Source organism: Streptomyces sp. NPDC050528 (assembly GCF_044457795.1).
Classification (GTDB): Bacteria; Actinomycetota; Actinomycetes; order Streptomycetales; family Streptomycetaceae; genus Streptomyces.
In genome coordinates this window covers 337672-564145 of sequence record NZ_JBITHH010000003.1, presented here as the reverse complement: position 1 = coordinate 564145, position 226474 = coordinate 337672, and the positions used below count along the sequence as shown (strand labels likewise).

General features: G+C 70.4%; 204 protein-coding genes and 1 pseudogene (1 of these 205 cut by a window edge). 108 read left to right on the top strand and 97 right to left on the bottom strand.

Annotated features, from left to right (window positions below; all coding sequences use genetic code 11):
* The 5 genes from ACIBK4_RS13985 to ACIBK4_RS13965 all read left to right on the top strand — a co-directional run.
* On the top strand, positions 1–450 hold the 3' portion of the coding sequence (locus ACIBK4_RS13985; protein WP_398994875.1) for an RNA polymerase sigma factor SigF. Its footprint begins 423 nt before the window's first position; only the last 450 of its 873 coding nucleotides appear in the window; its start codon lies off the left edge, out of view; it ends in the stop codon at positions 448–450.
* A gap of 52 nt (positions 451–502) precedes the next feature.
* Entirely contained in the window at positions 503–943 is a 441-nt protein-coding gene (locus ACIBK4_RS13980; protein ID WP_398994874.1) for a hypothetical protein, read from the top strand.
* Between the two features lie 61 nt (positions 944–1004).
* A complete protein-coding gene (locus tag ACIBK4_RS13975; protein WP_398994873.1) occupies positions 1005–1814 on the top strand; it encodes an alpha/beta fold hydrolase in 810 nt (269 codons plus the stop codon).
* Positions 1814–3109 carry a PP2C family protein-serine/threonine phosphatase gene (locus tag ACIBK4_RS13970; RefSeq protein ID WP_398994872.1) on the top strand — a complete coding sequence of 432 codons (1296 nt, stop codon included), beginning with the start codon at positions 1814–1816 and terminating at the stop codon, positions 3107–3109. Before ACIBK4_RS13975 ends, ACIBK4_RS13970 begins: the two co-directional genes overlap by 1 nt.
* On the top strand, positions 3106–3468 hold the full coding sequence (locus ACIBK4_RS13965) for an STAS domain-containing protein (protein WP_398994871.1): 363 nt from the start codon (positions 3106–3108) through the stop codon (positions 3466–3468). The genes ACIBK4_RS13970 and ACIBK4_RS13965 overlap by 4 nt, the downstream gene beginning before the upstream one ends.
* A gap of 4 nt (positions 3469–3472) precedes the next feature.
* Here ACIBK4_RS13965 and ACIBK4_RS13960 read toward each other — a convergent pair whose 3' ends face one another.
* From ACIBK4_RS13960 to ACIBK4_RS13940, 5 genes are all read right to left on the bottom strand, one after another.
* A complete protein-coding gene (locus tag ACIBK4_RS13960; protein ID WP_398994870.1) occupies positions 3473–4405 on the bottom strand; it encodes an anti-sigma factor RsbA family regulatory protein in 933 nt (310 codons plus the stop codon).
* A gap of 204 nt (positions 4406–4609) precedes the next feature.
* Positions 4610–4960: a PRC-barrel domain containing protein gene (locus ACIBK4_RS13955; RefSeq protein ID WP_398994869.1), complete on the bottom strand. Its 351-nt coding sequence runs from the start codon at positions 4958–4960 to the stop codon at positions 4610–4612.
* 49 nt (positions 4961–5009) lie between these two features.
* Complete coding sequence (locus ACIBK4_RS13950; protein ID WP_078652406.1) at positions 5010–5180, bottom strand: hydrophobic protein; 171 nt, start codon at positions 5178–5180, stop codon at positions 5010–5012.
* Positions 5181–5425: 245 nt separating this feature from the next.
* A complete protein-coding gene (locus ACIBK4_RS13945) occupies positions 5426–6445 on the bottom strand; it encodes an MFS transporter (protein ID WP_398994868.1) in 1020 nt (339 codons plus the stop codon).
* 150 nt (positions 6446–6595) lie between these two features.
* Positions 6596–7288 (bottom strand): hypothetical protein, encoded by a 693-nt coding sequence (locus ACIBK4_RS13940; RefSeq protein ID WP_398994867.1) that lies wholly within the window; start codon positions 7286–7288, stop codon positions 6596–6598.
* 146 nt (positions 7289–7434) lie between these two features.
* Between ACIBK4_RS13940 and ACIBK4_RS13935 the strand changes: the two genes are divergently transcribed.
* On the top strand, positions 7435–7728 hold the full coding sequence (locus ACIBK4_RS13935) for a hypothetical protein (RefSeq protein ID WP_398994866.1): 294 nt from the start codon (positions 7435–7437) through the stop codon (positions 7726–7728).
* Positions 7725–8381, top strand: coding sequence for a hypothetical protein (locus ACIBK4_RS13930; RefSeq protein ID WP_398994865.1), 657 nt, complete (start codon positions 7725–7727; stop codon positions 8379–8381). Before ACIBK4_RS13935 ends, ACIBK4_RS13930 begins: the two co-directional genes overlap by 4 nt.
* An 82-nt stretch (positions 8382–8463) precedes the next feature.
* Here ACIBK4_RS13930 and ACIBK4_RS13925 read toward each other — a convergent pair whose 3' ends face one another.
* From ACIBK4_RS13925 to ACIBK4_RS13915, 3 genes are all read right to left on the bottom strand, one after another.
* Positions 8464–12849 carry an FtsK/SpoIIIE domain-containing protein gene (locus ACIBK4_RS13925; protein WP_398995055.1) on the bottom strand — a complete coding sequence of 1462 codons (4386 nt, stop codon included), beginning with the start codon at positions 12847–12849 and terminating at the stop codon, positions 8464–8466.
* A gap of 72 nt (positions 12850–12921) precedes the next feature.
* Positions 12922–13215: a WXG100 family type VII secretion target gene (locus ACIBK4_RS13920; RefSeq protein WP_019063359.1), complete on the bottom strand. Its 294-nt coding sequence runs from the start codon at positions 13213–13215 to the stop codon at positions 12922–12924.
* A gap of 72 nt (positions 13216–13287) precedes the next feature.
* Positions 13288–15054 carry a putative T7SS-secreted protein gene (locus ACIBK4_RS13915; protein ID WP_398994864.1) on the bottom strand — a complete coding sequence of 589 codons (1767 nt, stop codon included), beginning with the start codon at positions 15052–15054 and terminating at the stop codon, positions 13288–13290.
* A gap of 143 nt (positions 15055–15197) precedes the next feature.
* Between ACIBK4_RS13915 and ACIBK4_RS13910 the strand changes: the two genes are divergently transcribed.
* Entirely contained in the window at positions 15198–16658 is a 1461-nt protein-coding gene (locus tag ACIBK4_RS13910; protein ID WP_398994863.1) for a hypothetical protein, read from the top strand.
* Here the strand turns inward: ACIBK4_RS13910 and ACIBK4_RS13905 are convergent.
* The 5 genes from ACIBK4_RS13905 to ACIBK4_RS13885 all read right to left on the bottom strand — a co-directional run bounded on the left by ACIBK4_RS13905 (position 16642) and on the right by ACIBK4_RS13885 (position 24368).
* Positions 16642–17181, bottom strand: a complete 540-nt coding sequence (locus tag ACIBK4_RS13905; RefSeq protein ID WP_398994862.1) for a sigma-70 family RNA polymerase sigma factor — start codon at positions 17179–17181, stop codon at positions 16642–16644. The two genes, ACIBK4_RS13910 and ACIBK4_RS13905, sit on opposite strands and share 17 nt — an antisense overlap.
* A gap of 96 nt (positions 17182–17277) precedes the next feature.
* The gene (locus tag ACIBK4_RS13900) at positions 17278–20154 is read right to left on the bottom strand and encodes an AfsR/SARP family transcriptional regulator (RefSeq protein ID WP_398994861.1); all 2877 of its coding nucleotides are present in this window, start codon (positions 20152–20154) and stop codon (positions 17278–17280) included.
* Between the two features lie 179 nt (positions 20155–20333).
* Positions 20334–20789 carry an RpiB/LacA/LacB family sugar-phosphate isomerase gene (locus ACIBK4_RS13895; protein WP_398994860.1) on the bottom strand — a complete coding sequence of 152 codons (456 nt, stop codon included), beginning with the start codon at positions 20787–20789 and terminating at the stop codon, positions 20334–20336.
* 63 nt (positions 20790–20852) lie between these two features.
* Entirely contained in the window at positions 20853–23588 is a 2736-nt protein-coding gene (locus tag ACIBK4_RS13890) for a ricin-type beta-trefoil lectin domain protein (RefSeq protein WP_398994859.1), read from the bottom strand.
* A gap of 207 nt (positions 23589–23795) precedes the next feature.
* Complete coding sequence (locus ACIBK4_RS13885) at positions 23796–24368, bottom strand: dihydrofolate reductase family protein (protein WP_398994858.1); 573 nt, start codon at positions 24366–24368, stop codon at positions 23796–23798.
* Positions 24369–24531: 163 nt separating this feature from the next.
* Here ACIBK4_RS13885 and ACIBK4_RS13880 point away from each other — a divergent pair, with 163 nt between their 5' ends.
* Positions 24532–25263: an MgtC/SapB family protein gene (locus ACIBK4_RS13880; protein WP_398994857.1), complete on the top strand. Its 732-nt coding sequence runs from the start codon at positions 24532–24534 to the stop codon at positions 25261–25263.
* 248 nt (positions 25264–25511) lie between these two features.
* Entirely contained in the window at positions 25512–26234 is a 723-nt protein-coding gene (locus tag ACIBK4_RS13875; RefSeq protein ID WP_398994856.1) for a dienelactone hydrolase family protein, read from the top strand.
* 88 nt (positions 26235–26322) lie between these two features.
* Here the strand turns inward: ACIBK4_RS13875 and ACIBK4_RS13870 are convergent, their stop codons facing one another.
* From ACIBK4_RS13870 to ACIBK4_RS13860, 3 genes are all read right to left on the bottom strand, one after another.
* Positions 26323–26982, bottom strand: a complete 660-nt coding sequence (locus ACIBK4_RS13870) for an MSMEG_1061 family FMN-dependent PPOX-type flavoprotein (RefSeq protein WP_398994855.1) — start codon at positions 26980–26982, stop codon at positions 26323–26325.
* Between the two features lie 166 nt (positions 26983–27148).
* A complete protein-coding gene (locus ACIBK4_RS13865) occupies positions 27149–27682 on the bottom strand; it encodes a GNAT family N-acetyltransferase (RefSeq protein ID WP_398994854.1) in 534 nt (177 codons plus the stop codon).
* 400 nt (positions 27683–28082) lie between these two features.
* A complete protein-coding gene (locus tag ACIBK4_RS13860) occupies positions 28083–28934 on the bottom strand; it encodes an alpha/beta fold hydrolase (RefSeq protein ID WP_398994853.1) in 852 nt (283 codons plus the stop codon).
* 373 nt (positions 28935–29307) lie between these two features.
* On the opposite strand from ACIBK4_RS13860, the gene ACIBK4_RS13855 reads away from it, so the two are divergent.
* The 3 genes from ACIBK4_RS13855 (at position 29308) to ACIBK4_RS13845 (ending at position 31050) form a co-directional block, all read left to right on the top strand.
* Positions 29308–29799 carry a DUF2975 domain-containing protein gene (locus ACIBK4_RS13855; RefSeq protein WP_398994852.1) on the top strand — a complete coding sequence of 164 codons (492 nt, stop codon included), beginning with the start codon at positions 29308–29310 and terminating at the stop codon, positions 29797–29799.
* A complete protein-coding gene (locus ACIBK4_RS13850; protein WP_398994851.1) occupies positions 29799–30041 on the top strand; it encodes a helix-turn-helix domain-containing protein in 243 nt (80 codons plus the stop codon). Before ACIBK4_RS13855 ends, ACIBK4_RS13850 begins: the two co-directional genes overlap by 1 nt.
* A gap of 88 nt (positions 30042–30129) precedes the next feature.
* A complete protein-coding gene (locus ACIBK4_RS13845; protein WP_398994850.1) occupies positions 30130–31050 on the top strand; it encodes a DUF3152 domain-containing protein in 921 nt (306 codons plus the stop codon).
* On the opposite strand, the gene ACIBK4_RS13840 is transcribed toward ACIBK4_RS13845, so the two are convergent.
* Together ACIBK4_RS13840 and ppk2 are read right to left on the bottom strand one after the other, a co-directional pair.
* Positions 31023–32759, bottom strand: a complete 1737-nt coding sequence (locus ACIBK4_RS13840) for a SulP family inorganic anion transporter (protein WP_398994849.1) — start codon at positions 32757–32759, stop codon at positions 31023–31025. The genes ACIBK4_RS13845 and ACIBK4_RS13840 overlap by 28 nt on opposite strands.
* Positions 32760–32781: 22 nt before the next feature.
* Positions 32782–33585, bottom strand: a complete 804-nt coding sequence (ppk2, locus tag ACIBK4_RS13835) for a polyphosphate kinase 2 (RefSeq protein ID WP_398994848.1) — start codon at positions 33583–33585, stop codon at positions 32782–32784.
* Between the two features lie 156 nt (positions 33586–33741).
* Between ppk2 and ACIBK4_RS13830 the strand changes: the two genes are divergently transcribed.
* Positions 33742–34107, top strand: a complete 366-nt coding sequence (locus tag ACIBK4_RS13830; RefSeq protein WP_398995054.1) for a ferredoxin — start codon at positions 33742–33744, stop codon at positions 34105–34107.
* A gap of 131 nt (positions 34108–34238) precedes the next feature.
* Positions 34239–35417 carry an acyl-CoA dehydrogenase family protein gene (locus tag ACIBK4_RS13825; RefSeq protein ID WP_398994847.1) on the top strand — a complete coding sequence of 393 codons (1179 nt, stop codon included), beginning with the start codon at positions 34239–34241 and terminating at the stop codon, positions 35415–35417.
* Positions 35418–35453: 36 nt separating this feature from the next.
* On the opposite strand, the gene ACIBK4_RS13820 is transcribed toward ACIBK4_RS13825, so the two are convergent.
* Positions 35454–36113, bottom strand: a complete 660-nt coding sequence (locus ACIBK4_RS13820; protein ID WP_398994846.1) for a DUF4291 domain-containing protein — start codon at positions 36111–36113, stop codon at positions 35454–35456.
* A 58-nt stretch (positions 36114–36171) separates the two neighbouring features.
* Entirely contained in the window at positions 36172–36558 is a 387-nt protein-coding gene (locus tag ACIBK4_RS13815) for a nuclear transport factor 2 family protein (RefSeq protein WP_398994845.1), read from the bottom strand.
* Positions 36559–36939: 381 nt separating this feature from the next.
* On the opposite strand from ACIBK4_RS13815, the gene ACIBK4_RS13810 reads away from it, so the two are divergent.
* Both ACIBK4_RS13810 and ACIBK4_RS13805 read left to right on the top strand, forming a co-directional pair.
* Complete coding sequence (locus ACIBK4_RS13810; protein ID WP_398994844.1) at positions 36940–39201, top strand: tetratricopeptide repeat protein; 2262 nt, start codon at positions 36940–36942, stop codon at positions 39199–39201.
* Positions 39202–39508: 307 nt separating this feature from the next.
* Positions 39509–41083: a phytoene desaturase family protein gene (locus ACIBK4_RS13805; RefSeq protein WP_398994843.1), complete on the top strand. Its 1575-nt coding sequence runs from the start codon at positions 39509–39511 to the stop codon at positions 41081–41083.
* Here ACIBK4_RS13805 and ACIBK4_RS13800 read toward each other — a convergent pair.
* Positions 41080–41568: an Lrp/AsnC family transcriptional regulator gene (locus tag ACIBK4_RS13800; protein ID WP_398994842.1), complete on the bottom strand. Its 489-nt coding sequence runs from the start codon at positions 41566–41568 to the stop codon at positions 41080–41082. The genes ACIBK4_RS13805 and ACIBK4_RS13800 overlap by 4 nt on opposite strands.
* A gap of 111 nt (positions 41569–41679) precedes the next feature.
* On the opposite strand from ACIBK4_RS13800, the gene ACIBK4_RS13795 reads away from it, so the two are divergent.
* The 5 genes from ACIBK4_RS13795 to ACIBK4_RS13775 all read left to right on the top strand — a co-directional run bounded on the left by ACIBK4_RS13795 (position 41680) and on the right by ACIBK4_RS13775 (position 47371).
* The gene (locus ACIBK4_RS13795; protein ID WP_398994841.1) at positions 41680–42297 is read left to right on the top strand and encodes a LysE family translocator; all 618 of its coding nucleotides are present in this window, start codon (positions 41680–41682) and stop codon (positions 42295–42297) included.
* Positions 42298–42330: 33 nt separating this feature from the next.
* The gene (locus ACIBK4_RS13790) at positions 42331–42789 is read left to right on the top strand and encodes a PaaI family thioesterase (RefSeq protein ID WP_398994840.1); all 459 of its coding nucleotides are present in this window, start codon (positions 42331–42333) and stop codon (positions 42787–42789) included.
* A gap of 302 nt (positions 42790–43091) precedes the next feature.
* The gene (locus ACIBK4_RS13785; RefSeq protein ID WP_398994839.1) at positions 43092–44201 is read left to right on the top strand and encodes a nitronate monooxygenase; all 1110 of its coding nucleotides are present in this window, start codon (positions 43092–43094) and stop codon (positions 44199–44201) included.
* Positions 44198–45763, top strand: a complete 1566-nt coding sequence (locus ACIBK4_RS13780) for an acyl-CoA synthetase (protein ID WP_398994838.1) — start codon at positions 44198–44200, stop codon at positions 45761–45763. Before ACIBK4_RS13785 ends, ACIBK4_RS13780 begins: the two co-directional genes overlap by 4 nt.
* Before the next feature lie 111 nt (positions 45764–45874).
* Positions 45875–47371 (top strand): acyl-CoA synthetase, encoded by a 1497-nt coding sequence (locus ACIBK4_RS13775; RefSeq protein WP_398994837.1) that lies wholly within the window; start codon positions 45875–45877, stop codon positions 47369–47371.
* A 6-nt stretch (positions 47372–47377) separates the two neighbouring features.
* Here the strand turns inward: ACIBK4_RS13775 and ACIBK4_RS13770 are convergent, their stop codons facing one another.
* On the bottom strand, positions 47378–47752 hold the full coding sequence (locus tag ACIBK4_RS13770; RefSeq protein WP_398994836.1) for a MerR family transcriptional regulator: 375 nt from the start codon (positions 47750–47752) through the stop codon (positions 47378–47380).
* Between the two features lie 106 nt (positions 47753–47858).
* Here ACIBK4_RS13770 and ACIBK4_RS13765 point away from each other — a divergent pair, with 106 nt between their 5' ends.
* The gene (locus tag ACIBK4_RS13765) at positions 47859–48644 is read left to right on the top strand and encodes an amidohydrolase family protein (RefSeq protein ID WP_398994835.1); all 786 of its coding nucleotides are present in this window, start codon (positions 47859–47861) and stop codon (positions 48642–48644) included.
* Here the strand turns inward: ACIBK4_RS13765 and paaK are convergent, their stop codons facing one another.
* A complete protein-coding gene (paaK, locus tag ACIBK4_RS13760) occupies positions 48645–49943 on the bottom strand; it encodes a phenylacetate--CoA ligase PaaK (protein WP_398994834.1) in 1299 nt (432 codons plus the stop codon).
* Between the two features lie 143 nt (positions 49944–50086).
* Between paaK and ACIBK4_RS13755 the strand changes: the two genes are divergently transcribed.
* Together ACIBK4_RS13755 and ACIBK4_RS13750 are read left to right on the top strand one after the other, a co-directional pair.
* Positions 50087–50545 carry a hypothetical protein gene (locus ACIBK4_RS13755; RefSeq protein WP_398994833.1) on the top strand — a complete coding sequence of 153 codons (459 nt, stop codon included), beginning with the start codon at positions 50087–50089 and terminating at the stop codon, positions 50543–50545.
* Between the two features lie 63 nt (positions 50546–50608).
* On the top strand, positions 50609–51445 hold the full coding sequence (locus tag ACIBK4_RS13750; RefSeq protein ID WP_398994832.1) for an alpha/beta fold hydrolase: 837 nt from the start codon (positions 50609–50611) through the stop codon (positions 51443–51445).
* Between the two features lie 3 nt (positions 51446–51448).
* Here ACIBK4_RS13750 and ACIBK4_RS13745 read toward each other — a convergent pair whose 3' ends face one another.
* Together ACIBK4_RS13745 and ACIBK4_RS13740 are read right to left on the bottom strand one after the other, a co-directional pair.
* A complete protein-coding gene (locus ACIBK4_RS13745) occupies positions 51449–53215 on the bottom strand; it encodes a sulfatase (RefSeq protein WP_398995053.1) in 1767 nt (588 codons plus the stop codon).
* A gap of 893 nt (positions 53216–54108) precedes the next feature.
* A complete protein-coding gene (locus tag ACIBK4_RS13740) occupies positions 54109–55728 on the bottom strand; it encodes an acyl-CoA synthetase (protein ID WP_398994831.1) in 1620 nt (539 codons plus the stop codon).
* A gap of 166 nt (positions 55729–55894) precedes the next feature.
* On the opposite strand from ACIBK4_RS13740, the gene ACIBK4_RS13735 reads away from it, so the two are divergent.
* The 5 genes from ACIBK4_RS13735 (at position 55895) to ACIBK4_RS13715 (ending at position 60331) form a co-directional block, all read left to right on the top strand.
* Complete coding sequence (locus ACIBK4_RS13735) at positions 55895–56695, top strand: crotonase/enoyl-CoA hydratase family protein (RefSeq protein ID WP_398994830.1); 801 nt, start codon at positions 55895–55897, stop codon at positions 56693–56695.
* Between the two features lie 139 nt (positions 56696–56834).
* A complete protein-coding gene (locus ACIBK4_RS13730) occupies positions 56835–57779 on the top strand; it encodes a Zn-ribbon domain-containing OB-fold protein (protein WP_398994829.1) in 945 nt (314 codons plus the stop codon).
* A complete protein-coding gene (locus tag ACIBK4_RS13725; protein WP_398994828.1) occupies positions 57779–58843 on the top strand; it encodes a thiolase domain-containing protein in 1065 nt (354 codons plus the stop codon). Before ACIBK4_RS13730 ends, ACIBK4_RS13725 begins: the two co-directional genes overlap by 1 nt.
* On the top strand, positions 58840–60006 hold the full coding sequence (locus tag ACIBK4_RS13720) for a thiolase domain-containing protein (RefSeq protein ID WP_398994827.1): 1167 nt from the start codon (positions 58840–58842) through the stop codon (positions 60004–60006). The genes ACIBK4_RS13725 and ACIBK4_RS13720 overlap by 4 nt, the downstream gene beginning before the upstream one ends.
* Before the next feature lie 82 nt (positions 60007–60088).
* Positions 60089–60331, top strand: a complete 243-nt coding sequence (locus tag ACIBK4_RS13715; RefSeq protein ID WP_355902674.1) for a DUF397 domain-containing protein — start codon at positions 60089–60091, stop codon at positions 60329–60331.
* A 155-nt stretch (positions 60332–60486) separates the two neighbouring features.
* Here ACIBK4_RS13715 and ACIBK4_RS13710 read toward each other — a convergent pair whose 3' ends face one another.
* Both ACIBK4_RS13710 and ACIBK4_RS13705 read right to left on the bottom strand, forming a co-directional pair.
* Entirely contained in the window at positions 60487–61425 is a 939-nt protein-coding gene (locus ACIBK4_RS13710) for an oxidoreductase (RefSeq protein ID WP_398994826.1), read from the bottom strand.
* The gene (locus ACIBK4_RS13705) at positions 61422–61547 is read right to left on the bottom strand and encodes a hypothetical protein (RefSeq protein ID WP_398994825.1); all 126 of its coding nucleotides are present in this window, start codon (positions 61545–61547) and stop codon (positions 61422–61424) included. The genes ACIBK4_RS13710 and ACIBK4_RS13705 overlap by 4 nt, the downstream gene beginning before the upstream one ends.
* 33 nt (positions 61548–61580) lie before the next feature.
* Here ACIBK4_RS13705 and ACIBK4_RS13700 point away from each other — a divergent pair, with 33 nt between their 5' ends.
* The 3 genes from ACIBK4_RS13700 (at position 61581) to ACIBK4_RS13690 (ending at position 63677) form a co-directional block, all read left to right on the top strand.
* On the top strand, positions 61581–62183 hold the full coding sequence (locus ACIBK4_RS13700; protein WP_398994824.1) for a TetR/AcrR family transcriptional regulator: 603 nt from the start codon (positions 61581–61583) through the stop codon (positions 62181–62183).
* Between the two features lie 14 nt (positions 62184–62197).
* A complete protein-coding gene (locus ACIBK4_RS13695; RefSeq protein ID WP_398994823.1) occupies positions 62198–62602 on the top strand; it encodes a PPOX class F420-dependent oxidoreductase in 405 nt (134 codons plus the stop codon).
* 169 nt (positions 62603–62771) lie between these two features.
* Complete coding sequence (locus tag ACIBK4_RS13690; protein WP_398994822.1) at positions 62772–63677, top strand: universal stress protein; 906 nt, start codon at positions 62772–62774, stop codon at positions 63675–63677.
* A 124-nt stretch (positions 63678–63801) separates the two neighbouring features.
* Here the strand turns inward: ACIBK4_RS13690 and ACIBK4_RS13685 are convergent, their stop codons facing one another.
* The 5 genes from ACIBK4_RS13685 to ACIBK4_RS13665 form a co-directional block, all read right to left on the bottom strand.
* On the bottom strand, positions 63802–64809 hold the full coding sequence (locus ACIBK4_RS13685; RefSeq protein WP_398995052.1) for an LD-carboxypeptidase: 1008 nt from the start codon (positions 64807–64809) through the stop codon (positions 63802–63804).
* 170 nt (positions 64810–64979) lie between these two features.
* Positions 64980–65306 carry a DUF1048 domain-containing protein gene (locus ACIBK4_RS13680; RefSeq protein WP_398994821.1) on the bottom strand — a complete coding sequence of 109 codons (327 nt, stop codon included), beginning with the start codon at positions 65304–65306 and terminating at the stop codon, positions 64980–64982.
* 1 nt (position 65307) lies between these two features.
* Complete coding sequence (locus ACIBK4_RS13675; RefSeq protein ID WP_398994820.1) at positions 65308–65664, bottom strand: DUF1048 domain-containing protein; 357 nt, start codon at positions 65662–65664, stop codon at positions 65308–65310.
* A complete protein-coding gene (locus ACIBK4_RS13670; RefSeq protein WP_398994819.1) occupies positions 65661–65987 on the bottom strand; it encodes a PadR family transcriptional regulator in 327 nt (108 codons plus the stop codon). The genes ACIBK4_RS13675 and ACIBK4_RS13670 overlap by 4 nt, the downstream gene beginning before the upstream one ends.
* Positions 65988–66024: 37 nt before the next feature.
* Entirely contained in the window at positions 66025–66228 is a 204-nt protein-coding gene (locus tag ACIBK4_RS13665; protein WP_398994818.1) for a hypothetical protein, read from the bottom strand.
* 167 nt (positions 66229–66395) lie between these two features.
* On the opposite strand from ACIBK4_RS13665, the gene ACIBK4_RS13660 reads away from it, so the two are divergent.
* Both ACIBK4_RS13660 and ACIBK4_RS13655 read left to right on the top strand, forming a co-directional pair.
* On the top strand, positions 66396–69293 hold the full coding sequence (locus tag ACIBK4_RS13660) for an AAA family ATPase (protein ID WP_398994817.1): 2898 nt from the start codon (positions 66396–66398) through the stop codon (positions 69291–69293).
* Positions 69294–69411: 118 nt separating this feature from the next.
* A complete protein-coding gene (locus tag ACIBK4_RS13655) occupies positions 69412–69909 on the top strand; it encodes a hypothetical protein (RefSeq protein WP_033280692.1) in 498 nt (165 codons plus the stop codon).
* A 7-nt stretch (positions 69910–69916) separates the two neighbouring features.
* On the opposite strand, the gene ACIBK4_RS13650 is transcribed toward ACIBK4_RS13655, so the two are convergent.
* Positions 69917–71887: an N-acetylmuramoyl-L-alanine amidase gene (locus tag ACIBK4_RS13650; RefSeq protein WP_398994816.1), complete on the bottom strand. Its 1971-nt coding sequence runs from the start codon at positions 71885–71887 to the stop codon at positions 69917–69919.
* Between the two features lie 244 nt (positions 71888–72131).
* A complete protein-coding gene (locus tag ACIBK4_RS13645; protein WP_398994815.1) occupies positions 72132–73277 on the bottom strand; it encodes an aminoglycoside phosphotransferase family protein in 1146 nt (381 codons plus the stop codon).
* A 243-nt stretch (positions 73278–73520) separates the two neighbouring features.
* On the opposite strand from ACIBK4_RS13645, the gene ACIBK4_RS13640 reads away from it, so the two are divergent.
* On the top strand, positions 73521–75029 hold the full coding sequence (locus ACIBK4_RS13640) for a hypothetical protein (RefSeq protein ID WP_398994814.1): 1509 nt from the start codon (positions 73521–73523) through the stop codon (positions 75027–75029).
* Between the two features lie 83 nt (positions 75030–75112).
* Here ACIBK4_RS13640 and ACIBK4_RS13635 read toward each other — a convergent pair whose 3' ends face one another.
* On the bottom strand, positions 75113–76540 hold the full coding sequence (locus ACIBK4_RS13635) for a PP2C family protein-serine/threonine phosphatase (protein ID WP_398994813.1): 1428 nt from the start codon (positions 76538–76540) through the stop codon (positions 75113–75115).
* 548 nt (positions 76541–77088) lie between these two features.
* Here ACIBK4_RS13635 and ACIBK4_RS13630 point away from each other — a divergent pair.
* On the top strand, positions 77089–79362 hold the full coding sequence (locus ACIBK4_RS13630) for a M4 family metallopeptidase (RefSeq protein ID WP_398994812.1): 2274 nt from the start codon (positions 77089–77091) through the stop codon (positions 79360–79362).
* A 119-nt stretch (positions 79363–79481) separates the two neighbouring features.
* The gene (gene murJ, locus ACIBK4_RS13625; RefSeq protein ID WP_398994811.1) at positions 79482–81167 is read left to right on the top strand and encodes a murein biosynthesis integral membrane protein MurJ; all 1686 of its coding nucleotides are present in this window, start codon (positions 79482–79484) and stop codon (positions 81165–81167) included.
* Positions 81168–81219: 52 nt separating this feature from the next.
* Here the strand turns inward: murJ and ACIBK4_RS13620 are convergent, their stop codons facing one another.
* Complete coding sequence (locus ACIBK4_RS13620; RefSeq protein WP_398994810.1) at positions 81220–82107, bottom strand: SDR family NAD(P)-dependent oxidoreductase; 888 nt, start codon at positions 82105–82107, stop codon at positions 81220–81222.
* A gap of 71 nt (positions 82108–82178) precedes the next feature.
* On the opposite strand from ACIBK4_RS13620, the gene ACIBK4_RS13615 reads away from it, so the two are divergent.
* Positions 82179–83120, top strand: a complete 942-nt coding sequence (locus tag ACIBK4_RS13615) for a LysR family transcriptional regulator (protein ID WP_398994809.1) — start codon at positions 82179–82181, stop codon at positions 83118–83120.
* Positions 83121–83210: 90 nt separating this feature from the next.
* On the opposite strand, the pseudogene ACIBK4_RS13610 reads toward ACIBK4_RS13615, so the two are convergent.
* Positions 83211–84007 (bottom strand): annotated as a pseudogene (locus ACIBK4_RS13610) (hypothetical protein); the annotation flags it as partial.
* 228 nt (positions 84008–84235) lie between these two features.
* Between ACIBK4_RS13610 and ACIBK4_RS13605 the strand changes: the two are divergent.
* Both ACIBK4_RS13605 and ACIBK4_RS13600 read left to right on the top strand, forming a co-directional pair.
* Positions 84236–84649, top strand: a complete 414-nt coding sequence (locus tag ACIBK4_RS13605) for an SsgA family sporulation/cell division regulator (protein ID WP_398994808.1) — start codon at positions 84236–84238, stop codon at positions 84647–84649.
* Between the two features lie 139 nt (positions 84650–84788).
* On the top strand, positions 84789–86816 hold the full coding sequence (locus ACIBK4_RS13600) for a phosphocholine-specific phospholipase C (protein WP_398994807.1): 2028 nt from the start codon (positions 84789–84791) through the stop codon (positions 86814–86816).
* Here ACIBK4_RS13600 and ACIBK4_RS13595 read toward each other — a convergent pair.
* Positions 86806–87831: a Gfo/Idh/MocA family protein gene (locus ACIBK4_RS13595; RefSeq protein WP_398994805.1), complete on the bottom strand. Its 1026-nt coding sequence runs from the start codon at positions 87829–87831 to the stop codon at positions 86806–86808. The two genes, ACIBK4_RS13600 and ACIBK4_RS13595, sit on opposite strands and share 11 nt — an antisense overlap.
* 94 nt (positions 87832–87925) lie before the next feature.
* The gene (locus tag ACIBK4_RS13590; protein WP_398994804.1) at positions 87926–89026 is read right to left on the bottom strand and encodes a chemotaxis protein; all 1101 of its coding nucleotides are present in this window, start codon (positions 89024–89026) and stop codon (positions 87926–87928) included.
* 87 nt (positions 89027–89113) lie between these two features.
* On the opposite strand from ACIBK4_RS13590, the gene ACIBK4_RS13585 reads away from it, so the two are divergent.
* The 3 genes from ACIBK4_RS13585 (at position 89114) to asnB (ending at position 93957) form a co-directional block, all read left to right on the top strand.
* Entirely contained in the window at positions 89114–90541 is a 1428-nt protein-coding gene (locus ACIBK4_RS13585; RefSeq protein ID WP_398994803.1) for a basic amino acid/polyamine antiporter, read from the top strand.
* A gap of 22 nt (positions 90542–90563) precedes the next feature.
* Entirely contained in the window at positions 90564–91826 is a 1263-nt protein-coding gene (locus ACIBK4_RS13580) for an arginine deiminase (protein ID WP_398994802.1), read from the top strand.
* A gap of 289 nt (positions 91827–92115) precedes the next feature.
* Complete coding sequence (asnB, locus tag ACIBK4_RS13575; protein ID WP_398994801.1) at positions 92116–93957, top strand: asparagine synthase (glutamine-hydrolyzing); 1842 nt, start codon at positions 92116–92118, stop codon at positions 93955–93957.
* Between the two features lie 8 nt (positions 93958–93965).
* On the opposite strand, the gene ACIBK4_RS13570 is transcribed toward asnB, so the two are convergent.
* Positions 93966–95552, bottom strand: coding sequence for an alpha/beta hydrolase (locus ACIBK4_RS13570; RefSeq protein ID WP_398994800.1), 1587 nt, complete (start codon positions 95550–95552; stop codon positions 93966–93968).
* A gap of 309 nt (positions 95553–95861) precedes the next feature.
* Between ACIBK4_RS13570 and ACIBK4_RS13565 the strand changes: the two genes are divergently transcribed.
* Entirely contained in the window at positions 95862–96557 is a 696-nt protein-coding gene (locus ACIBK4_RS13565) for a chaplin (protein WP_398994799.1), read from the top strand.
* A gap of 151 nt (positions 96558–96708) precedes the next feature.
* On the opposite strand, the gene ACIBK4_RS13560 is transcribed toward ACIBK4_RS13565, so the two are convergent.
* A complete protein-coding gene (locus ACIBK4_RS13560) occupies positions 96709–97620 on the bottom strand; it encodes a LysR family transcriptional regulator (RefSeq protein ID WP_398994798.1) in 912 nt (303 codons plus the stop codon).
* Positions 97621–97832: 212 nt separating this feature from the next.
* Between ACIBK4_RS13560 and ACIBK4_RS13555 the strand changes: the two genes are divergently transcribed.
* From ACIBK4_RS13555 to ACIBK4_RS13545, 3 genes are all read left to right on the top strand, one after another.
* Positions 97833–98732 (top strand): SDR family oxidoreductase, encoded by a 900-nt coding sequence (locus ACIBK4_RS13555; protein ID WP_398994797.1) that lies wholly within the window; start codon positions 97833–97835, stop codon positions 98730–98732.
* A gap of 222 nt (positions 98733–98954) precedes the next feature.
* A complete protein-coding gene (locus ACIBK4_RS13550; RefSeq protein WP_398994796.1) occupies positions 98955–99731 on the top strand; it encodes a GNAT family N-acetyltransferase in 777 nt (258 codons plus the stop codon).
* A gap of 63 nt (positions 99732–99794) precedes the next feature.
* Complete coding sequence (locus tag ACIBK4_RS13545; protein WP_398994795.1) at positions 99795–100736, top strand: NAD-dependent epimerase/dehydratase family protein; 942 nt, start codon at positions 99795–99797, stop codon at positions 100734–100736.
* A gap of 229 nt (positions 100737–100965) precedes the next feature.
* Here the strand turns inward: ACIBK4_RS13545 and ACIBK4_RS13540 are convergent, their stop codons facing one another.
* Positions 100966–101229 (bottom strand): GlsB/YeaQ/YmgE family stress response membrane protein, encoded by a 264-nt coding sequence (locus tag ACIBK4_RS13540; protein WP_019057177.1) that lies wholly within the window; start codon positions 101227–101229, stop codon positions 100966–100968.
* Between the two features lie 231 nt (positions 101230–101460).
* On the opposite strand from ACIBK4_RS13540, the gene ACIBK4_RS13535 reads away from it, so the two are divergent.
* Positions 101461–102888, top strand: a complete 1428-nt coding sequence (locus tag ACIBK4_RS13535; RefSeq protein ID WP_398994794.1) for a hydrolase — start codon at positions 101461–101463, stop codon at positions 102886–102888.
* Positions 102889–102937: 49 nt separating this feature from the next.
* Here the strand turns inward: ACIBK4_RS13535 and ACIBK4_RS13530 are convergent, their stop codons facing one another.
* Both ACIBK4_RS13530 and ACIBK4_RS13525 read right to left on the bottom strand, forming a co-directional pair.
* Positions 102938–105667, bottom strand: a complete 2730-nt coding sequence (locus ACIBK4_RS13530) for a glycosyl hydrolase 2 galactose-binding domain-containing protein (protein ID WP_398995051.1) — start codon at positions 105665–105667, stop codon at positions 102938–102940.
* 102 nt (positions 105668–105769) lie between these two features.
* Positions 105770–106954 carry an ROK family protein gene (locus ACIBK4_RS13525; protein ID WP_398994793.1) on the bottom strand — a complete coding sequence of 395 codons (1185 nt, stop codon included), beginning with the start codon at positions 106952–106954 and terminating at the stop codon, positions 105770–105772.
* Between the two features lie 127 nt (positions 106955–107081).
* On the opposite strand from ACIBK4_RS13525, the gene ACIBK4_RS13520 reads away from it, so the two are divergent.
* Positions 107082–108551, top strand: coding sequence for an APC family permease (locus ACIBK4_RS13520; protein WP_398994792.1), 1470 nt, complete (start codon positions 107082–107084; stop codon positions 108549–108551).
* On the opposite strand, the gene ACIBK4_RS13515 is transcribed toward ACIBK4_RS13520, so the two are convergent.
* A complete protein-coding gene (locus ACIBK4_RS13515) occupies positions 108548–109090 on the bottom strand; it encodes a hypothetical protein (protein WP_398994791.1) in 543 nt (180 codons plus the stop codon). The two genes, ACIBK4_RS13520 and ACIBK4_RS13515, sit on opposite strands and share 4 nt — an antisense overlap.
* Positions 109091–109115: 25 nt before the next feature.
* Here ACIBK4_RS13515 and ACIBK4_RS13510 point away from each other — a divergent pair, with 25 nt between their 5' ends.
* Together ACIBK4_RS13510 and ACIBK4_RS13505 are read left to right on the top strand one after the other, a co-directional pair.
* The gene (locus ACIBK4_RS13510; protein WP_398994790.1) at positions 109116–109874 is read left to right on the top strand and encodes a phosphotransferase; all 759 of its coding nucleotides are present in this window, start codon (positions 109116–109118) and stop codon (positions 109872–109874) included.
* Between the two features lie 99 nt (positions 109875–109973).
* On the top strand, positions 109974–110744 hold the full coding sequence (locus ACIBK4_RS13505) for an ArsR/SmtB family transcription factor (protein WP_398994789.1): 771 nt from the start codon (positions 109974–109976) through the stop codon (positions 110742–110744).
* A gap of 63 nt (positions 110745–110807) precedes the next feature.
* Here ACIBK4_RS13505 and ACIBK4_RS13500 read toward each other — a convergent pair whose 3' ends face one another.
* Positions 110808–111248: an SPW repeat protein gene (locus ACIBK4_RS13500; RefSeq protein ID WP_398994788.1), complete on the bottom strand. Its 441-nt coding sequence runs from the start codon at positions 111246–111248 to the stop codon at positions 110808–110810.
* A gap of 90 nt (positions 111249–111338) precedes the next feature.
* A complete protein-coding gene (locus ACIBK4_RS13495) occupies positions 111339–111953 on the bottom strand; it encodes a sigma-70 family RNA polymerase sigma factor (protein WP_398994787.1) in 615 nt (204 codons plus the stop codon).
* A 102-nt stretch (positions 111954–112055) separates the two neighbouring features.
* On the opposite strand from ACIBK4_RS13495, the gene ACIBK4_RS13490 reads away from it, so the two are divergent.
* Entirely contained in the window at positions 112056–113048 is a 993-nt protein-coding gene (locus tag ACIBK4_RS13490) for a MerR family transcriptional regulator (protein ID WP_398994786.1), read from the top strand.
* 15 nt (positions 113049–113063) lie between these two features.
* On the opposite strand, the gene ACIBK4_RS13485 is transcribed toward ACIBK4_RS13490, so the two are convergent.
* Both ACIBK4_RS13485 and ACIBK4_RS13480 read right to left on the bottom strand, forming a co-directional pair.
* Positions 113064–114437, bottom strand: a complete 1374-nt coding sequence (locus ACIBK4_RS13485) for a cryptochrome/photolyase family protein (RefSeq protein WP_398994785.1) — start codon at positions 114435–114437, stop codon at positions 113064–113066.
* Positions 114438–114511: 74 nt separating this feature from the next.
* Positions 114512–116041 carry an SDR family oxidoreductase gene (locus ACIBK4_RS13480; RefSeq protein WP_398994784.1) on the bottom strand — a complete coding sequence of 510 codons (1530 nt, stop codon included), beginning with the start codon at positions 116039–116041 and terminating at the stop codon, positions 114512–114514.
* Positions 116042–116207: 166 nt separating this feature from the next.
* Here ACIBK4_RS13480 and ACIBK4_RS13475 point away from each other — a divergent pair, with 166 nt between their 5' ends.
* Positions 116208–116396 carry a hypothetical protein gene (locus ACIBK4_RS13475; protein WP_328833437.1) on the top strand — a complete coding sequence of 63 codons (189 nt, stop codon included), beginning with the start codon at positions 116208–116210 and terminating at the stop codon, positions 116394–116396.
* A 16-nt stretch (positions 116397–116412) separates the two neighbouring features.
* Here the strand turns inward: ACIBK4_RS13475 and ACIBK4_RS13470 are convergent, their stop codons facing one another.
* Positions 116413–117324 carry a LysR family transcriptional regulator gene (locus ACIBK4_RS13470; RefSeq protein WP_398994783.1) on the bottom strand — a complete coding sequence of 304 codons (912 nt, stop codon included), beginning with the start codon at positions 117322–117324 and terminating at the stop codon, positions 116413–116415.
* 137 nt (positions 117325–117461) lie between these two features.
* Here ACIBK4_RS13470 and ACIBK4_RS13465 point away from each other — a divergent pair, with 137 nt between their 5' ends.
* The 6 genes from ACIBK4_RS13465 to ACIBK4_RS13440 all read left to right on the top strand — a co-directional run bounded on the left by ACIBK4_RS13465 (position 117462) and on the right by ACIBK4_RS13440 (position 123036).
* Positions 117462–117545, top strand: coding sequence for a putative leader peptide (locus ACIBK4_RS13465; protein WP_351305882.1), 84 nt, complete (start codon positions 117462–117464; stop codon positions 117543–117545).
* A 121-nt stretch (positions 117546–117666) separates the two neighbouring features.
* Positions 117667–118788, top strand: a complete 1122-nt coding sequence (gene sfnG / locus ACIBK4_RS13460; protein WP_398994782.1) for a dimethylsulfone monooxygenase SfnG — start codon at positions 117667–117669, stop codon at positions 118786–118788.
* Positions 118789–118818: 30 nt separating this feature from the next.
* Positions 118819–120036, top strand: coding sequence for an acyl-CoA dehydrogenase family protein (locus ACIBK4_RS13455; protein ID WP_398994781.1), 1218 nt, complete (start codon positions 118819–118821; stop codon positions 120034–120036).
* Between the two features lie 61 nt (positions 120037–120097).
* Complete coding sequence (gene ssuE, locus ACIBK4_RS13450; protein ID WP_398994780.1) at positions 120098–120652, top strand: NADPH-dependent FMN reductase; 555 nt, start codon at positions 120098–120100, stop codon at positions 120650–120652.
* 5 nt (positions 120653–120657) lie between these two features.
* The gene (locus ACIBK4_RS13445) at positions 120658–121854 is read left to right on the top strand and encodes an SfnB family sulfur acquisition oxidoreductase (RefSeq protein WP_398994779.1); all 1197 of its coding nucleotides are present in this window, start codon (positions 120658–120660) and stop codon (positions 121852–121854) included.
* A 36-nt stretch (positions 121855–121890) separates the two neighbouring features.
* Positions 121891–123036 carry an LLM class flavin-dependent oxidoreductase gene (locus ACIBK4_RS13440; RefSeq protein ID WP_398994778.1) on the top strand — a complete coding sequence of 382 codons (1146 nt, stop codon included), beginning with the start codon at positions 121891–121893 and terminating at the stop codon, positions 123034–123036.
* 66 nt (positions 123037–123102) lie between these two features.
* On the opposite strand, the gene ACIBK4_RS13435 is transcribed toward ACIBK4_RS13440, so the two are convergent.
* The 4 genes from ACIBK4_RS13435 to ACIBK4_RS13420 all read right to left on the bottom strand — a co-directional run bounded on the left by ACIBK4_RS13435 (position 123103) and on the right by ACIBK4_RS13420 (position 128536).
* On the bottom strand, positions 123103–124335 hold the full coding sequence (locus ACIBK4_RS13435) for a GNAT family N-acetyltransferase (protein WP_398994777.1): 1233 nt from the start codon (positions 124333–124335) through the stop codon (positions 123103–123105).
* Positions 124336–124420: 85 nt separating this feature from the next.
* Positions 124421–125452: an acyl-CoA dehydrogenase family protein gene (locus ACIBK4_RS13430; RefSeq protein WP_398994776.1), complete on the bottom strand. Its 1032-nt coding sequence runs from the start codon at positions 125450–125452 to the stop codon at positions 124421–124423.
* 90 nt (positions 125453–125542) lie between these two features.
* Positions 125543–127240, bottom strand: coding sequence for a hypothetical protein (locus ACIBK4_RS13425; RefSeq protein WP_366430573.1), 1698 nt, complete (start codon positions 127238–127240; stop codon positions 125543–125545).
* Positions 127241–127453: 213 nt separating this feature from the next.
* A complete protein-coding gene (locus ACIBK4_RS13420) occupies positions 127454–128536 on the bottom strand; it encodes a substrate-binding domain-containing protein (RefSeq protein WP_398994775.1) in 1083 nt (360 codons plus the stop codon).
* Positions 128537–128647: 111 nt separating this feature from the next.
* On the opposite strand from ACIBK4_RS13420, the gene ACIBK4_RS13415 reads away from it, so the two are divergent.
* The 10 genes from ACIBK4_RS13415 (at position 128648) to ACIBK4_RS13370 (ending at position 137327) form a co-directional block, all read left to right on the top strand.
* Positions 128648–129136: a MarR family winged helix-turn-helix transcriptional regulator gene (locus ACIBK4_RS13415; RefSeq protein ID WP_398994774.1), complete on the top strand. Its 489-nt coding sequence runs from the start codon at positions 128648–128650 to the stop codon at positions 129134–129136.
* A 23-nt stretch (positions 129137–129159) separates the two neighbouring features.
* Positions 129160–129573: a DUF6193 family natural product biosynthesis protein gene (locus ACIBK4_RS13410; protein ID WP_398994773.1), complete on the top strand. Its 414-nt coding sequence runs from the start codon at positions 129160–129162 to the stop codon at positions 129571–129573.
* 92 nt (positions 129574–129665) lie between these two features.
* Positions 129666–130022, top strand: coding sequence for a YciI family protein (locus ACIBK4_RS13405; protein ID WP_398994772.1), 357 nt, complete (start codon positions 129666–129668; stop codon positions 130020–130022).
* The gene (locus ACIBK4_RS13400) at positions 130022–131218 is read left to right on the top strand and encodes an RNA polymerase sigma factor (protein WP_398994771.1); all 1197 of its coding nucleotides are present in this window, start codon (positions 130022–130024) and stop codon (positions 131216–131218) included. Before ACIBK4_RS13405 ends, ACIBK4_RS13400 begins: the two co-directional genes overlap by 1 nt.
* 55 nt (positions 131219–131273) lie before the next feature.
* On the top strand, positions 131274–132653 hold the full coding sequence (locus ACIBK4_RS13395) for an aldehyde dehydrogenase family protein (RefSeq protein ID WP_398994770.1): 1380 nt from the start codon (positions 131274–131276) through the stop codon (positions 132651–132653).
* A 58-nt stretch (positions 132654–132711) separates the two neighbouring features.
* Positions 132712–133086 carry an ArsR/SmtB family transcription factor gene (locus tag ACIBK4_RS13390; RefSeq protein ID WP_398994769.1) on the top strand — a complete coding sequence of 125 codons (375 nt, stop codon included), beginning with the start codon at positions 132712–132714 and terminating at the stop codon, positions 133084–133086.
* A complete protein-coding gene (locus ACIBK4_RS13385; protein ID WP_398994768.1) occupies positions 133083–133715 on the top strand; it encodes an SRPBCC family protein in 633 nt (210 codons plus the stop codon). Before ACIBK4_RS13390 ends, ACIBK4_RS13385 begins: the two co-directional genes overlap by 4 nt.
* A gap of 109 nt (positions 133716–133824) precedes the next feature.
* Entirely contained in the window at positions 133825–134880 is a 1056-nt protein-coding gene (locus ACIBK4_RS13380; RefSeq protein ID WP_398994767.1) for an NAD-dependent epimerase/dehydratase family protein, read from the top strand.
* A 134-nt stretch (positions 134881–135014) separates the two neighbouring features.
* The gene (locus ACIBK4_RS13375; RefSeq protein ID WP_398994766.1) at positions 135015–136379 is read left to right on the top strand and encodes an RICIN domain-containing protein; all 1365 of its coding nucleotides are present in this window, start codon (positions 135015–135017) and stop codon (positions 136377–136379) included.
* Positions 136380–136421: 42 nt separating this feature from the next.
* On the top strand, positions 136422–137327 hold the full coding sequence (locus ACIBK4_RS13370) for an aldo/keto reductase (protein ID WP_398994765.1): 906 nt from the start codon (positions 136422–136424) through the stop codon (positions 137325–137327).
* Positions 137328–137364: 37 nt separating this feature from the next.
* On the opposite strand, the gene ACIBK4_RS13365 is transcribed toward ACIBK4_RS13370, so the two are convergent.
* The 3 genes from ACIBK4_RS13365 to ACIBK4_RS13355 form a co-directional block, all read right to left on the bottom strand.
* Positions 137365–137823 (bottom strand): pyridoxamine 5'-phosphate oxidase family protein, encoded by a 459-nt coding sequence (locus ACIBK4_RS13365; protein WP_398994764.1) that lies wholly within the window; start codon positions 137821–137823, stop codon positions 137365–137367.
* A 78-nt stretch (positions 137824–137901) separates the two neighbouring features.
* Positions 137902–138612 (bottom strand): dienelactone hydrolase family protein, encoded by a 711-nt coding sequence (locus ACIBK4_RS13360; RefSeq protein ID WP_398994763.1) that lies wholly within the window; start codon positions 138610–138612, stop codon positions 137902–137904.
* Positions 138613–138738: 126 nt separating this feature from the next.
* Positions 138739–139827 (bottom strand): sodium-dependent transporter, encoded by a 1089-nt coding sequence (locus tag ACIBK4_RS13355; RefSeq protein WP_398994762.1) that lies wholly within the window; start codon positions 139825–139827, stop codon positions 138739–138741.
* 239 nt (positions 139828–140066) lie between these two features.
* Between ACIBK4_RS13355 and ACIBK4_RS13350 the strand changes: the two genes are divergently transcribed.
* Entirely contained in the window at positions 140067–140438 is a 372-nt protein-coding gene (locus tag ACIBK4_RS13350) for a BlaI/MecI/CopY family transcriptional regulator (protein WP_398994761.1), read from the top strand.
* A 102-nt stretch (positions 140439–140540) separates the two neighbouring features.
* On the opposite strand, the gene ACIBK4_RS13345 is transcribed toward ACIBK4_RS13350, so the two are convergent.
* Positions 140541–141392 carry a putative RNA methyltransferase gene (locus tag ACIBK4_RS13345; protein WP_398994760.1) on the bottom strand — a complete coding sequence of 284 codons (852 nt, stop codon included), beginning with the start codon at positions 141390–141392 and terminating at the stop codon, positions 140541–140543.
* A 585-nt stretch (positions 141393–141977) separates the two neighbouring features.
* On the opposite strand from ACIBK4_RS13345, the gene ACIBK4_RS13340 reads away from it, so the two are divergent.
* Both ACIBK4_RS13340 and ACIBK4_RS13335 read left to right on the top strand, forming a co-directional pair.
* A complete protein-coding gene (locus tag ACIBK4_RS13340) occupies positions 141978–142373 on the top strand; it encodes a VOC family protein (protein ID WP_398994759.1) in 396 nt (131 codons plus the stop codon).
* Between the two features lie 55 nt (positions 142374–142428).
* Entirely contained in the window at positions 142429–143499 is a 1071-nt protein-coding gene (locus ACIBK4_RS13335) for an adenosine deaminase (RefSeq protein ID WP_398994758.1), read from the top strand.
* Here the strand turns inward: ACIBK4_RS13335 and ACIBK4_RS13330 are convergent.
* Together ACIBK4_RS13330 and ACIBK4_RS13325 are read right to left on the bottom strand one after the other, a co-directional pair.
* Positions 143481–143996, bottom strand: a complete 516-nt coding sequence (locus ACIBK4_RS13330) for a DinB family protein (RefSeq protein WP_398994757.1) — start codon at positions 143994–143996, stop codon at positions 143481–143483. The two genes, ACIBK4_RS13335 and ACIBK4_RS13330, sit on opposite strands and share 19 nt — an antisense overlap.
* A 27-nt stretch (positions 143997–144023) precedes the next feature.
* The gene (locus tag ACIBK4_RS13325; protein WP_398994756.1) at positions 144024–144914 is read right to left on the bottom strand and encodes a LysR substrate-binding domain-containing protein; all 891 of its coding nucleotides are present in this window, start codon (positions 144912–144914) and stop codon (positions 144024–144026) included.
* Between the two features lie 126 nt (positions 144915–145040).
* Here ACIBK4_RS13325 and mgrA point away from each other — a divergent pair, with 126 nt between their 5' ends.
* On the top strand, positions 145041–146033 hold the full coding sequence (gene mgrA, locus ACIBK4_RS13320; protein WP_033280752.1) for an L-glyceraldehyde 3-phosphate reductase: 993 nt from the start codon (positions 145041–145043) through the stop codon (positions 146031–146033).
* 15 nt (positions 146034–146048) lie between these two features.
* Here mgrA and ACIBK4_RS13315 read toward each other — a convergent pair whose 3' ends face one another.
* Positions 146049–147035 (bottom strand): oxidoreductase, encoded by a 987-nt coding sequence (locus ACIBK4_RS13315; protein WP_398994755.1) that lies wholly within the window; start codon positions 147033–147035, stop codon positions 146049–146051.
* Between the two features lie 104 nt (positions 147036–147139).
* Between ACIBK4_RS13315 and ACIBK4_RS13310 the strand changes: the two genes are divergently transcribed.
* Complete coding sequence (locus tag ACIBK4_RS13310; RefSeq protein WP_366430597.1) at positions 147140–148066, top strand: AraC family transcriptional regulator; 927 nt, start codon at positions 147140–147142, stop codon at positions 148064–148066.
* On the opposite strand, the gene ACIBK4_RS13305 is transcribed toward ACIBK4_RS13310, so the two are convergent.
* Both ACIBK4_RS13305 and ACIBK4_RS13300 read right to left on the bottom strand, forming a co-directional pair.
* Complete coding sequence (locus ACIBK4_RS13305) at positions 148056–148343, bottom strand: DUF1905 domain-containing protein (protein WP_398994754.1); 288 nt, start codon at positions 148341–148343, stop codon at positions 148056–148058. The two genes, ACIBK4_RS13310 and ACIBK4_RS13305, sit on opposite strands and share 11 nt — an antisense overlap.
* Before the next feature lie 75 nt (positions 148344–148418).
* The gene (locus tag ACIBK4_RS13300) at positions 148419–148802 is read right to left on the bottom strand and encodes a nuclear transport factor 2 family protein (protein ID WP_398994753.1); all 384 of its coding nucleotides are present in this window, start codon (positions 148800–148802) and stop codon (positions 148419–148421) included.
* Positions 148803–149193: 391 nt separating this feature from the next.
* Here ACIBK4_RS13300 and ACIBK4_RS13295 point away from each other — a divergent pair, with 391 nt between their 5' ends.
* The 4 genes from ACIBK4_RS13295 (at position 149194) to ACIBK4_RS13280 (ending at position 153549) form a co-directional block, all read left to right on the top strand.
* Entirely contained in the window at positions 149194–149604 is a 411-nt protein-coding gene (locus ACIBK4_RS13295; RefSeq protein ID WP_033280890.1) for a hypothetical protein, read from the top strand.
* A 72-nt stretch (positions 149605–149676) separates the two neighbouring features.
* Positions 149677–152019 (top strand): FHA domain-containing protein, encoded by a 2343-nt coding sequence (locus ACIBK4_RS13290; RefSeq protein ID WP_398994752.1) that lies wholly within the window; start codon positions 149677–149679, stop codon positions 152017–152019.
* 11 nt (positions 152020–152030) lie between these two features.
* A complete protein-coding gene (locus ACIBK4_RS13285; RefSeq protein WP_398994751.1) occupies positions 152031–152582 on the top strand; it encodes a hypothetical protein in 552 nt (183 codons plus the stop codon).
* Positions 152572–153549, top strand: coding sequence for a serine/threonine-protein kinase (locus tag ACIBK4_RS13280; protein ID WP_398994750.1), 978 nt, complete (start codon positions 152572–152574; stop codon positions 153547–153549). The genes ACIBK4_RS13285 and ACIBK4_RS13280 overlap by 11 nt, the downstream gene beginning before the upstream one ends.
* 78 nt (positions 153550–153627) lie before the next feature.
* On the opposite strand, the gene ACIBK4_RS13275 is transcribed toward ACIBK4_RS13280, so the two are convergent.
* Both ACIBK4_RS13275 and ACIBK4_RS13270 read right to left on the bottom strand, forming a co-directional pair.
* Positions 153628–154041: a nuclear transport factor 2 family protein gene (locus ACIBK4_RS13275; protein WP_398994749.1), complete on the bottom strand. Its 414-nt coding sequence runs from the start codon at positions 154039–154041 to the stop codon at positions 153628–153630.
* Between the two features lie 31 nt (positions 154042–154072).
* Entirely contained in the window at positions 154073–155362 is a 1290-nt protein-coding gene (locus ACIBK4_RS13270; protein WP_398994748.1) for a streptophobe family protein, read from the bottom strand.
* Positions 155363–155523: 161 nt separating this feature from the next.
* Here ACIBK4_RS13270 and ACIBK4_RS13265 point away from each other — a divergent pair, with 161 nt between their 5' ends.
* Together ACIBK4_RS13265 and ACIBK4_RS13260 are read left to right on the top strand one after the other, a co-directional pair.
* Entirely contained in the window at positions 155524–156780 is a 1257-nt protein-coding gene (locus tag ACIBK4_RS13265; protein WP_398994747.1) for a DUF6777 domain-containing protein, read from the top strand.
* 83 nt (positions 156781–156863) lie between these two features.
* A complete protein-coding gene (locus ACIBK4_RS13260; RefSeq protein WP_398994746.1) occupies positions 156864–157325 on the top strand; it encodes an ATP-binding protein in 462 nt (153 codons plus the stop codon).
* Between the two features lie 15 nt (positions 157326–157340).
* Here the strand turns inward: ACIBK4_RS13260 and ACIBK4_RS13255 are convergent, their stop codons facing one another.
* Entirely contained in the window at positions 157341–158120 is a 780-nt protein-coding gene (locus ACIBK4_RS13255; protein WP_398994745.1) for a class I SAM-dependent methyltransferase, read from the bottom strand.
* An 87-nt stretch (positions 158121–158207) separates the two neighbouring features.
* Between ACIBK4_RS13255 and ACIBK4_RS13250 the strand changes: the two genes are divergently transcribed.
* Positions 158208–158600, top strand: coding sequence for a helix-turn-helix domain-containing protein (locus ACIBK4_RS13250; RefSeq protein ID WP_398994744.1), 393 nt, complete (start codon positions 158208–158210; stop codon positions 158598–158600).
* A 9-nt stretch (positions 158601–158609) separates the two neighbouring features.
* On the opposite strand, the gene ACIBK4_RS13245 is transcribed toward ACIBK4_RS13250, so the two are convergent.
* The 3 genes from ACIBK4_RS13245 to ACIBK4_RS13235 form a co-directional block, all read right to left on the bottom strand.
* Positions 158610–159212, bottom strand: a complete 603-nt coding sequence (locus tag ACIBK4_RS13245) for a ClpP family protease (RefSeq protein ID WP_033280765.1) — start codon at positions 159210–159212, stop codon at positions 158610–158612.
* A gap of 1 nt (position 159213) precedes the next feature.
* Complete coding sequence (locus tag ACIBK4_RS13240) at positions 159214–159867, bottom strand: ClpP family protease (RefSeq protein ID WP_398994743.1); 654 nt, start codon at positions 159865–159867, stop codon at positions 159214–159216.
* A 138-nt stretch (positions 159868–160005) separates the two neighbouring features.
* Positions 160006–161229, bottom strand: a complete 1224-nt coding sequence (locus ACIBK4_RS13235; RefSeq protein WP_398994742.1) for an epoxide hydrolase family protein — start codon at positions 161227–161229, stop codon at positions 160006–160008.
* Between the two features lie 121 nt (positions 161230–161350).
* Here ACIBK4_RS13235 and ACIBK4_RS13230 point away from each other — a divergent pair, with 121 nt between their 5' ends.
* Entirely contained in the window at positions 161351–161854 is a 504-nt protein-coding gene (locus ACIBK4_RS13230; protein ID WP_398994741.1) for a VOC family protein, read from the top strand.
* A 14-nt stretch (positions 161855–161868) separates the two neighbouring features.
* Here ACIBK4_RS13230 and ACIBK4_RS13225 read toward each other — a convergent pair whose 3' ends face one another.
* Both ACIBK4_RS13225 and ACIBK4_RS13220 read right to left on the bottom strand, forming a co-directional pair.
* Positions 161869–164397: a beta-L-arabinofuranosidase domain-containing protein gene (locus ACIBK4_RS13225; RefSeq protein WP_398994740.1), complete on the bottom strand. Its 2529-nt coding sequence runs from the start codon at positions 164395–164397 to the stop codon at positions 161869–161871.
* Positions 164398–164578: 181 nt separating this feature from the next.
* Positions 164579–165337, bottom strand: coding sequence for an ABC transporter ATP-binding protein (locus ACIBK4_RS13220; protein ID WP_398994739.1), 759 nt, complete (start codon positions 165335–165337; stop codon positions 164579–164581).
* A 156-nt stretch (positions 165338–165493) separates the two neighbouring features.
* Here ACIBK4_RS13220 and ACIBK4_RS13215 point away from each other — a divergent pair, with 156 nt between their 5' ends.
* The 9 genes from ACIBK4_RS13215 to ACIBK4_RS13175 all read left to right on the top strand — a co-directional run bounded on the left by ACIBK4_RS13215 (position 165494) and on the right by ACIBK4_RS13175 (position 176093).
* Positions 165494–166528 carry an ABC transporter substrate-binding protein gene (locus ACIBK4_RS13215; RefSeq protein ID WP_398994738.1) on the top strand — a complete coding sequence of 345 codons (1035 nt, stop codon included), beginning with the start codon at positions 165494–165496 and terminating at the stop codon, positions 166526–166528.
* A complete protein-coding gene (locus ACIBK4_RS13210) occupies positions 166525–167334 on the top strand; it encodes a class I SAM-dependent methyltransferase (RefSeq protein WP_398994737.1) in 810 nt (269 codons plus the stop codon). Before ACIBK4_RS13215 ends, ACIBK4_RS13210 begins: the two co-directional genes overlap by 4 nt.
* Entirely contained in the window at positions 167331–168089 is a 759-nt protein-coding gene (locus ACIBK4_RS13205; RefSeq protein WP_398994736.1) for an ABC transporter permease, read from the top strand. Before ACIBK4_RS13210 ends, ACIBK4_RS13205 begins: the two co-directional genes overlap by 4 nt.
* Before the next feature lie 185 nt (positions 168090–168274).
* Positions 168275–169858 (top strand): ABC transporter substrate-binding protein, encoded by a 1584-nt coding sequence (locus tag ACIBK4_RS13200; protein WP_398994735.1) that lies wholly within the window; start codon positions 168275–168277, stop codon positions 169856–169858.
* A 2-nt stretch (positions 169859–169860) separates the two neighbouring features.
* Entirely contained in the window at positions 169861–170817 is a 957-nt protein-coding gene (locus ACIBK4_RS13195) for an ABC transporter permease (RefSeq protein ID WP_366430617.1), read from the top strand.
* Positions 170814–171701 carry an ABC transporter permease gene (locus ACIBK4_RS13190; protein WP_398994734.1) on the top strand — a complete coding sequence of 296 codons (888 nt, stop codon included), beginning with the start codon at positions 170814–170816 and terminating at the stop codon, positions 171699–171701. Before ACIBK4_RS13195 ends, ACIBK4_RS13190 begins: the two co-directional genes overlap by 4 nt.
* Complete coding sequence (locus ACIBK4_RS13185; protein WP_398994733.1) at positions 171701–173431, top strand: dipeptide ABC transporter ATP-binding protein; 1731 nt, start codon at positions 171701–171703, stop codon at positions 173429–173431. Before ACIBK4_RS13190 ends, ACIBK4_RS13185 begins: the two co-directional genes overlap by 1 nt.
* A complete protein-coding gene (locus tag ACIBK4_RS13180) occupies positions 173428–175434 on the top strand; it encodes a CocE/NonD family hydrolase (RefSeq protein ID WP_398994732.1) in 2007 nt (668 codons plus the stop codon). Before ACIBK4_RS13185 ends, ACIBK4_RS13180 begins: the two co-directional genes overlap by 4 nt.
* Complete coding sequence (locus ACIBK4_RS13175; RefSeq protein WP_398994731.1) at positions 175431–176093, top strand: TetR/AcrR family transcriptional regulator; 663 nt, start codon at positions 175431–175433, stop codon at positions 176091–176093. The genes ACIBK4_RS13180 and ACIBK4_RS13175 overlap by 4 nt, the downstream gene beginning before the upstream one ends.
* Here the strand turns inward: ACIBK4_RS13175 and ACIBK4_RS13170 are convergent.
* The 3 genes from ACIBK4_RS13170 to ACIBK4_RS13160 all read right to left on the bottom strand — a co-directional run bounded on the left by ACIBK4_RS13170 (position 176056) and on the right by ACIBK4_RS13160 (position 179409).
* Positions 176056–176967: an SGNH/GDSL hydrolase family protein gene (locus ACIBK4_RS13170; RefSeq protein ID WP_398994730.1), complete on the bottom strand. Its 912-nt coding sequence runs from the start codon at positions 176965–176967 to the stop codon at positions 176056–176058. The genes ACIBK4_RS13175 and ACIBK4_RS13170 overlap by 38 nt on opposite strands.
* Before the next feature lie 94 nt (positions 176968–177061).
* On the bottom strand, positions 177062–178726 hold the full coding sequence (locus ACIBK4_RS13165) for an ATP-binding protein (RefSeq protein ID WP_398994729.1): 1665 nt from the start codon (positions 178724–178726) through the stop codon (positions 177062–177064).
* Positions 178727–178734: 8 nt separating this feature from the next.
* The gene (locus ACIBK4_RS13160; protein WP_398994728.1) at positions 178735–179409 is read right to left on the bottom strand and encodes a response regulator transcription factor; all 675 of its coding nucleotides are present in this window, start codon (positions 179407–179409) and stop codon (positions 178735–178737) included.
* A gap of 156 nt (positions 179410–179565) precedes the next feature.
* Here ACIBK4_RS13160 and ACIBK4_RS13155 point away from each other — a divergent pair, with 156 nt between their 5' ends.
* The gene (locus tag ACIBK4_RS13155; protein ID WP_398994727.1) at positions 179566–180069 is read left to right on the top strand and encodes an STAS domain-containing protein; all 504 of its coding nucleotides are present in this window, start codon (positions 179566–179568) and stop codon (positions 180067–180069) included.
* A 3-nt stretch (positions 180070–180072) separates the two neighbouring features.
* Here the strand turns inward: ACIBK4_RS13155 and ACIBK4_RS13150 are convergent, their stop codons facing one another.
* The 4 genes from ACIBK4_RS13150 to ACIBK4_RS13135 form a co-directional block, all read right to left on the bottom strand.
* On the bottom strand, positions 180073–180948 hold the full coding sequence (locus tag ACIBK4_RS13150; RefSeq protein WP_398994726.1) for a geranyl diphosphate 2-C-methyltransferase: 876 nt from the start codon (positions 180946–180948) through the stop codon (positions 180073–180075).
* Between the two features lie 49 nt (positions 180949–180997).
* Positions 180998–182059 (bottom strand): family 2 encapsulin nanocompartment cargo protein terpene cyclase, encoded by a 1062-nt coding sequence (locus ACIBK4_RS13145; RefSeq protein WP_398994725.1) that lies wholly within the window; start codon positions 182057–182059, stop codon positions 180998–181000.
* A 16-nt stretch (positions 182060–182075) separates the two neighbouring features.
* Entirely contained in the window at positions 182076–183518 is a 1443-nt protein-coding gene (locus ACIBK4_RS13140) for a family 2B encapsulin nanocompartment shell protein (RefSeq protein ID WP_398994724.1), read from the bottom strand.
* Positions 183519–183814: 296 nt separating this feature from the next.
* Positions 183815–184825 (bottom strand): zinc-binding alcohol dehydrogenase family protein, encoded by a 1011-nt coding sequence (locus ACIBK4_RS13135; protein ID WP_398995050.1) that lies wholly within the window; start codon positions 184823–184825, stop codon positions 183815–183817.
* Positions 184826–184946: 121 nt separating this feature from the next.
* Here ACIBK4_RS13135 and ACIBK4_RS13130 point away from each other — a divergent pair, with 121 nt between their 5' ends.
* On the top strand, positions 184947–185741 hold the full coding sequence (locus ACIBK4_RS13130) for a VOC family protein (protein ID WP_398994723.1): 795 nt from the start codon (positions 184947–184949) through the stop codon (positions 185739–185741).
* A gap of 12 nt (positions 185742–185753) precedes the next feature.
* Here the strand turns inward: ACIBK4_RS13130 and ACIBK4_RS13125 are convergent, their stop codons facing one another.
* A complete protein-coding gene (locus tag ACIBK4_RS13125; protein WP_398994722.1) occupies positions 185754–186275 on the bottom strand; it encodes a TetR/AcrR family transcriptional regulator in 522 nt (173 codons plus the stop codon).
* A 148-nt stretch (positions 186276–186423) separates the two neighbouring features.
* Here ACIBK4_RS13125 and ACIBK4_RS13120 point away from each other — a divergent pair, with 148 nt between their 5' ends.
* The gene (locus ACIBK4_RS13120) at positions 186424–186894 is read left to right on the top strand and encodes a nuclear transport factor 2 family protein (protein WP_398994721.1); all 471 of its coding nucleotides are present in this window, start codon (positions 186424–186426) and stop codon (positions 186892–186894) included.
* A 13-nt stretch (positions 186895–186907) separates the two neighbouring features.
* Here ACIBK4_RS13120 and ACIBK4_RS13115 read toward each other — a convergent pair whose 3' ends face one another.
* Complete coding sequence (locus ACIBK4_RS13115; RefSeq protein ID WP_398994720.1) at positions 186908–188122, bottom strand: low temperature requirement protein A; 1215 nt, start codon at positions 188120–188122, stop codon at positions 186908–186910.
* A 15-nt stretch (positions 188123–188137) separates the two neighbouring features.
* Positions 188138–189070, bottom strand: a complete 933-nt coding sequence (locus ACIBK4_RS13110; protein WP_398994719.1) for an SDR family NAD(P)-dependent oxidoreductase — start codon at positions 189068–189070, stop codon at positions 188138–188140.
* 118 nt (positions 189071–189188) lie between these two features.
* Between ACIBK4_RS13110 and ACIBK4_RS13105 the strand changes: the two genes are divergently transcribed.
* The 4 genes from ACIBK4_RS13105 (at position 189189) to ACIBK4_RS13090 (ending at position 193422) form a co-directional block, all read left to right on the top strand.
* Positions 189189–189884: a ribonuclease H gene (locus ACIBK4_RS13105; RefSeq protein ID WP_398994718.1), complete on the top strand. Its 696-nt coding sequence runs from the start codon at positions 189189–189191 to the stop codon at positions 189882–189884.
* 127 nt (positions 189885–190011) lie between these two features.
* Entirely contained in the window at positions 190012–191223 is a 1212-nt protein-coding gene (locus tag ACIBK4_RS13100; RefSeq protein ID WP_398994717.1) for an FAD-dependent monooxygenase, read from the top strand.
* A gap of 118 nt (positions 191224–191341) precedes the next feature.
* The gene (locus ACIBK4_RS13095) at positions 191342–192835 is read left to right on the top strand and encodes an MFS transporter (RefSeq protein WP_398995049.1); all 1494 of its coding nucleotides are present in this window, start codon (positions 191342–191344) and stop codon (positions 192833–192835) included.
* Complete coding sequence (locus ACIBK4_RS13090; RefSeq protein WP_398994716.1) at positions 192832–193422, top strand: TetR family transcriptional regulator; 591 nt, start codon at positions 192832–192834, stop codon at positions 193420–193422. The genes ACIBK4_RS13095 and ACIBK4_RS13090 overlap by 4 nt, the downstream gene beginning before the upstream one ends.
* 1 nt (position 193423) lies before the next feature.
* Here ACIBK4_RS13090 and ACIBK4_RS13085 read toward each other — a convergent pair whose 3' ends face one another.
* Together ACIBK4_RS13085 and ACIBK4_RS13080 are read right to left on the bottom strand one after the other, a co-directional pair.
* A complete protein-coding gene (locus ACIBK4_RS13085; RefSeq protein ID WP_398994715.1) occupies positions 193424–194362 on the bottom strand; it encodes a squalene/phytoene synthase family protein in 939 nt (312 codons plus the stop codon).
* Between the two features lie 42 nt (positions 194363–194404).
* Positions 194405–196138: a cholesterol oxidase substrate-binding domain-containing protein gene (locus ACIBK4_RS13080; protein WP_398994714.1), complete on the bottom strand. Its 1734-nt coding sequence runs from the start codon at positions 196136–196138 to the stop codon at positions 194405–194407.
* A 136-nt stretch (positions 196139–196274) separates the two neighbouring features.
* On the opposite strand from ACIBK4_RS13080, the gene ACIBK4_RS13075 reads away from it, so the two are divergent.
* Together ACIBK4_RS13075 and ACIBK4_RS13070 are read left to right on the top strand one after the other, a co-directional pair.
* Positions 196275–197258 carry an aldo/keto reductase gene (locus ACIBK4_RS13075; protein WP_398994713.1) on the top strand — a complete coding sequence of 328 codons (984 nt, stop codon included), beginning with the start codon at positions 196275–196277 and terminating at the stop codon, positions 197256–197258.
* A gap of 63 nt (positions 197259–197321) precedes the next feature.
* Positions 197322–197810, top strand: coding sequence for a DUF6328 family protein (locus ACIBK4_RS13070; RefSeq protein WP_390162758.1), 489 nt, complete (start codon positions 197322–197324; stop codon positions 197808–197810).
* Here ACIBK4_RS13070 and ACIBK4_RS13065 read toward each other — a convergent pair.
* The 4 genes from ACIBK4_RS13065 to ACIBK4_RS13050 all read right to left on the bottom strand — a co-directional run bounded on the left by ACIBK4_RS13065 (position 197743) and on the right by ACIBK4_RS13050 (position 202811).
* On the bottom strand, positions 197743–198390 hold the full coding sequence (locus tag ACIBK4_RS13065; RefSeq protein ID WP_398995048.1) for a DUF2238 domain-containing protein: 648 nt from the start codon (positions 198388–198390) through the stop codon (positions 197743–197745). The genes ACIBK4_RS13070 and ACIBK4_RS13065 overlap by 68 nt on opposite strands.
* A 105-nt stretch (positions 198391–198495) precedes the next feature.
* Entirely contained in the window at positions 198496–199518 is a 1023-nt protein-coding gene (locus ACIBK4_RS13060) for a hypothetical protein (RefSeq protein ID WP_033280796.1), read from the bottom strand.
* A 124-nt stretch (positions 199519–199642) separates the two neighbouring features.
* On the bottom strand, positions 199643–201286 hold the full coding sequence (locus ACIBK4_RS13055) for a protein kinase (protein WP_398994712.1): 1644 nt from the start codon (positions 201284–201286) through the stop codon (positions 199643–199645).
* A 304-nt stretch (positions 201287–201590) separates the two neighbouring features.
* Complete coding sequence (locus ACIBK4_RS13050; RefSeq protein WP_398994711.1) at positions 201591–202811, bottom strand: metallophosphoesterase; 1221 nt, start codon at positions 202809–202811, stop codon at positions 201591–201593.
* A gap of 508 nt (positions 202812–203319) precedes the next feature.
* Between ACIBK4_RS13050 and ACIBK4_RS13045 the strand changes: the two genes are divergently transcribed.
* The gene (locus ACIBK4_RS13045; protein ID WP_398994710.1) at positions 203320–204228 is read left to right on the top strand and encodes a serine hydrolase; all 909 of its coding nucleotides are present in this window, start codon (positions 203320–203322) and stop codon (positions 204226–204228) included.
* 53 nt (positions 204229–204281) lie between these two features.
* On the opposite strand, the gene ACIBK4_RS13040 is transcribed toward ACIBK4_RS13045, so the two are convergent.
* The 4 genes from ACIBK4_RS13040 to ACIBK4_RS13025 all read right to left on the bottom strand — a co-directional run bounded on the left by ACIBK4_RS13040 (position 204282) and on the right by ACIBK4_RS13025 (position 208849).
* Complete coding sequence (locus ACIBK4_RS13040) at positions 204282–205241, bottom strand: threonine/serine dehydratase (RefSeq protein ID WP_398994709.1); 960 nt, start codon at positions 205239–205241, stop codon at positions 204282–204284.
* Positions 205242–205330: 89 nt separating this feature from the next.
* Entirely contained in the window at positions 205331–206008 is a 678-nt protein-coding gene (locus ACIBK4_RS13035) for an AIM24 family protein (protein WP_390162763.1), read from the bottom strand.
* A 66-nt stretch (positions 206009–206074) separates the two neighbouring features.
* Entirely contained in the window at positions 206075–207415 is a 1341-nt protein-coding gene (locus tag ACIBK4_RS13030; protein ID WP_398994708.1) for a CAP domain-containing protein, read from the bottom strand.
* Positions 207416–207589: 174 nt separating this feature from the next.
* Positions 207590–208849: a serine hydrolase domain-containing protein gene (locus ACIBK4_RS13025; protein ID WP_398994707.1), complete on the bottom strand. Its 1260-nt coding sequence runs from the start codon at positions 208847–208849 to the stop codon at positions 207590–207592.
* A 307-nt stretch (positions 208850–209156) separates the two neighbouring features.
* Here ACIBK4_RS13025 and ACIBK4_RS13020 point away from each other — a divergent pair, with 307 nt between their 5' ends.
* Positions 209157–210968 carry a M4 family metallopeptidase gene (locus ACIBK4_RS13020; protein WP_398994706.1) on the top strand — a complete coding sequence of 604 codons (1812 nt, stop codon included), beginning with the start codon at positions 209157–209159 and terminating at the stop codon, positions 210966–210968.
* 48 nt (positions 210969–211016) lie between these two features.
* Here the strand turns inward: ACIBK4_RS13020 and ACIBK4_RS13015 are convergent, their stop codons facing one another.
* Positions 211017–211760, bottom strand: a complete 744-nt coding sequence (locus tag ACIBK4_RS13015) for a hypothetical protein (RefSeq protein ID WP_398994705.1) — start codon at positions 211758–211760, stop codon at positions 211017–211019.
* 135 nt (positions 211761–211895) lie between these two features.
* On the opposite strand from ACIBK4_RS13015, the gene ACIBK4_RS13010 reads away from it, so the two are divergent.
* Genes ACIBK4_RS13010 through ACIBK4_RS12995 form a run of 4 tightly spaced genes read left to right on the top strand, consistent with a single transcriptional unit; the run spans position 211896 to position 218541 of the window.
* The gene (locus tag ACIBK4_RS13010; protein WP_398994704.1) at positions 211896–213068 is read left to right on the top strand and encodes an ROK family protein; all 1173 of its coding nucleotides are present in this window, start codon (positions 211896–211898) and stop codon (positions 213066–213068) included.
* A 57-nt stretch (positions 213069–213125) separates the two neighbouring features.
* A complete protein-coding gene (locus ACIBK4_RS13005) occupies positions 213126–214922 on the top strand; it encodes an alpha-galactosidase D (RefSeq protein WP_398994703.1) in 1797 nt (598 codons plus the stop codon).
* Positions 214923–214942: 20 nt separating this feature from the next.
* On the top strand, positions 214943–217318 hold the full coding sequence (locus ACIBK4_RS13000; protein ID WP_398994702.1) for a glycosyl hydrolase family 95 catalytic domain-containing protein: 2376 nt from the start codon (positions 214943–214945) through the stop codon (positions 217316–217318).
* The gene (locus ACIBK4_RS12995; RefSeq protein WP_398994701.1) at positions 217315–218541 is read left to right on the top strand and encodes an SGNH/GDSL hydrolase family protein; all 1227 of its coding nucleotides are present in this window, start codon (positions 217315–217317) and stop codon (positions 218539–218541) included. Before ACIBK4_RS13000 ends, ACIBK4_RS12995 begins: the two co-directional genes overlap by 4 nt.
* Before the next feature lie 18 nt (positions 218542–218559).
* On the opposite strand, the gene ACIBK4_RS12990 is transcribed toward ACIBK4_RS12995, so the two are convergent.
* The 5 genes from ACIBK4_RS12990 to ACIBK4_RS12970 all read right to left on the bottom strand — a co-directional run bounded on the left by ACIBK4_RS12990 (position 218560) and on the right by ACIBK4_RS12970 (position 225551).
* Complete coding sequence (locus tag ACIBK4_RS12990) at positions 218560–221523, bottom strand: AAA family ATPase (protein WP_398994700.1); 2964 nt, start codon at positions 221521–221523, stop codon at positions 218560–218562.
* Positions 221524–221599: 76 nt separating this feature from the next.
* The gene (locus tag ACIBK4_RS12985) at positions 221600–221950 is read right to left on the bottom strand and encodes a UBP-type zinc finger domain-containing protein (RefSeq protein WP_366430655.1); all 351 of its coding nucleotides are present in this window, start codon (positions 221948–221950) and stop codon (positions 221600–221602) included.
* Positions 221947–223404: an ATP-binding protein gene (locus tag ACIBK4_RS12980; RefSeq protein WP_398994699.1), complete on the bottom strand. Its 1458-nt coding sequence runs from the start codon at positions 223402–223404 to the stop codon at positions 221947–221949. Before ACIBK4_RS12980 ends, ACIBK4_RS12985 begins: the two co-directional genes overlap by 4 nt.
* Positions 223401–225077: an FAD-dependent oxidoreductase gene (locus ACIBK4_RS12975; RefSeq protein WP_366430657.1), complete on the bottom strand. Its 1677-nt coding sequence runs from the start codon at positions 225075–225077 to the stop codon at positions 223401–223403. Before ACIBK4_RS12975 ends, ACIBK4_RS12980 begins: the two co-directional genes overlap by 4 nt.
* Positions 225078–225197: 120 nt before the next feature.
* Positions 225198–225551, bottom strand: coding sequence for a VOC family protein (locus ACIBK4_RS12970; protein WP_398994698.1), 354 nt, complete (start codon positions 225549–225551; stop codon positions 225198–225200).
* A 50-nt stretch (positions 225552–225601) separates the two neighbouring features.
* Between ACIBK4_RS12970 and ACIBK4_RS12965 the strand changes: the two genes are divergently transcribed.
* Positions 225602–226474 (top strand): universal stress protein (locus ACIBK4_RS12965; RefSeq protein ID WP_398994697.1); only part of this gene is annotated, 873 nt, incomplete at its 3' end.

Sequence of the window (226474 nt, the reverse complement as noted above, 5' to 3'; positions counted from 1 at the left end):
CCGCGCCGCCTCCAGGAACTCCGGGTCGACCTCGCGAAGAGCAAGGAGACCCTCGGCACCGAGCTGGGCCGTACCCCCACGGTGAAGGAACTCGCCGCCCACCTGGAGCTGACCGAGGACGAGGTCATCGAGGGTCTGGTCGCCGCGAACGGCTATGTCGCCGGGTCGATCGACACCCCGAGCGGCGACGACGAGTCCGACAGCGCGCCGAAGTACGCGGACACGATGGGCGACGACGATCCGGCGCTGGAGCTGTTCGAGGACCTGCACACGCTCGGCCCGCTGCTGCAACAGCTCGACGAGCGGGAGCGCACCATCATCGAGATGCGCTTCGGCCAGGAGCTGACCCAGGCGGAGATCGGCCGCGTACTGAACCTCTCGCAGATGCACATCTCCCGCCTGCTCAACCGCACCCTCGCCAAGCTGCGCACCGGCCTGCTGCCCACGTGATCCGCCCGCCCGACCGTTCCTTCTTCGCGCGGCACCGAAAGGATCACCCCGCATGAGCACCACGAGCACCGACCACGATCCGCTGCACCAGCCCTCCGCGCCGATCGTGACGGAGCCCGTCCCCGACCTCCAACTCCAGCTGCTGGTACGGCTGATCGGCCAGGACGCCCAGGCCGCCCTGCCCATCACCCTCACCGTCGGAGGCGTCTTCCTCCACGGCGACCTGATCTCCCACGAGGCCTGGACCACCGACTGGGCCCGCAGTCTGCACGGCATGGACGGCTCCGGCGCCCAGCTGCTGGAGCGGTTCCCGCAGCAGGTGGACGAGGTGGTCGCGGACCGGCAGGGACCCGGCCCGCAACGGCTGCCCCAGTGGATCCATCTGCGCGACGCCACCGGGGTCGCCGGCGGCGGAACCGCGGTCATGCCGCTGTGGCGGGGTCGGCTCACGGATGTGTCCGGCTGGTCCCTGGGAAAGCCGAAGCAGCCCTGAGGCGCCGGTACGGCGTGGGCACGGCGGGTGGAGAAGGAAGCAGTCTGTGAGGATGAGCCGCATGAGTATGCGGAGCAGGAACCATGTGACGGTGTCGGGCCGTCCCGGAGGGCCGGTCGTGATGCTGGCGCACGGGTTCGGGTGCGACCAGCACATGTGGCGGCTGGTGGTGCCGCTCCTGGAACGCGACTTCACCGTGGTCCTCTTCGACCATGTGGGCGCCGGACGCTCCGACCTGTCGGCCTGGAGCCCGGAGCGCTACTCCACGCTGGACGGCTACACCGACGACGTGCTGGAGATCTGCCGTGAGCTGGCACTGGGCCCGGTGACGTTCGTGGGGCACTCCGTGAGCGCGATGATGGGCGTCCTGGCCGCGGCCCGTGAGCCGGAGGCGTTCGCCGGTCTGGTGCTGCTCGCCCCGTCGCCGTGCTTCATCGACGACCCGGCCGCCGGATATCGCGGCGGATTCAGCGCCGAGGACATCGACGAACTGCTGGAATCGCTGGACGCGAACTACCTCGGCTGGTCGGGCGCCATGGCGCCGGTGATCATGGGCAACCCCGAACGCCCGGAACTGGGCGAGGAGTTGACCAACAGCTTCTGCCGCACCGATCCCGACATCGCCCGCGTCTTCGCCCGCGTCACGTTCCTCTCCGACAACCGCGAGGACCTCGCCAAGGTCACCGTGCCCACGCTGGTCGCCCAGTGTTCCGTCGACGCGATCGCGCCCCCGGAGGTCGGCACCTTCGTACAGTCCCGGATCCCGGACAGCACACTCGTCACCCTGAACGCGACCGGGCACTGCCCCCAGCTCGCCGCCCCGGAGGAAACGGCCGCTGCGATCACCGACTTCGTCGAGGCCCTGCGCTGATGTGCGGGAGCGGCGACAGCGAGAACGGCGAGCACCGGCAGCCCGAGAGACCCCACGGGAAACCGCCCGGCAACCAGCCCGGCGACGACCACGCGGCGTTCTCCGCGCTCCTGGAGGACAGCGCCGAGGACCTGTACGAGCACGCCCCGTGCGGCTACCTCTCCACGCTGCTCGACGGCACCATCGCGAAGATCAACGCGACACTGCTCGACTGGCTCGGCTACGACCACGGCGACCTGGTCGGCCGGAGGACCTTCTCCGACCTGCTGACCGTGGGCGGCCGGCTCTACCACGAGACCCACTTCGGCCCGCTGCTGCGCATGCAGGGCGAAGTCAGCGGCATCGCCCTCGAACTCAAGGCCACCGACGGCACCCGGCTGCCCGTGCTGGTCACCTCGACCGTCAAGACCGGCGGCGACGGCCAGCCGCTGCTGATCCGCACCACCGTCTTCGACGCCCGCGACCGCCGCGCCTACGAGACGGAACTGCTGCGCGCCCGCAAGGAGGCGGATCTCGAACGCGAGGAGCTCAAGCGCCTCAACGCCACCCTCCAGCAGACCCTGCTGCCCCCAACTCTGGTGAACGTGCCGGGACTTGACGTCGCCGCGCACTACCACGTGGCCTCCATCGACATGGTCGGCGGCGACTTCTACGACCTCTTCCCGCTCTCCGCCGGGACCTGGGGGCTGTTCCTCGGCGATGTGTGCGGCAAGGGCGCCGCGGCGGCGGCCGTCACCTCGCTGGCCCGCTACACGCTGCGCGCCGCCGCCGTCTACGACCCCGACCCGGCCGCCGTCCTGGGCAACCTCAACACCGTCCTCAACCACGAGTACAACGGCCACGACCCGCGGTTCTGCACCGTCGTCTTCGGCCTGCTCACCCCCGAGGGCGACCGCGGCGGCTTCCGCATCACCCTGGCCAGCGGCGGCCACCCGCCGGCCCTGCTGCTGCGCGCCGACGGCAGCGCCGACCACGTGGACACCCCCGGCGGACAGCTCATCGGCGTGCTGCCCGACGCCCATATCGCCACCGCCACCGTCCACTTGGCGGCCGGCGACACCCTGCTCCTGCACACGGACGGCCTCACCGAAGCCCGCCCGGCCCACACCAGAGACGGCGAACGCTACGGCGACGAGGCCCTCCTCGACTTCGCCCGCGCCCTGGCCCCCACCACCGCCGCCCACGCCGTCACGGCGATCCGCGACCTGCTCGACACCTTCGGTACCGGCGTCGACGACGACACCGCCGTCCTCGCCATCAACGTGCCCCGACCCACCAGCGAAGAGCAGCCGTGACCCAACTAGCCATCCGCACCCGGACCACGCCCGCGGGGCCCGTCGTCGAACTCTCCGGAGAACTCGACTACGACAGCTACACCCAGGTGCGTGAACTCCTGCCCGGACTGGCGCTGTTGGACGGCCAACAGCTCGTCGTGGACCTGGCCGGCGTCACGTTCTGCGACTCCAGCGGCATCACCGCCCTGCTCGCGGCCCGCAACCACGCCCTCGCCGCCCGGGCGGCCATCGCGCTGGCGGCGGTGCCTGCGCACATCAGCCGGATCTTCCACATGGTCGGCCTCGACCAGGTCTTCCCGGCCCACGCGACCGCGCAGGAGGCCGAAGCGACCTGGACACCTCCGGCGAACCGACCGTGAAGCGTCATCGGGCCAGGTAGAACCGGATGGTTGTGCCGTCCTCTGCCGTATGGACACGGACGAGATCGGCAACGTAGTGCACCAACAGCAGCCCCCGGCCGCCGGGTTGGTCGCGTGACGACGGGCGCCGGCCGGCCAGCGGATCCGTCAGCCGGCCGTGGTCGTGCACCTCGCAGACGATCCGCTCGTCCTCCGCCCAGATCCGCAGCGTTCCCGAACCGCCGCCGTGCAGCACGCTGTTGGTGGTCAACTCCGCGACGGCCAGCGTCAGATCCTGCAGCCGTACGCCCGCCAGGCCCAGCCGCTCGGCCTCCTGGACCGCGAAATAGCGGGACTTGGGGAGTTCTCCCGCGGCGAACGAGATGCGTGCGGCGCCCGGTGGGTGGGGGAGCGGCTCGTTGTAGCGGGCGATCACGTGCTGCGGATCGTAGGCAGGACTGGGCAGTTGGGCGCCCTCGTCGATGACGACCGGGTGGGTGGCGCGGGCGTCGGCGAGCACACCGGGCTCCAGCCGGTCCGCGTCGTACGGGCAGAGGATCGTCACCTCGCGGTCCTGGAACGCGGAGTTGATCAACGCCTCGTGCTGCACGCACGCCGGGTACTCGACGGCGGTACGGCCGGGCCAGATCGGCTCCCCGATGATGCGCACCCGGCCACCGCCCGCGTGGGCGTCGGCGAAGGCGCGCAGCACGCCGGGGATGATCCGACCCGGGTTGCGGCCGACCTCGGTCATGTCGAGGAACCGAACGCCGTCGGCGCCCGATCCGAGTCCGGCTCTGATGAGTTCGAGCTGGGGGCCGGGAACAGCGACCGCGACGGCCTCGCCGGCGGCCAGCCCCGCTCGCACGAACGGCACCGTACCGGCCGTGTACTGCTCCTCGCCCCGGTAGAACAGCGCGGGATGCGCGAACGGTGCACCGGCGGTGGCCGTACTCATCGCGCCGCCACCTCGATCCTTGTCGGGCCGGGCCAGGACATGTCCACGGCGTGCGGCGACAAGGCGGACGGCGGTCACCGCACCGGCAGTCTACGGGGGTAGCAGGACAGGGGGGTGGGGGGGGGGGGGGGGGGGCGGCGCGGGGGCCCCCCCCCCCCCCCCCCCCCCCCCCCCCCCCCCCCCTGTCGAACCGCGACATACCGATCAGGTGCGAGGGTTCCCGTAGTAGCCGCCGACCAGCTCGTGGTAGCCGGCGTCACCGGGGTGCTTGTCCTTGTCGAACTCCGGGGAGTTCTTGATCTCTTCCTTCGTACGGCCGACGTGGATCGTGCGCTCGGCGACGTCGATGGACGCGATCGTGCCGACGGGCAGCAGGACGTGCTTGCCGAAGATCCACACGCCGGTGTCGACGACGATGTACATGGCGCCGACGTCCTCGGAATGCTTGTCGACCTTGCCGATCGACCCGTCGCTCGCCTCGACCTTGAATCCGGTCAGATCCGTACCGGTCCGGTGGTTCGACTCGGCCTGGTAGTCCCACATGTTGTCCGCCATGTAAACCTCGCTTTATGGTGGGCGAATTTCGAGATCGGTGATTTATCTCCTACCAGCGGTACCAACGTCCTCGTGTACCACCGGAACCCGTTGACCGGGCGACAAACCCCAGCAGCCACAGGACGAGAACGACGATTGCGACCCACCAAAGAATTTTGATGGCGAATCCCGCACCGAAAAGCAGCAGTGCCAGGAGAAGAACAAGGATCAGGGGAAACATAGGTATCGACCTCCAGGCGACCGAGTGCCCTCCCGGAAATAAATCATGCGCCCGGAGGAAATGAAAAAATGCGATGAGGGCGGGGACGCGTCCGGCTGGACGGGGACGAGTCCGGTTGATCGGGCCGCGCTACGGTCCATGGCGACCCCGAACGCCTGCTGCCGAGGTCTCAGACGATCTGGTCCCGCCGGACTACCCCGGCTCCGGTTCCGAGCCCTGTTGCAGGGGGGCTCTGCGTCCTGCCTTCAGCGGAGACGGTGCCGTCCATCTGTCTCCATGCGGGGAAGACCAGCGAGCTGAGCTTGGCCAGGACATTCACACCGCGCCACGGAGCCCGTGACGGCGGCCACCAGGAAGCGGGGCATGCCGCCCAGGAGGAACGCGACCGTGAACGTCGGTCGGCGTCGGACGCGGCCGGCCATCGCTCCGTAGGCCAGTGCCCCGGCGAGTGCGCCGAGGGAGAACAATGCGTTGAGCAGGCCCAGTTCGGCGGAGCCGGCCGACTTCTCGCGTACGTGAACCGGGAGGAGTACGGCGCTCCAGCTCTGGTCGAGGCCCTTCGTGACCAGGGTCATGAGGCAGATGCCGAGGAGCAAGGGTGTGGCGAGGACGTAGCGGTAGCCCTCGACCAGCTCGCGGTGATACGCGCGCGGCGACGTCGGTCCGGACCGTTTCCGCGGCTGGGCTTCGGTCAGGCCGCGCAGGCCGAACGCGAGGAGCGCGGCCGATACGGCGAACGTCGCCGCGTCCAGCAACAGGACGTTCTGCGCGCCGAGGACGGCGATGAGCACACCGCCGACCGCCGAGCCGATCATCCCCGCACAGCGTGAGGCGCCGTCGTACCAGGCCGCGGCCCTGCCCAGGGCCATCCCGGCGGAGTCGGCGAGCGTGGGCAGCAGGACACCGCGAGCGGTCACGCCCGGGGCCTGGAACAACCCGGTGACGGCCATCAGCCCGCACAGCATCCAGAACCGCAGCACACTGGCGAACTCCAGCAACGGCACCGCGCCAACCGCCGCCCCGCAGACAAGGTCGGACACGATACCGACCCGGCGCCGCCCCACCCGGTCGATGACCGGACCGCCGACTGTCGCGGACAGCACGACCGGCAGCATCGTGCAGAACGCGACGACTCCCGCCTTGCCCGCGCTTCCCGTGCTCTGCAGCACGAACCACGGCACGCCCATCCCGGTGAGCGCGTTCCCGGTGATGGAGACGGTGTTGGCGGCGAGTACGGCGACGAGGGGGCGGCGATCGCCGGGCAAGGGCAGCTCCGCGGGATGGAGGACTCCGAGACGCGGCGCATCCTGGCACGGACACGGCTCTCGGGGCACTCCAATATTCCCGGGCGGTGAACTGCCCTATGGGGGAGGTGAGTTGGTCGTCCACGTGGTCCCGGACTGGCACGCCCCCGCTCAGCTCGTCGCCTTGTCTCCCTTCGGGCCCACCGCGAACCACGTGCCGCCGACGCCCTGGCCGTTCAGGTCGCCCGGCCCGGTGTCGCCCGAGAAGCGGTAGACGGGCCAGCCGCCTACGGTGATCTGGACCTGGCCGTCCTCGCGGCGGATCGCCCCGACGTCCTTCGGGTTCACGCCCGCGAGGTAGACGTTGCCGCCCTCCTGGATGGTCACCGGCGGCCACTTCACCGCGCAGGCGTCGTTGCAGGAGGACTTGGACGGGGAGGCGGTGTCGTTGTCGAAGCGGTACAGCGCCGCCTGGTTGATGTTGATGAGGTGCGGTGAGGAGAGCGTCGTCGAGGTCACCGCCGACAACTGCACCCACTTGGGCGGCGCTTCCTGCACCGCCGCCCCGACCACGGTCCCGCCGGTGCCGCTGAGACCGGCGTCCTTCGCGGTGGTGTCGACCACCTGCAGCGCGGAGTTGCCGGCGCCCTGACCGGACGTAGCGGCCGAGGCGGATGCGGAGGGGGACGACGGAGCGGCCGACGACGCGGGGGCCGAGGAGGCGGGGGACGAACTGTCGCCGATGGAGATCGTCTTGCCGCAGGCCGAGAGGCTCGCCACGCCGCAGAGGACGAGAAGGGAGGCGACAGCGGTACGGCGCGCGGTGCTCTGGGAGGAGAGCGGGCGGGTCAGGAGCGGGGTCATGTGGACAACACGAGACAGCCCCCGGCAAAGGTTCAACGGCGGTGAACGTTTCGGGCCGTCGACCTCGTGTTCAGGGCAGGGACGAATCCCGTCCCCACAGACCGAGCCTCATCCCACAGACCCATCCTCAGAAACGGGGGCCCGCCATGGCATCGGACGTCAACATCCCCGGGAGCGAACTCAAGGAAGCCCAGGACATGTTGGGCTTCGTGCACGACTTCATCGACATCGGACACAACACCTTCGACTTCGACGCGGCCTTCGGGCCCGAGCTGTCCAAGGGGGCCGCCCAGAACTTCGAGAACAAGTGGGACGACGGCAAGGGCCAGTTGCGCAAACAGGTGCTGGGCATCAAGGACGCGATCGGCAGCATCCTCGACTCCTTCGAGAAGACCGACGAGGACGCGGTGTCCAACCTCGACAGCGGGAGCGGTAAATGAGCACGGCACAGCGTTTTCTGCTGGACATCCCCGATTCCTGGGACCAGGTCGACCTGAGCGGCGAGGAGCTGGCCAGGACCCGTGCGCAGGCCCTGGCCTCGACCGACGACCCCCGGGAGAAGGCCCGCGTCAACGACATGTTCCGCCAGGGCCGCGAGGTGACGCGGGCGGCCCGCCGCTACGGCGCGCTGCTGGCCGCGGGCACGGCGACGATGTACACCGAGGGCCTCTTCATGGCGTACGGCATGGTCTTCGCCGTCACCACACCCAAGGGCGAGGAACTCACCCTCCCCGTCCTGTCCGCGCGGCTCGGCGTCTCCTCCGCGAACGGGGTGGCGCCCAAGGACCGCGTCATCGCCTCGGCGAAGGTGCCCCACGTCGGCACGGCGGCCCGCGTCACCGGCACCGAGGTGACCCGGCTGACCGGGGACATCGACGTCAAGCTGCTGACGATGCACACCATGATGCCGGTGCCCGGCAGCACCGAGGACTTCCTCGTGGTGACCCTCGCCAGCCCCAACCTGCCGTTGAAGGACGAGGTGTACGACCTCTTCGACGCCATCACCTGCACCTTCCGCTTCGTGACCGACGACGGTGTCCAGGTCTCCCCGGACGGCGCCGGGACCGGGGCGAGCGACGGCGTAGCCGCCTGAGCCGCACGCCCCACGCCGCCCGCCGTACGGCAAGCCGAAAGGGCGGCCGGACCACCTCGGTCCGGCCGCCCTTCGCCGTCTGTCAGAGTTCCGCTTCCAGCAGCGGCACCTGGACCGAGCGCAGCGTGCCGTCGCCCAGGTGCAGCAGGCCCCGGCCCGGTTGCGGGGCCTGGCCGACGACGCCTCGGGTCAGCTTCACCCCGATGACCTCGCCGTCGCTCAGTCCCTGCGGGGAGAGCAGCATGCCGGTGCGGTTGCGCTTCACCTGGCCCATCCAGCCCGCCAGGCTCAGCGCCAGCGACTCCGCGTTGCCGGCCGCGAGGACGCCCCAGCCGGCTCCCGCACCGCCGCGCGCGAGCAGCGCGAGGTCGGAGTCGATCTCGGCGCCCATGAACAGTTCGGCGTCGTCCACGACGATCACGCCGCACTCCTCCGGCACGCTGCCCAGCGTCTGCCGGAACTCGTCGACCGTCACCTCGGCGTCGGTGATGAGGGCCGCCACACCGGGCCGCCCCAGCAGTTGCCGCAGCGGCGAGCGGCGCGGCGCCAGCACGATCAGGCCGGCGCCCGCGGCCAGCAGTGACTCCGCCGCGACGAGCAGGGCGGTGCTCCGTCCGGTGCGCGGCGGCCCGGCGATCACGAACGTCGGTACGTCCGTCAGGTCGGGGCCGAGCGAGGTGAGGACGTCACCGCCCACGGCCACCAGCGGCCGCATCGGCCCGCTCCGGGTGTGCAGGGCGAGCGCCTCCTCGTACGTGACCCGGTCGGGGAGCACGTCGAGACGGATCGGGCGGCGCGCGTCGGGCATCGAGGACTCGCGCTCGGTCAGCTCCCGGCCCAGGGCGAGCAGGACGTCGGCCTGCGCGGTACCGGACAAGTCCGCGCCCAGCACCGCGAGTTGTACCTCGCTCAGGTCCTGGGTGCGGATGCCGCGCCCCGGCTCCGGGTCGGTCGGCGCGGACTTGGAGGGGATGCCGACGCTGGAGTAGTCCTGGCGGTCGTTGAGCCTCAGGACGATCTTGTCCTCGGTGGTGCCGGAGAACCGGCTGCTGCCGAGCACCCGGTCACCGGCCAGGACCACGTGGATACCGACGCCCGCGCCGTCGCGCAGCAGGCGGATCATGCGCTCCATGTAGCTGCCGTTGTCGTACGACGCGAACTCGCGCTCGAAGACCTCGAACCGGTCGACCATCAGCACGATGTGGGGGAGCCGTTCCTCGGGGAGCTGGCTCCCGCGCAGTTCGGACAGGTCGGCGGTGCCCCGCGCGCCCAAAATGCTCTGGCGCGCGGTGAGTTCGGCACCCAGCCGGTCGAGGAGCCGGCCGAGGCGCTCGATCTGGTTGCGGTCGACGACCGCGCCGCAGTGCGGCAGCGCGGTCAGGGCGTTGAGCGCGCCGTTGCCGCAGTCGATGCCGTACAGGTGGACGTCGTCGGCGCCGTGGGCCTGGCCGAGGGCGGCGGCCAGGGTGCGCAGGGTCTGGGAGCGTCCGCTGCGGGGCGAGCCGACGATGTGCAGATGGCCGGCCCGGTCGAGGTCGAGGACCAGCGCGGTACGGGTCTGCTGTGCGGGCAGGTCGACCATGCCGTACTCCACGGCCGGCAGGGCCGCCTCGCGCTCGGCGGTCGGCTTGGGCGCGGGCGGTGCCGTCCAGGGCAGCACGGTGGGCAGGGGCGGCAGCCACGGACTCGGCTGACGCGGTACGTCCGCGAGCCGGGCCGCCTGGGCGACGGCTCCCGTGAGCACGGCCAGGTCGGTGACGGCCTCGGTCTGCGCGGCCGTGGAACCACCGCGGGAGCGCGAACTCGGCAGTGGGCCGCCGAGGTTCTGCCAGGTCACCGGTTCGGCGCGGACGGCCACTTCGGTTCCTGCGGCGGGTTGGCCACCCGGCCTGCGGCCACCGACGCGGCCGGACTGGAAGGGCAGCAGGGCGGACGGGCCGAGGCGGGCGTAGGCGCGGCCGGGGTTGGCCGGGGAGATGTCGCCAGAGTCGGGCGCGTCGATGATGTCGCGGCTCTCGGAGGTGTCGGTGGTGCGCAGCGCGATCCGCAGGTTGGTGTTGGCGCGGATGTCCGGGGTGACCGCGCCGCCGGGACGCTGGGTGGCGAGCACCATGTGGATGCCGAGCGACCGGCCGCGCTGCGCGATGTTGACCAACCCCGAGATGAAGTCGGGCAGTTCGCGTACCATGGACGCGAACTCGTCGACGACCAGGAGCAGTCGGGGGAGCGGGGGCAGTACGTTGCCGCCGCGCGAGCGCTTGTCGAGGTAGTCCTCGATGTCCTTGGCGCCCGCCTGCGCCAACTGGGTCTCCCTGCGCCGCAGTTCGGCACCGAGGGACACCAACGCCCGCTCCACGAGCCGGGTGTCGAGGTCGGTGACCAGGCCGACGGTGTGCGGCAGGTCGGCGCACTCGGCGAAGGCGCTGCCGCCCTTGTAGTCGACGAGCACGAACGTCATCTCGTCGGGCCGGTTGACCACCGCGAGGGTGGCGACCAGGGTCTGCAGCAGCTCGGACTTGCCGGACCCGGTGGTGCCGGCGATCAGGGCGTGCGGGCCGTCGCGCACCAGGTCGACGGCGAACTCACCGTCGTAGCCGATCCCGAGGACGGCCCGGGTGCTGCGGCCGCCAAGGGACCAGCCGGCCACCACGGCCTCGGCGGTGGGCGGTTCGACCTTCAGGAGGTCCAACAGGCGTACGGAGCCGGGCAGTGCGCTCTCGTCGCTGTCGCCCACGCCGCGCAGGGGGGCCAGCGCGCGGGCGAAGTGCTCGTACCAGTCGGACTCCGGCGAGTCGCTGCGGACGTTCTCCAGCGCGGCGCCGGAGCCGGTGCGCACCTTGGAGGTGGTGGCACCGGCCTCCGTGACGACGACGGCACCGCACTCCTCGGGCAGCAGCCGTTCCTCGCGGTCGATGCAGATGGTGTGGACGCCCACGGACGGGCCGTCGCGCAGGAGGGCGATCACGCCGGGCAACGAGCGGGCGCGGCGCGCCTGTTCGAGGACGACGAGGACGTCGGGGTAGCCGTTGGCTCCGCCGCGGGTGACGTCGGGGCCCGCCGCGACACGGGAGGCGACGAGCTGGCCGAGTTCACCGATGCGCCGGGCCAGGGAGTCGGCGGTCGAGCCGATCAGGGCGTAGGCGTCCTCGCCCTGCGCCTGGGTGTGCGGCAGCCAGCGGATCCAGGACCAGTCGCGTTCACCGTCCGGTCCGGCGAGGACGACGATCCGCAGATCGGTCGGGCTGTGCAGGGCTGCGGCCTGGGCGGCGAGCCAGCCGGCCAGCCGGGTCGCGCCTGGTCCGGCGACACCCGCGACCCCGGCCCTGCGCAGCGCCACGCTGACGGGAACCTGGTTCAACTGCGGCACGGTGGAGCGCCGGTGCTCGTCCTGGTCCGGGTCGTCGACGCTGATGGACGAGGGCAGGTCGGCGGTGCCGACGCGCACGGAGAGGAAGTCGGGGTCCTGCCACCGGCGTTCCCACAGCCGCTCGGAGGGCTGCACCGCCATCTGGAGCAGCGTGGCCGGATCGGGCAGCGACAGGCGCAGGTTGTGCTGTTCCGCGAGGACGGCGGCGTCGATGTCGGCGCGCACCCGGGCCAGTGTCTGCTCGTATTCCTCTTTCTTTTCAAGGTACTTGAGCATCGCCTGCTTGCGGCCGCCGAACTGGGTGATCAGGGCGGCGATGGGGGAGAGCAGCGCGATGAAGACGAAGGACCAGCGGTGCGTGACGAAGATGGCGATCGCGGCGCTGGCCGCGGGCACCAGCAGGATCGGCAGCAGCGGGATGGGCCGCTTGTCGGGCTTGACCGGCGGGGCCGGCAGCCGGAACTTGGCGCCCGCCGCGGGCGGCAGGAACCTCGGCGGCCGGTTGAACTCCAGGCCGAGACCGTCCTGCGCCGGGGTCAGCGGAGCGCGGGCCGTTCGCTGCGAGGTCAGCTCCAACAGGATGTCGCCGACGGCGAGTTGGCTGCCCTCCCGCCACGGGGACGGCGCCGGTGCGGGCTTGCCGTCGAGCAACGCGCCGTCGGTCAGGAGGAGTTGGGCGCTGCCGTCGAGATGGACCCGGACCCGGGCCGCGAGGGCGGGCGTGCCCTCGGCGAGGCGGACGCGGCACACCGGGCCGCTGCCGATGTCGTAGTCGCCCGGGACGAGCCGGAAGACGGTTCCGGCGCCCGGGCCTGAGACCACGCGGACCTCGGTGCGGCCCTCGGGCTCGGGCTCCCGGGGCACGGGAGCGCCGAGTCCGAGGTCCATGCCGTCGCGCACACCGGCCGCCTGGAGGGTGGTGTGCGGTTCGACGGGCGTCGGGCCGATGTAGAGGGACGGCTCCTCCGCCGCCGCCCCCGCATACCCGACGGCGCGTGCCAGCTCGGCTGCCAACCGGCCCGCCTGCGCGGAGGGTTCGGTTTCCACGGCGACGGTGGTGGACACCCCCTCGACCTGCGGATCACGAACGCTGACGGTCAATCGCACTGCTCATCATCCTTCTGGTGTGGAGGTACAGCACCGCCCGCCGTGGCGGCGAGCCGGGTCGGTGGGTCAGCCGAGGTTGGAACCGAGCTGGTTGTCGGTCTGGTCGAAGGCCTCGCCGACCGCCTTCACGTACTGGCCGATGCCCTGCAGACCCTGGTTGACCTGGTCGAAGCCCTTGGCGAACTCGTCGAAGAACGGCGAGAACTTCTGCTGGGCGGCGGGCGTGCTGTAGCCGTCGGCGAGCAGCGTGGAGATCTTGCCCTTGACCTCGTTGAGCTTGTCCTGGAGCTGGGAGAAGTCGTTGAGGAGGGCCTGCGAAGTGGACGCGGTGGTGTCCGAGTTGACGGCGTAATTGGGCATGGGAGTACTCCTTGCTGGTAGTTGGTGGTGCGGTCCATCCCGTCGGGGACGGAGGTCTGGGTGCGCGGACGGCTAATTGCCGCCGCTGTCCTCGGTGGTGGGCGAAGAGGGCAGCGGCACGTTGGCGGGCTCGACCGGGGTCGCAGGTGTCGGGAGGGTCGGCGAGGGCGGCAGCGGTACGTTCGCCGGTTCCACCGGGGTCGCGGGTGCCGGACGGGTCGGTGAAGGGGGCAGCGGTACGTTGGCCGGTTCCACCGGGGTCGCCGGTGCCGGGCGGGTGGGTGAATCCGGCAGCGGCACGTTGGCAGGTTCCACCGGCACCGGACGCGTCGGCGCCAGAGGCGGCGGGGGCGGCGGAGGTGCGACGGGTGCCGGCGGCTGGACCGTGGGCGGGATCGGCGCGGCGGTCGCCGGCCTCGGGCCGGTCTTGATCGGGATCTTGTCGCTGAGGCCGTCCACCACGCGGCCGAGGCCCGCCGTGCCGACCGGCCCGACGCCCAGCTTCGATGCGGAGTTGGCGATCTCACCGGCCGCCACCTCGTTGAGGTCGCCGCCCTGGGCGACGCCGACGCCGATCTTCGTGCCGAGAGTGGCGCCCTCCTCGACGAAGTTGCCGACCTGGTCGGACGCCCGCTTGCCCAGCGAGTCCGCGGCGGCGGGTTCCGAGGTGTCGCCGAACCGGCCGCCCTTGCCCACCTCCACGTCGGGGTTCCCGCGCCGCTTGCCGATTGCGCCGATGCCGCCCTTGAAGGCGACGCCGGCCACGGCACCGGCGGCGGCCCCGGCGAAGACGCCCGCGGCCGTGATCTTGTCGCCGTTGGCCGCCTTCCCGGCCGCTTCCAGCGCCGAGTTGGTCAGGAACTTGCCGGTGACCTCCGTGGCCACCTTGCCGATCGGGTTGGCGAGGACACCGCTGACGACCTTGCTGTTGGTGAGGGACTCACCGACCTTGGTGATCGTGCCGGCGGTCTTGGTGATGAACCCGGAGCTCTTCACGGCGGCCACGGCGGCCGGCGCGATCGCCTGGACGGCCTTGCCCCCGAGCTTCAGCAGGGCGCCACCGGGGACGATCCCGATCAGACCGAGGATGAAGTCGCCGGCTTTGAGTCCTCCGGTCTGACTCGCGACGACTTGGTTGAACAGGAACAGTGCCCCGCCGAGCAGCGCGCCGACCACCGGGAAGAACACCGCCACGACGGCGACGAGGGCGGCCAACAGGATCTGGACGAACGGGAAGTCCTTGAAGAAGTCGGCGATCTTCTGGAAGATGTTCCGCTCCGGAATCGCCTCCTGCGCCGCCCGGTCCAGCACGTCGGCACACTGCCGCTGCGCGCTCTCCCGCATCGACCTGGCCTGTTCGGCCAGGCTCCGGGCCGCGCCCAGCTGGGCCTTGCCGGCGTCGATGGCGTCCTGGGTGCTGCGCGCCTGCGACTTCTCCGCGTCGGTCGGATTCGCGCCGAGTTCCTTGGGCGCCTGGTTCGCCTGAGGTGCGGCGGACTGCGCCTGGTCCACGGCCCGGTCGAAGGTGTCCTGGGCCTCGCGCAGCCGCGGCATGTAGTCGGTGTAGGCCTGGGCGGCGTCGTGATAGGAGGTCACGGTCTTGCTCAGCTTGTCCGGGAGATCGTCGCCGATCTTGTCCTTCAGCGCGTCCATCGCCGAACCGCGGCCCCGCGAGACGTCGCCGTCCTTCTTCAGGACGTTCAGCGCCTTCTCCGCCGCGTCGCCGATGTCGCGGTAGCGCTTCATCACGCCCTGGATCAGGTCGGGGTCGCCGGGTGTCGGGTCCGAGTCCATGCCGACGAGCTGGAAGTCCTCGGGCCTGGAGTGCCGACGTGCCATTGCGATCCCCCGGTGCGCTGCCTGTGACGTGTGGTCGCCAGGTACACGGGATCGGCGTTCGGAAAGGTTCAAAGCGAATGCGTATCGAACGTTCTCCCGGGCGGCTCCGTGTAGTCGGTGCAACGGAACCTCGGAGGGCATGGGTGGACACGATGACCAACGGCACGGGCGCGAAGCCCGAGCACAGGCCGGCGACCGACAGGGCGCACCGCCTGCCACGGACACTCCTGCACGCCGTGGCGGCGCTGCTCGCCGCATGTCTCATGGCGCTCGGCGTCGCCGCCTCCGCGAGCGCGACGCCCGCCGCCGACGACCTGATCAAGGTGTTCGTGGTCCCGGACCCGGCACAGACGGGCGGGCAGCTCGCCACCCTGCAGTCGATCGCCACGTCCACGCTGGGCGACGCCTCACGGGCCGGCGAGATCCTCAGCCTCAACCGAGGTCAGACACAGAAGGACGGCGGGGCGCTCAACAGCGCGGACGACCAGCTCCACCCCGGCTGGATCCTGCGTCTGCCGCAGGACGCCTCGGGGTCCGACGTCCAGCTGGCCCGGGACACCGGGAGCCAGAACTCCGCCTCCGCCGCCCCGAGTTCGGGACAGCAGCCGGCCGCGCCGAGCACCGGGCAGTCCGCGGCGTTCACGTTCCCGCTGGCCGCGGCGATCGCGCTGCTCGGCGCGATCCTGCTCGCCCTGATCACCGCGGGCATCGTGGGCAGGCGCAGGGTGCGCACCGCGTACGCCGCCGTACGGCGCACGGTGTGGAGGCTGGGCGAGCCGATGCGGCGCCGCCGCCGACTCGCGTCGCGCCGCGCGACGAGCCGCCGGTTCGCGACCGACGCCGACTCGGTGCGCCGTGCCTACGGCGTCCTGGGCGAGTTCGGCCCCGGCCGACAGCACCCCGAGCGGCCGGTGCACGCACTGCGTGTCGACGGTTCGGGTGTGACGGTGTGGCTGACGGCCTCCGACACGGTCGACGCCCCGTGGACCAACATCGACAGCACCCGCTGGCGCCGCCCCGCGGCCGCCGCCGGCTGGCTGAACCCCGGCGATGACACGGGCCGGACCTCACCGTCCTCCCAGTCGTCGATCGCCGCGTCCTGCCTCGTCCGGGCGGGCACGGACGCCGACGGCGAGCCCGTGTTCGTGGACCTCAGCCGACTCGACGGCATCCTCAGCGTGGGCGGTGACCAGGCCGTGGCCCGGGACGTCGTACAGAACCTGCTGGCGGAGATCGCGCGCACCCGGCCCAGCACCCCGGTGACCGTGCTGCGCGGGGCGGACAGTGCGCCGCCGCTCGCCGTGCCGACGGAGCTGCGGCAGCTTCCCCGGGTCGACGCCCCCGCTCCGGCGGCGCCCGTCGCGGGGCGGGGAACGGTGCGCGCCGGTGCGGCACGCCGGCCGGTACGGGGGCTGGTCGTGGTGGCCGGAACGCCGGGTGAGCGCGAGGCCGCCGAACTCGCCGCGCTGTGCGGCCCGGGCGGTGCGGGCTGGACCGGCCTGGTCTACGGCGAGGCGAACGGCGCGCACTGGCGCTGGCACACCGACGCCGACGGCCACGTCGACATCCCGGTCCTCGACGTCCGGCTCACCGTTCCGGCGTGAGTCCCTGACCGGCCTCGGTGCGCAGGATGTTCAGGGCGTAGTGCCGGCGGGACTTGACGGTGCCCGCCGGTATGCCGAGGATGCGCGCCGTCTCCTGCACGGTCCGGCCGCACAGATAGGTGTGCAGCAGGACCTCCCGGTGCTCGTGGGACAGCCGCCGCAACAGGCCGGTCGCCTCCACCGAGGCCAGCACGGCGCCGGTGTGGTCGGGCAGGGGCACGTCCCGGTCCTCGGCGCCGATGGTCTCGTGGCGGGCGACGGCGCTGCGCATCCGGTCGACGACGAGATTCCGGGTCACCGTGAGCAGCCAGCCGCGCACCGATCCCTCGGTGCTGTAGAGGCGTTCCGCGTGCGGCCAGGCACGGATGAGGGTCTCCTGGACGATGTCCTCCGCCATGTGACGGTCGTTCAGCAGCTTGTCGGCGTAGGCGAGAAGAGCCTTCGCGTGGTCGGACATCATCGTGCGCAGCAGTTGGTTGCGGTGCGCGGCCGTGGGGAGGTCCGCGGAAGTGGTGGGGGTCATGTTCCAGTCCTGAAAGGGAATGCCGTACGCGCTTCCGGCTCCGGGTGGAGCGGAGCGGGGAGCGTAGGCAGGGCCCGCTTTCGGGACGCTGACGTTTTACTGTTGCCGGGGCCGATCGGGCTCGGGGAGCTCCGTCAGCCTGCGGCGGACGTCCGCGGCGTCCGGGTGGCCGATCTCGTCGAGGATGCCGAGCGCCTCACGCCAGGCGAGCGCGGCCTGCGCGTCCTGGTGCGCGGCGCGCAGGGTGTCGCCGATGTGCACCAGGGTGTCGGCCTCCAGATAGCGGTCGCGGACCTCCCGGTACAGCCGCAGCGCCTGCTCGTAGCACTCCAACGCCCGCTCGTGGTCGCGCAGATGGTGATGGGCGTAGCCGAGGCTGTCCAGGGCGGCGGCCTCGCCGTTGCGGTCGCCCGTCTCCCGGTGGCCCGCGACCGCCAGGCCGCACTCGGTCAGGGCGTCCTCGTACTTGCCCATCAGGATGTACGTCCAGCCGACCTCGTTGGCGATGCCGGCCTCGCCGTCGCGCCGCCCGGCCGCGCGGCACAGGGCGCTCGCCTCGGTGTAGTGGTCGAGGGCGTCCTCGTGCCGTCCGCGCCCGTTGGCCAGGAACGCGAGCCTGCGGTGGGTCCTGCTCCGGCCGACCCGGTCGCCGATCTCCCCGAACAGCTCCAGGGCGCGCGCCAGGTGGGCGTCGGCCTCGTCCGGCCGCCCGAGGCGACCGCAGACGAACCCGAGGGCGCGGTGGGCGAACGCCTGGCCGGATATGTCGCCCAGGCGCTGGGCCGCCTCAACTGCCGTTGTCTGGGCGTCGAGTTGCTCGGACCAGCGGCCGCGCCGGTCCAGGTACAGCTCCATGACCAGGGCCAACTGCCAGCTGTGCTCACCGCTGCCGTACCGGGCGTCCTGCTCGATCGCGGCGAGCACGGCCGACCGGTTCGTCTCCAGCCACGCGGCCGCCGCCGCCCGGTCGGGCAGGCGGGGGAGGGTCACCCCGGCTGCGTGCGGGCGCAGTTGGATGCTGTCCCGGGTGGGCATCAGCACGCTGTCGGCCGCGTGCGCGGTGTGCAGATAGTGGTCGAGCATGCGGCGCCGGGCCGTCTCCAGCTCCTGCGCGGAGTCGTGTGCCCGGCCCAACTCGGCGGCGTAGGCGCGCAGTAGTTCATGACAGCCGTAACGGCCCGGCAGCGGCTCGGAGATGAGATGCGCCCGAGCCAACTCCCCCATGACCGGCCGGACTTGGCCGACCCGCAGTCCGGCGAGGCTCGCGACGGCGGCGAGCGTGCAGTCGGGTCCCGGGTGCAGGGCGAACAGGCGGAACACCCGGGCGGCCGCGGGGCTGAGGAGTTGATACGACCACGAGAACGCGCTGCGGGCGTCCGCGACCGGGGCCTCTCCGGCGAACGCGTCGAGACTGTCCTCGCTGTCGGAGAGTTCGGCGGCGATGGAGGCGAGCGGGAAGGCCGGGTTCACGACCGCGCGGGCACTGACGACGGCCAGGGCCAGGGGAAGCCGGCCGCACAGGGCGATGATCTCCGCGACGGCGTCGGGCTCGTTCGCGATCCGTTCGGCACCCAGCCGACGGGACAGGAACTCGCGTGCCTCCGCCTCGGTGAGCACGTCCAGCGTCAGCGAGTGCGCGCCCTCGCCCGCCACCAGGCCGTAGAGCTGGTTGCGGCTGGTGACGACGACCAGGCAGCCGGGTGCACCGGGCAGCAAGGGGCGGACGTGCTCGGTGTCGCGGGCGTTGTCCAGCACGATGAGGACGCGCCGGTCGGCGAGGAGGCTGCGGTACAGCGCGGCCTGCGCGTCGAGTCCCGCCGGGATCCGCTGACCGGGAACGCCGAACGCGTCGAGGAACGACCGGATGGCCTCGGCCGCGCTCATGATCGAACCGCTGGGATGGAAGCCGCGCAGATTGACGTAGAGCTGCCCGTCGGGGAAGCGGTCGGCGACGCTGTGCGCCCAGTGCACCGCCAGGGTCGTCTTGCCGACGCCGGCCATACCGCCGATGGCACTGATCACCACCGTCGAGGCCGGCAGCTCGGACGCCGGCAATAGTGCCTGGACGTGGGCGAGTTCACTGCGCCGACCGGTGAAGGCGGGCAGATCCACGGGGAGTTGGGCAGGACGGATCGTGGCGACTCCGTCCGGCTGCGCCGCCTCGGCAGCGGCCGTCTCGTCCGCGCCCTCGGCGGGTTGCGTCGCGGCCTGCACGGCGTGGTCGCGAGCGAGGACGCGCTGCAGAGCGGCCTGGAGCTCGGGGCCCGGCTGGACGCCCAACTCGTCGGCGAGGCGCGTGCGTACGCCCCGGTGCACGTCCAGGGCCTCGGCCTGGTGTCCGGTGGCCGCGAGCACCAGGATCAGCCGGGCCTGCAGCCCTTCGTCCAACGGGTGCTGTGCGGCGGCCTGTCGGAGCGTCACCAACACCCGTGCGCCCAGGCCCGGTCCGGCCTCCAGGGCGAGTTCGGCGGCCTCCTTCACGGCGGCCAGGTGCTCGCCGTCGAGGGCGGCGAAGGCCGGGTGGCACCTCACCTCGGCCGCGATCCCGGAGGCCGCGGGCCCGCGCCACAGGGCCAGCGCCTCGATCAACAGCCCTGTGGCGACGGGAGGTTGGCCGGCCTGCGCGGCCTGCTGCCGCAGGGCACGGAAGCGCAGCAGATCGAGATCGTCGGGCTCCACTTCGAGGCGGTAGCCGCCCGAGCCACGCACCAGCCACCGTGACTGGTCCCCGGCCGGGAGATCGGGTTCGAGCAGCCGCCGCAGCGCTCCGACGTGCCGTTGGACGACATTGACGGCACTGTCCGGCGGGTCCTGTCCCCACAGGGCGTCGACGATCTCGTGGACGGCGACCGGATGTCCCGCCTCGGTCAGCAGCAACGCGAGCAGAGCGCGCTGCTTGGGCGGCCCCAGCGCGAGCTCCGTGTCTCCGCGCCAGGCCCTGACGGGTCCGAGGACGGCGAAACGTGTACGCACCGAGTCTCCCGTGCCGACTGTGACGACAAGCGCAACCGGAGACGTCGGGCCGGGGCCCTTGGCGCACACGGCTGCGGACGAACATGGAGTCCGCGGGGGACTCGCGGCAAAAGGTACCATCGCCACGCCTCGCACACGTGAGCGACAATACGGTGGATCACCACCCCGGCCCCTTTGGGCTACAACACGGGCCGGTTCAGGTCGAGTTGGCCGATACGGGACACGTTCTCCCGGTCGTCTGCGTCCTCGCTGGGCCGCGCGGCGAACCAGGCGTCGAGGATCTCCTTGAGCAGCGGCCCGGACGTCAGACGCAGGCTGAGGGCCAGGACGTTGGCGTCGTTCCAGCGGCGCGCGCCGTCCGCCGTGTACGCGTCCGCGCACAGCGCCGCCCGTACGCCCGGCACCTTGTTCGCGGCGATCGACGCGCCCGTACCGGTCCAGCAGCACACGACCGCCTGGTCCGACGTCCCGGCGGCGACCTCACGGGCGGCCGCCTCCGAGCAGACCGCCCACTGCGGGTCGTCGCCGGGACGCAACGCCCCGTACGTCACCACCTCGTGGCCCCGGCCGCGCAACTCCGCGACGAGGGCACGCGCCACCGGTTCGTCCATGTCCGAGGAAACAGAGATCCGCATGGACCGGAGGCTACCCAGCGGAGGAACCCGGTGCCACCTCGGACGGCACGGGTGGAACGGCCGCTAGGACCGCCGCCAGATCTGGTTCGCGCCCCCGGTGCAGGTCCAGATCTCCAGTGCCGTGCTGTTGGCCGTACCGTGGCCGACCGCGTCCAGACAGGTGCCGGAGCCGACGTTGACGACACCGCCGTCGGAACGCACCCGCCACTGCTGGGCCGCCGAACCGTCGCAGTCCCGGATCTCCACCGGGCTGCCGTCGGCGGTGGCACCGCCCGTCACCTCAAGGCACTTGGAGTCGTAGACGGTGAGTTGGTTGCCGGTCGTGGAGGTCCAGGTCTGGTTCGTGCCTCCGTTGCAGTCCCACAGCGCGGGCCGGGTGCCGTTGGTCTGGTTGGCGCCCGGGACGTCGACGCAACGGCCGGACTCCTGACCCTTGAGCGGGGCCGCGACCGCGCCCCGCAGCCAGCTCTGGTTGGTGCCGCCGGTGCAACTCCAGAGCTCCAGCAGGGTGCCCGGCGTGATGCCACCGGCCGTGGCGTCCAGGCACTTGCCCGAGTTGGGATTGACCACCGTGCCGTCGCTGTTCACGGTCCACTTCTGGGCCGCGGAGCTGTTGCAGTCGTAGATCTGCACCGGTGTCCCGTCGCTCGTGCCGCTGCCCTTGGCGTCCAGGCACTTCGCGCCGCCGTAGACGGTGAGTTGACCGGCGGGCGTCAGGGTCCAGGACTGGTTGGCGGCGCCGTTGCAGTCCCAGAGGGCGAGTTGGGTGCCGTTCGTCCGGCTCGCCCCGGGCACGTCCGCGCACAGGCCGGACTGGCGGCCCTTGAGGATGCCGGCGTGGTTGCCCGGCGGGTTGGCCGTGACGGAGAGGTTGTCGAACTGGTCGGTCTGGTAGCCCACCACACCGATGCCGACCTGGCCCGCGGAGTACGAACTGTCGTCGGCGGTACCGAGGTTGACCCCGTCCGCCGTGGCGGTGATCCGGTCGCCCGAGAAGCCGAGCGCGAGCGTGTGCCACGCGTGCGTGCCGAGCGCGGCCCGCGTTCCGGAGGCCAGCGTGGTGAGGGTGCCGGCCGCCGAACTCCTGACGATGGACCAGGTGCCGGTGTCGCTCACCCGCAGCAGATAGGCGGCCTGGTGACTCTGCGGCCGGTTCTGGGTGTTGGCCCGCCCCAACAGCTCGACGGTACCCGCCTGTTGGAGGTTCACGTCGGCCTTGACGGTGTAGTCGGTCCACGTCGGATCGCCGAGCAACGAGAAGGCGTCGGAGTCGTCCTGCCACTCGATCGGCTTGACCGGAGTCACCTGCTGCACACACTGTCCGCCACGGCCGTCCGCGCACGGGCGCGCCTCGAACGAGCCCTGCATGTCGGACAGATACGTCGCCTCGGTGCCCGAGACATCGTTGTCGAACGTGTCGCCGTACGGCAGCGCGAGGGCATGGGCGGCGGGCGCGGTGGCGGTGCCCTTGCCCTGGCCGGTGGTCGTGGTGACCGTGTAGATCCAACCCGGCTGCAGCGTCAGCGCATACGCGCCGGCGGTCGGGGTGATGTCCTGCGTGTGCACGAAGTCGGTCGACGTGCTCGGGCTGTTCACCCGGGTCGCCCACACGTGCACCCCACCGGTCGAAAGCCCGCCCTGCACCTGGACGTCGACCGTCTGCGCGGCGGTCGCGGTGGTGGTCTCCAGAACCGTGGAGTAGTCCGACCCGTTCGGCGACTTCAGCGTCGCGTACGTGCCGTTGGACTCGGCGCCGCCGAGGTAGCCCGACGCGGAGTCGATGAACTTCCAGCCAGGCTGGGCGAATTGGGTGACCTGCGCGGTCGCCCAGGTGTTCTCGCCGATCGCGTAGTTCCCGGACCAGGGCGAGTTCGCGGTGGCCAGGCCGACCGTGCCGTAGGGCAGGTTGGGGTAAATGGCCGCGACCAGCGGCCAGTTGAGATACGCGGTCATGCGGGCGTCGACGTATCCGCGCACGATGGAGCGGATCAACGCGGGTGCTCCGGCGTCCATGTCGAGTGAGCCGTTCTCCGACGCCCACAGCGGTTTGCCGTTGTTCTTCGCCGCGGTGGTGCTGGAGCAGGTGTCGGCGCTGCCGCCGTCACCGCCCGCGCAGGGGTAGTGGGCGCCGATGACGGACACGGCGTTGTTGAACGAGGCGTTGCTCTCCATGTCGTCCGCGACGCTCCAGCCCGAGTCGTCGCCGACGATCTGCACGGCGCCGTAACCGGCGCTGTCGAGCGCGGACCGCAACTGGATGTACCAGTCGACGTCGTGGCCCCGCTCGTTCCAGCCGCCGAGGTAACTGATCGTCAGGCCGTGCTGCTTGGCGCAACCCAGCCAGGAGATCAGGTAGTCGATGGTGTCGGTGGACCAGAACCCGCCGCTGATCCAGCCGGGGGCGGCCCAGGCCAGACCGTACAACTTGATGTTCGGGTTACGGGCCTTGGCCTGCTCGGCGAGCCAGAACTCGTAGCCGGCGTCGCAGTTGATCTGTCCCTTGGTGTGCTCGATGGACGGCTCCGAACCGTCGGTGGAGTTCGCGTCTCCGCCGATCTCCAGTTTCAGCAACTGGAGGTTCGCGCCGTAGCCCGGCTTGAACAGGTAGTCCAGGATCTGCGCCTGTTGGGCGGCCGGATAGTCGCGCAGCAGCCGGGAGTTGCCCCCGCCGCCGCTGATCGCACCGATCCCGTCGAACGTCCGGCCGCTCTGACCGCCGTCCACGGTGATGGAGGTGGCCGCCGCTGCCGCCTGGGCCGGTGGCGCACCGACCGAGCAGAGGGCGGCGACCAGGGCCATGACCCATAAGGGCAGGAGGTGTCGCACGATTCTTCGCACAGTGCCGTCCTTCTCCAGAGGGGGGTGAGGACAGTTCCAGAGAGCGCTCTCAGGAACGAGTGGGCGCCGTCCTGACTGTCCGTGGAGGTTTGGGCGACAGTGTGGAGTTGTGTTGAATCAGAGTCAAGGGTCTACACCTGTTGAGATGCGCCCCCGGTCGAGGCGTGGTCAGCGCACGACGTCGAGGACGTTCATCTGCAGGCCGTTGGCGTACACGGCGTGCTCGACCAGCTTCAGCTTCTGGGTGTCCTTGTCGGTGGCGGGAAACAGGCGCTTTCCGGCGCCGAGCAGCAGCGGGAAGACGAGCAGGTGGTAGCGGTCGACCAGGCCGGCGTCCGCGAGGCCGTGGTTGAGCGCGGCGCTGCCGTGCACGATGATCGGGCCGCCCTCGGTCTCCTTGAGTGCGGCGACCTCGTCGAGGGAGCGCAGGATCGTGGTCTCGCCCCAGTTCGACACGAGGTCGTCGTCGGTGAGGGTGGTGGAGACGACGTACTTCGGCAGGGTCTTGTAGTGCGCGAAGTCGTCCATGTCCGGCCACACCGGACTGAACGCCTCGTAGCTGGCCCGGCCCATCAGCATCGCGGCGGACTCCTCCTGCTCCCGCCCCTTGATGGCGAAGGACTCGGGCAGGAACTCGACCTCCTTGAAGGTCCATCCGGAGTTGCGGTAGCCGGGTTCGCCGCCGGGCGCCTCCATGACGCCGTCGAGGGAGATGAAGGCGGTGCTGATCAGGGTGCGCATCGGGGTTCCTCGGGTGGTCGGTGTGAGTGCGGGTGACTCCAGGATCGTACCGACAAAAAAAATTGTCAAGGAGGGTGGAGTTGTCGGAAGGGCATGGTTCCGTGCGTCCGGGTAGAGGCACTGACGGGCACTGTCGGGCGGGGACCTGGAAGGAGGCGCGGGGGTGGCCGGACTGGCGGTCCCGTTGTGGGACGTGAGCAATGGGCAGGGGCTGCGCCAACTCGCCGAACTGGGGCTGGCGTTGCTGCTGTCGACCCTGATCGGCTGGGAGCGGGCGGCGCAGCAGAAGAGCGCCGGGCTGCGCACGCACACGCTGGTCGGGATCGCCAGCGCGCTGATGATGGAGGTCTCCCAGCACGGTTTCACGAACGTCCTCGGCCTGGACAACGTCTCCTTCGACCCGTCCCGCGTGGCGGCCCAGATCGTCTCCGGGATCGGTTTCATCGGCGGCGGCCTGATCTTCGTACGGCGGGACGCGGTACGGGGGCTGACGACCGCCGCGACGATCTGGCTCACGTGCGCGGTGGGTATGGCGTGCGGTGGCGGCCTGCCGATCCTCGCGCTGGCCACGACCGCCGTGCACTTCCTCGTCGTACGCGGATATCCGTTGCTGTTCGCGCACATGATGCCGGGCGCGGATCCGGCGACGTTCGAGGTGCGGCTGACCTATCGCACCGGAACGGCGTTGCTGCCGCAGTTGATGGAGACGTGTACGCGGAGGGGCTTTCGGATTCAGGAGGTCAAGGTCGACCGGTTGCCCGAGCGGGCGGATCCGGCGGCGCGGGTGTTGCTGCGGCTGGAAGGGGCCGCGGACGCCGGGCAGTTGACGTCGGAGTTGTTCCAGAACGACGGTGTGAGCGAGGTCGAGCTGACGGCCGCGGAGGACGAGGAGTAGCACGCGGACCCAGGGCGGGAGGGGCCGGTCGTATCCGCTCGGGCGGCGGCATCCGGTCACGGGGCCTCCGCGAAAACCCGTGGTGTACCGCGCCGACCACTGCTACTTTCCGGGTGGCCGTGCGAGAGAACGAGGAGGTGGTACCCGTGAACGCAGTATCGACATGGGTGCTCTCCTCCGGGGTCACGGTCGGACGATAGGCGGTCGTCCGGGAGCGCCATAACGCAGTGCTCCCGAAAGGCACGACCATGCACGTCATTTCCGAGCGGCGCCTCGACGACGGCGTCCTCGAACGCGAATTCACCCTCGGCGAGATCCCCGGCACCCTGTGGACTCCAGAGTCCGAGGCACCGACCCCGCTGATCCTGATGGCCCACAACAACGGCCTGCCCCAGAGGGAACCCCGGCTGGTGGCCCGGGCCCGGCTGTCGGCGGCGTACGGCTACGCGGTCGCCACGATCGACGCCGCCGGGTGCGGTGAGCGGCCCCGCTCCGCCGCCGACGAACAGGCCCGCGCCGAACTCCGCCGGGCGATGCGGGCCGGCGAACCGGTGGACGAGATCTTCGAGTCCTTCGTCGCCCCGATGGTGGAACAGGCGGTCCCGGACTGGCGGACCACCCTCGACGCCCTCCTCGCGCTGCCCGAGATCGGCGGCCCGGTCGGGTACGCGGGATGGACCGCCCTCGGCATCCGCCTGACGGTGACCGAGCCGCGCATCGCGGCGGCCGGTTTCTTCGCCGGGGGCTATGTGCCCCGCGTCCAGCGCGAGGAGGCCCGGCAGGTCGGCGTTCCGCTGCTGATGCTGCTCCAGTGGGACGACGAGGGGAACCCCCGGCAGCGGGCGCTGGACCTGTTCGACGCGTTCGGGAGCAAGGAGAAGACGCTGCACGCCAATCTTGGCGGGCACCTCGGTACGCCGTGGTTCGAGAGGGAGGACGGGGACCGGTTCTTCGGGCGGCATCTGAAGTGAGGGCGGGTCCCGGCTCTCGCTGACAGGGGTGGCCGGTAGCTGCACAGCCGCTCCGACCGTCGCGGTACCGGACGGTCGGAGCGGCACGCTACTCGTACCGGTACTTCAGGGAGTCCGCCTCCGACTGCTCGATGTCGGCGATCGTCAGTTCCGGCATCCGCAACTGGGCCAGCGTCACCTCGGCGGAGGTCGGCTGGGCATCCGCCGGCAGCCACTGCTCGGGCTTCCAGGCCGCGCTGCGCAGGAGGGCCTTGGGGCAGTGCGGGTAGACCTCCTCGATCCCCAGCACCAGCGCACTGGCGGGCGGTTTGCCTACGGCGGTCAGCTGCGACAGCAGTTCGGGGCGGGTGGAGATGCAGGCCCGGCCGTTGACCCGCAGGGTCGTCGTACGGCCCGGGATGACGAACAGCAGCCCGGCCCGTCCCGTGGCGATGACGTTCTGCAGGGTGTCCAGACGCTTGTTGCCGGTCGCGTCCGGAATCGCCACGGTCCGTGCGTCGAGGACGGCCACGAATCCGGCGGGGCCGCCGCGCGGGGAGACGTCACAGTTGCCGTCGGCGTCCGCGCTGGCGACCAGGACCAGCGATGAACACCCGATCAACTGCCGTGTCTGCGCGGTGAGTTCGGTCATCTGCTTGCGTACGGCCGTGTCGCGGGGGAGGCCGTACGTATGGCGCAGCGTCTCCTCATCGCGCACGGCGTCGAGACGGAGCGAGTCGAATGCACTGCCGGCAAGGGGTGACGTCATGCCTCTGACCCTAGCGAGCGGATCTGCGATTGACCTTGGTCGGTGAGGGCGGGGATGCGCAGAGGGCCGCGCGAGCTGCCGAACTGGTCTTCACCGGCCGGTTCCTGGTGGCGCTGGTTGATCCGTGGGTCCGACGTCCCCGACCGTCCCGGCATCCGGCTGCTGTTCAGGTGCCGTGCGGTACGAGCTTCAGTCGCAGCCGGACGTAGTCATGGTCCAGTGGTCCCGGACGGCGCGTTCCATCCGGCCGCCAGCCGTTTCGGAGGTAGAAGCTCTGCGCACGGGCGTTGGACGCCCAGCACTCCAGCACGCCCTCGGTGGAGCCGGCGGCCGCGGCCCGCATGATGAACGCTCGGTGCAGGGCCGCACCCACCCCGCGCCCCCAGACGTGCGGCAGCACACCGATCTGGTAAAGCTCGTAGGCGGTCGAGGCGTCCAGGTCCTCGTGGTGCGGCGGCCCTGCACTGAGCAGTCCGACCACCGTCCCGTCGGTGTCCTCGGCGACCACCGTGGCACGCGTCGGCGCGGCCAGCACCCGCGCCCAGGCGTCGCGCCGTTGCCCCCACGCACTCGGGTCGGTGAGTTGGTCCTCGGGCAGGCCACCGGCGGTGTAGTACGCGGTCCGGGCCCGGGTGTGCACGTCGGCAAGGACGTCGGCGTCCTCGGTTGTCGCCTCACGCAGTCGGAATCCTTGATCCATGTGTTTCCGGACGCTTGGACCCGCCCGCCGGTTCCTGCCAGGGTGCCATCGGCGGCCAGGTGTGACTAGTGGTGGAGGACTCGCCGCGATTTCCTTTTGAGGAGACATTCGAGGAGGCGTCTGGATGCCGTCACGACAGCGAGTTCAACCGTGGGTCAGCGCGTTGCTCGCCGAGCACTCGCTTCCACAGCAGCCTGTCCTGCCAGTGGCCGTCGAGGAAGCCGGCCGTATCCGTCGGCCTGAGCCGGGCGTCGTGGCCCCCGAGTCTCGAACAACCGCCGTACGCCTCACGGCCGTTGACCGTGCGGGTCGCTCCGAAACCTGCCGACAGGTGGAGGCAGTGGGAGGGCGGAAGCGCGCCCCGGCCCGTAGCCGTGGACCGGGGCACTAATCGCGACCGTCAGCCGACCGACTTGGCGGCGTCCACGATGAGGTTGGCCACGGCCTTGGGGTGGCTGATCATCACGACGTGGGACGAGCGGGGTACCTCGACGACCTTGCGGGCGTTCGCGCGGCTGTACATCCAGCGCTCGCATGCCGGCGGGATCGCCTTGTCCTGGCCGGCGACCAGGCCCCATGTCGGGATCGTCTTCCAGGCCGCGGCCGTGGTCGGGAAGGTGAAGGAATCGGCGTCGAAGGGGCGCTGCGTGGCCTGGAGGACCCGGAAGTCGGCGGTGGAGATGTCCGCGGCGAAGGCGGCCTGGCCGTCCTTGCTCAGGTACAGATCGGTGCCGGTCGTACCGTCGGCCTTCGTGTACGGCACCGGCACGCTCACCGGCTCGACCTCGCTGCCGGGGAACTTGGTGATGAGCTCGCCCTGTGTCTCGCCGACGTCGGGCACGAACGCCGCGATGTAGACCAACGCCTTGACGTTGGCCTTCCCGGCGGCGGCGTTCGTGATGACCGTTCCGCCCATGGAGTGCGCGACCAGCACGACCGGTCCGCTGATGGAGTCCAGCAGACTCGCGATGTAGGGGGCGTCGGTGGGAATGCCCCGCAGCGGGTTCGACCCCGCGATCGTGGTGTAGCCCTTGTCCTGCAACTCCCCGATGGTGGCGTTCCAGCAGGACGAATCCGCGTAACCGCCGTGCACCAGAACGATCGTGGGCTTCACCTTCGACTTCTCCTCACTGGTACCGCTGGGGGCCGTCGCCGCGCCGGCCGTTCCTTCCGCACCGGCGATCAGCGCCGCCGACCCGGCCAGCGCGGCTCCGGCGGCCAATACCCGGCGACGGGAAACATCGGTACTCATGGGACTCCTCAGGCATGGGGGTTGAGCGAATGGGGCCGGCGGAGCGCTCGCCACGGAGCTGCTGCGCGAGGGCGGTTTCATCGGTGTGACCTGTCATGGACCCTATGAGGAGTGCTTTTGCGGTGGCATCGGCAATGTGACCTAGATGCCGGGCCGGAAGTCCGGCGGTCCGGTAGTCCGGCGGTCCGGCGGGTGCGGGCCGACGAGGACGCCTTGGCGATCCGTCGGACCGGCCCGACAGGGCGCTCGTCGGCGACGACGCGATCGGCAAGGTGGTGGCGGCCCCGATCATCTACCCGGTGATCTTCCTGCCCCTTGCCTAACCTATCGACTATCGATAGATTTCAATCGCAAGTCGATGGAAGGACAGGTCGTGGGAAAGCTGACAGTGGGTGCGTTGCGCGCCGTGCTCGTGGTGGTGCTCGCCGGCACCGTGTTGCTCCAGGTGTTGATGGTGTGGACGTTGGTCAGCGGGCGCGACCCGGAGGACGGCTCACGCCCGCTGACCGCGTTCCGCGTGCTCACGGTCCTGGGTCTGGTGGCGGTGCAGGTCGCCCTGGTCTGCGTATGGCGACTGGTGGCGATGGTGCGTCGCGGAACGGTGTTCTCGCCCGTCGCCTTCCGGTACGTGGACGGTGTGATCGGCGCGATCGTGGCCATTGCCCTCGTGTGGTTCGCGGTCACGGCCGTCAACGCGCCCGGCCAGCGCGACGATCCCGGCGTCACCCTCATCATGGGCGGGATCGGCCTGGCCGTCCTGGGGGTCGCGCTCATCGTGCTCGTCCTGCGGATGCTGCTCGCGCAGGCCGTCGCGCGCGATGCCGAAGCGGCGCAGATGCAGGCCGAGTTGGACGAGGTGATCTGATGCCGATCGCCGTCGACATCGACGTGATGCTGGCGAAGCGGAAGATGTCCGTGGGTGAACTCGCCGACCGCGTGGGGATCACACCCGCCAACTTGGCCGTACTCAAGAACGGCCGCGCCAAGGCGGTCCGTTTCGCGACACTCGCGGCGCTCTGCGAGGTGCTTGAGTGCCAGCCGGGTGACTTGCTGCGGTGGGAAGCGGAAGCGGAAGCGGAGGCTGGCACGAGCGCGGCGGGCGGGTGACGCGTAGGTTCGCTCCCGGGTGCGCTGTTGCCTTTTGGTTACCGTCCAGGCCAAGTTCGATCACATCGTGATCACAGGCTGATCAGCCATGACCGCGCACAAAGCACCTTCCGTACGCACCCGCCGACGACGCGCTGCCGCACACGCGCCCCTGCGCGGAGGGAAGCGGCGGCTGTGGGCAGGTCTCGCCGCGTTGACCGCGCTCGGTGTCACGGGATTCGCGGCCGTGGGCTGGATGTCCCCCGGCGCGGGCCGCACCCACACCGACGCCCGGACCGCACCCACCGCACCCACCGCACCCACCGAACACGCGACATCCGGAACCAGTCCCACCGCCAAGCCCAGGGCGACCCACCCGACCGCCGGTTCAGAGGCCTCGCCCGGCCCGTCGTCCACCCGTTCCTTCCCGGCGCATTCCTCCCCTGCGCCCCGCAGGACCGGCATCCCCGCCACAGGACCGGGCACCTTCACCACCGCGCCCGGCGGCAGCGCCAAGGTCGGAAAAGGTACGGCCCTGCGCTACCGGGTCGACGTCGAGACCGGCCTCGACCTGTCCGCCGCCGATGTCGCCGCACAGGTGGAGCACGTCCTCGCGGACCGGCGCGGCTGGACGGCCGACGGGCACTCGGCGTTCCAGCGGGTGTCGAGCGGGGCCACGGACTTCGTCGTGAAAGTGGCTACCCCCGGGACCGTGGACACGATCTGCGGACAGTACGGCCTGGACACCGGCGGCGAGGTCAACTGCAGCGTCGACAAGAACGTGATGGTCAACCTCCGCCGCTGGCTGCTCGCAACTCCCGTCTACGCCAAGGACGTTGTCGCCTACCGCGCGCTGATCATCAACCACGAGGTCGGCCACTTCCTCGGCCACGGCCACGTCGACTGCCCGGGCCCGGGCCGCCCCGCCCCCGCGATGATGCAACAGATCAAGGGCATGCACGGCTGCGCGCCCAACGTATGGCCCTATGACGACGCCGGGCACTACGTCACCGGGCCCGCCGTCCCCTGATCGGCCCCGCCGCTCCACTTCCGGTACGCGGCCACAGCAGTCGGCAGCGTCGGAAAGATGTGGTCCGTGCCGACCGACTCCACCAGCCCGTACGCCTCCAGGTCGTCGAGGAGGTCCTGTTTGACCCGGGCGAGGGCGAACACCACGCCCCGGTGGGCGAGTTCGCGGCGGAGTTCGTCGACGGCGTCCAGCGCGGTGATGTCCACCTCGACATTGGCCTCGGCGTTGAGGACGAACCAGCGGACAGGGACGGCCTGTTGGGCGACGGCGGCCAGGGCGCGGCGGCGGAAGTTCTCCGCGTTGGCGAAGAAGAGGGGTGAGTCGTAACGGTAGACGAGCAGGCCGGGGATCGTGCGGGCCTGCGGGAAGTCGTCCACGTCGTGCATGCCGGCGAGACCGGGGACCAGGCCCTCGACGGCGTCGTGCGGACGGGCCACCCGGGTGAGGAGTTCGGCCACCGACAGGCCTACGGCGACGATCACGCCGTAGAGGATGTCGAGGGCGAGGACTCCGGCCAAGCAGCCCAGTGCCAGCAGGAGCTCGCGGCGGCGGAAGGTGGCCAGGCGGTGGAAGCCGGTGAGGTCGATCATGCGGACGGCCGCGTAGACGACGAGGGCGCCGAGGACCGCCGAGGGGGTACGGGAGAGCAAGGGGCTCAGGAAGAGGAGGACCGACAGGACCACCGCTCCGGCGATCAGCGAGTACGCCTGGCTGCGGGCGCCCGCCGAGGAGGCGAGCGCGGTGCGGCTGGCGCTGCTGCTCACCGGGAAGCCGTGGAGTACGCCGGCGCCGAGGTTGGCCGCGCCCAGCGCCAGGAACTCCTGGTCGGCGTCGAGACCGGGGCCGTCGTCCTCGTCGCCGCCGGTGAAGGCGCGGGCGGTGAGGATGAAGTCGGTGTAGGCGACGAGCAGGACACCGAGCGCGGGCAGTACCAGGTGGGGGAGTTGGGTGAGGTCGGGCAGGCCGATCGTGGGGAGGCCCGCCGGGACGTGGCCGATCACCTTGATGCCGTAGCGGTCGTCGAGGTCGAGGACGGCGACGGCCGCCGTGCCCAGCACCACGGCCAGCAGCGGGCCGGGGACCATCCGGGAGATGCGCGCGACCGTGAAGAGGAACGCGAGCGTGACGGCGGCGAACACCAGCGTGGGCGCGTGGAGTTGACCCAAGTGCCGTAGGAACGACCAGAGTTGGGGGAAGAAGGCCGAGCCTGTCGTCGACACTCCGGTGAGCTTGGGGAGTTGGTCCACGATCATGATCAGGGCCACGCCCGCCAAGTAGCCGATCAGGACCGGACGGGAGAGGAGATCGGCGACGAAGCCGAGGCGTACCGCCCACGCGACGAGGCACAACAGGCCGACCGTGAGCGCGAGGGCGGCGGCCAGGGTGGCGTAGCGGCTCGGGTCACCGGCCGCGAGGGGGCCCACCACGGTCGCCGTCATCAGTGCGGTCGTCGACTCGGGGCCGACCGAGAGCAGCCGGGACGAGCCCAGTAGGGCGTACAGGGCGAGCGCGGGCAGGATCGCCCACAGTCCGGCGACCGGCGGGAGGCCGGCGACTCCGGCGTACGCCATCACCTGCGGGACGAGGTACGCGGCGACCGTGACACCGGCCAGCAGGTCGCCGCGCAACCAGGCGCGCCGGTAGCCGGCCAGCGCGGCGATTCCGGGTGTCAGGCGCCGCCAGTCCAGGGCGCGCCCGCTGGGGGACACGGTGTTCCTCGCCCCGACCGCCTCAGAGGCTCGCCGCGTGGTCCGGGACGTACGTCTGAAGGTCGCGCGGCGGGCGTTCGTAGCCGGTGGACGGCGGGCGGGGCGGGAGCTTGAGGACTGGGGGTGAGACCTCGTGGTAGGGGAGGGAGCCGAGCAGATGGGCGATCATGTTCAGCCGGGCCCGGCGCTTGTCGTCGCTCTCGACGACGGCCCAGGGGGCCTCGGAGATGTCGGTGTGCACCAGCATCTCGTCCTTGGCCCGGGAGTAGGCCTCCCAGTGGGTGATGGACTCCAGGTCCATCGGCGACAGCTTCCAGCGGCGCAGCGGATCCTCCAGCCGGCGCCGGAACCGGTCCTGCTGCACGGAGTCGCTCACCGAGAACCAGTACTTGCGCAGCACGATCCCGTCCTCCACGAGCATCCGCTCGAAGATGGGGCACTGGCGCAGGAACAGCTGGTACTCCTCCTGGGTGCAGAAGCCCATCACCCGTTCGACCCCGGCCCGGTTGTACCAGCTGCGGTCGAAGAGGACGATCTCGCCGGCGGCCGGCAGATGCTCGACGTAGCGCTGGAAGTACCACTGGGTGCGCTGGCGGTCGGTCGGCTTCGGCAGCGCGGCGATCCGCGCGACACGCGGGTTGAGGTGCTCGGCGACGCGCTTGATGGTGCCGCCCTTGCCCGCCGCGTCCCGGCCCTCGAAGACGATCACCAGCCGGGTGCCCTCGGCCCGCACCCACTCCTGGAGCTTCACCAACTCCGTCTGCAGGCGCAGCAGTTCGGTCTCGTACTTCTCGCGCGGCAGCTTCGTCGCCTTTTTGCCGGCCATGCTGCCTCAACCCCTCGATGACGTGCGCGGTTCCCCGTGTCCAAGGTCGAACACCTGGACAGCACCGTACTGACCGGCGGGGGAGCGCGCACCCCGGATGCCTGCTCCGCCGGGTTTGCGGAGGGCGGTGACGGCAACCCGGACCGTGTGACAGCGATGACCGCACAACAGGAACTCGTCCGTTTCCTTGAGGACCGCTTCGCCTGCGCCCAGGCCTGCACCGAGTGTGCGCGGGCCTGTGTGCTGCGCGTCAGCCGCTCGGACCCGGACGCCACCGACCACGAGGCAGTCGTACGACGCAGGGCGCTGCTGTGCGCGGAGGTGTGCGACGCGACCTGCCGGATGCTGGCCGAGCAGCACCGCCAGGACGAGCCCGCGCTTCGCCTCCAGGCCAAGTGGTGCCGGCTCGTCTGCCTGGAATGCGCGCAGGTCCTCGACGCGCAGCCGGGCGCCGAGGCGGACGCGCAGGCGTGCCGGGACTGCGCGCGGGCGTGCACGGAGTTCCTGGCGACGCTGAACTGACGGGCGGCTAGGGCACTTTCAGGAGCATGGCCGCTTCCTTCAGGGGCATTGCCGCCTCGCCATTCCCTATTTCTGGAACACGTTCTACGGTGTGCGCCGTCAGGACCGGCCTTGGGGAGCCTGGAGGCGCCGTGCATCTCGAATACACGCCCGAGCAGCAGCGGCTGCGTACCGAACTGCGCGCCTACTTCGCCGAGTTGGTGCCCGACCACGCCTACTCGCGCTACGACGACCCGGCCGCCCAGAAGCGCTTCTACCGCGAGACGATCCGCCGGCTCGGCGCGGACGGCTGGCTCGGGGTCGGCTGGCCGGAGGAGTTCGGCGGGCGCGGGCTGACCCCGATGGAGCAGTTCATCTTCTTCGACGAGGCGGCGCAGGCGGGCGTACCGCTGCCGTTGATGGCGCTGAACACGGTCGGCCCGACGATCATGCAGTTCGGCACCGACGAACAGAAGGCGTACTTCCTCCCGAAGATCCTCGCCGGCGAGATCGACTTCGCGATCGGCTACAGCGAGCCCGAGGCCGGCACGGACCTGGCCGCGCTGAAGACACGTGCCGTGCGGGACGGCGAGGAGTACGTCGTCAACGGCCAGAAGATCTGGACGACCAACGGCGACACCGCCGACTGGGTCTGGCTGGCCGTCCGCACCGACCCGGACGCCCCACCGCACAAGGGCATCACGATGCTCCTGGTCCCGACCGCCGACCCCGGCTACTCCTGCACGGTGATCAACACCCTCGCCTCGCACGACACCACGGCGAGCTACTACGAGAACATCCGCGTCCCCGTCTCCCGCCGCGTCGGCAAGGAGAACCAGGGCTGGCGCCTGATCACCAACCAGCTCAACCACGAGCGCGTCACCCTCGCCGCCCACGGCACCATGGCGATCCGCGCCCTCCACGACGTCCAGCACTGGGCCATGGAGACCAAACTCGCCGACGGCCGCCGCGTCGTCGACCTCCCCTGGGTCCGCCGCCTCCTCGCCCGCACCTACGCGCGCCTCGACGCGATGAAACTCCTCAACTGGCAGATGGTGAACGCCGTCCAGGAAGGCACCCTCACTCCCCAGGACGCCTCCGCCGTCAAGGTCTACGGCTCGGAGGCCCGCCGCGACGCGTATGCCTGGCTCATGGAGATCGTCGCCGCGGCGGGCGCCCTGAAGGAGGGCTCCGCGGGAGTCGTCCTGCACGGCGAGCTGGAACGCGGGTACCGCTCCGCCGTCATCTTCACCTTCGGCGGCGGCAACAACGAGATCCAGCGGGAGATCATCTCGTGGATCGGGCTGGGGATGCCGAGGGTGCGGCGTTAGCTTGCGCGCCAATGCCCTGCCGACCGGGATCTGCGACTAAGTCGACATCTCGACTGGTGAGTGGAGTCGTTGGCGCAGGTGGTCGAGGAGTCCGTCGGGCACGGGGTAAGGGGGTTCACGGGGAAGAAGCTGCTGGGCGGTGTCCAGGTCGCCGCTCCGGACATGCCCGTGGATCTCGTACGCGAGGTCAGTGACGTCGGTGATGGAAACCGTCCACTCGTCCGCGTAGCGGTGTGCGGCTTCGCCGACGAGGCCGAGCTGCAGTGCGCGGTAGGGAAGGGGCTGCAGATGCACATCGCGCTCGGGGTCCCATTGGACACGAGCCGGTGCTCGCTTCAACTGCCGCTTCCAGGTTGCTCGGTCGGCGTGCAGTCCGTGCTCGTAGTGGGACAGACACGCGTGCTCCAGCGCCCATTCGAAGCCTTCGCGGGTGATCTCGACTGCGAGGACGGTCTCCTGCCCTTCCTTGGCTCCCCATCCGCAGCGATACATCATCCAGAGGAAGGACGGCTTGATCCATGTCATCCGGTCTCGCTGCCAGGCCGCCGGAAAGCGACCCTCTCGGGCTGCCGGCTGGCCGAGTTCAGGCGCGTATGCCTGGTAGACGACGACTGTGGAGTCGGTGTAGCGGGCGCGGATCCGGTGCTTGAGTTCTGCCACGGTGACAGCGTGCGGACACGGCTTGATGCGCGCCATCGAATTACCTGGGCACCGAGTTCATCCAGCACCGGGCGGTGGAGCGTGCCGCGCGTCACTACTCAGGGGCGTCGATGAGGACGTACACGGTCTTCACGACGCCGTCCTGGACGGTGATGACGTCCCGTCCGGTGGCCACGGGTGCGCCGCCGGACGGTGCCAGGGTCCAGGCGTACGTCGACAGGTCTTGGGCAGTTTGAATGGGGCTGTCGAGTTCGAGCCGCATCCCGGGTACGGCGGCCTGTAGCGCGTCGATGGCCTTCTCCGCCCCTTCACGGCCGTGATACACGGCGTCCGGCTCGGCGACGAGCACATCGTCCGCGTACGTGGCGGCGATCGAACGGCTCCGCTGCTCGCCGGCGGGCGAGTTCCAGATGGCCAGGTGCTCGGCGACGATGTGAGCGATGTGCGTGCGGAGCTGGTTCCAACATGATGAGCAAGCCATGGCAGGGTGCGAGAAGCGTGATCGCAGACCTGGTAGGGAGAGGGCGCCCACCCATCCCGGCGCGCGAGGCGCTACAGCGGCGCGTGGTGCACGAGTCGTACGTCTGCCTGCTGTCGTACGCCCATCAGCTCTACGGCAGGGAGGCCCCCGGGCCACGACAGGTCGACCCCCGTGCCCGCCACCGTGACCCGGCAACCGTGCGCCACAGGCCCCCTGTTGCGCTCTGTTCCCACGCATGTGGGGGAGCGGCTCCCGGCCGGGCATATTCTCCAAGGCATGTGACGGCTCGCGCCCACCCCCGTACAAAGTCGGGCGTTCGCTCGCCATACTGGACGAGCCAGGGGAGGGCGGGACGAACACTGACGGGGGCGGTCGCGGGAGATGGGGGACAGCAGACTGATCCAGGGCCGCTATCAGCTGCTCGATCTGATCGGGCGCGGCGGCATGGGCGAGGTGTGGCGTGCGCGGGACGAGTCGCTGGGGCGGCAGGTCGCCGTGAAGTGCCTCAAGCCGCTGAACCCGCACCACGATCAGTCGTTCACCCGGGTCCTGCGCGAGCGGTTCCGGCGTGAGGCGCGGGTGGCGGCCGCGTTGCAGCACCGCGGGGTGACCGTCGTCCACGACTTCGGGGAGTCCGACGGTGTCCTGTACCTGGTGATGGAGCTGCTCGACGGCCGTAATCTCAGCCAGCTCCTGGAGGACAACGAGCAGCGGCCGCTACCCGTCGCTGACGTCGTCGACATCGCCGAACAGGTCGCCTCCGCCCTCGCCTACTGCCATCAACAGGGCATCGTGCACCGGGACTTGAAGCCCGCGAACATCATGCGGCTGACCGACGGCACGGTGAAGATCTGCGACTTCGGCATCGCCCGCCTCGGCGCCGACATCGGCTTCACCTCCCGGCTGACCGGCACCGGCATCGCGATGGGCACCCCGCACTACATGTCGCCGGAACAGATCAGCGGCTCCGAGGTCGACCAGCGCAGCGACCTCTACTCCTTCGGGTGTGTGCTGTACGAACTCGCCACCGGCGCACCGCCGTTCGACCTCGGCGACGCCTGGGCGATCCTCATCGGCCACCGCGACAACGCACCCCGCCCGCCGCGCGCCGAGCGGCCCGAACTGCCCGAGTACCTGGAGAAGGCCATCCTTGACCTGCTGGCCAAGCTCCCGGAACAACGTCCGCACGACGCACGGGAGTTGGGTCGCCGGATCACCATGGGCCGTACGACACCCTTGTACGTACCGACCGTTGTGACCCCGCGGCCCCAACTGCGCCCGTCCGAAGCGGTGTCGGAACCGGCCTCCGAGCCTGCCTCCCGCGAAGCGCGCCTGCCGTCCTGGACGCGCGGGATGACCACCGGGCACAAGGCGACCGGCGCCGGACTACGCACCACCCCGCCGGACGCCGGAGCCGGACTCACCGGCGAGTGGATCGCCCGCCCGGCCACCGGCCACGCCGAGGAACCCGCGCCGGAGTCACCGTCCGCACCGTCCCCGGAGATCCTCGACGCCCTGGCCGGACGCCACAACGCGGGCCTGAGTCTAGGGAGGTTGGGCCGCTGGGCCGAGGCCGGCGAGGTGCACCGCGCGGTCGCCGCCGAACGCACCCACCTCCTCGGCCCGGACCATGCCGACACCCTCGCCAGCCGCTACGAACTCGGCTTCACCCTCAGCCGTACCGGCCGCGCCGCCGACGCCCTGCACGAGTACACCCACGTCGCCCGCGCCAGGGAACGGGCGTTGGGCGCCGACCACGCCGACACCCTCGCCGCGCGGCAGGAAATGGCGTACGTCCTGGGCCAGTTGGGCCGACACTTCGACGCACACCAGGTGTACACGTCCGTACTCGCCGCCCGGGAACGGACGATGGGCCCCGACCACCCGGACACCCTGCGCTGCCGCCACAACCTCGCCTTCAACCTCAGCCGGCTCGGCCGCCTGGAGGACTCGTACCGCATGGCCTGCGAGGTCGCCGCCGCCCGCGCCCGCGTGCTGGGCCCCGGCCACCCCGACACCCTGGTCACCCGCTACGAAGTCGCTTACGCGCTCGGCCAGTTGGGCCGCTGGCCCGAGGCCCTGCAGACCTACGGCGAGGTCGCCGAGGCCCGCGCCCAGGCGCTCGGCCCCGACCACGCCGACACGCTCGCCGCCCGCTACGAGGTCGGCATCAGCCTCGGCAGGCTCGGCCGCAGCGCCGATGCCCTCAAGCTCTACCGCGACCTCATCGACGACCGCACCCGCGTCCACGGTCCCGCCCACCCCGAGACCCTCCGCGCCCGCCACGGCCTCGGCGTCAACCTCGGGCGCCTGGGCCGCTGGGAGGAGGCCCTCGCCGAGTCCCGCGACGTGTGCGCCATCCGCGAGCGCGTCCTCGGCGCCGACCACCCCGACACCCTGGTCAGCCGCCGCGAGGTCGCCGTAGGCCTGGGCTGGCTCGGCCGTTGGTCCGACGCCCTCACCGAGTACCGCCGCGTGGCCGCCGCCCGCGAGCGCGTCCTGGGCCCGACCCACCCCGACACCCTCGCCAGCCGCAACGACGAGGCCCACTGCCTGGAACAACTCGGCCGCAACGCCGAAGCGGTCGAGCTGTACCGCCGGGTGGCGGCGCTACGCCAGGGCCGTCCGTCCGGCGGGCACTGAAGGGCCGGATTGCCAACTCCGGCCGCGGCGCCCACAGCCCTGCCTGCCGGTGTCTGCCTTCGGCTCTGTCCGCGTCCGTCGGCCGCGCCACAGCCGCAGGCCACCCCCCCAGCCCCAACCCCCTAAAGGGGCGCGGGGAACTGCGCGACCAGCCCCCACCGGGCGCTAGCCGCGAAACAACCCAAGGACGCACAACCAACGCGCCCCTCACCCCGCCGAAGTTGTAATTCCGGCCCCCGTCCACTTCCACCCACCGCCACCCGCCCCACCCCTGGCCGACCTAGATCACCTCGTGTTACGAAGAACCATGCCTGCACACGAGGGACCCGGACACCGCACGTACGACGCCGTCATCGTCGGCGGCGGCCACAACGGCCTGGTCGCCGCCGCCTACCTGGCCCGCGCAGGGCGTTCCGTGCTCGTCCTGGAACGCCTCGCCGGCACCGGCGGCGCCGCCGTGTCGACGCGCCCGTTCGCCGGAGTCGACGCACGGCTGTCCCGGTACTCGTACCTGGTCAGCCTGCTGCCCAAGAAGATCGTGCGGGACCTCGGCCTCGACTTCCGCATCCGAGGGCGCACCATCTCGTCGTACACCCCCGTCGAACGCGACGGACGCCCCACCGGCCTCCTCGTCGGCGGTGGCGAGCGCCGCACCCGGGACGCCTTCGCCCGGCTGACCGGCGGCGACCGCGAATACGCGGCCTGGCAGCGGCTCTACGGCATGACCGGCCGCCTCGCGCAGCGGGTCTTCCCCACGCTCACCGAACCCCTGCCCACCCGAGACGAACTGCGCCGGCGCGTGGACGACGAGGACGCGTGGCGGATGCTCTTCGAGGAGCCGATCGGTGTCGCGATCGAGGAGAACTTCACCGACGACCTGGTCCGGGGCGTCGTCCTCACCGACGCCCTCATCGGCACGTTCGCCGACGCCCACGACCCCACGCTCGCCCAGAACCGCTGCTTCCTCTACCACGTGATCGGCGGCGGAACCGGCGCCTGGGACGTCCCCGTCGGCGGCATGGGCGCCCTGACCGACGCCCTCGCCACCACCGCGCGCGAGGCCGGCGCCGTACTCGCCACCGGGCACGAGGCCGTCCGCATCGACACGGACGGACGCGCCGCCGAGATCACCTACCGCACCGCCGAGGGCGAGGGCACCGTGGCCGCCCGGCACGTCCTCGTCGGCGCATCGCCGCAGCAACTGGCCGCCCTCACCGGCGACCAGCCGCCCGCACCCGCCGAGGGCGCCCAGCTCAAAGTGAACATGCTGCTGAAGCGGTTGCCCAGGCTCCGCGACACCTCGGTCGACCCGCGCGAGGCGTTCGCCGGCACCTTCCACATCGCCGAGGGCTACGACCAACTGGCCGCCGCCCACGCCCAGGCGGCCTCGGGTTCGCTGCCCGCCGCGCCACCCTCCGAGATCTACTGCCACTCGCTCACCGACCCGAGCATCCTCGGGCGGGACCTCGTCGAGGACGGCTACCAGACCCTCACGCTCTTCGGCCTGCACACACCGGCGCGGCTGTTCGAGCGGGACAACGACGCCGTACGCGATGAGCTGTTGAAGGCGACGCTGGCCCAGTTGGACCACCACCTCGCCGAACCCCTCGCCGACTGCCTGGCCACCGACGCGGACGGCCGCCCCTGCATCGAGGCGAAGACCCCGCTCGACCTGGAACGCGACCTCCGACTCCCCGGCGGCAACATCTTTCACCGCGAACTGACCTGGCCGTACGCCCAGGCCGACACCGGCCGTTGGGGCGTCGAGACCCGGCACGCGAACGTCCTGCTCTGCGGAGCGGGCGCGGTGCGCGGCGGGGGCGTGAGCGGGGTGCCGGGGCACAACGCGGCGATGGCCGTGCTGGAGGCGGCGAAAATCTAACCGGGCGTCGAGCCCGTCGAGGATGTGCCCGGCTGTTCGGGGAGCGGTCTGTCCTGGACGACGTTCTTCATGACCAGGGTCGACGTCAGGCGCTGGACGCCGGGGAGCCGGGCGAGCCGCTGATCGTAGAGCTGCTGGAACGCGGCCAGATCGGCGGTCGCGACCCGCAGCAGATAGTCGGGCTCACCGAACAGGCGCTGCGCCTGGATCACGTGCGGGACGGCGGCCACGGCCTCCTCGAAGGCGGTGACGGTGTCGGGGGTCTCCCAGCGCAGGGTGGCGAAGACGAGGGCCTCGAAGTTCAGGCCGACGGCGGCCGGGTCGACGACGGCGCGGTAGCCGCGGATCGCACCCTCGCGTTCGAGGTCGCGCAGCCGGCGATGGCAGGGCGAAACGCTGAGCTGTACGCGGGCGGCCAGCTCGGTGATGGTCAGGCGGCCGTCGAGCTGCAGCTCGGTGAGAATCTTCCGGTCCAGGGCGTCCATGGGGAATATTCTCCCTCGGATCGCGTGATCATGGGGTAAATACGCAAACGCCTTCGGCTGTATCCGGCCTAGCCTTCCCTCCAGCGCACGACAGGCGAGAGGGAACGACCGATGGACACGACGACGCTGGCGGCCTTCCTGGCTGTGGACCTGCTGCTGGTGTTCACGCCGGGCGCGGACTGGGCCTACGCGATTTCCGCCGGGCTGCGGGGGCGCTCGGTCGTCCCGGCCGTCACAGGTCTGATCGCCGGGCACGCGGCCTACGCGCTGGTGGCCGTCGCCGGCCTGGCGGTACTCGTGGCGAGTTCCCCGGCCGCGCTCACCGCCCTGACCGTGGCGGGTGCCGGTTACCTGTTGTGGCTGGGCTGGGGTGTCCTGCGGCAACCGGCCGTTCCGGCGGCCGCCGACGAGAGCACGGACGCCTCCCGCGCGCGGGTCATGCTCAAGGGAGCAGGCATCAGCGGCCTGAACCCCAAGGCGCTCCTGCTGTACTTCTCGCTGTTCCCCCAGTTCATCGACCCTGCCAGGGGCTGGCCGGTCGCCGCGCAGACCGGGCTGCTCAGCACGGTCCACCTGACCGCATGCGCCGCCGTCTACCTTGCCGTCGGCGTCCTGGCTCGCACGGTCCTGAGCACCAGGCCCTCGGCCGCGCGGATCGTCACCCGCGTCAGCGGCGCCACGATGATCGCCATCGGCGGCTTCCTTCTGGTGGAAGGCCTGGCCCGCTGAGGAATACGAAACAGACCGAGGGAGAGTACGTACGTGGAAGACCGGACACAGCAGGAACAGGCGAGCCCCGAGGTGCGCGAGCGCGTCCAGGACAGCTTCGCCCTCCAGGGCCTGATGTCCCACCTCGGCGCGCGCCTCGCCCACATCGGACCCGGCCGCGTCCACATCGTGCTCCCGGTCCGTCCTGAGCTGACCCAACAGCATGGCTACGTCCACGCCGGCGCCACCAGCACCATCGCGGACAGCGCCGGCGGCTACGCCGCGCTCACCCTTTTCGACGAGGACTCCGAGGTCCTCACCGTCGAGTACAAGATCAACCTCCTGGCACCCGCCGCCGGCGACCACCTCGAAGCGATCGGCACGGTCCTCAAGCCCGGACGCACCCTGACCGTCTGCCAGTTGGAGGTCTACGGCGTCCAGCCCGACGGCACCCGGAAGCTCGTCGCCAACGGCCAGCAGACCCTGATCCGCGTGAACAGGCCCACCACATGAGCCCCAGCCGTCCCCACGGTCCGCTACGGCCCTGCCGTCCTGACTGACCTGGTGGCAGCGCTCGTTCCCCGACGCCAGGGCTGCCGAACTGGTGTGGAAGCAGCAGGGCGGTGTGGTGAGTTGATCACCGCAGCAGTCAACGAGGGCTTCGTGGAGGTCAGTTGGCGCGACCCCGGGAACGGCTGCTTCCACCGGCCGGCGCTCACGGCTCGGCGGGATGGGCCGACCCGTGACTCCAGAAAATCTGACGGAGCATCAGAAAAGGCCTTCCGTCGTCCGGAGGACTGCGGCATTCTGCGCCCATGCAGACGGAGTTGAGCAAGAAACTGGGAGTCGAGCACGCCATTTTCGGCTTCACGCCGTTCCCCGCCGTCGCCGCGGCCATCAGCCGGGCCGGCGGTTTCGGAGTGCTCGGCGCGGTCCGCTACACCGCCCCCGACGAGCTCAAGCGCGACCTCGACTGGCTGGAGGCGCACGTCGAGGGGATGCCGTACGGCCTGGACGTCGTCATGCCCGCGAAGAAGGTCGAGGGCGTCACCGAGGCCGAGGTCGAGGCGATGATCCCGGAAGGGCACCGGCGGTTCGTCACCGAGACGCTGGCCAAGTACGGCGTCCCCGAACTCGCCGAGGGCGAGGTGTCCGGCTGGCGTATCACCGGGTGGATGGAACAGGTCGCCCGCAATCAGCTCGACGTCGCCTTCGACTACCCGATCAAGCTGCTCGCCAACGCCCTCGGCTCCCCGCCCGCCGACGTCGTCGCCCGCGCCCATGACCGCGACGTGCTCGTCGCCGCGCTCGCGGGCAGCGCCCGGCACGCCCGCAAGCACGCGGAGGGCGGCATCGACATCGTCGTGGCCCAGGGCTACGAGGCGGGCGGCCACACCGGCGAGATCGCCTCCATGGTGCTCACGCCCGAGGTCGTCGAAGCCGTCGATCCACTGCCTGTGCTGGCCGCCGGTGGCATCGGCAGCGGACAGCAGGTGGCCGCCGCGCTCAGCCTCGGCGCGCAGGGCGTGTGGCTGGGTTCCCTGTGGCTGACCACCACGGAAGCCGACATGCACTCGCCCGGCGTGACCCGCAAACTGCTCGCCGCCGGGTCCGGCGACACCGTCCGCTCCCGCGCCCTGACCGGGAAACCGGCCCGCCAACTGCGTACCGAGTGGACCGACGCCTGGGACGACCCGGACGGCCCGGGCACTCTCCCGATGCCGTTGCAGGGCCTGTTGGTCGCCGAGGCGGTGTCCCGCATTCAGAAGTACGAGATCGAACCACTGCTCGGCACCCCGGTCGGCCAGATCGTCGGCCGGATGAACAGCGAACGCAGTGTCCAGGCCGTCTTCGACGACCTCACGCGCGGCTTCGAGCACGCCGTCGACCGCATCAACCGCATCGCCGGAAGGAGCGGCCAGTGAGCGCACAGGGTGAGAGCACGCCCCCCACCGGTTTCTGGGCCCAGGCGGCTCAGGACCCCGACCGCGAGGTCCTCGTCGCCCCCGACGGCGAGGTGTGGACCGCCGGCCGACTGCACGCCGCCGCCAACCAGCTCGTCCATGGTCTGCGCGCCGCCGGACTCGAACGCGGCGACGCCTTCGCGGTCGTGCTGCCCAACGGCGTCGAGTTCTTCACGGCCCATCTGGCCGCCACCCAGGCCGGTTTCTACCTCGTCCCCGTCAACCACCACTTCGTCGCACCCGAGATCGCCTGGATCGTCGCCGACTCCGGCGCCAAGGTGCTCATCGCGCACGAGCGGTTCGCCGAGCCCGCCCGCCAGGCAGCCGACGAGGCCGGCCTGCCCGCCACGCACCGGTACGCGGTCGGCACGGTCGAGGGCTTCCGGCCGTACGCCGAACTCATCGACGGACAACCGGAGTCGGCGCCCGGGGACCGCACCCTCGGCTGGGTCATGAACTACACCTCGGGCACCACCGGCCGCCCCCGAGGCATCCGCCGCCCGCTGCCGGGCAGGCCGCCCGAGTCGGCGTACCTCGGCGGCTTCCTCGGCATCTTCGGCATCAAGCCGTTCGACGACAACGTGCACCTCGTCTGCTCGCCGCTCTACCACACGGCCGTCCTCCAATTCGCGGGCGCGAGCCTGCACATCGGGCACCGCCTGGTCCTGATGGACAAGTGGACCCCGGAGGAGATGCTCCGCCTCATCGACCGCGAGAACTGCACCCACACCCACATGGTCCCGACCCAGTTCCACCGCCTCCTCGCCCTCCCCGAGGACATACGGGCGCGCTACGACGTCTCGTCCATGCGGCACGCCATCCACGGCGCCGCCCCCTGCCCCGACCATGTGAAGCGGGCGATGATCGAGTGGTGGGGCGACTGTGTGGAGGAGTACTACGCGGCCAGCGAGGGCGGCGGCGCCTTCGCGACCGCCGAGGACTGGCTGAAGAAGCCCGGCACGGTCGGCAAGGCCTGGCCCATCAGCGAACTCGCGGTCTTCGACGACGACGGCAAGCGGCTTCCGCCCGGTGAACTCGGCACCGTCTACATGAAGATGAGCACCGGCGGCTTCGCCTACCACAAGGACGAGGCCAAGACGCGGAAGAACCGCATCGGCGACTTCTTCACCGTCGGCGACCTCGGCTACCTCGACGAGGACGGCTACCTCTTCCTCCGCGACCGCAAGATCGACATGATCATCTCGGGCGGCGTCAACATCTACCCGGCCGAGATCGAGTCCGCGCTCCTCGCCCACCCCGCCGTCGCCGACGCCGCCGCCTTCGGCATCCCGCACGACGAGTGGGGCGAGGAGGTCAAGGCCGTCGTCGAACCGTCCCCCGGACACGAACCCGGCCCGGCCCTCGCCACCACCCTCCTCGACCACTGCGCCGAGCAACTCGCCGGCTACAAACGGCCCAAGAGCATCGACTTCATCGCCGAGATGCCCCGCGACCCCAACGGCAAGCTGTACAAGCGGCGGCTGCGGGACCCGTACTGGGAGGGGCATACGCGGCCCATGTGAGTGCCGTAGGCATCTGGAGCGGGACGGGTGTGGTCCCGCCCCCTGCGCGGTGGGACCACACCCGTCCCGTCGGCTTGACCTGCCCGGGCGGCGGCCCGAGGATCATGTGTCATGACGCCCGGACAAGGCAGCACGGTTGACGGGGTACTGCGACGCAGTGCCCGGCGCACTCCCGCCCGCGTGGCGGTGGACTACGGCGAGCGCTCCTGGACGTACGAGGAACTCGACGACGCCGTCTCGCGCGCGGCGACCGTGCTCCTCGACCAGGGCCTCGCGCCGGGCGACCGGGTCGGTTCCTACGGCCACAACTCGGACGCCTATCTGATCGGCTTCCTGGCCTGTGCCCGCGCGGGCCTCGTGCACGTCCCGGTCAACCAGAACCTCACCGGCGACGACCTCACGTACATCGTCGGCCAGTCGGGCAGCACGCTGGTGCTCACCGACCCGGACCTCACCGGGCAACTTCCCGACGGCGTACGGATGTTGCCGCTCCGAGACGCCGACGGCTCGCTGCTGGACCGGCTGCCGTCCGCGTCTCCGTACGACGGGCCCGAGCCGCGCACCGACGACCTGGTGCAGTTGCTCTACACCTCGGGCACGACCGCGCTGCCCAAGGGCGCGATGATGAGCCACCGGGCCCTGGTGCACGAGTACTTGAGCGCGATCACCGCGTTGGACCTGAGCGCGGGGGACCGGCCGGTGCACTCGCTGCCGCTGTACCACTCGGCGCAGATGCATGTGTTCCTGCTGCCGTACCTGGCGGTCGGGGCCACCAACACCATCCTCGACGCGCCCGACGGCGACCGGCTGTTCGACCTTATCGAGGCCGGGCGCGTGGACAGCCTGTTCGCCCCGCCCACGGTGTGGATCGGCCTCGCGAACCGGCCCGACTTCGAGACGCGCGACCTGAGCGGGCTGCGCAAGGCGTACTACGGTGCGTCGATCATGCCGGTGCCCGTCCTGGAGCGGCTGCGCGAGCGGCTGCCCAAGCTGGCGTTCTACAACTGCTTCGGGCAGAGCGAGATCGGCCCGCTCTCCATGGTCCTGGGCCCCGACGAGCACAAGGGCCGACTGGACTCGTGCGGCCGTCCCGTCCTGTTCGTGGATGCGCGGGTGGTCGACGAGGAGGGCAAGGACGTTCCCGACGGAACGTCCGGCGAAGTCGTCTACCGTTCACCGCAGTTGTGCGAGGGCTACTGGGACAAGCCCGAGGAGACGGCCGCCGCCTTCCGTGACGGCTGGTTCCACTCCGGCGACCTCGCGGTGCGGGACGCGCACGGCTTCTTCACCGTCGTCGACCGGGTGAAGGACGTCATCAACTCCGGTGGCGTACTGGTCGCTTCACGCCAGGTCGAGGACGTGCTCTACACCCACGAGGGCGTCGCCGAGGTCGCCGTGATCGGCCTCCCGGACGACCGCTGGATCGAGGCCGTCACCGCGGTCGTCGTCCCGCGCGGCGAGGTCACCGAGTCCCAACTCATCGACCACGCACGGGAGAAGCTCCCTCACTTCAAGGCGCCGAAGCGGGTGGTGTTCGTGGAGGAGCTGCCGCGGAACGCCAGCGGAAAGATCCTCAAGCGGGAGTTGCGTGAGCAGTTCGGCAACTGAGTCTTCTCAGCGAGGAGTTGATGCCGGGGCCGTACGCGCCTCCGCGCCCGCGATCGTCTCCCGCAACACCTCACGCGCCATGGCGAGTTCGGCGGCACGGCGGTCGAGGTCGTTCAACTGGGCGCGCAGCGCGTCGAGTACACCGGGGCAGGGTTGTACGGCTGCCTCGTCCGTGGTGCACGGCAGTACCTGCCGGATGACGCGGGTGGGCAGCCCGGCGGCGAGGAGCGCGCGGATGCGGAGTACGGCGGCGGTGTCCGAATCGGCGTACTCCCTATAGCCGTTGGGCAGCCGCTCGGGTCGTAGCAGTCCGGCCCGTTCGTAGTAGCGCAGCAGCCGCTCGCTGGTTCCCGTCCGCTCGGCCAGCTCCCCGATCAGCACGGGCGCGCACCCCTCTCCGACTTGACCTTCCCACGGTGTCAGGGCTCAACACTGGCTCCCGCCGCCCGCATTCCGCCGGGCGGCCGGCACGCTCAGGGAGACGCCCATGATTCTCGACGCCCACAGCCATGTCCACGACCCGCTGGATGCCCACCTGTTGGCGCTCGACGACGCGGGGGTGGACCGTACGGTGCTGTTCCCCACCCGGGCACACCCGGAACGGGCCACCGACCTAGACTCCCTTCACCGCGAAATGGGCGCCCTGGAACGGGCGTTGGCCGGCGGTTCCGGTGACGACGGATTCGCCCTGGCGTTGCGGGAGTTGGACGAGGCCCTCGCCGCGCACCCCGACCGCTTCCTCGGTTTCGGCTCCGTGCCCCTCGGCCGCCCGGAGGCCGAGACGGCGGCCCGGGTGGAGCGCGAGGTGACCGGCCGCGGGCTGTACGGCATAGGCGAACTCACCCCACCCCTGAACCAGGCGGCCCTCGTCGAACCGGTGCTCCGCGCGGCGCACGACCACACCGGACTCCCCGTGGTCGTGCACGGCGCAGCGCCCACGACCGCGGCGGACGTCCGCACACTCGCCGAACTGGCCGCCCGCTACCCGAAGGTGCCGCTGGTCATCAGCCAACTGGCCGGAGCCCACTGGATGTTGGCGATCGAACTCGCCCGCGCCACCCCCAACCTCCACCTCGAACTCTCCACAGCGAACTTCGTCTTCGCCGTCCGCCTCGCCATCCACGAACTCCCCACCCGCACCCTCTTCGGCTCGGACGCGCCCTACGGAGACCCGGTCGTCGCGCGTACGACCGTCGAACGGGTCACGTCCTCGGGGGAGTTGCGTGACCGGGTGCTGGGCGGGAATCTCGCCGAACTGCTGCGGTTGGGCTGATCAGGGCGTGCGCAGGTCCACGATGCGGCGGATCTTGCCCACGCTGCGCTCCAGTGACTCCGGTTCCACGATCTCGACCGCGACGGAGACGCCGATGCCGTCCTTCACGGTCGCGGTGATGGCGCGGGCCGCCGCGTCCCGGGTCTCGGGGGTGGCGTCGGGGCGGGCCTCGGCCCGTACCGTGAGGGCGTCGAGGCGGCCCTCGCGGGTGAGTCGGAGCTGGAAGTGGGGTGCGACGCCCGGGGTGCGCAGGACGATCTCCTCGATCTGGGTGGGGAAGAGGTTCACCCCGCGCAGGATCACCATGTCGTCACTGCGGCCGGTGACCTTCTCCATGCGCCGGAAGGCCGGTCGGGCGGTGCCGGGGAGGAGGCGGGTCAGGTCCCGGGTGCGGTAACGGATCACCGGCATGGCCTCCTTGGTGAGCGAGGTGAACACCAACTCGCCCTTCTCGCCCTCCGGCAGGACCTCACCGGTGATCGGATCGACGACCTCCGGGAAGAAGTGGTCCTCCCAGATGTGCAGCCCGTCCTTCGTCTCGACGCACTCCTGCGCGACCCCTGGACCGATCACCTCCGACAGCCCGTAGATGTCGACCGCGTCGATCGCGAACCGCTCCTCGATCTCCAGCCGCATCTGCTGGGTCCAGGGCTCCGCCCCGAAAATGCCCACCTTGAGGGAGGTGCCGCGCGGATCGACGCCTTGCCGCTCGAACTCGTCGAGGAGCGTGAGCATGTAGGACGGGGTGACCATGATGATCTCGGGTCTGAAGTCCTGGATGATCTGCACCTGACGGGCCGTCATGCCGCCGGACGCGGGGATGACCGTACAACCGAGTCGTTCGGCACCGTAGTGCGCGCCCAGCCCACCGGTGAACAGCCCGTAGCCGTACGCCACATGCACCTTGTCGCCGGGCCGTCCGCCCGCGGCGCGGATGGAACGGGCCACCATGTCGGCCCACATGGAGAGGTCGTTCTCCGTGTAGCCGACCACCGTGGGGCGGCCGGTGGTGCCGCTCGACGCGTGGATACGGCGGATGCGGTCCTCGGGGACGGCGAACATGCCGAACGGGTAGTTGTCGCGCAGGTCCACCTTGGTGGTGAACGGGAACAGGGCGAGGTCGGAGAGCGCGCGGCAGTCGGCCGGGTTTACTCCCGCCAGGTCGAAGGACTGACGGTAGAAGGGCACGTTCGTATAGGCGTGGTGGAGCGAGGCCCGCAGCCGCTCCAGTTGCAGCGCCTTGAGTGCGTCTTGGTCGAGCCGTTCCCCCGAGTCGAGCAGCTCCGCCGCGTCCGCCATCGGCGCACCCCTTCGTCAATCGTGCCATTTCGGGCGACCGATCATTCGGTCGATGTGTGTGGGATCAGTAATCCAGCCACCCACCCACCGGGGCAAGAGGTCTGCCCTCACTTTCTCGACGCGCCGCCGGGCACAATGGCCGCGTGGATCTCCGTCCGGAACTGCTGCCACCGTCCGTGCCCGTGGCGCGTGTGGAGCAACTCGCCCGAGAAATAAGGTGGGTTGAGCGCCTTCTGTGCGACGCCGACCGCTCGGCCGCGGAGGGAGCAGTGGCTGCCTTCGCCGAGGCGACGGGGCACGACTGCACGGCGGCCGACTTCCTGGGCTACGCAGGGTCGCGGACGCTGGAGGAGTTCGCTCTGGAGGCCGCGCGACCGGCGTATCCGCGCGTGCCCGATGTCACCCGCGAGGAACTCGTCGAGGTCGTCCGCAGGATCCTGGCCGGGGACACGGAGGCCGAGTACTACCTCCGGCTCTTCACGGCGAACGTGGCTCATCCAGCGGCCTTGAACCTGATCTTTCATCCGCCGTACGAACTCGCGGACGCCTCCGCCGAGCAGATCGTCGACGCAGCGCTGGCCCACCGCCCCATCGCCCTCTGAGGAGAACGACGACCTGCGGAACTGCCTTGCGGTGGGGCGCGGTTGGCGGCGAGGATCATCCGCATGCCGACCTTCACCGCCACCGACGGCACCCAACTCGCCTACCACGTCCGGGGTGAGGGCGAGCCGTTGGTCGTGCTGCCCGGCGGCCCCATGCGGGCCTCCGCCTACCTCGGTGACCTGGGCGGACTGGCCGCGCACCGGCGGCTGATCCTGCTGGATCTCCGGGGCACCGGTGACTCCGCGGTGGCGGCCGATCCGTCGTCGTACCGCTGCGACCGGCTGGTCGATGATGTGGAAGTGCTGCGCGTCCATGCGGAGTTGGACCGCATGGACCTGCTCGCGCACTCGGCGGGCGGCAGCCTCGCGATGCTGTACGCGGCCCGGTGTCCCGAGCGCGTGGCACGGCTGGCGCTCGTCACCGCGACCCCGTGGGCGCTCGGCATGCCGGCCACGGCCGAGGACCGGCTCGCCGCGGCGCGGCTGCGGAAGGGGGAGCCCTGGTTCGAGGGCGCGTACCCCGCGTTCGAGGCGTGGCTGGCGGGCACGGCGGACTTCGACCCGGTCATCGAGCCGTTCTTCTACGGGAGTTGGGATGCCGTCGCGGAGAAACACTCCGCGCTCGCCGACGAGCAGTGCAACGACGAGGCCGCCGACCTGTACTTCTCCGACGGCGCCTTCGACCCGCCCGCGACCCGGGCCGCCCTCGCGGAGCTGCCCGCCCCCGTCCTGGTCCTCGCGGGCGAGTTGGACGGCGGCCCCCGGCCCGACCTCGCCCGCCGCGCCGCCGACGCCTTCCGCGACGCGGAGTTGGAGGTCCAGCCGGGGGCCGGGCACTACCCGTGGCTCGACGACCCGGAGTGGTTCACGCGCCGGGTCGTCGCATTCCTCGACCGGTGAGACCTACTTCGCGTACGCCGTCATGAAGCGGTCCCGGAACTTGTCCATGCCCAGTACCGGTGCGTTGTCGGCGGGCTTGAGGCCGTCCGTCCAGCCCCAGCTGGAGATCTTGTCGAGGACCTTCGGGTCGTGGGCGACGATGGTGATCGGCACGTCGCGGTCGGACGTGCCCCCGGTGACCGTCGGGACGGGCTGGTGGTCGCCGAGGAAGACGAGGACGGTGTTCTTGTTGCCGTAGCGCTGGACCCACTGGGTCAGGCTGTCCACGGAGTACTGGATGGCCTTGCGGTACTCGGTCCGTACGCGCTTCGCGCTCTTCCAGACCTCGGTCGGGTTCGTGCCCTCTTTCTTGATCTGGTTGAAGATCGTGCCGTCCCCGAGCTGGTTCCAGGGGATCGTGTGGGCGATCGGGGACCAGGGGTTGTGGCTGGACGCCAGGATGATCTCCGCCATGATCGGGTCGCGGTTCTTCTTGCCGTACTCCAGCTTTTCGAAGGACTCCAGGCTGAACTGGTCCGGTACCGGCGTCCAGCTGAAGTACGGGCCGTTGTAGCCGAGGTGCGTGGAGTCGTAGATGTTGTCGAGGCCGAAGTACTTGCCCTCGGGCCACGCCTTGCGCACACCGGGGACGATGCCGACCGTGCGCCAGGCGCCGGTCTTCTGGAAGTAGCTGGTGAGGGTCGCGCGGGTGCTGGTGGTGACGGTCCGGTACCGCTGCTGGTTCTTGACCCACAGGCCCGACAGGAACGTCGAGTGGGCGAGCCAGCTGCCCGCGCCCGTCACCGGCGACCTGAGCCACGCGCTGCGCGACGAGAACCCGGCCGCCTTCAGCCGGGCGTCGCCCGCCGTGAGCGTCTTGTCCATCTCCGGTGCCATCGTCGGGTCGTCGAGCGCGACGCGGCCGTAGCTCTCGATGAACGTGAACAGCACGTCCTTGCCGCGCAGTCCGGTCAGCAACTGGTTGGGCGGCGTCTTCGCGAAGGCGTCGACGGTGAGCTGCTTCTTGAAGACGTCGGCGTCCCCGAGGCCCTCGCGGACGTACTTCACCCGGTTGGAGAGGAACTGGCTGTAGCCCTTGGTGGCGAGCGTGACACCGCCGACCTGCACGCTCAGGGTGAAGCACATGATCCACGCGACACCGAGGACGAGTGTGGTGCGCACGGCCATGGGGCGGTGCCTGGCCATCACATCCGACAGCCGCACCATCGCGAGCGCGCTGCCCGCGAGCACGGCGATCAGCAGGACGATCACCCCGATGATCGCGAGCACCTCGCCCGAGCGGCCGACCGAGTCCTTCAGGAAGTCCGCCGCGTCGCTGAGCAGGACCCAGTCGAAGACCAGGTCGAACGGCCGCGCCAGCGTCTGGTAGAAGCCCATGTCGAGGCACTTCAGGACGGTGGACAGCCCGACGAACGCGCCCGAGACGACGGCCGTAATCCGCCGAGCCCGCGCCGGCAGCACGAGCAGCACGACGGCGAGGACAACCAGCTCCACGGGGAAGCGCAGGAACGACTGGAACGTCATCCGATCGAGCCGGTCCGGCACGACGAGCGCGACGACCAGCAGCACACCGGCCAACACACTCGTGCCGACGCCTACGGCACGTGAGGTACGGGGGAAGCGATGACGCCAGCCGAACCAGCCGGGGCGGAGGGGGAGTTGGGATGATCGCTCGGTGGGCTCGGTGGGCTCAGCATTTTCGCCGAGCGCGGCGGACTCTGCGGGGTCACTGGTCTTGGCGGGTGTAGCGGATTCTGCGGGGTCAGTGATCTCGGCGGGTGCGGCGGACTCCGCAGTCTCGCCGGGTGCGGCGGATTCCGCAGTCTCGCCGGGTGCGGCGGATTCCGTTGGGCCGCCGGTCTTCGCGGTCTCGCCAGGTTTGGCGGACTCTGTGGCGTCCGCGGATTCCGTGGACTCGCCGGAGTGTCCGGAGGGTGAGGATTCGCTCGGCGCCGCGGACTTGGCGGTCTCGCCGGGCCCGGCAGGCGCGGTGGAGTCAGCGTGCTCGGCAGACTGCGCGGGTTCAATGGGTTCGCCGGACCCGGTAGGCGCGGCGGATTCAGCAGGGTCGGCGGACTTGGCCGGTTTGGGCGCGGCGGCCGAAACATCCGAGCCACTGAAGCCAGCCGTGTCGGCCGGGGCGGCCGCGCCGACGGAGCCAGCCGCGCTGGTGGCACCGGCCGTGTCACTGGCGGCGGTTGCATTGGCCGTGTCACCGGCACCGGTTGCACCGGCCGGGTCGGCAGCCTCGCCCGCGTTCTCCGTATCACCCGCGTCGGTCGCCTCAACCGACTCCGTCGCCTCCGTCGACCCGGTCGCGTCAGCCGATTTCCGTGGCTCGGGCACGTCAGTCGATTCCCGTGCCTCGGTCGCGTCGGCCGGCTCCTGGGCCTCGGGCTTGTCGGCCGAGGCGCGTGGCTCGGGTGGCTCCTGTTGTTCGGGTGATGTCGCGGCCTCCGGTGCCGCTGTCGGGTCGGTCTCCCCAGTGGCTTTCTGCTGTGCCAATGGGTGAGAGCGAGTGAAGAGCGGCACCCGAAGTTCCTTCCGTGCTGAGCCCGGTGACGGCATGGCGGACCTGGCCCGGGCCACCAGATTCGTCACCATCGGTACGGCCGCACGCTACCGTCAGTTCAATCGGGCCTGCTCGTTGACCCACTGTTGACTCACTGATCTGCGGCGACCGCCACCTCCCGCGCCCACCGGTAGTCCGCCTTGCCGCTCGGCGACCGCTGGATGGAGTCCGCGATCACCAACTGGCGCGGGATCTTGTAGCCGGCGAGGTGGGTGCGGCAGTGCGTCTGGATCGCGTCCAGGGACGGCCGTTGCGCACCCGTGCGCAGTTGTACGACGGCAGCGACATGGTTGCCCCACTTCGCGTCCGGCACCCCGGCCACCAGCGCGTCGTAGACATCCGGATGCGACTTGAGCGCCTGCTCGACCTCCTCCGGATACACCTTCTCCCCACCGGTGTTGATGCACTGCGAGCCCCGCCCGAGAACCGTGACGATGCCCTCCTCGTCCACGGTCGCCATGTCGCCGAGCAGGACCCACCGCCGGCCGTCCTTCTCGAAGAAGGTCTCGGCGGTTTTCCTCGGGTCGTTGTAGTAGCCGAGCGGTACATGACCGCACTGGGCGACCCGGCCGATCTCACCGACGGCGACGGGTTCGTACGTAGCCGGATCTACTACCTGCGTACGGGAGTTGACGCGGATACGGAACGACTTCCCGGCCCCTGAGTCGGCCGTCGCCGTACCGTTGAAGCCGGACTCGGACGAACCGTAGTTGTTCAGCAGCATCGTGTTCGGGAGCAGCTCCTGGAACTGCCGACGCACCGTCTCCGACATGATCGCGCCCGAGGACGACACACTGAACATCGACGAGCAATCGGTGCCCTTCATCGGCCCGTTGAGCGCGTCGATCAACGGGCGCAGCATCGCGTCGCCGACCAGGGACATGCTGGTGACCTTCTCCTTCTCGACGGTCCGCAGCACCTCCTCCGGCACGAACTTCCGGTGAATCACGATGCGTTGACCGAAGTTGAAGCCGATGAACGCGGTGAGCGTGGAGGTGCCGTGCATCAGCGGGGGAGTGGGGAAGAACGTGATCCCCGCCCCGCCGGCCGCGACCCGCTCCGCCAACTCCTCGGGTTTCTTGACGGGTTCACCGGTCGGTGCGCCGCCGCCGAGCCCCGAGAAGAACAGGTCCTCCTGGCGCCACATCACACCCTTCGGCATGCCGGTCGTGCCACCGGTGTAGATGATGAACTGGTCGTCCGCCGACCGCGCCGGGAACCCGCGCCCGGGAGACCCGGCGGCCTCGGCGTCCGTGAAGTCCACGGCAGGCAACTCCGGTCCGTCCGCCCGGGCCGCTCCCACCCGTACCAGATGCCGCAGTTGCTCCGCCTGCGGCAGCGCGGCCGCCACCCGCTCGGTGAACTCCGTGTCGAAGACCAGCGCCACGAGGTCGGCGTCCCGGTAGAGGTACACCAACTCCTCTTCTACGTAGCGGTAGTTGACGTTGACCGGTACGACCCGCGCCTTGAGGCAGCCCAGCACCGTCTGCAAGTACTCGACGCCGTTGTAGAGATGGAGCCCGAGATGCTCACCCGGGCGGATCCCGGTGTCGATCAGATGATGGGCGATACGGTTCGCGGCCGCGTCCAACTCCGCGTAGGTCAGGCGGCGTTCCGCGCCCGTGCCCGGGTGGTCGATGTACACGAGCGCCTCGCGGTCCGGGACCACGTCGACGACCGACTCGAACAGGTCGGCAATGTTGTACTCCACCACTCCTCCTGACGTCGGTTCGCCGGTCATCAGAGCAAAGGGCGCGGCAACTGTGAAGGGTCCGCGCAGAAGAAATCTGACTGAGTGTCAGAAACCCCTTGTACTGGCAGGGCGCCTCCTGCAACCTGTTCTCGTTCCGGAGGCGGTACGGCGACGGGAGACGACCATGAGCGGTACGGAACACCTGACCGTGTGGCGCGAGGGCGCCACGCTGGTGCTCACGCTCAACAGGCCCGAGGCCAAGAACGCGCTCTCGTTGCCGATGCTGGTCGGGCTGTACGACGGCTGGGTCGAGGGTGACGCGGACGACTCGGTTCGCTCGATCGTGCTGACCGGGGCGGGCGGTGCGTTCTGCGCGGGCATGGATCTCAAGGCCCTTGCCGGCAAGGGGATGGAAGGGCAGGAGTACCGGGATCGGCTCACCGCTGATCCGGATCTGCACTGGAAGGCGATGCTGCGGCATCACCGGCCCCGTAAACCGGTGATCGCCGCGGTTGAGGGGTACTGCGTGGCGGGCGGTACGGAGATTCTTCAGGGCACCGATATTCGGGTCGCGGGGGAGTCGGCGACCTTCGGGTTGTTCGAGGTCAAACGCGGGCTGTTCCCGATCGGGGGGTCAACTGTCCGTCTCCAGCGGCAGATTCCGCGTACCCATGCCCTGGAGATGCTGCTTACCGGGCGGCCGTACAGCGCGCGGGAGGCGGCGGACGTTGGTCTGGTCGGGCATGTCGTTCCCGACGGTGCGGCTCTCGACAAGGCGCTGGAGATTGCCGAACTCGTCAATTCCTGTGGGCCGTTGGCTGTTGAGGCGGTCAAGGCGTCGGTGTATGAGACGGCGGAGCTGACCGAGACGGAGGGGCTTGCGGCCGAACTCAAGCGGGGGTGGCCGATCTTTGACACCGCCGATGCGAAGGAGGGGGCCCGTGCCTTTGCGGAGAAGCGGGCGGCTGTTTATCGGCGGGCGTAGGTGCTCTGCGGGTCGGTCCGTTTGTGTCTGCGGGTTCGTTGTGGCTGGTCGCGCCCACGCGGCGGAGCCGCATATACGACACAGCCCCGCGCCCCTGGGTGGGGATGCGCGGGCCCAACTGTTCAGTTAGGAGAATGTCGTGCCCGAAGTGCTCAAAGCGCCCCTCGTCCTCGAATTTCCCTTCACCCGCTCCCTCGGGCCCGTCCAGAGCGCGTTTCTCACCGGGCTGCGCGAACGTGTCGTTCTCGGGGTGAAGACCGGTGATGGGCGGACCCTTGTTCCTCCCGTCGAGTACGACCCCGTTACCGCCGAGGAGATACGCGATCTCGTCGAGGTCGGTGCGACCGGGACGGTCACGACCTGGGCCTGGAACCATGAACCCCGGCGCGGGCAGCCCCTCGACACCCCCTTCGCCTGGGTGCTGGTTCGGCTCGACGGGGCCGACACCGCCCTCCTGCATGCCCTGGACGCTCCCGGTCCCGACGCCGTCCGCACCGGTATGCGCGTGCGTGTCCGCTGGGCCGAGGAACGTACCGGCGCCATCACGGACATCGCTTGCTTCGAGCCGTATGACGGGGAAGAAGGCCATCAACCTGTCGGCCACAGCGGTGAGTTCGAGGACATGGTCACCGGCATCGTGGCCTCCGCGCGTCTCGACTACGTCTACTCGCCCGGTCGCGCCCAGACCGACTACATCCACGCGCTCTCCGAACAACGCACCGTCGGCGAACGCTGCCCCTCCTGCCGGAAGGTGTACGTCCCGCCGAGGGGTGCGTGTCCCACCTGTGGTGTAGCCACGGCCGAGCATGTCGAAGTGGGGCCGCGCGGGACCGTCACCACGTTCTGCATCGTCAACATCAAGGCGAAGAACCTCGACATCGAAGTGCCGTACGTCTACGCGCACATCGCCCTCGACGGCGCCGACCTCGCCCTGCACGGACGCATCGGCGGGATTCCGTACGACCAGGTGCGCATGGGGCTGCGGGTCGAGGCGGTGTGGAGCGAGGGCGGTCGCTATCCGGACCACTACCGGCCGACCGGCGAGCCCGACGCGGACTACGACGTCTACAAGGAGTTGCTGTGATGGCAGGAGACACCGCACCGCGTGAGATCGCCGTCGTCGCCTTCGCGCAGACCGACCATCGGCGTACCACCGACGAGCTCTCCGAGGTGGAGATGCTGATGCCGGTGCTGCACGGTGTCCTCGAACAGACCGGGCTGAAGACCGCCGACATCGACTTCACCTGTTCCGGCTCCAGCGACTACCTCGCCGGCCGCGCCTTCTCCTTCACCCTCGCCCTCGACGGCGTCGGAGCCTGGCCGCCGATCTCCGAGTCGCACGTCGAGATGGACGGCGCCTGGGCGCTCTACGAGGCCTGGGTCAAACTCCTCACCGGTGACGCCGACACCGCGCTCGTCTACTCGTACGGCAAGTCGTCCCCCGGCTCCGTACGCGACGTCCTGACCCGGCAGTTGGACCCGTACTACGTCGCCCCGTTGTGGCCGGACTCGGTCGCCCTGGCCGCCCTCCAGGCCCAGGCCCTCATCGACGCGGGCGACACCGACGAACCCGCCCTCGCCGCCGTCGCGGCCCGCAGCCGGACCGACGCGAGCGCCAACTCCCATGCGCAGATGCGGGGTTCGGTGCCGCAGGGCGACTATGCCGTACGGCCGTTGCGCACCGGCGACTGTCCGCCGGTCGGTGACGGTGCCGCCGCCGTGATCCTCGCCGCCGGGGACCGGGCCCGCGAGCTGTGCGAACGGCCCGCGTGGATCAAGGGGATCGACCACCGCATCGAAGCACATGGGCTGGGCGTACGGGAGTTGACGGACTCGCCGTCGACGCGGCTCGCCGCCGAGAAGGCCGGGGTCTTCGAACGGGCCGTCGACACCGCCGAGTTGCACGCGCCGTTCACCGCTCAGGAGGTCGTCCTGCGGAAGGCGCTGCGCCTTGGCGACGACGTGCGTGTGAATCCGTCCGGGGGCGCCCTTGCCGCGAACCCCGTCATGGCCGCCGGGCTCATTCGTATCGGTGAGGCCGCCGCCCGCATTCACCGGGGCGAGTCCGACCGGGCCCTCGCCCACGCCACCTCCGGGCCCTGTCTGCAACAGAACCTGGTCGCCGTACTCGAAGGGGATCCGCGATGAGCAAGGAGCCCGTGGCCGTCGTAGGGGTCGGCCAGACCAAGCATGTTGCCGCGCGGCGGGATGTGTCGATTGCCGGGCTGGTGCGGGAGGCGGCTCAACGGGCCCTGGACGATGCCGAGTTGACGTGGGCCGACATCGACGCCGTCGTCATCGGGAAGGCGCCCGACTTCTTCGAGGGCGTCATGATGCCCGAGCTGTATCTCGCCGATGCGCTGGGCGCCGTAGGGAAGCCGATGCTGCGGGTGCACACCGCCGGGTCGGTGGGTGGGTCGACCGCGCTGGTCGCCGCGAATCTTGTTGCCGCCCGGGTGCACGGCACCGTCCTCACGCTGGCGTTCGAGAAGCAGTCCGAGTCGAACGCCATGTGGGGGCTGTCGCTGCCGATTCCCTTCCAGCAGCCGTTGCTTGCGGGTGCGGGTGGGTTCTTCGCGCCGCATGTGCGGGCCTATATGCGGCGGACCGGGGCGCCCGACACGGTCGGCTCGTTGGTCGCGTACAAGGATCGGCGCAACGCGCTGAAGAACCCGTACGCGCATCTCCACGAGCACGACATCACGCTGGAGAAGGTGCAGGCCTCGCCGATGTTGTGGGACCCGATCCGGTACTCGGAGACCTGTCCGTCCTCGGACGGGGCCTGTGCGATGGTCCTCACCGACCGGGCGGGAGCGGCTCGCGCGCCGCGGCCGGCGGCCTGGATGCACGGGGGTGCCATGCGGAGCGAGCCCACGCTGTTCGCCGGGAAGGACTGTGTGTCGCCGCAGGCCGGCAAGGACTGCGCGGCGGACGTGTACCGGCAGGCGGGGATCGCCGATCCGCGTCGGGACATCGACGCCGTGGAGATGTACGTGCCCTTCTCCTGGTACGAGCCCATGTGGCTGGAGAACCTTGGCTTCGCCGAGGAGGGGGAGGGGTGGAAGCTCACCGAATCCGGGGTGACCGAGCTGGACGGCGACCTTCCCGTGAACATGTCAGGGGGTGTGCTGTCCACCAATCCGATCGGGGCCTCGGGCATGATCCGCTTTGCGGAGGCCGCCCTTCAGGTGCGCGGGCAGGCCGGAGAACACCAGGTGGAGGGCGCTCGGCGGGTTCTGGGGCACGCCTATGGCGGCGGATCGCAGTTCTTCTCGATGTGGCTTGTGGGCAGCGAACCCCCCGCCTCCTGAAAGGTCCCCCTCACGTGGCCTGTTGGCATCAGAAACCGATCGCTAGGCTGGCCGCGGACGACGAATCGGGAGGAGCACGGACGTGGCCGAGAGCACCATCCAGCAGCACCCGCTTGCGGGCTGGGAGAAGCCGGAGCTGGACCTCAGTGACGCCGATTGGCACTCAGGCAGCCGTGGACTGGGGGATGTCCAGATCGCTTTTGTCGAGGGATTCATCGCGATGCGCAACAGCGGCCGCCCGGAAAGCCCTTCCTTGATCTTCACGCCCGCGGAATGGGGCGCGTTCGTGTCGGGGGCGCGGGAAGGGGAGTTCGACCTCACCTGACGGTGACGGTTCCCCGGCGAGTCGTCAGGGGAAATGCGCACAGGCATCTTCAGCCCGGCCTTCACTCGTGAGGGTGGCGGCCGGGCTGCGTGCCGCATGCGGCTGCCTCCGGCCGGTTTCCATGCGCTGCTCGCGTGGCCGCTGCTCGCATGGCGCTACGCGGGAAACTCGATGCCGGTCATGTCCTGGGAGAGCGCCCACAGGCGGCGCTGCAGCGACGTGTCGTACGACTGCGGGCTGGAGCGGACCACCTTGGGGTACCCCTTGCTCTGCTGGAATCCGCGGGGGCCGTAGAACTCGCCGCCCTGTGCATCGGGGTCGGTCGCGGCGCGCAGCACGGGCAGTGCTCCCTTTTCGGGGGACTGCAGGAGCAGCGGTCGGATCGCCGCGAAGGCTGTGCGGGTGAGGGCGGAGGAGTGCGACATCGCGCTCCGGGAACCGGTGGTGTCGGCGCCGCCGGGGTGTGCGGCGACGGCCAGTGGCCCGCCGGTCGGCAGTCTGCGGTCGAGTTCGTAGGTGAACAGCAGGTTGGCCAGCTTGGAGTGTCCGTACGCGGCGGTCCGGTCGTACGGGCGCCTGCGCCAGTCGAGATCATCGAGATCGATCGGCCCGCCCATGCGGTGGCCCGCGCTGCTGACCGTGACGACGCGGGAGGCGGGCGAGGCCGGCAGCAGGTCCAACAGCAGCCCGGTGAGGGTGAAATGGCCCAGGTGGTTGGTGCCGAACTGGAGCTCGTAGCCGTCCGAGGTCGTGCGGTACGGGGTGTACATCACGCCGGCGTTGTTGATCAGCATGTCGATCCGGGCGTAGGTATCTCTTAGTTCCCCGGCCGCCTCGCGGACCGAGGCGAGCGAACTCAGGTCGAGGCGCTGGACATATACCTGCGCCGTCGGCGCGGCGAGAGTGATCTCCTCCGCCGCGCGCTTGCCCTTGTCGGTGTCCCGTACCGCCAGGACGACTGCCGCCCCGCGCAGGGCGAGGGCCTTGGCGGTTTCGAAGCCGATGCCGGTGTTGGCGCCGGTGATCACGGCGGTGCGGCCGTGTTGGTCGGGGATGTTCCGGGCGGTCCAGTGGGTGGGGTTCGGTCCGTTCATTGGTTCCTCCGGAAGTAGTACGGGGACTCGGCGGGCGTGAGGGGGCGACCGTGGCCTGCCTGCCTGCCTGCCTGCCTGCCTGCCTGCCCGGCCGTCTGTTCGGCGTCGTAGGTGAATGCCATTTACCTATGGTGAATAGTGTTAACCTTGGCGGCATGGCAGTCAAACGGCGTCCCACCGGCACCCACCACGGAGATCTGCGCAACGCGCTGGAGGAGGCGGCCCTCGCGCTGGTCGGCGAGCGTGGCCCGCACGGGTTCACGCTCGCCGAGGCGTGCCGGAGGGCCGGGGTGAGCGTGTCGGCCCCCTACAAGCACTTCAGCGACCGGGAGGCGCTGCTGGCCTCGCTGGCTCTGAAGGGCTACGAGGAGCAGCGGCGCCGGTACCGCACCGCGCTGGCCGCGCACGAGGACCCGGTCGAGCAGTTGGCGGCGTTCGCGACGGCCTACGTACGGTTCGCCGCCGAGGAGCGCGCCCTCTTCGACATCACGTTCCTGGCAGGCCTCGACAAGAGCCGGCACCCCGAACTGGCCGCGGCGGGAGGGGTCTTGCACGACGACCTGATGCCCGTCACCAGCCGTATCGCCCCCGACCCGGACGAGGCGTTCGAACTGCTTGTCCAGATCGCCGCGGCAGCTCACGGTCTGGCCCTGTTCCAGCAGCAGGACATGTTGCCCGGCCCCTGGAACACCCGGTCCTCCGTCGAGGAACAGGCCGCGCGCACGGCCCGTGCCCTGGCCGGCCGGAAAACGCGCTAGCTCTGGAGACCCGTATGACCACCCCGCGCAGCGACTTCGACCAGGCTCTCGACCGCATCGGCAAGGGCAGCCACGTCAGCCTGACCACCTTCCGCCGCAACGGCCAGGCGGTCCCCACTCCCGTCGGCGGCCTCGTACAGGACGGCATCCTCTACGTCCTGACACCGCCCGAGACCGGGAAGGTCAAGCGGATCCGCAACAACCCTCAAGTAACCATCGCCCCCTGCAACATGAAGGGCACCGTCCCCGCTGGCGCGCCCACGGTGCGGGCGACCGCCCGGCTCCTGGATCCCGCGGACACCGCCCGCGTCGAGGAGATGATGAGGCGGCGCTTCTTCATGTACCGCGTGGTGCACCTCCTCGACCGGGTCCTGCGCCGCGAACGCCGCCTCGTCGCCATCGCCGTCACCGTGGACTGATCGGCGCCGGGGTGGAGATTTCCCGTCCCTCCTTCAGCAACTCCCGCTCCGGAAGGGTGTCCCGCGCGATTTTCCGGACACGCGACCTTGAGAACCCCTACTGGGGCCGACGCCTGAGCCAGGCTGGCCACGGAGGGGAAGGTCCCGTTACTCCAGAGGTGAGGAACACATGAGCACCCTGCCGGTCATCGCGGCGGTCGACGGTTCGGACGACAGCCTGCGGGCTCTGGACTGGGCCCTCGACGCGGCCCGTGGACGCGGGGCGCCGTTGCGGGTCGTCCATGTGTGGCAGTACGCCGCCGCCTGGACCCCGCCCGGCTCCCTGGTCGCCGGACCCCCGGAGCCGGACGAGGACGAGGTGCTCGACCAGGTCCGCAAGTATGTCGAAGGGCGTGCCGACCAGCCGGTCGTGGAGTACCTCGGGATGCAGGGCGTGCCGGGTGCCGTACTGCCCGAACTCGGTTCCACGGCACAGCTGTTGGTGCTCGGTTCGCGTGGGCGCGGTGGCTTCGCCAGCCTGCTGCTCGGCTCCAACGGCATGGCCGCCGCCCGTGACGCCGACTGCCCCGTCGTCGTGGTGCCCCGGCCCGGGCGCGAGGTGCACGGCGATGTTCCGGCCGAACCCGGGCCCCGCGTGGTCGTCGGCCTGCACGTGGACAGTCCCGACGAGACCACCCTCGCCTTCGCCTTCGCCGAGGCGGCCCTGCGCGGAGCCCACCTTCAGGTCGTGGCCGCGTACCCGTGGCCGCCGCAGGCCTGGGCGTCCCTCGGTGAACTCGTCCCGCCGACCATCGACCAGGACGCCATCGAGAACGAGACCCGTACCCTCACCGAGAGCCTCCTCGCCCCGCACCGCGAACACCACCCCGACGTCCGCATCGAGTCGTACGTCGCCCCGGGCGACGCGGCCGGCCACCTCGTCGCCGCCTCCAAGGACGCCGACCTCGTCGTCGTGGGCCGCCATCGCCGTCGGCTGCTGTCCCCGGCGCGGTTGCTCGGCTCGGTGACCCAGGCGGTTCTGCTGCATGCGGCGAGTCCGGTGGCTGTGGTGCCGCCGACGGCGATGGAGGAGTGAGCAAGTCCCTTGTTCGTGCGGTGACTTGGGCCGGTCGGCAATAGTGCGGTGGCAGGTGTCGCGTGATCGGGCGGGGTGGATGCATGCGGGTGCGAGGTCGCCTGATCCCGGCGCTCACTGTTGCTCAGGCGATGGGACCGGTCACCGTGATCGGGCGTACCGCCGGTTCGAGCAGTGACAGGGTTCGCTGCCGGGCGTCGAGGGCGACGCGGATGCCGACCGGCATCGGCAGATTCGGGCCGGCGTGTCCGAACTCGACGTTGCCCAGGACCGGGATGTCGCGGTCGCCGAGGACGTCGAGGACCAGCTCTCGCAGGGTCGGGGACGCGTCGGGCGCGTCGAGTCCGTCGATCGCGGTCGGGATACCCACGACCATGCCGGCGATGCGATCGAGGATGCCGGCGTGCCGCAGCACCTGCAGGTAGCTCCACACATGGGAGGCGTGGCCGCCCAACTCCTCCCAGAACAGCACCGCGCCGTCGAACCAGGCGAGCGGCAGCGCGTAGGCCGTCGCCTGCGTCAGCACGATGCGGTTGATCACCCCGCCGATCAGCCGGCCTTCGGCGCGACCGGCACGCCAGCACTCCCATGACGGGGTGCTCGGCAGGGCACCGATCGGCTCTGTACTGGTCAGCAGCGTCGAGTAGAGCCTTTCGAGTTCCGCTCTGCGTGCGGCGGGCACGGCCTGCCAGTGTCCGCCGAGCCCGGGGGTGGCCACGTCGGCGTGGAACCCGACCAGGCCCGTTCGCGCGTAGAGCACCAGATGCAGCAGCGAGATGTCGCTGTAGCCGAGGATCGGCTTGGGGTCGGCAATGATCGCCTCGACGTCGATCAGGTCGAGGTAGCCGAGCGCGGTCTGGCCGCCGTCGTGCGCGATGATGGCGCGCACCTCGGGATCGCGCAGGAGGGCGTTGAACTCTGTGGCGATCTCCGCCGGCGTCGCCGCGCTCCACCAGCGGTGCCGCCCCGCTTCGAGCAGTGGCGCCCGACGCACGCGGAACCCCATCCGCTCCAGCACGACCATCGCCTGCTCCAGGTCGGGCTCGTACATGGCGTGGAGGGGCCCGGACAGCGATGCGACAACCACGAGATCTCCGGGCCGCAGAGCACGAGGCCGAAGCAGTCGAGGCAACTCGGTGGGGATCACTGAGGCAGTCTTTCGACACCCTCAGTGCCATGCCACCGAATTACCGATCACCTGTGCGGCAGGGGAACCCACAGGCGGCGGCTCCACCCTCTGTCGAGAGGTGTTCGACGTCTCAACTCCCCGGCACCGGAGCCTCGTTGGTTCCCTGCCCGGTCCTACTTCCCGGCCGTGCCGGGGTCCCCGCTGATGGACTCCTGATAGATGTCCGCGTACGTGCGCGAGTCCTTGAGCAGGCCGTCGGCGAAGGCGGCGACGTCATGGCCGATCAGTTCCAGGACCCCCTTGCCGGACGCGACGCCCTCCTCGAAGAAATCGACGATTCCGGAGAGCAGGGTCCCGTCGGACAGATCGACCGGCCCGACCTTGAAGAAGTACTTCTGCATCTCCTTGTAGACGATTTGGTAATCCGGCGGCAGCGCCTTGACCCGCGCCATGTGCGCTCGCCACTGCTTCTTGCCCTCGATGATGTCTTGGATGCCCACGTCAGCCTCCCAACTGGCCCAGTTTTCTTGCCACGTTCCGGTTCAACTGCTCGCGCCACCGGTCGCGATAACTCCGCGCCCCTTCTCCGCCGGCCAGCGCCGCGCAGAACCCCTCGACGTCGTCGCCCAGCACCTCGTGCACGCTCTGCCCGTCCGCCGCCGTTTCTTCGAGCAGTCCCAGGGCGCCGTCGAGGATCGGCATCAGATTGCGACCCGTGAAGTCCGAGTACGGGGAGAGGTGAACCTTGATCTGCTCCCACGCCGTCCGATAGTCGGCCGGCAATGCCTCGGCCCGGGCGTCGAACGCCTTCCATTCCCTGGTGAGGTCGCTGCCGGTGATGGTCTCCCAGAAATTCATCTCCCGCCCTCCTTGAGCTTGTCGATGCGTGATGAGAGGTACTCCCATTTCGCCCAGAACCGGTTGAGTTCCTCGCGCCCCGCGTTGTTGAGCGCGTAGAACTTGCGCGGCGGACCCACCCCGGACGGTCGTTTCGTCACCTGGACGAGCCCGTTCTTCTCCAGCCGCAGCAGGATGGTGTAGACGGTCCCCTCGACGACATCGGTGAAGCCGAGTTCATTCAGCCGGCGGGTGATGGCGTACCCGTAGGTCTCCTCACCGCCGATGATTTCGAGCACGCAGCCCTCCAGCGTGCCCTTCAGCATCTCTGTCAGGTCGTCCATCGCGGGTCCCCTCTTCGAGCCTCCCCGGTACTGCGTATTACCGAGTACCACTATACGGTATCACGCAGTAGCTGGGCGAGGGGTGGGCGCCGCCCTTGAGGATCAAGGTTCTTGCCGTCGGGTTGCCGTCGGCCACGACCGTCGAGACCGTCATCGCGTGCGGCTCGCGCACCCCGGCCTCCAGCGCCCCCGGTAGCCACTCCGTGAACTGCATCGCCTGTCCCGGGCCGGACTCGATCAAGCGCGAACCGCGTCCCTACAGCCCCCGACGGCACAGGAAAACCGGCCGGTACGCCTTCGTCGACTAGCGGGTCGCGCGACCGCCGGGAAGCGTACGCTGAGGTCCCTGTAGCTCACGGTGCGCGTTCGCTCCCCGCGCGGGCGCACCACCGTGGCAGGGGGTATGGCATGGGGCAGCGGAGTGCACGCAGCAGAAGGACACTCTTCGAACGGGAGAGTGAACTCGCCGCCGTGGACGAGGCGTTGGGCGAGCTGACAGGTCTGCGCACGGACGGCGGCGACCCGGGGGACCGGCCGCGCGGTGCCCTGCTCGCCTTCGCGGGGCGGGCCGGCATCGGCAAGACCACCCTCCTCGCCGAAGTACGCCGTCGCGCCGCCGCCCAGGGCTGCACCGTCCTCTCCGCGCGGGGCGGCGACCAGGAGCAGCGCGTCGCCTTCCACGTCGCCCGCCAGCTCCTGCAACCGCAGTTCGCCGGCTCGGCCGACGCCGATCTCCGTACCGCGCTGGGCAGTTGGTACGACATCGTCGGCCCCGCCCTCGGACTGTGCGCGCCCACCGAAGGTTCGCCACCCGACCAGCAGGGTCTGCGCGACGGCCTCGACTGGGTGCTCACCCACCTCGCGGTGCAGCGTGCCCCGATGGTCCTGGTCCTCGACGACGCGCACTGGGCCGACCCCGAATCCCTGGGCTGGCTGGCCGCGTTCGCGCCCCGCGCCGAACAACTCCCGCTGCTGGTCGTCGTCGCCTACCGGCCCGACGAACTCCCCGACCACGCCGAGTCGTTCAGGGGACTGCCCGGCCGGGCAGGCGGACGCCCCCTCGACCTCGAACCGCTCAGCGTCGCCGCCGTGGCCGACCTCGTGCGGGAGATGCTCGGCGAGCACGCCGACGACGCGTTCTGTCACGAATGCTGGGCCGTCACCGCCGGGAACCCCTTCGAGACCGTCGAACTCGCCGCCAAGATCCACGACCGGGGCCTGAACCCCACCGAGGCCGGGGCCCATCAACTCCGCGATCTCGCCGCCGCCGTCAAGGGCAACGGCCTCACCACCCGCCTCGAACGGCTCGGCACCTCGACCGTCCGCTTCGCCTGGGCGTGCGCTGTCCTCGGCACCGAGACCCATCCGATGCTCGCCGCCGCCGTCGCCGGACTCGGCCATGAGGAGGCCGCCGACGCCGCCGAGGCGCTGCGCGGCGCCCGCATCCTCACCGGCACACTCACCGCAGCGGGCAAGCTCGAATTCGTGCACCCGCTCATCGCCACCGCCGTCTACCGGGCCATCCCCGCAGGCGTCCGCGTCGCCCTGCACGGCCAGGCCGCCTGGTGCGTCATCAACGAGGGCCAGGGCCCCTCCGCCGCCGCCCGCCACCTCATGGAGACCCACCCCGACGGCGACAACTGGGTGGTCCAGCAACTCCGCGCCGCGGCCGGCGAGACCCTGCGCGCCGGTGCCCCGGACACGGCCTGCCGCTATCTGGCCCGCGCCCTGCGCGAACCCCCGCCCTTCGACGACCGGGCCGCCGTCCTGTACGAACTGGGCAGCGCCTCCCTCCTCACCGAACCGGCGACCACCGTCAACCATCTGCGGGCCGCCCTCGAAGAGCCGATCAGCGACGCGGGCCTGCGGCAGAACATCGTCTACCGCCTCTCTCAGGTCCTCGCCCACAGCGACCGCCTCGCCGAGGCCTCCGACACCCTCGCCCGCGAGATCCGCGTGACCGGCGACGCCCGGGTCAAACTCCGCATGCTCTCCGAGCAGTTCATGTGGGACGCCTTCCGCGCCGACGAACCCGACCACCCCTCGCGCTCCCGCCGCCTCACCAAACTCGCCGACCGCCTCAAGGGCCGCGACCTCACCGAGCGGTACATCATCGGCCTGCGCACCTGGGACGCCGTACTCCGCGGTGAACCCGCACATGTCGCCCTGCACCACGCCGAACGCGCGCTGGACGGCGGCCTCGGCTGGGCGGAGGCCGACCGAGGCTTCGAGGTGCCGGTGCTGGTCGCCCTCACCTTCATGTACTGCGACCGACCCGGCCGCGCGGAGGAACTCTTCGCCACCGGCATCGCCGACTTCGAGCAACAGGGCTGGCGCGGCGCCCACTTGTCGTTCGGCTACACCTTCCTCGGCTACCTCCGGTACCGGCGCGGCCGCCTCGCCGAGGCCGAGGACTTCGCCCGCGCGGGCCTGCGCCTCGCCGAACGCGTCGGCCCCGGCACCCCCGTCTACTGGTACGGCACCGGCATCCTCATCGAGGTCCTGCTGGCCCGCGGCCGGGTCGCCGAAGCCGTACAACTCGCCGAGGACCACGCCTTCGCGGAACCTTTCCCGGCGGCCGTGGTCTTCCCGGACGCCCAGACCGTCTACGGCGAACTCCTGTTGGCCCGAGGCCTCGCCAAGGAGGCAGCAGCCGAACTGGCCGCCGCCGGCCGCCGTTTGGACCCCCGCGGCATCCGCAACCCGGCCTGGTGCCCCTGGCAACTCCACCTCGCCCGCGCCGAACGCCACGACACCCCCGAGCGCGCCGTCGTCACCGCCCACGAAGCGGTCGCCCGCGCCCGCCAGTTCGGCACCCCGTCCGCCATCGGCCAGGCCCTGCGCATCGCCGCCGAGGTCTCCACCGGCTCGGCCCGCGCCAAACTCCTCGAAGAATCCGTCACCCACCTCGAACGCTCCCCGGCCGCCTACGAGTTGGCCTGCGCCCTCGTCGCCCTCGGCACCGAACTCCGCCGAGCAGGCAGGCCCAAGGAAGCCGCCGACCACCTCTACCGAGGCCTGGACGCAGCCGTCCAATGCGGCGCCGACGGCCTCGCGGACACCGCCCGAGCCGAACTGGCAGCAGCAGGCCTACGCCCCCGCCGCCTCCACAGCACCGAAACAGACACCCTCACAACCCAGGAACGCACAGCCGCAACCCTGGCCGCCCAAGGCAACACGGACCACGAGATAGCCGTAGAACTCCACACGGACGAACAAACGGCGGTACGCCTGCTCTCGGCGGCCTACCGAAAACTGGGCACAGACCAAACGGGCCTGCAAACGGCACTGATCAAACCAACGTAGGCCCGAACCCCCCAGGGGCGCGGGGAACTGCGCGCCCAGCCCCCACGCACCCGCACCAAACAACGCACCCCACACGGCCACGGCCACATCGCCGAACGGCACCCCGTACCATTGCGACATGTCGTTCCTCCGCCGCCGCAGCGCCACCCCCGCCGGCCCCGAATTCGATGTGCTGGCCATGGACCCGGGCGACTGGCCCGGGAACCTCGGTGCCGGTCTGCTGCCCGCGCCCGACGGCACCTGCCAGGGCGTGTTCCTGCGGTACGACCTGTTCGGCGGCCGCGGCCCCGCGATGGTCATCGGCAATCTGCCGGAGGGCTCGCCCGCCCGTGACGTCGCCGAGGACGAGATCCCGTTCGAGGTCGCGCAGCTGCTCCTCGCGCTGGAGAACGACGAGGAGGTGACCGTCGTAGGCGTCGAGGACATGCCGGTGATGCAGGGCGACAACCTGCTGATCGTGCGCCGCCTCAAGCTCTCCGAGAGCCGGATCTCCTGCGTGCAGTTCGACCGCAGCGACAACGTCCTGGTCACCATCGCCGCCTGGGACCGCCCCATCACGGACGACCTCTACGCCCTGCTGAAACCGCTCCCGGCGGAACTGTTCCAGCAGGGCTGAGGCACGGCTACCGGCTGGACCGCTCCACCGTCACGTCGGCGGCGCGCACGAACTCCACCCGGTGGCCGTACTGGATCTCGTAGTAGAGATCCTTTCCTACGACGACCTTGTGCGAGTCGGTGGTGAAGGTGACCGCGTAGTAGTACTCGCCGGGCACCTTGTCACCGACCACGTACTTCTGGCCCTTGAGCAGGGTGTACGGCAGCGGGGACACCGTCTGCACAGGGACTCCCGCCGGATAGGCCGAGGCCTCCGGGTAGGCGCGGCCGTACACCGGGACGCTGTCCACGCCCGCCTTCGGCGTCACCACCAGCCCGGTCGCCGCCACGGCGGTGGGCTGCTTCTTCGGGTTCTTGAACCAGGCCTCCTGACCCAGGTACCAGATCGCGGTCCAGTCACCGGAGCGGTCGGCCACCGCGTACTGCTGCCCGGTGGACACCCGTGAGGAGAGGTCGTTGACGCCGGTGGTCGGGGTCGTGCCGAGGCCGATGTCCTTGATCAGGGGGTAGGTCTCGCCGGGGCCGGAGTACAGCCGGACCTCGCTCGACCCGTGCGCCGCGCACGGCTGGCCGGCCGTGACGCAGCCCGTGTACACCGGCTGGTTGGTGGCGTAGTCGGGGCGGATCGTCACCAGGCCGCCGCCCTTCCTCGCGGTCTGCTTGACCGGGTGGCCCAGCAGGTCGAAGTAGTGCGCCCAGTCCCAGTACGGGCCCGGGTCCGTGTGCATCCCGGGGATCGTGGACGTGGTCGGACCCGGCACGGTGTCGTGCCCGAGGATGTGCTGCCGGTCCAGCGGGATGCCGTACTTCTTGGTCAGGTACTTCACCAGCCGCGCCGACGAGCGGTACATCGCCTCCGTGTACCAGGCGTCCGGCGCCGCGAGGAAGCCCTCGTGCTCGATGCCGATCGACTTGGCGTTGATGTACCAGTTGCCCGCGTGCCAGGCCACGTCCTTGGCCTTCACATGCTGGGCGATGAGCCCGTCGGTGGAGCGGATCGTGTAGTTCCAGGACACGTAGGTGGGGTCCTGGACGAGGTTCAGGACACCGGCCCACTGGCCTTCCGTGTCATGGATGACGATGTACTTGATGCTCTGCGACGCGGGCCGGTCGCCCAGGTCGTGGTTGCCGTAGTCGTCGTTCCCGAACTGGGAGTACGGCGCCGGGATCCACTCGCAGGACACCTTCTTGGGGCACTCCGTGTCGCCGGCGGGGACCGTGCGCAGGCCGGTCTCGTTCAGCTGCGTGGTGTCGGGCGCGAGGTCCGGCTGGGCGGCCAGCGTGACCTGCTGTCCGGCGTCCGTGGTGCGCGTCTCGCCGGTGTGGATGACGTCGTAGACATCGTTGGCATACGCGGCCGCCGTCGCCGAGTCGTCCGCGCCGGAGAAGCGGGCGATCGCGCCGTACCAGTCGGCCGGGTCCGCGCTCGCCGACTCGCCGAGGCTCTTCTGGGCGTCGGCCAGGAGGGCGGCGCCGCCCGCCACGTTCGCGGTCTCGTCGGTACGGAGGTCGATTGCCGACAGGCCGGTCAGCTCGGCCGCCTTCGTCAACGTCTTGAGACGGGCGGGGAGTTGGGAGTCCGCCGGGATCTGCGTGGTCGGGTGCAGGGCCGGGCGGGCGCTGTCGCCGCGCGCGTCCTCGGTGCCCTCGCTCAGGTGCTCCGTCGCGGCAAGGGCGGTACGGGCGTCGGTGAGGTGCATCGGACCGTAGCCGCCGGTGACGCTGGGCGCTCCGCCGTGCGTGTCCCAGCGGGACTGGAGGTAGGAGACGGCCAGCAGGACTGTCTGCGGCACGTGGTACTCGGCGGACGCCGACGCGAACGCCCGCTGGAGGGTGGAGGCGGAGGAGTCGGTGGGGCTCGCCGCCGGGGCCGCGCCCAGCAGGGGCAGCAGCAGGGCGGCGGTGGCGAACGCGCCGGCGGACCGGCGCGCGCGTCTGTGACCGGGAGAGCGGGTGGGGTCGGTCGAGGATCCTCGCAATGCAGCCTCCTGGGACGGTGGATTGTCATGAACCGTGCGGGGCCGGGCGTGCGTCAGTGGTACCGGCTGGCCGACGATCCGTCAATCATGCCCAGAGGAAGGTGATTTCCCATGTCAACAGGGGATGCGAGGAGTTTCGTGGCGGTGGTGTCCGGGCCTGCGAGGCATCAGTGGACTACACCAATGGCCGTACACGAAGGTCCGCGGTGCGCCGCTGCAGGGCGCACCGCGGACCTTGTCCCCGTCAGCGAGTGCCGACCGCCGCACGCACGGCCCGGCGGGCCATCTGGCAGTCGTCGTGCAGCCGCCTCAAGAGCAGCCGTTGTTCCTCGCCGGACGGCGCAGCACCCGGGTGGGCCACCACGCCCGGTGCCGCCGGGGTCGTGTCGTGCATCGAACGCTGCACGGCCATCTCGTAGGTACGGATCTCCCGGGTCAGCACCAGCATCAGGTTCACCAGGAACGCGTCACGCGACGCCGGTCCCGCCGACTGCGCGATCTGGCTGATCTGCCGCCGGGCCACCGGCGCGTCCCCGAGGACCGCCCACAGCGTCGCCAGGTCGTAGCCCGGCAGATACCAGCCCGCGTGCTCCCAGTCCACCAGCACTGGACCGGCCGGTGACAGAAGGATGTTGGACAGCAGGGCGTCGCCGTGACAGAACTGGCCCATCCCACCGCGGCCCGCCGAGTGCGCGATGCCGTGCAGGAGCTTCTGCAGATCTCCCATGTCCCGGTCGGTGAGCAGCCCCAGCTCGTGATAGCGGGAGATACGGGCCGCGTAGTCCAGCGGGGCGTCGAACGTGCCCGCCGGCGGCCGCCAGGCGTTCAGCCGGCAGATCGCGCCGAGCGCCGCCCGGATGTCCGCCCGCGGCGGGGCCTCCGCCGGGTGCCGGTGCAGCGCCGCCACCCGGCCCGGCATCCGCTCGATGACGAGCGTGCAGTTGTCCGGATCCGCCGCGATCAGCCGCGGCACCCGCACCGGAGGGCGGTGCCGGACGAACGAGCGGTAGGCAGCTATCTCGTGCCGGATCCGCTCGGCCCACGCGGGGGAGTGGTCCAGTAAACACTTCGCTACGGCCGTGCTGCGTCCGGTCGTTCCGACCAGGAGCACGGAGCGCCCGTTGCGGCGTAGCACCTGCACCGGAGCGAACTCCGGGCAGATCCGGTGCACCGACGCGATCGCCGTACGCAGCTGGGCGCCCTGAGGGCCGGACAAGTCGAGTCTCCCGCTGAGCGGTTGGGGGCCGAGCCCGGGAACGCGCCGCGGCCTGCCCGCACCGAGCACGGGGCCGGCCGCCGGACGCGCCGGGTCGAGGTAGGGGCCGCCGGCGCCCGGGCGGGGGTGCAGCGACCGGGGCGGGGCGGACACGGAGGACGATGCTGTGTACATGGGAGAAACAGATCCCTTCGTGTGCCTGCAGTGCCTGTCCAATCAAGCGCGCTGCCCGACCCGGTCCCGCTGGTGCACCCTGGGGAGTGTTCCTCGGTGACCGGGTCGGGGTGGCGCGTTCCTACCTGACACCAGATGCGCAGTGGCACACCATCTGGCGCACCCTGGCGAACCCTGGCGAATAGTCGCCCGGCACAGCGCACCGGGCTATGTTCAAGTCAGCCGAGAACCTGGGGGCTTGACGTGAACGGACAACCCAACTCCCGTCTCTCGGACCTGTTCGGCCTGGCCGGCTGGTCCAAGGGCGAGCTCGCGCGGCGGGTCAACCGGCAGGCGGCGGCCATGGGCCACCCCCAGCTGTCGACCGACACCTCGCGGGTACGGCGTTGGATCGACACGGGAGAGATCCCGCGCGATCCGGTGCCGAGGGTGCTGGCGGCTCTGTTCACCGAGCGTCTCGGCCGTGTCGTGACCATCGAGGACCTCGGTCTGGTCCGGCACGGGCGTGTGGGGAAACGGCCCGACGACGGGAGTGTGGAACATCCCGACGGTGTGCCGTGGGCGCCCGAACGGACTGCTGCGGTCCTCACCGAATTCACGGGAATGGACCTCATGCTCAACCGACGCGGCTTGGTGGGCGCGGGCGCCGCGCTCGCCGCAGGCTCCGCACTCAGCAGCGCCATGTACGCATGGCTGCACTCCGATCCGACTCTTTCCGCCGACGCTCCCCGGTTCGACGATCCCCTGCACGCCGACCCCGCTGGGTTCGACCGCTATGAGGCCGCCCCCATCGGGTCGCAGGAGATCGAGGAACTGGAGGAGTCCGTCAAGGTGTTCCGCGCCTGGGACGCGGCCCGCGGCGGTGGGCTGCAACGCAAGGCCGTGGTGGGACAGCTCAACGAGGTGGGCGGCATGCTCGCCTACCGGCACCCCGCCGATGTGCAGCGGCGCCTGTGGGGTGTCGCCGCCAACCTCGCCGTGCTCGCGGGCTGGATGTCGCACGACGTCGGCCTGGAACCCACGGCCCAGAAGTACTTCGTCATCGCCGCCCACGCGGCCCGTGAGGGCGGTGACCGGCCCCGCGCCGGGGAGGCGCTCTCACGGGCGGCTCGCCAGATGGTGCACCTGGGCCGGCCCGACGACGCACTCGATCTCATGAAACTCGCCAAGACCGGTTCCGGTGACGAGGTGCTGCCGCGCACCCGGGCGATGCTGTGCACCATCGAGGCCTGGGCACAGGCGTCGATGGGCAAGGGCCAGGCCATGCGCCGCACCCTCGGCCAGGCGGAGGACCTCTTCGTTTCCGACCGCGGCGACGTACCGCCCCCCAGCTGGATGCAGACGTTCAAGGAGGAGGACCTCTACGGCATGCAGGCCCTGGCCTACCGCACGCTGGCCGAGCACGAGCCCGGAGCGGCCGTGCACGCCCAGTACTTCGCGGAGAAGGCCCTGGCGCTGCGGGTCGACGGACGGCAGCGCTCGAAGATCTTCGACTACCTGTCGATGGCTTCCGCCTGCTTCATCGCCGACGACCCCGAACAAGCGGACCGGTACGCGCGGTTGGCCCTGGCGTCGATGGGATCGAACTCCTCCCACCGCACCTGGGACCGGCTGCGCGAGATGTACCGGCTCACCGCCCAGTACGCCGGCTACCCGAAGATCCACGAACTGCGGGAGGAGATCGAACTAGCGCTGCCGAAGACCCAGTCGAGGATTCCGAGGTCCAGGGGCGGCAACAGCGCACAGGCGTAAGGGGTTTGTGCAACTGTCCGTCGTGTGGTTGATCGTCGTCCGGCTGATCATCCGGCAAGGGCCTTTGCGCCCAAGGTTGTTGGTCAGGTCGTCCTGGCGACGAGCACGCACGCGTCGTCCTGGCGTTCGGTGTCGCCGAACTCCTCCACGACCATCCGTACGCAGTCCTGTGCGGTACGCGCCTCGCCGAACCGGGGGGCCAGGGCCAGGAGTTGGTCCACGGCCTCCGGTCCGCCGCGCCCCGGCACCAGTCCGTCGGTGTGCAGCAGCAGGACGTCGCCCGCTTCGAGGATCTCCTCGGCCTGTCCGTAGGCCGCTCCCGAGGTGGCGCCGAGCAGGACGCCGTCCGGTGCGCTGAGCATGCGCCCCGTCCCGCCGCGGAACAGCAGCGGGGCGGGGTGTCCTGCCTGCGCCCAGGTCAGGGTGCGGGTCTCGGGCCGGTAGCGGCAGCACACCGCGCTGCCCAGGGCCGGTTGCACGGTGGCGTCGAGTAACTGGTTGAGCAAGGACATCAGTTGACCGGGATCGGTGCCCGCCATCGCCATGCCGCGCAGGGCGCCGAGCAGCATCGCCATGCCCGAGGTGACGGCGACACCGTGTCCGGTGAGGTCGCCGACGCTCAACAGGGTTGCCCCGTCGGACAGTTGGAGCGCGTCGTACCAGTCGCCGCCGATCAGCGCGCTCATCGAGGAGGGCAGATAGCGGGCGGCCAGGTCCAGGGTTTCCGGCCCCTGGTGCGGGAGCCGCAGGGAACCGCGCCACGGCGGCAGCACGGCCTCCTGCAGCTCGACCGCGAGCCGGCGCTCGGTCTGCGCGTGGTGCCGGTGGCGCTGCAGCGAGTCACGGGTCTCGCTCACCGTCCGCTGGCTGCGGCGCAGTTCGCTGACGTCCCGCAGCACGGCCCACATCGAGGCGGTGCCGCCGTCGGCGTCGAGCACGGGCTCGCCCATCATGTGCACGGTCCGAACGGCGCCGTCCGGCCGGACGATGCGGAACTCGCCGTCGATCGGCTTGGCGTCGATCAGACAGTCCGTCACCATCGCGGTCAGCGCCGGCCGGTCCTCGTCGAGGATCAGCGACGGCAGTTCGTCCAGAGTGAGCGGGGGAGCGGCCGGGTCGCGGCCGAGGATCTGGTACAGCTCCCCGGACCAAGTCGCCGCGTCCGTCAGCAGGTTCCACTCGGCACTGCCGACCCGGCTGAGCAGCGGGTCGCCCTGAGGCGCGTCCGGTACGGCGGCCGGTGCGGTCGGCGTCTCCACGGCGGCCGGCACCGGTGGCGGGCCGTCCCGCAACTGGGCCAAGTGCTCGTCGAGATCGTTGAGTTGATGCAGCGCCAGATCGCACAGCGCCCGCTGCCACCGCTCCCGCGGGTCCGCTCCGTCGTGCTGCGCGTCCCGTCGTACGGCGTCCACGTCGCCCATGAGCCGCCGCGCCTGCGATATCAGCGCGTCGACCGAGCCGCGCGCGGGCGGCTGGGCGGCGGGGCGGTCCGCAGAGAGGTGGGACGGCATGAAGCACTCCGATGCGGGGGCGGTACGACCAAGGCGGATGGAGGGACCGGTTACGACTGTCGCACAGGCTGCGACGCCCTGTAAGGGATTTGGCAACACCCGATCCGGTGGTGCTTCTGGCATATGCCAGCGTCTTCACGGGCGGCTGGTGCCGTGCTCGTGGCGAAACTGTCCTGGTGAGGCAAGTCGTAGACGCCGTACGCGAGTTGAAGGACTGATTACCCTTCCGGCCCGTCATTCAACCACCTGTTCGACGGCTTCGTGTTCGCGCCTGACGCGGGCGTCCGGACGCCCGCCGTGCGGCCGAAAAGTGTTGCTCAAGCGATTGATCCGCAGGACGCAACAGTCATTTTTGGCCGTTGCTTTGTTATAGCCATGACAATTCTGTGGGCGTGGTGCCACGCTGCTGTGCACCACGCTCACCGAGCGTTCACTTCCTCCTCACCCTTCCTCCCCGCACCCGCGCGCGCCGCCGGACGGCCGTACCCCGGCCCGACCCGCTCTCCAGGACTCCACCGAGTCCGACCACCCCACATAAGGAGAACGCCTTGACCCGGCATGACCGTTATCCGCACCACCCCAGATACACCGCAGCCCTCGTACTCACCGCGGTCGGCACCCTGCTGGCCGCAGGCATGCAGACCAGTGCGGCCTCCGCCGCTCCCGGCGGGCACACCTCCTCCGCGAAGATCCTGGCCACCCCGCGTGCCGGAGCGGCCCCCGCCGCCCTGTCGCCGTCGAAGCACGCAGCCCTCCTCAAGAACGCCGGCGCGGCCGTCAGGAACACGGCGAAGACCCTCGGCCTCGGCGCCAAGGAGAAGCTCGTCGTCAAGGACGTCAGCCAGGACGCCGACGGCACCACCCACACCCGCTACGAGCGGACGTACGCCGGACTGCCCGTCCTCGGTGGCGACCTGGTCGTCCACGCCAAGAGCGGCCGCCTCACGGTCACGAAGGCCGCGAAGGCCGACCTGGCCCTGCCGGACATCACCCCGAACGTGACCTCGGCGACGGTGAAGACCAAGGCGCTCGCGGCGGCGTCCAAGGCGGGCGGCGAGAAGGCCCAACTCGACGGCGCCCCCCGGCTCGTCGTCTGGGCCGCCGGAGCCAAGCCCGTCCTCGCCTGGGAGGCGGTGGTCGGCGGCTTCCAGGACGACGGCACGCCCAGCGAGCTCCATGTGATCACCGACGCCGACTCGGGCAAGGCGGTCTTCCAGTACCAGGGCATCGAAACGGGCACCGGCACCGGCCAGTTCAACGGATCGGTCCCGCTCAGCACCACGCTCTCGGGCTCGACGTACCAGCTCGTCGACGGCGACCGCGCCGGACACAAGACCTACGACCTGAACCAGGGCACCTCCGGCACCGGCACCCTCTTCACGGATGACAACGATGTCTGGGGCGACGGAACCCAGGCCAACCGCCAGACCGCGGGCGTCGACGTCGCGTTCGGCGCGGCGGCGACCTGGGACTACTACAAGGACGTCTTCGGGCGGAACGGCATACGCAACGACGGCGTGGCCGCCTACAGCCGGGCCCACTACGGCAATAACTACGTCAACGCGTTCTGGGACGACACCTGCTTCTGCATGACCTACGGCGACGGCTCGGGCAACACCCACCCGCTGACCGCGCTGGACGTGGCCGCGCACGAGATGAGCCACGGCGTCACCGCCGCCACCGCCGGCCTCACCTACTCCGGCGAGTCGGGCGGCCTCAACGAAGCCACCTCCGACATCTTTGCCGCCGCCGTGGAGTTCCATGAGAACCTGCCCGCCGATCCGCCGGACTACCTCGTCGGCGAGAAGATCGACATCAACGGCAACGGCACACCGCTGCGTTACATGGACAAGCCCTCCAAGGACGGTGCGTCCCGCGACTATTGGAGCTCGACGCTCGGCAGTGTCGACGTCCACTACTCCTCGGGCCCGGCCAACCACCTCTTCTACCTGCTGTCCGAGGGCAGCGGCGCGAAGACCGTCAACGGCGTCGCCTACGACAGCCCGACCTACGACGGCGTGCCCGTCGCCGGCATCGGCATCGACAACGCCCAGAAGGTCTGGTACCGGGCGCTCACCACGTACATGACCTCGTCCACGAACTACGCCGGTGCCCGCACCGCGACCCTCCAGGCCGCCGCGGACCTCTTCGGCGCCTACAGCCCGACGTACCTGGCCGTGGCCGACGCGTGGGCGGCGATCAACGTCGGCAGCCGGATCGCCCTCGGTGTCAACGTGGCCCCGGTCGCCGCGCAGATCAGCGGAGTCGGCCAGGCCGTGTCCCTGCAGACGGACGCGTACACCACCAACTCCGGTGCGGGGTTGACCTATTCGGCCACCGGACTGCCCGACGGATTGACCATCAGCAGCACCGGTCTGATCTCCGGCGTCCCGACCACCCTCGGCACCAGTGACGTCACGGTGACCGTCACCGACGACACGGGCGCGAGTTCCACCGTCGCCTTCAGCTGGCGGATCGCCAACATCTACGCCAGCGGCACCCGCGTCGACATCCCCGACAACGCCGGCGCCGTGGAGTCCCCGATCACGGTCACCGGCCGCGACGGCAACGCCTCGGCCACCACCCAGGTCTATGTCAAGATCGTCCACACGTACCGCGGCGACCTGACCGTCGACCTCGTCGGCCCGAACGGCACCGTCTACTCCCTGCTGAACCGCTCCGGCGGCTCCGCCGACAACGTCGACCAGACCTTCACCGTCGACGCCTCCGCCCAACCGGTCAACGGCACCTGGAAGTTGCGGGTCCAGGACCACGCCTCGATCGACGTCGGCTACATCGAGCAGTGGCAGCTCACTCCGTGAACGGGCCTTCGTAGTCCGGTAGGTCGGGGGTCATCGGGTCAAGTCCCCTGACGGGCAACCGTGTTGTCGGTGCCGACCGAGGAGTCGGCGCCGACAACACGGGACCGTAGATTGTGCCCATGATCGAGGAGAGCTCGCCCGAGCGGTCGGACCGGCTACCGGCACGACGCAGGCACGCCGCGCAGAAGAAGCCCAACGGCGGTGGGGGACTGCTGCGTTCGACCGCGCTGATGGCGGCGGGGACCATCGTGTCGCGCGCCACCGGGCTGATACGGATGGTGCTGCAGGGCGCCGCACTGGGCACCGGGCTGCTGGCCACGACGTACAACCAGGCCAACACGGTGCCGACAAGCCTGTACTTCCTGCTGATCGGCGGCGCGCTGAACTCCGTCCTGGTCCCGCAACTGGTCCGCGCCCGGGCCGAGGACCCCGACGGCGGGGCGGCCTTCGAACAGCGCCTGGTCACCCTGGTGTTGTGCGTCCTCGGCGCGGGAACCGCGCTGGCCACCTGGGCCGCCCCGGAGATCATCAGCGTCTACCAGCACGACACACCCGCCACACACGACGCCTTCGAACTGACCGTGGTGTTCGCCCGCTTCCTGCTCCCGCAGATCTTCCTCTACGGCGTCTTCAGCATCTTCGGCCAAGTCCTCAACGCCCGGAGCCGGTTCGGCGCGATGATGTGGACCCCGGTCCTCAACAACCTTGTCCTGATCGCCATGTTCGGCCTCTACCTCGGTCTGCTGACCGCGCCGGAACAGGTCGCGGACATCACGGGCTCCCAGGTCCGGCTGCTCGGCATCGGGACCACGATCGCGCTGGCCGTCCAGGCGCTCGCGCTGATTCCCTATGCCCTCGCGGCCGGGTTCCGGTTCCGCCCGCGGTTCGACTGGCGCGGCACCGGGCTGCGCAAGAGCGTCAACGCCGCACGCTGGACCCTGCTGTTCGTGCTGGCCAACCTCGCGGCGAGCACGGTGGTGACCCGGCTGGCCTCCGACGCGGACGCCGCCCGCCCCCGCGACGGCGTCGGATACACCGCGTACAGCTACGCCCAGCAGATCTGGATGCTGCCCCAGTCGATCGTCACCGTCTCCCTCGTGACGGCCCTGCTCCCGCGCATGAGCCGGGCCGTGACCGAACACCGCGTCGACGACCTGCGCGCCGACCTGTCCCGCGCGCTGCGGGTCAGCGGTGTCGTCATCGTCCCGGCCGCCTTCTTCTTCTTCTTCCTCGCCTTCGGCCCGCAGACGGCTCAACTCCTGTTCGCCCACGGCTCCGCCGACGCCTCGGCCACCGCGCCGCTGGGTCACATGCTGCAGGCCTTCGGCCTGGGACTGATCCCGTTCTCCGCGCAATACCTGTTGCTCCGGGGCTTCTACGCCTTCGAGGACACCCGTACGCCGTTCCGGATGGCGGTGTGGATCGGCGGCATCAACATCGGCCTCGCCGCCGCCTGCCACTTCCTGTTGCCCGCGCGTTGGGCGGTCACGGGGATGGCCGGTGCCTATGCCCTGTCGTACGGGATCGGTCTGCTGTTGACCGCGCTGCGTCTGCGACGGCGTACGGAAGGACTGCTCGACGGGCGTCGGATCTGTCGCACCTACGCGAAACTGACCACGGCCGCCGTCGCCGCAGGCGGCGCCGGATGGCTCCTGGCCCGGGTCTGCGACCAGGCCCTGGCCTCTGCCTCCTGGGCGCCGGTGCTTTCGCTGGCCGCGGGCGGTACGGCGATGGCGCTGCTGTTCGTTCTCCTGGCGCGGTTGCTGAGGATCGGGGAGTTGCGGAGCCTGCCCGGGCTGGGATGAGCGGTGAGCACCGGGCGGCCCCGTCACCTGCGAACGGCTTCCGCCGGTGCCGTCACGGTGTGATCAGCCGGTCCTGTTCCACCGGGGGCGTGCCGCCGTACCAGTCCAGGGCCTTGCCGAAGCGGACCAACTCGCCGTAGTGCGTGGGGTCTACGTGCTCGGCGAAGACGAGGTCGAGGACGGCGGCCGCCGCGTCGGCCGGGGACTGGGCCTGGCTGAAGTCGCTGAACCAGGGGCGGGAGGTGGCCGTGTCGACCATGCCCGGGCAGACCGAGGCGATCAACGTGCCGGTCGCGAGGTCGTGTTCGCGGCGTTCGGCGGCGACCGCGCGGACGGCGGCGACCTGGGCCACCTTCGAGGGCACGTTCAGCCAGAGCGGCCAGCCCGCCTCGGCCGTGGTCCGGTTGTGGACGGCGCCGCGCCAGGACTCGACGGCGTACTCGACCTGGTCCAGGCTCGCGCCGTCGAACAGGTCGTGCAGCGCGGGGTCGAGATGCCCGAGCGTGCCGAGGCTGCTGGCCACGACGAGGAACCGGCCGCCCGGGCGCAGGACGGGGCCGAAGGAGCGCAGCAGCGCGTGGGTGGCGGTGTTGGACACGTCGATGAACTCGTCGGCGCGCGCCGCCTGGGACTCCCCGGGCAGCACCCGGGCCACGGCGTTCGAGATCACGATGTCGACCCCGCCGTGGTCCTGCCGGAGCTCCGCGGCGAGGTCGGCGATGGCGTCGGTGTCGGTGACGTCCAGGACCCGGCCCTCGACGCGGCTGCGGGTGCCGGGCAGGCTCGCGACCTCGTGGGCCGCGTCGGTGACCCGGCGCTCGTCGCGGCCGGTGAGCAGGACCAGGTCGTCGGAGCCGAGGCGGGCCGCCAGGCCCTCGACGAGGGCGCGGCCGAGTCCTTGGTTGGCGCCCGTGACGAGGGCGATGCGCGAAACGTTCATGACTGCCACGGTAGGAACCCGCCGGGTGTGCGTCCAACGAAAGTTGCGCACCGCTAGCATGCGTGATCGTCATGGACTTCACGGATGTGTCACTCACCGCGCTGCGCGTCTTCCGCGCGGTCGCCGAACAGGGAACCTTCACCGCGGCCGCCGCGTCACTGGGCTACACCCAGTCCGCGGTGTCCCGCCAGATCGCCGCGATCGAGCGTGCCGCGGGCGCGGAACTGCTGGAGCGGAGGCGTGACGGCGTACGGCTGACCCCGGCCGGCCGGCTCGTCATGCGCAGGGCGACAGTCGTCCTGGACGAGATCGACGCGACCGCCCGCGAACTGTCCGGGCTGCCCACAGAGGCCGCGACCGTCCGCCTGGGCTGGTTCCCCAGCGCGGGAGCGGTCCTGCTGCCCCGCGCCCTGACCGCCCTGCGCCGCACCGACCCCGACCTGCACATCGTCAGCCGGGAGGGCGGCACCCCGGCCCTGGTACGCGCCCTGCGCGCCGGCAGCCTGGACCTGGCCCTGCTGGCGTCGGTGCCGCCGTTCCGCCCACCGGACACGGAGTCACCACCGCTGGTACTGCGCACGCTCACCGAGCGCCCTCTGTACCTCGCGGTCCCCACCACACATCCACTCGCCCGCGCCGACTACGTCGACGTCGCCGACCTGCGCGGCCAACGCTGGATCGCGAGCCCCTCCTCCGGCGAGGACCGCCTCATGGGCGTATGGCCGGGCCTGGACGAGCGCCCCGAGATCGCCCACACGGCCCGCGACTGGCTGGCCAAACTCCAACTCGTCGCGGCGGGCTGCGGTTTGACCACGGTGACCGCCTCACTGGCCCCTGCCGTACCGCCGGGCGTACGGGTCCTGCCGGTACGCGGCGGCCCCCAGGAACAACGCCGACTGCTACTGGCCCGCCTTCCGCACCCACCCACCGAAGCGGTCACCCGAGTGGGGGCTGCTCTGCGCGTGGCCGCGCTCGACGCGTATGCCCCGGGTACGGCACTGGCGCAGGAGTGAGGCCTTCGGCTGGCCGGGCCGATGTTTTCAACTTGGTGTTGCTGGGCGGTCGTCGGTCCGCGCGCGGAGCGACATGGGCGGCCCAGCTGGTCAACAGTTGGTCGCCCTGGCTGCGGTGCTCCCAGGGGAGGGAATTGGCCGTTTGTCTTGACCGGCGTCTTCAACTCGGCTGTGCCCGACGGGCGTTGCCCCGCCCCCCACCACCCCCGCGCCGCCCAACACCACACACGCCCCCACAGTCAGCACCCCACCGACAAGAAACGCCCCTCGCGCATCCGTCACCCGCAACACGAGCCCCCCGAGCGCCGCGCCGACCGCGATACCGGCGTTGTAGGAGCCGGAGTTGGCCGCCAGAGCGATGTCCATACGTCCCGGTGCGCAGTGGGGCATCGCGTTCTGGGCGGTCATGAACACCGGTCCGAGCGCACCGCCTGTAGGGCTGCGGCGGTATTCAGCGCCCCCTGCGGGAAGCGGTCCAACACCGCCCCAGTCACTGTCACCCCGGCCGGGCACGCGACGCCGAACACCACGAGGAGGACGCCGTTCGCGCTCGGGGAGAACCCGCGCACGTCGCCGAGGAACTTCACGATGTACGTGAATCCCGCGAACGCCCCCGTGGCGGACAGCGCCCCGAGCACCCGTCGACGGACCCCGGGTGCGAACAGGCCCACCGTGACCGGTCCCAGCACGGCCCAGAACAGCGCCTGAGCGAGTGCGGTGCGGAGGCGGGCCGTGAGCAGAAGCCAGTTGGACCTCGGCAGCGCCGCCATCGCACTGGATACGACCAGTGCTGTCCGCAGGCCCGTGAATACGTGGCGCCGGGCCACGCCCCGCATGACGTGGGCGAGCGGCACGGACTCGACGGCCACCGTCACGCCGTAACCGGTGTCCCACCGGGCCCGGCGTACCCGCTCCTCAACCCCGTCCATGGACCCGCCTCACCGGGCCCACCCGCCCCATCGCAAACGAGTTCACCGGCGGCCACACCGATCCACGGTGATGTGATGCAGGTCACATCAACTCGTTCGTGGTTCCGCGTAATGCGAACGGCGCCTGCGAGGTCGTACAGGCACACGGCAATCCGGCCGACCTCACGCCCGCAGTGGAGACCGACCATGGACATCACCCTCGAACAGCCCACCCGAGCCCGGCTGATCACGGCGGACGACACGGAGATTCCCGTGTCGGCCACGCTCCGCTACCTCGCCTCGGACCCGCTGGCCGTGCACCTCGACTTCCCGCCCGAGGTCTCCCTCGACGGCGACGGGGTCACCTGGACCTTCGCCCGGTCGCTGCTGGAGGAGGGGCTGCGCAGGCCGGCGGGCGGCGGTGACGTGCACCTGTGGCCGTGCGGCCGGGCCCGTACGGTGCTGGAGTTCCACTCGCCGTTCGGACTCGCCCTGCTGCACTTCCAGACCTCGGAACTGCGCCGCTTCCTGCTGCGGACCTACGACGTCGTGGCCACCGGACAGGAGGACATGGACGCGGTCGTCGAGCGCGGGCTGAGCGCCCTGTTCGGGAACGTCTGAGGGCGACTCGGCGCCCTGAAGCCGACTTTGACTTTTGTTCACCTCCATCTCACCGTGCGGGGATGGACCTTCGCGATCACCCCGTGCACCCTTGCGCGCGGTGTGCCGCTCGGGCACGCCTGTGACGAGGGCGGGGCGAATGACACCGATCAGCCGAAGAGGCTTCGTGGGGCTCGGTGCCACCGTGGCGGCGGGCATGGCCATGGGCACCGGCGCACGGCCGGCGGTCGCGGCGCAGCGGGCGGCGGCGACCGGCACGATCTCGGACGTGAAACACGTGGTGATCCTCATGCAGGAGAACCGCAGCTTCGACCACTACTTCGGACGCCTCAAAGGCGTCCGCGGCTTCGACGACCGCAGCGGCATCACGCTGAGCGGCGGCTACCCGGTCTTCAACCAGCCCAACGGCGGCGGCCGACAGTACCCGTGGAAGCTGAGCGCCACCCCGGCCGCGGGCGGCCAGGACGGCGAGACCCTCGCCCAGTGCAACGGCGACCTGCCGCACTCCTGGTCGTCGCAGCACTCGGCATGGAACAAGGGCCGCCTCGACAACTGGGTCTCGGGCGTGGGCAACGTCCGCTCGCTCGGCTACCTCGACCGGTCCGACATTCCCTTCCACTACGCACTCGCCGACAACTACACCATCTGCGACGCCTACTTCTGCTCCACGCTCAGCGCGACCGGCCCCAACCGCACCTATCTGTGGAGCGGCAAGGTCGACTCCTCCAGCTACGACGGCGGTGACGAGTCCGGCCTCACCTGGCAGACCTACGCCGAGTCCCTGCAGAACGCCGGAGTGACCTGGAAGGTCTACCAGAACGCGGCCGACAACTACGGCGACAACGCCTGCGCCTACTTCAAGAACTTCGCCAACTCCAAGGCGGGCAGCCCCCTTTACGACCGCGGCATGTCCTCCGTCCCGGCCACCACCGGCTCGACCCCCGACGACATCGCCGCCGCCATCAAGGCCGACGTCCTCGCGGGCACCCTCCCCCAGGTCTCCTGGGTGGTCCCCAACCAGGCCTTCTCCGAGCACCCCTACGCCCCGCCCGGCGACGGCGCCCACTTCGTCAGCCTCGTCTACCAGGCCCTCGCCGCCGACCCGGACGTCTTCGACTCGACCGTCCTGTTCCTCAACTACGACGAGAACGACGGCTACTTCGACCACGTCCCGCCGCCCGCCCCGCCCGCCGGCACCGACGGCGAGTTCCTCAACGGCGTGCCGTACGGCTTCGGCTTCCGCGTCCCGATGATCGTCATCTCACCCTGGACACGCGGCGGTTGGGTCTCCTCCGAGGTCTTCGAGCACACCTCGGTCCTGCGCTTCCTGGAGACCTGGACCTCGTCGTTCGGCAAGCCCGCCGCCTGCCCCAACATCAGCACCTGGCGCCGCAAGGTCAGCGGCGACCTGACCGGAGTCTTCGACTTCGCCAACCCGGTCCACGGCGCGGTGTCCCTGCCCGCGACCAGCGTCATCGGCATCTCCACCTGCGGCCCGCTGCCCAACTCGGTGCCGACGAACAACGCCCTGCCCGTCCAGGAGACCGGCACCCGGCCCGCCCGCGCGCTGCCGTACCAGCCCAACGGGTACCTGGATCACCTGGAGTTCGGGTCGAGCGGCAAGATCCTCGCCTGGTTCGCCATGTCCAACCAGGGCGGCGCCGCGAAGAGCGCCGCCCATCTCTCCATCCACCCCAACGCCTACCGCGACACCACGCCCTGGCAGTACACGATCGATCCGGGCGGCACCGCCTCCGACTACTTCAACATCGGTACGGGGTACGGCAGCGGCAAGTACGACCTGAGCATGGTCGGCCCCAACCGCTTCCTGCGCCGCTTCCAGGGCGACGCGACGAAGGCGGGCAAGTCCGTTGAGGTGAGCACCCGTTACGCCGTCGAGTCGGGTACCGGCAAGCTCGCCGTCTACTTCAAGATGGCCAACTCGTCCGCCGCGTCGGTGAAGTTCACCATCACCGCCAACCACTACCGCGGCGACGGGCCGTGGACCTACACGGTCGCGGCGGGCGCGTCCACGGAGGACTTCTTCAACGCCGTCGCGTACCAAGGCGGTTGGTACGACTTCACGGTGACCGTCGACTCCGACGCGACCTGGTCGCGCCGGTTCACCGGGCACCTGGAATCGGGCGCGGCGAGCGTCAGCGGCTGACGTCGGTGTACAGCTCCGGGCGCGGGGCGAGTTCGACGGCCACCCGGCCGCCGCTCTCCAGCGCCCGGACCCCGGCCTCGGCGATGGCGGAGGACGCGTAGCCGTCCCAGACGCTCGGGCCGGTGACCACACCCTGCCTGGTGGCGTCGACCCAGGACTGCACCTCGCGGTCGTAGGCGTCCGCGAACCGGACGAGGTAGTCCAGCGGGACATCCTCGTGGGTGCTGCCCCGGGTGGTGACGACCATCGAGTGGTCCTCGCCGATCCGGGCGCTGCCCGCCTCGCACACGGCCTCGCAGCGCACCTGGTAGCCGAAGCCGCTGTTGACGAAGATCTCGACGTCGACCAGGGCGCCCCCGTCGGTCTCGAAGAGCACGAGCTGCGGGTCGAGCAGACCCTCGGGGGCGTTCGCCGAGGAGCGCGGGCTGAGCACCGTCACCGCGGTGAGTTCCTGGCCGAGCAGCCAGCGGGCCGCGTCGATCTCGTGCGACACCGAGCTGTCGATGAGCATCGCCGAGGTGAAGTACGCCGGCGACGACACATTGCGGTGGGTGCAGTGCAGCATCAGCGGACGCCCCAACTCCCCGCTGTCCAGCAGGGACTTGAGGCCCTGGTACTCCGCGTCGTAGCGCCGCATGAACCCGATCTGCGCGAGCCGTCGGCCGAGCCGCGCCTCCGCCTCCACCACCCGGAGCGCTCCGGTGGAGTCGGGGACCATGGGCTTCTCGCAGAGCACCGGCAGTCCGCGGGCGAAGGCCGCGAGCAGTGCCTCCTCGTGCGCGGGACCGGGCGAGGCGACGAGGACCGCCTCGACCCCGGGGGCGTCCAGCGCGGCCACGGCGTCCTCGTGCACCGCGACCGCGTCCAGGCCGGCCACCGCCTCCTTGGCGCGATCCGTGTCCGGGTCGGCCACGGCGGCGACCCGGGCGCCGCTCACCACCTGGTCGAGGCGGCGTATGTGGTCGGCTCCCATGTGTCCCGCACCCAGCACGGCCACGCCCAGCAGGTCACCCACGTGTGCACTCCCTCTCCGACGACGATCACGCCGTAGCGTACGCCGTAGGGGGAGGGGGCCTCCGGAATCTGCGGGGCCTGACGACGAGGTGGGCTCAGTAGCGCAGCACGCCCGCGATGCCGTCCGCGTCGTTCAGGGTGCCGTCGGGGACGAAGCGGACCTCCGCGCCGGTCTCCAGGCACTGTTCGACGATCTCGTCCACGATGTCCTCGCGGGCGTCGAGGTCGCTGCCGTCGGCCGGGACCAGATGGTCGCCGTGGTCGTCGCGGACCGTGACGCGGTAGTTCTCCTCGACGGCCAGCAGCCGGACCCGGCCCTCGCGGGCGTTCTGCCAGACCTCGTCGACGCCGGCCGCGAACTCCTTGCGCCCGCGCGCCGATTCGAGCTCGCGGGTCACGGTGACGGTGTTCTTGCGCGCCTCCGCGTCGACGAGTGGCCGTACGGCCTGCCACACGGCGTCGGGTGTGCCGTGCGCGAGGCCGCCGTGCGCGATGTGCACCGCGTCCTTGGTGGCGCCGCCGACCTCGTCGAAGGCGGACAGGGCGGCCTGGTCGCCGGTGACGTAGAGCGGGCGCCGGTGCTCGCGCAGGATCCGGCCCATCGCGGTGTCCGCTTCGCGCAGGAAGTGACGGGTGTCCTCGTCGCGGAAGGTGCTCGGGATGTCGCCGATCCGCTCCTGGCGCTCGGCGTCGAAGTTGTCCCGGTGGTCGCGGGTCAGCGGGAAGCCGCCGGTGTGGTCCTCGACGACCCGGTCGACACCGCCGTTCCACAGCGTGACGCGGTCCGCGGCGAGCGACAGCACCCAGAACGGGCGCTCGGAGGCCTGCGCGGAGACGAGATTGCGGGTCAGGAACGTGTCGGAGAGGACCACACGTTCCGGCACGGACCTGGCGAGGGACCACACCTGGTGCTCACCCGGCGCGGCGAAGATCACCAGACCGTCCTCGGCGTGCGCCAGATCGACCTCGGCGAGGGCCTGGTCGAGCTGCCGGGACACGTCGATGCGCCGGTCCCGGGGGACCGCGGGATCGGCCTCCAGCTGCTTCTTGGCCTCGGCCAGCACATTGCGCAGCCGGACCGGATCCTGGGCGTTGTCGGGCTCGCGACGATGTGTCGGGGTGAGCACGGAGACCGCGGGGTAGGGGCGCGGGCGCCGCAGTTCGGTGAGGGTGGCGGGACTCAGTGCGTGCTCCATAACAGCACGATAGGGCCGAATGACGGATGGGGCATATGGGGGCAGCCCGCCAGGCAATTGGGCCATTTCGTTGCTAACGTCGCTCGGGTGACGCAGGCCGCCACCACCGACACCCGGACCGCCGCCGCCAAGCTGACCCTGCCGACACTGACCACCATGGTCGTCGGCTCCATGGTCGGGGCCGGGGTGTTCTCGCTCCCGCGCCGGTTCGCGCAGGAGACGGGTGTGGCCGGCGCCCTGATCGCCTGGGGTGTCGCCGGCACGGGCATGCTGATGCTCGCCTTCGTCTTCCAGACCCTCGCCGTCCGCCGACCCGACCTCGACGCCGGTGTCTACGCCTACGCCAAGGCCGGGTTCGGCGAGTACCTCGGCTTCTTCTCCGCGTTCGGCTACTGGGCCAGCGCCTGCGTCGGCAACGTGACCTACTGGGTGCTGATCATGTCGACGATCGGCACGATCGCACCCTCGCTCGGCGAAGGCGACACGGTCCTCGCGGTGGTCCTCTCCTCCGCCGGGCTGTGGCTCTTCTTCCTGCTGATCAGCCGCGGCGTGAAGGAGGCCGCGGCCATCAACAGGATCGTCACCGTCGCCAAGGTCGTGCCGATCCTCGTCTTCGTCATCCTGGCGCTCTTCTACCTGAAGCCCCATGTCTTCGCGGAGAACTTCGGCGGCGCCGACTACGCGGGCTCCCTGTTCCAGCAGGTCAAGGGCACCATGCTGGCCACCGTCTTCGTGTTCCTGGGCGTCGAGGGCGCCAGCGTCTACTCCCGGCACGCCCAGCGCCGTGAGGACGTGGGACGCGCGACCGTCCTCGGTTTCCTCAGCGTCTTCGCCGTCTTCGCATCGGTCACGATCGTGTCGTACGGCCTGATGCCCATGGGTGAGATCGCCGAACTGCGGCAGCCCTCCATGGCCGGTGTGCTGGAACACGCGGTGGGCACCTGGGGGAAGGTCTTCGTCAGCGTCGGGCTGATCGTTTCCGTGCTGGGCGCCTATCTGGCCTGGACGCTGATGGCGGCCGAGGTGCTGTTCGTCGCCGCCAAAGACGACGACATGCCGCGCTTCCTGAAGAAGTCCACGGCGGCCGACGTGCCCGTCCCCGCGCTGGTGATGACCACGCTGCTCAGCCAACTCGTCCTCGTCGTCACCTACTTCTCCGACGACGCCTTCAACTTCGCGCTGGACCTGACCAGTTCGCTGACCCTGATCCCGTTCCTGCTCGCGGCCGGCTTCGCCGTACGGATCGCGCTCAAGCGAACCCGTGCGGGACGGGGCGAGTTGGTGGTCGCCGTGCTCGCCACGGTCTACACCGCGTTCCTCATCTACGCGGCCGGACTCAAGTACCTCCTCGTCTCGCTCATCATCTACGCGCCCGCCACCTTCCTGTTCGTCAAGGCCCGCAGGGAACAGGGGCGTTCGCCCTTCTCGGCCCGGGAACTGGGGATCCTCGCCGTCTCGGTCGCGGGCGCCGTCGTCGGGATCGTCGCCCTGGCGCTGGGCTGGATCAGCCTGTGACCTCCGGAAAGGTGTGTGCACCGTGACCAGTCAAGACACCGTGGACCGACATGAGTACGGCGTCCACTCCGAGGTCGGCCGACTGCGCAAGGTGCTGGTCTGCGCACCGGGCCTGGCCCACCGCAGGCTCACCCCGACCAACTCCGACGACCTGCTCTTCGACGACGTGATGTGGGTCGAGAACGCCCAGCGCGACCACGCCGACTTCGTCAACGAACTCCGCGAACGCGGCGTCGACGTCGTCGAGTTGCACGAACTGCTCGCCCAGACCATGACGATCCCCGCCGCCAAGGACTGGCTCCTGGACCGGAAGATCGTCGCGAACGAGGTCGGCCTGGGACTCATCGACGCGACCCGCGCCTACCTGGAGAGCCTCGAACCGGCCGACCTGGCCAAGTACTTGATCGGCGGCCTCGCCACCACCGACCTCCCGGACGAGTACCGCACCGACTACGTCGCCCTCGTCCGCGAGTCGACCGGCGTCCGCGAATACCTGATGCCACCGCTGCCCAACACCCTCTACACCCGCGACACGACCTGCTGGCTCTACGGCGGCCTCACCCTCAACCCCCTCTACTGGCCCGCCCGGCACGGCGAGACCCTCCTGATGAAGGCGATCTACACCTTCCACCCGGACTTCGCGGGCTCCGTCGTCTGGTGGGGCGACCCCGAACTCGACTGGGGGCAGGCCACGTTCGAAGGCGGCGACATCATGCCCGTCGGCAACGGCGTCGTCCTCATGGGCATGAGCGAGCGCACCTCGCGCCAGGCCATCACCCAAGTCGCCAAGTCTCTCTTCGACTTGGGCGCCGCCGAGCACGTCGTCGTGGCCGGGATGCCGAAACTGCGTTCCGCGATGCACCTCGACACCGTCTTCACCTTCGCCGACCGCGACCTGGTGACCCTGTACCCGGTCATCATGGACGCCGTCCACACCTTCTCCCTGCGCCCCGGCGACAAGGCACCCGGCATCGACATCGTCGACGAGGGCTCGACCCCGTTCACTGACGTCGTCGCCAAGGCACTTGGCCTGCCCGAGCTGCGGATCGTGGAGACGGGCGGCGACGTCTACGCCTCCGAACGCCAGCAGTGGGACAGCGGCAACAACGCGGTCGCGCTGGAACCGGGCGTGGTCTTCACCTACGACCGCAACACCCAGACCAACGCCCTGCTGCGCAAGGCCGGCGTCGAGGTCATCACGATCGTCGGCGCCGAACTGGGGCGCGGCCGGGGTGGCGGTCACTGCATGACCTGCCCGATCGTGCGGGACCCGGTGGAGTTCTGAAGTTCCGGGTGCCGACGGGTTGTTGAGCAACTCTTTGCCCGTGGCCGATTCCTGACGACAGGCGCCCGGTGGAGACCCGATCGGTGGACCTCGGGGGTGCAAAGCGCGGCTCAAAACCGGGGGTCGGTACGGCCGTTCAGGTTACGGACATGTTGACCGGCCCGGTGGGTGTGACACACGCTCGTCATATAGGTGCTGGATACAACTGGTTCGGCGAGTACGGGTCAGACGTGCGGAAACACACAGGTGGGCGACCTGCATCCGGTGGACCGAACGCAGGAGGTAACGCATGTGCGGCATCACCGGCTGGGTCTCCTTCGACCGTGAACTGCGCACCGAGGCCGCGACATTGGATGCAATGACGGAGACGATGGCCTGCCGCGGCCCGGACGACCGCGGCACCTGGGTCCAGGGTCCCGCGGCCCTCGGACACCGCCGGCTCGCGATCATCGACCTGCCCGGCGGCCGTCAGCCGATGACCGTCGACACGGCGGACGGCACGGTCGCGCTCGTCTACTCGGGGGAGACCTACAACTTCACCGAACTCCGCCGCCAACTCACCGACCGGGGACACCGGTTCACCACCGACTCCGACACCGAGGTCGTGCTGCGCGGCTATCTCGAATGGGGCGACGCGGTCGCCGAACGACTCAACGGCATGTACGCCTTCGCGATCTGGGACGGCCGCCGCGACCAACTCGTCATGATCCGCGACCGCATGGGCATCAAGCCCTTCTACTACCACCCGACGTCGGACGGCGTCCTGTTCGGCTCGGAGCCGAAGGCGATCCTCGCCAACCCGCTCGCCCGCGCCAAGGTCACCCTGGACGGCCTGCGCGAACTCTTCACCATGATCAAGACCCCCGGACACGCGATCTGGGACGGCATGCACGAGGTCGAACCCGGCACCGTCGTCACCGTCGACCGCTCGGGTCTACGGCGGCGCGTCTACTGGCAGTTGGAGACCCGCCCGCACACCGACGACCGCGACACCACCGTCGCCCACGTCCGCACCCTCCTCGACGACATCGTGCGCCGCCAGCTCGTCGCCGACGTACCGCGCTGCACCCTGCTCTCCGGCGGCCTCGACTCCTCCGCCATGACCGCGATCGCCGCCCGCCAACTCGCCGAGCACGGCGAGAAGGTGCGCAGCTTCGCCGTCGACTTCGTCGGCCAGAACGAGAACTTCGTCGCCGACGACCTGCGCGGCACCCCCGACACCCCGTACGTCCACGACGTGGCCCGCGCCTCCGGCACCGACCACCAGGACATCGTGCTCGACGCACACGCCCTCGCCGACCTCGACGTCCGCGCGAAGATGCTCCGGGCCCGCGATCTCCCCCTGGGCTTCGGCGACATGGACTCCTCGCTGTACCTGCTGTTCCGCGCCATCCGCGACCAGTCCACGGTCGCCCTGTCCGGCGAATCGGCGGACGAAGTCTTCGGCGGATACCTGCAGTTCTTCGACGAGGAGGCCCGGCGCGCCGACACCTTCCCCTGGCTGGTGCGCTTCGGGCAGCACTTCGGGGACGACGCCGACGTCCTGCGTCCCGACCTGACCAAGGCCCTGGACACCGAGTCGTACATCGCGGACGGCTACCGCACCGCCGTCGCCGGCATCCAACGCCTCGACGGGGAAAGCGACTTCGAGTACCGCATGCGGCGCATCTGCCACCTCCACCTCACCCGCTTCGTCCGCATCCTGCTCGACCGCAAGGATCGCGCGAGCATGGCCGTCGGCCTGGAGGTCCGCGTCCCGTTCTGCGACCACCGGCTCGTCGAGTACGTCTTCAACACCCCCTGGGCCTTCAAGTCCTACGACGGCCGGGAGAAGACCCTGCTCAGGGAGGCCACCGCCGACGTCCTCCCGAAGTCCGTCTACGACCGCGTCAAGAGCCCGTACCCGTCCACCCAGGACCCCAAGTACGCGGTCGCCCTCCAGGACCACGCCAAGGACCTTCTCGCCCGGCCCTCCCACCCGGTCTTCGACCTCGTCGACCGCGAGAGGCTCCGGCAGGCCGCCCACCGCGACACCCCCATCACCGCCCAGGCCGGCCGACGCGGCCTGGAACGCGCCCTCGACCTGGCGCTCTGGATGGACCTCTACAAGCCCGAACTCGCCCTCGGCTGAACGCTCCCTCAGGGGGCCACGGTGCTGTCCGGCCGGCACGAACTCCCGCTGGGCGGCAGTGAGCCGTAGAGCAGGAAGTCGTTGACCTTGGTGTGCACGCACTTGGACGAGGCGTAACCGGTGTGGCCCTCGCCCTTGTTGTCGAGCACCACGGCCGAGGACCCGAGCCGCTGGGCCGTCTCCACGGTCCAGCGGTACGGCGTCGCCGGGTCGCCCCGGGTGCCGACGAGCAGCATCTTCGCCGTGTCCACGTTCTTGACGTCGTCGCGGATGTAGTCGGTGCCCTTGGGGCGGCCGTAGCACATCAGCACTTCGGTGAGCCGGTAGCGGCCGAAGACCGGTGAGGCTTCCTCGTACTGGGCGCGCAGGCCGGACAGGTTCTTGGTGATCTGCTCGGCGGTCGGGCGGTCGGGGTCGTCGGCGCAGTTGACGGCCATCAGCGCGGCCGGGAGGTTGTCGAGCGGGACGTCCTGGGCGTCGACGATCCCGCCGCCCCCGCCGAGGTGCGGAAGACCGGTGCCGCCCGACGAGAACGCCATGATGGCGCGCGTGTCACCGTCCTCCACCAGCGAGGCGATGGCCCGCTCCAGCGTCGGCCACATCTGCCTGGTGTACAGCGCCTGGCTGATGGCACCCACCAGGTCCTGACCGGAGAACGGGTCCCCGAAGTCCGTCTGTACGGGGTCCTGGTCGAGCGAACGGACGAGGTGTACGGCCCGGTCCGGAGCCTCGCGTGCGTCCGTGCCGAAGGGACAGGCGACGTCCTGCACACACCAGTTGAGGAAGTCCTCCAGCGCCGTCTGCTGTCCCTCGGCGCCCGCGATCCCCTGCTCGGACAGCGGTTCGGTGAGGGTGTCGACGCCGTCGAGCACCAACCGGCCCACCTTCTTGGGGAATTGGGCCGCGTACACCGCGCCGAGCCGCGTTCCGTAGGAGAAACCAAGGTAGTTGAGCTTCTTGTCGCCGAGGGCCTGGCGCATCACGTCCAGGTCCCGGGAGGCGTTGACCGTGCCGATGTGCGGCAGCACCGGACCGGAGTACTTGGCGCAGGTGGCGGCCGCCTTCCGCAACTGCTTGAGGACGACCTTCGGATCGGTGCTGTCGGAGGGGTCCTCGTCGATCGCGGCCGAGCCCTGGTCGGAGCCCTCGCCACAACTCACCGGCGACGACTGGCCGACACCGCGCGGATCGAAGGTGACGACGTCGTAGCCGTTCGTCAGATCCATGAACTCCTTGCCGTCCGAGGCGAGTTCACTGACCCCCGCGCCGCCGGGACCGCCGAAGTTCAGCAGCACCGACCCCCTCGACTTCCCGGTCGCCCGGTAGCGGGCCAGCGCCAGATCGAGCGTCCCGGCGCCGGGCTTCGCGTAGTCGAGCGGGACGGTGACCTTCCCGCACTGCAGATCCTTGGGCGCGTCCGGGGTCTTGCACGCGGCCCACTTCACCTTCTGCCGGTAGAACCGGGACAGGTCGGCCTGCGGCCCGTCGTCGGCCGTGGCGAGCGTGGGCAGCCCCGCGCCGAGCAGTGCCAGCGTGAGGACCCCGGTGAACGCGCACCGCCGGAACGCGGGCCGCGATGACAGCTTGGCCAGCATCAATGCCTCCAAGAACGCGCCGTGACCAGCGCCTTCGATCACGATAAGCGGGCCTCGCGGGCCCCGCCTCCCGGCGGGCGGAGCGATGATCGATGCCGTATTCTGCGCCCCTTCAATAGGCCTAAGCGGTTTTCCTACTAACATTTTCCGACCGATGTGGTATCCGACCGATGAAGAGTCGTTATGAGTAGTTCGATAACCGTGGCGCTCGATGGAGTGAAAGGCCGATAAGCCATAACTCGGATGGTGCGCCCGCGTTTTATCCGGTGCGGGTGAGTGCCCGCTACATCTCTGGAAGGCAGGGACCCTATGAAACGGGTTGCCCGAAACGGTGTGATCGCCGTCGCCGCCGTGTCCGGTGCGATGGCCGCGGCGATGCCGGCATTCGCGGACTCCGGCGCGGACGGCGCCGCGGCCGGTTCGCCCGGGGTGATCTCCGGCAACACCATTCAGCTCCCGGTGCATGTGCCGGTGAACGTGTGCGGGAACACCGTGAACGTGGTCGGACTCCTCAATCCCGCCGCGGGGAACACGTGCGCCAATGAAGGCGGCGCGAAAGCGGGCGGTGACAAGCGGAGCGGCGGGAAGAACGCCGGCGGATCGCACGGCGGTGCCGTCGCGCAGGGCGGTGAAAAGGACTCGCCGGGTGTGCTCTCCGGCAACGGAGTACAGCTCCCGATCCATCTCCCCGTGAACCTCAGCGGCAATTCCGTGAGCGTGGTCGGTATCGGCAACCCGGCCGTGGGCAACCACTCCGAGAACACCTCGGGCGACCACCCCCACCACCCCGCGCCGCCGACCCCCGCGCCGCCCACACCGGCGAAGCCGCACCCCGGCCCGACGCCGATGACGGAGGTGAAGGGACACCCCGCCCAGCCCGCGGCCCAGGCGTCACTCGCCCACACCGGCGCCGACGGCACGATCCCGGCCGCCGTCACGAGCGCGGCCCTCCTCCTCGGCGGCGCCGCCCTGTACCGGCGCCACCGCCCCAGGGCGGGACGCTGACCCCAGCACCCGCGCCAGGACGGAAGGCCCCACCGGGTACGCGACCGGTGGGGCCTCCGTCGTCCGGCGCGGCAAGGGCAGGGCGGGTCCCCGCGGAGAGCTCCCGCAGGCAGAGAGCAGAGGGCGTCAACTCCCAGGTGTGGAAGGGGAGTTACTCGGACTGCTCCGCCGGATCCCTGAGGAGTGCGTGGGCGGCCTTGCGGAACGTGGTCAGCAGACGGTTGTGCTCGTCGGCGCGGGTCGCGAGGGCGACGTGGCTCGGTTCGACGCCGTGGAGGGGTACCGGCGTGATGTCGGGGCGGACCGTCTGGCCGGGGCGGAGGCCGGCCACGATGGCCACGGCCTGCCCGTCGGCGACGAACTCGAACTTGTCCTCCAGCGCCCGGATGACCGGACCCCCGGGTGCCGGGCGGCCGTCGGGCCGGGGGTCGATCCGCCAGAAGGCGCTCCACGCCGGGTCCGCGCCGGGCATCTGAGGAAGGGGCTCGTCGGCGATGTCGTCCAGCGTGACGGACTCCTTGCCGGCCAGGCGGTGGTCGAGCGGTACGAGCAGGAAGCGGGGCTCGTCGTAGAGGATCGTGACGTCCAACTGGTCGGTGGGGAACGGCAGTCGGGCCACCACCGCGTCCACCCGGCGATCGATCAGGGCCGGGCGCACATCGTCGTAGGCGAGGTGTACGACATGCACGTCGGCGTCCGGATGGCGGCGCCGGACCTCGCGCACCGCCGGGGTGACGAAGAGGTTCGCCATGTAGCCGACGGTGAGGCGGCTGGGTTCCGCGGCGGCGCGGGTCTCGGCGGCGGCCTGGGCGGTGGAGCGCAACAACGCCTTGGCGCGCGGGAGGAAGACCTCGCCGGCCTCCGTGAGCCGGGTGCCCTGCGGGGTGCGGTCCAGCAGCCGGGCGCCCAACTGGTCCTCCAAGCGCCGGACTTGACGGCTCAGGGAGGGCTGGGTGATGTGCAGCGTCTCGGCGGCACGGCCGAAGTGACGCTGCTCGGCGACGGCGATGAAGTACCGCACGAGGCGTAGTTCGAGATCGGGCGCGGGAGGCAGGTCCGTCATGCCTGAAGTGTACGGCGTGAGAACGGGGAGACTTCGGCCGCTGTACCTCATGAGCTGCGGTGATGCCTGACCTGTATTGCGACATGCGAAACAGGCTTTGGACCTGGAACCCGTGCCCCGCCCACGATGGAAGCACACCACAGCACAGCGCGATCCATCGCAACCATCGCAGCGCTGGCTCACTTCACCTCATCTCATCGAAGGAACGCACCATGCGTGTTTTCGTCACCGGCGCCAGCGGCTTCATCGGCTCCGCCGTGGTCCGTGAACTGCTCGCCGCCGGGCACACGGTCACCGGACTGGCCCGCTCGGACGCGTCCGCCGAGGCGTTGACGGCGGCCGGGGTCGCCGTGCACCGGGGATCGCTCGACGACCTCGACAGTCTGCGCGCGGGCGCCGTCGCGGCGGACGGGGTCTGCCACCTGGCGTTCATCCACGACTTCACGGACTTCGCCGCCAACTGCGCCACCGACCTGCGCGCCATCGAGGCGATCGGCGAGGCGCTCGCGGGCACCGACAAGCCCTTCGTGGTCACCTCGGGCACGCCCGGGCTCGCCGACGGGAGGGTGGCGACGGAGGAGGACCATGTCGAACCCGGGTCGTTCGCGGCGATCCGGCAGCCCTCCGAGCTCGCGGCGGTCGCGCTGGCGGAGCGCGGGGTGCGATCGTCGGTCATCCGGCTGCCCCGGTCCGTGCACGGCACGGGCGACCAGGGTTTCGTCCCTCAACTGATCGCCGTCGCGCGGGAGAAGGGGCTGTCGGCGTACGTCGGTGACGGCAGCGCCCGCTGGCCCGCCGTGCATCGGCTCGACGCGGCGCGGTTGTACCGATGGGCTCTGGAGTCTGCTCCGGCGGGTGCGCAGTACCACGCGGTGGGCGACGAGGCGTTGCCCCTCCGTGAGCTCGCGGACGTCATCGGCCGCCGTCTCGACGTCCCGACGGGCAGTGTGTCGCCCGAGCAGGCGGTCGACCACTTCGGATTCCTCGGTCTCGTCGCTTCGTTGGACTGCCCGGCGTCGAACGCGCTGACTCGGAAGCAGACGGGGTGGGAGCCGGTGGAGGTGGGATTGATCGCTGACCTTGAGACGGGGGAATACTTCGGGGAGGTGTAGGGGCCAGGTCGGGGGTTGTTGGTTGTCTGCGGGGCGGCAGGGGCTGGTCGCGCCCACGCGGCGGAGCCGCAAGTAGATACAGCCCCGCGCCCCTTTGGGGCGCCTACGTCGACGGCGATTGGACCGTACGGCCGGGCGTCCAGCGGATCCGCAGCCTGCTGGACTCGGGGCGGGGCGCGTAATTGCGTTGCCGGGTGCGCCCGTGGATGTTGAAGTGGGCCCATGGATCATGCCTCGGTACTCGCCCTCCACGACCGTGAACTGCGCGAAGGCGCCCGTCCAGACGGACCCGGCGCCCGTGTCGAGCGGGTCGGGGGAGTGGTGCGCCATGTCGCCGACGCGCACGGATGGAACGGGGTCCTGTGGTCCGACCTCGACGAGGCGAGCGCCGACGCGGTGATCGCGGAGCAGATCGCGTACTTCACCGCGCTCGGCCACGACTTCGAGTGGAAGCTCTACGGCCACGACCTGCCGACGGATCTCGGGCAGCGCCTGACGGCGGCCGGGTTCACGCCCGAGCCGCAGGAGACGCTGATGGTCGGCGAGATCACCGAACGCATCCTCGACGCCCAACTACCGGACGGCATCCGGCTGTTGCCCGCCACCGACCGCGCCGGCATCGACCTCGTGGCGGACGTCCACGAGAAGGCGTTCGGCACGGACAGTTCCCGGCTGCGCGCCCGACTGCTCGACCAACTCGCCGCCGATCCCGACACAGTTGTCGCCGTCGTCGCCCTCGTCGGCGACGAACCGGTGAGCGCGGCGCGCATGGAACTCGTCGCCGGCACCAGCTTCGCCGGCCTGTGGGGCGGTGGCACGGTGGATGCCTGGCGGGGCCGCGGCATCTACCGCGCCCTGGTCGCCCACCGCGCCCGCATCGCCGCCAACCGCGGCTACCGCTACCTCCAGGTCGACGCCTCCGACCAGAGCCGCCCCATCCTCGAACGCCTCGGCCTCGCCCCGCTGACCACGACCACGCCGTACGTCTACGAGCCGTAAAACCGCAGCTCGGCGTGTAGATGTCACATCCGCGGCGCCCTGATCCGTCGCATCGTCATGACGATGAACGACAGCAATGAGAACAGCCGGAGCATCCTCCTCGCCGGTGCGAGCGGTGTGCTCGGCGGACACATCACCAACGCCCTGACCGCCGCCGGGCACAAGGTCACCGGCCTCGGCAGGGGCCCCGGCAACGGCATCCGCGCCGACCTCATGGACCGCGACGGGCTGCTCCGCGCGGTCGAGGGGCGCGACTTCGACACGGTGATCCACGCAGCGACCGCCCTGCGCAAGCCACCCCTGCGCCACCGCGACATGCACGCCACCAACGCCCTGCGCATCCAGGGCACCGCCCACCTCGTCGAGGCCGCGCGGGCAACGGGCGCCCGCCGCCTCATCGCCGAATCGATGGTCTTCGGCTACGGCTACGGGGACTTCGGCCCCCGCCCCCTCACCGAGGACGACCCCTTCGGCCCGCGCGGCACCACACGGGAGCTGGAGAAGCACATCGAGGGCATGCGCATCAAGGAGCAACTGACCTTCGAGGCGGGGGACTTGGAGGGCATCACCCTCCGCTTCGGCCTCTTCTACGGCCCTGGGGGCACCGAGGCGATCCTCCCCATGCTGCGCAGGCGCCAACTCCCCGCCCCCGATGACCGCGGCCGGGTCCTGCCCTGGGTCGAACTCACCGACGCGGCCCGCGCGGTGGCCGCCGCCGTCGAACGCGGGCGCCCTGGGCAGGCGTACAACATCGCCGACCGCACACCGATCGGCTTCCGCGCCCATGTCCTGTGCGTGGCGCGGGAGTTCGGCCTGCCGAAGCCGATCGCCGTACCGCTGTGGACGGTTCGGCCGATGGCGTACGCGCACACGATGATGACCGGCAATCTGCGGGTGTCCAGCGCGAAGGCCGAACGGGAGCTGGGCTGGACGCCCGTGTACGCGTCCAGCGGTGACGGTCTCGCCGCGCTGCGGTCCGGCTCCGTCAACTCGTCGTCGGAGTAAGGGTGTTCGGTTACGGCCGACTGCGCCTGCCCCTCCTTGTGGAACGGAGGAACAGGCGCAGTGGAGCCGACCCGACGGGCCGGACCCCGGATCGACGAGCGGAGTGATGCGTGGTGAGAAGGGTTCTCCGTGAGGAGAGCCGGGAGTGCGGGAACGGGGGATCGGGCGGCAGGCCCGCAGTAGCCGGCCGCCGCCCGGTCTCACCCGTGACGCATGTCCCGCCCCAGGCTCAGCGGCGCGCCCTCGACCGGTCCAGCGCGGCTATACCGACCGCCGCCAGGCCGATCTGGATGAGCCACTCGATCCAGTCGATGCCCTTCGTGTCGGCGACCCCCAGGCCGGATGCGATCGCCGCGCCGATCAGCGCGGCCACGATGCCGACGACGATCGTCAGCAGCACGCCGATGTGCTGACGCCCTGGGACGACGAGCCGTCCCAGCACGCCAATGATGATGCCGATGATGATGGCACTGATGATGCCCGAGATCTCCATCTCCGCCCCTCTTTGTCGATAGTGCTGCTCTCTTCATGTGCCCGCTGGACGCCAAGGCAGTCCGCCGGAGTTTTGTTGCCTCTTATTGCCGGGTCTTTCTGTTCACCACCCCTTCATGCCATGTACCTTTCAATCGTTCAACGCGTGTAGAACTCCCCAACTACCGTTCTACGCGCGCAGATCAGGCGCCCGCACCGCACCCTTCCCCATCCCCTCATGGAGGTTCGTCGGATGCTTGGATCCAGAAGATCCCGCCGCAGACTCACCACCGCCCTCGCCGGCCTGGGACTTTTCGTCACGGGGGCCGCCCTCCAGGTCACCACCACGGCCACACCCGCGCACGCGGCCACCACGCACCGGGTCCTGTTCGACGACGGCCACGCCGAGGAGGCCGGCAACGCGGACTGGATCATCTCCACCAGCAAGCCCGACCCGCTCTCCCAGGACTCCTCCCCGTCCTCCGAGACCGACTGGACCGGCGCGCTCTCCTCGTGGGGCGTCGCCCTGCAGAAGACCGGCAGTTACAGCCTGAAGACCGCCACCAGCGCGCTCACGTACGGCGGTTCGTCGACGACCGACCTGTCGAACTTCGACACGCTGGTCCTGCCCGAGCCCAACACGCTGTTCACGACGGCTGAGAAGACCGCGATCATGACGTTCGTCCAGAACGGCGGCGGCCTCTTCATGATCTCCGACCACACCGGCGCCGACCGCAACAGCGACGGCGAGGACGCGGTCGAGATCCTCAACGACCTGATGACGAACAACAGCGTCGACTCGACCGACCCGTTCGGCTTCTCCATCGACACCCTCGACATCAGCTCCGGCTACCCCGCCGCGATCAGCGACAGCACCGACCCCGTCCTGCACGGCTCCTTCGGCACGGTCACCAAGAGCCTGATCGCCGACGGTACGACGGCCACGCTGAAGCCCGCCGACAACTCGTCCGTCAAGGGCCTTGTGTACCGCAGCGGTTACTCCGGCAACACCGGCGCGTTCTTCGCGACCAGCACCTTCGGCAGCGGCCGCGTCGCGTTCTGGGGTGACAGCTCACCGATGGACGACGGCACCGGCCAGTCCGGCAACACGCTCTACGACGGCTGGAACGACACCGGCGCCACCAACGCCGCCCTCGCCCTGAACGCCACCGCCTGGCTGGCCGGCGAGGGCACCAGCGGCGGTGGCGGAGGGGGCGGCGGCGGTACCTGCACCGCCGCCCAGCTGCTCGGCAACCCGGGCTTCGAGTCCGGCAACACCACCTGGACCGCCAGCAGCGGCGTCATCACCACCTCCAGCAGCGAGGCCGCCCGCACCGGCTCCTACAAGGCCTGGCTGGACGGCTATGGAACCGCCACCACCGACACCCTGTCCCAGGCGGTGTCCATCCCGTCAGGCTGCTCGGCCACCCTCAGCTTCTATCTCCACATCGACACCGCGGAGACCACCACCAGCACCGCCTACGACAAACTGACGGTCACCGCCGGCTCCACCACCCTGGCCACGTACTCCAACCTGAACGCGGCCTCCGGATACGTCCTGAAGTCCTTCGACGTCTCCTCCCTGGCCGGCACCACCGCCACCATCAAGTTCACCGGCGTCGAAGGGTCCACCCTCCAGACGTCCTTCGTCATCGACGACACCGCGCTCAATGTGAGCTGACGACGACCGGTGGGGCCTGGCGGCGGCCGGGCCCCACGGGTTCACCGGTTCACCGTGCCGAGACCGTCCGCTCCGGTGTGTTCCAGCAGGAGACCCGCACCTGCGGCGCCGACCCGTGCAGATCCGCCGTCCGGTAGGTCGCCGTCAGTGTCGTCGACTCCCCGGGCCACAGGCTCACGTCGTTGTCGGACCACCGCACCGGCAGTACCGGCCTGCCCGCCGAGTCCACGAGATGGACGTCGGTGAGGAGCGAAGGCGCCTTCCCCTTCCCGGAGTTGCGCACCGTGACCGTCGTCGTCGACGTGCCGTGCGGACCCGCCTCGGTCGACGCCGTCGCCGAAATCGGCGCCTGTGCCATCGAGTTGAGCCCCTTGAGGTCGGCGTAGCTCGTCGTCGGCGTGTAGTACCAGTCGGTGTGCGCCCAGTCGAGCGTGTCGGGCTTGCTGGAGAGCCAGTACACGTTCCGGCTCACCTCCTTGCCGGACGCGTCGGTCAGGGTCAGCCGCACCAGGTACGTCGTCGACAGCCCGCTCACGGACGCGGGCGAGGGCAGGGTGAGCGCGGTGCTGTGCGCGCCGCCGCCGGAGACCTGCATCCCGGGCACCTTCTTGTCGTACTTCGGTGTGCCGTCGGTGTTGAACAGGGTTGCCCGGGCGGTGAGTTGGTGTGCCGACGCGTTCCGGTTGTTCACCACGACGACCGAGCGGTTGTCGTAGGAGTACTGGATGTGCAGCGGCTCGTTCGCCTTCTTCGCGCCGAAGTAGGCGCCGCCCTGGTCGAGGTAACGGTCCATCAACTGCCAGTGCAGCGAGGTCCATCCGCTGTTGAACATCCAGTAGACGACCCCGGTCGCGGGCTTCGAAGCGTCGGTCGCGTTGCGCTCGTACGCCTCGAACTGGGCCCGCACGTTCTCGTACTGGGCCAGCTGCGCCTTGCGGACATAGTCGGTGAGGCTCGTCGGTGGGCCGTAGCGGCCGGTGAGGGCGTTGTCGTAGAGCTTGAGGGTGTTGAAGGTCGAGGACGGGGAGCGGTGGTACTGCTTGGCGGTCGGGTCCTTCCAGAGGGTGGTCAGTTCGGCCGGGGTCATCATGCGGCGCAGGGTGTCGAGGGTGGGGATGTCGGGGCCCGCGCTGGTCTCGGAGTTGAAGCCGGTGGCGCCGCCCTCGCGCTTGGCGTACCAGTAGTTCGGCGGGATCCAGTCGTACGGGCCGGTCATCTTCATGCCCGAACTGCCGCTGACCGGTGAGGAGTTGTCGGAGGCGGCCGCGACCACCGGGAGTCGCCAGTCGGCGGCCTTCAAGGCGTCCAGGTATGTCTTCTCGATCTTCGCGTCGGGGGCGAAGTCGCTGCCGATGAGGAAGGAGATCACGCTCGGGTGGTCGCGCAGCCGGGCGGCCTCGGCGGCCATCGACGCCTTGGCGATCGGATAGTCGGCGGCGGTCCACTTGTCGCCGCTCTCGTCGCCGTTGACCTGGCCCTCCCACTTGTCGCAGCACTCCCAGCCGGGGAGCGTCAGGATGCCGTAGCGGTCGGCCAGGTCGAAGAACTCGTCCGGCTCGATGTGGCCTTCCAGGCGGATGGTGTTCAGGCCGAGATCGAGCGCGTACTTCAGGCGGTCCTCGACGTAGTTCTTGTCCCAGCGCAGGAACTCGTCCGGTGACCAACCGCCGCCCTTGATCAGCAACTTGCGGCCGTTGACGCTGTATTGGCGGTCGCCTGCGGAGTTCAGCGGGGCCTGCACGTCCCGGATGCCGAAGGTCTGGTGCGCGGTGTCGGAGGGGGTGCCCGCGACGGAGGCGGTGAGGTCGAGGTCGTAGAGCGGCTGGCCGCCCATGCCCGCGGGCCACCAGACCTTCGGGGAGTTCAGGTGCAGGCCGAAGGTGACGGCCTTCGTCTGGTGGGCGGCGAGGGAGACCGTCTTCTCGAAGTCCGTGCTGCCGATGCTGCCGCTGACCTTCGCGGTGAGGGGCGCGTTCGAGTCGTTGCGGGCCTGCGCCTTCACCGTCAGGTCCGCGGAGGCGAGCGACGGTACGGCCAGCTTGGTCACCACGTGGGCGTCGCGCAGTGCGACCGGGCCGCCGCGGCGGACGAGGACGTCACGGACGATGCCCATATTCTCGTCGGGCGGCGGCTGGAGCCAGTCGATCCAGCCCATGGTGAGGTTCTTGGTGGGGTCGTTGGGCCGGATGCGGAAGGCCACCGTGTTCGTGCCGGAGCGGACGAGCGAGGTGACGTCCAACTCGTGCTGTGTGTACGCCCCGTTGACGTCGGCGGCCTTGGCGACCTGCTTGCCGTTGACGTAGACGTCGGCCGCCGAGATGACCCCGCTGAAGTCTAGGTAGGTGCGCCTGCCGGTGTCCGCGACCGTGAAGTCGCTGCGGTACCACCACGGCACCTGGAAGTCGGCCTTCGGGATCTTCCGTTGGTTGGTCGAGTAGAAGGGGTCCGGGTAGACGCCGTCGGCGATCAGGGCCGCCAGGACGGTCGAGCGCGCGCCGGCCGGGTACCAGCCGGTTGCCCGGTAGCCGGGGGAGGAGACGGCCGCCGCGGAGTCGGTGACCTTGGCGGACGACTGGATCGCGTAGCCGGACAGCGGGGTGGCGGTCCCGGCGGTCGAGCGTACGGCGGTCACCGGGACCTGCGCGCGCTGCGGCGGGGACGACTCCCGGGCGGCCCCCGCCCACGCGCTGGTGGTGAGGGAACCCAGGAGGCCCAGGGCGATCGCGGCCGTGGCGAGACGGCTTCTGCGGAGTGGGGGAACGGCGGGGCGGTGGAACACGGCGGTCTCCAGCCTCGTCAAGTTAGGAAGCTTTACTAACCGCACCAGAAGGTAGGGCGCTCGACGAGGCCTGTCAAACACCTGTGGCTGTGGGTGAGTTGCTCAGGACGTCGAGTGGCGCTCGAAGACGAGGTCCCTCGCGGTACCGAGCGCGGTGGCCACGGCACCCAGCAGCACCGCGTCCTCACCCAGCGCGCTGGGCACGATCTTCGGCCGGAGCGGAGTGAGCGCACGGAGGTTCTCCCGCACCGGGCGCAGCAGCAGATCCACGCTGTGCCCGACCCCGCCGCCCAGGACGACGAGGTCCGGATCGAGGACGGCCGCGGCGGCCGCCACCGTGTGCGCGATCCGCTCGCCCTCCAGCTCAACGGCCTTGATCGCGGCGGCATTTCCCTGCCGGGCCGCGTCGAACACGGCCTTCGCGGTGAGCTGCTGCCCGCTCATGCCGAATCGGCGGGCCGCCTCCACGACGGCCACCCCGGACACCGCGTCCTCCAGCGTCTCCGGCTTCTGCTGCCCCGGCCACGGCAGGAACCCGATCTCCCCGGCCCCGCCGTGCGCCCCCGTGAACAGCCGCCCCTCGCTGACCACGCCCATGCCGAGACCGGTGCCGATGAGGATGTACGCGAACAGCCGGCTGCCCGCGCCGACGCCGTACGTGTACTCGCCGAGCGCCGCGAGATTCGCGTCGTTGTGCACCTCCAGCGGGACGCCCAGCTCCTCCCGCATCCGGTCGAACAGCCCGGCCCGGCCCCAGCCCGGCAGATGCATCGCGTACCGCACCCGGCGCCGCTGCTCGTCGTAGACACCCGGGGTGCCCACCACGGCGTGGACGACCGCGGCCGGTCTCACCTCGGAGTTCGCGACGACCTGGTGGGCGGTGGCGACCACCAGCTCGGCCATGGCGCCCGAACTGCGGGCCCGGTTGCGGACGTCCGCGCGGGCCACCACCTCGCCGTCCAGATTGGCCACCGCGACCCGCAGCCAGCTGCGCCCGACGTCGATCCCGAGCGCGTACCCGGCGGACGGGTCGGGGGCGTAGAGCACGGCGGTGCGGCCGCGCTCGGGGGCCTGCGTGCCGACCTCGTGGACCAGTCCCGCCTCCTCCAGCGCGGCCAGCGCGCTGGAGACCGTCGGCTTCGACAGGCCTGTCTCGCGGGCGAGTTGGGCGCGGGACGCGGCACCGGCCGTGCGCAGCCGGTCGAGCAGCAGCCGCGCGTTCGTACTGCGCAGCCGCTGACGGCTCCAGGGCTGTTCCGGTCGCTCCACGGCGTCACTGACGGGCATCGCATCATTCTCCGGCATCCTGGACAGCCTCTTGACGAGTCTAGTAAGGCTCCTTAACTTTATCGCCCAGTCACCCGCGCCGGGCCACCCAGCCCTCCTCTCCCCGTGACCAGCCCCAGGAGTCCCCATGTCCGGTAGTCCGCCTCCCGGTAGCCCGCCCCCCGACGGCGGGTTCGTCCGCCGCGTCGGCCTCTTCCAGGCCACCGCCATCAACATGAGCCAGATGTGCGGCATCGGGCCGTTCGTGACGATCCCGCTGATGGTCGCCGCGTTCGGCGGTCCGCAGGCGGTGATCGGCTTCGTCGCGGGCGCGGTCCTCGCGCTGGCCGACGGGCTCGTGTGGGCCGAGATGGGCGCCGCGATGCCCGGCTCCGGCGGCAGTTACGTCTATCTGCGCCAGGCCTTCCAGTACCGCACCGGGCGGCTGATGCCGTTCCTGTTCGTGTGGACGGCGATGCTCTTCATCCCGCTGATCATGTCGACCGGCGTGGTCGGCTTCGTGCAGTATCTCGGCTATCTGGCACCGGACTTGGGCAAGACGTCCGGCGACCTGATCGGCCTCGGTGTGATCGCCGTGGTGATCCTGCTTCTCTGGCGCGGTATCGAGAACATCGCCCGCATCACCGCTGTGATGTGGACAGTGATGATCGCCGCGGTGTTCCTGGTCATCGTCGCCGCCGCGAGCGACTTCAGCGCGCACCTCGCCTTCACCTACCCGGCGCACGCCTTCGACCTGGGCAGCGACAAATTCTGGCTGGGCTTCGCCGGCGGCCTGACCATCGGCATCTACGACTACCTCGGCTACAACACCACGGCCTACATGGGCGCCGAGATCAAGGACCCGGGCCGCACACTCCCGCGCTCGATCCTCTTCTCCATCGTCGGCATCATGGCGATCTACCTGATGCTCCAGATCGGCACGCTGGGTGTCATCGACTGGCACCGGATGACGAACGTGAACGACATCGCGTCCACCTCGGTGGCCTCGGCGGTCCTGGAGAAGACCTGGGGCAAGGGCGCCGCCGACACGGTCACCGTCCTGATCCTGATCACGGCCTTCGCCTCGGTCTTCACCGGACTCCTGGGCGGCTCCCGCGTCCCCTACGACGCGGCCCGCGAACGCGTCTTCTTCCGCCCCTACGCCAAACTCCACCCCAAGCACCGCTTCCCGATGCTGGGCCTCGCCACGATGGGCGTGATCACGGCGATCGGCTTCCTGATCGGCCGCCACACGGACCTCGCGACCCTGATCCAGTTGCTCACCACGGTGATGGTCATCGTCCAGGCACTGGCCCAGATCATCGCCCTGACCGTCCTGCGCAAACGGCAGCCGAACCTCCGCCGCCCCTACCGCATGTGGCTCTACCCCGTGCCGAGCATCGTCGCCTTCGTCGGCTGGTGCGTGATCTACGGCTACGCGGACCGCAACTCCCCGGGCCGCCACCCCATCGAGTGGTCCCTGGCCTGGCTGGCCCTGGGCTGCGTCGCGTTCGTGATCTGGGCCCGCTTCGAGAAGGTGTGGCCGTTCGGCCCCAAGGAAATCGCGGAGGAGTACCTGGCGGAGACGTCCCCGGACACCGAACCCGCTGGCGCCTAGCGGTAGTTGACGATCCACCCCGTCGCGGCCAGCACCTCGTCCGCGATGTCGACGACGGAGCGCCCGTCGGTCACCACCCGAATGGTGTCCACGGGCGCCCGCTCGTCCAACAGCCGTGCTTTACGGGCGCTGTTGGCCAGCTCGTTCTCCAACTCACTCCCGATCTCCCGCCCGTTGAGCCGCGCGGCCGCGGTCTCGTCCGAGGCGGTCAGCAGCACTCGTACGATCCGCACGTCCGCCCCCATCGCCCGACGGAACTGCCCGGCCGTCTCGTCGAGCACACTCACCGTGTTCGTGTACACGAGACGCCGGTACCCCAGCGCGGCGTAATTCCCCCACACGGCCGTCAAGTTGGCCTCGCTGATCGTCGCCCGGTGCGGATCGCCGGCCGGCGCTGGATGTACCTGCCCCATGAAGTCCCCGTCGATCACCGCATGGGCGACCTCCGCCGCCCGCAGCCGCGCCGACACCTCCCACCCGACGGTCGTCTTCCCGACCCCGGCGCGTCCCCCGATGAGCAATGCCTCAGCGTGATCCATACGAGCAGCGTGCCAAGCGATACTCGTGCGGTCGAACGATTTCGTGGAGGCGGGCCAGGTGGAGGAGTCGGTGCTCGGGGGAGGGGCGATCAACAAGGTCGTACGGCTCGGGGAGACCGTACGGCGCACTCCGACCCCGCCGGAACGGTCGGCCTTCGTGACCGGACTGCTCGCGCTGTTCGAGCGGCGGCAGTGGGCTGGAGCGCCGCGCTTCCTCGGCACGGACGAGCGCGGACGGGAGATGTTCCAGTACATCGAGGGCCGGGCGGCCGCAAGCCTCGGCGAACGGTCCGCCGCCCGCGCCGACGACAGCCTCGTGCGCGTCGCGCGCCTCGTCCGCACCTTCCACGACCTGACACACGGCACACCGCAAGCCGGTGACCAGGACGTCGTCTGCCACAACGACCTGGCTCCCAAGAACACCGTCTACGACAGCGCGTGGCACCCGCTGGCCTTCGTCGACTGGGACCTCGCGGCTCCCGGGGAGCGTGTCCACGACGTCGCCCACGTCTGCTGGCAGTACCTGGACCTCGGCCCGGGCATCACCGACGTACCCGAGACCGCTCGCCGGATCGCGCTGATCTGCGAGGCGTACGGCCTCGACGACACCGGCCCGCTCCTCGACACGGTGCTGTGGTGGCAGGACCGGTGCCGGCGCGGCATCGAGGCCGGCGCCGAACAGGCCATGGTCGACCTGCGGGCCGGCGGGGTCGTCGACGAGATCCGCGACGCGCACGACTGGGTGGCCGCGCGCCATCGCGAACTGGGCACGTTCCTGCGCTGAACCGTCGTATACCGGCACACAACGGGCGAAGTCGCCCGCCTTGACATGCAAGTAATTGCCTGCATAACGTTGAGTGTGCGATCCGAACACGACTCAGGGATGGACGCGGTCTTCAAGGCGCTGGCCGACGAGACCCGCAGACGTCTGCTGGACCGGCTCCACGAGGAGAACGGGCAGACGCTCGGCGAGTTGTGCGGGCGCATCGACATGACCCGTCAGTCGGTGACCCAGCATCTGGCCGTCCTGGAGGCCGCCAACCTGGTCAGCACGGTGCGGCGCGGGCGGGAGAAGCTGCACTACCTCAATCCGGTCCCGCTGCACGAGATGCAGGAGCGCTGGATCGACAAGTTCGAGCGCCCGCGCCTGCGCGCGCTCGGCGCCCTGAAACGACGAGCCGAGGAAGCCATGACCGACAAGCCGACATTCGTCTACGTCACCTACATCGCGAGCACCCCCGAAAAGGTCTGGGACGCGCTCACCGACGCCGAACTGACCGCCGCGTACTGGGGCCACAGCAATGTGTCCGACTGGCGGCAGGGTTCCCGTTGGGAGCATGTGCGCACGGACGGTTCCGGCATCGCCGACGTCGTCGGCGCGGTGGTGGAGAGCGAGCGCCCGACCCGGCTCGTGACCACCTGGGCCGCGCCCGAGAACGAAGGCCAGGAGGACAAGTACTCCCGCGTCACGTACGACATCCGACGGCACGAGGACATCGTGCGCCTCACCGTCACCCACGAGGACCTCGCCGACCAGGGCGAACTGTCCGACGTGTCCGGCGGCTGGCCGGCCGTGCTGTCCAACCTGAAGTCGGTCCTCGAAACGGGCAGCCCCCTCCCGCAGTCGCCCTGGCTGGTGCCGGGCGACCACTGAATGGGGCGGAGGAGGGGTGCGCCTTCCTTCCGGGGTTCTACGGCTTGCTTCCGGGGTCGGCCTCTACGGCTTGGGAGTGCTTCGCGCCGCCGTACCGGCACACACCAGGCCCATCAGCACGGCCAGTCCGCCGATGATGACGTTGTTCAGGATGACGCCCTTGTCGGGGTTGGTGCCGACGATCCACGGCGAGACGATCATCCAGACACCCAGGGCGCTCATCGCCCAGCTGAGGCCGTACATGCGTTCCGGCGCCCTGGTGAACCCGAGGGCCAGCAGGCCGATCGCGATGCCGACGATCAGGTTGTGCGGCACGAGCGCGGGCTGGCTCGTCGTGTAGTGGAGTATCCACGGGGATACGGCGCAGTACAGACCGAGCAGGAACACCGGTCCGTCCACGAGCGCCACATCGCGTCCACCGAGCATGCGGGCGTAGCGTGCCTGCATTTCGGAGACATCAGGGTGGCTCGCTATGTCACCTCTGGTGTGCGAGACGTTGGCCATGACTCGTCTCCTTTGACTTGGCTGGCCTGACCGCGTCTGGTGCGGTATGCGGTAAAAGCCGCTTATCCCCATAGTGCTCTTATTTCGCCTTTATGTGTAGTGGTCAGCCTGTCCGTCGGCCTGATCGTCGGCCTGGAGACGGCGGCGCAACTGGTGGAGCCCGCGTCGTGCGTGGCTCTTGACCGTGCCGAGCGGCCAGCCGGTGCGCCGCGCGATCTGGGTCTGGGTGAGGTCCTCGTAATACGTGAGCCGCAGCACCCGCTGTTGGGGTGCGGGCAGCCTCGCGAGTTCGTGCAGGATCAGGACCCGGTCGAGAACCGACTCGGGTTTCCGGGCGACGCGATCGGCGAGGGCGAGCGACGAGCCCGCGGCGGCCAGGAGGTGCAGGCGGCGGGTGCGGTCGGACAGCGCGTCGGCGATCCTGCGCCTGGTGATGCCCACGATCCAGCCGCCGATCGCACCGCGCTCCGGACGGAAGCCCTGCCGCCCGCGCCACACCCCGAGAAACACCTGCTGCGTCACGTCCTCGGCCTCCTTGGCGTCCCCCAGCGAGCGCCGGGCCATGCCGTTCACCATGGCCGACCAGCGGTGATACACGAGGGCCAGACAATCCTCGTCACCCGCCACCAGACCCCTGGCCAGCTCCTCGTCGGTGAGCGACTCCGCCGCAGGGCAGGGACGGACCGCGCTGGACTGCGGGCTCATGGCTACGACTCCTCACGCGTCGGACGGCGACTGTCCGGTCATCGTGCGAGCAAGGGATCAAGGTCATCAACTTGCGTCGATTCTGCGTCGTATAGTCGCCGGATGAGCGAAATGCCCGCCGACAGGGATGCGGCGAACCAGTCAGCGGCCGAACTGCCCCTGGCCACCGGCGCGTTGGCCCGCCGGCTCGGCGTGGCGCCGACCACGCTGCGGTCCTGGGAGCGGCGCTACGGCATCGGGCCCGAGCTCCGCGTCGAAGGGCGACACCGGCGCTGGACCCAGCGGGACGTGGCCGTGCTGGAGGCGATGTGCCGCCTGACCTCGTCGGGCGTGCCCCCGGCCGAGGCGGCGCAGGTGGCGAAGGGAGCCGCCGCCGGTGCGCATGCGGAGCCCGAGCCCGTACGGCACCGGAAGTCACGGGCCCCCGGCGCGCTGCCTCTCGGAGACGTGCGCCAGGAGTGCCGGGGCCTGGCGCGCGCCGCCGTTCGGCTCGACGCGCCCGCCGTCGAGCGTCAACTGGCGGATGCCGTGGGCCAGTACGGCATCGTCGTCGCCTGGCAGGAGGTGATGGTGCCGACGCTGCACGCGGTGGGGCGCAAGTGGGCGTCGTCGGGGGACCGTTACGTCGAGGTGGAGCACCTGCTGTCCTGGCACGTCTCCACCGCCCTCCGTCGACGCACCCCGCTTCCCGGGCCACAGGTGGACGTGTCGCCGGTGGTGCTGGCCTGCGTACCCGGCGAGCAACACACCCTCCCCATCGAGGCACTCAACGCCGCACTGGGTGAACTCGGCCTGCCCACAAGGATGTTCGGCGCAGCCGTCCCCGCCGAGGCGCTCATCGCGGCGGTACGGCGGCTGGGCCCGGCGGCCGTCGTCCTGTGGGCACAGGCACGCTCCACGGCGAGCCCGCCGCTGGCCCGGCACCTCGCCGACATCTCCTGGGGAGTGAAGGGCGCCAGGCAACAGCCCTCGGTGGTGCTGGCAGGGCCCGGCTGGTCCGGTACTTCGGCGGGGGGAGCGCTGCGGCCGGTGAGTCTCCAAGACGCCGTGAACCTCGTGACCGGGACGCACGGGGCATACAGGGAACGGCACTGACAGCCGACGCCGACCTCAGTCACGCGCCCGCCCCTGCCTGAACCGGGCCAGCCCGTCGGCGAGTTCGACGATCGGATCCGGATAGTCGCCGATCGCCGCCCGCTCAAGTCCCCTGAGTTTCCACGGCTCGTGTACCAACGGCCCGTCCAGCTGGGCGAGTTCGGGCACCCAGCGGCGCACGTACGCACCGTCCGGGTCGTACCGCTTCGCCTGCGTCACGGGATTCAGGACCCGGTTGGGGCGGGAGTCGGTGCCGGTGCCCGCCATCCACTGCCAGTTGAGCTGGTTGTTGGCCACATCGCCGTCGACCAAGAGGTCGAGGAAGTACCGGGCGCCGACGCGCCAGTCGACGTAGAGCGTCTTGGTGAGGAAGCTCGCCGTGAGTAGCCGTCCACGGTTGTGCATCCAGCCCTCGTGGCGCAGTTGGCGCATCGCCGCGTCGATCAGGGGATAGCCGGTACGGCCTTCCTTCCAGGCCGCGATGTCCTCGCGGGCCGTGCGTTCGGAACGCCAACGGTCGTGTTTCGTACGGTAGTCGGCGCCCGCCGCCGAGGGCCTGGCCGCCAGCACCTGACGGTGGAAGTCCCGCCACGCGAGCTGTCGTACGAAGGCCTCGGCGCCCGGGCCGCCCAACTGCCGTGCGCGGTGGACCAGTTCGACGGGGGAGAGGGTGCCGAAGTGGAGGTGGGGTGAGAGGTGGGAGGTGGAGTCGGCGGCCAGGGCGTCGTGCAGGTCCTCGTACGAGGCGATGCCGTCGCGCAGCCAACGGCTCAGCAGCTTGCGGCCGTTGGTCTCCCCGCCGGTCGCCAGGCCCGGTGACAGGCCTTCGACGTCGGCACGCGCAGGCAGCTCCTCGGAGCCGACACCGTCCGGGACCCGCATGGTGCGCGGCGCGGCCAGGGGGGTGCGCAACCGCAGCCCGGACCACTGTCTGAAGTACGGCGTGAAGACCGCGAAGTGGTCCGAGGCGGCCGGAGTCACCGCGCCGGGCGCGACGGCCGTGGTCACGGTGTCGTGGACGTGCAGCCGTCGCCCCTCCGCCTCCAGCGCCCGCCGCAGCCGCTGCTCGCGCCGGCGTGCGTAGGCGCTGACGTCGGCCGCCATGTGCACCTCGTCGGCGTCGGTCTCGGCGGCCACCTTGCACACCTCTTCGACGACGTCGCCGGACCGGAGCACCAACCGGCCGCCCCGCTCGCGCAGGCCGGTGTCGAGGTCGCGCAGACAGTCGGCGAGGAACGCCAGCCGGTTGGGCACGGCGAACCCGGCGTCCGTCACGCCCCGGTCGCGGACGAACAGGGGAACCACCTCGCGGGCCTCGGCGGCGGCGCGCAGCGCGGGATGGTCGTGCAGACGCAGATCGGAGGTGAACAGGACGACCGAGACGTTCATGATGCGGACTCCGGGAGACGGGAAGAGGGGCTGCTGAGGTGCTTCCGGCGCGGAGGACCCGGCGGATGCGGCCGTCAACCGATCGGCGCGCGTTCCCCCGTCGGTGTCGTCGGCGTCCGGGCCGCGGCCGCCGCGATGTTGCGTGCCATGCCGCCGAACACGACGGCGTGGAAGGGCGAGACACTCCACCAGTAGGCGTGTCCCAGCAGCCCGTGCGGATGGAACAGGGCCCGCTGCCGGTAGCGGGTGCCGCCGTCGTCGTCCGTCTCGGCGTACATCTCCAGCCAGGCCAGACCCGGCAGCCGCATCTCGGCCCGCAGCCGCAGGAGGTGCCCGGGGCGGATCTCCTCGACGCGCCAGAAGTCCAGCGAGTCACCGACCCGCAGCCGCGTCGCGTCCCGACGGCCCCGGCGCAGGCCGACACCGCCCACCAGTCGGTCCAGCCGACCTCGCACGGCCCAGGCCAGAGGGAGGGAGTACCAGCCGTTGTCCCCGCCGATTCCCTCGATCACCCGCCACAGCGCCTCGCGCGAGGCGTCGACCGGCAGCTCCCGCCGGTCTGTGTAGAGGCTGCCGCCGGCCCAGTCGGGGTCGGTGGGCAGCGGATCGCTGGGCGCGCCGGGCACCGAGGCCGACGACCAGCGGGTGGTGACCTTGGCCTCGCGGACCCGCTGCAGGGCCAGTCGTACCGCCTCGTCGAAGCCGAGCGGATGCCCGGGCAGGTCGGGGACGTACCGGGCGATGTCGTGCTCGTGGCAGACGACCTCGTGGCGCAGCGACTCGGTCAACGGCCGTGCGATGGACGCCGGTACGGGCGTCACCAGGCCGACCCAGTGACTGGACAGACCGGGGGTGAGAACCGGGACGGAGAGGATCAGCCGGCGCGGGAGGCCGGCGACGGCCGCGTACCTGGTCATCATCTCCCGGTAGGTGAGCACGTCCGGACCGCCGATGTCGAAGGCGCGGCTGACGTCGGCCGGCATGCGCGCGCTGCCGACGAGTGCGCGCAGTACGTCGCGTACCGCCACGGGCTGGATCCGCGTGCGCACCCAGCTGGGTGTGACCATCACCGGCAGCCGCTCGGTGAGGTAGCGCAGCATCTCGAAGGAGGCCGAGCCCGAGCCGATGACGACGGCCGCGCGCAGGACCGTGGTGGGCACGCCCGAGTCCAGGAGGATCCGGGCCACTTCGCTTCTCGATCGCAGGTGCGGCGAGAGATCCCCCTCCGGCACGCCCGCGGGGGTCAGACCGCCGAGGTAGACGATGCGCCGCACCCCCGCGGCCCGAGCCCGCTCCCCGAAGATCCGCGCCGCCTTCCGGTCGGTCTGCTCGAAGCGGTCGCCCGTGCCCAGCGCGTGCACGAGGTAGTAGGCGACGTCGACGTCGCGCAGGGCCGTGGCCATCGACGCGGCATCCGTGACGTCTCCGCCCACCACTTCCACGTCACCCGCCCATGGGTGGTCGCGCAGTTTTTCGGGAGTACGGGCCACACAGCGGACGCGGTGGCCCTCGGCGAGCAGTTCCGGAACGAGCCTGCCGCCGACATAGCCCGTCGCTCCGGTCACCAGACAGCGCAGGCCCGGTACGGCCTCGTCAGCGTGCATCGGTTCCACGGCCCTTCGTGTCGGTGTACCCCCTGTGATCACTTCCCCGTGTGTGGCCGAACCGGATGCACATGTCGGTCGAGTCCCGCCGAGAGAGTGAGCATGTCCGCGTTGATCGGGGGCAGGTGAACAGGTACGACGGTCCCCCGTGGGGAGTCGAGGAACGATGCTGGAGGTGTCTGCGGACATGGGCGCGAAGGTGTTGAAGCGGTTTTCGGCGGGGGCTCCGCGCGGATCATGGCCTGCCGAGGAGTTCGCGGCCCGGCGTCGCGCCGAGGGTGAGCCCGCCAGGGTCGTCATGGACCTGAAGTCCGATGCGTTCCTCGTGGTGGTTCCGGTGGGCGACGAGGACTGACCGTACGGCCACGGCTTCAGGCGCGTGTTCCGCTCAGCTCCCTTGCCCGCCGTACGAACGCCTCGTACAGGTCTCCGGCCGCCTGCGGTACGGAGTCCGCGCGGCGGCGGCGCAGCATCAGCAGGACGCGGGCCGTGTCGCCGGTGATCGGGCGGTAGGTGATCGCGCCGAGTCGCTCCAGCGGGTCCCCGATCACGCTGAAGTCGGGCAGGACCGTCGCCCCGAGCCCCTCCGCGACCATGAGCTTGCCCATCTCGGCGCCGTCGGTCGAGTACGCGAAGGCCGGTCCCCGACCGTCGAGCAGCCGGTGGACGTAGCGGTGCATGACATAGCCGGACCGCATGCCGATCAGCGGCTCGGTGAGAAGCTCGTCCACCGTGACCGTCGGCCGGGACGCCAGCGGGCTGTCGGGGCGCATGCACACCACCGGCAGCCCGGACAGCAGCTCGGTGGACTCGAAGTCGGCCGGCATGTCGTCGCCGTCGAGGTGATTGACCAGGCCGAGATCGAAGCCGCCCTCCGACAACGCCCGGTGGATGTCGGTCTGTTGGGCGCCGACCACCTCGACCTGGGTGAGCGGATGCGAGGCGCGGAACTCGCGGACGACGGGAAGCAGCAGCGGCACGGTCGCCGCGTTGACCGTGCCCACGCGCACCATGCGGCTGATCCGGTGCTGCTCGCCCGCCGCCGCCCGCAGCCGGTCCACCGCGTCCAGTACGTCGACGATCTTCGGCAGCAGTTCCCGGCCCTCCGCGCTCATCGTCGCGCCGGACCGTTTGCGCTCCAGGAGGTCGACGCCGAGTTCGCGTTCGAGGTTGCGCACGGTCTCGCTCAACGCGGGCTGTGACAGGCGCAGTTCCTCGGCGGCCCGGCGCAGGGAGCCGAGCCGGGTGACGGCCGCTATGTATTCCAGCTGTTCGGTCCGCATGCCCGCAGAATGCGGCCGATTTCCCGCGCTGTTCAAGGGTTTCCCTGTCACACGTTCGTGAAATTCAATGGTCCGCGATACGAGACCGGTCGGGTTTTCCTTGACGGTCCCCGCAGGCGGCTGCCACGATCGACGGCATGATGATGCGACTGGACCTCACGCGGCGACGCCATGTCGACCTCGCGCGCGTCTCCAGCGCCTCCTGTTGCACCGCGGCCTGATCCCCGTCACCTCCGTCCTGTGATCCGCCGCCCACTTTTCACTCCCGCCCGATAATTCGCCGGATATCGCTCCGGCTGGATTCGGCGTGCCCGAAAACGCATTCCGCAACAGGAGTTCCGCATGCCCGCAGAGCCCGTGAAATTCGCCTACTGGGTCCCCAATGTCAGCGGGGGGCTCGTCACCAGCAAGATCGAGCAACGCACCGACTGGGGCTACGAGTACAACCGTGAACTCGCCGTCCTCGCCGAGAACAACGGCTTCGAGTACGCACTCAGCCAGGTCCGCTACATGGCCAGCTACGGCGCCGAGTTCCAGCACGAGTCGACCAGCTTCAGCCTCGCGCTCCTCCTCGCCACCCAACGCCTCAAGGTCATCGCAGCCGTCCACCCCGGCCTGTGGCACCCGGGCGTCCTCGCCAAACTCGGCGCCACCGCCGACCACTTGTCGAACGGCCGCTTCGCCGTCAACGTCGTCTCCGGCTGGTTCAAGGGCGAGTTCACCGCGCTCGGCGAACCCTGGCTGGAGCACGACGAGCGCTACCGCCGCTCCGAGGAGTTCATCCAGGCCCTGCGCCAGATCTGGACCGAGGACCACACCGAACTCGCCGGTGACTTCTACCGGTTGCGCGACTTCTCCCTCAAGCCCAAGCCCCTCAACACCCCCGAGCGCCCGCACCCGGAGATCTTCCAGGGCGGCAACTCCACCGCCGCCCGCGCGATGGCCGGCCGCGTCTCCGACTGGTACTTCTCCAACGGCAAGGACTTCGACGGCGTCACCGAACAGCTCGCCGACGTACGCCACTCCGCCGCCCAAGTCGGGCGCACAGCACCGAAGTTCGGCCTCAATGGCTTCCTCATCGCCCGCGACACCGAGGCCGAGGCACGTGACACACTCCGCGAGATCGTCGCCAAGGCCGACCGTGAGGCCGTCGAGGGCTTCGGGGCCGCGGTGAAACAGGCCGGGCAGTCCTCGGCCGACGGCAAGGGCATGTGGCAGGACTCCACGTTCGAGGACCTCGTGCAGTACAACGACGGGTTCCGTACGGGACTCATCGGCACCCCGGAGCAGATCGCCGAACGGATCGTCGCCTACAAGAAGTTGGGCGTCGACCTTCTCCTGCTCGGCTTCCTGCACTACCACGAGGAGGTGGAGTACTTCGGCAAGCGGGTGCTGCCGCTGGTGCGTGAACTGGAAGCCCAACTCCCGGACTCCGAGCCCGAGTCCGTCTCTGTCCACGCCTGAGCGCCCCCACCGCGAAAGAGGTCGTCCGACATGAGCACCGTCACGCCCACCGACTGGCAGACCCGCCCGGCCCCGCAGTCCGCCCAGGACTGGATCGCCCGCGCCGCCGAGGTCGCCGCCCTCCTCGACACCGACGCCGCCGCCCGAGACCGGGCCGGCGCCACCCCGTACGCCGAGGTCCAACTCCTCAAGGACTCCGGCCTCGTCACCCTGCTCGGCCCCACGGAGCACGGCGGCGGAGCCCAGGACTGGCCCACCGCCTACCGCGTCGTCCGCGAGATCGCCAAGACCGACGGCTCCATCGGCCAACTCCTCGGCTACCACTACCTCTGGAACTGGGCCGCCCGTCTCGTCGGCACCCGCGAACAGTGGGAGCACGTCGAGGCCGAAGCCGCCCGCAACCAGTGGTTCTTCGGCGGGGCCGTCAACCCGCGCGACAAGGACGTCACCGTCACCGAGGACGGCGACGACCTCGTCTTCACCGGCCGCAAGTCCTTCTCCACCGGAAGCAAGGTCTCCGACGTCACCGTCCTCGAAGGCGTCCTGGAAGGCACCGACCAGCACGTCTTCGCCATCGTGCCCTCCGACAGCGAGGGCCTGACCTTCCTCGACGACTGGGACAACATCGGCCAGCGCCTCACCGAGAGCGGCGGCGTCATCCTCGACGGCGTCCGCACCCCGTGGTCCTCGGCGGCCGGTTACGTCGACAAGGAATTCCGGCCGCGCACGTACAACACGCTCAACGTCCCGACCATCCAACTCGTCTTCGTCAACTTCTACTTGGGCATCGCCGCCGGCGCCCTGGAGACGGCCGCCATCTACACCCGCACCAAGGCCCGCTCGTGGCTCCACGGCGGCTACGAGCGCGCCGTCGACGAGCCCTACGTCATCGACACCTACGGCGACCTCACCGCGAAGCTCTGGGCGGTCGAGGCCCTCGCCGACACCGTCGCCGCCGAGGGGCAGCAGTTGCACGACGACCCCGACGCCGTCACCGAGAAGACACGCGGCGACTTCGAGGTACGGGTCGCCGCGGTGAAGGCACGCGCCACCGACGTCGCCCTGGAGATCGGCAACCGCATCTTCGAGGTCACCGGCGCCCGCTCCACCGCCACCTCGGAAGGTCTCGACCGGTTCTGGCGCAACGTCCGCACCCACACCCTGCACGACCCTGTCGCCTACAAGCGGCGCGAGGTCGGCCGCTGGGTCCTTGAGGGCGAACTGCCCGAACCCACCTGGTACTCCTGACCGAACTGCCCTGGGGCGCCCGCCGGTTGAGCGGGCGCCCCGCCTCCCCGAAAGAGGACCCATGGCCACCGTCCTGTCCGTCTCCGGCAGCCCCTCCGTCTCCTCCCGCACGAATCGCCTGCTACGGCACCTGGACAAGCGGCTGATCGCCCAGGGCCACGAGGTGATCCCGCTCGACGTGCGCACCATCCCCGCCGAGGCCCTGCTCGGCGCGGACTTCCGCCACCCGGCTATCGTCGAGGCCACCGAACTCTTCGCCCGCGCCGACGGAGTGGTCGTAGGCACCCCCGTCTACAAGGCCTCCTACTCCGGAGTCCTCAAGGCGCTGCTCGACCTGCTGCCGCAGTACGCCCTCACCGGCAAGACCGTGCTGCCGCTCGCCACCGGTGGGTCCACCGCCCATGTGCTCGCCATCGACTACGCGCTCCGGCCGGTGCTCAACTCCATGGGCGCGGCCCACATAGTCCAGGGCTGGTTCACCCTCGACAAGGACATCACCGCCCACGAGGACGGCTCGCTCACCGTCGCCCCGGCCGCCGGCGAGGCGCTCACGCAGGTGGTGGACCAGTTCTCGGCGGCCCTCGGCCGTACCCCGCTCCTGGCCGCGGCGAGCTGACCACCATGACCCACCGTGCGACCGCCCACGTGATCGCGAACGACGCCGAGGCCCTCGCGCTCGCCGCCGTGCTGGCCGACGAGTTCCGGGCGGGAGCCTCGGCGCGCGACACCGAACGCAGGCTCCCGCGCGCCGAGTTGGACCGGCTCTCCGACTCCGGACTGCTCGCGGTCACCGTGCCCGCCGGCCACGGCGGCGCCGACGTCAGCGCGGAGACCCTCGCCGAGATCTTCCGTCTCCTCGGCTCGGCCGACGGCAGCCTCGCCCAGATCCCGCAGAGCCACTTCGCCTACGTCAACGTGATCCGCCGTCAGGGGACCCCGGACCAGCAGAAGTTCTTCTTCGCCGAACTGCTGGCCGGTCGCCGCTTCGGCAACGCCCAGTCCGAGGCCGGCACCAAACACGTCCAGGACATCCGCACCCGCCTGACCCGCCAACCCGACGGCTCCTACCGACTGACCGGCGTCAAGCACTACTCCACCGGCGCCCTGTTCGCCGACTGGATCCCCGTCCTCGCCCGCACCGAGGACGACAACCTCCATGTCGCGTACGTCCCCAGCGACGCCGAGGGCGTCACGGTCGTCGACGACTGGGACGGAATGGGCCAGCGTACGACGGCCAGCGGTACCGTCCGCCTGGAGGCGGTCGCCGTCCCCGCCGACCGGGTCCTGCCGCACCACCTCACCTTCGGGGGACCCCAACTCCACGGCGCCGTGGCCCAGTTGCTGCACGCTGCCATCGACGCCGGCATCGCCGGGGGAGCGCTGGCCGAGGCCGCGGAGTTCGTGCGGACGAAGAGCCGGCCCTGGTTCGAGAGCGGGGTCGAGACCGCCGCCGAGGACCCGCTGCTGATCCAGCGGTTCGGTGAACTCGCCATCCAGGTAAGGGCGTCCGAGGCCCTGCTGATCCAGGCGGCCAAGGCCGTGGACGCGGCGCGTGCCGACCTCGACGACGACTCGGCGGCGGAGGCGTCCATCGCGGTGGCGGCGGCGAAGGTGCACGCGGCGCAGACGGCCGTAGAGGTGGCGGGGGCACTGTTCGAGGTGTCGGGCACCCGCTCGGCCCTCAACTCGCTGAACCTGCACCGGCATTGGCGGGACGCCCGCACCCACACCCTGCACGACCCGGCCCGCTGGAAGATCCAGCACATCGGCCGCTACGTACTGAACGGCACCAGGCCGCCCCGCCACGGCCTCCTCTAACTCCCTCGCAGGACAGACCGGATCGGAGAACCCCACGTGTCCCTCACCTTCCACTGGTTCCTCCCCACCAACGGGGACAGCCGCCATGTCGTGGGCGGCGGTCACGGCACCCCCGCCACCGCCTCCGGCCGGGACCGGCCGCCGACGGTCGCCTACCTCAGCCAGATCGCCCGCGCGGCGGAGGACCTCGGCTTCGTGGGGGCCCTCACGCCCACCGGCGCCTGGTGCGAGGACGCGTGGCTCACCACCGCGATGGTCAGCCAGAACACCGAACGCCTGAAGTTCCTGGTCGCCTTCCGGCCCGGCTTCGTCTCACCGACGCTCGCCGCGCAGATGGCGTCCACGTTCCAACGGCAGAGCGGCGGACGCCTGCTCCTCAACGTCGTCACCGGCGGCGAGAGCCACGAGCAGCGGGCCTACGGGGACTTCCTCGACAAGGACGACCGTTACCGCCGCACCGGCGAATTCCTGGAGATCGTACGGCAGTTGTGGGACGGGAAGACCGTCGATCTGGCCGGTGAGCATCTGCGCGTCGAAGAGGCGAAGTTGGCGAGACTGCCCGACCCGGTGCCCGAGGTGTACTTCGGGGGATCGTCGCCCATCGCGGGGGAGATCGCCGCCAAGTATGTGGACGTATACCTGACTTGGGGTGAGCCTCCGGCCCAGGTCGCCGAAAAGATCGCCTGGATCCGGGAGTTGGCGGCGAGGCAGGGCCGGACGCTCCGTTTCGGCATCCGGCTGCACGTCATCACGCGTGACACCTCTGCGGAGGCCTGGGCCGAGGCGAACCGGCTGCTCGACGGGTTCGACCCCGAGACTGTGAAGTCCGTGCAGGCGGGGCTTGCCCGGAGCGAGTCCGAGGGGCAGCAGCGGATGCTCGCGCTGCACGGCGGCGGGAGCCGGGACGGGCTGGAGATCCACCCCAACCTGTGGGCCGGGATCGGGCTCGTGCGGGGTGGGGCGGGGACCGCGCTGGTCGGCAGCCACGAGGAGGTCGCCGAGCGGATCAAGGAGTACGCGGCCCTGGGCATCGAGGAGTTCGTGCTGTCCGGGTATCCGCACCTGGAGGAGGCGTACTGGTTCGGGGAGGGCGTGCTGCCAAGGCTCGCGGCGGACGGGGTGTGGCGGCACCCTGTCGGTGAGCAGAAGGCTTCCGCGGCACAGGTGCCGTTCGCGAGTTGACGGGTGCCGAGCACGGCACAACTCCGCGTCCCTCGGGCGTCGTTGGCGGGCTCGGCGGGCGCGTGGTCAGAACCAGTGCAGGCAGTGCGGGCAACGGTCGGTGCGGAAGAGCGCGTCGGCCAGGGCGGCCGCGCCCGGGCGGTGGGCCCGGATGTGGCCGGCCCGCACGAGCGTGCTCGGGGCGGTGCCGCCGAGGTAGACCGAGCCCAGGTCGCACATGTCCAGGGAGAGGTCGGGCTCCCGGCCCGTCGGCACGCAGTCGGCCTTGCCGTCCCGGACGGTCAGCAGGTAGCGGCCGTGGTCGTCCAGGAACGGGTCGTCGACGGCGAGGACGATCTCGCCGTCCGCGAACCAGCCGCGCGCGGTCAGCGCACGCGGAACGTCAAGAAGCCGTACCCAGAGCCAGTCCGTGTCGCCGCTCACCTCACCGGCGCGGAAGTCCGCGAGCTGCAGTCGCAGCGGGTGCTGGGGCGGGACGTGCTTGAACACGACCTTGGAGACGAGGTCGTGGCCGAGCACGAACCGGGCCAGGGCCGTGAACACGGCGTCGTCGGTGGCGATGGTCTCGTCGACCGTCAGGGTCTTGCCCTCACCGATCGAGTAGCAGGCGTATCCGTCCGGCACGCCGTCGGCGTCCCGGTGGAGGGCGATGTAGCGCGGCGCCGGAGAGATCGGCGGCTGCCCCGCGCGCAGGTCCCACCAGCGGTGCGGCCGGGACAACGCGCCGGGCTGGGCGCGGCGGTAGCGGTCGTAGACCTCTTCCAGGATCTCGCCGCACTCGGCGCGACGCAGTACCTCGACCGTGCCGTTGTCCGCGACGACGGGTGGTGCGGGGGCCACTGCGCCAGCCCGGGGAACGGCGAGGGCGGCCTGATGGCGCGGCACCGTCAGCCGTGTCGTGTAGGTCGCCGGTCCGTAGCCGTACCTGCCGTAGATCGTGGCCTCGGAGGCCAGCAGCACGGAGAGGATCTCTCCCTGGGCCCGCAGTTCGGTGAGCTGATGCCGCATCATCGCGTTGAGCACGCCCTGGCGCCGGTGCGAGGGCAGGACGCCGACGGCGGTCACCCCGGGGGCCGGGACGAGGGTCTCGCCGGGCAGGGTGAGTTCGAAGGGGTACGTGGCCGCGGTGCCGACGGGTCGCCCGTCCGAGCTCAGGGCGAGCAGACAGCGGTCCATCTCCAGCGCCGACCACCACAGCCCGCCACCCTCGACCGGGGTTTCCGGGAAGAGCCCGAACGCGGCATGGACCGTGTCGACGAAGACGTCAAGGTCCTCGTCGGTCGTGGGACGGATCTCCATCGCTGCCGTGCCTCCCCGGATACCGGCACCACCACCCGTGGTGCCCCGCACAGTGCAGCGTCGCCCGGTGACCAGGTCAAGCGAATTACGGCCGGTCGGCCAGCGCCTTCAAGTGAGCCCGTCTCGATTCCGCCGTCTGGCCCTGAACGAGGAGGAACAGGGCCTCCCTCGCGAGACGTTGGGCCCTGTTCGTCAACGACAGTGATCTGCCGCCTCCGGCCACCACCGCTGCCGTCGTGGCCGCCATGAGGACCTCGTACGCCTGCGTCCGGAGCGACAGCCGCTCCTCCAAGTACTCATGCGGTACGGGGTGTTCGGCCAGGGCGTAGGCCTGCTCGCGTACGTCGTCGAGACGCGCGCGGATCGGTCCGGACGTGTCCTCGTCCAGCAGGGCGAGGGCTGCCTCCGTGACACCGAAGACGGCCGGTGACGCGTTCGTCGGTTTGGGGCGGTCGGTCTTCGCCCACTCCGCGTACGGCACGCGCAGGGCCACCGCGTCCTCTGGCAGCCACAGGCCGTCCAGCTCCAGGGACACCGTGCGGGACGCGGTGAGCGCGGCCAGGCGCATCGGGGCGGACGGACGGAGCCCCTCCTGTTCCCGCGCCTCCGTGAACGCGAAGAGCGCCTCGTCCGCGTCCGTCACCCCGGCGAGCAGCATCACGTCGTTCAGGCCCCAGCCTGTGTACCAGGGCACCGTCCCGTCGAAGCGCCAGCCGCCCTGCTCCCGCGTCACCCGTACCGGGATCCGGGGGTGCGCCCGCAGGTGTGCGTACGCCACCCCGGACATCAGCTCGCCTCGCGCGAGGGGGCCCAACAGGCGGTCCCGCACGGGGAGTTCGCTCTTCGTCAGGGTCAGTACCGGTGTGTGGTGCTGCGTCTGGACGAACCAGGTCGAGCAGCACGCTCCGGCCAGGATCTCCGCCGTCTCCCGGGCCACCGCGCCGGGTGCCGCCGAGCCGCCGTAGGCCACCGGTGCGCTCACGCCGAGCAGGCCGGACTGTTTGATCGCCTCGATGTGGCTCGCCGGGACGCCTTCCTGGTCGACCTGTTCGGCGTGCGGGGCGAGGAGGTCGTCCGCGAGGTGTCGGGCGCGGGAGACGAGGAGGTGGGAGGTCATGCGGGAGATTCTGCCGACGGGGAGGGCGGCGACGCGCGACGCTCCGGCCCGTGTCGTAGGAGACGGGCCGGAGCGGTGGGAGCGCGGGGGTCAGTCCGCCGAGCGGACGGCCGGCATCGCCAGGTCGACCGGGCCGGTGGCGCCGGGGGCGCTCTTGCAGGAGTCGTGGCAGTCCTTCTCCAGGCTGCAGCACAGGGAGCAGATCGGGCCGGAGTGGAAGGGGCAGTTCGCCACGTCGGGACGCTCGAAGTCCGTTGTGCAGACAGTGCAGTTGAGGATGACGGCCGAGGGGAGTCCGTCCGCGTCGAGCAGCGGCTCCGCCAGGTCGTCGAGGCGGGCGATGTAGTACTTGCCCTTCGTCAGCACCGCGAAGAGCGGGGAGAGGACCATCGCCAGGAACAGGGCGATGAAGGGGGAGTACGCCTTGGCGTAGTCGCCGAAGGCGTTGAAGTACGCGGCGATGGAGACCGCCGACGCGATGAGCATCGAGCCGAAGCCGACCGGGTTGAAGTTGTACAGGTGGGCGCGCTTGAACTCGATGTAGGACGGGCTGAGTTTGAGCGGCTTGTTGATGACGAGGTCGGCGACGACCGCGCCGATCCAGGCGATCGCCACGTTGGAGTAGAAGCCGAGCACCGTGTTGAGGAAGCCGAAGACGCCGCCCTCCATCAGGGCCAGCGCGATGCCGACGTTGAGGAAGATGTAGACCACGCGCCCCGGGTGACGGTGCGTCAGGCGGGAGAAGAAGTTCGACCAGGACAGCGAACCGGAGTACGCGTTCGTCGAGTTGATCTTCACCTGGGAGAGGATCACGAAGAACGTGGCGAGCCCGAGGGCGACCGGAGCGGCGAAGGTCTTGAAGCCGTGCACGTACTGCTGGATGGGCTCGTTGGCCTTGGCCAGGCCCACGCTGCCGGCGATGTAGAAGGCGAGGAACGCGCCGCCCATCTGCTTCGCCGCGCCGAGGACGACCCAGCCCGGACCGGCCGAAAGCACCGCGCCCCACCACTTCTTGGCGTTCTCGGGCGTCTTGTCGGGCATGAAGCGCAGGTAGTCGACCTGCTCACCGATCTGCGCGATCAGGGACAGGGCGACACCGGCACCCGCGCCGACGCCGAGCATGCTGATGCTGGAACCGGTGGGGGAGTTGCCCGCGAAGTGCGTGAACTGCGAGAACTTGCCCGGCTCCTGGATCGCGATGGACACGAACGGCGCGACCATCAGCACCAGCCACACCGGCTGCGTCCACACCTGCATCTTGGAGAGCGCGGTCATGCCGTAGATCACCAGCGGCAGGATGATCAGCGAGCAGATCAAGTAGCCGACGGCGAGCGGGATGTGCAGGCCCAGGTCCAGCGCCTGCGCCATGATCGAGCCCTCTAGGGCGAAGAAGATGAAGGTGAAGCTGGCGTAGATGACCGACGTCAGGGTCGAACCGAGGTAGCCGAAGCCGGCGCCGCGGGTCAACAGGTCCATGTCGATGGAGTACTTGGCGGAGTAGTACGAGATCGGGATGCCGGTGAGGAAGATCGTCACCGCCGCCGCGAGGATCGCCACCATGGCGCTGGAGAAGCCGTTCGAGATGGCGATGGAGCCGCCGATGGCGAAGTCGGCGAGGTACGCGATGCCGCCGAGAGCGGTGGTGGCCACCACGTACGGCGTCCAGCGGCGGAAGGACTTCGGCGCGTAGCGCAGCGAGTAGTCCTCCAGCGTGTCGTTCTTCGCCCAGTCGTTGTAGGTCCGTCCGGCTGCCGTTGCCGGCGCCTCTTTGTCGACGATCTCGGTCACGACTCTTCCCTCTTCCACGGGTGTGGGTCATCTCCCGGACGGCCCGGGGGAGTTGCACGGAAGAGTCACGCCGAATTGTTTCCCGTTCGTTTCGCCTCCTTTAAATGAGGAAGCTTTCGGAATTCTTTTGGGCGACGCGCGTAGATTGAATTGATGCTTCCTGTGGAAACTATTTTCAGGGGAAGGTAGTCTCGATCCGAGCAGGTGGGAAGGTCAGAGTTGGGCGACGATGTCGAAGTCGAAGGCGTCCGCCCGCGCCAGGTACAGCCGTTGGCGGAGGTGATTGCCGTGCAGACGCAGTACGCCCCGGGGGCCCTCGTACGAGACGGTGCCGCCCACCGCGCACATGGCGCCCACGTCGAGCGACCGCGCCCGCTCCGCCAGGGCCGCGAGCAGGCGTACGCCTTCGAAACACGACTCGCCGAGGCTGCCCACGACGGGTGCCTCCACGCCGAAGCGGGCCGCGTAACGCCCGCTGAAATCAAGGCTTTCGGCGGTCGCCAGGGTCTCGAAGTAGCCGGCCGCCGCCCACAGTCCCTCGGTCGCCTCGGCGCCGGTTGCCAGCAGGATGTTCTCGTCCATGTGCGTGCTCAGCCGCAGACACCGCTGGTGCAATCCGTGCGCGGCGAACGCCCGGTTGAAGCGCGCCGCGTCGTCCCCGACGAGCAGCATCAGGACGGCGTCCGCCTCGCAGCGCTCGATCCGCCGCAGCACCGGCTCGAACTCGTACGTCCCCAGCGGCACGAACGCCTCGCCCTGCACCCGGCCGCCGCAGTCCCGGGCGTAGCGGCGCGCGGCTCGGGCGGTCACCCTCGGCCACACGTAGTCGTTGCCGACGGTGCACCAGCGCCGTACGCCGGTCTCCTCGGCCAACAGCCGCATGGCGGGCAGGAGTTGGGCCGCGTCGGTCTCGCCGGTCAGGAACACGCCGGGGGTGCGCTCGCCGCCCTCGTACTGCGCGGTGTAGACGTACGGCACCCGGCCCGCGATGCGCGGCACCAGTGCCTTGCGGACCGCCGAGGTGTGCCAGCCGACGACCGCGTCGACCGCGCGCATCGACACCAACAGCTCGACCTCTGCGGCGACTTGCTCCGCCGGCGCGCCGCCGTCCACCACGACGAGACGGACCTCGCGGCCCAACACCCCGCCGGCGGCGTTGAGTTCCTCCACGGCGAGCTGCGCGGCCAGTTCGCAGGACGGGCCGAAGACGCCCGCCGGGCCTCGCAGGGGTACGACCAGGGCCACGACCAACGTCTTGACCGGGCCGCTGATCCGCCCGGGCGGCAGGGGATGCACCAGACCACCTCCGTGAGGGCATGAGGGCACGGAAACCGGGCCCGGCCCCGGCGCCCTCGCAGAGGCTCGTAATCTGAACCGCACAGTAGACCTACCGGAAGGACAGCGGCAATGTCGTCCGTACCGTCGCCGGCCCTCGCCCACCTGCTGAGTCACGCCGAGCGGCGCTTGGGCCTGCGCATGACCGCCGTACTGGCCGAGGAGAACTGCTCGGTCGAAGAGTGGCGCGTCCTGTCGATCATCGCCGACGGCAAGGGCCACCCGATGACCGAGATCGCCGACCAGGTACTGATGCCGGCGCCGAGCCTCACCAAACTGGTGGACCGGATGGTCGCCGACAACCTGGTCTACCGCCGCCCCGACAGCGCCGACCGCCGCCGCGTCCTGCTCCACCTCACCGCGCGCGGCCGCGCGCTCCACCAGCGCGCGGCTGATCGCCTCCTTGCCGATCAGACCCGGCTTCTCGGCGCGATCGACGACCGGGGAGACCTCGTACGACTGCTCGCCCGGCTCACGGCGGCGCTCGACCAGGAGCCTGCGGAGGGGACCGGGGACGGCGTCACGGACGGACCCGCGGCGAAAGTCCTGCCGGTGTCCTGAACAGGCCAAGGCAGGATGGGGGCATGGACAGGTATGCGGCAGCCGAAGTGGCTGTAGAAGCAGGCTGGCAGAAAGCGCGTGACGATGGACGTGTGCAGGCCGAGTTGCTGGAAGCGGCCTACGGGGAACCCCGCCTGCGGCGCTGGCTTCCCTGGGTCAGCATGGGAGAGCTGCACTTCAGCCGCTGCACGGAATATCCGTGGACCTGGGACATTCCCTACGTCCATCCCGCCATCGGCGGCCCCTACTTGGTCGCCGGTCCTCTCCGGAACCAGGTTGTGGGCCCGGCAGTCACAGCGGACGAGGCCATTGCCCGGGTGGTCCAGCACCTTCCGGCGGACTGGGGCCCTGCCTTCCTCGGGGACCGCGAAGCACTCGCGGCTCACGAGGCGGCAACACGGCGGGATCGGACGAGCGAGGGTCAGGAATCAAGCTGAGGCGCGGTGTCGATCCGGTGCCATGGCGTTCGTGTAGGAGGTGAGAGAACCCCCGGAGGGTTCGACAATCGCCTTACGCCCTGGAGGACGTCATGCCGCACTACCTGCTCAGCGTGATCACCCCGACCGACGGACAGATGCCCTCGCCCGAGGAGATGGCGGAGATCGGCCGCAAGCTGGAGATCTTCCACGACGAACTGCAGGCCGCCGGTGCCTGGGTGTTCGCCGGTGGGCTGCACGGGCCGGAGACCGCGACCGTGTTGCGGCCCAAGGACGGTGACGTGCTGATCACCGACGGGCCGTTCGCCGAGGGCAAGGAGTATCTGGGCGGGCTCTGCCTGATCAAGGCGGCCGATCTGGACGCGGCGCTGGAGTGGGGGAAGCGTGCGACCTGGGCGACCACGCTGCCCGTCGAGGTGCGGCCGTTCATGAACACGGCCGAGGCCTGATGCCGTTCGACACCGACATCGAGGCCGTCTTCCGTGCCGAGTACGGACGGGCGGTCTCGGTCCTGGTGCGCTTCCTCGGCGACATCGACCTCGCCGAGGAGGCCGTCCAGGACGCGTTCACCACGGCCGTACAGAAGTGGCCGGAGACCGGTGTCCCGCCGAGCCCGGCCGGGTGGATCATCACCACCGCCCGCAACCGCGCGATCGACCGGCTGCGCCGCGAGTCCTCGCGGGAGGCCCGCCACACCGAGGCCGCCCTGCTGTACGCGTCCGACGCGCCCGCCGAGGAGGGTCCCGTGCGCGACGACCGGCTCCGCCTGATCTTCACCTGCTGCCACCCCGCGCTCGCCACCCAGGCCCAGGTCGCGCTCACCCTGCGCCTGCTCGGCGGCCTCACCACCGCCCGGATCGCGCGCGCCTTCCTGGTCCCCGAACCGACGATGGCCCAGCGCCTGGTCCGCGCCAAGGCCAAGATCCGCGACGCGAGGATCCCGTACCGCGTGCCCCGCGACGCCGACCTCCCCGACCGCCTGAAGGGCGTCCTCGCCGTCGTCTACCTGATCTTCAACGAGGGCTACACGGACTCGCCGGAGCTGTGCGCGGAAGCCCTGCGCCTCGGCTGCCTCCTCTCCGAGCTGATGCCCGACGAGCCCGAGGTCACCGGCCTGCTCGCCCTGATGCTGCTCATCGAGTCACGCCGGGCCGCGCGGGAGGGCCCGGACGGTGCGCTGGTGCCGCTGCCCGAGCAGGACCGGGACCGGTGGGACGGCGAGCTGATCGCCGACGGCCAGTCACTCGTCCGGCGGTGCCTGCGGCTCAACAACCCCGGGCCGTACCAGATCCAGGCGGCGATCAACGCCGTACACAGTGACGCGCCGACCGCGGCCGCGACCGACTGGGGGCAGATCCTCCAGCTCTACGACCAGTTGACGGCCGTGGCCCCCAGCCCGGTCGTCGCCCTGAACCGGGCCGTCGCCGTCGCCGAGGTCGACGGACCGCGCAAGGCCCTCGACCTCGTGGACGCGCTGGACCTCGACGACTACCACGTCCTGCACGCGGTCCGGGCCGATCTGCTGCGCCGGCTGGGTCGCCACACCGAGGCTGTCGAGGAGTACGAGGCGGCCATCGCCCGCACCGGGAGCGCGGCCGAGCGCGGTTACCTGGAACGCCGGCGCCGGGAACTCGTCCGCATGTGACAGCCGCGAGGCGGAGGGTGACCATGGCCGCACCGGAATTTTTTCCGGTGCAAGAATGGTTGGCAATTACACCTGTCCGTCGAGAACCCCCACGCACCAGCAGCGAGGCACCGTGAACCAGTCCAGCCCCGAGCAGCCCGCCGACATCGTGGCCCGGCTGCGCGCCACCTTCCGCACCGGCCGCACCAAGCCCGTCGAGTGGCGCACCACCCAGCTGCGCCGCCTGCGCGACCTGCTCACGGAGCACGGCGACGACCTCGCCGCCGCCCTCCACGCCGACCTCGGCAAGAGCGCCGCCGAGTCCCAGCGCACCGAGATCGGCTTCACGGTCCGCGAGATCGACCACACCCTCGACCACCTTGAGGAATGGCTGCGCCCCGAGTCCGCCCCCGTACCGCCCCACCTCGGCACGGACACGACCGCCTGGACGCAGTACGACCCGCTCGGCGTCGTCCTCGTGATCGCGCCCTGGAACTATCCGCTCCAGCTGCTGCTGACCCCGGTCGTCGGCGCGCTCGCCTCCGGTGACGCGGTGGTCCTCAAGCCCAGCGAGATGGCCCCGGCCACCTCCGCCGCCATCGCCCGGCTGCTGCCCGAGTACCTCGACACCGACGCGGTCGCCGTCGTGGAGGGCGGGATCCCGGAGACCACGGCCCTGCTCGCCGAGCACTTCGACCACATCTTCTACACCGGCAACGGCGCCGTCGGCCGTATCGTCCTGCGCGCCGCCGCCGAGCACTTGACCCCGGTCGCCCTCGAACTCGGCGGCAAATCACCGGCGTTCGTCGACCGCGACGCCGATCTCGCCGTCGTGGCCGACCGGTTGGCGCGCGGCAAGTTCCTCAACGCCGGCCAGACCTGCGTCGCCCCCGACTATGTCCTGACCGACCCGGACACCGCCGCCGCGCTCGAACCGCTCCTCGTGAGCGCGGTCGAGAAGGTCTACGGCGCCGACCCGCAGACCTCCGGCGAGTACGGCCGCATCGTCAACGAACGCCACTTCGACCGGCTCGCCGGACTGCTCGACTCCGGCCGGGTCGTCGTCGGCGGGCGCAGCGACCGCGACGACAAGTACATCGCGCCGACCGTCCTCGCCGACGTGGACCCGAAGGCGCCCGTCATGGCGGAGGAGATCTTCGGCCCGATCCTGCCGATCGTCACCGTCCCCGACCTCGACGCGGCGATCACCTTCATCACCGACCGCGACAAGCCCCTCGCCCTCTACGTCTTCACCGACTCCGACGACACCCGCGCCCGCATCGCCGCCGAGACCTCCTCAGGCGCCATCGGCTACGGTCTCCCGCTCGCGCACCTCACCGTCTCCGACCTGCCGTTCGGCGGCGTCGGTGAGAGCGGCATGGGCAACTACCACGGCCGCTACTCCATCGAGACCTTCAGCCACCGCAAGGCCCTGCTGGAGAAGCCGCTGGTCTGACGGCAGGCTCCTCTATCACCGGTCGCTTATATAAGTGACCGGTGATACTTTGGTGCTCATGCACGCTTTCGATGTGCTCGGAGACCCCGTGCGCCGCCGCATCCTGGAGCTGCTCGCCGAGGGCGAGCAGCCCGCCGGCACGGTCAGTGACGTCGTCCGGCGCGAGTTCGGGATAACGCAGCCCGCGGTCTCCCAGCATCTGAAGGTGCTGCGGGAGAACGGTTTCGCGACGGTACGGCCGGACGGCACCCGGCGCCTGTACGCGGTCGACTCCGGGCCGCTGCGGGACATCGACGCCTGGCTCGACCGGTTCCGCCGCTACTGGACCCCTCATCTGGACGCCCTGGCAACCGAGTTGGCCCGCGGCAAGCGCGAACGCCGGCTCCGCGAGGCCGACGACGACAGCCCCGACGAGTCGAGGAGCACCCCATGATCGACGTGACCCACCAGATCAACTCCGTGAGCCGCACGGTCGGCCGCCGCGACTTCCAGGCCGGCGAGGCCCGCGTGATCACCATCAGCCAGTCCTACGGCTCACCGGTCGAGGACGTCTGGGACGCCTGTACCAACCCCGAGCGCATCCCGCGCTGGTTCCTGCCGGTCACCGGTGAACTGCGGCTGGGCGGGAAGTACCAGCTGCAGGGCAACGCGGGCGGCACCGTCGAGCGCTGCGATCCGCCCAACTCCTTCTTCGCCACCTGGGAGTTCGGCGGTGAAGTGAGCTGGATCGAGCTGCGGTTGACGCCCGAGGGCGACGGAACGCGCTTCGAGTTGGAGCACATCGCCCACGTCGACGACACGAAGTGGGCCGAGTTCGGGCCGGGTGCGGTGGGCGTCGGCTGGGACTCGATCCTGCTGGGGCTCGACGGCAATCTGTCGGGCACCAGTCCCGTGAAGCCCGAGGACGCCATGGCCTGGCTGGCGTCCGAGGAGGGCCGCCGTTTCGTCACCTTGAGCAGCGAGGCGTGGTTCGCGGCGAACGTGGCGAGCGGCGAGGACGAGTCGGCGGCCCGCGAGGCGGCCGACCGGACCACCGCCGCTTATACAGGCGCCGAGAGTTGAAAGGCGTAACAGGGGCCGGGAGTTGAGGGTCGTAGCGGCCGAAGCGCTGACCCGGGACCGATCACCGTTGTAGCGTGCGCGCTGGATGCCACGGTGATCGGAGCCAGGGATGAGTGACGGCGGCGAGACGGTGTTGGTGACCGGCGGCAGCGGATTCGTCGGCAGCCATCTGGTCCGGCAGTTGCTGGAGCGCGGCTACCGCGTGCACACCACCGTGCGCTCCCTCGGCAACGAGGCGAAGGTCGCGCCGCTGCGTGCCATGGGAGACCAATTCCCGGGCGCGCTACGGCTGTTCGAGGCCGATCTGCTGGCGGAGGGCTCCTTCGACGCGGCGATGGAGGGCTGCCGGGTCGTCTTCCACGTGGCCTCGCCGTTCCTGATGCCGGAGAAGATCAAGGACGGCCGGAAGGACGTCGTCGACCCCGCGCTCACCGGCACCCGGAACGTCCTCGCCGGCATCGAACGCGCGCCCAGCGTCGAGAAGTTGGTCTTCACCTCGACGGTCGGCGCGATCTTCGGCGACTACGCCGACGTACGGGCGATGAAGGACGGGATCCTCTCCGAGGACTACGTCAACACCAGCAGCACGGTCGAGAACAACCCGTACCACTATGCCAAGACGGTCGCCGAGAGCGCCGCCTGGGACGCCCAGCAGGCGCAGTCCCGTTGGCGCATGGTCTCCGTCAACCCCGGCCTGATCCTGGGCCCTTCACTGACCCCGGCCTCCGACTCCGGCAGCCTCTTCCTCCTCGACGAGCTGTTCAAGGGCTACTTCTTCTACGGGGCACCCGACTTCAGCTTCACCGTCGCCGATGTGCGGGATGTCGCGGGCGCGCACATCGCGGCGGCGGAGAACCCCGAGGCGCACGGCCGGTACATCGTCGCGGACGCCCGGATGGCGTCCTTCCTCGACATGTCACGCGCCTTGCGGCAGCACTTCCCTCGCGCGTACCGGCTGCCCCGGCACGGTCTCCCGCACTGGCCGGTGCGCATTCTGGGCCCGGCGTTCGGGCTCACCCAGGACTACATCCGCAAGCACCTCGGGATCAGGTTCCCCGTCGACAACCGGCGTGGCATCGAGGAACTGGGCATCACCTACCGGCCGTTGGAGGAGACACTCCTCGATCACTACGTGGCCTGGCGGGAGTTGAGGAAGGCGGGCTGAGCGGCACTCGCCCATCGCCGTTCACTCCGCGGACCGTTCAAGGCTCTTGACTGGTTCAGACCACAGGCGCTTGGGTGTGGGCCGATCACCTTTTCGGTGTCATGAGCCTGACCACACTCAACCGAAGGGCACCCATGAGAACCCCCCACGCCCTGCTCGCCGTCACCGCCGCGCTCGCCGCGGTCGTCGCCGCTCCACCGGCCGGAGCCGCCGACGCGGTCCTGGCCGCCGGCACCTACTACGTCCAGAGCGCCACCACCGGGCTCAACGCGGCCGACAAGGGGGGAGCGGTGGAGCAGCACAACCCCAAGGGCAACGAGGACCACCAGCAATGGAACCTCCGGACGAGCGGATCCTCGTACGTCCTGGAGAGCACCGACACGGCCGGCAGCTGTCTGGGCCGTTCGGGCAGCCAGGCGAAGACCGTCTCCTGCGCGAGCGCCGACGCGGCCTGGCAGATCACGCCCATCGGCGGCGACGCGTACACACTCAAAGTCCCGGGCGCGGAAAGCTACTTGACCGTCGGCGCCAAGCCCTCCGGCGCCAACTACCCGGCCCAGCTGGCCATCGGCTCCTCCGGCGACCTCGCCTCCTGGTACCTCACGCCGATCACCTCACCCACCAAGCCGATCCCGGCCCAGGACCAACGCACCCTGGACCAGGTCACGTTCCTCACCGCGCACAACGCCTACGCCAACGGGGTCGACGGTGGTTTCGCCCCGCCGTTCGTGAACTTCTTCCCGAACCAGTCGCGCGGCATCAACCAGCAACTCTCCGACGGCGTACGGGGGTTCATGCTGGACATCCACCAGACCTCCGACGGCGCGATCCTGTGCCACGACAGCTGCACCCTGGTCAGCAGCCCGGTCGCCCTGAACGTCGACCTCCAGCGCATGGTCGACTTCCTCAAGGCGCACCCCGACCAGTTCGTCACCGTGTTCCTTGAGGACTACGTCGACCCGGGCGTCCTGCGCAGCGAACTCGCCCGCGTCAACGGCCTGTACGACGTGCTGTACCGCCCCGACCAGACCGGCGTGCGGCAGAACGGCTGGCCGAAGATGGCCGACCTGATCGCCGCCAACCACCGGCTGCTGATCTTCACCGACCACAGCCGCGCCTCCGACGAGTCGGCCGGTCTCACCCGGGACAGCTTCGGCGTGATGTACCAGCGCGAGTGGACCGTCGAGAACTACTGGTCCATGGGCTCCGGCGCGAGCTCCTCCGACTGGTCCTGCTACAGCCGTTGGTACGGCAACGACCTCAACGTGCCGCTGACGCAGACGTATGCGGGGTTCCGCCCGCTGTTCGTCATGAACCACTTCCGTGACGCGACGATCGCCGGGACGGCGCAGACCGACAACACCAAGGTCCTCGACCGGGCCCAGCGGTTCTGCCAGCCGGCCGCCCGCAAGAAGCCCAACTTCCTTGCGGTGGACCGCTACGACCTCGGTGACCCTGCTTCCGCGGTCAACTCCCTGAACACCTACACGTATCCGTAAAGTGCGGGCGGCCGCGCGGCGCGTGTGTGCGAAACTCCGCTGATGACATCGGAGAAGATCGCCGCGGCCGCCGCGGGCACCTGGACACTCGGCGACCTGACCGTCAACCGCGTCGGCTTCGGAGCGATGCGGCTGACGGGCAGCGCAGCCTTCAACCTCGGGACACCGAGCGACCGCGACCGTTCGATGGCCGTACTGCGCAAGGCGATCGAGCTCGGTGTGAACCACATCGACACGGCCGCCTTCTACTTCTCGTCCCTGCGGTCGGCCAACGAACTCATCAACTCCGCGCTCGCGCCCTACGCGGACGACCTGGTGATCGCCACCAAGGTGGGTCCCTTCCGGAACTACTCGGGGGAGTGGGCCGGTTCCGCCAGGCCCGACGACCTGCGCGGCCATGTCGAGGAGAACCTGCGGCAGTTGGGGCGCGACCACCTCGACGTCGTCTACCTCCGCCGGATGGGGCAGGACTCGATCGCCGAGCACTTCGGCGCGCTGGCCGAACTCCGCGAGGAGGGACTGGTCCGGCACCTCGCGATCTCCGACGTCGAGCCGCGGCACCTGGCCGAGGCGCAGGAGATCGCGCCGGTGGTGAGCGTGCAGAACCGGTTCGGGCTGGACTCGTCCAGCCCCGAGGCCGACGACATGCTGAGGCTCTGCGGGGAACAGGGCGTCGCCTTCGTGCCGTTCTTCGCCATCGCGGGCGAGGCCGGGCCGCAGGGCGCGACCACCGCCCACGACGACGAGGTACTGGCCGTCGCCAACGCCCACGACGCCAGCCCCGCCCAGATCCGCCTCGCCTGGTCCCTCGCCCAGGGCCCGCACGTCCTCGCCATCCCCGGCACGGGCAACCCCGACCACCTCGCCGAGAACGTGGCCACGGGCGCGATCCGGCTCACGGAGGAGGAACTGTCCCGGCTCAACGAGCTGCACAGCAAGGCGGGTTGAGCGACAACGGCGTGGCGGCTTGGGGCTGCAGCGGGGCTCAGACCACCCATGCCCCGTCCCGCATGAGATGCCGCTGGGGCAGCTCACGCACCTCGTGCCACGCCTGGACGGCGACCGGCCGTACCCGGAAGAAGGAGTAGGGCGCACGATCCTCGCGAGGATCCCAGCCGTACTTCGCGCGGAAGGCCTCGACCGCGGCGGCCGGGACGTCCTGGGCGGTGAAGGCCGTCGCCTCACCGTCGACGAGCACGACGTCCCGGGTGTCCGCGAAGGCGAGGCGGGTCCGCCGCCCGACCGTGAGATTACGGCCGGTGGGATTCGTGGCCCGGGTGGACAGCCACACGGCCTGCCCGTCCCACAGAAACCACAGCGGCACCAGACACGGCACCCCGCCGGCATCCGCCGAGGCCACCCAGATGTCCAACTCCCGCTCCAGCCGGGCCAGTACGTCACGCTTGCGGTCTTCGGGGCTGCGGGGTGGCGCGGTGATCCTCATGCGCGGGACGCTACTTGCGGAGAGCGGGCGGCGCCTCGGGCCGGGGGTGTAGGACCTTGGCCCGAGGACGCCGGGGCGTCAGCCCAGTTGCTTGTGCAGGAACGGCACCGTGCTTGCCCAGGCGCGGGTGGCGGAGTCGGCGTCGTAGACCGGGCGGCCGTCGTTGAAGAAGGCGTGGTTGGCCGGGTAGAGGCGCAGGTCCGGGGTGATGCCGGACTGGTCCTGGATGTGCTTGGCGAGGGCGTCGAGGCTTGCCACCGGGATGCTCTCGTCCAACTCGCCGTAGTGGCCCTGGATTTGGGCCTTCAGGCCGGAGAAGTCGGGGAGTTCGCCCTGGATCACGCCGTAGAACGGCACCGCCGCGCTGACCCGGGGGTCGGCCGCGGCCAGGTACAGGACGAAGCCGCCGCCCATGCAGAAGCCGACCGCGCCGACCGTGTCCGAGGTGACCTCGGGGAGGGAGAGGAGGTGGTCGACCGCGCCGGAGAGCAGTTCGACGCCGCGGGCGACCGGGAGGGCCAGCATCATGCGCAGGGCCTCGTCGCTCTCGTGGGCCACGTTCCCGCCGTAGAGGTCGGGGGCGAAGGCGACGAAGCCCTCCTGGGCGAGTCGGTCGGCGACGTCGGCGATGTGGTCGGTCAGGCCCCACCATTCCTGGATCACGATCACGCCCGGCCCGCTCCCGGACGGCGGCAGGGCGAGGTAGCCGTGGGCAGTGCCGCCGGCGCTGGGGAAGGTGACGTTCTGGTGGGCCGGGGCTCCGGTCGACTTCGGCAGCTCGGAGGACATGGGGCTCAACTCCTGTACGGCGATGCTCGGTAGGGGTGTCGTCGGGGCGGGGCCCGACGTGATCCCCAGCCTGTCACGACCGGGTTCGGGGGGCGCCCCGGCCCCTCGTTTCGCTTGCCCGGCCCCTCACTTCGCTTGTCGGACGCGGACCGGCGCCGGGCTTGTTTCCTGTCCTATGCGGACCACCCGTCCGGCGGCCACCTTCTGCAGCAGCCCGTACGCCAGCACCGGCAGCAGGATGTGCGGACGGTCGGGCAGGGTCGTCGTGATGAGCACCGCGCTCGCGCTGCTGTTGTTCATGCCGCAGGCGAGTGTCACCGAGGCGCCGGCCCGGGCGTCGAGGCGCAGAGCCCGCGCCGCTACTCGGCCCAGGGTGAAGGACAGGCCGCACACCGTCGCGGCGACCGCGAGGGCGGCCAGCAGGAGCACCGGGCGGGGGTGGCGCAGGAACGGGCCGAGCACCCCGCTCGCGTTGACGTACGTCAGCAGGAGCGAAGCCGGGAGCGCGGCGGGGACGGCCACGCCGATGAGTCTGTTCAGCGCGCGGCGGGGCAGGACGAGCCGGCACAGGATGCCCGTCGCGCACGGCAGGACGACCGAGGTGAGGGCGAAGGCGTCACCGGCCGAGTGGGCGGCGACGGCGAGTCTGCCCGCGTAGTCGCCCTGGAGCAGCGGGCACAGGACGGCCAGGGTGAGCGGGACGGTCAGCGGGCTGATGAGAGTGGAGGCGAGTACCAGGCCCACCGCCGTGGGCTGGTCGCCGTCCCCCTTCGCGGTCCACACCGTCGCCCCGGCGGCCACCGGCATCGCGACGACGAGGATCATCGCGGCGATCATGCCGCTGCCGCCGTCGTGGTCCGGCGACAGCCGCAGCGCGAGGGCCACCCCGGGGACGATCAGCAGTGGCACCAGGATGTGCAGCGCGAGACCCGCGAGCAGGGCGGCGGGGCGCCGTACCAGCAACCGCAGTTCACGCAGCGGGACCTGGAGGCCGGCGCCGAACAGGACGAGGGCGAGGAGTAACTGGGGTGTCCGCAGGGACAGTTCGGGGATGCCCGTCGTATGCGGGTGCCGGAGCCACAGGCCCGGTCCTGGCAGCACGGCCGCGGCGAGGTACGTCACCGCGACGGCTCGGCCCAGATGGCGGCGGAGCAGGGTGAGCAGGCGCGGTAGGGAGGGAAACCCGGCGGGGATCCCGGATGACTGGGGACACATCGTGGCGCTCTTCCGTCGTAGGACCTGGGCGGAGACGGAGCGCCGGTATCGCGTGGAAGCCGGTCGACACGCGCAAGCTGGTGAGTGTGTGAAGCCCTGCGGTCATCGTCGACGGTCCCTTCCATAATGGGCGGGCGGAAACGGGCACACGGGCGCGGTGACGAGACGGCACCCGAGTGACTACAATTCTGTAGACGGTCTACTGAACTGTAGACGAAGACGGGGTGAGGATCGTTCCCATGGCCGACGAGAAGGACGAACGCCGACCGGCGGGTGAGCTGGAGGCCACCGTCATGGCCGCACTCTGGGCCGCCGGCGACCCGCAGACCCCCGGGGAGGTGCAGCTGCACCTCGGCGCGGGCCTGGCCCGCACCACCGTGACGACGATCCTGACCCGGCTGCACGACAAGGGCGTCGTGGACCGGCGGCGGCAGGGGCGCGGGTACGCCTACTTCCCGGTGCAGGACGCGCAGGGGCTCACCGCGCGGCGGATGCATACGGAACTTGATCGGGACGGGGACCGGGAGACGGTCCTGGCTCGGTTCGTCGCGCAGTTGAGCCCTGACGACGAGCGGGTGCTGCGGGACCTTCTGGAATCCGGAGAGGCGTGAAGTCGTCCGGCTGACTCCCTGCCTTCCCCGTGTTGTGGAGAGGGCAGGGCGCCACGCGTGCCCCTTGCTGGTCGGTCAACAGGCTCACGAGCCCGCCAGTGGTCACCGAGGCCGGTAGGCCGTGGCCAGTACGGAGACGGTGACGTGGTCCGGCAAAGGGCCGGCGTCATTCAGGTCCGCACCGCTCAAGTGACGCGCGCTCGGCGTCATCCCGACCAGGTCGAGGGTCTCCTGCCTGGTCAAGGGTGCGGTGTACTCGACCTCTTCGGTTACGGCGGTCTCGAAGAAGGGATCCATCGCCCGGTACAGGCGTTGCTCCTTGGCCGGGTCGATCGTGACCATCGCGGGGACCCGTCCGCGCAGCTCGGCGAGATGCCGCCCGGTGGGGCGGACCACGATCAGCCGACCGGTCGGGCGCAGGACGCGGTGGAACTCGACCGGGTTGCGCGGAGCGAACACGTCCAGCACGACCTCGGCCACTCCGTCGGCCAGCGGGAAGGGACGGAAGACGTCCCAGGCCGCCGCGGCGGCTCGTTCATGGGCGCGAGCCGCCGAGCGCAGTGCGCGTACCGACGTGTCCAGCCCCAGACCACGGGCACCGGGCAACTGATCGAGTACGCCGGCCAGGTAGTAGCCCGTACCGCACCCGACGTCGACGACCGTGGCCCGCTCGGGCGCGGAGTCGGCCGACAGGCGGGCAACGACCTTGCGGATGGGCGCGTATGTGTCGGTCGACAGGAACCGGTCCCGGGCCTGGGCCATGGCCGCGTCGTCGCCGCTGGTGGCACGGGCGCCCGTCACCAGGCTGACGTAGCCGTGGCGGGCGATGTCGAAAGTGTGGCCCGCCGGACAGCGCAGCGCGCCCCGGTCGGGGTGCAGGCCGCGCGCGCGGCACGTCGGGCAGCGCAGCAGGTCGAGGGACAGCGCGAGGGCAGGGGGAAGCAACATGGGCACGAGGCGCTCCTGGCAAGGGGGAGGGGAAGGGGCCGTGCCTGCGCGCGCTCGGGACGTCACTGCCGCAACGAGAAACAGAAGGAGCAACAGGCAGTGCCGAAAAGGCGGTTCACGCAGCAGGCACACCAAGGAGGGCGACGCCGTCCGGCCTCGCCCTCAACGCCTTCCGGTTACAGGAAGCAGCAGTGCGGGGTGCTCATGAATGCCACGCCGTGAGTCTACGAGCATCGGCGAAGCCGCTCCGGTCGCCGATGCCGGGAGACGCGGCCGGGGCGACCGAACCCGGCCGGCATCCGCCGCGCTCCGCCGACCTCGCCTATCCGCCCCGCGCGCCTGCCGGGCGGATCAAACTCCGGTACCGCGCGCCCCTCGCGTCAGCCGAGTCCTCCAGCCTCGCGCCGCATCCCCGCCAACACCCCGCTGACCTGCCCATTCACCCAGCCGCGTCCAACTCCCCGGCACCCCCAGAGCCCCGTCGCCCCACAGCCTCCCCAACCCCCTCGGAATACGACTGGCGCGCGCCAAGTTTTACGTATAACCTCACCCGTCAATCCCCCCGACCGGAACCCGCACGGAGACCCCCCGATGAGCCGTATCGCCCTGGTCACCCTCGTCGTCGACGACTACGACGAGGCGATCCGCTTCTACACCGAAGCCCTCGGCTTCCGCCTCGTCGAGGACGCGCCCCGGCCCGACGGCTCCCGTTGGGTCGTCGTGACGCCGCCCGGGGCGGACACGGACGGTTCCGGACTGCTGCTCGCCCGGGCCAAGGGAGAGAGTCAGAGTGCCCGGGTCGGTGACCAGACCGGTGGCCGTGTCGGGTTCTTTCTGCACACCGACGACTTCGCCCGCGATCACGCCCGTATGCTCGCCGCAGGCGTGACGTTCCTGGAGGAGCCGCGGCACGAGCCGTACGGTTCCGTCGCCGTGTTCCAGGATCTGTACGGCAACCGCTGGGACCTGCTCCAGCCCGCCGCCTGACCCCCGTACCGCCCGCTCTCCCGCTCACCGAACGACGACCGAGGAACCTCCGCACATGTCATCTACGCGCATAGACGCCGACACCCTCCGCCAGCTCCCCAAGGCCGTGCTGCACGACCACCTCGACGGCGGTCTGCGCCCCGCCACCGTGGTGGAGCTCGCGGAGTCGGTCGGGCACACGCTGCCCACCACCGACCCGGACGAGCTGGCCGCCTGGTACTTCGACGCCGCCAACTCCGGTGATCTGGTGCGCTACATCGCCACCTTCGAGCACACCCTCGCCGTGATGCAGAACCGCGAGGGCCTGCTGCGCACCGCCGAGGAGTACGTCCTCGACCTCGCGGCCGACGGTGTCGTCTACGGCGAGGTGCGCTACGCCCCCGAGCTGAACACCAACGGTGAACTCACGCTCGCCGAGGTCGTCGAGACCGTCCAGGAGGGGCTCGCGGCCGGTATGGCGAAGGCCGCTGCGGCGGGTACGCCGGTCCAGGTGCGGACGTTGCTGTGTGGGATGCGGATGTTCGACCGGGTCGCCGAGGCGGCCGACCTCGCGGTGGCGTTCCGGGACGCGGGTGTCGTCGGCTTCGACATCGCCGGTGCCGAGGACGGGTTCCCGCCCGCCGACCACCTCGCCGCGTTCGAGCACCTGCGCCGCGAGAGCGTCCCGTTCACGATCCACGCCGGTGAGGCGCACGGCCTGCCCAGCATCCACCAGGCACTGCAGGTGTGCGGCGCCCAGCGCATCGGCCACGGCGTCCGCATCACCGAGGACATCGTCGACGGCAAGCTCGGCCGCCTGGCTGGCTGGGTGCGTGACCGTCGTATCGCCCTGGAGATGTGCCCGACCTCCAACCTCCAGACGGGCGCGGCCAGTTCGATCGCCGAGCACCCCATCACCGCCCTCAAGGACCTGGGCTTCCGCGTCACCCTGAACACCGACAACCGACTGGTGTCCGGTACGACGATGACGCGCGAGATGTCCCTGCTGGTCGAGGAGGCGGGCTGGACGGTCGAGGACCTGCGCACCGTCACGGTGAACGCCCTGAAGAGCGCGTTCATCCCGTACGACGAGCGCAAGGCCCTCATCGAGGACGTCGTCCTGCCGGGTTACGCCTCCGCGCTCTGAAGCAACCCGCGTACATACGCGGCCTGTCCGACGTGTTCGAGATCGTCGGACAGGACGCTGACCAGCCGCACGCCCAACGTGACCGGCGGGTCCCAGCGTTCGTCCACGATCCGCTCGTAGTCCTCGGGGGTCAGCCCGCGCACATACGCGAGCGTCTGGTCGTGCACGGCGTCGTAGTACCCGGTCAGCTGCCCGGCCGACTCGACCCGCACCTTGCCGACCTTCGCCGAGGTGTGGCCGTATCCCGTGTCCTCGGGCGGCAGATCGAGGCCGAAGCGCTTCTCCCAACCCTGGGTCAGCCAGACCTGGTCGAGGCCGGCCGCGTCGGCGACATGGTCGTCCTGGACGCGGGTGAGATGCCAGATCAGCCAGGCGATGGAGCTGGCGTCGGGGGCCACGCGCGCGTGCAGTTGGTCAGGGGTGAGGCCGTCGAGGGCGGCATGGACTTCTTCCTGGACGCGGCCGTACGCGTCGATGAGGATGTCGTTGGCATGCATACGACCACCATCGCGCATCGCCGTCCGTCATGCGGCCGGAGTGTCGGTTTCCAGGATCGTCATCAGGGCCCGGGCCGCCGGACTGGTCGCCTGTGGGGGCGGCAGCAGGGCCACCGTCTCGTAGACCTCCTCGCCGGTGCCCTTGAGGGGGAGTGCGGTGAGGGGCTCGCGCTTGTGGCGGAAGTGCTGGGGGACCACCGCGATGCCGAGGTTCTCGTCGATCAGGTCGAGGAGGCTGTGCACGTCGTTGACCTCCAGCGCGACCGTCCGCCGTACGCCCGCCGCGGCGAAGACGGCGTCCGTGGTGCGGCGCGAGGCCCAGTCCGGGTGGAAGTCGACGAAGACCTCGCCGCCGAGGTCGTCCGGAGTGACCGCAGCGCCGGTCTCCGCGAGCCGGTGGCTGGGATGGCACAGCACGGTCATCGGCTCGCTGGTCAGCGATACGGAGCGCAGCTGGTCGGTGTCCGCCTGCGTACGGTAGGCGAACGCCAGGTCGAGTCGCCCGGCCGCGACCTCCTCCGCCAGCGCGCCCGAACCCGCCTGCCGCAGCCGGATCTCCACATCGGGGTGAAGGCGCCGGAACGCGGCCAGCAGCCCCGCCACGTGCACCCCGGCGATGCACTGCTCGGTGCCCAGGGACAGCGTGCCGCGCAGCACGCCCTGCACCGCGGCCACCGCCTCGTGCGCCGAGCGGACCTGCGCCAGGATGCGTTCCGCCTCGCCGAGCAGCGCGCGGCCGGCCTCCGTGAGCGTGACCCGGCGGGTGGTGCGGACGAACAGCGGGGTCTGCAACTCCCGCTCCAGGGCGCGGATCGACGCCGACAGGCCCGACTGGGACACCATCAGCCGCTCGGCCGCACGGGTGAAGTGCTGGTCCTCAGCGACGGCGATGAAATGCTGGAGATGACGCAGTTCCATGATTGAGAAGCGTAGCCGCTGAATTCCATCGGATTCTTCTGTTGGACCACTGCCCGCAGGTCACGACAGGGTGGGCGGTGGTTCCCTGGAACCGGTATCCCGTGTGCCAACCCCTCTGGAGTCGCGTTGTACACCGCACACCCCGACCGTTACGCGGACCTGCCCTACCGGCGCACCGGACGCAGCGGTCTGAAACTCCCCGCGATCTCGCTGGGCCTGTGGCACAACTTCGGGCCCGACCGCCCGGTCGACACCCAGCGCGCCATCCTGCGCCGCGCCTTCGACCTGGGCGTCACCCACTTCGACCTCGCCAACAACTACGGCCCGCCGCCCGGCGCCGCCGAGTCCGCCCTCGGCGAGGCGCTGAAGGCGGACTTCGGGTCGTACCGCGACGAGCTGGTGATCTCCACCAAGGCCGGCTATCTGATGTGGCCCGGCCCCTACGGCGAGTGGGGTTCGCGCAAGTACGTGCTGTCCTCGCTGGACCAGAGCCTCAGCCGCATGGGCCTGGACTACGTCGACATCTTCTACTCGCACCGCCCCGACCCGGAGACTCCCCTGGAGGAGACGATGGGCGCCCTGCACTCGGCGGTCCAGCAGGGCAAGGCGCTCTACGTCGGCATTTCCAACTACTCGGCGGAGCAGACCCGGGAAGCCGCCCGCATCCTCGGCGAGCTGGGAACCCCGCTCCTCATCCACCAGCCGCGCTACTCGATGCTCGACCGGCGCCCCGAGGACGAGGGCCTGCTCGACGCCCTCGACGAACTCCAGGTCGGCTCCATCGTCTTCTCCCCGCTGGAGCAGGGGCTGCTCAGCTCCCGCTACCTCGACGGCATCCCGGAGGGTTCGCGGGCGGCGAGCGACAGCCCGTTCCTGAACTCCGACGCCGTCACCGAGGACCTGGTCGGACAGCTCCGCGCCCTGAACGACATCGCCAAGGGTCGCGGTCAGACCCTCGCCCAGCTCGCCCTCGCCTGGGTGCTGCGCGGTGGCCGGGTCACCTCCGCGCTGGTCGGCGCGAGCAGCCCGCAGCAGATCGAGGACAGCGTCGCGGCCACCCGCAACCTGGACTTCGACGCCGACGAGCTGGCCCGCATCGACGCGATCATCAAGCCGTAGGGCACCTCACGGCCGTCAGGCCGTGAGCCGCTCGCTGACCTCCCAGAGGCGGGCCGCCGACTCCGGGTCCACGGCGCGGGACAGCACCCCAGGGATGGTGTCCCCGCCGGCCCAGGCGGCCTCGTCCTCGGGGGCGAGCAGCGGGCTGATGTCGACGTTCTCGCAGTAGACCCCGCCGAGACCGTCGAGCTGCGGGCTGGTCGCGCACCACACGCTGGTGGCGGCGCCCTGCTGCACGGTCTTCATCTGGCGCTCGGGGTCACGGATCGGCTTGCCCTCGGCGTCGAGCGCGCCCGCGGCCTGGAGCGCCGCCGGGTCGAGGTGCTTGACCAGGCCGGTGTCGATGATCAGGCCCGGGTGCACCGCGAACGCGCGGATGCCCTCGGCCTGTCCGCGCCGGTCCACCTCGACGGCGAACAGGGCGTTGGCCGTCTTGGACTGGCCGTAGGCGAGGAACGGCTCGTACTTCCTGTGCTCGAACTGCAGGTCGTCGAAGTCGACGCCGGCGAAGCGGATGCCCCGCGAGGACAGGACGACGACCCGCGCGCCATTCGCCGCGACCAGCGCGGGCCACAGCCTGGTCGTCAGCTGGAAGTGCCCGAGGTGGTTGGCGGCGAACTGCGACTCGTAGCCGCGCGCGTCCCGCGCCAGCGGGGTCGCCATGATCCCGGCGTTGTTCACCAGGAGGTGCAGCGGACGCCCGGAGGCCAGGAACTTCTCCGCGAAGGCGTCGATGGACGCCGGGTCCAGCAGGTCCATGTGCTCGACCTCGGTCCCGGGGAGGACCGCGAGCGCCGTCCTGGCCCGCTCCACGTCCCTCGCGGGTACGACGATCCGCGCGCCGGCGCCGTGCAGCACGCGGGCCGTTTCCAGGCCGATGCCGGAGTAGCCGCCGGTGACGATCGCGACCTTGCCGGTCAGGTCGACGCCCTTGATCACCTCCTCGGCGGTGGTCGAGGCGCCGAAGCCGGAATTCAGGGGCTGCTGTGCGGTGCTGGTCATGTCTGCTCTCTCCTCATCAGCTTGAGCTGGTGAGACCACCGTAGGTCGACCGATCCGTACGATGAATACTTGAGAATCCGCATAACTTGCGTGATAGTTCGAACATGACCGTGGATCCGCTCTCCGACGCCCTCGCCGTCGCCGATGCCCGCAGCGTGTTCTCCGGCGGCTTCACGGCCGGCGGCGACTGGGCCATCGAGCTGCGCGGGCGCGACCGGCTGAAGGTGAACGCCGTGGTGCAGGGCAGCTGTCTGCTGGTCCGGGACGGCGGTGAGCCCCTGCGGCTCGCCGAGGGGGACGTCGTGATCTCCGACGGTGGCCAGCCGTACACCCTGTGCAGCCGGCCCGGTGTCGCGCCGACCGACTCCGCGGACGTCGTCATGGACCCGGCGACCCGGATGGGCAGGCTCGGGCAGGGTGACGCGGTGGACGTCGCCTGCGTCTCCGGGCACATCGACCTGAGCCGGGACCGCGGCGATTTGCTGCGGCGGGCGCTGCCGGAGCTCGTGCACGTCCGTGCGGACTCGCCCGAAGCCGGTGTACTGCGGTGGCTCATCGGGCAGTTGGCGGCCGAGATGCGGACGCGCCGGGCCGGGGTCGAGTTCGTGTCGGCGCAGCTCGCGCAGCTGATGTTCGTGCAGGTGCTGCGGGTCTGCCTGACCGACGCGGACGGCCTGCCGCCCGGCTGGCTGCGCGCCCTCGCCGACGAACGGCTCGCCCCCGCGCTCCGCTTGATGCACGGCGACCCGGCCCACCCTTGGCAGTTGGAGGAGCTGGCCCGGGCGGCCGCGATGTCCCGCACGACGTTCGCCGTACGGTTCAAGGAGGCGGCCGGGGTGCCGCCCCTGACCTATCTGCTCAACTGGCGGATGAATCTTGCCGCCCGGGCCCTGCGCCAGGACGCCGCGCCGGTCGGGGCGCTCGCCCGTTCCGTCGGCTACACCTCCGAGAGCGCCTTCAGCAACGCCTTCAAACGGGCGGTCGGGGTGGCGCCGCGGCGGTATCGCGAAGAGGCCCTGGCTAGGAGTTGAGCCGTTCTTCGAGGCGGACGGTGACTCGGTCGCCCTCGCTTTTGTCGATGGCCTTTCGAAGATCGGCTTTCACGGGGAGTTTGTGGGTGCCGTCGCCCAGGGCCATGAACGAACTGCGGAAAGGATGTCCGTCGATCGTGCCGCGGACCTTGACCAGACCACGGGTGCCGAAGAATGCGACGGACTCGGGCCAGACGAGATAGGTCCAGCCGCCGTCGTTCGGGCTTTTGATCAATTCGGCGGTGAATTCCTCGTTCAACGGGGTGCCGGTGCTCATGATGTCCTCCACTCGGGATGGCCTGCCGTACAAGAGACCACCCCGAGCGGGAAAACTCATCGCGGACGCCGGCCCTCAGGCTCCGGCCGGCACCCGGTCGAGAAAACCGAGCACGGAGCGGATACGGCCGTCCCCGTCCAGCGTGATCACGTCGAAGCCGGCGACGGGCGCCGAGCCATCGGTCTCGCTCACCAACTCCCAAGCGAAACGCACGGTTTCGTGGTGCCCGTCGACGGCGCCCAGCGGACGGAAGGCGAACCCGGGGAACTGCTCGTGCGCCCCGGCGATCAGCCCCGCGATCTCCGTGTGGCCGGTGACTGACGCCAGCGGGTCGGTGTATGTACCCTCGACGGACCAGGCGGCGGCGACCGCCTTCGCGAGCGCCTCCGGTTCGCCCGCGTTCCAGGCCTCGAAGTAGCGGGCGACGGCGCTCTCGTATCGGTCGGTGTTCACGGACATGGTGAATCAGCCTCCAGCGAGGTCGTTCGTACTGGTCAGGGTCCGGATCGCGATGCCTGCCGACCCGGTGCCTCCACCCTGCCGGGGCTCGCGGGAAGCGTCGATTACCCCTCGGGTAATGACGGCGTGAGACCACCACAAAAGGGGTCCCGAAGCTTTTCGGCCACCGGAGGCTGTGAATATGCCAAGAGAGTGGCTAAAAAGTCGTGGTGACAGTGTTTCGGGAGTGAACATACTCGACTGCTAGGGCATGACTTCGCGCGTGCCCGGGCATGACTTCACGAGGCAAATCCGCCATCGTGCGCACCACCTGAGCCACCCGAGCCGCCAGAAGAGCCGCATGGAAAGCGAGGCCCGACCGGCAATCGAGACACGCGACGGGGGAGTGATCGTGCACGACGAATTCCTGTGCCATGTCACCGCGTACGGTACCTGCGGTGGACAGCGCGTCGGGGTGCCTCTGGGAACCTACCGTGCGCCGACCCTGGCACTGGCCCTGTGGTGGTTACGGGACCGCGCGGTGTGGATGGCCGACCGGCTCGACCCGCAACCGGAGAACCCGCGCTTCCCCCGGGGTGCCCTGGTGCCGGTCTCGGACACGGCCCCCGACGTGCCCCGCGCGTTACGGACATGGTCGCGTGACGTCGGCCAACAGGAGCAGGTCGCCTACGAGTTGGCGGCCGGGCGGCTGGTGCAGATCGCCATCAGCGACGAGACCACCGAGTACGAGCTGCTCGCCGAATCGGTCGACGCCCTCCGGATGCAGCGGACCGTTCCGGCACTCGTCGTCCCTGTCGCCTGACACGTGTCGACCACCGCACACCTCTGACCGCTGGCCGGGCGCACGGGTGAACGAATCGGTAGAATTCAGGGCATGCCAGAGCGGCCGATGGTGCCGACAGCGCCCGAACTCCTCCTGGAGACGGAATCGGGCTCCACGGTCATGACCCCGGGCCGCGACTACCACGTCGGCCGCGATCCCCTCAGCGACATCGTCATCGACGACGCCCGCGTCTCCTGGCACCACGCGGTCCTGCGGCCCGACGCCGACCACTGGACGCTGGAGGACGAGCACAGCACCAACGGCACCTATGCCGACGGCCGCCGCATCCAGGAGTGGGGCGTCGGCCCCGGCAGCGTGATCCGCTTCGGCAACCCGGCCGACGGCCCGTGCGTCACCCTGGCCGACCGCCCCGCCCCGGCCCCGGAACGCCCCTCGGCCGTGTCCATGCCCGCCTTCACCGGCACGTTCCGGCAACCGACGACCGTACGACCGCTGCCCAGCCGGACCGTCCGCATCGGCCGGGCCGGCGACAACGACCTCGTCGTCGACGACCTGATCGTCTCCCGCCGCCACGCCGAGCTACGGGCCATGCCGGACGGGACGTACGAGATCGTCGACCTCGGCAGCCACAACGGCACCTACCTCAACGGCCAGCCCGTCGCCCGCGCCCCCATCGGGCCGGGTGACATCGTCGGCATCGGACACTCCGCGTTCTGTCTCGTCGGCGACCAGTTGCAGGAGTACGTCGACACCGGCGAGGTCTCCCTCGACGTACAGGACCTCACCGTCGCTGTCGACCACGGCCGCAAGATTCTTCTCGACCAGGTCTCGTTCCCGGTCGGCGAGAAATGTCTGCTCGCCGTCGTCGGACCCAGCGGCGCCGGCAAGTCCACCCTGCTGAACGCGCTCACCGGCCAGCGCCCCGCCGACCGAGGCACCGTCCTGTACGACGGCCGCGACCTCTACCGCGATTACGCCGAACTGCGCCAGCGCATCGGCCTGGTCCCGCAGGACGACATCCTGCACGCCCAGCTCACCGTGCGCAGCGCCCTGTCGTACGCGGCCGAACTCCGCTTCCCCCAGGACACCGCCAAGGCCGAACGGCAGGCCAGGGTCGACGAGGTCGTACGCGAACTCGGCCTCGAACAGCGTGCCGCGCAGCCCGTGCACAGCCTCTCCGGCGGTCAGCGCAAGCGGGTCAGCGTGGCGCTGGAACTGCTGACCAAGCCGTCGCTGCTCTTCCTCGACGAACCGACCTCCGGACTCGACCCCGGCATGGACCGCTCGGTGATGCACATGCTGCGCGGCCTCGCCGACGACGGCCGTACCGTCATCGTCGTCACCCACAGCGTCCTCAGCCTCGACGTGTGCGACCGGCTCCTGGTGCTCGCGCCCGGCGGCAAGGTCGCCTACTACGGGCCGCCCGACGACGCCCTCGCCTTCTTCGGCTTCGAGCACTGGCCGGAGGCCTTCGAGGCCTTCGAGCGGGACCAACAGCGGGACTGGGCGGGGGAGTTCAGGAACTCGCCCTTCCAGCGCCAGTACATCGTCAACTCGACCGCTCAGCCCCACCAGTTGGGCTCGGGCGCGGTCGCCGCGGCTGTGCCGCCGCCCAGGCCGCGCAGCCGTAGCGCTCAACTCGGCACCCTGGTCCGCCGGTACACGGCGGCGCTCGCCGCCGACCGCACGTTCCTCGTCATCATGATCGCGCTGCCGTTCGTGATGGGCGCGATGGCCCGCGCGCTGGCAGGCAGCGAGCTGACCCGGGAGACGGCGATGAACGCGCTGCTCATCCTCTGTGTCGGCGGTGTGCTCACCGGTGCGGCCAATGCCGTGCGCGAACTCGTCAAGGAACGTGCGATCTACCGGCGCGAGAGAGCCGTCGGCCTCTCCAGATCGGCGTATCTGCTCTCCAAGGTCGTCGTCCTGGGCGCGATCACCGTGGCGCAGGCCGTGGTGCTCACCCTCGTCGGACTCTTCGGCGTCGACCTCAACGCGCCGGGCGGCAAAGGGGTGTTGATGCCGCCCCTGATCGAAATCACCGTGGCCGTCGCCCTGTTGTCCTTCACCGCGATGATGCTCGGCCTGCTGGTCTCCGCGATGGTGCGCAAGGAGGAGGTGACGATGCCGCTGCTGGTGCTGCTCGCCATCGTCCAAGTGGTGTTCTGCGGCGCCCTGTTGAAGCTGCACGGCGTACCCGGCCTGGAACAGCTGTCCTGGCTGGTGCCCTCGCGCTGGGCGCTCGGCGGGATGGCCGGCACCATCGGGCTGGCCCGGATCGTGCCGGGCGAGCTGACCGGCGACCCGATGTTCCGGCACTCGGCCGGGGTGTGGCTGCTCAACATGGGCATGCTGGTCGTGCTGTCGCTGCTCTTCGGCTTCCTGGTCTCCCGGCTGCTGCGGCGCCACGAACCCGCCGTGATGCGGAAATAGGGGCCGCCGCGATGACGCTCCCGCCCCCCGGCTTCCGGCCCACGCATGTCGTCCCCGAGCATGGGATGCCCGCCTGGGAGGCCCCGGACCCCGCGCGTCCCACCGTGCCGCTCGACGCGCTGCTCCCGGTGCAACTGCTGGAGCGGCGCGGCGACTGGGCCCACGCCCTGTGCTCCAACGGCTGGTCCGCCTGGGTCGACGGCCGCCACCTCATCTCCGTCTCCCAGGACCCGCCGGCGGCGGGCGGCCCGCTGACCCGCACCGCCGACCCGCGCCCGCTGCTGGCCCGCGCCGAACAGGCCCTCGCCCGCTACCGCAGCGCCGTCGAGGACCTCGCGGGCGGCGGCCTGGACGGCGCCACCTTCCAGGGCCGCACGAAGGGCCTGCGGATCGGGGTGGTCGTCGACGGCGAATCCGTCTGGCTCTACGACTCCGACCACGAGCGCTGGGTCTACGGCGACGGCACCCGCCTCAGCACCTACGCCTCCGGCGACGGACCCCGCGCCGAACCGGCCGACCCCGGGCACGCCCCCACCCAGGTCGTGAGCCCCGATGGCCCGTGACGCGAGCCTCTTCTCCGGGCGCCCCTCCGAACTGGTCGGGCAGCAGATCGCCGGCTACCGCATCGAGGACGAGATCGGGCGCGGCGGCATGGCGGTCGTGTACCGCGCCCACGACCTGCGCCTCGAACGCACGGTCGCCCTGAAGCTCCTCGCCCCCGAACTCGCCCGCAATGACACCTTCCGCAAACGCTTCACCCACGAGTCCCGGGTCGCCGCCGCGATCGACCATCCGCACATCGTCCCCGTCTTCGAGGCGGGGGAGACGGACGGGGTGCTGTACATCGCGATGCGGTACGTCGCCGGCAGTGATCTGCGTCATCTCCTTGACCGGGAGGGGCCGTTGGCGCTTCCGACGGCCGTGCGGATCGCCACGCAGGTCGCGTCCGCGCTGGATGCCGCCCATGAACACGGGCTGGTCCACCGGGATGTGAAACCCGGGAACATCCTGGTTGCCCGCGGTACGGACAGCGATCATCCCGAGCACGTGTACCTCACCGACTTCGGTCTGACGAAGAAGTCGCTGTCACTCACCGGGTTCACGACCGTGGGGCAGTTCGTCGGTACGCTCGACTATGTGGCGCCTGAGCAGATCTCGGGGCGGCCGGTGGACGGGCGGTGCGATGTGTACGGGCTGGCGTGTGTCGTCTACGAGACGTTGGCGGGGCGGCCGCCGTTTCGGCGGGACGATGACATGGCTTTGTTGTGGGCGCACCAGTACGACTTGCCTCCGGCGGTCAGTGAGGTTCGGGGTGGTTTGCCGGGGCACGTCGACGGGGTTTTCGCGAGGGCGTTGGCGAAGAGTCCTGATGATCGGTACGAGTCCTGCCTGGCGTTTGTGACGGAGTTGCGTGGGGGTGGTTCTGGGCATGCGGCGACCGAGGTGGATGTGCGGGTGGGACGGGGGAGAGATGAACGGCCTCCTGCGCCGCCGCGGTGGGCCGAACCCGTGTTCAGGCGGCGTGACTGAAGTGTTTCGGGTGCGGGTTCGTCGTGGCTGGTCGCGCAGTTCCCCGCGCCCCTTCAGGGCGCGCTGCAGTTGCCGGCACTAGAACTTGCCCGCGCCGTTCAAGGGCACGCGTCGCGCCTCGACTTTTCGACGAGCAATCCGCCAACCCAGCCCCACCCGCACCACCGTGTCCACATACGTCACCGATCCGCACGAGCCGTCCGTCCTGATGCCCAGGCCCTTTGATCGCGCTCGGATCTCGCCGTCCGGGAGTTCCTCGATCACCACGTTCGTCACGTGGTGCGCGACGGGGTTCCCTGGGCCCAACGTGAGGGCCGCGTCCACGAGTTGGGGGAGGCCGGTGAGCGTGGGTTGGCCGAAGTCCGTGAGGTCGTACTCGACGTCCGGGGTGAACACCTCGGCCAGGTGGTCGAGTTCGCCCTCGTCGGCCAGGTGGCCGTGCAGTGCGATCAACTCCGTTATGGCCAGGCGGTCTTCAAGAGGCAATGCCATGTCTGCCCTTCCCTTGGATGGGCGCACACTCTCATGGCTGGTGCTGGGGCTGCTGGGGAATTTCGACCTCGCCCCGCCGGTGGACCGGCCTCGCCAACAGGGCCCCGAGGAATCCCGCCACCAACCCCCACACCGCGGCCAGCCCCATCGCCGACCACAATTCCGGCTTCAGGAACAGGTCCCCGGACAAGCCGCCGCCCACGTCGCCGATGCCGAGGAGGGAGAGGCCGTAGTGGGCGGAGATCCGGCCGACGAGGCAGATCATGAGGACCGCGAGGGCGAAGGCGACCGCGAGGTGGACGGCGTGTTGCCAGGCGCGTACGTGGGCCGGGGAACGGACGGCCATCAGGAAGGCGGCGGCCAGGAGCAGGACCGCGTCCATGACCAGGAGCCACCACACGCGGCCGTCGTAGGCGGCGAGCGAGTGCAGATTGAGCGTGGAGATGTCCGGGGTGCGCAGGACCTCGTCCAGGAGGTGCGGCATGGGCAGGCCGAAGGGGCCGTCGACGCGGCCGTTCCAGGTGGCGCCCAGGCCGATCGTGAGGGCCAGCCAGACCAGGTTCGGCATGCCCAGCAGGATCAGGGCGAAGGTCTGGGTGGTGTTGCCTCGGGTCGCCGCCGTGACGAGGGCCAGGACGACGCCGAGCGCCACGTAGGTCAGTAGGAGGGCTACGACTGCGAACGCGGCCGGGCGTACCGACGCGTGGAAGCGGAGGAGGCGGGCGGGGAGAGGTGCGCCTGGGGAGACCAGGAGGGACAGCACCAGTACTCCGGCCAGCCACAGCAGGCCGTACAGCACCGTCTGTGCTACGTCCGCCTCGAAGCCGACCTCGGGGGACGTGCCCAGCAGGTCGCCGATGTCGCCGAGGGTTCCGGTGCCCAGGGAGATCGAGAACTTCTGGCGTGCGCCGAGGGCCAGGCCGATCAGGCCCAGTAGCCACAGGACGGCGATGCGAGCGGCCCAGCCCGACAGTTCCGTGGCCGAGGCGACCGCGCGGTGTCGGAGGGGGCGTAGGAAGGCTGCCGCGGTTGTCAGGGCGCCGGCCAGGGTCACCGAGAGGGGGATGACGGTCAGGCCTGCCTTGGTGGTGGCCAGGGAGCCCGCGTTCCCGGTGAGTTTCACGGTGCCGCCCACCGCCGTCACCACTGTCGCCGTGACGACCCGGGGGAACGCGCCGTCGGGGAGGTCCGTCGCGCCCGCCGCCCACAGGCCCAGCGCGGACACCAGGACCATGGCGAGCAGTCCGGCCAGCACCGTGCCGAGCGCCTGGAGCCAGCCGTGGCGGGCTACCGCCTGGTCAGAAGGGGTTCGGGGGGTCACACGGCCACGCTAAGCAGCGGCCGGGGAGCACGCCCGCCGGGAGGGCCGTCCGCGTCGGCTTGCGGGCGGACCATGATCCGAGCACACAATGGGTTCGTTGTGGATAAAGCGGCACAAATCGCTATGAATGCCGCTGTCGACCGCGTCGGGAAGAAGAGCTCGTGAGCGTCGAACCTCCGTCTTCAGGCCGCCCCACCGGACCGCCTTCCGGCCCGCTGTCGGGACCCTCCCAGCCGCCTTCGGGCCCGCCCTCGCAGCCCTCGGGCGGCGGCGGTGCCGGGGCGCCGGAGCCGCATCGGCCCTGGTGGAAGTCGGTGCCGCGCGTCGCGATCCTCACGGCCGTCGTGGTGGCCGCCGTGGTGCTGGGCCTCGTCTTCACCCGTTCCGACGGCGGTTCGAGCAACACCGCGAGCAAGGGCGAGGTCTTCCTGCAGTCCGCGGCCAAGACCGGCCCCGACCCGTTCACGGAGTCCACGGCGACCGAGAACTCCGCCCCGCCCGTCAGCGCGTCCCCCACCGCCTCGGAACCGGCGAACGCCGTACGCGGTGTCGACGGCGGCGCCCCCGGCCTCTACGGCGGCACCCAGAACGTCTCCAGCTGTGACGTCGAGAAGCAGATCAAAGCCCTGAACGCGGCCCCGGCGAAGAAGCAGGCGTTCGCGTCCGTCGTCGGCGTCCAGCCCGCCGGAGTCCCCGCCTATCTGCGCTCACTCACCCCCGTACAGCTGCGCATGGACACCCGCGTCACCAACCACGGCTACCGCGACGGTGCCGCCACCAGCTACCAGGCCGTCCTCCAGGCCGGCACCGCCGTCCTCGTCGACAACCACGGCGTGCCCCGCGTCCGCTGCGCCTGTGGCAACCCCCTGTCGCCCCCCGTCGCGCAGCAGACCACCCCCAAGCGCACCGGCGACACCTGGTCCTCGTACCGGCCGCAGAACGTCGTCGTGGTCACCCCCGCACCGCAGATCATCAACATCTTCGTGATCTACGACCCCGACAACCACCACTGGTTCGGCCGCCACCACGGCGACACGGGCAAGCACGACCACAAGACCCCGCCCCCGGTGAACCCGGCCAGTCCCTCGGTGACCGTGTCCCCGCCGACCTCGCCGTCCTCCAACTCCCCGTCCGCGTGCGCCTCCACGGCCCCCGGCACACCGGGAACGCCCGGCACGTCCACCAGCCCGTGCCCGCCGACGTCGAGCGCACCGTCCTCGTCGTCGCCGAGTTCGGAGTCCCCGTCGAGCCCGAAGTCGCCGTCCTCCGAGCCGCCGTCGACGGAGTCGTCGGCAGCCTCCTCGGCATCATCGGCCTCGTCCTCCCCACCCGAATCGCTCGCTTCCGATACGACCACGACCTCGTCGTCCAGCTTCAGCGCGCCGGTTTCCTCGGGGTCGATTTCACCGTCACTCTGATCGGGGGGACTGCCGGGCGTGGGGCTGGGTACGAGCACTGGTACGACAGCGACCGGCACAGCCGCCTTCCGAGAGAGACACGCATGATCGACCACCGGGACGGGGTAGTGATACCGACTCGTTTCGACGTGCCCGTGGAACCGCTGCGGCGGGCGGCGCACTACACCGGCGAACCGGGCTGCATCTCAGCGGCCCGGCACTTCACCCACCAGTTCCTGGAACAGCTCAGAACCGAGTGGTGTGCCACCATCGACGACCAGTCCGACGGCGAACTGCTCCTGCTGGTCAGCGAGTTGGTCACCAACGCGGACCGGCACAGCAACGGGCCGTACATCCTGGAACTGGAGGGCACGGACACCTCGGTGACGGTGTCCGTCTGCGACAGCAGCGTCGCCCTGCCCCGGCTGTTCGCCCGGGACCCCGAGCGCATCGGCCGGCACGGCCTGGAGATAGTCCACGCCCTGGCCGCGCAGGTGAGCGTCGAACGGATTCCGGTCGGCAAGCGGGTGCGCGCCGTGGTGCGCCTGAGCGGCGAGGACCGCTAGAGGGTCGTCAGGAGATCACGCCCCGGTCCGGGTGACCGTGATCAACTCGTGCAGGTACCGCTTGGTGACCCGGCCGCCGAACCGCGTCTCCAGCAGCTCCCGCAGACAGGCCGGCAGACCCTGGCGCGCGGGCTCGTCCATCGCGAGATGGTTCGAGTACGTGAGTACGACGTCGAGGTACTCGTCGGTCGAGTACGTGATCTCCTGCGCCCCGCGCCACACCGTGACGTCCCCGAAGTGTGCGGAACGCTCGAACTCCCGTGTGTCCGTTGCCGTTTCGTCCTCGGTGGGACTCCGGAAGCCGGGCGGAGTGGCCGGGTCCCAGCGTTCGTAGCACTCCTGCATCCGGTCGAAGAAGTCCTGCGTGCCGCCCGCCACATGGTGCGTGGTGACGACCGCGAGCCGCCCGCCGGGACGCAGTGCGGACGCCGTCTTCGGAAGGAACGTCCGCGGCTCGAACCAGTGGTACGCCGTCGCGATCACCGCCAGGTCGAACGGCTCGTCCGGCACCTCCCACAGCTCGAAGTCCGCGACCTGCACGTCCGCTCGCGGGAACCCGCTCAGATTGCGCCGGGCCACCGCCGCGAGCGAAGGGCCGAGTTCCACGGCGGTCAGCCGGCAGCCGAACTCGGCGAGCGGGACGGTGAGTTGGCCGGTGCCGGGGGCGATCTCCAGGACCCGGATGTCCGGGCCGAGGTTCGCTGTCCGGGCCAGTTCGTCGATCAGTGGGCGCGGATACCGGGGGCGGGCCCGGTCGTAGCGCTCGGCCGCCCCGTCGAATGTGTCGCGCAGCACCGTTCCGGCACCCTTCGTATCGGCGATTCCCCCCAGGGCAGAATGCTGATCCCTTGCCCTCACGTCCACGGCTTTTAGTCTGAGGGGGTGAGCAACCAAGCGCCGAACCAAGCCCGCGTGATTCCGCTGCGCCCGCACGAGCCGGCCCCGCACCTGCCGGAGCCGCAGGTTCCCGCGCCCAAGGAACCCCTGTGGCGCGACCTGGTCGGTGACGTCCTGCGACGCGAACGCCTCGCCCAGGAGCGCACGTTGAAGGATGTGGCCGACGCCGCCCGGATCTCCATGCCGTATCTCTCGGAGGTGGAGCGGGGCCGCAAGGAGGCCTCCTCGGAGGTCATCGCGGCCGCCGCCCACGCCCTCGGACTCGACCTCGGCGACCTGCTGTCGCTGGCCGGGGACGAACTCGGCCGGCACCGCAGCAGGCGTCAAGGCAGGGTGACTTCGCCGTACAACGCGCGGCTCAGTCTGGTCGCCGCCTGACGACTCCGCTCAGGACGGGCCGAGGCGTCGGCTGACTACCTGATCGGCGAGGCCGTACGCCACGGCCTCCTGTGCGGTGAACACCTTGTCGCGGTCCATGTCGGCGCGCAGTGTGGGGATGTCGTGGTGGGTGTGCCGGGACAGCACCTCCTCGACCTGGGAGCGGATCCGCACCATCTCCTTCGCCTGGAGGGCGAGATCGGAGACCATGCCGCGCTGCCCGCCGCTCGCCGGCTGGCCGAGCAGCACGCGCGCGTGCTCCAGGACGAACCGGCGCCCCGGGTCCCCGCCGGCCAGCAGTACGGCCGCCGTCGACGCGGCCTGACCGACGCAGAACGTCGAGATCGGCGCCTGGACGTACGTCATCGTGTCGTAGATCGCCATCAGTGAAGTGAACGATCCCCCGGGCGAGTTGATGTAGATCGCGATCTCGCTCTCCGGCGACGACGACTCCAGATGGAGGAGTTGCGCGATGACGACGTTGGCGACGCCGTCGTCGATGTCGGTGCCGAGGAAGATGATCCGCTCGGACAGCAGCCGGCTGAACACGTCGTACGAACGCTCGCCGTTCGGGGTGCGCTCGACGACGTTCGGAATCGTGTACGTCCCCATGTCAGAGCCCCATCCGTCGCTTGGAGGCGGCCGGGCGCACGTCGTCCAGTGAGGCGACGACCCGGTCCACCATGCCGTACTCCTTGGCCTGTTCGGCCGTGAACCAGCGGTCGCGGTCGCCGTCGCGGGAGATGGTCTCCTCGCTCTGGCCCGTGTGCTGGGCGGTCAGTCGCTCGATGGTCTTCTTCGTGAAGTCCAGGTTCTCCGCCTGGATCTCGATGTCGGCCGTGGTGCCGCCGATGCCCGCCGACGGCTGATGCATCATGACCCGCGCGTGGGGGAGGGCGTAGCGCTTGCCGTGGGTGCCGACGCTGAGCAGGAACTGGCCCATGCTGGCCGCGAATCCCATGGTCAGCGTGGCGACGTCGTTCGGGATCAGCTGCATCGTGTCGTAGATCGCGAGGCCCGCCGTCACCGAGCCGCCGGGGCTGTTGATGTACAGGCTGATGTCCGTGCGCGGGTCCTCGGCGGACAGGAGCAGCAGCTGGGCGCAGATCCGGTTCGCGGAGACCTCGTCGACCTGCGTGCCGAGGAAGACGATCCGCTGGCCGAGCAGCTGGGCGGCGAGGTGGTCGTCGAACCGGGAGGACGGCGTGTCGAGCTCCTCGGCGCGTGGCATGAGGGCCGGCGCGAAACCGGCCGTGAGTGGAGACATGAGCACTCCTTGTCGAGGGTGTCGAAGGTGTGTCGTGACCTGTCTCCACTGTCGGCCGACAACGCCCCGGCCTGGGGGTTTCTAGGCCCTCAGCAGATTCGCCGGGAGCAGAGTCTCAGTCGGCGTCCTAGGGGCCGGTCAGTCGACGCCCTTCTCGCGGAGTTCCCGGAAGAACGCCCGTACGTCCTCGGCCAGCAGGTCCGGTTCCTCCATCGCGGCGAAATGGCCGCCCCGGTCGAGCCGGGTCCAGCGGACGATGTTCTCGGTGCGCTCGGCCTTGTGGCGGAGCGGGATCTGGGTCTCGGCCGGGAAGAGGGCCAGGGCGGTCGGGGTGGTGGAGGGGAGGGTGGGTGCGGCGGCCCGGGTGCCGGTGGCGTGGGCCCGCTCGTAGTAGATGCGGGCGGCCGAACCGGCCGTCCCCGTCAGCCAGTACAGCATCACGTTGGTGAGCATCCGGTCCCGGTCCACGGCCTCCTCGGGCAGCTCCTCCGAGTCGGTCCACTCCCTGAACTTCTCGACGATCCAGGCGAGTTGGCCGACCGGCGAGTCCGTGAGGCCGTATGCCAGGGTCTGTGGGCGGGTGGCGTGGAGGACGGCGTATCCGGTGCCCTCGCGCGACCAGGCGGACCAGCGGCGCCAGGACTCCTCGGCGTCCGCCCGGTCCTCGGGGCCGAGTGCGGCCAGTTCCTCGGCGGTGGGCTCGGTGGTCGCCTGCGCGCCGGGCAGCAGGTTGAGGTGGACGCCGATGACTCGGTCGGGGTGGGCGCGGCCCAGCTCGCGGGAGATCGCCGAGCCCCAGTCGCCGCCCTGTGCGCCGAACCGGTCGTAGCCGAGCCGTCGCATCAACTCGGCCCAGGCGTCGGCGATCCGGCCCGCCTCCCAGCCGGTGTCGGCCGGCGGGCCGGAGAGTCCGAAGCCGGGGATGCTCGGCACGACCACGTGGAAGGCGTCGGCGGGGTCGCCGCCGTGGGCGGCCGGGTCGGTCAACAGGCCCACGATGTCGAGGAATTCGACGATCGAGCCCGGCCAGCCGTGCGTGATGATCAGCGGGGTGGCGTCCGGTTCGGGGGAGCGGATGTGCGCGAAGTGGACGGTCGTCCCGTCGATGGTGGTGGTGAACTGCGGCCACGCGTTCAGCTCGGCCTCGGCCGCACGCCAGTCGTACGTGTGGCGCCAGTACCGGACCAGTTCTCGCAGATAGTCGGCCGGGACGCCGTAGGCCCAGCCGGTGCCGGGGAGCTCGTCGGGCCAGCGGGTGCGGTCGAGGCGAGCGTGCAGGTCGTCGAGGTCGGCCTGCGGGATGTCGATGCGGAACGGGTCGATACGGGACGGTTGGACGCTGTCTGCCTGCGGGGACGTCATGGAACCGGAGCCTAGTTCCGCGCGGCGGATCGGCCACCCGGATTATCCGGCCGTCCGACCGATGAGTTTCGCGGCGGGCCGGGGTCGATACAGATGACCGTGTTCGATGCCCCCGGAGCCCATGGAGGAGCTCATGACCACCGACGCACCCACCGACGGATTCACCACGTGTCTCTGGTTCGACGGCCAGGCCGAGGAAGCCGCCCACCACTACGTGTCGATCTTCAAGAACTCCAGCATCGGCCGCATCAGCCACTACGGCGAGGGCGCCCCTCAGCCGGCGGGCTCGGTGCTCACCGTGGAGTTCACGGCCCTCGGCCAGAAGTTCGTCGGGCTGAACGGCGGCCCGGAGTTCAAGTTCACCGAGGCGATCTCCTTCCAGATCCCGTGCGAGAACCAGGAGGACATCGACTACTACTGGGCCAAGCTCACCGACGGCGGCGAGCCCGGCCCGTGCGGCTGGCTCAAGGACAAGTTCGGCGTGTCCTGGCAGGTCGTCCCCAACCGGCTCATCGAGATGATCACCGACCCGGACCCCGCGAAGGTCGCCCGCGCGACCGCGTCCTTCATGGCGATGAGCAAGTTCGACCTCGCCGCGTTGGAGAAGGCCTTCGCGGGGGAGTGACGGCGACCCCTCGGTCACGTCGACGGTGCCTGCGCCAGCGTCGCCACCTCGGCGGCGCTCAGCGCCCTGCCGTGGACCCGGAAGTCGTCGACCGCGCCCTTCAGGTACGGGTCGGCGTACTGCGACCTGCCGAGGTAACCGGCGCGGATGTGGTTGCCGAAGCGGCGCGGCTCCACGGTGACGGCCGCGTTCCGGCCGGCCTCGGCGCCGTCGACGTACAGGACGGCCGTCCCGTCGCCGTACGTCACCGCCACGTGCACCCAGCGGTCGATGGGCAGTGGGGCGGCGTCGATGCGCTGCTCGGCGCCCGCCCCGCCCGCGGTGATCGCGTACCGCAGGGTGCCGTCACCGCTGAGCGGGGTCAGGAACATGTTCGCGGTGACACCGGTACCGAGGTCGAAGATCCGGCTCCATACACCGGGTTGACCGTCCAGCCGCACCCACCCGGCGAGCGAGTAGGCGGACGCCCCCGCCAACAGGTCCTCGGCGAGCGCCACATGACCGTCGACCCCGTCCAGCGCGACCGCGCCGCCGAGGCGCCCGTCCGCCAACCATGAGGCACCGCCGACCAGTTGGGCCGTACGGCCATTGCCGGTCGCGTCGGACGCTGCCGTGCCCGAGGTCTCGTCGAAGCGGTGCCAGGCGGCGAACTCCGGGGGAGGGGGCGGAGGTTCGCCGGTCAGCCAGTACACCGAGTAGTGCTGGTGATGGACGCGGGCGATCGGCAGCAGGGTCACCTCCGCGTCGTCCGCGCGGGCGGTGAAGCGCAGAGGATTCGACGACTCCTGCCGTACGGAGTCGACGTCCAGGCGTGACAGCCAGGGATCGGCCTGCTCGCCGAACGCCCCTGCCAGCACCACCGGGCCGTGCAACACCGCCTGTACGTCGGGGTCGTCGGGGGTCGGCTCGACGACCGTGCGCATCGGCAGGGACACCTCGATGCGGTCGCCGGTGCGCCACGCGCGCTCCAGGGTGAGCCAACTGCCGGGTGGCGGACGGTCCGGCAGCGTACGGCCGTTGAGGCTCGCGCGGGCGCCGGATGCCCAGGCCGGGATGCGGATGCGCAGCCGGTGTGCGGCCCGGCCGGCGGTGACCGTCAGGGTGGTGGTGGAGCGGTCCGGGAAGCCGGTGGTCTGGCGCCAGGTGATGCCCCGTTCGCGCCAGACGACCTGCGAGGGGATGAACAGGTTGACCAGCAGGCTGTGTTCGTCGTGCGTGTAGATCGTGTCGGCGAACTTGGCCTGTGTCTCCATGCCGGTGCCGTGGTCGCAGGAGAAGTTGTCGTAGTCCGTGGAGTAGGCGTTCGGATCCGTGCCCATGAAGGACGGCTGGCGCTTGAACGAGCCCGGGGCCAGGCCGGTGTAGTAGATGTTGAAGCCGTGCTCGGAGTCCGGGTCCTGCTCGCCCAGCATCTGGTTGAACAGGGCCCGTTCGTAGAAGTCGAGCAGTTCGACGCGGTCCGGGGTGTGGAAGTGCAGCAGCCGGGTCAGCTTGAGCATGTTGTAGCTGTTGCAGTTCTCGCAGGTGTTGTCGGACAACTGCCCTGCCACGACGTCGGGTTCGTGGAACGCTTCGCCGTTGCTGTTGCCGCCGATGACGTACGAGTGATGGCCGGTGACGATCTCCCAGAAGTTCGCGGCGATCGTGCGGTACCGCTCCGGCAGCCCCTCCTCCCACAGCCGCAGCGCCCCGACCATCTTCGGGATCTGCGTGTTGGCGTGCAGCCCGGCGAGTCGGTCCTCATTGCGGGCCAGCGGGTCGAAGACCCGGGCATGCGTGAAGCGTTCGGCGACATCGAGCCAAGTGCCGTCCCCGGTAAGGGAATGCAGATCGGCGAGCACGTCGTTCATCCCGCCGAACTCGGTCTCCAGCACCCGCTGCATCTGCTCGTACGGCAGCTTCGCGGTCCGCGCGTCGACCCAACGCGCCTGCCGCAGCACCACGTCGAGGGCCTGGTCGTTCCCGGCCAGCCGGTACTGCTCGACCAGCCCCGCCATGATCTTGTGGATCGTGTAGTACGGCGCCCACACCCCGGTCCCGGCCTCCAGCCGGTCGAAGAAGCTCTCCGGGAACGCGGACAGATATCCCTTGCCGAAACCGGCCGCGGGCGAGGCTTCCTGACACTTCGCCAGCTCGGCGACGAGGGTACGGCCCTTGTCGCGGAGGCTCGCGTCACCGGTGTTGGCGTACGCGAGGGCGAGACCGGAGAGCAGATGGCCGGTGGAGTGACCGCGCAGCTCCACGTCCGGGCCCTCCCAGCCGCCGCAGGGCTCGGCACCGCTCGGCAGGCCGACGTTGGTGCGGAAGGTGTGCAGCAGCCGGTCGAGGGCGACGAAGCGCAGATAGGCCGAGTTGCGGCGCTGGTTGGCGCGGAACGGGCTGTCCAGCAGGGTCACGGCGGTGAGGGGGAAGGGGTGTGCCGGGGTGGGCGTGGATACGGCTCTGGTGGTGGCGTGCGCGGTCTCTCCGCCGGTGAGGGCGAGGGTCGCCGAGGTGGCACCGGCGGCTGCGAGTAACCGGCGTCTGCCGAGGGGTGCGGTCATCGTCAATGTCCTTCGCATGTCGGGGAGTCGGGGCGATGTCCCTGTCGCCGCTCCACTCCTGTTCGATATGCCGAATGCTGTGCGACATGCTGTGCGCGGAACACGCTATGCGTCGGTTGTGTGATGTCAACAGGGCCGGGAGAGGCCGTAGTTGCCCGTGAGGCGATCGCGGGTCGGGGGTTCAGCTCTCGCTGTCCAGCAACAGCGCGTGCAACTCGGCCGCCCGTCGGGCCAGTTGCTCCGCCTGGTCGGCCTTGGCGCGGGTGCGCGGCCGGGGCAGGGTGATGTCGAGGACCGTACGGATCCGGCCGGGCCGGGGCGTGAGGACGACCACCCGATCGGCGAGCAGGACCGCCTCGTCCACGGAGTGCGTGACGAGGACGACGGTGGACGGATGCTCGCGGTGCGCGCGCTGCAATTCGGCGCACAACTCGTCCCGGGTGAGCGCGTCGAGCGCGGAGAACGGCTCGTCCATCAGCAGCACCCGGGGCCGCTGCATGAGCGAGCGGCACAGCGCCACCCGCTGCTGCATCCCGCCGGACAGCTCGTGCGGCAGACGGCGCTGGAAGCCGTCCAGGCCCATCGTCTCGATCAGTCCCAGCGCCAGTTTCCGCGAGCCGTTCTTCCGGTCGCCCGCAATCTCCGCAGGCAGCAGCACGTTGTCCAGCACCGACCGCCACGGCAGCAGCGCCGGACGCTGGAAGAGGACCGCGCAGTCGCGGCGCGGACCGGTCACGGCACGGCCGCCCATCAGAACCTCGCCCCGCGTCGGCGATGCCAGCCCGGCGATCAGCCGGAGCAACGTCGACTTGCCGCACCCGGACCGCCCGACGACCGCCACGAACTCGCCGTCGGCCGCCTCCAGATCGATGTCGTGAAGCGCTTCGACGGAGCCCCGCCGATGCGCGAACTCCTTGGACACACCCCGTAATTGGATCACGCGTCGACTCCCGTCGGCCGCCGTGCGCGGAGTACCGAAAATCGCTCTGCTGGATTGTGACATGCTCGCGTACGCTTTTCCGGATCGCGACCCCGGCGATATAGCCCCGTCAAGTGCCGCCGTCCCCCCACCCATTCCCCCGTCAGGGGAGGTCGCATGATCCGCTCATACCGCACGGCGACGGTGTTCTGTGCGGCGGCCACGTTACTGGCCGCCGCTGCCTGTGACTCCAACTCCTCTTCCAAGGACCCGAGTTCGGCCAAGGACCACATCACCTACGTCACCGCCTTCGGTGCGGCAGGGCGGGACGCCTTCGCCTGGGTGGCCGAGCAGAAAGGCTATTTCCGGCAGGCCGGAATCGACGTGAAGATCGAACTCGGAAAAGCAGCCGGAGAGAACCTCAAGGCCCTCGCGTCCGGAAATGCGCAGTTCACGAGTTTGGACTTCACGGGCGCGATGATTTCCGCGGGCGCCAAGAACTCCACGGCCTATCGCGACTTCCGTGCCGTACTCGCCATCCACCAGCGGACCCTCGTCTCCATCATGGCGATGCAGGGCTCGGGGATCACGACTCCGAAGGACCTCACGGGCAAGCGGATCGCGGCCGCCGCCAACTCCGTGAACCAGCTGCTCTTCCCCGGCTACGCCAAGCTCGCCGGCATCGACACCGCGGGCGTCCGCTGGATCGCGGTCCAGCCCGTCCAGTTGGGCCCGGCCCTCGCGAGCGGAAAGGCCGACGCGCTCAGCACGTTCCTGATCGGCCGGCCCACCATCGAGAAGGCCACCGTGCAGGCCAGGTCGAAGCCTGTCGTGGTGTTCCCCTACAGCACCTACCTGCCCGACCTCTACGGCAACGCCACCGTCACCTCGGCCTCCATCGCCGCGAAGAAGCCGGACCTGGTCAAGCGCTTCCGCACGGCTCTCCTCAAGGGGCTGAAGTACACGATCCAACACCCCGACGAGGCCGGGAAGTTGCTGCACTCCGAGCACCCCGAGACGGACGCCACGGCCGCGACCGCGGAGATCAGGCTGATGACGCCGTCCGTGACCGCCGAGGGCGAGTCGTCCGTCGGCCTGATCACCGAGGCACGGATGCGGCGCGCCATCACCAGCCTCCAGAACGCCGGGGTCATCCAGCCCGGGATGGCCCCGCAGGACGTCGTCGACTTCACGGCCATGAAGGGGAGTTGACGGACTTGGAGACCCCGCTGCCGTACGTCTTCGACAACGACCACCCGGAAGCCGTCGACCGGCACGGCCAACTCCCCGCGATCCTCGACGCGTTCACGATCTCGCGGCTCACCTCCCTCGGAGACCTGACCGGTCGGCGCTGTCTGGAGACCGGCGCCGGAGGCGGCAGCGTCGCCGACTGGCTCGCCCGCGCCACGGGACCGACCGGGCGGGTGCTGGCCACCGACGTCAACACCCGTCATCTGCCCCCGAGTCCGCCGTACGACGTGCTCGTGCACGACCTGGAGAGCGACCCGGTGCCGGACGGACCGTGGGACGTGATCCACGCCCGGCTGGTGCTGCTGCACCTGCCCGGACGGGAGGCCGTTCTCCGAAGGCTCGCGGCGGCGCTCGCACCCGGTGGCGCACTTGTGGTGGAGGACTTCGAGACGACCTTCCGCAAGCTGGTGCTCGCGGCCCCGACGCCGGAGGCGGCCCAACTGGTCGACCGCTACCACGAGTTGCTCGTCGAACGGGTCCTGCCCGCCCACGGCAACGACCCCACCTGGGCGGGCCGGGTGCCCGCCGCCATGCTGGAGGCGGGCCTGACCGACGTGGACACCGTGATCGAGGCCCGGTCCTGGCCGGGCGGCACCGCGGGCGCGCTGCTGATCGGCGCCAACATCGCGCAGGCACGGGAGGACTTCCTGGCGGCCGGTATGACCGAGGCCCAACTCGACGAGCTGGGACGGCTGGTGGCCGACCCCCGGCTCCTGGTGCGCGGCCACTTCACCTACTCGACCATCGGTCGCAGGCCCGCCGCGTGAGACGCGTCCTGGCGGCGGGACCACCGGTCCTGGCGGCCGTGTGCGCCCTGGCCGCGTGGTGGCTGGCGACCGTCGCCTTCGGCATCCGGCCGTTCCTGCTGCCGTCACCGCCCGATGTCGTCCGTGCCTTCGACCGGCTGCCCGGCTATCTGCTCCGGCAGACCTGGCAGACGTTCACCGAGACGGCCGTCGGCTTCGGCCTCGCCGTGGGCGCGGGCCTCGCGACCGCCGTCCTGCTCACCGCGTCCCGGGGCGTGGAACGCGCGGTCATGCCGCTGCTGGTCGCCGTCAACGCCGTACCCAAGATCGCGGTGGCACCGCTCCTCGTGGTCTGGCTCGGCTTCGGGACCGCCCCGAAGGTGTTCATGGTGGCGCTGCTCGCCTGGTTCCCCGTGGTGGTGTCGACCATGGCCGGGCTGACCTCGGTCCCCCTGGAGCTGACCGAGCTGGCCCACTCTCTCACCGCGTCCCGCTGGCAGACCTACCGCAAGCTCCGCATCCCCTGGGCCCTGCCCCAGGTCTTCACCGGCCTGCGCCTCGGCGTCACCCTGGCCGTCGTCGGCGCGGTCGTCGGCGAGTTCGCGGGCGGCGACCAGGGCCTCGGCTACGTCATCGTGGCCTCCGGCGGCAACGCCGACACACCCCTCGCGTTCGCCGCGATGGCCCTGCTCAGCGCGATGAGCGTGCTGCTCTTCTACGTCGTCGTCCTCGCGGAGCGGGCGCTGCTGCCCTGGGCCCGCGAGATCACCGGCTGAGCGACCGCCGCCGTCTCTCCCTGCGGCCCCTGCGCGCCTTCTCCCGGTAACCAGTGCGTTTCGGACGTTAATTTCCGCCGCCAAAGGGTTGGCGGGAAACCATCCCCTCGCTATCGTTCACGCACTTCACTCAATCGTTCCGCTGAACGAATAGCTGAACGAATAGCGACAAGGACGGTCGGTACATGTCCGACATCCACCACCCGGGCCGCCGGTCGGTGCTCGCCGCGGGCGTCGCCTCGGCCGCCGCGCTCGGCGGGTCCTGGCTGCTGACCGGCTGCAGCGGGGCGGAGGCCGCCCCCGTCCTGCCGGCCGCCGCCCAGAAGGGCGCCCCCGACCGCGGCGGCACCCTGCGCATCGCCCGGCCGCCCGCGTCTGACGCCGAGACGCTGGATCCGGCCAGCTCCCTGTCCGCGTACGAATATCTGGGCGCCCTGTACAACCGGCTCGTCCGCGTCGCAGCGAACGGCGAGCTCGCCCCCGACCTCGCCGAGTCCTGGGAGACCGACGCCAAGGCCCGCACCTGGACCTTCCGCCTCCGCAAGGGCGTCGCCTTCCACAACGGTCGCGCCTTCACCTCCGCCGACGCCGCCTACACCCTGCGCCACATCCTCGACAAGGCGACGGCGTCCCCGCAGGCCGCGGTCCTCGCCCCGCTCATCGACCCCGCGAAGCTGGGCACGCCCGACGCCCACACGCTCGTCGTGCCGCTGAAGTCGCCGAACGCCGAGTTCCCGAGCCTGCTGACGCACTACAACTGCTACGTCATCCCCGACGGCAGCGCGAAGTCGATCGGCCGCACCGGCATCGGCACCGGCCCCTTCAAACTGGAGTCGTTCGCACCGGCGGGCCCCGGCCGCGTCACCGCGTACAAGGACCACTTCGCCGGCCGCCCCGTCCTCGACGCGATCGCCTTCTACTCGGTCGCCGACATGTCGGCCCGCTCAAACGCCTTGCTGGCAGGGCAGGTTGACCTGCTGTCCCAGACCAACCTCGACTTCGCGACCGCCCGCGTGGTGGCCGCCTCCGACCGCGCGACGATCGCCCGCGTGAAGAACGCCCAGTGGTACGTCCTCCCGATGCTCACCACCGAGAAGCCCTTCACCGACGTCCGCGTCCGCCAGGCCATGAAGCTCGCCTACGACCCCGAGCACGTGGTCAAGGTCGCTCTCCAGGGCGCGGGCACCCCCGGGTGGGACAACCCCGTACCGCCGAGCGACCCCGCGTACATCTCCGCCCACCCGAAGCACGACCCGGAGAAGGCGAAGTACCTGCTGAAGCAGGCGGGCCACGAGGGTCTGGCGATGGACCTCTACACCTCTTCCTACGACCCGCTGTTCACGCCGATGGCGCTCGCCTACCAGGACTCGGCGAAGCGCGCCGGTATCCGGATCAAGGTCAAGACGGCCTCGGCGGACTCCTATTACACGCAGATCTGGATGAAGAAGCCGTTGATGGCGACCTATTGGTTCACGGGCAGGCCCGTCGACCAGCTCTTCACCCAGATCTTCCGCAGCGGCTCCTCCTACAACGAGACCGCCTGGTCCGACAAGGAATTCGACGCGGTGCTCGACAGGGCCCGCGCCGAGATCGACGACACCAAACGGCGCGAACTCTACGGCGAGGCACAGACGTTGGTGATCGAGAAGGGCGGGGCGATGACCCCGATGTTCGCCGACCGGCTCGTCGGCATCTCCCGCAAGGTGCGCGGATACGCCGAGCACGGCTTCGAGTTCGACTACCTCAACATCGGCCTGAAGGGAGCCTGACCATGCTCTCCTTCATAACCCGCCGTATCGCGGCGGCAGTTGGCACCCTGTTCCTCTCCTCCATCCTCGTCTTCCTCGCCGTCCAGGCGCTGCCAGGCGACGTCGCCACCCAGATCCTCGGCAAGGACGCGACCCCGGACGCCGTGGCGGCCCTGCGCACCAAGCTCAACCTCGACCAGCCCGCCTGGGAGCGGTACGGCCACTGGGTCTGGGGCGCCCTGCACGGCGACTTCGGCACCTCCCTCGTCTCCGGCAAGGCCGTCGGCGGCGAAGTGTCCATGTATCTCGGCAACTCCGCGCTGATCGCCGTCGTCACGGTCCTCTTCGCGGTCACCGGCTCGATCGTCCTCGGCATCCTCGCGGGCCTCTACCGCGACCGCTGGCCCGACCACGTCATCTCCACCGTCAGCCTCGTCGGCATGAGCGTCCCCGAGTTCGTCGTCGCGACCGTCCTGGTCCTGTGCTTCTCGGTCGCCCTCCCGTGGTTCCCCGCGGTCGTCCTCTACGGCCCCGACGCCACCGTCTCCCAACTCCTGCCCGCCGTATGGCTTCCCGCGCTCGCGCTCGCCGTGGTGATGGCCGCGTACATCGTCCGCATGGCCCGCACCTCGGTCATCGACGTGATGGCCACCGAGTACGTCACCACCGCCCGCCTCAAGGGCCTCTCCACCTGGCGCGTCGTCACCCGACACGCCCTGCCCAGCGCCCTGTTGCCCACGCTGCACGTCATCGCGCTCAATGTCGCGTGGCTGGTCGGCGGGGTCGCGGTGGTCGAGAACGTCTTCAACTACCCGGGCATCGGCAAGCTGATGCTCTCCTCGGTGCAGAACCGCGACCTGCCCACCATCCAGGCCATCGCCCTCATCAGCGCGGTCGTCTACGTCGTCTGCAACCTCGCGGCAGACCTGGCCACCATGGCCCTCAATCCCAGGCTCCGCACCCGAGGGAGGACCCGATGACCACGCTCGACACCGTCCCACCGACGACCGTACGAGGCGCCCGCACTGTCCGCGCCTGGCGCACCGTGACCAGCTCCCGCACCGCGCTCATCGGCCTCGTGATCGTCGCCGTCCACGTCGTGATCGCGCTGCTCGCCCCCCTCCTCACCTCCTACGACCCGATCGCCAACGACGCCAACCACGCACTGCTCGGCCCGAGTTGGAGCCACTGGGCCGGCACCGACCAGTACGGCCGCGACGTCCTCGCCCGCGTCCTCTACGGCGGCCGGTACGCCCTCGGCGTCTCGATCACCGCCACCCTCCTCACCGTCGCGCTCGGCACGGTCATCGGCTGCGCCGCCGCACTGCGCGGCGGCTGGTTCGACGACGTACTGGGCCGGGTGCTGGACGCGATCCTGTCCATCCCCGCCGTCCTGGCCCTGCTCGTCGTCGTGACCGCCCTCGGCACCGGTCCCGCGGTCATCGTCCTCGCCGTCGCGATCGTCTACGTCCCGCAGGTCGTCCGGGTCGTGCGCGGCGCCGCCCTCGCGGTGGTCCCCGCCGACTACGTGACCGCGGCCCGCGCCCGCGGCGAGAGTACCTGGTCGATCCTGCGCCGGGAGATCCTGCCGAACATCACGGACGTGGTGTGCGTGGAGTTCGCGATGCGGGCCTCCTGGGTCGTGCTGCTGATCTCCTCGCTGTCCTTCCTCGGCTTCGGCGCCGACCCGCCAACTCCCGACTGGGGCCTGATGGTTGCCGAGAACCGCACCGCCATCACCGTCGTCCCGATGGCCAGCCTGGCCCCCATCATCGCCCTGGCCACCCTCGTGGTCGGGCTCAACCTCGCGGCCGACGGCCTCTCCAAGGCGTGGGGCGTCGACCGGATCAGGGAGGGCTCCTGATGGCCTCGATCGTGTCCGTCAACTCCCTGTCCGTGGCCTACCGTTCGGGCGGCCAGGACGTCCCCGTCGTGCACGAGGTGTCCCTGGATGTCGCCGAGGGGCAGACCCACGCCCTCGTCGGTGAGTCCGGCAGCGGCAAGTCGACCATCGCCGCGACCCTCCTCGGCCATCTGCGGCACGGATCGCGGATCACCGGGGGCTCGGTCCAGGTGTCCGGCGCCGACGTCTTCGCCCTGCCCGCACGGGAGTTGAGGCGACTGCGCGGCGGAACGGTCGCCATGGTCGGCCAGAACGCCGGCCACGCCCTCACCCCCTCCATGCGCATCGGGCGCCAAATCGCGGAGGCGGGCGGTGACGTTCCCGTCGTCGACCTCCTCGAACAGGTCCGGCTGCCGCACCCGGCGGAGTTGGCCCGTCGCTACCCGCACGAACTCTCCGGCGGCCAGCAGCAGCGTGTCGCCATCGCCATGGCCATCGCGGCCCGCCCCAAGGTCCTGGTCCTGGACGAGCCGACGACCGGCCTGGACGTCGTCACCCAGCGCAGCGTCCTCGACCTGATCGCCGCCCTGAGCGACGAACTCGGCCTCGCGGCAGTGCTGGTGAGCCACGACCTCGGCGTCGTCGCGCACATGGCCGACGAGGTGACCGTCCTGCGGTCGGGGCGCGTGGTGGAATCGGCGCCCACGCGGCAGCTGTTCGCCCAGCCCCAAGACCCGTACACCAAGCGCCTGTTGGCGAGCGTGCCGCGCCTCGACGACACCGGGCTCGCGGTCGTCGGAGACGCGGGGGAGCGCGAGGTCAGGCCCCGGGCGGAAGTCCCCGCCGACGCCCCGGTCGCCGTCTCCGCGCAGGACATCACCATCGACTACGGCAGCACCCGTGCCGTGCACGGCGTCTCCTTCGACGTGCGGCGCGGCGAAGTCCTCGCCCTGGTGGGCGAGTCGGGCAGCGGCAAGTCCACCCTCGCGTGGAGCCTGGCCGGGCTGCGCACCCCGTCCGGCGGCACGATGAACCACGCGGACGGCGACCTCGCCCGCCCCGCACAGCAACGCCCACTGTCCCTGCGCCGCCGGGTGCAGCTCGTCTTCCAGAACGCCGACACCTCGCTCAACCCCCGGCGCTCCGTGGGCGACGCGGTCCGCCACCCTCTGCGCTTCTTCGGCACGGTGACCGATCGCACGGAGGCGACCGAGCGGGCCCGTCAGCTCATCGCGGACGTACGCCTCGACCCGGCTCTCGCCGACCGCCTGCCCGCGCAGCTCTCCGGCGGCCAGCGCCAACGGATAGGCATCGCAAGGGCGTTGGCGGGCGAACCGGACGTCCTCATCGCCGACGAGATCACCACCGCCCTGGATGTGTCGGTCCAGGCGGACGTCCTGCGGCTCCTCGACGACCTGCGGCGCGAACGCGACCTGGCGTGCCTGTTCATCAGCCACGACCTGGCCGTCGTACGGGGCATCGCGGACCGGGTTGTCGTCCTGCGCCACGGAGTCGTCGTCGAAGAGGGCCCGACGGAAGCCGTGTTCGCCGACCCCCAGCACCCCTACACCCGCCAACTCATGGCCGCCGCCCTCGAACCCGACCCCGACGCTCAGCCCTACGTCGACGACACCGCCGACTGGGCCGACGCGGCGGACGGGGACGACATCTGGACCGACCAGGGCGACGACGGCCACCGCGTCCGTCGCTGGCGTCCCCTCAACGCCCCCGTGGCGGAAGGAGCTTTGTGAAGTACCGCGAGCAGTTCGAGCGCCGGGTCGTCCGCGAGGACGTCTGGATCCCCACCCGGGACGGAAGGACCCGGCTGCACGCCCGCATCTGGCGGCCCGATGACGCCGAGTCGGATCCCGTGCCCGCGCTGCTCGAATACCTCCCGTACCGCAAGAGCGACTGGACAGCGCCCCGCGACGCCCAGCGCCACCCCTGGTACGCCGGACACGGCTACGCTTCCGTCCGCGTCGACATCCGGGGCCACGGCGACAGCGAGGGCCTGCCCGGCGACGAGTACGACGCGCAGGAACTCGCCGACGGCGTCGACGTCGTCAACTGGCTTGCCGCACAGCCCTGGTGCACCGGCAAGGTCGGCATGTTCGGCATCTCCTGGGGCGGCTTCAACTCCCTCCAGATCGCCGCGCTCGCCCCCGAACCGCTCAAGGCGATCGTCACCGTGTGCTCCACCGACGACCGCTACGACAACGACGTCCACTACACGGGCGGCGCCGTCCTCGGCATCGACATGCTCGCCTGGGCCGGCACCATGCTCGCCTTCGCGTCCCGTCCGCCGGACCCGGCGAGCGTCGGAGCGGACCGCTGGGTGCCGATGTGGCGCGAACGCCTCGACGCCCTCGAACCCTTCCTCCACACCTGGCTCGACCACCAACAGCGCGACGACTACTGGAAGCACGGCAGCGTCTGCGAGGACTACACCGCGATCGACGCGGCCGTCCTCGCGGTCGGCGGCTGGAACGACCCGTACCGGGACGCCGTGTTGCGGCTCGTCGAGCACCTGCCTGAGGACCGCGTCCGGGGGATCATCGGCCCGTGGTCGCACCAGTACCCCGACCGGGGACTGCCGCCAGGCCCGGCGATCGGCTTCCTCCAGGAGACCCTGCGCTGGTGGGACCAGCACCTCAAGGGCATCGACACGGGAGCGATGGAAGAGCCCCTGCTGCGGGCCTGGATCACCGACCCGGTCCCGCCGGCGACGTCGTACGACGTGCTGCCGGGCCGTTGGGTGGGCGACGCCAAGTGGCCGAGCCAGAAGGTCAGTTGGGACTCACGTCCCCTCGGGGTAAGCGCGGACCCGGTCCTCGTGCGCTCCCCGCAGCACACCGGACTCGACGCCGGACGCTTCTTCCCCTTCGGCAACGCGAGTGACCTGCCGCCGGACCAGCGCGAGGAGGACGGCCGTTCGGTCTGCTTCGACTCCGAGCCGCTCGCCGAGCGCGTCGAGATCCTCGGCCGCCCGCGCGTCAGGCTCCGCCTCGACAGCGCCACGCCGCGCGCCCACGTCATCGCCCGCCTGTGCGACGTGGCACCGGACGGCTCGTCCACGCTCGTCACCCGGGGCGTGCTCAACCTGCTCAGCAGGCACGGCCGTGACCGGGCCGTGGAGTGGACACCGGGGACGTACGAGGACGTCGAGTTCGAGCTGACCGGCATCGGCTACGCCGTCCCGCCGGGTCACCGCATCCGGCTCGCCCTCTCCGACACCTACTGGCCGTGGGTCTGGCCGCACGGCGAGCGCGGCGAGTTGAGGGTCGTCCCGGCCGAGAGTGCCGTACAACTGCCCGTGCGGGAAGCGGGAGTTGAGCCGGAGATCCGTTTCGAAGAGCCCGAACAGGCTCTACCGCTCGACGTGACGTACGACCGGCCAGCCGAGCCGACCCCCGAGCGGCTCGTCACGCACGACGTGGCCAAGGGGGAGTGGACGCTGGAGGTGGACCCGAACTACGGGGGATCGCGGACGTATCCGGACGGGCTGCGTTACGAGGAGAGCGCGCGGGAGACGTACCGCATCCGGAGTGACGACCCGCTGTCCGCGCAGGCCGTGTCGGGGTGGCGGATCCGGTTGCGCCGCGGGGACGGCTACGACGCTGAGATCATGGCGCGGACGGAGTTGCGCGCCACGGCCGCGGACTTCGTCATGGACAGTCGCGTCGAAGCACGGGCGAACGGAGAGACAGTGGCCAAGCGCGCATGGCACCGCACCACCCCGAGGACGTCGGGATGACGGCCGCCAAGCAGCCGGCGGCGAAGTCTCCGCGCCGTGCGGTCGCCGCCGCCGACCGCACGCGCCAGCCCACCGAGGTACGCCGTCGGCTCATCGTCGAGGCGGCCGTCCCGTTGATAGCGGAACGCGGTTACGCCTCGGTCGGCGTACGGGACGTGGCGGCGGCGGCCGGGGTCTCCGTCGGCACTGTCACGTACCACTTCGGCAGTGTGCAGGAGATCCTCTCCGAGGCGATGGTCCTCCATATCGAGCGCTACTACGCCGAGTTGAGCGAGGCGGCCGAGCAGGCGACGAGCGGGGCCGAGGCGCTGCGGCTGCTCGTCGACGCGCTGTTCACCGAGGACACCGACCGGCACTGGCGGATGTGGTTCGACTACTGGAACGCCGGCGAACAGGGCACCGACGAGGCCTTCAGCGGCGGTCAGGCCCATCGCTACGAGACCTGGCACCAGCAGATTCGCGCCCTGGCCCAACGGGGCGTCACCGACGGCGAGTTCGACGCCGATGACCTGGACGGCTTCACGGTCCGTTTCGCCGCCCTCGCCGACGGCCTCGCCCTCCAACGGCTGCGCCAGGCACCGCCGTTGAGCACCCAGGACGCCCGCCGTCACCTCAACCGCCTCATTGAGACGGAACTTGGGCGCCGATCACCCGAGTGATCTCCCGGGCGATCCGCAGAATGCCGGGGGAGGGGACCGGACACGGCCTGGGCGTCGAGGTCGTCGGCGCCAGGCAGAAGTGCAGATAGTCCGAGTCGAGGTGCAGGGCCGTGCGGCCGTTGCCCGGCTGGGTGCAGTAGTCGGGGTGGGCGCGTTCGTAGGCGCTGCAGGGGAGGTACTGGGTCCAGGTGTAGCGGGCGTCGGGAGGGCTCACGGTCTTCCCCGCGTCGGCGACGAGGTCGCCCACCGACCTGGCCTGAGACTTGTAGAGCGCGTTCACGTTCCGGACGCGCTCGGGGGTGATCGGGTCGGGGCCCTGCAACACCCAGACGATCGTGGGGCGTTGGGCTCCTCCGGCGCTCGCGATCTGCGCGGTGAGCTTCCGGATGTCGGCCGCGTACCGGTCGAAGTACGTCTCCCGGTCGGCGTCGTACGTGATCCCGTCCATGCAGGGCGTGTAGCCCCACGCGTTGCCCCAGAACTGCAGCACCACGAAGTCCGGGTGCAGCGCACGCACCAGCACGGCCGCCTTGTCGCCGTCCGGGACCAGCGAACCCTTCTTGGTGCCCTCCAGGTAGTCGCAGGGTGTGGTCCCCGAGTACGGGGCGCTCGTGTACGTCGCGTCCAACTGGCCGCGTAGTTCCCGTCCGAGCACCTTCTGGCTCTCCATGGCGAGGGAGTCCCCGAGGTACAGCACGCTGGGCGCCGACTTCACCACCGGGGCACGGCTCGGTGAGGCCGGCGCCTGTCGTTGTGTGGTGGCCGGCACGGACGGGGTGGGCGGGGCGACCTCGGGCCCGGATGCCGGGTCCGTGCACGCGCCGAGCAGCAGCACTGCGGCCACTGCCGCACCCACGATCCATGGCTTCCGCATACGCCAACTCCCGCCCCGGGCACCGGAAAACGGCCCCCAAGGCAAGCACAGCCGAGCGACAGGAGGAAGACGCCCGACCAACTACTGCGCCCGACTACTCGGGACTCTCCAAGAACTCCAGCAGATCGGTCAGCGGCAGCGGCTTGGCGAGATGGGCGTCGAAGCCGGCCGCCCGGGACAGTGAGCGGTCGGTGCCCTGGCTGAACCCGGAGACCGCGATCAGGCGCGGCCTGGTGCCGTGCGGGCGGGCACGTACCGTACGGGCCACCGTGTAGCCGTCGGTGTCGGGCAGGCCCAGGTCGCACAGGACCACGTCGAAGACGTCGGACTCGGTCGAGGTGAGCGCGTCGGCGCCGGTGTGGACGGCGGTGACGTGATGGCCCTGGCGCTCCAGGAGGGTGCGGTAGGTCGCGGCCAGGTCGGTGTTGTCCTCGACGATCAGGATGGCCAGTTGGCGCCGGGCACGTGGCGGTGCGGACGGCCGTAGCGGCTCCGGGGTCGTTGCGTCGGCCTGAGGGAGGAGCACGGTGAACTCCGCTCCCTTGCCGGGGCCTTCGCTGTGCGCGCTGATCCGGCCGCCGTGCAGTTCGACGACCGTGCGGGCGACCGCGAGCCCCAGACCGAGGCCCTCGGGTGTGTTGGGGCCGGCCGGGGCCGCCCGTGTGAACACGCCGAACAGGTCCTCGGCCTGGGCGGGTTGGAAACCTATGCCGTCGTCCCGCACGGTGAGCCGTGCCTGTCCCTCCTCCGTCGCGAGGTGGACCTCCGTGCGTCCGCCGGGCGGGGTGTACTTGAGGGCATTGGACAGCAGGTTCGTCAGCACCTGCGCCAGCCGCAGCCGGTCCCCGTCGACCACAACGGGTGTGTCCGGCAAGGTGAGTTGGAGGGTGCGCTCCTCGTGTCCGAACAGGCTCCGGATGTCGGCGCACGCGCTCTCGACCACGGACCGCACGTCGACCCGCTCGGGCACCAGTTCCAGGCGCCCGGTCAACGCCCGTGTCCCGTCCAGGAGATCGTTGCTCATCCGGACCAGCGTGCCCAACTGCCGTTCCAGGACGGGCAGTGCGGGATGGCCGCCGTCCGGCAGATCGAGTGCGAGCAACTCCACGGCGGCCGTCGCGGCGGCGAGCGGGTTGCGCAGCTCGTGTGACAGCGTGGCGATGAAACGGTCCTTGGCCCGCTGTTCCGCCCTCAACTGCCGCCCTGCCGCGTCCAGTTCGGCGTTGGCGCGGCTGAGCTGCTCGTTGACCTCGCGGATCTCCCGGGCCCGGACGAACAGGTCGATCTCCATGCCCTCCGCCCGCATCTGTGCCTCGGCCGCCGCGCGTTCCTGCTCGCGGCCGACCCGGCGCAGATGGACGAAGTCGGTGACGTCCTCGACCCGGTGGATGATGTGCGTGACGCGTCCCTCGTCGTCCAGGACGGGGGAGTTGACGGGGCTCCAGTAGCGCTCGGCGAAGGTGCCCGCCTCGCCGCCCGGGATGTCGTAGCGCTGCAGGGCCATCGTGTCCGTACGGCCCGTCGCCACCACCGACTCCAGCGAGCGGCGCAGATTGGCGACCCCGTCGGCCGAGGGGTCGTCCGGGTTGTCGGGGAAGACATCGAAGATCCGCTGCCCGACAATCGTGCGTTCCGTACGGGTGGCGGCGAGATACGCGCGGTTGACTTCGACGATCGTGAAGTCGGGGCTGAGCACCAGCAGCGGGGACAGCGCCGAGTCGAAGAGGAGCCGGAAGTCCGGGGTGGCGAGGGGCGGCATGGCGTCTCTCAGGGGTCGAGGCGGTAGCCGTAGCCGCGGACCGTGGTGATCCGGGGTGCGGGCGTGGGGAGTGCCGCGAGCTTGCCGCGCAGGCGGTAGACGTGCTCGATCACGGTCGCGGGCTGCTGCCAGGACGCGCCCCAGACGCGTTCCAGCACCTGTTCGGTGGAGAACACCCGGCCGGGCGCCTCGCCGAGCATCTCCAACAGGGCGTACTCCTTGGGCCGTAGCGTCAGGAAGACGCCGTCGGCGGACGCCTGGCGGGCCGCCGTGTCGATGCGCAGCGAGCCGATCTGGAGCACCGCAGGGACCTCCGGCGGTTGCGATCTGCGCAGTACGGCCCGGATACGGGCCACCAACTCCCGTTGCGAGAACGGCTTGACCAGGTAGTCGTCCGCGCCGATCTCCAGTCCCGCGACCCGGTCGGCCTCCGCGCCTCTCCCCGTGACCACGATGACCGGTAGGCGGCTGGTGGATCGCAGCGCCCGCAGGAGTTCCAGGCCGCTGCCGTCCGGCAGGCCCAGGTCGAGGACGGCAAGATCGACGCGGCTCTCGTAGAGGACGGCCTTGCCGGCGCGGGCGTCCATGGCCCAGGTGACGGTGAATCCCTCGCGTTCCAGATAAGAACGGCACATCAGTGCGAAATCGGGTTCGTCCTCGATCAGGGCGAGGTGCGGACGCATTCCGGATCACCTGGCCCAACTGCTGCCCGCTCGTTGTGTCGCTGATGAGCGGGCGTTGATGCCCCGACCATGTGGCGAAGGTAGAACAGTTGGTACCCACGGTTCAAGGGGGAGCCGCTCGGGGGGAGTTCCGGCGCGGGCTCGTGCGGTGCGGGGATGTCGAAGCCGCCGCACGGACCCGCGCCGGATCGCGCGCTCGCGCGCGAAGGCACGGAACGGGGACGGAACACCTTGTACGAGAACGCCCTGAAGCACGGAAAAGGCTCGGTGCACGAGAACGGCCTGGAGCCGGTGCCCACCCCGGCCTGGCCCGCACCCGGCGAACACGCCCTGCTGGGCGCACGGGACGGCCTGCTGGTCGTCGATCTGCACGGCGATGTCGATCTCGCGACCGCGACCCCGCTGCGCGAGTGGCTGGACTCGGTGGTGGCGCTCCGCGCGCCCGCCTACGTCGTCGATCTGCGGCGCACCACGTTCATCGACTCCACCGGGCTCAACCTGGTGCTGCGCTTCCGCCGCCGGGTGCGGGAGTACGAGGCGGGCTTCGCCGTGGTGTGCGCCCCGCGCACCGTGCGCCTGTTGCGGGCGCACGGCACGCTGGACGTCCTGGACCCGGTGCCCGGGCTCCCGGAAGCGGCGTCCAGGATCGCCGGGCGCTGAGCCTCAGACCCGGTCGGCCGCGATCAGCAGATACTGGAAACTGCCGTTGCGGTAGGCGTCCAGGAAGGTGTCCTCGATCCCCGTCACCAGGTGGTCGGCCCGCTTGCGCAGCGCCCAGTAGGGGATCGTGTCCTCGGTGAGGTCCTGAACGTGGACGGGCACCAGGCGGTTGCGGGCCATCGCCCGGAAGTACTCCGACCTGGGGTGGATGTCGCAGATGTAATGGGCGTTGATCAGGGACACCTCGCGCGACGCCCGGCCGTAGGTGTCGTTGTAGCAGCCGGTGATCACCACATACCGTCCGCCGCGGCGCAGCAGCCGGGCGTGCTCGGCGAACAGCAGGTCCAACTCCACATACATCGTGGACTCGTTGTTCCAGGACGCGGCGAACTCACCTGTCGGGAAGCCGGTGTCGAGCATGTTCCGGTGGTGGTAACGCACCTTGCCGTCGATGCCCCGCTTGCGCGCCTGCGCGTTGGCGAACTCGGCCTGCTTGGCGGAGATCGTGACCCCGTCGGCCCGGCAGCCGTACCGCAGATGGGCTACGACACTGCCGCCGCCGCGCCCGCAGCCCGCGTCGAACACCCGGTCGTCCGGGGTGAGTTGACCGAGATGGGAGGCGAGGAGTTCGGCCTGCGCGTGCTCCAGGCGGTGCAGTTCGGCGGTCAGCCGCTCACGGCGCCGCACGGGGTCGGGCTCGTCGAGCACGGACTCGTCGGCCCCGCCGATCCCGTAGTGGTGGTGGTACAGGTCGTCGATCTGTCCGAGGTCGAGGTTGACCGGGTTCTCTTCGGCGTTCCAGTAGTCCGCGACACGGTTCTGGTACGTGGACTGGGTCGGCACCGGGGCTGTGGTGGGGCCGGCGTCGGCAGTGGTCAACGGTGACTCCTAGCGTCGTACGTCTGACGAGATGTCAGAGGCCGCTCTGCTACCAGTAGTTGGGCAGGTGGTACCGGTGGCTGTTGGTGGCGTGCCACTCGTGGTTGCCGGCCACCCACGCGCCCAGACCCTGGGTGTAGCGCTCGACGAGGGGCGAGGCGGCGGACAGGACCGCGGACTCCTCCTCGAAGGCGTCCATGATCCGGTTGTGGATCTCGACCGACTTCAGATAGGCCGCCTTCAGGCCGCACCGGTCGTTGGCGGCGACGACCTGGGGGAGGTTGAGGTGGTCGGGTTCGGCCAGCTCCTTGGTGAAGGAGTAGAGGTCGTTGACGATCGTGGTGGCGTTGCAGGCCAGGGCAGTCACCCGCTGGATCTCGGGCCGGGCGTAGACCGGTTCGGGCAGTTCGTAGCCGTCGATCGCGTCCACGATCGACAGACAGGGACGGAAGTTGTTGAACTGCCGCATCACCAGGTACTCCCAGACACGCGGCTTGTACCGGGTCTCGGCCCAGGCGGCTTCGGCGAGATAGCCGAGGTGGAGCCGGGCGATGTCGTGCACGAACCGGTCCGTCTGGCTGGGGGTGGCGAGGAGGGCGTAGTCCTTGAGGGCGAAGTGGTACGAGCGCCGGGGGCCGTCCGCCTGGACGCCGTGCCGCCATTCCTCCTCGTACTCGGGGACGGAGTGGAACGGGTCGAGCGCCGACTGCCCGAAGATCAGCCGTCCGCCCAGGCCGCGGTGCGAGCCGCCCTTGTCCTCGTCCTCCTCGCAGTAGCAGTTGTCGACGATGTTCTCGGCGAGCAGCAACTTGCCTGCTGCGGTGAGCCGTTCGAGGTCGAGCGCCCCCGGGTGCTGGAGCACCACGGCCCGGCCGAACCGGAACCCGGCGAAGTCGCCGTCCCACGCGGCGGGGAACAGATCGAGCTCGCGGGCCCAGGCCTCCAGTCTGCGGTCGATCTCCGCGGCCTTCTCGGGGTCGGCGGGGGCCACGGGCTGGTACTTCAGGCCGGGGATCGCGCCGGTGCGCCGGGCGCGTACGGCGCCGGCCAGGTTCGGCGGACCGGGCAGCGAAAGCGAGGTGGTCATGGGGTGCGGAAGGGAGGTGGTCATGGGGTGCTCCGCGCCGTCATTCGGCGGTCCGGCCGATCTGGACGTTTTCGAGGATCCCCGCCGCGTCGGGGACCAGGATGGCCATCGAGTAGTACGCGGTGACGAGGTAGCGGATGATCGCGGCCGAGTCGATGCCCATGAAGCGCACGTTCAGACCGGGCTGGAACTCCTCGGGGATGCCCGTCTGGAACAGTCCGACGACACCCTGGTCGGCCTCCCCGGTGCGCAGCGCGATGATGCTGCTGGTGTGCTGGGGGGTGATCGGGATCTTGCCGCACGGGAAGAACGGGACACCGCGCCAGGCGGGGATCTCGTGCCCCTCGACATTCACCGTGCCGGGCACCAGACCACGCCGGTTGCACTGCCGGAAGAAGGCCGCGATCGCCTTCGGATGGGCCAGGAAGAGCCGCGTCTTGCGTCGCATCGCGAGCAGTTCGTCGAGGTCGTCCGGGGTCGGTGGACCGGTGAACGTGCTGATGCGCTGGGTGTAGTCGACGCTGTGCAGCAGCCCGAACTCCCGGTTGTTGACCAGCTCCCACTCCTGCCGCTCACGGATCTCCTCGATGGTGAGCCGGAGTTGCTGCCGCGTCTGGTCCATCGGGTCGTTGTAGAGGTCGGCGACCCTGGTGTGCACCCGCAGTACGGTCTGGGTGAGCGACAACTCGTACTCGCGCGGGGCGAGTTCGTAGTCCACGAAGCCGCCGGGCAGCGTCGGCTCGCCCACATGACCGGCCTGGATCGGGACGTCGGCCTCGCCCTTGCGGTTCATCGGCAGCCGCTGCCGCTCGGCGTACGCCTCCAGATGCGCGGCCAACGACGGTACGCGGCCGGTGAATTCGGCTACGACGTCCCAGGGCAGGACGAGCAGGACGCCCGCGGTCTCGGCGCGCACGGAACTCAGCCACAGGGGGTCGGACTGCCCTATCGCCTCGTCGCCCATCTGATCGCCGTCGGTGACGACACCGAGGATCTCCTCCTCGTCGTACTTGCCGGCGGTGAAGCGGGTGAAGCGGCCGTGCGCGACCAAGTAGGCCTCGGTGACGGGCTGTCCGGCCTCGAAGAGGATCTGGCCGGCCCGCACCTCCCGGACCCGGAAGCGGCCCGCGATCTCCCGCAGGACCTCCGTGTCGGGGTACCCGCGCAGCACCGGCAGTTCGGTGAGCGTCTCGGGGATGACCTTGATGTCGTCGGCGCCGTTCTGCTCGAACTGCACCCGGCCGCGGCCGACACTGAGCTGGAGCCGCCGGTTGACCCGGTAGGCACCGCCCCGTACGTCCACCCAGGGCAGCATCTTCAGCAGCCACCGTGAGGTGATGGCCTGCATCTGTGGTTCGGACTTGGTGGTCGTGGCGAGCTGACGTGCCGCCAGGGTGCTGAGACTGGTGAGTTGGCCGTTGCCGGGTGTCGCGGGGTCGGGTTCGTCGGTGGCGGATCCGTGGGCGCTTTCCGGAGTGGACACATTCCCTCCCGGGAGGTGAACAGGGGTGAGCGCGTCGTCGGTGTACAAGCCAAACAGTCCTGCCCAGGGCCGGTAACCGCGCGCGGGGGGCGGTTTCACGTCCGGGAGTGTGTAAACCGTCGATCGAGGCGGGGGAGAGGAAGAGATCCTTCCCACGCCCCGGCGCACGGGGCGCGCGAACACCGTGCCTGCGCGAAGTTCCGTGCGCTGCCTGCGCGTTGAGGTATCTGTTCGCGTGAAATCCCGTACACGGCCTATCTGTTGAGGTCGCTCACCCGCGAAACCCCGCCCACCGCCTACCCGTTGAGATCGTTCACCAGCACCGCCGCCCCGTCGAAGCGGCCCGCCTTCAGATCCGTCAGCGCGTCCGCGGCCCGTGAGAGCGGATACGTGTGGGTGGTCGCCCGCACGCCGTACAGGGCGGCCAGGTCGAGGAACTCCCGCGCATCCTCACGGGTGTTGGAGGTGACGCTGCGCAACTCCTTCTCGTAGAACAGCTCGTGCTCGTAGTCCAGGGGCGGTGTGTCGCTCAGGTGGATGCCCGCGACCGCGAGGACCCCGCCCCGGTCGAGCGCCCGTAGCGCCACCGGCACGAGATCGCCGACCGGCGCGAACAGGATCGCGCTGTCCAACGGCTCCGGCGGCGCCTCGTACGCGTCACGCGCCGAGGCCGCCCCCAACTCCAGCGCGAGCCGCCGCGCCGCCTCGCCCCGGGTCAGGGCATACACGGTGGCCCCCTCGGCGAGCGCCACCTGGGCGCACAGATGGGCGCTGCCCCCGAAGCCGTAGAGACCGAGCCGCCCGCCTGGCGGAAGCGACGCCCGGCGCAGCGCGCGGTAGCCGATGATGCCGGCGCACAGCAGCGGGGCCAGGGCCACGTCGTCGAGGCCGGCCGGGAGGCGGTGGGCGAACGCGGCCGGCACGGTCGTGTACTCCGCGTAGCCGCCGTCGGCGTCCCAGCCGGTGTACTCGGAGTTCGGGCACAGGTTCTCGGCCCCGCGCAGGCAGTACGCGCACGTGCCGTCCGTATGCCGCAGCCATGCGACGCCCACCCGGTCACCGAGCGCGAAGCCACTCACCCCGGCCCCGAAGCCCGCCACCACCCCGACGACCTCGTGCCCCGGAGTCACCCCGGGGCGGTGCACCGGCAGATCGCCCTCGGTGACATGCAGATCGGTCCGGCACACACCGCACGCGCGCACGTGGACGAGCAGTTCGTCATCCCCAGGTACCGGCACCGGCTTCTCCACCAACCGGAGAACGCCCTCCTCGACGGGCCCCGGCTCGGTCACGGCCCACGCGTGCATCGTCCTCGCATCCGCCATGCGTCCAGTGTGGAACGGAACGCGACGTTCGGCGCGCGCCTCGGTCCCCGGGTGACTAGCGTGAGAATTCGGACAAGCCGACCTATCGGAGAGGGCCGCGATCATGGCCGTACAACCTGAGGGAACGCCCTGTTGGGCCGACGCGATGTTCAGCGACGTGCAGGGGGCCAAGCGCTTCTACGGCGAGGTCCTCGGCTGGACCTTCGGCGACGCGTCGTCGGAGTACGGCAACTACACGCAGGCCTTCGTCGACGACAAGGCCGTCGCGGCCGTCGTACCGCCGATGCCCGGGGCGGAGGGGCAGTCGCAGTGGTGCCTGTACCTCGCGTCACCGGACGCGGCGGCCACCGCGACGAAGATCCGCGAGAACGGCGGGCAGGTGCTGATGGAGCCGATGAAGGTCGGCGACTTCGGCACGATGTGCCTGGCCAGCGAGCCCAGCGGCGCCGTCTTCGGTATCTGGCAGGGCGGTGTCCACGAGGGCTTCGAGGCCGTGGGCGTGCCCGGTGCCTACGCCTGGGCCGAGGTCTTCACGCGCGAGCCGGCGAAGGCGGACGCGTTCTTCGCGGCGGTCTTCCCGTACGCGCAGAAGCAGATGGACGGCGGTGACATGGACTACCGGATGTACAACGTCGGCGACGAGACGGTGCTGGGCCGGATGAAGATGGGCGACGAGTTCCCGCCCGAGGTGCCGTCGTACGTCAACGTGTACTTCACCGTCCCCGACTGCGACGAGGCCGTCGCCAAGGCCACCGAGCTCGGCGGCATCGTGCGCTTCGGTCCCATGGACAGCCCCTTCGGGCGGTTCGCGGCGCTGAGCGATCCGCAGGGCGCCTCGTTCACGGTGATCGACGTGACGACGACCAAGGGCGAGATGCCCACGAGCACGGACGTCTAGCGAGGCCCTGCGTCAGCTCCCGTCGGCGGCCCACCAGGCGGGAGCGCAGGCCACGGCCGCGTCGACCAGGTCCTCCTTCGTGACGGACGGGTCGTCGAGCCATGCCCTGATGGCTCCGGCGAAGCCCCGCGCCATGAACTGCGCGATCACGTGACGGTTGGCCTCGGGGAGCCCCGAGTGGTGGCCGTCGGCCATGAGGGCCAGCGTGTAGTCGCTGAAGTGGCGCACGAGCGCCTCGTACACACCGCTGTCCGCCGGGTCGTCGAGAGCGTGCCGGTATATCGGCAGGTACCGCTCGACGTGGTCGGCCACCTCCGCCGTGGCCAGGCGCAGCAACTTGGGGGCCGGGTCGCCCTGCGCGCGCCGCTCGGCCTCCAGCAGGTGGCCGCGGTCCAGGTCGGCGCGGAGCACCTGGATGAGGAGGTCCAGCGGGGAGCTGTAGCGGTTGTAGAACGTGGCGCGGGTGACCCCGGCGCGGTCGGCCAGCTCACCGATCGTGATCTGCGAGACGGGCCGCAGGCCGGCCAGCTCCACGATGGCCTCCTCGAAGGCCCTCGTCGTACGGGTGATGCGCGGATCGATCCGGTCGCTCAGTGCTCTGCCCTCCTGGGACTCCCGTTGAACTCTGCCATGAGGAGTGATTTTATACACATGTCAAATAGTGTGGCGAAAGGAAACGGCCATGGCCTCGCACACCGAGATCTCACCCCGGGAGGCCGCCGACCGGCTGGCCATCCGTGAACTGATCGACGCCTACGCGCACTGCGCGGACCGGCGGGACGCCAAAGGGCAGATGAGCCTGTTCACCGAGGACACCCGGTTCCTGGTGTTCATGGATGCCACGGCGGCCGAGCCGACGCAGACCCTGCACGGGCGCGAGTCCCTCGCCCCGGTCTTCGACAACCTCAACACCTACCGGGCGACCACCCACTTCAACGGCCAGAGCACCGTCACCCTGGACGGCGACGACCGGGCGACGGGAGAGAGCTACTGCATCGCCCATCACATCGGCGTCGACGACTCCGGGCAGCGCACGCTGATGATCGCCTCCATCCGCTACCTCGACGAGTTCACCAAGCTGGACGGCGACTGGTACTTCGCCGAACGCCGGCTGATGGTCGACTGGACCGAGACGCGGCCCTCGAACCCCTGACCCCGGTGCGCGGTCAAGTGGCCGGTTCTTCCTCGTAGTTGGCCACGCGATTGGCCACGGCGACTCCCCACGGGACGCCGAAGAGCAGGACGAGCGCCAGGCCGAGGACGAGGGGAGCCGGGCGCAGGGCGCCGACGCCCAGGCACAGGACGGCCATGGCGACACAGGTGCGGGCCAGGGGCCGGTAGAGCCCGAGGTTCTCGTTCCAGTGGCGCAGGGAGGCCGCGAGCACCATCGTCGAGCAGAGCACGACGGCCGCGCCCCCGCAGAGCACCCAGGCCGTGGCGGCGGGCGTACGGCTGTCGTGGGCGTGCTCGACGAGGCCGACCATCGCCGCCCCCATGGCGGCCACCGCGGCCGTGATCGGCAGGTGGACCACCATCCACAGCAGGGCACTCGCACGCGTGGGCCTCGGCAGCCGGTGTCCGGCGAAGTCGAAGTAGGTCCACCACGCGCCGAATCCGACCACGACGGCCACCAGTCCTACGGCGAGGGTGAGCGCGTTGGTCGGCTCGTGGGCCAGTCCGTCGACGACCCCGGTCACGTTCTCGCCGAGCACGATGATGATGAACAGCCCGAACCGTTCGGTGAGCGCGTCGGTCACGCTGAGCGCGACCACCTGTTCCGGGATGGCCCTCCCGATCACGAATACGAACCCGGCCAGATAGACGACGGCCAGCGCACCCCACGTCAGCACGCGGGCGTCCGCGGGCAGGGCCGCGCTCGCCGCCAGCACGACCGCGCAGGCCGCTGTCCCCGTCACGTACAGCATGCTGGAGCGCCGGAACTCGGGGGTGTCACCGCGCGAGGCGAGCAGCCAGAGCAGGGCCAGGACCGCGAACAGCACCCCCGCGTCGACGGCGAACGCGGCTCCGCGCTCGTCGCCCGCCTCGGGGATGAACGCGCCCAGCGGGACGAGCACGAGGATCTGCAGCAGGAACATGCTCCGGCCGCGGGCGTCCTCGTGCCCGTGCAGTTCGTGGTGCAGGCTGCCGTTGAGCCACGCGATCCACACCAGCGCGAACACCGCCGCGAACAGGCCCAGTCCGCGCCAGTCGAGCTCTCCGGACAGATGATGGGCGGCCTGCGCGACCAGCACGACCACGACCAGGTCGTAGAAGAGTTCCAGCGGTCCGACCACCCGCTCGCGCGGCTGCTCGCCATGGGGGCGCGGGGGTCGCCACAAGTGGTGGCGCACCCGGGCCCATTGCTCTTGTCGCGAGGTCATGCGCGCAGCGTAGGGCTAGCGGACGAGATCTTCGGATACGGCCCACAGGCGGGCCGCGTTCTCCCGGTCCAGGGCGTACGGCGCGACGCCGGCGACGGCACCGGCCCGCTCGGTGACCGGCTCGGAACGGGCGCAGTCCTCGAAGTAGGCGCCGGTGACGCCCTGCACGGTCGGTGAGGCGGCGAGCAGGACCGATGTGGCGGCGCCCTGTTCCACCGACTTCTGCGGCGGGAGCGCGAGTTCGCCCGAGGCGATGAAGGCGGCGACCTGGTCCATGTCCATGTGGCGGGCCAGGGAGGTGTCCGCGATGTTGCCCGGCATCAGCGCGTTCGCGGTGATGCCGTCGCCGGCCCAGCGCTCGGCGGCACCGACGGCGAACAGGGCATTGGCCGTCTTGGACTGCCCGTACGAGGTCCAGGGGTCGTAGGGGCGGAAACGGTAGTCCAGGTCGTCGAAGACGACGGGGGAGAAGAGGTGGCCGATGGAGCTCACCGACACGACCCGCGCGCCGTCCGCCGCCGCGAGGGCCGCGTGGAGGCCGGTGGTGAGGGCGAAGTGGCCCAGGTGGTTGACGCCGAACTGCCATTCGCGGCCCTCGGGCGTGCGGGTCAGTTCGGGCGTGGCCATCACGCCGGCGTTGTTGACCAGGATGTGCAGCGGGCCCTGCCAGGCCGCCACGAGCGCGGCGATCGTCGACCGGTCGGCCAGGTCGAGCCGCCTCACCGTCAACTGCCCCGATCCGGACGGCAGTTCCTTCGCCAGGCGCTCCGCGACCTGGGCGCCCGCGTTGGTGTTCCGCACGGCCAGGGTGACATCGGCACCCGCCGCGGCGAGCGCGCGGGCCGTCTCCACCCCGATCCCGGAACTGGCCCCGGTCACCACGGCCCGGCGGCCGTGCAGGTCGACGCCGTCGATCACTTCGGCGGCGGTTGTGTCCGCACTGAACATCTGGAACCCCAAAAGGTGGACTAATTGACACCTGTATATTAGCAGTGGCTGTGAAAGCCGCCTCTCGAACCGGTCCCGCTCGCCGAGGTCGACGCCTCGCCCCTCGTGCGGCCATGGCATGATCGGGCGCATGCTTGAACGTGTGGTGGCCGCGTGCGACGGGGCTTCGAAAGGGAATCCCGGGCCGGCCGCCTGGGCGTGGGTCGTCTCGGACGACAAGGAGAGCCCGGCCCGCTGGGAGGCGGGACCGCTCGGCAAGGCCACCAACAACGTCGCCGAACTCACCGCGCTGGAGCGCCTGTTGACGGCGACCGCACCGGACGTACCGCTGGAGATCCGCATGGACTCGCAGTACGCCATGAAGGCGGTCACCACCTGGCTGCCCGGCTGGAAGCGCAACGGCTGGAAGACCTCCGGCGGAAAGCCCGTCGCCAACCAGGAGTTGGTCGTCCGCATCGACGAACTCCTCGACGGCCGCTCGGTCGAGTTCCGCTACGTCCCCGCCCACCAGGTCGACGGCGACCCGCTGAACGACTTCGCCGACCGCGCGGCCAGCCAGGCGGCCATCGTCCAGGAGCCCGCGGGCAGCGACCTCGGCTCCCCGGAACCGCCCCCCTCGCCCGACACCCCGAAGAAGCCCGCCCGCGCGGGCGGCGCCAAGTCGCCCCGGAAGAGCGCTAGTTCGGCCTCCCGCACCATCAAGGCCAAGTTCCCCGGCCGCTGCCTGTGCGGCCGCGCCTACGCGGCCGGCGAGCCCATCAGCAAGAACCCCAAGGGCTGGGGCCACCCGGAGTGCGCCACGGCCGAGGCGTAAGCCCTTCACCTGCTCGACGCGTCCCATCGGTCTCCGGATCCCGAGACCGATGGGACTTTCTTGTGCCGTCAGCCTGCTACTCTGCGGTTCCAATTGACCACTTTGAGTAATCTCCAGGGGTGTGCGCGTGAAGGTCGCCTGTGTCGGAGGCGGGCCCGCCGGTCTGTATCTCTCCATCCTGCTGAAGCGTCAGGACCCGTCCCACGACATCACCGTCTACGAGCGCAACCCCGAGGGCTCGACCTACGGCTGGGGTGTCACCTACTGGCGCGGACTGCTCGACCAACTCCGGGAGTACGACCCGGAGTCCGCGCAGGCCGTCGACGAGCACTCGGTGCGCTGGAGCGACGGCGTCGCCCGCATCCGGGACCTGACGACCACCCAACCCGGCGACGAGGGCCACGGCATCGGCCGCCACCGACTCCTCAAGATTCTCGCCGAACGGGCCCGATCGCTGGGCGTACGGCTGGAGTTTGAGTCCGAGGTGACGGCTGACGACCTCCCCGACGCGGATCTGATCGTGGCCGCCGACGGCGTCAACAGCGCGCTGCGCACCCGGCACGCCGACCACTTCGGCGCCGAACTCAAGCCCGGCCGCAACCAGTACATCTGGCTCGGCACCAGCAAGGTCTTCGGCTCCTTCACCTTCGCCTTCGTGGAGACCGACCACGGCTGGATCTGGTGCTACGGCTACGCGTTCGGCCCTGAGGGCAGCACCTGTGTCATCGAGTGCGCCCCCGAGACCTGGGCGGGTCTGGGGCTCGACTCCGCGCCCGAGGCCGATGGACTCGCCCTGCTGGAGAAGCTCTTCGCCGACCTCCTCGACGGCCACTCCCTGATCGGCCGCGCCTCGGCCGACGGCAGCGCCCAGTGGCTGAACTTCCGCACGCTGACCAACCGCACCTGGCACCGCGACAACCTCGTCCTGCTCGGCGACGCCGCCCACACCACCCACTACTCCATCGGCGCCGGCACCACCCTCGCCCTGGAGGACGCCATCGCGCTCGCCGACGCCCTGCGCGACCACACCGAACTGCCGCAGGCCCTCGCCGCGTACGAACAGCGCCGTAGGTCAGCCCTGTTGTCCATCCAGAGCGCGGCCCGCTACAGCGCCCAGTGGTACGAGAACCTCCAGCGCTACATCCACCTGCCCCCGCACCGCATGTTCGCCCTGCTCGGCCAGCGTCACTCGCCGCTGCTGCCGTACGTCCCGCCGCAGGTGTACTACGGCATCGACAAGGCGGCCGGGCGGCTGGAGGCGCTGCGCCGGTTCAAGCGGTGGCTCGGGCCCAAGGTCGCGCGGACCGTGCACGCGCGGGCGCTCGCCTCCCGCAAGTAGGGCACCCGCCGGGAGCGGTCCAGCTTCTGCGAGCGGCCTGGGAAGGTTGGGTGAATGACTATTCACCAGTTAGGGTGAATAGTCATTCACCTTCTTTTTCATGCCAGCTGGAGTGCCCATGGGCCAGCCCGTCCCGATACCCGAGCCGTCCGGCAGCCTCGCCGGGCGGACCCCCTTGCGGGACCGGCTCACCGTTCCGGTGCTGGCGTTCGGCGGCATCCTCATGGCCGTCATGCAGACCGTGGTCGTCCCGCTGCTGCCGTCCCTGCCCCGGCTGACGCACTCCTCCGCGGGCGCCGTCTCCTGGATGGTCACCGCGACCCTGCTCTCCGGCGCCGTCCTCACCCCCGTGCTCGGCCGGGCCGGCGACATGTACGGCAAGCGGCGGGTGCTGACCGGCGCCCTGAGCCTGATGACCGTCGGCTCGGTCATGTGCGCCCTGTCCTCCGACATCCGCGTCCTGATCTTCGCCCGCGCCCTGCAAGGCGCCGCGGCCGCCGTCGTCCCCCTGTCGATCAGCATCCTGCGCGACGAACTGCCCCCTGAACGCCGGGGCAGCGCGGTCGCGTTGATGAGTTCCACCGTCGGTATCGGCGCCGCGCTCGGACTGCCGCTCGCGGCGCTGATCGTGCAGTACGCCAACTGGCACGTCATGTTCTGGGCGACCAGCGCGCTCGGCGCGATCGGTGTGTGGGGGATCTGGTGGGCGGTGCGCGAGTCGCCCGTCCGGTCGCCGGGCCGCTTCGACGTGCTCGGCGCGCTGGGGCTGGCCGCAGGACTGGTGTGTCTGCTGCTCGGGGTGTCGCAGGGCGTGCAGTGGGGGTGGGGCAGCCCGCGGATCCTGGCGCTGTTCCTCGGCGCGGTCGTCGTGTTCGGGCTGTGGTGGTGGCAGCAACTCCGGGTGGAACAGCCGCTGGTGGACCTGCGGTTGGTGTCCAAGCCCAGGGTGGGCCTGTCCCATGTGGCGGCCCTGCTGACCGGCTTCGCGTTCTACGCCAACTCCCTCGTCACCGCCCAGCTGGTGCAGGCGCCCAAGGCCACCGGGTACGGGCTCGGGCTGTCCATCGTCCAGACCGGGCTGTGCCTGCTGCCCGGCGGCATCACCATGTTGCTGCTCTCACCCGTTTCCGCCCGGATCTCGGCGGCCCGCGGCCCGCGCATCACGCTCGCGCTCGGCGCCGCGATCATCGCGCTCGGCTATGTGGTGCGCATCGCCGACAGCCGTGACCTGTGGACGATCATCCTCGGCGCGACCGTCGTGGCCACCGGCACCACCTTCGCCTACTCGGCGCTGCCCACCCTCATCCTGCGCGCCGTCCCGGCCGGCCAGACCGCGTCCGCGAACGGTGTCAACGTCCTGATGCGCACCATCGGCCAGGCCGTCTCCAGCGCCGTGGTGGCCGCCGTGCTCGTGCACCACACCAGCCTGGTCGGCGGGCTCCCGCTGCCCACGCTGCACGGATACCTGATGGCGTTCGGCATCGCGGGCGTGATCGCCCTGGTCGCGAGCGCGGCGGCACTGACCATCCCGGGCGATCCCGCTCCCGAGGACACGCGGCCGGCGCGTGAGCGTGCCGAGGGTACGCGGGACGAGGCGCTGGAGGGAGCATGAGTGCCGTGAGCACCACTCCACCCACCGCGTCCCCGCCCGTACGCCGGGACGCCGAGGCGACCAAGGCGGCCATCCTCAGGGCCGCCCGCTACCTCCTCGCACGCAATGCGCACGCCGACATCACCCTCAAGGCCGTCGCCGAACGGGCCGGTGTCAGCGCGCCGTTGATCCTCAAGTACTTCGGCAACAAGGACGCCCTCTTCGCCCGCGTCATGTCCTTCGAGACCGACGCGGGCGACCTGCTGGACGCCCCGCTCGACGACCTCGGCCGCCACATGGTCCGGCACGTCCTGGTCAGCCAGCGCGAGCGGGGCGCCGACCCGCTGCTGCGGATCGCGTTCGCACCCCTCCAGGGCGACCACGGCGACATCCTGCGCGTCAACTTCCGCGCCCAGGTGGTCGATCGCCTCGCCGGGCGCCTCTCTGGCCCCGACACCGCCCTGCGCGCCGAACTCGCCGTCGCGACGATCCTCGGCCTCGGCGTCATGTACGGCATCGCCCGCGGCACCCGGCTGCGCGAGACCGCGATCGACACCATCGTGGACGGCTACGGACCCACCGTGCAGGCCCACTTGACGCCCCGCTGAGCTACCGCGCCCGGCGTCGCTCCGCCCGTGCGCGACGGTACTGCCGGAGCAGAACCCGCACGGAGGCGAGAGCAGCCGGGCTCGCCCCGCGCCGCAGGAGCCTTCCGCCCTCGTGGCGCACCGCGTGGAGCCGCAGTTCCTGGACGGCGATCAGGGCGTCGAGAAACGGCCGGTACTCGGGCGCGACGAGCGCGGGCAGCAGCCGCCCCTCCGTGAGCGTGGCCTCGGCGAGATCGGCCTGCGCCAGCACCAGCCGCTCCAACGCGGGTTCGCACGCCGCGGACTTGCTCCGCAGATCCTCGAACTTCAGCCCGTACCGGACCAGTTCGTCCTCCGGGATGCCGATACGGCCGTCCTCGGCGTCCTCCGCGAGATCGGCCAGGAAGTCGGCGCGCTGCAAGCCCTCGATCAGGGCCCGGCACCCCCGGACGTAAGGATCGTCGGGTCCGGCGTCGGGGTCGGGCGCGAGCAGCGACGCGGTGAGCATCAGCGCGGGCAGCGCGTAACTGTCCACGTACGCCTGGAAGTCGGCCTCTGTCGCGAAGCCCGTCCAACTCGCCTCGACCGTGGCGCCGTCGAGGAAGGCCCGCACCCGGGCGGTCAGGTACGGGTGACGGCGCGTGGTGTCCTGCAGCGCCAACAGGGTGTCGTTGGAGGGCAGTTCGCTGCCCTCAAGGGCTGCCGTGGTCTCGGCGTCCCAGGAGGCGAGGGTCGCCGTACGGACGTCCACGTCACCGGTGTCGATCAGCTCGTCGGTCGCGTGCATGTAGGCCACCGCGGCGACGGCCGACGGATGCAGCTCCGCCGGCAACAGCAGCCGTACCGCGGTGTATTCGTGCGGCGCGAACCTGCGGACGAGCCGGCGTTGGGCGTCGTAGGCGCGCCGCAGTCGCGGGTCGGTGATGCCCGCCTTCGCCAGTCCGGTCGACCAACCGCTCACAACTCTCCCCGTTCCGAAGATCCGGAGACAGCCTAGTCAGTCCTACCCGAACAGCCGGTCCAGGAAGGCGTTCCCGAACACCCCGTGCGGGTCCAGCCGGTCGAAGGTCCCGGCCGCCTGCCCCCACACCGTCTCCCCGAACGAGCCCGGGATCACCGTGCCCAGCACCTCCTCGTCGCTCCACGCGGCCTGCTCGGTGTAGGCCCAGCCCTTCGACCACTCGACGCGGGTCAGCGCGTCCGTGCCGTCGTACGAGCGCAGCAGGAACTGCTCCAACTCCCGCAGGAACTCCTCCGCGTACGGCGTGCCGGGCAGCGTCAGCACGTCCAGCCAGACCGCCGTGTCCCACTCGGGGTGCCCGGTGCTCGGCCGTAGCGCGGACAGCAACGGGGCGCGGGCGCCGGTGAGTTCGGTGTCGGCGGGGTGGTCGAGGCCGGTCACCCGGATCTCGACGGTGCCGTTGACGGGGAACCGGCCGAGCGCGGCGTACTCGGTGAGCCGCTCCTGATAGAACTCGGTGAACTCATGGACCACGCGCTGCACTTGGGCCCGCGTAGTGAGCACCGCGTAACCGTTGGCGGTCTCCCGTAGGGTCGTCGGCTTGATGTAGAGCAGCGTGTTCTTCGACGGCCCCCAGATGTCCGCCGACAGCGTCGTCGTCAACCCCAGTGCCGCAGCGGCGAGTTGGGCGTTGCCGAGCACCGGCGCCAGATACCACGCGGCGTCGGACAGGATCCGCCCGACGAGATCCGCGACCAGGGTCGGCACGTTGTCGGAGAACGGATAGTTGTACGGCGACGAGACGCGCCGTGAGGTCAACGGCTTCGTGGGTTCGACGCTCCACACCTTCAGCCAGGGGTACTCGGTGAACGCGAACCAGATCGCCTCGGCCCGCCCGGACTCGTCCAGGAAGCTCGCGAGGGTCCGCCCGCCGGACCCGGGCGCCCCGAACAACTCGGTGGCCGGAATGTCCGTACGGCTGAGGCAGCGCAGGTTCGCGTTCGCTCCGACGCGCAGTACGACCTCGGTGACCAGCGAACGCCCCAGATGCGTGAGCAGCGCCGCGCAGTCCGCTTCGTCGCGCGTGTAGGTCCGCAGGACGTACGCGCCTGTGTCCGCGTCCCACACCACCGCCGTCAGCGACAGCACCAGATTGCTGAGCGACCCGAAGGTGTGCCCGGCGGTCCGCTGCTCGCCGTTCGCCGGTACGGCGGTGCCGTGCGCGTCGATGGCCAGGGCGCCGCCGAGCGTCAGATCGCCGGGTGCGGGCGAGGCGGTGACCCCGAGGCCGTGGCCCTCCAGGAAGGTGAGCAGCGCCTCTACGGTGACACCCGTGGCGGCCCGCACGGCCGAGGCGGAGTCCAGGGTCACGCCGGTGAGGTGCGGGGCGGTGTCGACCAGCAGCACCGGCGCGTCGGACGTCGTACCGGACTCGATCGTCAGCGGTGACCAGCCGTGCGAGGAGCCGCGGGGGCGGACCCGCCAGCCGTGCTGCCAGGCCCAGTTGACGACCGACACCACCTGATCGGCGTCGGTCGGCGCGCACGCCCACAGGCCGTCGGCGGTGATCTCGCCGACCCAGTTCCGGTACGCCGAGCGGTAGAGGTCGACATCGGCCGGGAAGTCGGGCAGCTCGGCCGCCGCGAGAGCCGGATCGGCCGTCAGGAGTACGGGTACGACGGCCAGGGCCGCCGCGGAGCGGAGGAAGCCGCGACGGGTCCAGGGAGCGGAACTGCCGTTCCCCGGCTGGAGGTTGTTCGCCACATGATCAGTCACGCGCACACGCTAGGTGGCCGTTGACACGAGTAGGCATCCTGTCGAATGGGTTCACTCGTCCGAGTGAAAGATTCACAGGTCGCGGCCCGGAGCAGCCCGATCCGCGCATGTCAGTGGCGGATGACAGACTGACGGCATGGACGAACGTGTAATCGGCAGGTCGCATCAGCAGCTGTCCGTCGTCGGTCTCGGCACCTGGCAGCTGGGCGGCGACTGGGGAGACGTCGACGACAAGGAAGCCCTCGCCGTGCTGGAGGCGGCGGCGGAGTCGGGGGTGACCTTCTTCGACACGGCCGACGTGTACGGCGACGGGCGCAGCGAGCAGACCATCGCCACCTTCCTGAGCGGGCGGCCCGATCTGCATGTCCTGGTCGCGACCAAGATGGGCCGCCGCGTCGACCAGATCCCGGAGAACTACGTCCTCGACAACTTCCGCGCGTGGAACGACCGTTCGCGCCGCAACCTCGGCGTCGACCGCATCGACCTGGTGCAGTTGCACTGCCCGCCGACGCCGGTGTACTCCTCGGACGAGGTGTTCGACGCCCTCGACACCCTGGTCGCGGAGGAGCGCATCGCGCAGTACGGCGTCAGCGTGGAGACCTGCGAGGAAGCGCTCACCGCGATCGCCCGGCCGAACGTGACGAGCGTGCAGATCATCCTGAACGCGTTCCGCATGAAGCCCCTGCTCCAGGTGCTGCCGGCCGCGCAGGAGGCGGGCGTCGGCATCATCGCGCGCGTGCCGCTCGCGTCGGGCCTGCTGTCCGGCAAGTACACCAAGGACACGGTCTTCCCGGAGAACGACCACCGCACCTACAACCGGCACGGCGAGGCCTTCGACCAGGGCGAGACCTTCTCCGGCGTCGACTACACGACCGGTGTCGAGGCCGCCGCCGAGTTCTCCGCGCTCGCCCCGGAGGGGTACACCCCGGCGCAGCTGGCCCTGCGCTGGATCATCGACCAGCCCGGTGTCACCTCGGTGATTCCCGGCGCCCGTTCACCCGAACAGGCCCGCGCCAACGCGGCCGCCGCGAAGCTGCCCGCGCTGTCGGCGGACACGCTCACCGCGATCCGGGACCTCTACGACCGCCGGATCAAGGACCAGGTGGAGAGCCGCTGGTAGGCCCCAGGCTCTGGTGGAACGGTCCGCCGTTTGAAGGGTCGGCGGTCCGGTTACACGGACCGCATGATCCACGAGGAAGAGCGGCGGACGGGGCGCGACGAGTCCGAGGACGAGCGGGCCGACCGGATGTGGGGCGAGCTGATCCAGGAGGTCAGGGTCGCGCAGACCGGCGTACAGATCCTCTTCGGGTTCCTGCTGACCGTCGTCTTCACCCCGAAGTACGCGCAGTTGGAGCACGCGAACCAGGTCCTCTACATCGTGACCGTCGTCCTCGGCGCCACCGCCACCGGCGCCCTGATCGGCCCGGTGTCCCTGCACCGCCTGGTCTCCGGCCGGAGCGTGAAACCGCAGGCGGTGCGCTGGGCGTCCCGGCTGACCTTCGTCGGCCTTGTGCTGCTGCTGGCCACCATGACCGCCGCACTGCTGCTGGTCCTCCGGGTCGCCACCCACGACGCCTACGTGCCCTGGCTGGTCGCGGGGGTCGTCACCTGGTACCTGCTGTGCTGGTTCGTACTGCCGCTGTGGGCGCGGTACCGCTATACGACCCGATGACCCCGAGCCGCGCCATCTGCCGGTCGTGGACCCGGCTGAGCACCAGCACCGAGACCGTGGCCCCGATCAGCGCGCAGAACATGTCCCACTGCGTGTCCCACACATCGCCCTGCGTGGCCAGGAAGGCGTCCGCGCTGTGCCCGCCGATCACGGCCGCCGCCCACTCGAACAACTCGAAGAGCGCGCTGAAGGCGAGACACGCGCACACCGTGAGCGGCGCGAGCCAGCGGCTGCCCCGCAGCGGTGACGTGCGGGTGAGCAACTCCCTTACCAGGACCGCCGGTACGAACCCCTGCATGAGGTGGCCGAGACGGTCGTAGGGATTACGGCTGAGCCCGAACGTGTCCCGCACCCAGTCGCCCGCCGGTACCTCCGCGTACGTGTAGTGGCCGCCCACGGCGAGGACCAGCGCGTGCGCGGCGAGCAGGCAGCACAGCAGGCCGGTCAGGGGGAAGCGGCGCCAGGTCAGGACGATCGCCGGGAGTCCGACGAAGACCCACACGGTCTCCAGGAACCACGTCGTGCGGTCGTGCGGATGCCAGGCCGAGACGGCCATGCCGACGACCACGAGGGCGGCCATGGCGGCCGGCAGTCGGCGCCGGGAAGCAGGAACGGACACGATGGGGCTCCCTTGTCGTGGGGAGCCCCATCGTGTCCGAAGGCCCAACTCGCTACATGAGTACGGCTACTCAGCCGGAGTGGTGGTCTTGCGCAGCGCGTTGAGGCAGCTGTCGATGGCCTGCTGGAGCTCCTCCAGACGCTGGACCATGTCGTCCTCGTAGAAGTCCTGGGCGTCGTCGAAGGTCAGCTCCTCGAACGCCTTCGTGGCCTTCTGGAGGCTGCTGTAGAACTTGGTCCGCTTCTCCTGGACGCGGAGTTCGGGGTCGGCCTCGACCGCTTCGACGACCAGGTTCTTCATCGTGTCGTAGGCCTCGGTGGCCCACTCGCCGGTGTCCTCGCCGTCCTCCAGTTCGTCGAGGAGCGAGAGGTGCCGCTCGGCCTCCTGGCGCAGGTCGACGGGTGCGTCGACGGTCTGGCCGGCCGGGGTCTTGATCTGGCCCGACTCGGCGATCTGCCGGACGTAGCCGATCCGGTCCGCCGAGCGGCTCTCCGTCGCGACGGCCTTCTTCAGGTCGTCGGTGCGTACGACGTCCCGGGCCAGCTCGGACTGGAGCTCCGGGTCCTCGCGGACGCGGTCCAGCAGGGCCTGGCGGGCGGCCCGTGCGGTGGAGGGGTCGGCGAGGATCGCGGCGCGCAGCGCGGTCGGGTTCTCCGCGACCTCCAGCGCCTTGGTGGGGCGGATGCCCTCGGCCTCGGCGGCCTCGGTGATGGCGGTGCCGCGCTCGGAGGTGGCGCTGGAACGGGAGACGTAGTAGTTCAACCACACGTCGGCGTCCGGGAGTTCGACCTCCTGGCCGGGGGCCAGCTCCTCGAAGTGCGGGACGAGACCGTCGTCCGCGGCCCGGTCCCAGGCCTTGTAGTAACGCATGACACGCTCGGGGGAGCAGTCGGCGAGTTCGGCGAACTCCTTCGCGGACACCTTCTGCGTCTCGTCCGCGCTCTGCCCGCCGGGCCGCACGCTGCGCGCCACCTTGAGGCCGAACGCCCAGCCGCCGGTGCGGGCGTAGGCTCCGAACTCGTGCGCGTCCCGGGCGACGAGGCCGGCGTCGTCGAGGGCGGTGAAAGACGTCTCGGCCTGGTCGATCACTACGGTCAAGGCGGACTCTCCTGGGCTTGTGATGAGGCATGGTGCGAACACGCAGCCTATATCCACCCATTGCCGCTGGTTTGAGTGCCCGGCCCTCGCGTCGCCGCCGACGCCGTCAGTTCGATTACCGCCGGAAGGTCTTGAAGAAGGTCTGCAGGGCCTGACGGTTGGCCGCGTCGTTCCATTCGTCGGCGGGCGTCGTCCACCGTAGCGAGAAACTGCGCCCGCCGCCGATCAGGAACCCACGCCCGAGCGTGCGCACCCGGTCGTCGCCGGTTCCGGAGAACCACTCCAGGTCGGCCGCCTTGTCGCCCTGGTACGTGGTGGCCTGGATGTCGCCGATCTGCTGGAACCCCTCGGTCTGCTTCAGCCCCGGCAGGACGTCGTCCCGCCAGATGGCGACCGGGTCAGGGCCCGCCTGTGTGCTGTACGTCACGGCCAGCGTGCGCGGGTCGCCCGTGGCGCCGAGGGTGATCCGGTAGGCGCCGGACACCTGCTGGGTCTCCACCACCTTCCAGCCCTTGGGCAGCGCGACGGAGAAGCCCTGCGACGCCTTGAACACGCGGAAGCCGGCCGGCAGCGCCGAGGCGGTGGGGGAGGGCGACGCGGTGACCGAGGGCGAGGCGGACGCCGACTTGGACGGGGCAGGGGAGGCGGAGGACGTGGGCGACGGTGTGGCGGACGGCGAGTAGGCGTGACCGTCGACGTTCTCGCCGGGTGTGCCGACCGAGGCGGAGGCCGACGGGAGAAGCGAGGGGGAGGAGGATGCCGAGGTCTCGGTGCCGGGGAGTTGGTGGGTCGCGGCGAGGACGGCGACCGTGACGGTGCCGACGGCGAGGGCGGTCCCGGCGGCCATGCCCCGTCCGCTCCAGGTGGTGCCCGCCCCGCGTACGGCGTCGTAGGCCCGACGCAGCCGGGGCAGCGGGACCGGATCGCGGTCGGCGTACGGGTCGTCGTTGAGGATGCGGGTCAGGATGTCGCGGACCACCGGGCGGGTCAGCCGCTCCCGGGAGTTCTTGCGCAGCAGCCCCTGCACGACCTGCGCCAGCGGACCGGCGCGCGACGGGCCGCGCATCGGGAGCCGGTCCACGCCCTTCATCGTCGCCTCGGGACGCCCCCGGTCACGGAACGGCGGGTGCCCCTCGACCAGCGTGTAGAGGATCGCGCCCAGCGCCCACAAGTCGGCGGCGGGACCGATGCGTTCGTCCCGTGCCTGTTCCGGCGAGGCGTACGACGGCGCGGTGATCCGCGGGGCGAGGGTGGCGCCCGCGAGTCCGAAGCCGGTGAGGACGACCCCGCCCTGGTCCCGCACGAACACCTGGCCCGGGCTGAGTTCGCCGTGGGTGATGCCCTCGCTGTGCGCCGCCTCCAGGATGTCGAGCAGTTCGAGTCCGATGCGGGCGGCCCGCACATAGTGGAACGTGCCCTGCTGGGCGAGGACTTGGCCCAGCGGTGTGCCGTCGATCCAGTCGGTGACGGTCCACAGCGTGCCGGCCTCCTCGACGGCGTCGACGACGGGGGCGACCCGGGTGGGACAGAGCAGCACCATGACGTCGGTGGTGCGCCGGATGCCGGCGGTGATCCGTCCCGCGCTCTCCCCGTCCGGGGCGGCGGGCAGGGTCACCTGCGTGAGGAGGCAGGGCTGTTCGGCGATCATGTCCTCGCCGTACCAGGAGACACGGTTGGTCTCGCGGTGGGCGACCTCCATGGGCCGGTATCTGCCGGCGACCAACTCGTGTGCTGAGACGTGCGTCTCGACCATGGCCATCCCTCGCTGAACCCCTGGCTCTCACCTTTCCCAGAAGTACGGCGGGTGTGCCGGGCTGCGTTCAATGGAAGCCCAATTCCCCGGTGTTTCTTGCCTTTTATTCAACGGGGGCGAGCAGGTGTGCGAGAAAAAAGGGAGTCGCGGGGAGGTCCCAGGTCGGCGCCCGTGTCCCGGGTCGGCGGAATTCGCCACGGAGGTTTCCGAGGCGGAATTTCGCTGTCCGACCTGGTGGTAACCAGTGGTAACGCGCGATGTGCCTATCGCTGTCGCTCCGGCCAGGTCCCTTGCCGCGTCCCCTTGGCGGCTACGGCGAGGTGGGCGCGTGCGGGGAGCGCAGCACGAGCAGGGTGATCTCGCTGGGCGCGAAGACACGGAACGGCGGGCCCCAGAAGCCGGTGCCGCGGCTGGTGTAGAGAAGGGTGCGGGTGCCGTGCCGGCTGAGTCCGGCGAGGGCGGGCTGGTCGAGGCGGACCAGGTGGTGGAAGGGCCAGATCTGCCCGCCGTGGGTGTGGCCGGAGAGCTGGAGGTCGATGCCGGCGGCCGCCGCCCGGTCGATGAACTTGGGCTGGTGGGCGAGGAGTAGGACGGGCAGCTCGGGGTCGGCGCCGTCCAGGGCTCCGTCGAGGTGGGCGCGGTGGCCCGGCAGGCCGGAGGACTCGGCGGTGACATCGTCCACACCGGCGACCACGAGGGTGTCGCCGCCGCGTTCGAGCAGCAGATGGCGGTTGCGCAACGGCTCCCAGCCCAGCTCGCCCATCAGGTCGACCCAGCCCTGGGCCTCGGTGTAGTACTCGTGGTTGCCGGTGACGTAGACCCGGGCATGGGTGGCCCGCACGGTACCGAGCGGGACGGCCTGGGCGCGGCGGCGTTCGGCCGTGCCGTCCGCGATGTCGCCGGTGTGGCAGACCAGATCGGCCTCCAGCGTGTTCACCGTCTCGCACACCCGCTCCGACCAGCGGGCCCGGTCGAGCGGGCCGTAGTGGGTGTCGGTGATGAGGGCGACGCGGGTGCCGTCCAACCCGGCGCCCAGCCGCGGGAGTTGAACGTCGAGGCGGCGCACGCGGGGTACGCGGCGGGCTTCGGCGTAGCCCCAGACGAGCAGGACGGCGGTGGTGCCGAGGACGGCCCATGTGACGATGCGGGCCCGGTCCTGGCTCTCGCCGACGCCGGCCACGGTCAGGGCGAGCCGCAGCAGGACGCCGAGCAGAACGGACCAGGTGAACAGGACCCAGCTGGAACCCAGCAGGGTGTCACCGACGATCGCCGCCCGGTCCTGCTGGCGCCGGCCGTGGCCGCGCCCCATCGCGAGCGGCATGGCGACGAGGCCGAGGACGAACAGGGCGGTGCCGATCAGCGTGACGGGCAGCGGCCAGTGCTGGCCGGCGTACAGGAGCACCCAGCAGGGCACGGCCCACAGCAGGACGGGGGCGATCAGGGGGAGGTAGCGCATCAGGCGGTGCAGGCGGCTCCGCCGTGGAGCGGGCGCCTCACTGTCGGCGGAGCGGGTGTTGCTGGTGTCGGTCACGCTTCCCCTCTCTGACCAGGCCGCCGTTCCCTGACCGGGCGGCCGTCTCGCGCACTGTATCCGGTTGCGTTCGGGGTGGCCGGGCGGGCTGGGCCGCTGGATATGGGCGTGGGGCTCGTGGCGTCAACGAGTCGTAGCCGCTGGTGAGTTGATGGCGGACGTCGTTGCCTGGACGTGCCGCAGGGATGGATGGGCTGGGGCGAGGGGGGGTGGGCCCGGGCCCACTGTGTGAACGACTCTGTGAGCCGGTTTCGCCGCACTCTGTGCGGACGGCCCGGGCCTGTGGCACGGTGGGGGTGGCTCCGGCCCGTCGCTTTCCCCCGTAGCGACGGGCCGGAGTCGTGCGCGGTGGGCGCGGGTGCCGGGGATCCGGAGCGGCACGGGAACTGTGGGTGTCCTCACAAAACGGGCTCTTAGGGCTTTTTCGTGGCATCCGTCACGTCATGGAACCGCCGTCTCGTCTACGTTCGCAGGCCTGTACCCCCTGCCCCCGAACCGCCGAGGCCTCATGCCGTACCGCCCGAATCCCCGACCGACCACGCGGAGCGCGAGCACGCCCGGCCGACGCGGCAGGCGTGCCGGCATCGGCGTGGCGCTCCTCACCGGCTCCGTGACCACCCTCCTTGCGATCGCCTCGGTCGGTCCGGCCGCCGCAGCCGCGAGCGGGACGTCGGAGCGCTCCGGAACCGGCACCACGCCGGCGACCGCGCGGAACGAGGCGCGCGTGACGACCGCCGTGCTGGACCTGGACCACCCGACCGACAAGCCGCAGGTGCGCGGGAAGGACCTCCCCTACGACACGGCCAGCATCATCAAGGTCGACATCCTCGCCACGCTGCTCCTCCAGGCGCAGGACGCCGGGCACGGCCTCACCCAGCAGGAGCGCACCGAGGCCGAGGCGATGATCGAGCGCAGTGACAACGACGCGGCGACCGCGTTGTGGCGGCGGATCGGCCTGGCGCCCGGCCTGGAGGCGGCGAACAAGCGCCTCGGCCTCTCCTCGACCGTGGGCGGGACCGGCGGCATGTGGGGACTCACGCGCACGACGGCGTCCGACCAGATCCGTCTGCTGAGCGCGGTGTTCGCGGACGGCGGGACCTCGTCCGCGGGCGGGTCCGCGCTGAGCACGACGTCCCGGAACTACATCCGTACGCTCATGACCCGCATCGCCGCCGGACAGTCATGGGGCGTCTCGGCGGCCTCCGACTCCGGCGCCGGATGGGCGCTCAAGAACGGCTGGCTGCAGCGCAGCACCACCGGCCTGTGGGACATCAACAGCGTCGGACAGGTCACCTCGGGGACGCACCACTACCTCGTCGCGGTCCTCTCCGACGGCAACGCGTCGATGGCGGGCGGCATCGCGACGGTGGAACAAGCGGCGCGTACGGCGGTCACCTCGGCGCGTGCGGCCAACTGACCGCAGTACGGGCTCAGTTCCCACCGTCCCTTTGCAGTACGCCCCTTTGTACGTCAGCGCAGCCCGAACCCCTCCGACCAGCCCGCGATCTCCCCGACCGTCGCGTTGCCCCCGCACACCACGAGGCCGAGCCGGGCGCCCTCGCCGACGCGGTCCAGCACCTGCCGGGCCGCGGGCAGCAGACAGCCGGCGGCGGGCTCGGTCCACACCTTGGCGTGTTCGGCGAGGTCGAGACAGCCCCGTACGGCCTCCCGGTCGGGGACGGTCAGTACCTCGGTGACGAGGGCCGAGACGTGGTCGTACGTCAGTTGCGACACGGCCGGAGCGCTGAGCGTGGTCACGATGGACGACGGCGTGACCGGCACCGGGCCGCCCGCCGCGAGCGCCTCGGACATGGCCTCGGCGCCCTCGGTCTCCACACCCCAGACCCGGATCCCGGGCCGCCGGGCATGCAGGGCGGCGGCGACGCCGGCGATCAGGCCACCGCCGCCGATGCTGACCAGGACGTCGGTGAGGTCACCGGCGTCCTCCGCGAACTCCAGGCCGACCGTGCCCTGTCCCGCGATCACCACCGGGTCGTCGAACGGGTGGACCAGGGTCAGCCCCTCGTCCCGCAACCGGTTCACCAGCGCGAACGCGCTCGGCATGTCGTCGGTCAGCCGCAGCGACGCGCCCGTCGCCTCCACCAGCGCGACGGACCGCGCCGGCGCCGAACGCGGCATGACCACCGTGGCCTTCACATCGAGCGCCGCCGCCATCACGGCGAGCGCGATCCCGTGGTTGCCGCCGCTGACCGCGACCACTCCGGCGGCCAACTCGCCCTCGCTCAGCGACAGCAGCTTCGCCGTCGCCCCGCGCGCCTTGAAGGAACCCGTGCGCTGCAACAGCTCCAGCTTCGTCGTGACCGGGACGCCGAGCAGCTCGGAGAGCCCGAAGCTCTCCACGGTCGGGGTGCGTACGACGTGTCCGGCGATCCGCTCGGCGGCGGCTTCGATGTCCGAGATGCCGATCAAGGCAGTCATCCTTCCGGCACGGGGACAGGTGACCCGTGCCGGTCCGACCCTGACGCGGAAAGGACGCGCAGGTCAACACGTTTCGGTACTCAGTGCTGCTGCGCCTTCTGCGGCGTCTCCTCGCTGGGCCGTACGACGACGAACCCCTCGCCCTGGAGCATGAGTTGGACGGCCTCGCCGGAACCGCCGCGCAGCATCGAGCCGATGGACTGCGAACGGTGCAGCGAGGTCTGGAGGTGGGCCGACCAGCCGACCACCGCGTCCGTGTCGACGTACACGGGGTACTGCGGCGAGACGGGTATGACCAGCGGGTTGCCCTCGCAGACCAGGCCCAGCTTGCCCTGCCCGGTGAAGACACTGTTGAAGAGCCCGCCGCCCGCGATGCCGGAACCCTTCACCGTCTTGATCGCGTACGACAACGAGGCGTCGAAACACAGCACGTTGCGGCCGTTGACGGTGAACTCGTCACCGGGGTCGATCTCGACCACGAAACAGTTCTGCGCCTCGTGCGCGAACCACGCCTCGCCCTGGCCGCGCACCGCCATCAACGGCAGCCCCTCACCGGTGACCGCGCGCTTGAGCATGCCGCCCACGCCCTGGCCCTTGCGCTCGAACTGGAGGTTGCCGCGGTAGGCGATCATCGCCCCCTGACGGGCGAGCATCTCGCCGTTGACCGCGTACCTGATGCACTTGGCATTCTCGACGGTCATGCCCGGCGCGGTGGCCGGCTGCACCATGTGCTCACTGGAAAACAGATCACCCTTCATGCGGGCATCCTGACCCGGAAGATCTCATTCCGCCAAGATCGAGGACGTGTTGACCGTCCCGCGAGGTCACGCGCCGAAGAGCTGCGTCCAGTACGTCCCGCTCTGTCCGCCGCCCGCGAAGCCGATGCCGATGTGGGTGAAGTCCGGCTTGAGGATATTGGCGCGATGACCGGGGCTGTTCATCCAGCCCTCCACGACCTCGGCTGCCGAGCGCTGACCACACGCGATGTTCTCGCCGATCGTGCGCCTGCGCGAACCCGCGGCGGCGGCCCGGTCCCAGGGCTGGGAGCCGTCGGGGGAGGTGTGCGAGTAGAAGGCCCGGGCCACCATGTCCGAGCTGTGCGCCTGCGCGGCGGCGGTCAGGAGCGGGTCTACGGCGAGTGCGCGCAGCCCGGCCCTGGCGCGCTCCGCGTTGGTCAGGTCGACGACCTCCGTCGCCGTACGGGCCAAGTCGCCCGCGGTGAGCGGAGTTGTCCACAACGCCGTCCAATAGACGTCACCGGAGCGGGAGTTGAAGGCCTGGGCGAGACCCGCGTGTGTGAAGTCCCGCTTCAGCAGCGTCTGTCTGGCCTTCTCGGTGCGCAGGCAGTAGTCGACGAACTCGGCGGGGGTGCGCGGGCCGGAGACCAGGTGCTCGCCGATGGTGAGGTAGGCGTATCCGGCGTGCGTGACGCGCTGGTACACGGAGGTGCCGTCACGGCTCTCGGTGCTGAGCCGGTCGGCGGCGGCCATGTCGGAGGCGTGGGCCTGGGCGGCGGAGACGAGACGCGGATCGAGGGTGACGGGGGGTGAACCGGCGTCGGCGCGGGCCGAGTTGGCGAGGGTGAGGAAGCCGGTGGGGTCGGTTGTCCGGGAGGATGAGGGTGAGGGTGTCGACCGAGATCGGGGTACGGACGCCGACCGCACAGTGGCCGGAGCAGGCGTCGCGTCCTCGGCGATGTCCACGCCGAAGTCCCGTGCGACACCCGCGAGTCCATCGGCGTACCCCTGCCCCAGCGCACGCAACTTCCAGCCGGAACCACGCCGGTACAGCTCGGCGAGGAGCAGGACCGTCTCCCGTTGAGCGAGCGGTGGGGTGAACCGGGTGAGGGGTTGGCCGCCGGTGTTGGTCACGTGGAGGGTGGGGGCGGGCAAGCGGCCCAAGGGGGTGCCGGGATCGGCGGGGCTGATGACGACCGTGACCCGCGCGGCGCCGGTGCGCAGGCGGGCCGGGTCGATGGTCAGGGTGTCGTCCCGCAACCGTGCCCCGGGTGCCGTCGGCTGGTTGTAGAACACGAAGTCCGCGTCGCCGCCGACCTTGCCGCTCTCGTCCGTGATCAGTACCGACACGTCGAAGAGACCGGGCACCCGCAGGGTCAGGGTGCCGCCCGGCAGGGGCAGATTTCCGCCCGGCACCAGCTCGTTCATGGCACCGCCCTCGCTGTTCGTGCCTGGTGGGGACGTCTCCGGTGGGAGACTCCCCGGGGGGAGTTCGTTGTCCACTCAACGTCCCGCCCGGGCACGAGGGTTCCCACGGGACGCGGCGGGGCCGGGGAACGACGCTGCCCGACCCCGACCCCGACTCCACCCCGCACCGAGTCCTCAGTCCCTTGCGACTCCCGGTGCGATGTCCTCGTAGGCCACGTTCCGTTCGGTGACGTACGAGCCTCGGCCCGTGAGCGGCGTGCTCTGGATCGCCTTCGTCCGCTTGCCGCAGAACGCCGATTCCAGCGTTCGCGCCATCGTGTTCAGGACCGTGCCGTTGTTGGACGTGTTGGCGAGCGCGGTGAGGCTGCGGCGGCCGTCCTTCGAGGTGAAGGAGTAGGTGTAGAAACCCTGGACCGCGCCCGTGTGGCCGTACACCGAGACCCCGCAGGACAGATCGCGGCGGCGCAGCCCGAGGCCGTAGCGCGTGGTGCTGTTGACCGGAGTCCACCGCTCCATCTGTGCGAGCTGGGCGGCGGAGGTGAGCCGGCCGCCGAGCAGTGCGGAGAAGAAGGTGTTCAGGTCGCGGGTGGTCGAGATGACCGCGCCGGCGCTCTGTGCCCAGGAGACGGTCTGGTCGGTGGCGTCGACGAGCTGTGCGCCCGCGCGGTCCGGGGTGAGATAGCCGTGGGCGTGGCGTCCCGGGATCTTCGTGGCCGGGTGGACGTAGAAGGTGTCGCGCAGTTTGAGCGGTCTGATGATGAGGTCGCGGTACTCGGTGCCCACGGAGTGGCCCGTCAGCTTCTCGATGAGCATGCCGGCGACCACGAAGTTGGTGTTCGAGTACGAGTAGGCGGCGCCCGGCGCGTTGGTGCGCGCGTGCTTGAGGGACAGCTGTACCAGCTGGCGGTAGGTGAAGACCTTGTTGCGTACGGCCTCGAAGCCGGAGACCGAGCTGGCGAACATGGAGTTCGTGTAGTCGTACAGACCGCTGCGGTGGCTCAGGACGTGGCGGACGGTGATGCGCTGGTCGGGCAGGAGCCCGGGCAGGTAGTGGTCGACCGAGGCGTCCAGGTTCAGCTTGTGCGCGTCGGCGAGTTGGAGCAGGACGACGGCCGAGAACGACTTGGTGATGCTGCCGATGCGGAAGCGGTCGGCGTTGCCGATGGCCCGGCGGGTCGTGCGGTCGTCGATGCCCGCGGCGGCCGTGTGGACGGTACCGCGGTCGTCGATGCGGGCGATCGCCCCGGGCGCGCCCTGTGCCGTCAGCGTGCGCAGTACGGCACGGAGGCCCGCCAGGTCGGGGGCGGGAAGTGCGGCCGTACTGCCGGTCTTCGTGGTGTCCGACTCGTGGGTCGCGGCATGTGCCGGTACCGCCGTGAGCGTCAGCAGCGCCGCCGCCGACGCCGTGGCTCTGCGCACCGTTCTTGAGACCATCCGGTTCTCTCCCGTTTCTTTCTCGGTATGCGAGATCGATCACAGTCGGGCGAGGCAACCTTGTCGCGCCCCGTCACATCTCCACAGCTGACGCACAGTTGGTCATTCGCTGATCACTGAGCGATGCGGATTTGCCAAGTATTGCCATGAAAGGCTCTAAAACCGTTCATTTCGGCTTTACATGTACATGGTGGATGCGTGAGGGTTTCGGTTCGGGGCCCGACCAGCCCCGGGGGCGCGTTCAACCGCGCCCCGTTTCAAGGCGGTTGGTGATCCCGGCCGTCTTCGTACGGAGGAGCCCTCTTTCATGCGTGGACCCCACATACGCAGCCTGGCGGTCGCCGTCGCGGTGACGACGACCGCTACGGGGCTGGCCGGAACGGCCTTCGCGGGACCGGCCACGGGGACGGAACGCGCGACGGCCTCGACCGACAGCGGCACCAGCACCAGCGCCGCCTCCGTCGTCACGGCCGCGCGGGCCGCCGCGTTCGCGCACGCGTCGGCGACCGGTGTCACGCGGGGCGATGAACTCCGGGCCCAGGACGTCCTGATCGACCCCGAGGGCGCACGGCATGTGCGGTTCATCCGCACCCATCAGGGCATGCCGGTCCTCGGCGGCGACCTCGTCGTCCATCTGTCCCACAAGCTGGCCTACACCGGCGTCACCCGTGCGGCCGCGCAGAGCGTCGAGCTCGCGACCACGCAGGCCAAGCTGACCGCTGGTCAGGCTGAGGCGAAGGCCGCCGCCGTCGCCAAGGGTGACGCGGGCACCGCCCGGCTCGTGGTGGACGCCCGGGACGGGGGAGCCGCCCTCGCCTACCAGATACCCGTCAGCGACAGCAGCACCGCCGAGGCCACCGGCACCAGCACGGTCGTCGTCGACGCCGTCACCGGCAAGGTCCGCAGCAACACCCCCGACAGCGACGAGTTCCTCTCGCCCAAGCTCCTCGACACCCTGCGCGAGCACGGCGAGACCCTGAACCCCGCCACCGGCACCGCCGTACAGCCGAACTCCCTCACGGCGGCCGCCGCCGCGAGCCGCGCGGTCCACTACCCGGTCACCGCCTCGGGCACCGGCACCTCCCTCTTCGTTGGCAAGGTGCCGCTGACCACCACCCGCACGGCGCGCACCAGTTACCTCCTCAAGGACCCGACGCGCTGGGGCACCGAGACCCGCGACGCCAAGGGGAAGGAACTGGAGAACTTCGCGCAGGGCAAGAAGTTCACGACCACGAACGACAAGTGGGGCAACGGCGCCGTCTCGCACCGCGACAGCGCCGCCGTCGACGCCCAGTACGGCATCACCAAGACCCTCGACTTCTACAAGAAGACCTTCGGCCGCAAGGGCATAGCCAACAACGGCAAGGCCGCCCGCGGCATGGTCCACTTCGGCAACAAGGTGGCCAACGCCTTCTGGGACTCGACCTGCGGCTGCATGCTCTACGGCGACGGCGACGGGGACATGTTCAAGAAGCCGCTCGTCGTCCTCGACGTCACCGGCCACGAACTCACCCACGGAGTCGTGGACGCCACCGCGAAGCTGGAGCCCACCCGTGTCGACTCGGACGGCAATCAGTACGGCGAGGCGGGCTCCCTGAACGAATCCCTCGCGGACATCTTCGGATCCAACGTCGAGTTCAGCGCCAACAACGCCAAGAACCCGCCGAACTACCTGATCGGCGAGAAGCTCGGCCTCGCCCAGAAGTTCCTGCGCCGCCTCGACCACCCCTCCCTCGACAAGCTGGAGGGCACGGTCGACTACTGGTCGCCGCAGGTGTACGACGCCGAGGTGCACGCCGGCTCCGGAGTCTCCTCGCACGCCTACTATCTCCTCGCGGAGGGCAGCGGCAGCAAGAAGATCGGCGGTTTCACCTACGACTCGCCCACCTACGACGGCTCGACCGTCACCGGCATCGGACGCACCAAGGCCACGGCGATCTTCTACCGCGCGCTCACCCGCTACATGGTGTCCACCACCGACTTCCACGACGCGCGCATCGCGACACTGAAGGCGGCGGCGGACCTCTACGGCGCGGACAGCACGGCGTACAACACCGTCGACCAGGCCTGGGCCGCCGTGAACGTCACGGTCGACAACACCCCTGCCGCCAGGCACTGATGACCGCCCGGGTGCCCTGCCGCGAGCGGGGCACCCGGACGCCCGGCCTCAGATCCACTGCTTCTCGACCTCCTCGGACACGGTGAACCCGGCCTCGCAGGACGGGCAACTCGCCTTCCCGAACACGTACTTCAACGCCTGCGCGACCTCCGTCTGCCCGAACTCGACCGCCTCGCCGTGCAGTCGCGCCCCGATGCCGTCGAGCCCCTCGGGCGTGGCCGGTACCAACTCCGTGCGCCCCGCAGCGTCCTCGGTGCCCGCGCCGGTCACATAGTCGCCGGCCGAGGTGAAGACGCCGTACGAGCCGAACGCGACGAACAGTTCCTCCTCGCACTCGGGGCACTCCAGGTCGTACTCCTCGGCGTTGATCCGCTCCAGCGCCTCGGCCCACACCCCGCCGCCGCCCTCGAAGGCGAGCACGGCCATCTGGAGATAGACGAAGGTGTGCGCGTCCTGCCCCGGGTCGGCGCGCAACTCCCTTGCCACAGTGAGTAGTTGAGCTATCTCGTGCGCGTACCGCGCCCGGCACTCCTCGTCCGGGTCCGTGGTGATCAGCCCGGCCATGGTGACCGCCTGTATCGCCCCGCCCGGTGCCCGGCCCAGCGCGATGTCGGTGAGTACGGGCAGCGCCGCCCAGCTCGCTTCGTACACCGAGCCCTGGTGGCAGAGTGAGCCCCACAGCTCCTGCCACACGGCGTCGTCCTCGGTGCCGCCGAGGCGCGCGAACAGGCCCGGGATGTCCTCGGCGCTGCCGTAGGCGTGGGTCAGCCCGGACCAATCGATCGTCGTCATACGGCGATTGTGCCGCCCGGCACTGACAACGAGGCCTCGGCAGGCATCAGCTCCGCTCAGGCGACGCACAACTTCGCTTCGGCAAATCCTGCTTCTTTTATTGACGACGGAAAAGAAGGGATCTAGGTTCCCGCCATGCGCTCGATCCCCCGTACCGAGTCGTTCCCGGCACACACGCCGGCCGTCTCGCAGGTCTTCACGACCGTGCTGTCCCACGGCCCCCTCACCCGGCTTGAGGTGGCCCGCCGGGCGGGGCTGTCGGCGGCCGCCGTGACCAAGGCGGTCCGGCCGCTGATGGAGGCCGGGTACCTGGCGGAGGGTGCCGACCAGGACGCGCCCCCGGCGCTCGGGCGGCCCGCGAACCTCGTCCGGGTCGACGGCGGACGGGCGTTGTTCATCGGGGTCAAGGTCACCGGCGACGAGATCATCGGCGTCCTCGCCGACCTGTGCTGCCGGATCCGGGTCGCCCGCCATGTGCCGCTGACCGACCGCGACCCCAAGGCCGTGCTGTCGTCGATCGCGGACCTCGCCCAGGAACTCCGCACCGAGGCGGACGACTTGGGCATCCAGGTGCTCGGCCTCGGCCTCGCGGTCTCCGGTGACGTGGACCGCGGCGAAGGGGTCGTCCGCTACTCGCCGTTCCTGGAGTGGCGGGACGTGCGCCTGGCCGAACTGGCCGCCATGACAACGGGGTTGCCGGTCACCGTCGACAACGACGTGCGCGCGCTGACCGTCGCCGAGCAGTGGTTCGGCGCCGGCGCGGGCCTCACGGACTTCGCCGTGGTGACCGTCGGCGCGGGCATCGGCTGTGGACTCGTCGTGCACGGTCAAGTCGTCGCCGGTGCCCACGGGGTGGCCGGCGAGATCGGGCACGTGGTCGTCGATCCCGCCGGGCCGCTGTGCCACTGCGGCAACCGCGGCTGCGTCGAGGCGATCGCCGGGGACGCCGCGATCGTCGCCCGGATCCGCGAGGTCACCGGCGTCCAAGTCGCCGACACCGCCGAGGCGTTGGCCCTCGCCCACCAGGGCGACGCCGGAGCACGGGAGGTGTACGCGCGGGCCGGTGAGGCGATCGGCCGGGGCATCGCGACCGTGGTCAACCTGTTCGGCCCCGAACGCGTGATCATCTCCGGCGAGGGCCTGGCCGCGTACGACCTGTTCGCCGAGCAGATCCGTGACTCCTTCGCCGCCGCCGCCTTCGGTTCCGCCGCCCGGTGCGACGTACACACCCGTCCCCTGCCCTTCGACGAATGGGCGCGCGGGGCCGCCGCCACCGCGATCCAGTCCTTCATCCGAGCCGCCGACTAGCCCGCACGCCCCTACTCGACCCCCGCCACACTCCTAACCCGCACGAGGAGCCCGACGATGTACTCCCTCACGCCCGTCCGCGCCCTGAGAGCCATGGTGGTCCTGGCCCTCACCGCAGGCTTCGCCACCTACCTCCCCGCCGCCCAGGCGGCCACCCCCACGGCGGACACCGCTGCGCCCGTCGCCGCCAAGCCCTATATGGGCTGGTCGAGTTGGAGCATGCAGTCGTCCAAGTACCCCGGCCTCAACCCGGACGGCGACTACAGCTACCTGACCGAGGCGAACGTCACCAAGCAGACCGACGCGCTGGCCTCGAAGTTGAAGAAGTACGGCTACAACTACGTCAATATCGACGCCGGTTGGTGGCGCGCGAACGACTGGACGCCGGAGTACGACCAGTACGGCCGCCAGAAGGCCGACCCGAAACGATTCCCCAGCGGCATGAAGGCCGTCGCCGACCGCATCCACTCCAAGGGCCTCAAGGCCGGCATCTATCTGCCGGCGGGCCTGGAGAAGGAGGCGTACAACGACGGCAAGACGCCGATCTGGAACGCCGACGGCTGCACCACCGCCGACATCGTCTACAGCGACCTGCGCACCACGAACGGCTGGGACAGCTCGTACAAGCTCGACTTCTCGCGGCCCTGCACCCAGAAGTACATTGATTCGCAAGCCCAGTTGATCGCGGACTGGGGTTACGACTTCCTCAAGCTCGACGGTGTCGGTCCGGGGTCCGGAAAGAGCGGCGACCAGTACGACAACGTTGCCGATGTGGCCGCCTGGAACAAGGCCATCACCGCCATCGGGCGCCCGATCCACCTCGAACTGTCCTGGTCCCTGGACTACGGACACGCCGCCGACTGGAAGAAGTACTCCAACGGCTGGCGCATCGACACCGACGTCGAGTGCTATTGCAACACCCTTGTCAGCTGGGAGAATTCGGTCGACGACCGCTGGGACGACACCCCGGCCTGGACGGGCCAGGCAGGCCCCGGCGGCTGGAACGACCTCGACTCCCTCGACGTCGGCAGCGGCGCGATGGACGGCCTGACGAAGGCGGAGCGGCAGAGCTACGCGACCCTCTGGGCCGTGGCCAAGTCCCCGCTGTTCACCGGTGACGACCTCACCCGCCTCGACGACTACGGCCTCTCGCTGCTCACCAACCGCGAGGTCATCGGCGTCGACCAGAGCGACGCACCGCCCGCGCGCCCGATCACCCCGTCGGACTCCCAGCAGGTGTGGGCCGCGAAGAACCCCAACGGCACATACACAGTGGCCCTGTTCAACCTCGCCGACGCCCCCGCCGCCGTCTCCGCGAACTGGTCGACCCTCGGCTTCACCGGCAAGGCTGCCGTCCGTGACCTCTGGAACCACGAGGACCTCGGCACCTACACCAACAAGGTCACCGAGGCCCTGCCCGCGCACGGCTCGCGCCTCTTCACCGTCACCCCGCACGGCAGCGCCGTCACCACGACCGCCTACGAGGCCGAGGCCACCACCAACACCCTGTCCGGCAACGCCGTCGTCGCCGACTGCTCCGCCTGCTCCGGCGGCAAGAAGGTCGGCAACCTCTACGTCGGCGGCAAGCTCACCGTCAACAACGTCGTCGTCGCCAAGGCCGGCACCTACCAGGTGAAGGTCGCCTACGTCAGCGGCGACTCCCGCTCGGCGAGCGTCTCCTCGAACGGCAACGCCGCGACCAGCCACAAGTTCCCGTCCACCGGTGACTGGGGGACGGTCGGGGCGGTCTACGTGCCGGTGAACCTGAAGGCGGGCGCCAACACGATCACCTTCGACAGCGGTTCGGGCTACGCGCCGGACATCGACCGCATCGACGTCCCCACCACGGCCTGACCGAGCCACCAGGAGCCGCAATGAACCCCGAACCGTCCCCCCTGCTGCCCAGACGCGACCTGCTCGCCCTCGCCACCGCGACCGGCGCCCTGGCCGCCCTCCCGACCTTCACCGCCTCCGCCGCACCGCAGCGCCCCGACGCCTCCGCCGACGACAACTCGGCCTACGGCAGCGGCGGTTCGCTGAACACGCTGTGGTGGCAGGCCCCCGCCGGCGACACCTCGATGATCGAACAGGGCCTGCCCGTCGGCAACGGCCGGCTCGGCGCCCTCGCGAGCAACGACTCGGGCCACGAGGTCCTCCTCGTCACCGACGCCACGATGTGGACCGGCGGCCTGAACGACACGCTCGACTCCGACGGCCAATTCCCTTACGGTCGTGCCGACTTCGGGTCCCTGACCCTGCTCGCCAAGCTCACGGTCGATATCCCCGACCACGACCTGGGCGCCGTCTCCGGCTACCGCCGCACCCTCGACCTCGACCGGGGCGTGGTGGGAGCCTCCTACGTCCGCTCGGGGGTGACGTACCGGCGGGAGATCTTCTCCAGCCGCCCCGACGACGCGATCGTCCTCCACTTCAACCAGAACGGCGGCGGCCGCTACACCGGCACGATCACGCTGGAGGGGACGCACGGCGAGGCCGCCGCTACCTCCTTCGGTGCCGCGTTCGCCAACGGCCTGAAGTACGGCGCCGCCGTCACCGCCTACGGCAGCGGCGGCAACGTCACGGTCAGCGGCGCGAACATCACCTTCGCCGGCTGCAAGGACCTGACCGTCGTGGTCAGCGGCGGCACCAACTACGCGCCCGACCCCGCGCACGGCTACCGCGATCCCAAAGCCGACCCGCAGAAACTCGCCCGCGCCAAGGTCCGCGCCGCCGCCGGGCACTCGGCCGACACCCTGCTGCGCACCCATGTCGCCGACCACCGCGCGGCGTTCGGGACGTTCGGCCTCTCGCTCGGCGAGTCGACCGCCGAGCAGCGCGCCCTCGACACCTGGGAGCGCATCCAGCTGCGCGCCACGAGCGGCGAGCCCGACCCCGAGCTCGAGGCCGCCTACGTGCAGTTCGGCCGCTACCTCATGGTCGGATCGTCGCGCGGCAGCCTGCCGATGGGCCTCCAGGGGGTGTGGCTGGACGGCAACGACCCGGACTGGATGGGCGATTACCACACCGACATCAACATCCAGATGAACTACTGGATGGCCGACCGGGTGGGCCTGTCCTCGTGCTTCGACGCGTTCACCGACTACTGCGTCACCCAGGTGAAGGACTGGACCGAGCTGACCGGCAGGCTGTTCCAGGACTCCCGCAACCGGTACCGCAACACGTCCGGGAAGGTGGCCGGCTGGACCGTCGCCTTCTCCACCAACCCCTATGGCGGGCTTGGCTGGTGGTGGCACCCGGCGGGCAACGCCTGGCTGTGCAACAGCCTTTGGGAGCACTACGAGTTCACGCACTCCCGGACCCACCTGGAGAAGATCTACCCCCTCCTCAAGGGAGCCTGCGAGTTCTGGGAGGCACGGCTGGTCACCACCACCCTGGACAACGGCAAGGAGGTACTGGTCGCCGACCACGACTGGTCGCCCGAGCAGGGTCCGCAGGACGCCAGGGGCAACACCTACGCCCAGGAAGTGGTGTGGACCCTCTTCGCCAACTACGCGGCGGCTTCCGCGGAGTTGCAGCGGGACAGCGGGTACGCGAGCACGATCTCGGGACTGCGCAGGCGGCTGTACCTGCCCGTGGTGAGCCCGAAGTCCGGCTGGCTGGAGGAGTGGATGTCGCCCGACAACCTCGGCGAGACCACCCACCGCCACCTCTCCCCGCTGATCAACCTGTTCCCCGGCGACCGCATCCGCCCCGACGGCTCCACCCCGAAGGACATCGTCGACGGCGCCACCGCCCTGCTCACCGCGCGCGGCATGAACAGCTTCGGCTGGGCCAACGCCTGGCGCAGCCTGTGCTGGTCGCGCCTCAAGAACGCCGACAACGCCTACCAGTTGGTCGTCAACAACCTCCGCCCGTCGGAGAACGGCACCAACGGCACCGCCTTCAACCTCTTTGACATCTACGAGGTGGAGACGGGCCGCGGGATCTTCCAGATCGAGGCCAACTTCGGCACCCCGGCGGCCGTGACCGAGATGCTCCTGTACTCCCGCCCCGGCCATCTGGAGCTGCTGCCCGCCCTCCCGGACGCCTGGGCCGAGTCCGGCTCGATCACCGGGGCCGGCGCCCGCGGCGGCTTCGTCGTCGACCTGAGCTGGAAGAACGGCAAGCCCACCGAGGTGAAACTCCGCAGCGTCGGCGGTCGCACCACGACCGTCGCCCACGGCGGAAAGACCCGCACCGTGACCGTCAAGCCGGGCGGATCCGTCACGTTGAGGGACTTCGCCCGGTGAGCGCGAGACGGGCACGACTGCGCCGTACGGCCGCACTGCTCCTGCTCGCCGCCGCCTTCCAGGCCGGACCCGCACACGCACAACCGCAGGCACAGACACAGGTGAAGGCCGTGAAGGACCCGAAGGACGTCATCACCTGGGGATCGAGCGCCGACCACCTGGGCGACGGCGTCGCCGACCGCGGCTACCGGCTGGTCGTGCACACCAGCGTGGCCGGCAGCGATCTGCGGATCCGGCTCTCCAATGCCTTCGGCGACCGGCCGCTGACCTTCGACGACGTCTACGCCGGTGTGCAGAAGACGGGGGCCGCGCTCGTCCCCGGCTCCAACCGGCGGCTCACCTTCGACGGCGCGAAGTCGGTCACCATCCCCGCGGGCGCGGTCGCCTACAGCGACCCGCTCCCCGGCAGGCTGCCCGCCGGGACCAACCTCGTGGTCAGCATCCACAGCCCGGACGCGGCGGGCCCGGCGACCGGCCACGGCATGGCCATGCAGACGTCGTACGTCACCCAGGGCGACCACACCGGCGAGGAAGGCGCCGGGGCGTGGACGGACACCACCGGCTCCTGGTACTACCTCGACGCCGTCTCCGTACGGCCGAGCGCGGGCATCGGCGCGGTGGTCACGCTCGGCGACTCCATCACGGACGGCTGGGCCTCCACCTCGGACCTCAACCGGCGCTGGCCCGACTACCTGGCCCGGCGACTCCAGAACGCCGACACGTCCGTCAAGGGCGTGGCCAACGAAGGGATTTCAGGCAACAAGGTCCTCGCGGACGGCGCCGGGCAGAGCGCCCTGAACCGGCTGCAGCGCGATGTGCTGTCCCACCCCGGCGTCCGCACCGTGTTCCTCTTCGAGGGCGTCAACGACATCAAGGCCCACTCCGGTGTCACCGCCCAGGACCTGATCGCCGGCTACCGCGAGATCATCGACCGGGCGCACGCGGCCGGGAAGTGTGTCGTCGGCGCCACCGTCGGCCCCTTCAAGGGCTGGCCCGAATGGGACGCGGCGGGCGAGGCCGTACGCCAGGAGGTCAACGAATTCATCAGGAGCAGCGGGGAGTTGGACGCGGTCACCGACTTCGACCACATCCTCCGCAGCCCCTACGACCACGAGAGGATGCTCCCCTTCTTCGACGGCGGCGACCACATCCACCCCAACGACAAGGGGATGGCGGCCATGGCCGACGCGGTCGACCTCAAGAGCCTCGACTGCGCGAAGTGAGGTTCGGTCGAATGAGGTTCAGCCGGACGCCGTCGCCTCCGGGGTGATCAGCCCCTGGCGATAGGCGATCGCCACCGCCTCCGTACGGCTCGCGGCGCCCAGCTTCGCGAGGATGTTGGAGACGTGGACGCTCGCCGTCTTGCCGGTGATGAACAGCTCCTCGCCGACCTGGCGGTTGCTGCGGCCCAGCGCGAGCAGCCGCAGCACGTCCCGCTCGCGGGCCGTCAGCGGCGAGGGGCGGTCACCGGCGTCCGGCGCCGGGTCGCCCAGACGGCCACGGCGGATCAGCGTGTCCAACCGCGTGAGCAGGGGAGCGGCGCCGAGCCGGGCGGCCGTCTCCCGTGCCTCGGCAGCCTGGGCGGTCGCGTCCTCACGGCGATCGGCCGCCAACAGGGCCTCGGCGTACCGGAATTGGCAGCGCGCTCGTTCGTAGACATCGCCGTAGCCGAACGCGGTCACCGCCTTGCCCCAGGCCTCCGCGTCCGGTCCGGTGGCCGCCCGTATCCACTCCGCCTCGGCGCGGGCCAGCCACGCTTGTCCTTCCGGCCCCTGGGGCCGGGCGGTGCCACCCTCGCCGGCCACGGACCGGGCCAGCTCGACGAGTTCCGTCGCGGTGTCCGTCCAGCGGCGCACCCCCGCCTCGTCGCCGGTCAGCCGGAGTTCGGTGGCCCGGTCTGCGACCGCGGCCAAGGCGAGGGCGGCGAGCCGGACCGTCAGATCGGGACGCCGGCCGGAGTCGTCGGTGAGCGCGGCGACCGCGGTACGCACCTGCTCCACGGCCGCCTCCGGGTCGCCCTGGAGGGTGGCCGCGTCGATCAGCGCGATGCTCGACACCATGACGGCCATCCAGTCGAACGGCCCGTCCAGCAGGGCCCGGGCGCGCTCCGCCGCCCCCAAGTCACCGCGCGCCAGCGCCACATACAGTGCGGGCCCCATGGTGAAGCCGCCCGCGTGCGGCAGCACTTCCGCGTCACTCGCGGCGGCCTTCACGCACTCGTCCCAGCGGCCCAGCGTGTACAGCACCAGGAGTTGCATATAGCGCATCTCCAGCGGATACGGCGACGAGAGCAGCCCGGCGCGACGGGCCCGGTCAAGACCCTCGGCGAGCCAGGGCAGTGACTCCTCCAGGTTCCCGGACTCGAAGTTGCCGATGGCGAGGTGGAACAGGGCGCGCATCTCCACGGGCGCGTGCCCGGACTTCCGGGCCAGCTCGCGTGCCTGCGCGAGCCGCTCCCGGCCCTCCCGGGTGCGTCGGCCGCCCTTCTCCAGCGTGGCCAGTGAGATCATCAAGTCGGCCCGGGCGTCGGTCAGTTGGAGTTCCTCGGCGGTGCGCAGGGCCTGGCGGGCGACCCGCAGGGCGGTCTCGTCGTCGCCGACCTGACGCGCCGCCAGCACATGCGTGGCCGCCGCCCACACCCAGGTCCGCGAGGGCGGTTCGGCGGGGATCATCGCCAACGCCTCGCTGCTGTACTCGAACGCGGCCGTGAGGCTGTCGACGTCCATGAGATTCCCGGCCAGGGTGTAGCGGACGCGGGCGGCCAGCTCGGACTCGGTGTCCTGGCCGATCCCGGCGAGCGCGGACCGGGTGAGGGCGACCGCGCGGTGCGAGTCCCCGGCGTGGGCCGCTGCCGCCGACGCGCGCAGGGTGAGGGTCACACTGACGATGCCCTCGCCCGAGGGCCGGGCCCCCGGGTCGACCGACGACCACAGATCGAGGACGGTTTCGAGATGCCGTAGCTCCTCGGCGGGCGCTCCCACCCGCTGGGCGTGGTCGGCGGCCTCCAGGGAGGCGGCCAGGGCCTCGGCCAGGTCGTGGCTCTCGCGGTAGTGATGGGCGCGCTCCGCCGCGCTCTCGGCCGGGTGCCCGCGTCCGGCGAGGAGGCGGGCGAACGCGCCGTGCTGCCGGGAACGCTCGCCGGGGAGGAGATCGGCGTACACGGCCTCGCGGGCGAGGGCGTGCCGGAAGGAGTAGGTGTCGGCGTGCCCCGGGACCAGGAGCTGTCGCTCGACGGCCTCGCGCAGCGCCGACTCCAACTCGTCCTCCGGGAGTTGGACCGCGTCCCGGAGCAGGTCGTACTCGACGCGGCGGCCGGCGACGGCGGCGGTGCGCAGCACCTGCTGGGCGGTGTCGGAGAGCTGCTCGAAACGGATCAGCAGGACGTCGGCCAGACCGCTCGGCACCCCGCCCGCCTCCATGTCGCTCGCGGCGAGCAACTCCTCGGCGTAGAAGGCGTTTCCCTCGGCGCGCTCGACGATCCGGCGGACCGTGCCGTCCGGCACCGGGCCCGTGCGCAGCGCGCGCACCAGCCGGGCGACCTCCGCGTCCCCCATGGGCCGCAGCTCCAGCCGCTCCACGGCGGGCAGCCGCACCAGCTCGGCCAGCAGGGGTCGTAGGGGATGGCGGCGGTGGAGGTCGTCCGCGCGGTACGACGCGAACACCGCGAGGCGGTGGGTGGGCGCGCCGCCCGCCGGGCGCTGGAGGATGCCGCGGCTGAGCAGGAAGCGGAGCAGGTCGCGGGAGGACTGGTCGGCCCAGTGCAGGTCCTCCAGGACCAGGAGGAGGGGAGCGATGTCCGAGAGGTCGGCGAGCAGTCCGGCGATGCCCTCGAAGAGCCGCAGCCGGACACCCGCGTCCCGGGCCGCGTCCGAACCGGCGCCCAGCAGCCGGTCCACCGCCGGATGCGCGGCCAGCGCGGCGGCGAAGCGTTCGTCGTCGGCGAGCACCCCGAGGATCTCGGTGAAGGGGAGATACGGCAGACCGACGTCACCGAGGTCGACGCAGTGGCCGGTGAGCACGGTCATCCCGGCGGACGCGGCCCGCCCGGCGATCTCGTCCAGGACCCGCGTCTTGCCCACGCCCGCGTCCCCGGCGATCAGCACCGCCCCGGCCGCACCCGCGCGGGCGCGCTCCAGCACACCGGCGAGGCGGGCGAGTTCCTCGTCCCGGCCGATGAGCGGCGCTGCTGCCACGGATGACGTCACGACCCCATCCTGGCACGCACCACTGACAACGCACCTGGCCACCGGGCGGGAGACGGCCCCCGCCCGGCACGCCGGGTCAGCGAAGGGTCTCGGCCCAGTTCGCCGGCACGCGTCCCGCGGGACCCGGCACCGGCTGGTCCTTCGGGTGGCTCACCGGGGCGGCGAGCTCGGGACCGGAGTCGTAGAGCTCGGAGGTGGTGAAGTTCCAGAACCAGTCCTCGCCGGGTTCGTAGCTCTGGATGAACGGGTGTCCCGTCGACTGGAAGTGGGCCGTGGCGTGCTTGGCGGGGGAGTCGTCGCAACAGCCGACGTGACCGCACTGCGCGCACCGCCGGAGGTGGAACCACCAGCCGTCGGCCGCGTCGCACTCCACGCAACCCGCCCCGCTCGGCGGGACGTTCGGCTCGATTCCTGCGATGTCGCTCATGCGGACTCCTCGGGCGTCTCGTTGTCGACGGCGGTGAGGGGGAGCAGGACCTGGAAGCGGGTGTCGCCCGGCACCGACTCCACCTGGAGGGTGCCGTGGTGCTTGTTGACGACGATCCGCCAGGAGATGTCCAGACCGAGCCCCGTGCCCTCGCCCACCGGCTTGGTGGTGAAGAACGGATCGAAGATACGGCTCCGGATCTCCTGCGGCACACCGGGCCCCGTGTCCCGGAACTCCACCATCAGCTGATCGCGCTCCAGCGCTGTCCGCACCGTCAGCGTGCCGGTCCCACCCGAACTCTCCATCGCGGAGACGGCGTTGTCGATCAGGTTGGTCCACACCTGGTTCAACTCGGCCGGATAGGCGGGGATCTTGGGGAGCGTACGGTCGTACTCTTTCACGACCTTGATCCGGTCGCCGAACTTGCCCGCGAGCATCAGCAGGGTGCTGTCGAGGAGTTCGTGGACGTCGGCCACCTGATAGGGCGCGCGGTCCAGCTGCGAGTACTGCTTGGCGGCGCCGACCAGGTTCGATACCCGGGTCGTGGAGTCCTCGATCTCCGACATCAACAGCTCTGTCTCGACCGTGTAGTTGAGCCAGCCGATCGCGCTCGGCAGGATCTCCGCGTCGACGGCCGCGGCGACCTGGTCCAGCCACTCGATGTCGAGACCGGCCTGCACGAAGGTCGGCGCGATCTGCCAGGACTCCGTGATGTCGTGGTCGTCGAGCCAGTCGGTGAGGGCGTCCTCGCGGTCCGAGGCCTCCAGGGGGCTCAACGAGGGTGCCTTGGCGACCCGTTCGGCCGTGCGCTCCTGGATGTCGATCAGGTTGGCCAGCGCCTCGCGCGGATACCGGCCCGCGGAGATGACCCGCAGCTTGTGCCGCATCTTCGCCACCCGCTCGCGCAGCGCCGAGGTGGCGCGCACGGCAGCGGCGGCCGGGTTGTTGAGCTCGTGCGTCAGCCCGGCCGACAACGAGCCCAGCGCCAGCAGCCGTTCACGCTGGCTGATCGCCAACTGGCTGCTCTTCTGGCCGAAGAAGAGTCCCTCCAGCAGATGGACCGCCATCGGGAACCACTCGCTCATGATGGCCGCGAACGTCTCGGCGGGCAGCACGAAGAACCGCGTAGTCTCCGTCACCCGCATCGAGTTGAGGTACACCTGCTGCACCCGGTCCCCGATGTAGGCCTGCATCGCGCCCGTGTACACCCCGCGCTGCGAGGTCCGGGCGACCTCCACGTCGTCACCGCCCACCCGGCGCGACAGCACGACGGTGCCCTCGATCATGACGTAGAAGCAGGTCGCGGGATCGCCCTCGGTGTAGACGGGCCCCGGCTCGAACTGCTCCACCTGCCCGTCGCAGCACAGCCGGCCGAGCTGCTCCGGCGTCAGCTTCTCGAACAGGAACAGCGTGCCGATCTCCTGCGGGCTGCACGGCAGCACCTGCCCGCTCATGACTGCTCCAGGTAGCGGTGGACGAGCATCACGGCCATGGCTCCCTCTCCGACGGCGGACGCGACCCGTTTCGCGGACTCGGCGCGCGCGTCGCCCGCCACGAACACGCCGGGAATGTTGGTCTCCAGGTGGTACGGCGGCCGGTCCAACTCCCAGCCCGCGGGCGGCTTTCCGTCCGCGGTGAGGTCCGGCCCGGACAGGATGAACCCGCGCTCGTCCCGCTGCACCGAGCCGTCCAGCCAGTCGGTGAGCGGAGCCGCGCCGATGAACACGAACATCCACTGCGCGTCGACGAGTTCGGTCGCCCCGCTGTCGGTGTCGCGCAGGGTGAGCTGCTCCAGATGGTCGCTGCCGTGCGCGGCGTCCACCACGGTGCCGGTGCGCACGGAGATGTTCTCGGCCTCGTTGATCTGCTGGATCAGGTAGTACGACATCGACGCGGCCAGCGAGCCCCCGCGTACCAGCAGCGTCACCGACTTGGCGCCCTTGGACAGGTACATCGCCGCCTGGCCCGCCGAGTTGGCGCCGCCGACGATGTACACGTCGTGCCCCTGGCAGGACGCGGCCTCGGTCAGCGCCGAGCCGTAGTAGACCCCGCAGCCCGTCAGATCGGGCGTGCCGGGCGCCTCCAACTGCCGGTACGACACACCGGTCGCGAGGATCACGGCGTGCGCGGCGACCGCCGAGCCGTCCGCGAACCGTACGACGCGCGCGGAGCCGTTGACCTCAAGTCCCGTGACCTCGCGGGCCGTCAGGATCTCGGCACCGAACTTTCCGGCCTGCCGCCGTGCCCTGTCGGTGAGTTGGGCCCCGGACACCCCGTCCGGGAAGCCGAGGTAGTTCTCGATGCGCGAACTCTGCCCGGCCTGACCGCCGGTCGCCGACCGCTCGACGAGAACGGTCCGCAGCCCTTCCGAAGCCCCGTACACGGCCGCGCCGAGTCCCGCCGGACCACCGCCGATGACGACGAGGTCGTAGAAGTCGGCCGTCGGTGTGGTCGCGAGCCCGACCTCGGCGGCCAGTTCGGTCGCCTCCGGCTCGACCAGCACGTTCCCCTCGGCGGTGATGACGAGCGGCAGCCGCTGCCCGTCCTGCCCGGCGGCGGACAGCAGCCGCAGCCCCTCCGGGGTGTCGGCCGAGTACCAGCGGTACGGCACCTGGTTGCGGGCCAGGAACTCCCGTACGTCCGAGGAGCGCGCCGACCACCGGTGCCCGACCACCTTCGTGGCGGGCACGGGCCGGTAGTCGCTGTTCCGCCACGCCTCCAGGAGGTCGTCCAGGACCGGGTAGAGCTTCTCCTCCGGCGGGTCCCACGGCTTCAGCAGATAGTGGTCGAGGTCGACGACGTTGATCGCGTCGATCGCCGCGTCCGTGTCCGCGTAGGCGGTCAGCAGCACCCGGCGCGCGCCCGGATAGACGTCGAGGGCCTGCTCCAGGAACTCGATGCCGTTCATCTGTGGCATGCGGTAGTCGGCGAGGATCACGGCCACGAGATCCCCGCGCAGCTTCAGCTCACGCAACGCGTCCAGCGCGGACTCCCCGGACTCCGCGCGCACGATGCGGTACGACTCGCCGTAGCGCCGCCGCAGGTCACGGGCGACGGCACGGGAAACCCCCGGATCGTCGTCCACGGTCATGATGACGGTCCGCGCGGCTTCGGCGGCCTGTGCCATACGTCTCCCACCCCGAGTGGTCGGCTTCACGGCACGGCGGCGCCGTTGTCACCGCGCCGGCTCCCCACCATCGTATGGTCGATCGCCCCGGTCCGCTCCGCTACGCCTGATACGGCGGCCTCAGGGGCGGCGGGAGCGCAACACGCAGAACTCGTTCCCCTCCGGATCCATCAGCGTCACCCACGACACCTCGCCCTGCCCGACGTCCGCGGTCCGCGCCCCCAGGGCCAGCAGCCGGATCACCTCGGCCTCCTGGTCGTCGGGCCGGAAGTCCAGATGCAGCCGGTTCTTGACGGTCTTGCCCTCGGGCACCGGCACGAACAACAGCCCCGGCAGCCGCTCGGGCTCCGGCCGGATCTCGAACTCGTCCGCCGCCTCGCCGACCACCACCCACCCGAGCGCCTCGGCCCACCAGCGCCCCAGCGCGACGGGGTCGGCCGAGTCCACCACTACCTGCTCCCACTCCAAGGTCATAGTGAAGACTGAGGCCGACGCACGTCACCGCACCACAGGGAGGCCACCGAATGACACGCCCGATCACCGCAGGGGTCGACGGCTCGGCGGAGAGCCTCGCCGCACTCGCCTGGGCGGGCCGCGAGGCCGTACGGCGGGGCCTGGCGCTGCGGGTCGTGCATGTCTGGCGGTACGAGGAGCACCAGGCCCTCGACGCGGGGGACCGGGAGACCCAGGACCGCTGGGTACGGGACGCGGCGGCCGAGGCCGCTCGGACGGTCGCCGAACGCCACCCCGGCCTGGACGTCACCACCGATGTCCTGGAGGGCGACCCCGTCGACAAGCTGACCGCCGCCGCTGCCGACGCCGAACTCCTGGTCCTCGGCTCACGCGGCCACGGACCCGTCGTCGGCTTCCTGCTCGGTTCCGTCGGCCAGCAGGTGATCGCCGATTCCGTACGGCCCGTCGTGCTCGTGCGTGCCGGGGACGAAGCCGCCGGGGAGGCCGCCGGGCGCGAGATCGTCGTGGGTCAGCACGGGGACCCCGAGGACAGCGCCGCCGCGCTGGGCTTCGCCTTCGAGACGGCGGCGGCACGCGGCGCCACGGTCCGTGCCGTACGGGCGTGGACGCTGCCGCCGGTGTTCGCCTACAGCCCCGCCTCGATGAAGCTCCTCGACGAGGCCGGCGGCCTGGAGCCGTACGAGAAGAAGGGCCTCGCCGAGGCGCTGGAACCGTGGCGGACGCGCTTCCCCGATGTGCCCGTGGTCGAGCACGTGGAGATCGGCAGCGCGGGGCAGGTGCTGCTGTCGCTCGCGGGGCGGGCCCAGTTGATGGTCGTCGGGCGGCGGGGGCCCCCCCCCGCGGGGGGGGGGGCGGGGGGGGGGGGGGGCGCCCCGGGGGGGCCCCCCCCCGGGGGGGCGGGGGGGGGGGGGGCCCCCCCGGCG

Bases quoted from the DNA above. Each gene is read 5' to 3' on its own strand.
- ACIBK4_RS13820 (WP_398994846.1), bottom strand. From the start codon at position 36,113: ATGGCGCGCATCAAGCCGTGTCCGCACGCTGTCACCGTGGCAGAACTC.
- ACIBK4_RS13400 (WP_398994771.1), top strand. From the start codon at position 130,022: ATGCCGTTCGACACCGACATCGAGGCCGTCTTCCGTGCCGAGTACGGA.
- ACIBK4_RS13485 (WP_398994785.1), bottom strand. From the start codon at position 114,437: ATGAACGTCTCGGTCGTCCTGTTCACCTCCGATCTGCGTCTGCACGAC.
- ACIBK4_RS13030 (WP_398994708.1), bottom strand. From the start codon at position 207,415: ATGAACGAGCTGGTGCCGGGCGGAAATCTGCCCCTGCCGGGCGGCACC.
- ACIBK4_RS13215 (WP_398994738.1), top strand. From the start codon at position 165,494: ATGATCCGCTCATACCGCACGGCGACGGTGTTCTGTGCGGCGGCCACG.
- ACIBK4_RS13185 (WP_398994733.1), top strand. From the start codon at position 171,701: ATGGCCTCGATCGTGTCCGTCAACTCCCTGTCCGTGGCCTACCGTTCG.
- ACIBK4_RS13200 (WP_398994735.1), top strand. From the start codon at position 168,275: ATGTCCGACATCCACCACCCGGGCCGCCGGTCGGTGCTCGCCGCGGGC.
- ACIBK4_RS13635 (WP_398994813.1), bottom strand. From the start codon at position 76,540: ATGCCGTCCCACCTCTCTGCGGACCGCCCCGCCGCCCAGCCGCCCGCG.
- ACIBK4_RS13865 (WP_398994854.1), bottom strand. From the start codon at position 27,682: ATGGATCAAGGATTCCGACTGCGTGAGGCGACAACCGAGGACGCCGAC.
- ACIBK4_RS13915 (WP_398994864.1), bottom strand. From the start codon at position 15,054: ATGGCACGTCGGCACTCCAGGCCCGAGGACTTCCAGCTCGTCGGCATG.
- ACIBK4_RS13570 (WP_398994800.1), bottom strand. From the start codon at position 95,552: ATGCTGGCCAAGCTGTCATCGCGGCCCGCGTTCCGGCGGTGCGCGTTC.
- ACIBK4_RS13240 (WP_398994743.1), bottom strand. From the start codon at position 159,867: ATGTCTCCACTCACGGCCGGTTTCGCGCCGGCCCTCATGCCACGCGCC.
- ACIBK4_RS13300 (WP_398994753.1), bottom strand. From the start codon at position 148,802: ATGTCCGTGAACACCGACCGATACGAGAGCGCCGTCGCCCGCTACTTC.
- ACIBK4_RS13550 (WP_398994796.1), top strand. From the start codon at position 98,955: ATGGATCATGCCTCGGTACTCGCCCTCCACGACCGTGAACTGCGCGAA.
- ACIBK4_RS13890 (WP_398994859.1), bottom strand. From the start codon at position 23,588: ATGGCCCTGGTCGCCGCCCTCTGCTCGGTCGGTGCGCCACCGGCCCAG.
- ACIBK4_RS13905 (WP_398994862.1), bottom strand. From the start codon at position 17,181: ATGACCCCCACCACTTCCGCGGACCTCCCCACGGCCGCGCACCGCAAC.
- ACIBK4_RS13540 (WP_019057177.1), bottom strand. From the start codon at position 101,229: ATGGAGATCTCGGGCATCATCAGTGCCATCATCATCGGCATCATCATT.
- ACIBK4_RS13735 (WP_398994830.1), top strand. From the start codon at position 55,895: ATGAGCGGTACGGAACACCTGACCGTGTGGCGCGAGGGCGCCACGCTG.
- ACIBK4_RS13795 (WP_398994841.1), top strand. From the start codon at position 41,680: ATGGACACGACGACGCTGGCGGCCTTCCTGGCTGTGGACCTGCTGCTG.
- ACIBK4_RS13495 (WP_398994787.1), bottom strand. From the start codon at position 111,953: ATGAGCCCGCAGTCCAGCGCGGTCCGTCCCTGCCCTGCGGCGGAGTCG.
- ACIBK4_RS13055 (WP_398994712.1), bottom strand. From the start codon at position 201,286: ATGGCCATGGTCGAGACGCACGTCTCAGCACACGAGTTGGTCGCCGGC.
- ACIBK4_RS13335 (WP_398994758.1), top strand. From the start codon at position 142,429: ATGTCATCTACGCGCATAGACGCCGACACCCTCCGCCAGCTCCCCAAG.
- ACIBK4_RS13005 (WP_398994703.1), top strand. From the start codon at position 213,126: ATGTACTCCCTCACGCCCGTCCGCGCCCTGAGAGCCATGGTGGTCCTG.
- ACIBK4_RS13710 (WP_398994826.1), bottom strand. From the start codon at position 61,425: ATGAACGGACCGAACCCCACCCACTGGACCGCCCGGAACATCCCCGAC.
- ACIBK4_RS13190 (WP_398994734.1), top strand. From the start codon at position 170,814: ATGACCACGCTCGACACCGTCCCACCGACGACCGTACGAGGCGCCCGC.
- ACIBK4_RS13645 (WP_398994815.1), bottom strand. From the start codon at position 73,277: ATGTACACAGCATCGTCCTCCGTGTCCGCCCCGCCCCGGTCGCTGCAC.
- ACIBK4_RS13695 (WP_398994823.1), top strand. From the start codon at position 62,198: ATGACCACCCCGCGCAGCGACTTCGACCAGGCTCTCGACCGCATCGGC.
- ACIBK4_RS13535 (WP_398994794.1), top strand. From the start codon at position 101,461: ATGCTTGGATCCAGAAGATCCCGCCGCAGACTCACCACCGCCCTCGCC.
- ACIBK4_RS13850 (WP_398994851.1), top strand. From the start codon at position 29,799: ATGCCGATCGCCGTCGACATCGACGTGATGCTGGCGAAGCGGAAGATG.
- ACIBK4_RS13175 (WP_398994731.1), top strand. From the start codon at position 175,431: ATGACGGCCGCCAAGCAGCCGGCGGCGAAGTCTCCGCGCCGTGCGGTC.
- ACIBK4_RS13500 (WP_398994788.1), bottom strand. From the start codon at position 111,248: ATGGCCAACGTCTCGCACACCAGAGGTGACATAGCGAGCCACCCTGAT.
- ACIBK4_RS13975 (WP_398994873.1), top strand. From the start codon at position 1,005: ATGAGTATGCGGAGCAGGAACCATGTGACGGTGTCGGGCCGTCCCGGA.
- ACIBK4_RS12980 (WP_398994699.1), bottom strand. From the start codon at position 223,404: ATGAGCGGGCAGGTGCTGCCGTGCAGCCCGCAGGAGATCGGCACGCTG.
- murJ (WP_398994811.1), top strand. From the start codon at position 79,482: ATGATCGAGGAGAGCTCGCCCGAGCGGTCGGACCGGCTACCGGCACGA.
- ACIBK4_RS13885 (WP_398994858.1), bottom strand. From the start codon at position 24,368: ATGCGCACCCTGATCAGCACCGCCTTCATCTCCCTCGACGGCGTCATG.
- ACIBK4_RS13720 (WP_398994827.1), top strand. From the start codon at position 58,840: ATGAGCAAGGAGCCCGTGGCCGTCGTAGGGGTCGGCCAGACCAAGCAT.
- asnB (WP_398994801.1), top strand. From the start codon at position 92,116: ATGTGCGGCATCACCGGCTGGGTCTCCTTCGACCGTGAACTGCGCACC.
- ACIBK4_RS13920 (WP_019063359.1), bottom strand. From the start codon at position 13,215: ATGCCCAATTACGCCGTCAACTCGGACACCACCGCGTCCACTTCGCAG.
- ACIBK4_RS13955 (WP_398994869.1), bottom strand. From the start codon at position 4,960: ATGGCGGACAACATGTGGGACTACCAGGCCGAGTCGAACCACCGGACC.
- ACIBK4_RS13235 (WP_398994742.1), bottom strand. From the start codon at position 161,229: ATGACGTCCCCGCAGGCAGACAGCGTCCAACCGTCCCGTATCGACCCG.
- ACIBK4_RS13785 (WP_398994839.1), top strand. From the start codon at position 43,092: ATGCAGACGGAGTTGAGCAAGAAACTGGGAGTCGAGCACGCCATTTTC.
- ACIBK4_RS13280 (WP_398994750.1), top strand. From the start codon at position 152,572: ATGGCCCGTGACGCGAGCCTCTTCTCCGGGCGCCCCTCCGAACTGGTC.
- ACIBK4_RS13360 (WP_398994763.1), bottom strand. From the start codon at position 138,612: ATGTCCTCCGAGCTGCCGAAGTCGACCGGAGCCCCGGCCCACCAGAAC.
- ACIBK4_RS13700 (WP_398994824.1), top strand. From the start codon at position 61,581: ATGGCAGTCAAACGGCGTCCCACCGGCACCCACCACGGAGATCTGCGC.
- ACIBK4_RS13590 (WP_398994804.1), bottom strand. From the start codon at position 89,026: ATGGAGCACGCACTGAGTCCCGCCACCCTCACCGAACTGCGGCGCCCG.
- ACIBK4_RS13670 (WP_398994819.1), bottom strand. From the start codon at position 65,987: ATGGACGACCTGACAGAGATGCTGAAGGGCACGCTGGAGGGCTGCGTG.
- ACIBK4_RS13775 (WP_398994837.1), top strand. From the start codon at position 45,875: ATGACGCCCGGACAAGGCAGCACGGTTGACGGGGTACTGCGACGCAGT.
- ACIBK4_RS13245 (WP_033280765.1), bottom strand. From the start codon at position 159,212: ATGGGGACGTACACGATTCCGAACGTCGTCGAGCGCACCCCGAACGGC.
- ACIBK4_RS13130 (WP_398994723.1), top strand. From the start codon at position 184,947: ATGGCCGTACAACCTGAGGGAACGCCCTGTTGGGCCGACGCGATGTTC.
- ACIBK4_RS13860 (WP_398994853.1), bottom strand. From the start codon at position 28,934: ATGAGTACCGATGTTTCCCGTCGCCGGGTATTGGCCGCCGGAGCCGCG.
- paaK (WP_398994834.1), bottom strand. From the start codon at position 49,943: ATGGCGGACGCGGCGGAGCTGCTCGACTCGGGGGAACGGCTCGACCAA.
- ACIBK4_RS13120 (WP_398994721.1), top strand. From the start codon at position 186,424: ATGGCCTCGCACACCGAGATCTCACCCCGGGAGGCCGCCGACCGGCTG.
- ACIBK4_RS13725 (WP_398994828.1), top strand. From the start codon at position 57,779: ATGGCAGGAGACACCGCACCGCGTGAGATCGCCGTCGTCGCCTTCGCG.
- ACIBK4_RS13145 (WP_398994725.1), bottom strand. From the start codon at position 182,059: ATGACCACCTCCCTTCCGCACCCCATGACCACCTCGCTTTCGCTGCCC.
- ACIBK4_RS13765 (WP_398994835.1), top strand. From the start codon at position 47,859: ATGATTCTCGACGCCCACAGCCATGTCCACGACCCGCTGGATGCCCAC.
- ACIBK4_RS13310 (WP_366430597.1), top strand. From the start codon at position 147,140: ATGACCGTGGATCCGCTCTCCGACGCCCTCGCCGTCGCCGATGCCCGC.
- ACIBK4_RS13385 (WP_398994768.1), top strand. From the start codon at position 133,083: ATGATCGACGTGACCCACCAGATCAACTCCGTGAGCCGCACGGTCGGC.
- ACIBK4_RS13545 (WP_398994795.1), top strand. From the start codon at position 99,795: ATGAACGACAGCAATGAGAACAGCCGGAGCATCCTCCTCGCCGGTGCG.
- ACIBK4_RS13355 (WP_398994762.1), bottom strand. From the start codon at position 139,827: ATGTGTCCCCAGTCATCCGGGATCCCCGCCGGGTTTCCCTCCCTACCG.
- ACIBK4_RS13375 (WP_398994766.1), top strand. From the start codon at position 135,015: ATGAGAACCCCCCACGCCCTGCTCGCCGTCACCGCCGCGCTCGCCGCG.
- ACIBK4_RS13195 (WP_366430617.1), top strand. From the start codon at position 169,861: ATGCTCTCCTTCATAACCCGCCGTATCGCGGCGGCAGTTGGCACCCTG.
- ppk2 (WP_398994848.1), bottom strand. From the start codon at position 33,585: ATGGCCGGCAAAAAGGCGACGAAGCTGCCGCGCGAGAAGTACGAGACC.
- ACIBK4_RS12985 (WP_366430655.1), bottom strand. From the start codon at position 221,950: ATGAGCGACATCGCAGGAATCGAGCCGAACGTCCCGCCGAGCGGGGCG.
- ACIBK4_RS13225 (WP_398994740.1), bottom strand. From the start codon at position 164,397: ATGACCGCACCCCTCGGCAGACGCCGGTTACTCGCAGCCGCCGGTGCC.
- ACIBK4_RS13010 (WP_398994704.1), top strand. From the start codon at position 211,896: ATGCGCTCGATCCCCCGTACCGAGTCGTTCCCGGCACACACGCCGGCC.
- ACIBK4_RS13110 (WP_398994719.1), bottom strand. From the start codon at position 189,070: ATGTTCAGTGCGGACACAACCGCCGCCGAAGTGATCGACGGCGTCGAC.
- ACIBK4_RS13155 (WP_398994727.1), top strand. From the start codon at position 179,566: ATGTCGAAGCCGCCGCACGGACCCGCGCCGGATCGCGCGCTCGCGCGC.
- ACIBK4_RS13415 (WP_398994774.1), top strand. From the start codon at position 128,648: ATGTCGTCCGTACCGTCGCCGGCCCTCGCCCACCTGCTGAGTCACGCC.
- ACIBK4_RS13105 (WP_398994718.1), top strand. From the start codon at position 189,189: ATGATCGGGCGCATGCTTGAACGTGTGGTGGCCGCGTGCGACGGGGCT.
- ACIBK4_RS13230 (WP_398994741.1), top strand. From the start codon at position 161,351: ATGGAGGAGCTCATGACCACCGACGCACCCACCGACGGATTCACCACG.
- ACIBK4_RS13605 (WP_398994808.1), top strand. From the start codon at position 84,236: ATGGACATCACCCTCGAACAGCCCACCCGAGCCCGGCTGATCACGGCG.
- ACIBK4_RS13365 (WP_398994764.1), bottom strand. From the start codon at position 137,823: ATGAGGATCACCGCGCCACCCCGCAGCCCCGAAGACCGCAAGCGTGAC.
- ACIBK4_RS13000 (WP_398994702.1), top strand. From the start codon at position 214,943: ATGAACCCCGAACCGTCCCCCCTGCTGCCCAGACGCGACCTGCTCGCC.
- ACIBK4_RS13490 (WP_398994786.1), top strand. From the start codon at position 112,056: ATGAGCGAAATGCCCGCCGACAGGGATGCGGCGAACCAGTCAGCGGCC.
- ACIBK4_RS13620 (WP_398994810.1), bottom strand. From the start codon at position 82,107: ATGAACGTTTCGCGCATCGCCCTCGTCACGGGCGCCAACCAAGGACTC.
- ssuE (WP_398994780.1), top strand. From the start codon at position 120,098: ATGGCCACCGTCCTGTCCGTCTCCGGCAGCCCCTCCGTCTCCTCCCGC.
- ACIBK4_RS13070 (WP_390162758.1), top strand. From the start codon at position 197,322: ATGATCCACGAGGAAGAGCGGCGGACGGGGCGCGACGAGTCCGAGGAC.
- ACIBK4_RS13090 (WP_398994716.1), top strand. From the start codon at position 192,832: ATGAGTGCCGTGAGCACCACTCCACCCACCGCGTCCCCGCCCGTACGC.
- ACIBK4_RS13515 (WP_398994791.1), bottom strand. From the start codon at position 109,090: ATGGATCACGCTGAGGCATTGCTCATCGGGGGACGCGCCGGGGTCGGG.
- ACIBK4_RS13870 (WP_398994855.1), bottom strand. From the start codon at position 26,982: ATGACGTCACCCCTTGCCGGCAGTGCATTCGACTCGCTCCGTCTCGAC.
- ACIBK4_RS13290 (WP_398994752.1), top strand. From the start codon at position 149,677: ATGCCAGAGCGGCCGATGGTGCCGACAGCGCCCGAACTCCTCCTGGAG.
- ACIBK4_RS13600 (WP_398994807.1), top strand. From the start codon at position 84,789: ATGACACCGATCAGCCGAAGAGGCTTCGTGGGGCTCGGTGCCACCGTG.
- ACIBK4_RS13045 (WP_398994710.1), top strand. From the start codon at position 203,320: ATGCCGTACCGCCCGAATCCCCGACCGACCACGCGGAGCGCGAGCACG.
- ACIBK4_RS12975 (WP_366430657.1), bottom strand. From the start codon at position 225,077: ATGGCACAGGCCGCCGAAGCCGCGCGGACCGTCATCATGACCGTGGAC.
- ACIBK4_RS13960 (WP_398994870.1), bottom strand. From the start codon at position 4,405: ATGAGTACGGCCACCGCCGGTGCACCGTTCGCGCATCCCGCGCTGTTC.
- ACIBK4_RS13480 (WP_398994784.1), bottom strand. From the start codon at position 116,041: ATGCACGCTGACGAGGCCGTACCGGGCCTGCGCTGTCTGGTGACCGGA.
- ACIBK4_RS13065 (WP_398995048.1), bottom strand. From the start codon at position 198,390: ATGGCCGCCCTCGTGGTCGTCGGCATGGCCGTCTCGGCCTGGCATCCG.
- ACIBK4_RS13930 (WP_398994865.1), top strand. From the start codon at position 7,725: ATGAGCACGGCACAGCGTTTTCTGCTGGACATCCCCGATTCCTGGGAC.
- ACIBK4_RS13075 (WP_398994713.1), top strand. From the start codon at position 196,275: ATGGACGAACGTGTAATCGGCAGGTCGCATCAGCAGCTGTCCGTCGTC.
- ACIBK4_RS13470 (WP_398994783.1), bottom strand. From the start codon at position 117,324: ATGCGGACCGAACAGCTGGAATACATAGCGGCCGTCACCCGGCTCGGC.
- ACIBK4_RS13675 (WP_398994820.1), bottom strand. From the start codon at position 65,664: ATGAATTTCTGGGAGACCATCACCGGCAGCGACCTCACCAGGGAATGG.
- ACIBK4_RS13980 (WP_398994874.1), top strand. From the start codon at position 503: ATGAGCACCACGAGCACCGACCACGATCCGCTGCACCAGCCCTCCGCG.
- ACIBK4_RS13970 (WP_398994872.1), top strand. From the start codon at position 1,814: ATGTGCGGGAGCGGCGACAGCGAGAACGGCGAGCACCGGCAGCCCGAG.
- ACIBK4_RS13020 (WP_398994706.1), top strand. From the start codon at position 209,157: ATGCGTGGACCCCACATACGCAGCCTGGCGGTCGCCGTCGCGGTGACG.
- ACIBK4_RS13315 (WP_398994755.1), bottom strand. From the start codon at position 147,035: ATGACCAGCACCGCACAGCAGCCCCTGAATTCCGGCTTCGGCGCCTCG.
- ACIBK4_RS13615 (WP_398994809.1), top strand. From the start codon at position 82,179: ATGGACTTCACGGATGTGTCACTCACCGCGCTGCGCGTCTTCCGCGCG.
- ACIBK4_RS13275 (WP_398994749.1), bottom strand. From the start codon at position 154,041: ATGGCATTGCCTCTTGAAGACCGCCTGGCCATAACGGAGTTGATCGCA.
- ACIBK4_RS13805 (WP_398994843.1), top strand. From the start codon at position 39,509: ATGCCTGCACACGAGGGACCCGGACACCGCACGTACGACGCCGTCATC.
- ACIBK4_RS13465 (WP_351305882.1), top strand. From the start codon at position 117,462: ATGATGATGCGACTGGACCTCACGCGGCGACGCCATGTCGACCTCGCG.
- ACIBK4_RS13035 (WP_390162763.1), bottom strand. From the start codon at position 206,008: ATGAAGGGTGATCTGTTTTCCAGTGAGCACATGGTGCAGCCGGCCACC.
- ACIBK4_RS13160 (WP_398994728.1), bottom strand. From the start codon at position 179,409: ATGCGTCCGCACCTCGCCCTGATCGAGGACGAACCCGATTTCGCACTG.
- ACIBK4_RS13285 (WP_398994751.1), top strand. From the start codon at position 152,031: ATGACGCTCCCGCCCCCCGGCTTCCGGCCCACGCATGTCGTCCCCGAG.
- ACIBK4_RS13095 (WP_398995049.1), top strand. From the start codon at position 191,342: ATGGGCCAGCCCGTCCCGATACCCGAGCCGTCCGGCAGCCTCGCCGGG.
- ACIBK4_RS13560 (WP_398994798.1), bottom strand. From the start codon at position 97,620: ATGACGGACCTGCCTCCCGCGCCCGATCTCGAACTACGCCTCGTGCGG.
- ACIBK4_RS13750 (WP_398994832.1), top strand. From the start codon at position 50,609: ATGCCGACCTTCACCGCCACCGACGGCACCCAACTCGCCTACCACGTC.
- ACIBK4_RS13565 (WP_398994799.1), top strand. From the start codon at position 95,862: ATGAAACGGGTTGCCCGAAACGGTGTGATCGCCGTCGCCGCCGTGTCC.
- ACIBK4_RS13350 (WP_398994761.1), top strand. From the start codon at position 140,067: ATGGCCGACGAGAAGGACGAACGCCGACCGGCGGGTGAGCTGGAGGCC.
- ACIBK4_RS13660 (WP_398994817.1), top strand. From the start codon at position 66,396: ATGGGGCAGCGGAGTGCACGCAGCAGAAGGACACTCTTCGAACGGGAG.
- ACIBK4_RS13800 (WP_398994842.1), bottom strand. From the start codon at position 41,568: ATGGACGCCCTGGACCGGAAGATTCTCACCGAGCTGCAGCTCGACGGC.
- ACIBK4_RS13705 (WP_398994825.1), bottom strand. From the start codon at position 61,547: ATGGCATTCACCTACGACGCCGAACAGACGGCCGGGCAGGCAGGCAGG.
- ACIBK4_RS13895 (WP_398994860.1), bottom strand. From the start codon at position 20,789: ATGCGGATCTCTGTTTCCTCGGACATGGACGAACCGGTGGCGCGTGCC.
- ACIBK4_RS13260 (WP_398994746.1), top strand. From the start codon at position 156,864: ATGATCGACCACCGGGACGGGGTAGTGATACCGACTCGTTTCGACGTG.
- ACIBK4_RS12970 (WP_398994698.1), bottom strand. From the start codon at position 225,551: ATGACCTTGGAGTGGGAGCAGGTAGTGGTGGACTCGGCCGACCCCGTC.
- sfnG (WP_398994782.1), top strand. From the start codon at position 117,667: ATGCCCGCAGAGCCCGTGAAATTCGCCTACTGGGTCCCCAATGTCAGC.
- ACIBK4_RS13950 (WP_078652406.1), bottom strand. From the start codon at position 5,180: ATGTTTCCCCTGATCCTTGTTCTTCTCCTGGCACTGCTGCTTTTCGGT.
- ACIBK4_RS13525 (WP_398994793.1), bottom strand. From the start codon at position 106,954: ATGCCCGTCAGTGACGCCGTGGAGCGACCGGAACAGCCCTGGAGCCGT.
- ACIBK4_RS13815 (WP_398994845.1), bottom strand. From the start codon at position 36,558: ATGGCTTGCTCATCATGTTGGAACCAGCTCCGCACGCACATCGCTCAC.
- ACIBK4_RS13170 (WP_398994730.1), bottom strand. From the start codon at position 176,967: ATGCGGAAGCCATGGATCGTGGGTGCGGCAGTGGCCGCAGTGCTGCTG.
- ACIBK4_RS13410 (WP_398994773.1), top strand. From the start codon at position 129,160: ATGGACAGGTATGCGGCAGCCGAAGTGGCTGTAGAAGCAGGCTGGCAG.
- ACIBK4_RS13935 (WP_398994866.1), top strand. From the start codon at position 7,435: ATGGCATCGGACGTCAACATCCCCGGGAGCGAACTCAAGGAAGCCCAG.
- ACIBK4_RS13655 (WP_033280692.1), top strand. From the start codon at position 69,412: ATGTCGTTCCTCCGCCGCCGCAGCGCCACCCCCGCCGGCCCCGAATTC.
- ACIBK4_RS13875 (WP_398994856.1), top strand. From the start codon at position 25,512: ATGCACGTCATTTCCGAGCGGCGCCTCGACGACGGCGTCCTCGAACGC.
- ACIBK4_RS13025 (WP_398994707.1), bottom strand. From the start codon at position 208,849: ATGGTCTCAAGAACGGTGCGCAGAGCCACGGCGTCGGCGGCGGCGCTG.
- ACIBK4_RS13445 (WP_398994779.1), top strand. From the start codon at position 120,658: ATGACCCACCGTGCGACCGCCCACGTGATCGCGAACGACGCCGAGGCC.
- ACIBK4_RS13940 (WP_398994867.1), bottom strand. From the start codon at position 7,288: ATGACCCCGCTCCTGACCCGCCCGCTCTCCTCCCAGAGCACCGCGCGC.
- ACIBK4_RS13520 (WP_398994792.1), top strand. From the start codon at position 107,082: ATGTCCGGTAGTCCGCCTCCCGGTAGCCCGCCCCCCGACGGCGGGTTC.
- ACIBK4_RS13405 (WP_398994772.1), top strand. From the start codon at position 129,666: ATGCCGCACTACCTGCTCAGCGTGATCACCCCGACCGACGGACAGATG.
- ACIBK4_RS13555 (WP_398994797.1), top strand. From the start codon at position 97,833: ATGCGTGTTTTCGTCACCGGCGCCAGCGGCTTCATCGGCTCCGCCGTG.
- ACIBK4_RS13325 (WP_398994756.1), bottom strand. From the start codon at position 144,914: ATGGAACTGCGTCATCTCCAGCATTTCATCGCCGTCGCTGAGGACCAG.
- ACIBK4_RS13115 (WP_398994720.1), bottom strand. From the start codon at position 188,122: ATGACCTCGCGACAAGAGCAATGGGCCCGGGTGCGCCACCACTTGTGG.
- ACIBK4_RS13305 (WP_398994754.1), bottom strand. From the start codon at position 148,343: ATGAGCACCGGCACCCCGTTGAACGAGGAATTCACCGCCGAATTGATC.
- ACIBK4_RS13370 (WP_398994765.1), top strand. From the start codon at position 136,422: ATGACATCGGAGAAGATCGCCGCGGCCGCCGCGGGCACCTGGACACTC.
- ACIBK4_RS13435 (WP_398994777.1), bottom strand. From the start codon at position 124,335: ATGGAGATCCGTCCCACGACCGACGAGGACCTTGACGTCTTCGTCGAC.
- ACIBK4_RS13390 (WP_398994769.1), top strand. From the start codon at position 132,712: ATGCACGCTTTCGATGTGCTCGGAGACCCCGTGCGCCGCCGCATCCTG.
- ACIBK4_RS13505 (WP_398994789.1), top strand. From the start codon at position 109,974: ATGGACGCGGTCTTCAAGGCGCTGGCCGACGAGACCCGCAGACGTCTG.
- ACIBK4_RS13015 (WP_398994705.1), bottom strand. From the start codon at position 211,760: ATGACGACGATCGATTGGTCCGGGCTGACCCACGCCTACGGCAGCGCC.
- ACIBK4_RS13165 (WP_398994729.1), bottom strand. From the start codon at position 178,726: ATGCCGCCCCTCGCCACCCCGGACTTCCGGCTCCTCTTCGACTCGGCG.
- ACIBK4_RS13830 (WP_398995054.1), top strand. From the start codon at position 33,742: ATGACCGCACAACAGGAACTCGTCCGTTTCCTTGAGGACCGCTTCGCC.
- ACIBK4_RS13475 (WP_328833437.1), top strand. From the start codon at position 116,208: ATGCTGGAGGTGTCTGCGGACATGGGCGCGAAGGTGTTGAAGCGGTTT.
- ACIBK4_RS13430 (WP_398994776.1), bottom strand. From the start codon at position 125,452: ATGACCTCCCACCTCCTCGTCTCCCGCGCCCGACACCTCGCGGACGAC.
- ACIBK4_RS13810 (WP_398994844.1), top strand. From the start codon at position 36,940: ATGGGGGACAGCAGACTGATCCAGGGCCGCTATCAGCTGCTCGATCTG.
- ACIBK4_RS13135 (WP_398995050.1), bottom strand. From the start codon at position 184,825: ATGCACGCGTGGGCCGTGACCGAGCCGGGGCCCGTCGAGGAGGGCGTT.
- ACIBK4_RS13845 (WP_398994850.1), top strand. From the start codon at position 30,130: ATGACCGCGCACAAAGCACCTTCCGTACGCACCCGCCGACGACGCGCT.
- ACIBK4_RS13340 (WP_398994759.1), top strand. From the start codon at position 141,978: ATGAGCCGTATCGCCCTGGTCACCCTCGTCGTCGACGACTACGACGAG.
- ACIBK4_RS13455 (WP_398994781.1), top strand. From the start codon at position 118,819: ATGAGCACCGTCACGCCCACCGACTGGCAGACCCGCCCGGCCCCGCAG.
- ACIBK4_RS13690 (WP_398994822.1), top strand. From the start codon at position 62,772: ATGAGCACCCTGCCGGTCATCGCGGCGGTCGACGGTTCGGACGACAGC.
- ACIBK4_RS13330 (WP_398994757.1), bottom strand. From the start codon at position 143,996: ATGCATGCCAACGACATCCTCATCGACGCGTACGGCCGCGTCCAGGAA.
- ACIBK4_RS13395 (WP_398994770.1), top strand. From the start codon at position 131,274: ATGGTTGGCAATTACACCTGTCCGTCGAGAACCCCCACGCACCAGCAG.
- ACIBK4_RS13380 (WP_398994767.1), top strand. From the start codon at position 133,825: ATGAGTGACGGCGGCGAGACGGTGTTGGTGACCGGCGGCAGCGGATTC.